Source organism: Streptomyces sp. NPDC056738 (assembly GCF_042790435.1).
Lineage (GTDB): Bacteria > Actinomycetota > Actinomycetes > Streptomycetales > Streptomycetaceae > Streptomyces.
Genome location: NZ_JBHTZF010000007.1, coordinates 115,344 through 343,248, shown reverse-complemented (window position 1 = coordinate 343,248; position 227,905 = coordinate 115,344). Strand labels below are relative to the sequence as shown.

205 protein-coding genes, 2 tRNA genes and 1 riboswitch (2 of these 208 only partly in view) are annotated in these 227,905 nt (G+C 71.5%); of the genes, 116 read left to right on the top strand and 91 right to left on the bottom strand.

All coding sequences use genetic code 11. The features are described from left to right. The 3 genes in view from ACFRIC_RS20900 to ACFRIC_RS20890 are tightly spaced (at most 5 nt apart) and all read left to right on the top strand, a layout consistent with a single transcriptional unit that may run on beyond the window. A protein-coding gene (locus tag ACFRIC_RS20900; protein WP_382787749.1) for an ABC transporter permease crosses the window boundary here: on the top strand, positions 1–735 show its 3' portion. The gene continues 6 nt to the left of window position 1, outside the view; only the last 735 of its 741 coding nucleotides appear in the window; its start codon lies beyond the left edge, outside the window; it ends in the stop codon at positions 733–735. Positions 736–740: 5 nt separating this feature from the next. Then, a complete protein-coding gene (locus tag ACFRIC_RS20895) occupies positions 741–1,964 on the top strand; it encodes a sensor histidine kinase (RefSeq protein ID WP_382788054.1) in 1,224 nt (407 codons plus the stop codon). Continuing rightward, complete coding sequence (locus ACFRIC_RS20890) at positions 1,961–2,575, top strand: response regulator (RefSeq protein ID WP_382787747.1); 615 nt, start codon at positions 1,961–1,963, stop codon at positions 2,573–2,575. Before ACFRIC_RS20895 ends, ACFRIC_RS20890 begins: the two co-directional genes overlap by 4 nt. 19 nt (positions 2,576–2,594) lie before the next feature. Here ACFRIC_RS20890 and ACFRIC_RS20885 read toward each other — a convergent pair whose 3' ends face one another. Both ACFRIC_RS20885 and ACFRIC_RS20880 read right to left on the bottom strand, forming a co-directional pair. Further along, a complete protein-coding gene (locus tag ACFRIC_RS20885) occupies positions 2,595–3,446 on the bottom strand; it encodes a SirB1 family protein (RefSeq protein ID WP_382787745.1) in 852 nt (283 codons plus the stop codon). 17 nt (positions 3,447–3,463) lie between these two features. Further along, a complete protein-coding gene (locus ACFRIC_RS20880) occupies positions 3,464–4,564 on the bottom strand; it encodes a GNAT family N-acetyltransferase (protein ID WP_382787743.1) in 1,101 nt (366 codons plus the stop codon). 141 nt (positions 4,565–4,705) lie between these two features. Here ACFRIC_RS20880 and fdxA point away from each other — a divergent pair, with 141 nt between their 5' ends. Both fdxA and ACFRIC_RS20870 read left to right on the top strand, forming a co-directional pair. Continuing rightward, positions 4,706–5,026 carry a ferredoxin gene (gene fdxA, locus ACFRIC_RS20875; RefSeq protein WP_019058397.1) on the top strand — a complete coding sequence of 107 codons (321 nt, stop codon included), beginning with the start codon at positions 4,706–4,708 and terminating at the stop codon, positions 5,024–5,026. A gap of 156 nt (positions 5,027–5,182) precedes the next feature. Continuing rightward, a complete protein-coding gene (locus ACFRIC_RS20870; RefSeq protein WP_382787741.1) occupies positions 5,183–6,277 on the top strand; it encodes a bifunctional succinyldiaminopimelate transaminase/glutamate-prephenate aminotransferase in 1,095 nt (364 codons plus the stop codon). A gap of 121 nt (positions 6,278–6,398) precedes the next feature. On the opposite strand, the gene ACFRIC_RS20865 is transcribed toward ACFRIC_RS20870, so the two are convergent. Both ACFRIC_RS20865 and ACFRIC_RS20860 read right to left on the bottom strand, forming a co-directional pair. Further along, complete coding sequence (locus tag ACFRIC_RS20865; RefSeq protein ID WP_382787739.1) at positions 6,399–6,875, bottom strand: ATP-binding protein; 477 nt, start codon at positions 6,873–6,875, stop codon at positions 6,399–6,401. Between the two features lie 340 nt (positions 6,876–7,215). After that, on the bottom strand, positions 7,216–8,271 hold the full coding sequence (locus ACFRIC_RS20860) for a heavy metal transporter (protein WP_382787737.1): 1,056 nt from the start codon (positions 8,269–8,271) through the stop codon (positions 7,216–7,218). Positions 8,272–8,399: 128 nt separating this feature from the next. On the opposite strand from ACFRIC_RS20860, the gene dapE reads away from it, so the two are divergent. Both dapE and ACFRIC_RS20850 read left to right on the top strand, forming a co-directional pair. Then, complete coding sequence (gene dapE / locus ACFRIC_RS20855; RefSeq protein ID WP_382787735.1) at positions 8,400–9,479, top strand: succinyl-diaminopimelate desuccinylase; 1,080 nt, start codon at positions 8,400–8,402, stop codon at positions 9,477–9,479. Positions 9,480–9,627: 148 nt separating this feature from the next. Then, entirely contained in the window at positions 9,628–10,386 is a 759-nt protein-coding gene (locus tag ACFRIC_RS20850; protein ID WP_382787733.1) for a TIGR00730 family Rossman fold protein, read from the top strand. 100 nt (positions 10,387–10,486) lie between these two features. On the opposite strand, the gene folP is transcribed toward ACFRIC_RS20850, so the two are convergent. Further along, positions 10,487–11,347, bottom strand: coding sequence for a dihydropteroate synthase (folP, locus tag ACFRIC_RS20845; protein ID WP_382787731.1), 861 nt, complete (start codon positions 11,345–11,347; stop codon positions 10,487–10,489). A 173-nt stretch (positions 11,348–11,520) separates the two neighbouring features. Here folP and ACFRIC_RS20840 point away from each other — a divergent pair, with 173 nt between their 5' ends. After that, entirely contained in the window at positions 11,521–11,871 is a 351-nt protein-coding gene (locus ACFRIC_RS20840) for a DivIVA domain-containing protein (protein ID WP_382787729.1), read from the top strand. Beyond that, positions 11,868–12,449, top strand: a complete 582-nt coding sequence (locus tag ACFRIC_RS20835; RefSeq protein WP_382787727.1) for a DNA-3-methyladenine glycosylase I — start codon at positions 11,868–11,870, stop codon at positions 12,447–12,449. Before ACFRIC_RS20840 ends, ACFRIC_RS20835 begins: the two co-directional genes overlap by 4 nt. A 75-nt stretch (positions 12,450–12,524) precedes the next feature. Here ACFRIC_RS20835 and ACFRIC_RS20830 read toward each other — a convergent pair whose 3' ends face one another. Beyond that, a complete protein-coding gene (locus ACFRIC_RS20830; protein ID WP_382787725.1) occupies positions 12,525–13,328 on the bottom strand; it encodes an enoyl-CoA hydratase/isomerase family protein in 804 nt (267 codons plus the stop codon). 84 nt (positions 13,329–13,412) lie between these two features. Between ACFRIC_RS20830 and ACFRIC_RS20825 the strand changes: the two genes are divergently transcribed. Both ACFRIC_RS20825 and ACFRIC_RS20820 read left to right on the top strand, forming a co-directional pair. Next, positions 13,413–13,547, top strand: a complete 135-nt coding sequence (locus ACFRIC_RS20825; RefSeq protein ID WP_382787723.1) for a hypothetical protein — start codon at positions 13,413–13,415, stop codon at positions 13,545–13,547. A 145-nt stretch (positions 13,548–13,692) separates the two neighbouring features. Next, positions 13,693–13,860 carry a DUF3117 domain-containing protein gene (locus tag ACFRIC_RS20820; protein WP_003966491.1) on the top strand — a complete coding sequence of 56 codons (168 nt, stop codon included), beginning with the start codon at positions 13,693–13,695 and terminating at the stop codon, positions 13,858–13,860. A gap of 169 nt (positions 13,861–14,029) precedes the next feature. Here the strand turns inward: ACFRIC_RS20820 and ACFRIC_RS20815 are convergent, their stop codons facing one another. Next, complete coding sequence (locus ACFRIC_RS20815) at positions 14,030–14,731, bottom strand: O-methyltransferase (RefSeq protein ID WP_382788052.1); 702 nt, start codon at positions 14,729–14,731, stop codon at positions 14,030–14,032. A 227-nt stretch (positions 14,732–14,958) separates the two neighbouring features. Here ACFRIC_RS20815 and sigE point away from each other — a divergent pair, with 227 nt between their 5' ends. The 5 genes from sigE to ACFRIC_RS20790 all read left to right on the top strand — a co-directional run bounded on the left by sigE (position 14,959) and on the right by ACFRIC_RS20790 (position 20,165). Then, positions 14,959–15,657, top strand: a complete 699-nt coding sequence (sigE, locus tag ACFRIC_RS20810) for an RNA polymerase sigma factor SigE (protein ID WP_361688844.1) — start codon at positions 14,959–14,961, stop codon at positions 15,655–15,657. Continuing rightward, positions 15,654–16,595: an anti-sigma factor family protein gene (locus tag ACFRIC_RS20805; protein ID WP_382787720.1), complete on the top strand. Its 942-nt coding sequence runs from the start codon at positions 15,654–15,656 to the stop codon at positions 16,593–16,595. Before sigE ends, ACFRIC_RS20805 begins: the two co-directional genes overlap by 4 nt. 139 nt (positions 16,596–16,734) lie before the next feature. Beyond that, entirely contained in the window at positions 16,735–18,495 is a 1,761-nt protein-coding gene (locus ACFRIC_RS20800; RefSeq protein ID WP_382787718.1) for a trypsin-like peptidase domain-containing protein, read from the top strand. A 219-nt stretch (positions 18,496–18,714) separates the two neighbouring features. Beyond that, positions 18,715–19,143 carry a sec-independent translocase gene (locus ACFRIC_RS20795; protein WP_382787717.1) on the top strand — a complete coding sequence of 143 codons (429 nt, stop codon included), beginning with the start codon at positions 18,715–18,717 and terminating at the stop codon, positions 19,141–19,143. A 365-nt stretch (positions 19,144–19,508) separates the two neighbouring features. After that, on the top strand, positions 19,509–20,165 hold the full coding sequence (locus tag ACFRIC_RS20790) for a hypothetical protein (protein WP_382787715.1): 657 nt from the start codon (positions 19,509–19,511) through the stop codon (positions 20,163–20,165). A gap of 79 nt (positions 20,166–20,244) precedes the next feature. On the opposite strand, the gene ACFRIC_RS20785 is transcribed toward ACFRIC_RS20790, so the two are convergent. From ACFRIC_RS20785 to ACFRIC_RS20775, 3 genes are read right to left on the bottom strand one after another with little or no spacing between them, the layout of a single operon-like run. Continuing rightward, positions 20,245–21,378, bottom strand: coding sequence for an Mrp/NBP35 family ATP-binding protein (locus tag ACFRIC_RS20785; RefSeq protein ID WP_382787713.1), 1,134 nt, complete (start codon positions 21,376–21,378; stop codon positions 20,245–20,247). 44 nt (positions 21,379–21,422) lie between these two features. After that, positions 21,423–22,019, bottom strand: coding sequence for a DUF1003 domain-containing protein (locus tag ACFRIC_RS20780; protein ID WP_382787711.1), 597 nt, complete (start codon positions 22,017–22,019; stop codon positions 21,423–21,425). After that, on the bottom strand, positions 22,003–23,346 hold the full coding sequence (locus ACFRIC_RS20775; RefSeq protein ID WP_382787709.1) for a magnesium transporter MgtE N-terminal domain-containing protein: 1,344 nt from the start codon (positions 23,344–23,346) through the stop codon (positions 22,003–22,005). Before ACFRIC_RS20775 ends, ACFRIC_RS20780 begins: the two co-directional genes overlap by 17 nt. A 187-nt stretch (positions 23,347–23,533) precedes the next feature. Here ACFRIC_RS20775 and ACFRIC_RS20770 point away from each other — a divergent pair, with 187 nt between their 5' ends. Continuing rightward, complete coding sequence (locus tag ACFRIC_RS20770) at positions 23,534–24,292, top strand: hypothetical protein (RefSeq protein ID WP_382787707.1); 759 nt, start codon at positions 23,534–23,536, stop codon at positions 24,290–24,292. Between the two features lie 77 nt (positions 24,293–24,369). On the opposite strand, the gene ACFRIC_RS20765 is transcribed toward ACFRIC_RS20770, so the two are convergent. Together ACFRIC_RS20765 and ACFRIC_RS20760 are read right to left on the bottom strand one after the other, a co-directional pair. Further along, on the bottom strand, positions 24,370–24,912 hold the full coding sequence (locus tag ACFRIC_RS20765) for a hypothetical protein (protein WP_382787705.1): 543 nt from the start codon (positions 24,910–24,912) through the stop codon (positions 24,370–24,372). A 41-nt stretch (positions 24,913–24,953) separates the two neighbouring features. Beyond that, on the bottom strand, positions 24,954–26,066 hold the full coding sequence (locus ACFRIC_RS20760; RefSeq protein WP_382787703.1) for a magnesium and cobalt transport protein CorA: 1,113 nt from the start codon (positions 26,064–26,066) through the stop codon (positions 24,954–24,956). 614 nt (positions 26,067–26,680) lie between these two features. Here ACFRIC_RS20760 and ACFRIC_RS20755 point away from each other — a divergent pair. Continuing rightward, a complete protein-coding gene (locus ACFRIC_RS20755; protein WP_382787701.1) occupies positions 26,681–27,265 on the top strand; it encodes a suppressor of fused domain protein in 585 nt (194 codons plus the stop codon). Positions 27,266–27,418: 153 nt separating this feature from the next. Here ACFRIC_RS20755 and ACFRIC_RS20750 read toward each other — a convergent pair whose 3' ends face one another. Beyond that, entirely contained in the window at positions 27,419–28,672 is a 1,254-nt protein-coding gene (locus ACFRIC_RS20750) for an MFS transporter (protein ID WP_382787699.1), read from the bottom strand. Between the two features lie 163 nt (positions 28,673–28,835). On the opposite strand from ACFRIC_RS20750, the gene ACFRIC_RS20745 reads away from it, so the two are divergent. The 3 genes from ACFRIC_RS20745 to ACFRIC_RS20735 all read left to right on the top strand — a co-directional run bounded on the left by ACFRIC_RS20745 (position 28,836) and on the right by ACFRIC_RS20735 (position 31,690). Continuing rightward, positions 28,836–29,477 (top strand): DUF6758 family protein, encoded by a 642-nt coding sequence (locus ACFRIC_RS20745; protein ID WP_382787697.1) that lies wholly within the window; start codon positions 28,836–28,838, stop codon positions 29,475–29,477. A 200-nt stretch (positions 29,478–29,677) separates the two neighbouring features. Next, entirely contained in the window at positions 29,678–30,538 is an 861-nt protein-coding gene (locus tag ACFRIC_RS20740; protein WP_382787695.1) for a PHP domain-containing protein, read from the top strand. 546 nt (positions 30,539–31,084) lie between these two features. Further along, positions 31,085–31,690, top strand: coding sequence for a MarC family protein (locus ACFRIC_RS20735; protein ID WP_103548086.1), 606 nt, complete (start codon positions 31,085–31,087; stop codon positions 31,688–31,690). Positions 31,691–31,854: 164 nt separating this feature from the next. Here the strand turns inward: ACFRIC_RS20735 and ACFRIC_RS20730 are convergent, their stop codons facing one another. Beyond that, the gene (locus ACFRIC_RS20730; RefSeq protein ID WP_020136747.1) at positions 31,855–32,007 is read right to left on the bottom strand and encodes a hypothetical protein; all 153 of its coding nucleotides are present in this window, start codon (positions 32,005–32,007) and stop codon (positions 31,855–31,857) included. A gap of 229 nt (positions 32,008–32,236) precedes the next feature. Here ACFRIC_RS20730 and ACFRIC_RS20725 point away from each other — a divergent pair, with 229 nt between their 5' ends. Further along, a complete protein-coding gene (locus ACFRIC_RS20725) occupies positions 32,237–33,133 on the top strand; it encodes an NYN domain-containing protein (protein ID WP_382787692.1) in 897 nt (298 codons plus the stop codon). Positions 33,134–33,196: 63 nt separating this feature from the next. Here the strand turns inward: ACFRIC_RS20725 and ACFRIC_RS20720 are convergent, their stop codons facing one another. Further along, entirely contained in the window at positions 33,197–34,090 is an 894-nt protein-coding gene (locus tag ACFRIC_RS20720; protein ID WP_382787690.1) for an alpha/beta fold hydrolase, read from the bottom strand. A 161-nt stretch (positions 34,091–34,251) separates the two neighbouring features. Further along, positions 34,252–36,282 (bottom strand): DEAD/DEAH box helicase, encoded by a 2,031-nt coding sequence (locus tag ACFRIC_RS20715; protein WP_382787688.1) that lies wholly within the window; start codon positions 36,280–36,282, stop codon positions 34,252–34,254. Positions 36,283–36,753: 471 nt separating this feature from the next. Here ACFRIC_RS20715 and ACFRIC_RS20710 point away from each other — a divergent pair, with 471 nt between their 5' ends. Then, positions 36,754–37,515 (top strand): ferritin-like fold-containing protein, encoded by a 762-nt coding sequence (locus tag ACFRIC_RS20710; protein ID WP_382787686.1) that lies wholly within the window; start codon positions 36,754–36,756, stop codon positions 37,513–37,515. Between the two features lie 61 nt (positions 37,516–37,576). On the opposite strand, the gene ACFRIC_RS20705 is transcribed toward ACFRIC_RS20710, so the two are convergent. The 4 genes from ACFRIC_RS20705 to ACFRIC_RS20690 all read right to left on the bottom strand — a co-directional run bounded on the left by ACFRIC_RS20705 (position 37,577) and on the right by ACFRIC_RS20690 (position 39,582). Next, positions 37,577–37,846 carry a hypothetical protein gene (locus ACFRIC_RS20705; RefSeq protein ID WP_382787684.1) on the bottom strand — a complete coding sequence of 90 codons (270 nt, stop codon included), beginning with the start codon at positions 37,844–37,846 and terminating at the stop codon, positions 37,577–37,579. Between the two features lie 198 nt (positions 37,847–38,044). Next, positions 38,045–38,272: a DUF3107 domain-containing protein gene (locus ACFRIC_RS20700; RefSeq protein ID WP_028801993.1), complete on the bottom strand. Its 228-nt coding sequence runs from the start codon at positions 38,270–38,272 to the stop codon at positions 38,045–38,047. A gap of 206 nt (positions 38,273–38,478) precedes the next feature. Continuing rightward, on the bottom strand, positions 38,479–39,120 hold the full coding sequence (locus tag ACFRIC_RS20695; RefSeq protein WP_361688809.1) for a TetR/AcrR family transcriptional regulator: 642 nt from the start codon (positions 39,118–39,120) through the stop codon (positions 38,479–38,481). Positions 39,121–39,363: 243 nt separating this feature from the next. Further along, positions 39,364–39,582 (bottom strand): hypothetical protein, encoded by a 219-nt coding sequence (locus ACFRIC_RS20690; RefSeq protein WP_351859124.1) that lies wholly within the window; start codon positions 39,580–39,582, stop codon positions 39,364–39,366. Positions 39,583–39,741: 159 nt separating this feature from the next. On the opposite strand from ACFRIC_RS20690, the gene ACFRIC_RS20685 reads away from it, so the two are divergent. The 12 genes from ACFRIC_RS20685 to moeZ all read left to right on the top strand — a co-directional run bounded on the left by ACFRIC_RS20685 (position 39,742) and on the right by moeZ (position 54,718). Continuing rightward, on the top strand, positions 39,742–40,731 hold the full coding sequence (locus ACFRIC_RS20685; protein ID WP_382787681.1) for an alpha/beta fold hydrolase: 990 nt from the start codon (positions 39,742–39,744) through the stop codon (positions 40,729–40,731). 308 nt (positions 40,732–41,039) lie between these two features. After that, positions 41,040–42,560 (top strand): DUF3152 domain-containing protein, encoded by a 1,521-nt coding sequence (locus tag ACFRIC_RS20680; protein WP_382787679.1) that lies wholly within the window; start codon positions 41,040–41,042, stop codon positions 42,558–42,560. Positions 42,561–42,615: 55 nt separating this feature from the next. Continuing rightward, positions 42,616–42,708, top strand: coding sequence for an Ms4533A family Cys-rich leader peptide (locus ACFRIC_RS20675; RefSeq protein WP_318658278.1), 93 nt, complete (start codon positions 42,616–42,618; stop codon positions 42,706–42,708). Positions 42,709–42,908: 200 nt separating this feature from the next. Continuing rightward, positions 42,909–44,627 carry an ABC transporter substrate-binding protein gene (locus tag ACFRIC_RS20670; protein WP_382787677.1) on the top strand — a complete coding sequence of 573 codons (1,719 nt, stop codon included), beginning with the start codon at positions 42,909–42,911 and terminating at the stop codon, positions 44,625–44,627. 4 nt (positions 44,628–44,631) lie between these two features. Continuing rightward, positions 44,632–45,744 (top strand): ABC transporter permease, encoded by a 1,113-nt coding sequence (locus ACFRIC_RS20665; protein WP_382787675.1) that lies wholly within the window; start codon positions 44,632–44,634, stop codon positions 45,742–45,744. Then, positions 45,741–46,739 (top strand): ABC transporter permease, encoded by a 999-nt coding sequence (locus ACFRIC_RS20660; protein ID WP_382787673.1) that lies wholly within the window; start codon positions 45,741–45,743, stop codon positions 46,737–46,739. Before ACFRIC_RS20665 ends, ACFRIC_RS20660 begins: the two co-directional genes overlap by 4 nt. Beyond that, positions 46,736–48,556: a dipeptide ABC transporter ATP-binding protein gene (locus ACFRIC_RS20655; RefSeq protein ID WP_382787671.1), complete on the top strand. Its 1,821-nt coding sequence runs from the start codon at positions 46,736–46,738 to the stop codon at positions 48,554–48,556. Before ACFRIC_RS20660 ends, ACFRIC_RS20655 begins: the two co-directional genes overlap by 4 nt. 163 nt (positions 48,557–48,719) lie before the next feature. Further along, positions 48,720–50,462 (top strand): DUF3492 domain-containing protein, encoded by a 1,743-nt coding sequence (locus ACFRIC_RS20650; RefSeq protein WP_382788050.1) that lies wholly within the window; start codon positions 48,720–48,722, stop codon positions 50,460–50,462. Continuing rightward, positions 50,459–51,613, top strand: coding sequence for a hypothetical protein (locus ACFRIC_RS20645; RefSeq protein WP_382787669.1), 1,155 nt, complete (start codon positions 50,459–50,461; stop codon positions 51,611–51,613). The genes ACFRIC_RS20650 and ACFRIC_RS20645 overlap by 4 nt, the downstream gene beginning before the upstream one ends. Before the next feature lie 163 nt (positions 51,614–51,776). Next, positions 51,777–52,739 (top strand): NAD-dependent epimerase/dehydratase family protein, encoded by a 963-nt coding sequence (locus tag ACFRIC_RS20640; protein WP_382787667.1) that lies wholly within the window; start codon positions 51,777–51,779, stop codon positions 52,737–52,739. Beyond that, positions 52,727–53,476 (top strand): spherulation-specific family 4 protein, encoded by a 750-nt coding sequence (locus ACFRIC_RS20635; protein ID WP_382787665.1) that lies wholly within the window; start codon positions 52,727–52,729, stop codon positions 53,474–53,476. Before ACFRIC_RS20640 ends, ACFRIC_RS20635 begins: the two co-directional genes overlap by 13 nt. A 63-nt stretch (positions 53,477–53,539) precedes the next feature. Further along, positions 53,540–54,718: an adenylyltransferase/sulfurtransferase MoeZ gene (moeZ, locus tag ACFRIC_RS20630; RefSeq protein ID WP_382787663.1), complete on the top strand. Its 1,179-nt coding sequence runs from the start codon at positions 53,540–53,542 to the stop codon at positions 54,716–54,718. A 71-nt stretch (positions 54,719–54,789) separates the two neighbouring features. On the opposite strand, the gene ACFRIC_RS20625 is transcribed toward moeZ, so the two are convergent. From ACFRIC_RS20625 to ACFRIC_RS20615, 3 genes are all read right to left on the bottom strand, one after another. After that, a complete protein-coding gene (locus ACFRIC_RS20625) occupies positions 54,790–56,343 on the bottom strand; it encodes an alpha/beta hydrolase (protein ID WP_382787661.1) in 1,554 nt (517 codons plus the stop codon). Between the two features lie 115 nt (positions 56,344–56,458). Next, positions 56,459–58,003: an alpha/beta hydrolase gene (locus tag ACFRIC_RS20620; RefSeq protein ID WP_382787659.1), complete on the bottom strand. Its 1,545-nt coding sequence runs from the start codon at positions 58,001–58,003 to the stop codon at positions 56,459–56,461. 196 nt (positions 58,004–58,199) lie between these two features. Beyond that, positions 58,200–60,995, bottom strand: coding sequence for a lysylphosphatidylglycerol synthase domain-containing protein (locus tag ACFRIC_RS20615; protein WP_382787657.1), 2,796 nt, complete (start codon positions 60,993–60,995; stop codon positions 58,200–58,202). 185 nt (positions 60,996–61,180) lie between these two features. Between ACFRIC_RS20615 and ACFRIC_RS20610 the strand changes: the two genes are divergently transcribed. The 5 genes from ACFRIC_RS20610 to nudC all read left to right on the top strand — a co-directional run bounded on the left by ACFRIC_RS20610 (position 61,181) and on the right by nudC (position 71,497). Further along, positions 61,181–61,546, top strand: a complete 366-nt coding sequence (locus ACFRIC_RS20610; RefSeq protein WP_382787655.1) for an MGMT family protein — start codon at positions 61,181–61,183, stop codon at positions 61,544–61,546. A 267-nt stretch (positions 61,547–61,813) separates the two neighbouring features. Continuing rightward, a complete protein-coding gene (locus ACFRIC_RS20605; protein ID WP_382787653.1) occupies positions 61,814–65,203 on the top strand; it encodes an ATP-dependent helicase in 3,390 nt (1,129 codons plus the stop codon). Between the two features lie 177 nt (positions 65,204–65,380). Further along, positions 65,381–69,031 (top strand): UvrD-helicase domain-containing protein, encoded by a 3,651-nt coding sequence (locus tag ACFRIC_RS20600; protein WP_382787651.1) that lies wholly within the window; start codon positions 65,381–65,383, stop codon positions 69,029–69,031. A gap of 10 nt (positions 69,032–69,041) precedes the next feature. Beyond that, a complete protein-coding gene (locus ACFRIC_RS20595; RefSeq protein ID WP_382787649.1) occupies positions 69,042–70,454 on the top strand; it encodes a dipeptidase in 1,413 nt (470 codons plus the stop codon). Positions 70,455–70,552: 98 nt separating this feature from the next. Continuing rightward, complete coding sequence (gene nudC / locus ACFRIC_RS20590) at positions 70,553–71,497, top strand: NAD(+) diphosphatase (protein ID WP_382787647.1); 945 nt, start codon at positions 70,553–70,555, stop codon at positions 71,495–71,497. A 69-nt stretch (positions 71,498–71,566) separates the two neighbouring features. Here nudC and ACFRIC_RS20585 read toward each other — a convergent pair whose 3' ends face one another. Continuing rightward, a complete protein-coding gene (locus tag ACFRIC_RS20585) occupies positions 71,567–71,824 on the bottom strand; it encodes a mycoredoxin (protein WP_361690229.1) in 258 nt (85 codons plus the stop codon). Positions 71,825–72,124: 300 nt separating this feature from the next. Between ACFRIC_RS20585 and ACFRIC_RS20580 the strand changes: the two genes are divergently transcribed. The 5 genes from ACFRIC_RS20580 (at position 72,125) to ACFRIC_RS20560 (ending at position 76,079) form a co-directional block, all read left to right on the top strand. Beyond that, positions 72,125–74,320: an ATP-dependent DNA helicase UvrD2 gene (locus ACFRIC_RS20580; protein ID WP_382787645.1), complete on the top strand. Its 2,196-nt coding sequence runs from the start codon at positions 72,125–72,127 to the stop codon at positions 74,318–74,320. A 164-nt stretch (positions 74,321–74,484) separates the two neighbouring features. Beyond that, the gene (locus ACFRIC_RS20575) at positions 74,485–74,811 is read left to right on the top strand and encodes a hypothetical protein (protein ID WP_382787643.1); all 327 of its coding nucleotides are present in this window, start codon (positions 74,485–74,487) and stop codon (positions 74,809–74,811) included. Positions 74,812–74,987: 176 nt separating this feature from the next. Then, positions 74,988–75,356 (top strand): WhiB family transcriptional regulator, encoded by a 369-nt coding sequence (locus tag ACFRIC_RS20570; RefSeq protein ID WP_028802016.1) that lies wholly within the window; start codon positions 74,988–74,990, stop codon positions 75,354–75,356. After that, positions 75,353–75,676 (top strand): hypothetical protein, encoded by a 324-nt coding sequence (locus ACFRIC_RS20565; RefSeq protein WP_339131344.1) that lies wholly within the window; start codon positions 75,353–75,355, stop codon positions 75,674–75,676. The genes ACFRIC_RS20570 and ACFRIC_RS20565 overlap by 4 nt, the downstream gene beginning before the upstream one ends. Positions 75,677–75,818: 142 nt before the next feature. Beyond that, positions 75,819–76,079, top strand: coding sequence for a hypothetical protein (locus tag ACFRIC_RS20560; RefSeq protein WP_382787640.1), 261 nt, complete (start codon positions 75,819–75,821; stop codon positions 76,077–76,079). A 47-nt stretch (positions 76,080–76,126) separates the two neighbouring features. On the opposite strand, the gene ACFRIC_RS20555 is transcribed toward ACFRIC_RS20560, so the two are convergent. Beyond that, the gene (locus ACFRIC_RS20555) at positions 76,127–77,503 is read right to left on the bottom strand and encodes an ABC1 kinase family protein (protein WP_382787638.1); all 1,377 of its coding nucleotides are present in this window, start codon (positions 77,501–77,503) and stop codon (positions 76,127–76,129) included. Next, positions 77,496–78,686, bottom strand: coding sequence for a ThiF family adenylyltransferase (locus ACFRIC_RS20550; RefSeq protein ID WP_382787636.1), 1,191 nt, complete (start codon positions 78,684–78,686; stop codon positions 77,496–77,498). Before ACFRIC_RS20550 ends, ACFRIC_RS20555 begins: the two co-directional genes overlap by 8 nt. Before the next feature lie 218 nt (positions 78,687–78,904). Between ACFRIC_RS20550 and ACFRIC_RS20545 the strand changes: the two genes are divergently transcribed. The 4 genes from ACFRIC_RS20545 to ACFRIC_RS20530 all read left to right on the top strand — a co-directional run bounded on the left by ACFRIC_RS20545 (position 78,905) and on the right by ACFRIC_RS20530 (position 82,788). Then, on the top strand, positions 78,905–79,501 hold the full coding sequence (locus tag ACFRIC_RS20545; RefSeq protein ID WP_382787634.1) for a M48 family metallopeptidase: 597 nt from the start codon (positions 78,905–78,907) through the stop codon (positions 79,499–79,501). Between the two features lie 128 nt (positions 79,502–79,629). Then, complete coding sequence (locus ACFRIC_RS20540; protein ID WP_382787632.1) at positions 79,630–81,324, top strand: TerD family protein; 1,695 nt, start codon at positions 79,630–79,632, stop codon at positions 81,322–81,324. A gap of 11 nt (positions 81,325–81,335) precedes the next feature. Further along, the gene (locus ACFRIC_RS20535; RefSeq protein ID WP_103548048.1) at positions 81,336–82,016 is read left to right on the top strand and encodes an AIM24 family protein; all 681 of its coding nucleotides are present in this window, start codon (positions 81,336–81,338) and stop codon (positions 82,014–82,016) included. A 16-nt stretch (positions 82,017–82,032) separates the two neighbouring features. Continuing rightward, the gene (locus ACFRIC_RS20530; RefSeq protein WP_382787630.1) at positions 82,033–82,788 is read left to right on the top strand and encodes an AIM24 family protein; all 756 of its coding nucleotides are present in this window, start codon (positions 82,033–82,035) and stop codon (positions 82,786–82,788) included. 143 nt (positions 82,789–82,931) lie between these two features. Here the strand turns inward: ACFRIC_RS20530 and ACFRIC_RS20525 are convergent, their stop codons facing one another. Continuing rightward, positions 82,932–83,453, bottom strand: coding sequence for an NUDIX hydrolase (locus ACFRIC_RS20525; RefSeq protein ID WP_382787628.1), 522 nt, complete (start codon positions 83,451–83,453; stop codon positions 82,932–82,934). Further along, the gene (locus tag ACFRIC_RS20520) at positions 83,450–84,892 is read right to left on the bottom strand and encodes a zinc-dependent metalloprotease (protein ID WP_382787626.1); all 1,443 of its coding nucleotides are present in this window, start codon (positions 84,890–84,892) and stop codon (positions 83,450–83,452) included. Before ACFRIC_RS20520 ends, ACFRIC_RS20525 begins: the two co-directional genes overlap by 4 nt. Positions 84,893–85,082: 190 nt before the next feature. On the opposite strand from ACFRIC_RS20520, the gene ACFRIC_RS20515 reads away from it, so the two are divergent. From ACFRIC_RS20515 to ACFRIC_RS20500, 4 genes are all read left to right on the top strand, one after another. Next, positions 85,083–86,198, top strand: coding sequence for an SDR family oxidoreductase (locus ACFRIC_RS20515; RefSeq protein ID WP_328448447.1), 1,116 nt, complete (start codon positions 85,083–85,085; stop codon positions 86,196–86,198). A 633-nt stretch (positions 86,199–86,831) separates the two neighbouring features. Continuing rightward, positions 86,832–87,293: a molybdenum cofactor biosynthesis protein MoaE gene (locus tag ACFRIC_RS20510; protein ID WP_382787623.1), complete on the top strand. Its 462-nt coding sequence runs from the start codon at positions 86,832–86,834 to the stop codon at positions 87,291–87,293. Between the two features lie 161 nt (positions 87,294–87,454). Beyond that, entirely contained in the window at positions 87,455–87,640 is a 186-nt protein-coding gene (locus tag ACFRIC_RS20505) for a hypothetical protein (RefSeq protein ID WP_382787621.1), read from the top strand. Positions 87,641–87,868: 228 nt separating this feature from the next. Further along, complete coding sequence (locus tag ACFRIC_RS20500; protein ID WP_382787619.1) at positions 87,869–88,966, top strand: PDZ domain-containing protein; 1,098 nt, start codon at positions 87,869–87,871, stop codon at positions 88,964–88,966. 114 nt (positions 88,967–89,080) lie between these two features. On the opposite strand, the gene ACFRIC_RS20495 is transcribed toward ACFRIC_RS20500, so the two are convergent. Next, the gene (locus tag ACFRIC_RS20495) at positions 89,081–89,623 is read right to left on the bottom strand and encodes a PPA1309 family protein (protein ID WP_382787617.1); all 543 of its coding nucleotides are present in this window, start codon (positions 89,621–89,623) and stop codon (positions 89,081–89,083) included. Between the two features lie 164 nt (positions 89,624–89,787). Here ACFRIC_RS20495 and ACFRIC_RS20490 point away from each other — a divergent pair, with 164 nt between their 5' ends. From ACFRIC_RS20490 to ACFRIC_RS20475, 4 genes are all read left to right on the top strand, one after another. Continuing rightward, on the top strand, positions 89,788–92,775 hold the full coding sequence (locus ACFRIC_RS20490; RefSeq protein ID WP_382788048.1) for a UPF0182 family protein: 2,988 nt from the start codon (positions 89,788–89,790) through the stop codon (positions 92,773–92,775). A gap of 42 nt (positions 92,776–92,817) precedes the next feature. Beyond that, a tRNA-Met gene (locus tag ACFRIC_RS20485) sits at positions 92,818–92,891 on the top strand. Between the two features lie 226 nt (positions 92,892–93,117). Continuing rightward, positions 93,118–94,968 (top strand): sel1 repeat family protein, encoded by a 1,851-nt coding sequence (locus tag ACFRIC_RS20480; protein WP_382787615.1) that lies wholly within the window; start codon positions 93,118–93,120, stop codon positions 94,966–94,968. A 119-nt stretch (positions 94,969–95,087) separates the two neighbouring features. Then, positions 95,088–95,161, top strand: a tRNA-Met gene (locus tag ACFRIC_RS20475). A gap of 240 nt (positions 95,162–95,401) precedes the next feature. Here the strand turns inward: ACFRIC_RS20475 and ACFRIC_RS20470 are convergent. From ACFRIC_RS20470 to hisN, 4 genes are all read right to left on the bottom strand, one after another. Beyond that, positions 95,402–95,824, bottom strand: a complete 423-nt coding sequence (locus ACFRIC_RS20470) for a Fur family transcriptional regulator (protein ID WP_382787613.1) — start codon at positions 95,822–95,824, stop codon at positions 95,402–95,404. 170 nt (positions 95,825–95,994) lie between these two features. After that, the gene (locus ACFRIC_RS20465; RefSeq protein WP_382787611.1) at positions 95,995–96,387 is read right to left on the bottom strand and encodes a cyclic nucleotide-binding/CBS domain-containing protein; all 393 of its coding nucleotides are present in this window, start codon (positions 96,385–96,387) and stop codon (positions 95,995–95,997) included. Between the two features lie 427 nt (positions 96,388–96,814). Then, positions 96,815–96,955 (bottom strand): hypothetical protein, encoded by a 141-nt coding sequence (locus ACFRIC_RS20460; RefSeq protein ID WP_382787609.1) that lies wholly within the window; start codon positions 96,953–96,955, stop codon positions 96,815–96,817. Positions 96,956–97,386: 431 nt separating this feature from the next. Beyond that, positions 97,387–98,187 carry a histidinol-phosphatase gene (hisN, locus tag ACFRIC_RS20455; protein WP_382787607.1) on the bottom strand — a complete coding sequence of 267 codons (801 nt, stop codon included), beginning with the start codon at positions 98,185–98,187 and terminating at the stop codon, positions 97,387–97,389. Between the two features lie 214 nt (positions 98,188–98,401). Here hisN and ACFRIC_RS20450 point away from each other — a divergent pair, with 214 nt between their 5' ends. After that, positions 98,402–99,010 (top strand): TetR/AcrR family transcriptional regulator, encoded by a 609-nt coding sequence (locus ACFRIC_RS20450; protein ID WP_382787605.1) that lies wholly within the window; start codon positions 98,402–98,404, stop codon positions 99,008–99,010. 63 nt (positions 99,011–99,073) lie between these two features. On the opposite strand, the gene ACFRIC_RS20445 is transcribed toward ACFRIC_RS20450, so the two are convergent. The 4 genes from ACFRIC_RS20445 to ACFRIC_RS20430 form a co-directional block, all read right to left on the bottom strand. Continuing rightward, positions 99,074–99,397, bottom strand: a complete 324-nt coding sequence (locus ACFRIC_RS20445) for a DMT family transporter (RefSeq protein ID WP_382787604.1) — start codon at positions 99,395–99,397, stop codon at positions 99,074–99,076. Between the two features lie 122 nt (positions 99,398–99,519). After that, entirely contained in the window at positions 99,520–100,533 is a 1,014-nt protein-coding gene (gene rsgA, locus ACFRIC_RS20440) for a ribosome small subunit-dependent GTPase A (protein ID WP_382787602.1), read from the bottom strand. Between the two features lie 16 nt (positions 100,534–100,549). Continuing rightward, on the bottom strand, positions 100,550–101,890 hold the full coding sequence (gene aroA, locus ACFRIC_RS20435) for a 3-phosphoshikimate 1-carboxyvinyltransferase (protein ID WP_382787600.1): 1,341 nt from the start codon (positions 101,888–101,890) through the stop codon (positions 100,550–100,552). A gap of 191 nt (positions 101,891–102,081) precedes the next feature. After that, complete coding sequence (locus ACFRIC_RS20430) at positions 102,082–102,813, bottom strand: M50 family metallopeptidase (protein ID WP_382787598.1); 732 nt, start codon at positions 102,811–102,813, stop codon at positions 102,082–102,084. A 50-nt stretch (positions 102,814–102,863) separates the two neighbouring features. On the opposite strand from ACFRIC_RS20430, the gene ACFRIC_RS20425 reads away from it, so the two are divergent. The 10 genes from ACFRIC_RS20425 (at position 102,864) to ACFRIC_RS20380 (ending at position 113,069) form a co-directional block, all read left to right on the top strand. Further along, a complete protein-coding gene (locus tag ACFRIC_RS20425; RefSeq protein WP_382787596.1) occupies positions 102,864–103,679 on the top strand; it encodes an SOS response-associated peptidase in 816 nt (271 codons plus the stop codon). A 19-nt stretch (positions 103,680–103,698) separates the two neighbouring features. Further along, positions 103,699–104,334, top strand: coding sequence for an alpha/beta family hydrolase (locus ACFRIC_RS20420; RefSeq protein WP_382787594.1), 636 nt, complete (start codon positions 103,699–103,701; stop codon positions 104,332–104,334). 255 nt (positions 104,335–104,589) lie between these two features. Further along, positions 104,590–105,282: an RNA polymerase sigma factor SigR gene (sigR, locus tag ACFRIC_RS20415; protein WP_326790805.1), complete on the top strand. Its 693-nt coding sequence runs from the start codon at positions 104,590–104,592 to the stop codon at positions 105,280–105,282. Next, positions 105,279–105,581: a mycothiol system anti-sigma-R factor gene (gene rsrA, locus ACFRIC_RS20410; protein WP_328448430.1), complete on the top strand. Its 303-nt coding sequence runs from the start codon at positions 105,279–105,281 to the stop codon at positions 105,579–105,581. The genes sigR and rsrA overlap by 4 nt, the downstream gene beginning before the upstream one ends. Before the next feature lie 189 nt (positions 105,582–105,770). Further along, complete coding sequence (locus ACFRIC_RS20405; RefSeq protein ID WP_382787591.1) at positions 105,771–107,126, top strand: HD-GYP domain-containing protein; 1,356 nt, start codon at positions 105,771–105,773, stop codon at positions 107,124–107,126. A 71-nt stretch (positions 107,127–107,197) separates the two neighbouring features. Further along, positions 107,198–108,421 (top strand): HD-GYP domain-containing protein, encoded by a 1,224-nt coding sequence (locus ACFRIC_RS20400; protein WP_382788046.1) that lies wholly within the window; start codon positions 107,198–107,200, stop codon positions 108,419–108,421. 153 nt (positions 108,422–108,574) lie between these two features. Then, entirely contained in the window at positions 108,575–109,555 is a 981-nt protein-coding gene (locus ACFRIC_RS20395) for a tetratricopeptide repeat protein (protein WP_382787589.1), read from the top strand. 58 nt (positions 109,556–109,613) lie between these two features. Next, entirely contained in the window at positions 109,614–110,264 is a 651-nt protein-coding gene (gene def, locus ACFRIC_RS20390; RefSeq protein ID WP_382787587.1) for a peptide deformylase, read from the top strand. A gap of 343 nt (positions 110,265–110,607) precedes the next feature. Further along, complete coding sequence (cyc1, locus tag ACFRIC_RS20385; RefSeq protein ID WP_382787585.1) at positions 110,608–111,687, top strand: epi-isozizaene synthase; 1,080 nt, start codon at positions 110,608–110,610, stop codon at positions 111,685–111,687. Further along, the gene (locus ACFRIC_RS20380) at positions 111,684–113,069 is read left to right on the top strand and encodes a cytochrome P450 (protein ID WP_382787583.1); all 1,386 of its coding nucleotides are present in this window, start codon (positions 111,684–111,686) and stop codon (positions 113,067–113,069) included. The genes cyc1 and ACFRIC_RS20380 overlap by 4 nt, the downstream gene beginning before the upstream one ends. 90 nt (positions 113,070–113,159) lie before the next feature. Here ACFRIC_RS20380 and ACFRIC_RS20375 read toward each other — a convergent pair whose 3' ends face one another. From ACFRIC_RS20375 to ACFRIC_RS20340, 8 genes are all read right to left on the bottom strand, one after another. Further along, complete coding sequence (locus ACFRIC_RS20375) at positions 113,160–113,690, bottom strand: hypothetical protein (RefSeq protein WP_382787581.1); 531 nt, start codon at positions 113,688–113,690, stop codon at positions 113,160–113,162. Positions 113,691–113,793: 103 nt separating this feature from the next. Next, positions 113,794–115,881, bottom strand: a complete 2,088-nt coding sequence (locus ACFRIC_RS20370) for a putative Ig domain-containing protein (protein WP_382787579.1) — start codon at positions 115,879–115,881, stop codon at positions 113,794–113,796. A 444-nt stretch (positions 115,882–116,325) separates the two neighbouring features. Further along, a complete protein-coding gene (locus ACFRIC_RS20365; protein WP_382787577.1) occupies positions 116,326–117,339 on the bottom strand; it encodes a ribonucleotide-diphosphate reductase subunit beta in 1,014 nt (337 codons plus the stop codon). Next, a complete protein-coding gene (locus tag ACFRIC_RS20360; RefSeq protein ID WP_382787575.1) occupies positions 117,339–119,720 on the bottom strand; it encodes a ribonucleoside-diphosphate reductase subunit alpha in 2,382 nt (793 codons plus the stop codon). Before ACFRIC_RS20360 ends, ACFRIC_RS20365 begins: the two co-directional genes overlap by 1 nt. A gap of 131 nt (positions 119,721–119,851) precedes the next feature. Continuing rightward, a riboswitch (cobalamin riboswitch) is annotated at positions 119,852–120,001 on the bottom strand. A 52-nt stretch (positions 120,002–120,053) separates the two neighbouring features. Continuing rightward, on the bottom strand, positions 120,054–120,572 hold the full coding sequence (locus tag ACFRIC_RS20355) for a GNAT family N-acetyltransferase (protein WP_382787572.1): 519 nt from the start codon (positions 120,570–120,572) through the stop codon (positions 120,054–120,056). A gap of 114 nt (positions 120,573–120,686) precedes the next feature. Continuing rightward, the gene (gene mctP / locus ACFRIC_RS20350; protein WP_382787570.1) at positions 120,687–122,297 is read right to left on the bottom strand and encodes a monocarboxylate uptake permease MctP; all 1,611 of its coding nucleotides are present in this window, start codon (positions 122,295–122,297) and stop codon (positions 120,687–120,689) included. After that, entirely contained in the window at positions 122,294–122,557 is a 264-nt protein-coding gene (locus ACFRIC_RS20345; RefSeq protein WP_382787568.1) for a DUF3311 domain-containing protein, read from the bottom strand. The genes mctP and ACFRIC_RS20345 overlap by 4 nt, the downstream gene beginning before the upstream one ends. 154 nt (positions 122,558–122,711) lie before the next feature. Then, positions 122,712–123,476 (bottom strand): GntR family transcriptional regulator, encoded by a 765-nt coding sequence (locus tag ACFRIC_RS20340; RefSeq protein WP_037620853.1) that lies wholly within the window; start codon positions 123,474–123,476, stop codon positions 122,712–122,714. A gap of 437 nt (positions 123,477–123,913) precedes the next feature. Between ACFRIC_RS20340 and ACFRIC_RS20335 the strand changes: the two genes are divergently transcribed. From ACFRIC_RS20335 to ACFRIC_RS20320, 4 genes are all read left to right on the top strand, one after another. Continuing rightward, positions 123,914–125,197 carry an extracellular solute-binding protein gene (locus ACFRIC_RS20335; RefSeq protein ID WP_382787566.1) on the top strand — a complete coding sequence of 428 codons (1,284 nt, stop codon included), beginning with the start codon at positions 123,914–123,916 and terminating at the stop codon, positions 125,195–125,197. A gap of 157 nt (positions 125,198–125,354) precedes the next feature. Next, the gene (locus ACFRIC_RS20330) at positions 125,355–126,341 is read left to right on the top strand and encodes a carbohydrate ABC transporter permease (protein WP_382787563.1); all 987 of its coding nucleotides are present in this window, start codon (positions 125,355–125,357) and stop codon (positions 126,339–126,341) included. After that, positions 126,338–127,213 carry a carbohydrate ABC transporter permease gene (locus ACFRIC_RS20325; RefSeq protein ID WP_382787561.1) on the top strand — a complete coding sequence of 292 codons (876 nt, stop codon included), beginning with the start codon at positions 126,338–126,340 and terminating at the stop codon, positions 127,211–127,213. Before ACFRIC_RS20330 ends, ACFRIC_RS20325 begins: the two co-directional genes overlap by 4 nt. Positions 127,214–127,221: 8 nt before the next feature. After that, on the top strand, positions 127,222–128,931 hold the full coding sequence (locus tag ACFRIC_RS20320; RefSeq protein ID WP_382787559.1) for a glycoside hydrolase family 3 protein: 1,710 nt from the start codon (positions 127,222–127,224) through the stop codon (positions 128,929–128,931). Between the two features lie 210 nt (positions 128,932–129,141). Here ACFRIC_RS20320 and nagB read toward each other — a convergent pair whose 3' ends face one another. After that, entirely contained in the window at positions 129,142–129,927 is a 786-nt protein-coding gene (gene nagB / locus ACFRIC_RS20315) for a glucosamine-6-phosphate deaminase (protein WP_382787557.1), read from the bottom strand. Positions 129,928–130,481: 554 nt separating this feature from the next. On the opposite strand from nagB, the gene ACFRIC_RS20310 reads away from it, so the two are divergent. Beyond that, positions 130,482–131,948 (top strand): PAS domain-containing sensor histidine kinase, encoded by a 1,467-nt coding sequence (locus ACFRIC_RS20310; RefSeq protein ID WP_382788044.1) that lies wholly within the window; start codon positions 130,482–130,484, stop codon positions 131,946–131,948. Positions 131,949–132,228: 280 nt separating this feature from the next. Here ACFRIC_RS20310 and ACFRIC_RS20305 read toward each other — a convergent pair whose 3' ends face one another. Further along, on the bottom strand, positions 132,229–132,486 hold the full coding sequence (locus ACFRIC_RS20305) for a WhiB family transcriptional regulator (RefSeq protein WP_006380970.1): 258 nt from the start codon (positions 132,484–132,486) through the stop codon (positions 132,229–132,231). A 318-nt stretch (positions 132,487–132,804) separates the two neighbouring features. Beyond that, a complete protein-coding gene (locus tag ACFRIC_RS20300) occupies positions 132,805–133,773 on the bottom strand; it encodes a diacylglycerol/lipid kinase family protein (RefSeq protein ID WP_382787555.1) in 969 nt (322 codons plus the stop codon). A gap of 170 nt (positions 133,774–133,943) precedes the next feature. On the opposite strand from ACFRIC_RS20300, the gene ACFRIC_RS20295 reads away from it, so the two are divergent. Beyond that, positions 133,944–134,396: a hypothetical protein gene (locus ACFRIC_RS20295; protein WP_382787553.1), complete on the top strand. Its 453-nt coding sequence runs from the start codon at positions 133,944–133,946 to the stop codon at positions 134,394–134,396. 41 nt (positions 134,397–134,437) lie between these two features. Here ACFRIC_RS20295 and ACFRIC_RS20290 read toward each other — a convergent pair whose 3' ends face one another. The 3 genes from ACFRIC_RS20290 to ACFRIC_RS20280 form a co-directional block, all read right to left on the bottom strand. After that, positions 134,438–135,610, bottom strand: a complete 1,173-nt coding sequence (locus tag ACFRIC_RS20290; protein WP_382787551.1) for an RNA polymerase sigma factor SigF — start codon at positions 135,608–135,610, stop codon at positions 134,438–134,440. Then, positions 135,607–136,020 (bottom strand): anti-sigma regulatory factor, encoded by a 414-nt coding sequence (locus ACFRIC_RS20285; protein ID WP_028802066.1) that lies wholly within the window; start codon positions 136,018–136,020, stop codon positions 135,607–135,609. The genes ACFRIC_RS20290 and ACFRIC_RS20285 overlap by 4 nt, the downstream gene beginning before the upstream one ends. 306 nt (positions 136,021–136,326) lie before the next feature. Continuing rightward, on the bottom strand, positions 136,327–136,587 hold the full coding sequence (locus tag ACFRIC_RS20280; RefSeq protein ID WP_382787548.1) for a UBP-type zinc finger domain-containing protein: 261 nt from the start codon (positions 136,585–136,587) through the stop codon (positions 136,327–136,329). Positions 136,588–136,678: 91 nt separating this feature from the next. On the opposite strand from ACFRIC_RS20280, the gene ACFRIC_RS20275 reads away from it, so the two are divergent. Then, the gene (locus tag ACFRIC_RS20275; protein WP_382787546.1) at positions 136,679–138,274 is read left to right on the top strand and encodes a Na+/H+ antiporter; all 1,596 of its coding nucleotides are present in this window, start codon (positions 136,679–136,681) and stop codon (positions 138,272–138,274) included. Here the strand turns inward: ACFRIC_RS20275 and ACFRIC_RS20270 are convergent. Then, on the bottom strand, positions 138,256–139,260 hold the full coding sequence (locus ACFRIC_RS20270) for a 1-aminocyclopropane-1-carboxylate deaminase/D-cysteine desulfhydrase (RefSeq protein ID WP_382787545.1): 1,005 nt from the start codon (positions 139,258–139,260) through the stop codon (positions 138,256–138,258). The two genes, ACFRIC_RS20275 and ACFRIC_RS20270, sit on opposite strands and share 19 nt — an antisense overlap. A 96-nt stretch (positions 139,261–139,356) precedes the next feature. Then, positions 139,357–139,947, bottom strand: coding sequence for an N-acetylmuramoyl-L-alanine amidase (locus ACFRIC_RS20265; RefSeq protein ID WP_382787543.1), 591 nt, complete (start codon positions 139,945–139,947; stop codon positions 139,357–139,359). 260 nt (positions 139,948–140,207) lie between these two features. Here ACFRIC_RS20265 and ACFRIC_RS20260 point away from each other — a divergent pair, with 260 nt between their 5' ends. The 7 genes from ACFRIC_RS20260 to ACFRIC_RS20230 all read left to right on the top strand — a co-directional run bounded on the left by ACFRIC_RS20260 (position 140,208) and on the right by ACFRIC_RS20230 (position 146,046). Next, the gene (locus tag ACFRIC_RS20260; RefSeq protein WP_382787541.1) at positions 140,208–141,614 is read left to right on the top strand and encodes a family 2B encapsulin nanocompartment shell protein; all 1,407 of its coding nucleotides are present in this window, start codon (positions 140,208–140,210) and stop codon (positions 141,612–141,614) included. Then, complete coding sequence (locus ACFRIC_RS20255; protein WP_382787539.1) at positions 141,605–142,750, top strand: family 2 encapsulin nanocompartment cargo protein polyprenyl transferase; 1,146 nt, start codon at positions 141,605–141,607, stop codon at positions 142,748–142,750. Before ACFRIC_RS20260 ends, ACFRIC_RS20255 begins: the two co-directional genes overlap by 10 nt. Before the next feature lie 243 nt (positions 142,751–142,993). Beyond that, positions 142,994–143,680, top strand: coding sequence for a GNAT family N-acetyltransferase (locus ACFRIC_RS20250; protein WP_382787537.1), 687 nt, complete (start codon positions 142,994–142,996; stop codon positions 143,678–143,680). A gap of 4 nt (positions 143,681–143,684) precedes the next feature. Beyond that, the gene (locus ACFRIC_RS20245) at positions 143,685–143,903 is read left to right on the top strand and encodes a hypothetical protein (protein WP_382787535.1); all 219 of its coding nucleotides are present in this window, start codon (positions 143,685–143,687) and stop codon (positions 143,901–143,903) included. Between the two features lie 139 nt (positions 143,904–144,042). Then, positions 144,043–144,456 (top strand): YciI family protein, encoded by a 414-nt coding sequence (locus ACFRIC_RS20240; protein ID WP_382787533.1) that lies wholly within the window; start codon positions 144,043–144,045, stop codon positions 144,454–144,456. A 5-nt stretch (positions 144,457–144,461) separates the two neighbouring features. Then, positions 144,462–145,688 carry an RNA polymerase sigma factor gene (locus ACFRIC_RS20235; RefSeq protein WP_382787531.1) on the top strand — a complete coding sequence of 409 codons (1,227 nt, stop codon included), beginning with the start codon at positions 144,462–144,464 and terminating at the stop codon, positions 145,686–145,688. A gap of 10 nt (positions 145,689–145,698) precedes the next feature. Further along, positions 145,699–146,046, top strand: a complete 348-nt coding sequence (locus ACFRIC_RS20230; RefSeq protein WP_382787529.1) for a DUF952 domain-containing protein — start codon at positions 145,699–145,701, stop codon at positions 146,044–146,046. Positions 146,047–146,103: 57 nt separating this feature from the next. On the opposite strand, the gene ACFRIC_RS20225 is transcribed toward ACFRIC_RS20230, so the two are convergent. The 5 genes from ACFRIC_RS20225 to ACFRIC_RS20205 all read right to left on the bottom strand — a co-directional run bounded on the left by ACFRIC_RS20225 (position 146,104) and on the right by ACFRIC_RS20205 (position 149,318). Further along, on the bottom strand, positions 146,104–146,895 hold the full coding sequence (locus ACFRIC_RS20225; RefSeq protein ID WP_382787527.1) for a VOC family protein: 792 nt from the start codon (positions 146,893–146,895) through the stop codon (positions 146,104–146,106). Beyond that, a complete protein-coding gene (locus tag ACFRIC_RS20220) occupies positions 146,892–147,728 on the bottom strand; it encodes a hypothetical protein (RefSeq protein ID WP_382787525.1) in 837 nt (278 codons plus the stop codon). Before ACFRIC_RS20220 ends, ACFRIC_RS20225 begins: the two co-directional genes overlap by 4 nt. A 141-nt stretch (positions 147,729–147,869) precedes the next feature. Next, positions 147,870–148,289 carry a VOC family protein gene (locus tag ACFRIC_RS20215; protein WP_355764829.1) on the bottom strand — a complete coding sequence of 140 codons (420 nt, stop codon included), beginning with the start codon at positions 148,287–148,289 and terminating at the stop codon, positions 147,870–147,872. Positions 148,290–148,370: 81 nt separating this feature from the next. Beyond that, positions 148,371–148,751: a helix-turn-helix transcriptional regulator gene (locus tag ACFRIC_RS20210; protein ID WP_382788042.1), complete on the bottom strand. Its 381-nt coding sequence runs from the start codon at positions 148,749–148,751 to the stop codon at positions 148,371–148,373. Between the two features lie 150 nt (positions 148,752–148,901). Continuing rightward, entirely contained in the window at positions 148,902–149,318 is a 417-nt protein-coding gene (locus ACFRIC_RS20205; RefSeq protein WP_382787523.1) for an SHOCT domain-containing protein, read from the bottom strand. Between the two features lie 900 nt (positions 149,319–150,218). Between ACFRIC_RS20205 and ACFRIC_RS20200 the strand changes: the two genes are divergently transcribed. Further along, positions 150,219–150,416: a hypothetical protein gene (locus ACFRIC_RS20200; protein ID WP_382787521.1), complete on the top strand. Its 198-nt coding sequence runs from the start codon at positions 150,219–150,221 to the stop codon at positions 150,414–150,416. A gap of 143 nt (positions 150,417–150,559) precedes the next feature. On the opposite strand, the gene sodN is transcribed toward ACFRIC_RS20200, so the two are convergent. Next, positions 150,560–150,955 carry a superoxide dismutase, Ni gene (gene sodN, locus ACFRIC_RS20195; protein WP_053662116.1) on the bottom strand — a complete coding sequence of 132 codons (396 nt, stop codon included), beginning with the start codon at positions 150,953–150,955 and terminating at the stop codon, positions 150,560–150,562. 145 nt (positions 150,956–151,100) lie between these two features. On the opposite strand from sodN, the gene sodX reads away from it, so the two are divergent. Continuing rightward, positions 151,101–151,532: a nickel-type superoxide dismutase maturation protease gene (gene sodX, locus ACFRIC_RS20190; RefSeq protein WP_382787518.1), complete on the top strand. Its 432-nt coding sequence runs from the start codon at positions 151,101–151,103 to the stop codon at positions 151,530–151,532. Here the strand turns inward: sodX and ACFRIC_RS20185 are convergent. Next, positions 151,436–152,065 carry a CGNR zinc finger domain-containing protein gene (locus ACFRIC_RS20185; RefSeq protein WP_382787516.1) on the bottom strand — a complete coding sequence of 210 codons (630 nt, stop codon included), beginning with the start codon at positions 152,063–152,065 and terminating at the stop codon, positions 151,436–151,438. The two genes, sodX and ACFRIC_RS20185, sit on opposite strands and share 97 nt — an antisense overlap. A 100-nt stretch (positions 152,066–152,165) precedes the next feature. Here ACFRIC_RS20185 and ACFRIC_RS20180 point away from each other — a divergent pair, with 100 nt between their 5' ends. From ACFRIC_RS20180 to ACFRIC_RS20170, 3 genes are all read left to right on the top strand, one after another. Continuing rightward, positions 152,166–152,924, top strand: a complete 759-nt coding sequence (locus ACFRIC_RS20180; RefSeq protein ID WP_382787514.1) for a class I SAM-dependent methyltransferase — start codon at positions 152,166–152,168, stop codon at positions 152,922–152,924. A 125-nt stretch (positions 152,925–153,049) separates the two neighbouring features. Next, positions 153,050–153,538, top strand: a complete 489-nt coding sequence (locus tag ACFRIC_RS20175) for a sigma-70 family RNA polymerase sigma factor (RefSeq protein ID WP_382787512.1) — start codon at positions 153,050–153,052, stop codon at positions 153,536–153,538. After that, positions 153,535–154,305: a hypothetical protein gene (locus ACFRIC_RS20170; RefSeq protein ID WP_382787510.1), complete on the top strand. Its 771-nt coding sequence runs from the start codon at positions 153,535–153,537 to the stop codon at positions 154,303–154,305. Before ACFRIC_RS20175 ends, ACFRIC_RS20170 begins: the two co-directional genes overlap by 4 nt. Positions 154,306–154,402: 97 nt before the next feature. Here ACFRIC_RS20170 and ACFRIC_RS20165 read toward each other — a convergent pair whose 3' ends face one another. Genes ACFRIC_RS20165 through ACFRIC_RS20155 form a run of 3 tightly spaced genes read right to left on the bottom strand, consistent with a single transcriptional unit; the run spans position 154,403 to position 157,117 of the window. After that, complete coding sequence (locus ACFRIC_RS20165) at positions 154,403–155,164, bottom strand: amino acid ABC transporter ATP-binding protein (RefSeq protein ID WP_382787508.1); 762 nt, start codon at positions 155,162–155,164, stop codon at positions 154,403–154,405. Further along, positions 155,161–156,126, bottom strand: coding sequence for an amino acid ABC transporter permease (locus ACFRIC_RS20160; RefSeq protein ID WP_382787506.1), 966 nt, complete (start codon positions 156,124–156,126; stop codon positions 155,161–155,163). Before ACFRIC_RS20160 ends, ACFRIC_RS20165 begins: the two co-directional genes overlap by 4 nt. 28 nt (positions 156,127–156,154) lie before the next feature. Further along, positions 156,155–157,117, bottom strand: a complete 963-nt coding sequence (locus tag ACFRIC_RS20155; RefSeq protein ID WP_382787504.1) for an ABC transporter substrate-binding protein — start codon at positions 157,115–157,117, stop codon at positions 156,155–156,157. Positions 157,118–157,655: 538 nt separating this feature from the next. Here ACFRIC_RS20155 and ACFRIC_RS20150 point away from each other — a divergent pair. From ACFRIC_RS20150 to ACFRIC_RS20135, 4 genes are all read left to right on the top strand, one after another. Beyond that, the gene (locus ACFRIC_RS20150; RefSeq protein ID WP_382787502.1) at positions 157,656–158,879 is read left to right on the top strand and encodes an NADP-dependent malic enzyme; all 1,224 of its coding nucleotides are present in this window, start codon (positions 157,656–157,658) and stop codon (positions 158,877–158,879) included. Between the two features lie 259 nt (positions 158,880–159,138). Next, positions 159,139–160,104 carry a zinc-binding dehydrogenase gene (locus ACFRIC_RS20145; protein ID WP_382787500.1) on the top strand — a complete coding sequence of 322 codons (966 nt, stop codon included), beginning with the start codon at positions 159,139–159,141 and terminating at the stop codon, positions 160,102–160,104. A 139-nt stretch (positions 160,105–160,243) separates the two neighbouring features. Next, positions 160,244–160,453, top strand: coding sequence for a helix-turn-helix domain-containing protein (locus tag ACFRIC_RS20140; protein ID WP_148010429.1), 210 nt, complete (start codon positions 160,244–160,246; stop codon positions 160,451–160,453). After that, complete coding sequence (locus ACFRIC_RS20135) at positions 160,453–161,046, top strand: Clp protease N-terminal domain-containing protein (RefSeq protein WP_382787498.1); 594 nt, start codon at positions 160,453–160,455, stop codon at positions 161,044–161,046. Before ACFRIC_RS20140 ends, ACFRIC_RS20135 begins: the two co-directional genes overlap by 1 nt. Before the next feature lie 207 nt (positions 161,047–161,253). On the opposite strand, the gene ACFRIC_RS20130 is transcribed toward ACFRIC_RS20135, so the two are convergent. Both ACFRIC_RS20130 and ACFRIC_RS20125 read right to left on the bottom strand, forming a co-directional pair. Next, a complete protein-coding gene (locus ACFRIC_RS20130) occupies positions 161,254–162,330 on the bottom strand; it encodes a helix-turn-helix transcriptional regulator (RefSeq protein WP_382787496.1) in 1,077 nt (358 codons plus the stop codon). Position 162,331: 1 nt separating this feature from the next. Further along, entirely contained in the window at positions 162,332–163,474 is a 1,143-nt protein-coding gene (locus tag ACFRIC_RS20125; RefSeq protein WP_382787494.1) for a DUF4097 domain-containing protein, read from the bottom strand. Positions 163,475–163,638: 164 nt separating this feature from the next. Here ACFRIC_RS20125 and ACFRIC_RS20120 point away from each other — a divergent pair, with 164 nt between their 5' ends. Next, complete coding sequence (locus ACFRIC_RS20120; protein ID WP_382787492.1) at positions 163,639–164,472, top strand: hypothetical protein; 834 nt, start codon at positions 163,639–163,641, stop codon at positions 164,470–164,472. A 39-nt stretch (positions 164,473–164,511) separates the two neighbouring features. On the opposite strand, the gene ACFRIC_RS20115 is transcribed toward ACFRIC_RS20120, so the two are convergent. Further along, complete coding sequence (locus tag ACFRIC_RS20115) at positions 164,512–164,694, bottom strand: DUF6104 family protein (protein ID WP_005312030.1); 183 nt, start codon at positions 164,692–164,694, stop codon at positions 164,512–164,514. A gap of 181 nt (positions 164,695–164,875) precedes the next feature. Here ACFRIC_RS20115 and ACFRIC_RS20110 point away from each other — a divergent pair, with 181 nt between their 5' ends. From ACFRIC_RS20110 to fxsT, 8 genes are all read left to right on the top strand, one after another. Then, complete coding sequence (locus ACFRIC_RS20110) at positions 164,876–165,895, top strand: CU044_2847 family protein (RefSeq protein ID WP_382787489.1); 1,020 nt, start codon at positions 164,876–164,878, stop codon at positions 165,893–165,895. Between the two features lie 68 nt (positions 165,896–165,963). Then, the gene (locus tag ACFRIC_RS20105; protein WP_382787487.1) at positions 165,964–168,015 is read left to right on the top strand and encodes a trypsin-like peptidase domain-containing protein; all 2,052 of its coding nucleotides are present in this window, start codon (positions 165,964–165,966) and stop codon (positions 168,013–168,015) included. A 157-nt stretch (positions 168,016–168,172) separates the two neighbouring features. Next, positions 168,173–169,195, top strand: a complete 1,023-nt coding sequence (locus ACFRIC_RS20100; protein ID WP_382787485.1) for an AAA family ATPase — start codon at positions 168,173–168,175, stop codon at positions 169,193–169,195. A 7-nt stretch (positions 169,196–169,202) separates the two neighbouring features. Next, on the top strand, positions 169,203–172,517 hold the full coding sequence (locus ACFRIC_RS20095) for an SAV_2336 N-terminal domain-related protein (RefSeq protein WP_382787483.1): 3,315 nt from the start codon (positions 169,203–169,205) through the stop codon (positions 172,515–172,517). Positions 172,518–172,570: 53 nt separating this feature from the next. Next, positions 172,571–172,867 carry an FxSxx-COOH cyclophane-containing RiPP peptide gene (gene fxsA, locus ACFRIC_RS20090; protein ID WP_382787481.1) on the top strand — a complete coding sequence of 99 codons (297 nt, stop codon included), beginning with the start codon at positions 172,571–172,573 and terminating at the stop codon, positions 172,865–172,867. Between the two features lie 388 nt (positions 172,868–173,255). Further along, positions 173,256–174,377, top strand: coding sequence for an FxsB family cyclophane-forming radical SAM/SPASM peptide maturase (locus ACFRIC_RS20085; protein ID WP_382788040.1), 1,122 nt, complete (start codon positions 173,256–173,258; stop codon positions 174,375–174,377). Beyond that, positions 174,374–176,059 (top strand): aKG-HExxH-type peptide beta-hydroxylase, encoded by a 1,686-nt coding sequence (locus tag ACFRIC_RS20080; RefSeq protein WP_382787479.1) that lies wholly within the window; start codon positions 174,374–174,376, stop codon positions 176,057–176,059. The genes ACFRIC_RS20085 and ACFRIC_RS20080 overlap by 4 nt, the downstream gene beginning before the upstream one ends. A 273-nt stretch (positions 176,060–176,332) precedes the next feature. Continuing rightward, positions 176,333–179,344, top strand: coding sequence for an FxSxx-COOH system tetratricopeptide repeat protein (fxsT, locus tag ACFRIC_RS20075; protein ID WP_382787477.1), 3,012 nt, complete (start codon positions 176,333–176,335; stop codon positions 179,342–179,344). Positions 179,345–179,439: 95 nt separating this feature from the next. On the opposite strand, the gene ACFRIC_RS20070 is transcribed toward fxsT, so the two are convergent. The 4 genes from ACFRIC_RS20070 to ACFRIC_RS20055 all read right to left on the bottom strand — a co-directional run bounded on the left by ACFRIC_RS20070 (position 179,440) and on the right by ACFRIC_RS20055 (position 186,240). Then, positions 179,440–183,234: a multifunctional oxoglutarate decarboxylase/oxoglutarate dehydrogenase thiamine pyrophosphate-binding subunit/dihydrolipoyllysine-residue succinyltransferase subunit gene (locus ACFRIC_RS20070; RefSeq protein WP_382787475.1), complete on the bottom strand. Its 3,795-nt coding sequence runs from the start codon at positions 183,232–183,234 to the stop codon at positions 179,440–179,442. 281 nt (positions 183,235–183,515) lie between these two features. After that, positions 183,516–184,652: an ATP-binding protein gene (locus tag ACFRIC_RS20065; RefSeq protein ID WP_382787473.1), complete on the bottom strand. Its 1,137-nt coding sequence runs from the start codon at positions 184,650–184,652 to the stop codon at positions 183,516–183,518. A 62-nt stretch (positions 184,653–184,714) separates the two neighbouring features. Next, the gene (locus tag ACFRIC_RS20060) at positions 184,715–185,452 is read right to left on the bottom strand and encodes a response regulator transcription factor (protein ID WP_037620929.1); all 738 of its coding nucleotides are present in this window, start codon (positions 185,450–185,452) and stop codon (positions 184,715–184,717) included. A 113-nt stretch (positions 185,453–185,565) separates the two neighbouring features. After that, complete coding sequence (locus ACFRIC_RS20055) at positions 185,566–186,240, bottom strand: spermidine synthase (protein WP_382787470.1); 675 nt, start codon at positions 186,238–186,240, stop codon at positions 185,566–185,568. A gap of 735 nt (positions 186,241–186,975) precedes the next feature. Here ACFRIC_RS20055 and ACFRIC_RS20050 point away from each other — a divergent pair. Then, positions 186,976–187,824 carry a rhomboid-like protein gene (locus ACFRIC_RS20050; RefSeq protein WP_382787468.1) on the top strand — a complete coding sequence of 283 codons (849 nt, stop codon included), beginning with the start codon at positions 186,976–186,978 and terminating at the stop codon, positions 187,822–187,824. A 152-nt stretch (positions 187,825–187,976) separates the two neighbouring features. Here the strand turns inward: ACFRIC_RS20050 and ACFRIC_RS20045 are convergent, their stop codons facing one another. Further along, positions 187,977–188,255 (bottom strand): hypothetical protein, encoded by a 279-nt coding sequence (locus ACFRIC_RS20045; RefSeq protein ID WP_382787466.1) that lies wholly within the window; start codon positions 188,253–188,255, stop codon positions 187,977–187,979. Positions 188,256–188,613: 358 nt separating this feature from the next. Between ACFRIC_RS20045 and lon the strand changes: the two genes are divergently transcribed. Next, positions 188,614–191,028, top strand: coding sequence for an endopeptidase La (gene lon, locus ACFRIC_RS20040; protein WP_382787464.1), 2,415 nt, complete (start codon positions 188,614–188,616; stop codon positions 191,026–191,028). 134 nt (positions 191,029–191,162) lie between these two features. On the opposite strand, the gene ACFRIC_RS20035 is transcribed toward lon, so the two are convergent. After that, positions 191,163–191,981, bottom strand: a complete 819-nt coding sequence (locus ACFRIC_RS20035; protein WP_382787462.1) for a lysozyme — start codon at positions 191,979–191,981, stop codon at positions 191,163–191,165. Between the two features lie 298 nt (positions 191,982–192,279). Between ACFRIC_RS20035 and ACFRIC_RS20030 the strand changes: the two genes are divergently transcribed. Further along, the gene (locus tag ACFRIC_RS20030; RefSeq protein ID WP_382787460.1) at positions 192,280–192,798 is read left to right on the top strand and encodes a MarR family winged helix-turn-helix transcriptional regulator; all 519 of its coding nucleotides are present in this window, start codon (positions 192,280–192,282) and stop codon (positions 192,796–192,798) included. A 210-nt stretch (positions 192,799–193,008) separates the two neighbouring features. Here ACFRIC_RS20030 and ACFRIC_RS20025 read toward each other — a convergent pair whose 3' ends face one another. Further along, a complete protein-coding gene (locus tag ACFRIC_RS20025; protein WP_382787458.1) occupies positions 193,009–193,797 on the bottom strand; it encodes a protein phosphatase 2C domain-containing protein in 789 nt (262 codons plus the stop codon). A 356-nt stretch (positions 193,798–194,153) separates the two neighbouring features. Here ACFRIC_RS20025 and ACFRIC_RS20020 point away from each other — a divergent pair, with 356 nt between their 5' ends. Genes ACFRIC_RS20020 through ACFRIC_RS20000 form a run of 5 tightly spaced genes read left to right on the top strand, consistent with a single transcriptional unit; the run spans position 194,154 to position 200,174 of the window. Next, entirely contained in the window at positions 194,154–197,363 is a 3,210-nt protein-coding gene (locus ACFRIC_RS20020; protein ID WP_382787455.1) for a nitrate- and nitrite sensing domain-containing protein, read from the top strand. Continuing rightward, positions 197,360–197,860: a roadblock/LC7 domain-containing protein gene (locus ACFRIC_RS20015; protein ID WP_382787453.1), complete on the top strand. Its 501-nt coding sequence runs from the start codon at positions 197,360–197,362 to the stop codon at positions 197,858–197,860. The genes ACFRIC_RS20020 and ACFRIC_RS20015 overlap by 4 nt, the downstream gene beginning before the upstream one ends. Next, positions 197,860–198,270, top strand: coding sequence for a DUF742 domain-containing protein (locus ACFRIC_RS20010; protein ID WP_362398757.1), 411 nt, complete (start codon positions 197,860–197,862; stop codon positions 198,268–198,270). Before ACFRIC_RS20015 ends, ACFRIC_RS20010 begins: the two co-directional genes overlap by 1 nt. Next, the gene (locus ACFRIC_RS20005) at positions 198,251–198,889 is read left to right on the top strand and encodes an ATP/GTP-binding protein (RefSeq protein ID WP_382787451.1); all 639 of its coding nucleotides are present in this window, start codon (positions 198,251–198,253) and stop codon (positions 198,887–198,889) included. Before ACFRIC_RS20010 ends, ACFRIC_RS20005 begins: the two co-directional genes overlap by 20 nt. 31 nt (positions 198,890–198,920) lie before the next feature. Continuing rightward, positions 198,921–200,174: a styrene monooxygenase/indole monooxygenase family protein gene (locus ACFRIC_RS20000; RefSeq protein WP_382787449.1), complete on the top strand. Its 1,254-nt coding sequence runs from the start codon at positions 198,921–198,923 to the stop codon at positions 200,172–200,174. Between the two features lie 106 nt (positions 200,175–200,280). Here ACFRIC_RS20000 and ACFRIC_RS19995 read toward each other — a convergent pair whose 3' ends face one another. The 6 genes from ACFRIC_RS19995 to ACFRIC_RS19970 all read right to left on the bottom strand — a co-directional run bounded on the left by ACFRIC_RS19995 (position 200,281) and on the right by ACFRIC_RS19970 (position 205,163). Next, positions 200,281–200,847, bottom strand: coding sequence for a DUF6518 family protein (locus tag ACFRIC_RS19995; RefSeq protein ID WP_382787447.1), 567 nt, complete (start codon positions 200,845–200,847; stop codon positions 200,281–200,283). Positions 200,848–200,909: 62 nt separating this feature from the next. Next, positions 200,910–201,308, bottom strand: a complete 399-nt coding sequence (locus ACFRIC_RS19990; RefSeq protein ID WP_382787445.1) for a lactococcin 972 family bacteriocin — start codon at positions 201,306–201,308, stop codon at positions 200,910–200,912. 192 nt (positions 201,309–201,500) lie between these two features. Further along, positions 201,501–202,646, bottom strand: coding sequence for an NlpC/P60 family protein (locus tag ACFRIC_RS19985; protein WP_382787443.1), 1,146 nt, complete (start codon positions 202,644–202,646; stop codon positions 201,501–201,503). Between the two features lie 109 nt (positions 202,647–202,755). After that, positions 202,756–203,103 carry a hypothetical protein gene (locus tag ACFRIC_RS19980; protein WP_382787441.1) on the bottom strand — a complete coding sequence of 116 codons (348 nt, stop codon included), beginning with the start codon at positions 203,101–203,103 and terminating at the stop codon, positions 202,756–202,758. Next, positions 203,084–203,809 carry a TetR/AcrR family transcriptional regulator gene (locus tag ACFRIC_RS19975; RefSeq protein ID WP_382787439.1) on the bottom strand — a complete coding sequence of 242 codons (726 nt, stop codon included), beginning with the start codon at positions 203,807–203,809 and terminating at the stop codon, positions 203,084–203,086. Before ACFRIC_RS19975 ends, ACFRIC_RS19980 begins: the two co-directional genes overlap by 20 nt. Before the next feature lie 424 nt (positions 203,810–204,233). Beyond that, on the bottom strand, positions 204,234–205,163 hold the full coding sequence (locus ACFRIC_RS19970; RefSeq protein ID WP_382787437.1) for a diiron oxygenase: 930 nt from the start codon (positions 205,161–205,163) through the stop codon (positions 204,234–204,236). A gap of 140 nt (positions 205,164–205,303) precedes the next feature. Here ACFRIC_RS19970 and ACFRIC_RS19965 point away from each other — a divergent pair, with 140 nt between their 5' ends. Both ACFRIC_RS19965 and ACFRIC_RS19960 read left to right on the top strand, forming a co-directional pair. After that, on the top strand, positions 205,304–206,407 hold the full coding sequence (locus ACFRIC_RS19965) for a ferritin-like domain-containing protein (RefSeq protein WP_382787435.1): 1,104 nt from the start codon (positions 205,304–205,306) through the stop codon (positions 206,405–206,407). Between the two features lie 109 nt (positions 206,408–206,516). Next, positions 206,517–207,416, top strand: a complete 900-nt coding sequence (locus ACFRIC_RS19960; protein ID WP_382787433.1) for an ADP-ribosylglycohydrolase family protein — start codon at positions 206,517–206,519, stop codon at positions 207,414–207,416. A gap of 167 nt (positions 207,417–207,583) precedes the next feature. Here the strand turns inward: ACFRIC_RS19960 and ACFRIC_RS19955 are convergent, their stop codons facing one another. The 6 genes from ACFRIC_RS19955 to ACFRIC_RS19930 form a co-directional block, all read right to left on the bottom strand. Continuing rightward, entirely contained in the window at positions 207,584–209,041 is a 1,458-nt protein-coding gene (locus ACFRIC_RS19955) for a penicillin-binding transpeptidase domain-containing protein (protein WP_382787431.1), read from the bottom strand. Further along, positions 209,038–210,414: an FtsW/RodA/SpoVE family cell cycle protein gene (locus tag ACFRIC_RS19950; protein WP_382787429.1), complete on the bottom strand. Its 1,377-nt coding sequence runs from the start codon at positions 210,412–210,414 to the stop codon at positions 209,038–209,040. Before ACFRIC_RS19950 ends, ACFRIC_RS19955 begins: the two co-directional genes overlap by 4 nt. 61 nt (positions 210,415–210,475) lie before the next feature. Then, positions 210,476–211,201 (bottom strand): SH3 domain-containing protein, encoded by a 726-nt coding sequence (locus ACFRIC_RS19945; protein WP_382787427.1) that lies wholly within the window; start codon positions 211,199–211,201, stop codon positions 210,476–210,478. Positions 211,202–211,272: 71 nt separating this feature from the next. Next, complete coding sequence (locus tag ACFRIC_RS19940) at positions 211,273–212,484, bottom strand: ATP-binding protein (protein ID WP_382788038.1); 1,212 nt, start codon at positions 212,482–212,484, stop codon at positions 211,273–211,275. Positions 212,485–212,566: 82 nt separating this feature from the next. Next, positions 212,567–213,331, bottom strand: a complete 765-nt coding sequence (locus ACFRIC_RS19935) for a hypothetical protein (RefSeq protein ID WP_382787425.1) — start codon at positions 213,329–213,331, stop codon at positions 212,567–212,569. A gap of 376 nt (positions 213,332–213,707) precedes the next feature. Next, positions 213,708–214,214: a dual specificity protein phosphatase family protein gene (locus ACFRIC_RS19930; protein WP_382787423.1), complete on the bottom strand. Its 507-nt coding sequence runs from the start codon at positions 214,212–214,214 to the stop codon at positions 213,708–213,710. Between the two features lie 99 nt (positions 214,215–214,313). Here ACFRIC_RS19930 and ACFRIC_RS19925 point away from each other — a divergent pair, with 99 nt between their 5' ends. Next, the gene (locus ACFRIC_RS19925; RefSeq protein ID WP_382787421.1) at positions 214,314–215,117 is read left to right on the top strand and encodes a nuclease-related domain-containing protein; all 804 of its coding nucleotides are present in this window, start codon (positions 214,314–214,316) and stop codon (positions 215,115–215,117) included. Positions 215,118–215,654: 537 nt separating this feature from the next. On the opposite strand, the gene ligD is transcribed toward ACFRIC_RS19925, so the two are convergent. Next, entirely contained in the window at positions 215,655–216,536 is an 882-nt protein-coding gene (gene ligD, locus ACFRIC_RS19920) for a non-homologous end-joining DNA ligase (protein WP_382787419.1), read from the bottom strand. A gap of 53 nt (positions 216,537–216,589) precedes the next feature. On the opposite strand from ligD, the gene ACFRIC_RS19915 reads away from it, so the two are divergent. Beyond that, positions 216,590–217,744 (top strand): Ku protein, encoded by a 1,155-nt coding sequence (locus ACFRIC_RS19915; RefSeq protein ID WP_382788036.1) that lies wholly within the window; start codon positions 216,590–216,592, stop codon positions 217,742–217,744. A gap of 63 nt (positions 217,745–217,807) precedes the next feature. On the opposite strand, the gene ACFRIC_RS19910 is transcribed toward ACFRIC_RS19915, so the two are convergent. After that, the gene (locus tag ACFRIC_RS19910) at positions 217,808–218,272 is read right to left on the bottom strand and encodes a hypothetical protein (protein ID WP_382787417.1); all 465 of its coding nucleotides are present in this window, start codon (positions 218,270–218,272) and stop codon (positions 217,808–217,810) included. A gap of 270 nt (positions 218,273–218,542) precedes the next feature. Between ACFRIC_RS19910 and ACFRIC_RS19905 the strand changes: the two genes are divergently transcribed. From ACFRIC_RS19905 to ACFRIC_RS19890, 4 genes are all read left to right on the top strand, one after another. Then, positions 218,543–218,905 (top strand): hypothetical protein, encoded by a 363-nt coding sequence (locus tag ACFRIC_RS19905; RefSeq protein ID WP_382787415.1) that lies wholly within the window; start codon positions 218,543–218,545, stop codon positions 218,903–218,905. 141 nt (positions 218,906–219,046) lie between these two features. Then, on the top strand, positions 219,047–219,502 hold the full coding sequence (locus ACFRIC_RS19900) for a hypothetical protein (protein WP_382787413.1): 456 nt from the start codon (positions 219,047–219,049) through the stop codon (positions 219,500–219,502). Next, positions 219,492–220,238 (top strand): hypothetical protein, encoded by a 747-nt coding sequence (locus ACFRIC_RS19895; RefSeq protein ID WP_382787411.1) that lies wholly within the window; start codon positions 219,492–219,494, stop codon positions 220,236–220,238. Before ACFRIC_RS19900 ends, ACFRIC_RS19895 begins: the two co-directional genes overlap by 11 nt. A 142-nt stretch (positions 220,239–220,380) precedes the next feature. Next, on the top strand, positions 220,381–220,524 hold the full coding sequence (locus ACFRIC_RS19890; RefSeq protein WP_382787409.1) for a hypothetical protein: 144 nt from the start codon (positions 220,381–220,383) through the stop codon (positions 220,522–220,524). A 403-nt stretch (positions 220,525–220,927) separates the two neighbouring features. Here ACFRIC_RS19890 and ACFRIC_RS19885 read toward each other — a convergent pair whose 3' ends face one another. The 4 genes from ACFRIC_RS19885 to ACFRIC_RS19870 form a co-directional block, all read right to left on the bottom strand. Next, positions 220,928–221,674, bottom strand: a complete 747-nt coding sequence (locus ACFRIC_RS19885; protein ID WP_382787407.1) for a hypothetical protein — start codon at positions 221,672–221,674, stop codon at positions 220,928–220,930. A gap of 529 nt (positions 221,675–222,203) precedes the next feature. Next, positions 222,204–222,758 carry a hypothetical protein gene (locus ACFRIC_RS19880; RefSeq protein WP_382787405.1) on the bottom strand — a complete coding sequence of 185 codons (555 nt, stop codon included), beginning with the start codon at positions 222,756–222,758 and terminating at the stop codon, positions 222,204–222,206. Then, positions 222,755–223,897 carry a helix-turn-helix domain-containing protein gene (locus ACFRIC_RS19875; protein ID WP_382787403.1) on the bottom strand — a complete coding sequence of 381 codons (1,143 nt, stop codon included), beginning with the start codon at positions 223,895–223,897 and terminating at the stop codon, positions 222,755–222,757. Before ACFRIC_RS19875 ends, ACFRIC_RS19880 begins: the two co-directional genes overlap by 4 nt. Before the next feature lie 442 nt (positions 223,898–224,339). Then, positions 224,340–227,905: the 3' portion of a DEAD/DEAH box helicase gene (locus ACFRIC_RS19870; RefSeq protein WP_382787401.1), read on the bottom strand. 1,237 nt of this gene lie beyond the right edge of the window; only the last 3,566 of its 4,803 coding nucleotides appear in the window; its start codon lies off the right edge, out of view — the gene reads right to left on this strand; it ends in the stop codon at positions 224,340–224,342.

Here is a 227,905-nt window from a genome sequence, read left to right as displayed (position 1 = left end):
AGTCTCATCAAGCTGGAGATCACCCGCGCCCTGCGCAACCGCAAGTTCCTGTTCTTCTCGGTCATCTACCCCTCGGCCCTGTTCCTGCTGATCGCGGGCAGCGCCGACAGCACCACGAAGGTCGACGGCACCGGACTGACCCTGCCGACCTTCTTCATGGTCTCCATGGCCTCCTTCGGCGCCCTGACCGCCGTCCTCATGGGCAACAGCGAGCGCATCGCCAAGGAGCGGGAGAGCGGCTGGGTACGGCAATTGAGGCTCACCCCGCTGCCCGGCCGCGGTTACGTGTTCGCCAAGACGGCCAGCGCCGCCGTGATCAGCCTGCCGTCGATCGTGATCGTCTTCGTGGTCGCGGCGGTGGTGAAGGACGTACGTCTGGACACCTGGCAGTGGGGCGCGCTCACCGGCGTGATCTGGGCCGGCAGCCTGGTCTTCGCCGCGCTCGGCGTCGCCATCGGCTACATGGCCAGCGGAGACGCGGTCCGGCCGATCACGATGATCGTCTACTTCGGTCTGTCGATGCTCGGCGGCCTGTGGATGCCCACGACGACGTTCCCCGACTGGCTCCAGAACATAGCCAAATGGCTCCCCACCCACGCGTACGCTGCCCTGGGGCAGGCCATCGAACTGGGGAACGCCCCGCACGCGAAGGACGTCGCCATCCTCGCCGTGTCCTTCGCCCTCTTCGCGGGCGGCGCGGCCTGGCTGTACCGGAAGGACACGCTGAAGGCGTGAACGCCATGACGGAAGACCCGCTGCCCGACGCGGCCCGCACGGACCGGATCGTGAGGATGGGGGAGTCCCCGCGCAACCTCCGCGAGGCCCTGCGCAAGTCGGTCTGGATCGTCATCTGGCTGGTGTTCCTCAGCTCGCCGGTCCACGACCTCGTCTCGGGCGACCACACGCCCGGGGCCACCGCGGCCGGCTGGGTGGGCCTCGCGGCCTTCGTCGCCGTCTATCTGACGCTGGTCTTCCGGCACATGGGCAAGGCCTTCACGGGCACCCTGGCCGTCACGCTCATGGTGTTCGCCCTGGGCGTGCTGGCCGTCGCCCTGTGCCTGACCCTCGGCGCGCCCTGGCTCGGCCTGTTCGTGTACGTCTCGGTCGCCTGCGGGACGACGTTCCCGCTGCGCGTCTCCTACTGGACGATCCCGCTGACCGCCGTCGTGATGCTGCTCGTCGGCCTGCACGGCGGCGAGGAGGACGCGCGCAACCTGGTCCTGCTCGTCGTCCTGATCGGCTTCGCGATGACCGGCGTACGGCAGTTGGTCCGTACGACGGTGGAGCTGCGCAAGGCGCGGGCCACCGTCGCCCAGCTCGCCGCCAACGAGGAGCGGCTGCGGCTCGCCCGCGACCTGCACGACCTGCTCGGCCACTCGCTGTCGCTGATCACGCTGAAGAGCGAGCTGGCCGGGCGGATGCTCCCCGACCATCCCGACAAGGCGGCCCAGCAGGTCGCCGACATCGAACAGGTCAGCCGCCAGGCCCTGGTCGACGTGCGCGAGGCCGTCACCGGCTACCGCAGGCCCCGGCTGGCCGGGGAACTCGCGGGTGCCCAGGTCGCGTTGACCGCGGCCGACGTGATCGCCGACCTGCCCGCCGAACCCGACCTCGACGGCGTCCCCGAGGAGACCGAGTCCGCGCTGGCCTGGGCGCTGCGCGAGGCGGTCACCAACGTCGTACGGCACAGCGGCGCCCGGCGCTGCACCGTGCACCTCGTCCGCCGCCAGACCCTGGACGGTCCCGTGCTCGAACTCTCGGTGGAGGACGACGGGTCGGGCGGCACCTCGTCCGCCGCACCCGGCAACGGCCTGACCGGGCTGACCGAACGCCTGGAGAAGGCGGGTGGATCGATGGAGGCGGGGCGCGTCCGGCACGGATTCCGGCTGGTGGCACGGGCACCCCTGGAGGGCGGCCGGGCCCCTGCGGGCGCGGGGGACGACCCCGTAGGATCCGGTGCATGAGCCGCACGATCAAGGTCCTGCTCGCCGAGGACCAGTCGATGGTCCGCGAGGCGCTGGCCGCCCTGCTGGGACTGGAGCCGGACATCGAGGTGGTCGCCCAGGTCGCGCGCGGCGACGAGGTGCTGGCGGCGGCCCGCGCCCACGACGTGGACGTGGCGCTCCTCGACATCGAGATGCCGGGCATGACGGGCATAGAGGCGGCGGCCGAGGTCCACAAGGAGCTCCCGGGCGTCAAGCTGCTCATCCTCACGACCTTCGGCCGCCCCGGCTATCTGCGCAGCGCCATGGAGTCCGGCGCCGACGCCTTCCTCGTCAAGGACGCCCCCGCCGCCCAACTCGCCGCGGCCGTACGCAAGGTGCTGGACGGCGAGCGGGTCATCGACCCCACCCTGGCGGCGGCCGCGCTCGCCGAGGGCGCCAACCCCCTGACCGACCGCGAACGCGAGGTCCTCCGCGTCGCCGCCGACGGCTCCACCAACGCCGAACTGGCCAAGGCCCTCCACCTCTCCCAGGGCACCGTCCGCAACTACCTCTCGACCGCGATCCAGAAGCTCGCGGTACGCAACCGCGCGGAGGCGGTACGGATCGCGCGGGAGAAGGGCTGGTTGTGAGCGGCGCGGCGGGTGTGCCTCAGTTGAGCATCGCCCGTGCCGCGTGGGCCTGTTGGCGGACCCGGGACGCGGCCGGTTCGTCGACCGCGGCCACCACGTCCGCGTAGGCGTCGAGTTCGGCGGCGCCCGTCAGGAAGTCTCCCCGCTGGACGAGGAGTTGAGCCCGCTCGTAGCGCAGCCGCGCCGGGTGCGAGGGCAGCAGCAGGGAGAGTTCCACCGACCACAGGGCCACGTCGGAGCGCTCCGGCCGCGCGGCGGCCCAGGCCCGGATGTTGTTCAGGACGCGCAGGACGACGTCGAGCGGGTCGGCGGGGGCGAGCATCGACGGGTCGAGCGGGGCGCCGGTCGCGCCGGCGACGAGGAGCTGAGCGTCGGAGCCGGTCAGGACGCGCCCGCCGTCGAACGGGTCCGCGAGCACCTGCTCCTCGGGCGGTCCGAAGCCCACCACGAAGTGGCCGGGCAGCGCGACCCCGTACACCGGCGCCCCGGCCCGCCGCGCGACCTCCATCCACACCACCGAGAGCAGGATGGGCAGCCCGCGCCGCCGGCGCAGCACCGCGTGCAGCAGGGAGGACTCCAGCCGCTGGTAGTCGCCCGGCGTGCCCCGGTACCCCAGGCGCCCGCCGAGGAGTTCGGCCAGGGCGGTCGCCCAGGCCCGGGGGCCGCCCGGCCGGAAGGGCAGCCGGCCCGCCAGCTCGTCCAGGAGGATCTGCGCCGCGTCCGTCCCGGCGTCGTCCAGGGTCCCGTCCGCCGCGGCGCCGACCAGGAGGCACAGCTCCGCCAGGTCGGGCCGCTCGGCCCGCGCCTCGTCGGCGAACCGGTGCCGTACCTCGTCGGCCCGGCCGGGCCCGGGGGGCTGAGGGGAACGCATAGCCCACTCGTGCCCGGTCACGTCGATCGATACGGCGCGGCACCCGCACCGGTCTCGCCCGGCGCGCCGCCCGTTCCCGGCGAGGCGTCCGCACCGGCGCTCCCCGGGCCGGCCTGTGCGACCGGGCCGGACGGCCACCGGTAGTGGTGGTAGGCGTGGTGCGGGGCGAAGCCCATGCGGGCGTACAGCTCCCGCGCCCCGGCGTTGTCGGCCTCCACCTGGAGCCAGGCCGCCGAGGCGCCCTCCTCCAGGGCCCGGCCGGCCAGGGCGGCCATGACGGCGGTGGCGAGGCCGCGGCGGCGCAGGCCGGGATCGACCTCCACGGCGGCGAAACCGGCCCAGCGGCCGTCGACGACGCACCGCCCGATCGCCGCCGGAGCCGCGCCCCCGGCACCGGGAACCGTCGCGAACCACACCGAGGGGCCGCCGCCCAGCACCTTCAGGGCCACCTCGCCGACGCCCTTGCGCTGATAGCGGCCGAGCCACGCCTCGTCGGCCGTGCGGGAGAGCGTCACCCCGGGTGCCTCCCGGTCCGCGACCGGCGCGAGCGCGCCGGTCCACAGCTCGGCGGTCACCTCGCGCGTCCAGCCACGTGCCTCCAGCTCGGCGCAGAGCAGTTCCTGCGTGCCCTCGGCGCCCGTGGCGGTCTGGACGAAGGCGGGCAGGTCACGGGCCGCGTACCAGTCCCGTACGTACGTGAGCGCACGGTCGAGCGGCACGCCCGGGTCGCCGAGCGGCAGCACGGAATTGGCGCGCCGGGTGAAACCGCCGGCCGCCCGCAGCTCCCAGTCGCCGAGCCGCTCGCTCTCCACCGGCGGCCAGGCCCGCGCGGCGACACGCGCCAGCTCCTGGTAGGACGCGGCGGGGCCGCGGCGACGGGCCGGGGCGGACGGCACGACCTTGGCCGCGACCAGGGAGGACTCCGCGATCCGGACCTGTTCGCCGGTCCGCCGTGTGATCAGCAGCACACCGTCGTCCCATGATGTGAGAACACCGACCGTATCGGTGAACTTCTCCACCGTGTCTCCATCGTCGGTCAGGCGCCGTACCGAGATACGTTTTCCCACGTCAGCAGCGGTGACGCGGACCTCCAGGCGGCCGGCTGCAGAGAATTCCACAGGTCAGTTCACCCCTCCTGTTCGGATCATGCCCAGGAACGGAGATACTAGGGGCGGGCATCGACTACGCCGCGCTCCCGCGCGCCAGGCAGCGGAGCCTACGACAGGCCCGCCAGCGCCCTATCGAGGAGGAACGACAGCGTGACCTACGTCATCGCGCAGCCTTGTGTCGACGTCAAGGACAAGGCGTGCATCGAGGAGTGCCCGGTCGACTGCATCTACGAGGGCTCCCGGTCCTTGTACATCCACCCGGACGAATGCGTCGACTGCGGAGCCTGTGAGCCGGTGTGCCCGGTCGAGGCGATCTTCTACGAGGACGACACTCCGGAGGAGTGGAAGGACTACTACAAGGCGAACGTCGAGTTCTTCGACGAGCTCGGCTCGCCCGGCGGCGCCAGCAAGCTCGGCCTGATCGAGCGCGACCACCCCTTCGTCGCCGCGCTGCCGCCGCAGAACCAGTAAGCGGCCCGCATGCGCGCCGCCTCGGTCCCGTACGGCCTGATCACTCCGGTCGCCGTACGGGACCGAGGCGTTTCGGTGCCCGCCACGTGAAGCGTCCGTGCCGCGGCCCGTACCCGCGTGTACGGGGCGTCCGTACGAGAAAGTGAGCCTGATCCCGTGTCCGCAGTCTCCGACCGGCTTCCCGTCTTCCCCTGGGACAAGCTGGAGCCCTTCAAGGCGACCGCCGCAGCTCACCCGGGCGGCATCGTCGACCTGTCCGTCGGCACGCCGGTCGACCCGGTGCCCGAGCTGATCCAGAAAGCTCTGGTCGCGGCCGCGGACTCGCCCGGTTATCCCACGGTGTGGGGCACGCCCGAGCTGCGGGACGCGCTCACGGGCTGGGTGGAGCGACGGCTCGGCGCGCGGGACGTCACCCACCGCCATGTCCTGCCGATCGTCGGCTCCAAGGAACTGGTCGCCTGGCTGCCGACCCAGCTCGGCCTCGGCCCCGGAGACAAGGTCGCCTACCCCCGCCTGGCCTACCCGACGTACGAGGTCGGCGCGCGGCTCGCGCGGGCGGAGCACGTGGTCTACGACGACCCGACCGAGCTGGACCCGACGGGCCTGAAGCTGCTGTGGCTGAACTCCCCGTCGAACCCGACCGGCAGGGTGCTGTCCGCCGCGGAGCTCACCCGGATCGTCGCCTGGGCCCGCGAGCACGGTGTCCTCGTCTTCTCCGACGAGTGCTACATCGAGCTGGGCTGGGAGGCCGACCCGGTCTCGGTGCTGCACCCCGACGTGTGCGGCGGCTCCTACGAGGGGATCGTCTCGGTCCACTCGCTGTCCAAGCGCTCGAACCTGGCCGGCTACCGCGCCGCGTTCCTCGCGGGCGACCCGGCCGTGCTCGGCGAGCTCCTCGCGATCCGCAAGCACGGCGGCATGATGACCTCCGCGCCGACCCAGGCCGCCGTGGTCGCCGCGCTGTCGGACGACACGCACGTCCGGGAGCAGCGCGAGCGCTACGCGGCCCGCCGCACCGCCCTGCGCGACGCCCTCCTGGGCCACGGCTTCCGGATCGAGCACAGCGAGGCGAGCCTGTACCTGTGGGCGACCCGGGACGAGTCCTGCTGGTCCACGGTGGCCCACCTGGCCGAGCTGGGCATCCTGGTGGCCCCCGGCGACTTCTACGGCGAGGCGGGCGAGCGGTTCGTCCGCGTGGCGCTCACGGCCTCGGACGAGCGGGTGGCGGCGGCCGTGGAGCGGCTGCGGTAGTCCGGCCGTCCTGCCGCGCACCGTCGTGGACAGCGGAACGGGGGTCCGGGGAAGCGCGTTCCCCGGACCCCCGTGGCCGTACGGCCCGCCCGGACCGCTGACCGCGGCCCGGCGGCGGGATCTAGCCGAGCGGCAGGCCCTTCAGCGGGAGCTGTCCCGTCGGCAGGCCGCCCTTGGTCACGGCGTCCGTCGGCAGGCCGCCCTTCGTGACGGCGTCCGTCGGCAGGCCGCCGCCGGACGCGGCCTTCGTGGTGTCACCGAGCAGGCCGCCGGCCTGCCCCGCGACGTCACCGGCCACCTTCTGCGCGGCGGGCGTCGCCTTCTTGGCGGCCTTGCCGCCGGCCTTGCCCGCGGCCGGGAGGGACTTCTTGACCGCCGCACCGCCGGACGTGTCGGCGATCCCGGTGACGTGGTGCGTGGCTCCGTCGAGGGTGTGGCTGACGTTCGCCCCGTCCAGGGCGGTCAGCCCGCCGAGGCCGGGGGCGGCCGGCAGGTCGACGGCCGCGCTCGCGGAGCCGGCCGCGCCGACCACGGGTGCCGCTCCGGCCGCGACGAGCAGCGCGACACGGGCGATCCGGTGGGTCAGGGAGAGGGACATGGTGCTCCTTAGACGGAAGGGAACGGGAAGCGTCCGGCCGGAGCCGATCGGCCGAGTCGATCGGCCGGGTCGATCGGGAGGTGATCGTTCCGGGCTCGGACGCAGTGACTACCGCTCGAAGTCCGCGAAGGTTGCGGTGGCCCGCCGCAAAGAGTTGGTAATGCGTCGCATTATCGGTTGTGGATAAAAACGGGCAAACGATGCCCGGCCCAAGGGCTCGTGGAGTCGCCACGGCCCTTTGCTCCCAAGGGTTTCCACGCGCCGGGGAGTGAGTGCCCGAAAGCGCGCGCACATCGCCGGCCCCCGGAGTCCGCGTCCTCCCCAGGGGTGAGGGACCGCACTACTGCCCGGTGACGATCCGGACCTCGGCGGCGGCGTCCTCCGCCTCCGCGCCGCTCTTGTCGTCGGCCGCGCGCCACGAGCCCTCCGCGGTCCCCGCGGTCCACTCGCGCCCCGCGTACGACACCCGGTCGATGTGCAGGGCCGAGGAGTTGGCGACGGCCCAGTGCGCCACCTCCCAGCCGCGGCGGAGCGCCGTGGTCCCGGATCCGGACCCCTCGCGCACGGGGACGGTCACCGTGCGGTCGGCGGTCTTTGTGGCGACGGGGGCGGGAGAGGCCGAGGCGGCGGAAGCCGTGGAGACCGGGGAGTCCGAGGCGACCGCGGACCGCGACGCGGCCGGTGCCGGTGCGGCGGAGGAACCCGCGGCGTCCACCGTGGCACCCGCCTCCTGGAACACGTCCCGCCCGAAGTCCCGTGCCAGCGCGGCGCGCACCGGCTCCGGGCCGCCCGCCGGAGTGGTCGCGGCCGGGCGCCCCTGACAGGTCAGCGTGGCCGCCGCGCGGCCGGTCAGGGCGGCGGCGAGCAGCGTGGCGTCCGGCTCGTGCTTGGCGTACGCCTGCGGGAAGCCGCTGTGCTGCACCCGCTGCGCGGCCACCGTCAGCGGCAGCCGGGAGTACCCGGGCACCTTGGCCAGGTGTTCGTAGAAGATGCCCGCCGCGTACGTCGGGTCCATGATCTGTTTCTCCGTGCCCCAGCCCTGCGACGGGCGCTGCTGGAACAGACCGAGGGAGTCCCGGTCGCCGTGCCGGATGTTGCGCAGCCCCGACTCCTGGAGCGCCGTCGCGAGGGCGATGGCCACCGCGCGCTCGGGCATGCCGCGCGAGGTGCCGATCGCCGAGATCGTCGCCGCGTTCACCGCCTGTTCGGGAGTGAACTCGTACGACGCGCCGTCGCCGTTCGCGGAGACGACCTTGCACCGCGGCGCGCCCACGCCGCCGGTGAGGTACTGCACGCCGAGGTAACCGGCGACCGCGAGGAGGACCACGAGGGCCCCGCCGTAACGCAGGAGGCGACGGCGGCGTCGCCGGACAGGAGTGGGGGACGGCTCAGACACGCGTACAAGGTACTGGAGAGCGCTGTGGGCGAACCCTGGGGCTGTGGACAACGTCGGCGGCGCCGGGGGATACGACCGCATCCGGCTGCTTTCGGTACCCCAGGACCGGGCGCGCTAGGGTCGAGGCCATGGCCGACACCCCTCTTGACCTCACCCTGGACGCGGCGGAGCTCACCGCCCGGCTCGTCGACTTCCGCTCGGAGAGCGGCGCCGAGAAGCCGCTCGCGGACGCCGTCGAGACGGCCCTGCGCGCGCTGCCGCACCTGACGGTCGACCGCCACGGCAACAACGTCGTGGCCCGCACGAACCTGGGCCGCGCCGAGCGGGTCGTCCTGGCCGGTCACATCGACACCGTGCCGATCGCCGGCAACGTGCCCTCCCGCCTCGACGAGGACGGCGTGCTGTGGGGCTGCGGCACCTGCGACATGAAGTCGGGCGTCGCCGTCCAGCTCCGTATCGCGGCCACCGTCCCCGAGCCGAACCGGGACCTCACCTTCGTCTTCTACGACAACGAGGAGGTCGCGGCCGATCTGAACGGGCTGAAGCACGTGGCCGAGGCGCACCCCGAGTGGCTGCGGGGCGACTTCGCGGTCCTCCTGGAGCCCTCCGACGGACAGGTCGAGGGCGGCTGCCAGGGCACGCTGCGGGTCCTGCTGAAGACCAAGGGCGAACGGGCCCACTCGGCCCGGAGCTGGATGGGTTCGAACGCGATCCACGCGGCCTCCCCGATCCTGGCCGCGCTGGCCGCGTACGAGCCGCGCTACCCGGTGATCGACGGTCTGGAGTACCGCGAGGGCCTGAACGCGGTGAACATCTCCGGCGGGGTCGCCGGCAACGTCATCCCCGACGAGTGCGTCGTCACCGTCAACTTCCGCTACGCGCCCGACCGCACCGAGGAGGAGGCGATCGAGCACGTCCGCGAGGTCTTCGCCGACTGCGGCGTGGCGGAGTTCGTCGTCGACGACCACAGCGGTGCCGCCCTGCCCGGCCTGTCCCACCCGGCCGCCGCCGCGTTCATCGAGGCGGTGGGGGGCACCCCACAGCCCAAGTACGGCTGGACGGACGTCTCCCGTTTCAGCGGTCTCGGCATCCCGGCGGTCAACTACGGCCCCGGCAATCCGCACCTGGCCCACAAGCGGGACGAGCGCGTGGACACGGCCAAGATCCTGGCGGGCGAACAGCGGCTGCGCGACTGGCTCACCGCCTGAGGAGCGCCCCGTACCCGTCGGCTGTTCACGGCGGACATGCCCACGTCCCCCCGCCGTAACCAGCGGAGATCTACGCTGGGGCGGAACGACCTTCCCCCGCACCGGTTTCGGCCGGGGCGGGGGAGATCCGTACGCGGAGGGAGTGGACATGGCTACTGGAGACCCGAGGGGCAAGAAGCGGCCACCTGAGGAGCAGCGGCTGGGCCCGGTGCTGCGCAGGCGGGACCAGGTGCAGGCGAGCACCACGGATCAGCGGCTGCTGGACGCGGGCGGTCCCTCGGACTGGGTGCACACCGATCCCTGGCGTGTTCTGCGCATCCAGTCGGAGTTCATCGAAGGCTTCGGCACCCTCGCCGAACTCCCGGCCGCGATCAGCGTGTTCGGCTCGGCGCGGACCCGGGTCGACTCGGCCGAGTACGAGGCGGGGGTCGCGCTCGGCCGCGGCCTGGTGGACGCCGGGTTCGCGGTGATCACCGGTGGCGGTCCGGGTGCCATGGAGGCGGCGAACAAGGGTGCCCTGGAGGCGAAGGGCATCTCCGTCGGCCTCGGCATCGAGCTGCCCTTCGAGCAGGGGCTGAACCCGTACGTCGACATCGGCCTGAACTTCCGCTACTTCTTCGTGCGCAAGATGATGTTCGTCAAGTACGCGCAGGGGTTCGTGGTCCTGCCCGGCGGCCTCGGCACCCTGGACGAGCTCTTCGAGGCGCTCACCCTGGTCCAGACCCAGAAGGTCACCCGCTTCCCCATCGTGCTGTTCGGCACGGAGTACTGGGGCGGCCTGGTGGACTGGCTCAGGAACACCCTCGTCGCCCAGGGCAAGGCGGCGGAGAAGGACCTGATGCTGTTCCACGTGACCGACGACGTGGACGAAGCGGTGGCCCTCATGTCGAAGGAAGCCGGCCGCTAGGTCGTGTCCGCAAAGTCTCGCCTGCCCGGCGACGCGGACACGCCCTAGCCGTTCACGGGGGGGGTGGGGGGTACGGCAGCCGTACCCCCCACCCCGTCCGCTACGCCAGCCCGCGCCGGGCCACCGCCGGCGGCCGGTGCCCGGCGATCGACGCCACCATGTCCAGCACCTGACGGGTCTCCGCGACCTCGTGGACGCGGTACACCTGCGCCCCCAGCCACGCCGAGACCGCGGTCGTCGCCAGGGTCCCGACGACCCGCTCCTTGACCGGCTTGTCGAGCGTCTCGCCGACGAAGTCCTTGTTGGAGAGGGAGACGAGAACCGGCCAACCGGTGGAGACCATCTCCTCGAGCCGCCGCGTCGCCTCCAGGCTGTGCCGGGTGTTCTTCCCGAAGTCGTGTCCGGGATCGATGAGCACCGACTCGCGCGGCACACCGAGGGCGACCGCCCGCTCCGCCAGGCCGAGCGTGACCCGCAGGATGTCGGCCATCACGTCCTCGTAGGCGATCCGGTGCGGACGCGTGCGCGGCTCGGACTCCCCGGCGTGCGTGCACACGAGCCCGACCCCGTACCGGGCGGCCACCTCGGCCAGCCGGGGATCGACCCCGCCCCAGGCGTCGTTCAGCAGGTCGGCGCCGGCCTCGCAGACCGCCTCGCCGACCTCGTGCCGCCAGGTGTCGACGCTGATGACCACGTCCGGGAAGCGGCGGCGCACCTCGGCGACGAAGCCGACCGTCCGCCGCGCCTCCTCATCGGCGGTGACCTCCTCGCCCGGACCGGCCTTGACCCCGCCGATGTCGATGATCGCGGCCCCCTCGGACACCGCCTGCTCCACGCGCGCGAGAGCCGGCTCGTCGCGGAAGGTGGCCCCCTGGTCGTAGAAGGAGTCCGGGGTCCGGTTCACGATCGCCATGATCACCGGCTCGTGCGCGTCGAATTCGCGCCTGCCCAGCCTGAGCATCCCCTGTGACCTCTCCCAGTCAGTCGCACCGATAAGCCGCCTGCGACCTTAACTGTCACACTCGCATGGCACGATCGGAGCCTGACACTTCCAGCGTCAGACTGCTTTCGTCAGCACCAGTACTTTCGCGCCGACGCGACCCGCGCCGGCCTCAGAGCGTGGGGACCTCAGCGATGTTCATGTTCTTGTTCCTGGTCGTCGCCCTCGCCGTCGTGGTCGCCGCGGTGACCCTGTCCGTGGTGGGCGGCGGTGAGAACGCGCCCCTTCCCGACGCCGAGCCCGAGCGGCTGCACGATCCGCTCCCGTACGACCGCCCTGTGCACAAGGGCGACGTGGACGCCCTGCGTTTCGCCGTCACCGTGCGCGGCTACCGCATGGCGGACGTGGACGACGCCCTGGGCCGTCTCGGGGCCGAGATCGGCGAGCGGGACGCCCGGATCGCCGATCTGGAGGCGGCGCTCGCCGGGGCCCGCGCGGCGGGCGGCACCACCTCGCTGCGCAAGCACCCCGAGGACGAGCGGTGAGCGGCGCGCTGGCCGGCCCCGACGGACTGCTGCGCTGCCCCTGGGCGCTGTCCACCGAGGACTACGTGGCGTATCACGACGAGGAGTGGGGCAGGCCCGTCCGCGGCGACGACGCCCTGTACGAGCGGCTGTGCCTGGAGGCCTTCCAGTCGGGGCTGTCGTGGATCACGATCCTGCGCCGCCGCTCCGGCTTCCGCGCGGCCTTCGCGGACTTCGAGATCGCCAAGGTCGCGATGTTCACGGAGGCCGACGAGGAGCGCCTGCTCGCCGACCCGGGGATCATCCGCAACGGCGCCAAGATCCGGGCGACCGTCGCCAACGCGCGCGTGCTGGCCGCGTGGGCCCCGGGCGAGCTGGACGAGCTCGTCTGGTCCTTCGCCCCCGACCACACCTCGCGTCCGGCCCCCGAGAACCTCTCCGACGTGCCGGCGGTCACCGACGAGTCGACCGCGCTGTCCAAGGCGCTCAAGAAGCGCGGCATCCGCTTCGTGGGCCCGACGACGGCGTACGCGCTGATGCAGGCGTGCGGCCTGGTGAACGACCACCTGGCCGACTGCGCGGTGCGCGACGCCGGCTGACCGCGTGACGCCCGCACGGGCGCGGAGGCGGCCGCCGCGGGCCGCACGCGCGGTCCGCGGCGAACCCCCGGAGGTTCAGCGCCCCAGGTACTTGGGCTTCTCCTTGTTCACGAACGCCTGGACCGCGATGGCGTGGTCCTCGGAGGCACCGGCCCGCCCCTGGAGCTCGTCCTCCTTCTCCAGGGTCTCCTCCAGCGAGTGGGTCAGCCCGAACGCGAGGGACTCCTTCAGGGCGGCATAGGCCAGCGTCGGCCCGGAGGCCAGGGCCCGCGCCACCTTCTCCGCCTCGGCCCGCACCTCGGCGGCCGGAACCAGCCGGTTCGCGATGCCCAGCTCGTACGCCTCCTGGGCGCTGATGCTGCGCGGGAAGAGGAGCAGATCGGCGGCACGGCTCGGGCCGATCACCCGCGGCAGCGTCCAGGAGATGCCCGAGTCGGCGGTCAGCGCGACACCGGCGAAGGACGTGTTGAAGGCGGCCGTGTCGGCGACGACGCGGTAGTCCGCGGCCAGCGCGAACCCGAACCCGGCCCCGGCGGCGACTCCGTTGACCCCGGCCACCACGGGCTTCGCGGCGCCGACCAGCGCCCGCACGATGGGGTTGTAGTGCTCGCGGACGGTACTCATCGTCCCGCCCGACCCCGACTCCCGGTCGGCGGCCAGCAGTCCGATGTGCTCCTTGAGGTCCTGGCCGACGCAGAACGCCCGGTCACCGGCCGCGGTCAGCAGGATGGCCCGTACGGCGTCGTCCCCGGCGGCCGCCTGCGCCGCGTCCCGGAAGGCGACCTTGGTCTCGACGTTCATCGCGTTCATCGCCTCGGGGCGGTTCAGTGTGATCGTCGCGAGTCCGTCGCTCACCTCGTAGAGCACGGTGTCGGCCATGGTGGGTCCCTTCCGGGGGTCGCGGCTCGTCGTACCGGCCGGTACGTCCTGTGTCCGATGACAGCATGGCGGAGATCACCGGCCGTGGCGCGGGGCATGCATGTGACCTGCATCAAAGAATTCCGTGCCACGAAGGCCGATGCGGCGGCGCAGTATCGCAGCCACATCGCCGAATTGGGTGGTTTTGCTCAAGCGCGTTGCGCAAGCGATGCCGACTGATGTTGGTCATCGGGTCCTGAGATGCGAGATAATGGCCTGGAAGCAATGTGTTCGATGCCGGTGACGTGTGTCCTATGAGAGGACGTGCGTGCCCTCCGAGGGGGCCGTCGGCGACGATGAGCTGGTTTCAGGAAGGGGAACGAGCATGGCGGCCATGAAGCCGCGGACGGGCGATGGCCCGCTCGAGGTGACCAAGGAGGGGCGGGGCATCGTCATGCGCGTTCCGCTCGAAGGCGGCGGTCGGCTCGTCGTCGAGCTGACCCCTGACGAGGCCGACGCGCTCGGCGACGCCCTCAAGAAGGTCGTCGGCTGACGCGGAACGCGACCCTTAGCTCTTTCGGCTTCCCCGGTACCGCACATGGTGCCGGGGAAGCCGCATTTCCACGGTCGTACGAGACCGCCGCGCAGCCCCGACGCGCGAGAAAGCGCAGGTCAGCGCTCTGCGAGAGCAGGCTGGTCGGCGCTCGGCGGGAACGGGCGGGTCAGCGCTTGACCGCGCACAGCAGGCCGTCGCCCACCGGCAGCAGGGAGGGCACCAGCTCCTGGCTCTCGCGCACCGCGCGCAGCAGTTCGCGCAGCCGGCTCACCTCGACCGGCTGCGGCCCCGAGTCCACGGTGCGGCCGTCCGCGAAGACGCCCTCGAAGGCGACGAGCCCGCCCGGGCGCAGCAGGCGCAACGATTCAGCGAGGTAGTCCAGGCTCTCCAGCCGGTCGCCGTCGCAGAACACCAGGTCGTATCCGGCGTCCGCGAGACGGGGCAGGACGTCCAGCGCGCGGCCCGGGATGAAGCGCGCCCGGTTGCTGGCGAACCCGGCGGCGCGGAAGGCCTGGCGGGCGAACTGCTGGCGCTCCGGCTCCGGATCCACGGTGGTCAGTACCCCGTCCGGCCGCATGCCGTGCAGAAGATGAATCCCGGAGACGCCGGTCCCGGTACCGATCTCGGCGACCGCCTTCGCGTCCAGGGTGGCGGCGAGCATGCGCAGCGCGGCACCCGTGCCGGGTGTCACCGAGCGCAGGCCGACCTCGTGGGCCCGGTCCCGGGCCCAGCGCAGCGCCTCGTCCTCGGCGACAAAGGCGTCGGCGAACGCCGCCCAGCTCGTCTGCCGGTTGCCGGTAATGACCCTCTCCTGTCCCCGTGGTTGCCTGGGCGTGACTGTATCCGTTGGTGCTGGGAACCTGCGGATGGGACCGGGCGTTTAGAGGGGTGGGAGAACCGAGCGGGGGGAAGTCGATGAGTCGGTACACGGAGCGGGGACGCGGGCGGACACCGGCGCACCCATATGAGCCCGTATCAAATTCCCGTAAAACCGCTTATCCGGAGCTAACGGGCGAGGTGGCTATGGTAGGGGCTCCACTGGACACCACCAGAGCCGACAGGGGAGGTGCGGCTGCGCCTGTGGATCGGGGAGGAATGCTGCGGCGCCTGCTCAGATCGACCGGTGAGCCGAAATCCGTGACCGACAACGCCGACCAGCTCCCCGTTGCTGCCCCCGCGCAGACCGCGACGTTCACCACCGACGCGGAGGCGCAGGCGTGGACTCCGCCCACCTGGGAGGAGATCGTCAGCACGCACAGCGGTCGCGTCTACCGTCTCGCCTACCGCCTCACGGGCAACCAGCACGACGCGGAGGACCTCACCCAGGAGGTCTTCGTCCGCGTCTTCCGCTCGCTGTCGACCTATACGCCCGGCACCTTCGAGGGCTGGCTCCACCGCATCACCACGAACCTCTTCCTCGACATGGTGCGGCGCAAGCAGCGCATCCGCTTCGACGCCCTGGGCGACGACGCGGCCGAGCGGCTGCCCAGCCGTGAGCCCTCCCCGCAGCAGGTCTTCAACGACGCGCACTTCGACGCCGACGTCCAGCAGGCGCTGGACACCCTCGCGCCGGAGTTCCGCGCCGCCGTCGTCCTCTGCGACATCGAGGGACTGTCCTACGAGGAGATCGCCGCGACCCTGGGCGTCAAGCTCGGCACGGTCCGTTCCCGGATCCACCGCGGCCGCTCCCAGCTCCGCAAGGCCCTGGCACACCGGTCTCCCGAGGCCCGCGCCGAGCGTCGCTCGTTCGCGGCCCGAGTGCCCGTGCTGGGGGGAGGGGGCGCGACCGCGTGAGTGGAACCCGTCCCACCCCTGCCGAGCAGCACCTCGGAGACCGACTTTCCGCCCTGGTGGACGGAGAGCTCGGTCATGAGTCGCGCGACCGCGTCCTGGCCCACCTCGCCACCTGCGCCAAGTGCAAGGCCGAGGCCGACGCCCAGCGCCGACTGAAGAACGTCTTCGCGGAAGTGGCCCCGCCGCCGCCCTCCGAGAGCTTCCTCGCCCGCCTCCAGGGACTCCCCGGGGGAGGCGACTCCGACAGCCCGCGCCTGAACGGCGGCAGCTTCGGCGGTGGACTGCCCGGCGGCTCCACGGGCTCAGGACTGCCCGGCGGCTTCGGACTGCGCGGCGGGACCTTCGGGTACGTGCCGGGCGGACCGCACGCCGACGTACTGCCTCCCGCTCCGGGGCGCGGCTTCCGCATCCACGACGTCAGCCGTCACGAGGCCGACCGGTCCGCGTCGCGCGGGCTGCGGTTCGCGTTCGTCGCCGCGGGCGCGGTCTCGCTCGCGGCCGTCGCGCTCGGCGGCGTGACCACCGGCATGCCCGGGGACACGGACGCGCGTGGAGGAGCCGGCGCCGGGAGCAACGTCACGCCGTCCCGGTCCCAGGGCGCGGGCGCGACCTCGACCCCCGAGTCGCAGCGCCGCCGGTCCACCGGACCGCTGCTCGCCCAGGGCGAGCGGTCGCTCGGGACCGGTCAGGTGGCGCCGACCTCGGTGTCCGCCCCGCTGCTGCCCGGAGTCCCCGCTCCGGCGGGCCGCGCCCAGGACGCCGTGCACACACTGACGACACCGGTGGTCGCCGGTGCCGCCGCGATGTCCCCGCTCATACGTCCCCTCACCGACGTCCAGCCGCTCACGCCGACCCGGGCGCCGGGGCTGCTCGCCGCGCCCGCCGCGACACCGTCTCCCACTTCGTCCCCGTCCCCCACCCCTCGTAACGCCCACTGACACCGTCCTCTGCGCGTCGGCCCGGGAACCTGGTTGAATCCGGGGTGAGCCGCGTCCGCGGGAGGGATCACGGACGCGGAGGCGACGACTTTGTGGTGGCCGTCGGCGTGTCGTGCCGCGGGCCGGGTGTGGGGAGAGCATGAACGAGGGCAGGCCCACGAAGGCGAAGTGGTGGAGTCGACCCCGGCCCGAGGCCGAGGAAACGGACACCGCACCGGCTCACCCCACAGATCCGCATCCCACCCACCCCACCGCCCCGCCGCCCGCGACCGACACGAAGCCGCCCACCCCCGCACCGCACCCGCAAGGCGCCCACGGGGCGGACGAGGCGGGCGCCACGCCGAGCGCGCCGGAGCCGCAGCCCTACGGGGGAGACGCCCCCCGGGCGGTCACCGACGACACGTCGAGTGCGCAGGAGTCGCAGCCGCAGGCGGGAGAGGCCCGTGGTGGTGACGCCGGGGGCGACTACGAGCTGGAGCGGCCCGAGCGCGTTCCCGTTCCCGCCCAGGCCGGGCCGCCCACCGTCCCTGTCCCCGTGTCCCGAGCCGGCGCCCAGGACGGGGCCGAGTCCGCCCCACCGGTCCAGCACCCCGCCGAACCCGCGGTCCCTCCGGCCCCGCTCGGCTCCGACGTGCCCGTCGAGCCGGTCGAGGCCGACACCCCCGATCCCTGGCGGAACTACGACCCCTGGGCCGTCCCGCCCGGGTCCCCGGAGCAGCACGGGCATCACCAGTGGAGCGGACCCTTCCAGCAGACCGGTGTCGCCGTGCCCACCGTGGCGCAGCGGCGCGGGCGGGCGAGGAAGTCCCTGACGCTCGCCGCCGTCGTGCTCGCGCTGGCCTCCGGCGGCGTGGGCGGCGTCGTGGGGGCCTATCTGGAGCGGAACGGGGGGCTGACGGACATCGAGCTGCCGCAGGCCGCCAAGGAGGCCCCGGGGCGCGCCCCGGACAGCGTCGCCGGGATCGCGGCCCACGCGCTGCCCAGCGTCGTCACCCTGCACGTGCACGGCAGCGAGGAGGACGGCACCGGTACCGGCTTCGTGCTCGACGGCGAGGGACACATCCTCACCAACAACCACGTGATCGCCCCCGCCGGCGGCAACGGCACGATCACCGTGACGTTCAGCGGCGGCCAGACCGCGAAGGCCCGGGTCGTCGGACACGACAGCGGCTACGACCTCGCCGTGGTCAAGGTCTCCGGAGTCCGCGGCCTGGCCCCGATGCCGCTCGGCAACTCCGACAGCGTCCAGGTCGGCGACCCCGTCGTCGCCATCGGCGCGCCCTTCGACCTCGCCAATACGGTCACCTCCGGGATCATCAGCGCCAAGGACCGGCCCATCACGGCGGGCGGCGAGAAGGGCGACGGCAGCGACGTCTCGTACGTGGACGCGCTCCAGACCGACGCGCCGATCAACCCCGGCAACTCGGGCGGCCCGCTGCTCGACTCCCGGGCCCGTGTCATCGGCATCAACAGCGCCATCCGTTCCGCCGACAGCGGCTCCGACCTGGGGACCGGCCAGGCGGGTTCCATAGGGCTCGGCTTCGCCATCCCCGTGAACCAGGCCAAGCGGGTCGCCGAGGAGCTCATCAACACCGGCAGGGCCACCCACCCTGTGATCGGTGTCACGCTCGACATGAACTACTCGGGCGACGGAGCCCGGGTCGGCACGAAGGCCGCCGGGGGCGGTGCTCCCGTCACGGCCGGCGGCCCCGGCGCCAAGGCGGGCATCAGGGCCGGTGACGTCATCACCGAGGTCGACGGCACGCGGGTCCACTCCGGTGAGGAACTCATCGTGAAGACCCGCGCCCACCGGCCCGGGGACCACCTCCGGCTGACCGTCAGGCGGGGCGGCACGGACCGGACGATCACCCTGGTCCTCGGTTCGGCGGACGGCGGCTGAGAGGCGCCGGCGTCCGGCCCGCGAGTGACACGAACCTCACAGTCGAGCACGACGTCCCAGCTCCGGACGGCAAACATCGAGGAAAACCCGCGCCGTACCCGAAGGCGGGAGCCCCGGGACAGTTCCGGACGGACGGGATCGACGGGTACGGTTGGAGGCGGCCCGGACCACGGAAGACTCCCGAGGGCCGAGGACCGAGGGCATCGCGAGGAGCTACAGGTGTTCAATGACGTAGGACCGCTTGAGCTGGTGACGCTCGTCGTCCTGGCCGTGCTCGTCTTCGGTCCCGACAAGCTCCCGAAGATGATTCAGGACGTCTCGCGCACGATCCGCAAGATCCGCGAGTTCTCGGAGAGCGCCAAGGCGGACATCCGCGACGAACTCGGTCCGGAGTTCAAGGACTTCGAGTTCGAGGATCTCAACCCCAAGACGTTCATACGCAAGCAGCTCGACAACGACGAGCTGGGGCTCAAGGAGATCCGCAACGGCTTCGACCTGAAGAAGGAGATGGCCGAGGTCACGGACGCGGTGCACAGCCGCGAGTCCGACTCCTCGGCGTCCGCCTCCGGCGGCTCCGTCGACATGACGAAGAAGCGCGAGAAGCTCGACGGCGACGAGCGCCCGCCGTACGACGCCGACGCCACCTGATCCTCGTACGACCCCGTCCGGCCCCCGTAGGACGCCCCCGACCCCCGTACGGCACCGTCTGATCCGTACGGAGTACCGCGGGGCGGCCCGTCGCGCGGGAGCGACGGCGGCCGGGCACCCATGACCTTCCTGAGGTGCGAAGCCCTGCCCGGAGGCGGGCGCACGCGGCCCCGGACCGTGTTCCTCCACCGGCCGCGGACGGGCCCCGCGCGGTCCGAATACGCCGTTCGGGCGCCTTACGCGCCGGGCGCTTTCAGCGCTGCTCCGAGCAGGGTGGCTATGCTGCCCAGTTGTTGTGCGGACCGACAAGGTCGCCCGAGGGGGGTGGGCCGCCCGGTCCGACGAGAGCGAGGAGGCGTCCGGCAATGGAGACGACAAGTCGGGTAGGCGCGCAGGCGCCGGCCGCGGAGGGTGGCCAACAGGTCCCCTCCGCCCGGCGTACGGTCGACGGCTACCTGCTGGCGCCCTTCCCCTGGTACGGCCTCGACGAGGCCTTCACGGGGCCGCGCTGGCTGATGCAGGTGGGCACCTCCGCGGACGGAATGGTCGAGCACGGTTCCGTCGGACACGGGGACGAGCCCTCGGTGCGCCCCGAGCCGGGCGAGGACAAGGAGCGGTTCGCGGTGGTCGTCACCGTCGCCGCCAGCCCCGTACGGCGCAGCGCGGACGGTACAGGGCTGCTGGAGGCCACCTCGGTGTCCTCGGCGGCGTGGCTGGCCGGTGTGGGGCTGCTGTCCTTCACCTGGCCCGGCCAGATGGACCACACCCTGCGCGACGACTGGCTCGACCAGCAGACCGAGACCGCGTGGGTGCTGGCCGACGACCTGGACGGCCCGGACTGGTCGACCCTGTCACTGCCCGTGGACGGCGTTCCCACGCCCTTCCACTACCGCGAGTCCGAGTTCGGCTGGGTCCTCGCGGGTTCCACCCAGGAAGGCGTCCACGTGGGCGCCTACGGGCGGGGGATGAGCGCATACGGGCTCGGCTTCGCGGTGATCAAGGACATCGGGTCCTACGCCTAGAACCTCGGGTCCGTACGAGGGAGGGGGCGCCGTCCGTGTCGGACGGCGCCCCCTCCCTCGTACGAGAAGCCCGGGAACCCTAGAACTTGTTGCGCGGGGTGATGCCCAGCGACATGCCCGACAGGCCGCGCTGGCGGCCGCCCAGCTTGCCCGCGATGGCGCGCAGGGCCGAGCCGGCGGGGGAGTCGGGGTCGGTCAGGACGACCGGCTTGCCCTCGTCGCCGCCCTCGCGCAGCCGCACGTCGATCGGGATGGAGCCGAGGACCGGGACGGTCGCTCCGGTGGTGCGGGTCAGACCGTCGGCGACCGACTGGCCGCCACCGGTGCCGAACACGTCGACCATCTCGTCGCAGTGCGGGCAGGGCAGCCCCGACATGTTCTCGACCACGCCCACGATCTTCTGGTGGGTCTGCACGGCGATGGAGCCGGCCCGCTCCGCCACCTCGGCCGCCGCCTGCTGCGGGGTCGTGACGACCAGGATCTCGGCGTTCGGGACGAGCTGGGCGACGGAGATCGCGATGTCGCCGGTGCCCGGCGGGAGGTCCAGGAGCAGGACGTCCAGGTCGCCCCAGTACACGTCCGCCAGGAACTGCTGGAGCGCGCGGTGGAGCATCGGGCCGCGCCAGACCACCGGCGCGTTGCCCGGGGTGAACATGCCGATGGAGATGACCTTCACGCCGTGCGCGGACGGCGGCATGATCATGTTCTCGACCTGGGTCGGCCGGCCCTCCGCGCCGAGCATGCGCGGCACCGAGTGGCCGTAGATGTCGGCGTCCACGACACCGACCTTGAGCCCGTCGGCGGCCATCGCGGCCGCCAGGTTCACCGTGACCGAGGACTTGCCGACGCCTCCCTTGCCGGAGGCGACGGCGTAGACGCGGGTGAGCGAGCCGGGCTTGGCGAAGGGCACCTCGCGCTCGGCGGTACCGCCCTTCAGCGCGGTCGCCAGCTCACGGCGCTGTTCGTCGCTCATCACGTCGAGTTCGACGTCGACCCGCGTGACGCCCTCGACCCGCGAGACCGCCTCCGTCACCCGCTGGGTGATCGTGTCGCGCATGGGGCAGCCGGAGACCGTCAGGTACACGGCGACCGCGACCACGCCATCCGCACCGATCTCTACCGATTTGACCATCCCCAGTTCGGTGATGGGTCGGTTGATCTCGGGGTCGTTCACCGTCGCCAGTGCTTCACGCACCGCGTCTTCCGTAGCCATAGGGACGATGGTACGGCGCGACCCATGTGCCCCGGAAAGCCCTGTCACCGGTCGTCTACGTCACGTCCCTGCGACCGATCCGCCGGGAATACGACCCGCTCGTCCCCGTGGCCGTCGGAATGGCGGTCCTCCAGCTCCTTGACCAGGTCCTGGAGTTCGTTGCGGATCCAGTCGCGGGTGGCGACCTCGCCCAGGCCCATCCGCAGGGCGGCGATCTCGCGGGTGAGGTATTCGGTGTCGGCGATGGACCGCTCGTTCTGCTTGCGGTCCTGTTCGAGGTTGACCCGGTCGCGGTCGTCCTGCCGGTTCTGCGCGAGCAGGATCAGCGGGGCGGCGTAGGAGGCCTGGAGCGACAGCATCAGGGTCAGGAAGATGAACGGGTAGTTGTCGAAGCGCAGGTCGCTCGGCGCGAAGATGTTCCAGACGACCCACACGATGATGACGACCGTCATCCAGACGATGAACCGTCCGGTGCCGAGGAAGCGGGCGATGCGCTCGGAGAGCCGCCCGAAGGCCTCCGGGTCCCACTCGGGCAGCAGTCTCAGCCGCTGCGGCTTCGGCTGGTCGAGCCGGGTGCGCGGGCGCGGGGCGGCCGTCGCCCCCGTGGCGGCCCGCTCACGGGTCTCACGGTCGGGCGCCATGGCGTCCCTCGTGGTGGTCCTCGTGGTGGTGGTCCTCGTGGGTCTCCGCGTGCATGCTCTCGTGCACGCCCTCGTCGAGGTGGAACTCCGTCTCCCGCCAGTCCTCGGGGAGCATGTGGTCCAGTACGTCGTCCACGGTCACCGCCCCGAGCAGCGAGCCGCTCTCGTCGACGACCGGGGCCGCGACCATGTCGTACGTGGCGAAGAACCCGGCGACCACCGGCAGCTCGTCCTCCGGGGCCAGCGGCTGGAGGTCGTCGTCGACGAGCGAGCCGACCAGGGTGGGAGGCGGATCGCGCAGCAGTCGCTGGAAGTGGACCGCCCCCAGGTACTTGCCCGTCGGTGTCTCGTCCGGCGGGCGGCACACGTACACCTGGGCGGCGAGCGCGGGGGAGAGGTCGGGGTTGCGGACCCGGGCGAGCGCGTCGGCGATGGTCGCGTCGGGGCGCAGCACGATGGGCTCGGTGGTCATCAGCCCGCCCGCCGTCCGCTCCGCGTAGGCCATGAGCCGCCGGACGTCCGCCGCCTCGCCGGGCCGCATCAGCGTCAGCAGCCGCTCGACGTCCTCGGTGGGCAGCTCGGCCAGCAGGTCGGCCGCGTCGTCGGGGTCCATCGCCTCCAGGACGTCCGCCGCCCGCTCCTCCTTGAGCTTGCCGAGGATCTCGATCTGGTCGTCCTCGGGCAGTTCCTCCAGGACGTCGGCGAGACGGTCGTCGTCGAGCGCCGCGGCCACCTCGCCGCGCCGCTTGGGCGACAGGTGGTGCAGGACGTTCGCGAGGTCGGCGGGCCGGAGCTGCTCGAAGGTGGCGAGGAGGCTCTCCGCGCCCTGTCCGTGCTCCTCCAGGGAGAAGCCGGTGACGGAGGACCAGTCGACCGTCATCGTCTCGCCCTTGGCGCGCCGGAAGGCGCCGGCGCGGCCCTTGCGCACGAAGACCCGGCCGATCTCCCACTCCCTGCGGGCCGGGAGCTGCTGGATCGACACGTCCAGGACCGTCACCTCCTCACCCGTCTCGACGAGGGTCACGAGCCGGTCGAGCAGCTCGCCGAACACGAGCCGTTCGGTGGGCCGCTGTTCGAAGCGGCGCACGTTCAGGACGCCGGTCGTGATGACCTGGCCGGACTCGATGCCGGTCACCCGGGTCATGGGCAGGAAGATGCGGCGGCGCGTGGACAGCTCGACGACGAGGCCGAGCATGCGCGGCGGCCTGCGTCCGACGCGGAGCATGGCGACGAGGTCCCGCACACGGCCCACCTGGTCGCCGTTCGGGTCGAAGACGGCGACGCCGGACAGGTGCGAGACGAAGATCCGGGGGGCGGCTGCGGCCATGCCCGGGCCTCCTTCGCTTCGATGCGTTCTGTGCCGGTCTGTCCGCTCGGGTGGGCTTCAGGCTAGCCCGTCCCGGTCGGGTACGCCCTGGTGGGCGGTCCGGACGGACTGCCTCCGCCGGACGGGTGCCGCACCGGTACGCTGCCGTACGCCGTTTGAGGACCGCGCACGAGAGGCAGCCCCACCTGTGACCGCAATTCCCCAGGGCCGTTCCCGCAGAGCCCTGACGGTGGCCGCGATGTGCGCACTGGCCGTGACAGCGACGGGTCTGACGGGGTGCGGCAGCGAGGATCCGGACGCGGGCACGAACGGGGTCGGCAAACTGTCCGCCGCCGCCATCCAGGCGAAGGCGAAGTCGGCGGCCGGGAAGGCGTCGACCGTGCGGCTCTCCGGGACCGTCGTCTCGGGCGGCACCACGTACACCCTCGACATGCGCCTGAAGCCCGACGGCGGCACCGGTTCGGTCACCTCCAAGGGGGCCGGGTTCCGGCTGCTGCGGGTCGGCAAGCACCTCTTCCTCAAGGCGGACGCCGAGTTCTGGGCCCATGAGGACGGCGAGAGCGACGGCAAGTCGTCGGACACCGCGGCGGCGGACAAGCTGGAGGGCATGTACGTGAAGGTGCCGACCGGCGATCCCGTGTACAAGCGCTTCAGCGGCTTCACCGACAAGGACGTCCTGCTCGACGGGCTGCTCGCGCTGCACGGCACGCTCGCCAAGGACGGGCACCACGAGCAGGAGGGCGTCCGCACGATCCGCATCTCCGGCGACAAGGGCGCGGGCGGCACCCTGGACGTCTCCCTCAAGGGCACCCCGTACCCGGTCCTGCTCGGGCGCGCGGGCAACGCGGGCACCCTCCGGCTGACCGACTGGGGCAAGGACTTCCCGCTCGCGGAACCGCCGAAGAAGGACACGGTCGACTACGGGCAGCAGCTCCCCTCGTCGTGACCCGGCCCGGCCGGGCGACAGGCTCCGGCCGCTCGCGTCGCGCGAGCGGGAGGTGACCTGGAGGCCGGGCGGTGCGGCTATCCGCGCCGGCGCCGCTTCAGCAGGAGGCGGGGCAGCGCCGCCGGAACCGGCAGGCGGGTCGTCGCCGGGGTCGGCAGCGGCGGCTCGGCGAGCGAGCTCTCGGGCAGACCGGCGGTCGCGCCCGTCGGTTCCAGACGCACCACCCGGCATTCGCGCGCCCACCGCTCCGGCATCGCCTCGCCGTCCGGGGCGTTCAGCCGCTTGCCCTTGAGCTCCCCGACGGCCGCCTCCCACGCGGGGCTGTGCGCGGCGAGTTCCACGACCGTGGCGGACCAGGTGACGAGCCGCCCGCCCTTGTCCTTGCTGCGTACGGTGACGACGGCGTGGCCTCCGTCGGCCAGCCCCGGCAGCGGCTGCTCGCCGGGCCCGTCGCCGACCAGGCAGGCCGCGCCGTCGTGCCACACGTGCCACAGGGCGCGGGTGGGCACCTCCTGGCCAGGACCGGCCGCCGAGGGCTCACCGTCGCCCCGCACCCAGATCAGCCCGGACTTCTTGGTGGCCTCCTCGACGAGGGCCTGGTCGAGCAGCTCTTGCGTCATGGCGCCCAGACTATCCAGCCCCCCGCCAGGGCCGGCCCCCGCTACAGCCAGCCGTTGCGCTTCAGGATGCGGTGGATGGACAGACACAGGCCGACCGTGATGCCCATGACCACCGGGTAGCCGTAGCGCGCGTGCAGCTCGGGCATGTGCTCGAAGTTCATGCCGTACACACCGCACACCATCGTCGGTACGGCGACGATGGCGGCCCACGAGGTGATCTTGCGCATGTCCTCGTTCTGCGCCACGGAGGCCTGGGCGAGGTTCGCCTGGAGGATCGAGTTGAGCAGTTCGTCGAAGCCGAGGACCTGCTCCTGGACGCGCGCGAGGTGGTCGGCGACGTCACGGAAGTACTTCTGGATGTCGGGGTCGATGAGCCGCATCGGGCGCTCGCTCAGGAGCTGCATGGGCCGCAGCAGCGGCGACACCGCCCGCTTGAACTCCAGCACCTCGCGCTTGAGCTGGTAGATCTGCCCGGCGTCGGTGCCGCGCGGGGTGCCCTTGCGGCCCGGCGAGAACACCTCGGTCTCGACCTCGTCGATGTCGTCCTGGACGGCGTCCGCGACCGCGATGTAGCCGTCGACGACATGGTCGGCGATCGCGTGCAGCACCGCCGATGGGCCCTTGGCGAGCAGCTCGGGGTCGTCCTGGAGGCGGTGCCGCAGCGCGCGCAGCGAGCCCTGCCCGCCGTGCCGGACGGTGATGAAGAAGTCCCCGCCGGTGAAGCACATGACCTCGCCGGTCTCGACGATCTCGCTGGTCGCCGTCAGCCGGTCGTGCTCGACGTAGTGGATGGTCTTGAAGACGGTGAACAGGGAGTCGTCGTAGCGCTCCAGCTTGGGCCGCTGGTGGGCCTGGACGGCGTCCTCGACGGCCAGCGGGTGCAGCCCGAACTCGCGGGCGATACCGGCGAATTCGTCCTCGGTGGGCTCGTGCAGGCCGATCCACACGAAGCCGCCGTCGCGCCGCACCTGGCGCATGGCCTCCTGCGGCGTGAGCGGTGTGCGCGTCTCGACCCGGGCACCGTCGCGGTAGACGGCGCAGTCGACCACGGCCGACGGAGTGGCGGGGTCGCGGGTGGTGTCGTACGAGCCACTGTCCTTGCGCAGGGAGGGACGGGGGCGGACCGCGGCACGCAGGTCACGGATCATCGACATGGCAGGCTCCTTCTCGCGGCGGAGGCGGCCGGCGACGGTTGGAACTACCCGGAATGGGGACGTCCTGACTGCGGATGTTTGGCACGTCCACAAAGCGGGGAGCACCGCACCGTCGCGTTGGCAGCTTCGCTGTTGATTCAGATCGGACAGATCAGGGGTTCAGATCGGACAGATCAGGCGGAAACGAAGCGCTCTTCCGTGGTGCACCGGGCAACGCTGACACGTGTGCACACGATTGCGGGGGGCGGCAGCCGGCAGGGCCGAAGGCCCGGCTGAACCAGCTACGTACTCAGCGACCGGAAGAGCGGGTGGTACTGCACGATCGACTTCGATCCATTGCAGCCCCACCTCCTCCGGTCGGTCCCCCGTGAGGGACGGTCCATCCCCCGCGGGGGAGTCCGGCTCCCTCCGAAGGGGAGTCGGATCAGTCTCAGTGCGCCGGAGTACGGGAGCAACTCCCGCAGTGCCAAGAGGGTCTGGGGGCCCTCAGTCATGCACTGCTCCGACCAGCGGCCAAGAGTATCAGCGCACCGATACGTCAAGGCCCCGCTTTGCGCGTTGTTGACCGGGGTCCGGTGCGCCGTGGCGCAATTGACGCCGCCTATGCTCGGTTCATGGCTGATGTTCTTCCTCTGGTCGAGGCCCGTTTGCGCTCCGCGCTGGGCGAACCCGACGCGCGGGCCGCGGTCACCTTCCTGGGCACCGACCGCATCGAGGTGCTGCGGTTCACCGAGGGCGACATCGTGCGCTACGCCACCCTCGGCATGTCCGCCCAGCCGATGGCGGACCCGACCGCCGTGCTCGCCGATCCGGTGAAGGGCCCGCGCGCCGAGCTGGTCCTCTCGGTGCGTCCGGCCGGGACCGACACCGACAAGGTGCTGCGCCCGCTGGCCGTGCTCGCCGCCTCGCCCCAGGTCGAGGGTCTGATCGTGGCCCCGGGCGCCTCGCTCGACGTGGGTGAACCCCTGTGGCCCGGCGCGCCGTTCACCTCCGTCCTGGTCGCCGAGGCCGGCGGTCTCGTGGAGGACCTGGAGCTGGACGCTCCCGCCGACCCCGTACGTTTCCTGCCGCTGCTCCCCATGACGCCCAACGAGGCCGCCTGGAAGCGCGTCCACGGCGCCGGCGCCCTCCAGGAGCGCTGGCTGAACGGCGGAACGGACCTGCGCGATCCGCTGCGCAGGTCCGTCTCCCTGGACTGACGGGTCACGGGACGCCGTATGTGGTGAGCCGTCAGGTCTCTTGCTCCGGCGCCGAGTCCCGTTCCTCGGCGTCGAGTTCCGTCAGGCGGTGCCCAGGTCCGCTCTCCGGTGGTCGAGCCTTGTGCCGGTCCGTCACGTACCGCTCTCGACGGCTCAGTTGGCGAAGACCGTGACGCCGTCCTCGGTGGCGTGGACCGGTTCCAGCTCCTCGGCCTTCTCGGTGAGCGCCGTACGCCGTACGTAGACCACGGCCGCGCCCAGCAGCGCGGTGACCGCGGCGACGACGAACGGGACGCGGATGTTGCTCCACTCCTCGATCTTCGGAGCGAAGTACGGCGCCGCCGCGGCCGCGAACCAGCGCACGAAGTTGTAGCCGGCGCTCGCCACCGGGCGCGGGGCGTCGGAGACCCCGAGGGCCAGTTCCGTGTAGACGGTGTTGTTCACGCCGATGAAGGCGCCGGACAGGATCGTGCAGACGATCGCGGTGGTGTGGTCGCCGTAGCCGAGGGCGAGCACGTCGGCGGCGAGCAGGACCAGGGAGCCGCCCAGCACCTTCAGCGAGCCGAACCGCGCCTGCATCCGGGGCGCCACGATCACCGAGAAGACCGCGAGCAGCAGACCCCAGCAGAAGAACACCGCGCCGGATTTGTACGGCGTCATGTTCAGCACGAACGGGGTGAAGGCCAGCACGGTGAAGAACGTGTAGTTGTAGAAGAACGCGGAGGCCGCGGCCGAGGCCAGACCGCCGTGGCCGAGCGCGCGCAGCGGGTCGAGCAGCGAGGTCCTGCGCGCGGGCTTCGGCTGCTCCTTGAGGAACGCCGTGATGCACAGGAAGCCGATCGCCATCAGGAAGGCGGTGCCGAAGAACGGGTAGCGCCAGCTCGCGTTGCCGAGCAGGGCGCCCAGCAGCGGCCCGCAGGCCATGCCGAGGCCCAGCGCGGACTCGTACAGCAGGATCGCGGCCGCGCTGCCGCCTGCCGCCGCGCCGACGATGACGGCGAGGGCGGTGGAGACGAACAGCGCGTTGCCGAGTCCCCAGCCGGCCCGGAAGCCGACGAGCTCGCCGACCGATCCAGAGGTGCCGGCGAGACCGGCGAAGACCACGACGAGGGCGAGGCCGAGCAGCAGGGTCCGCCGCCCGCCGATCCGGCTGGAGACGAAGCCGGTCAGCAGCATCGCGAACGCGGTGATCAGGAAGTACGAGGTGAAGAGCAGGGACACCTGGCCGGCGGTGGCGTCCAGTCCCTGGGCGATGGACGGCAGGATCGGGTCGACGAGTCCGATGCCCATGAAGGCGACGACGGACGCTCCGGCGGTCGCCCAGACGGCCCTCGGCTGACGCAGGAGGCCACCCGCGCCCGCGTCGAACGTGTCGCCCTCCGCGGGGCCTTCCGTGCTGTTGATCATGCCCGCTCCCTCACTGTGCGCCGACTGGATCGTTGGCTTATACACACAATAAGTTAGGTGAGCTAATAAATGCAAGATGCACGTAGTTTTTGGCGTGGCCGGTCCATGCCGGACGGGTGATCGTCCTTGACGCGGGCAAGGACGGGGAGGACCGTTGAGCCCTATGAGGGGCGAACCCAGTTGCCCGAAGTGTGGTGGCCGGGTCAGGGCTCCCGGCCTCTTTGCCGATTCCTGGCAGTGCGATGTGCACGGCACGGTGCATCCGCTGCAGCCCGTGATCCCGCCCAGCGTCGAGGCCCTCGGTGTGGTCGTGCACCGCGCCCGGGTACCGGTGTGGATGCCGTGGCCGCTGCCGGTCGGCTGGCTGTTCACCGGAGCGGCGTTCGCGGGGGACGACCGCAGCGGGGGCAGGGCCACCGCCATCGCCTGCTCGGGGCCCGGACCGCTGGGCGGCATGGGTGAGCTGATCCTCGTCGCCGAGGAGCTGGGCGTCGGCCTCGGCGCGCGGTACGCGGGCATGGACGGCCCCGACCCCGGCCCGTACATGAGCGTCGAGAAACCGCCTCAGGCGAAGGTCCTCGCGGCCGGCCGGCCCACCCCGCTCTGGCATGTCACCGGCTCACCCGACGACCGCGCCGTGTTCGCGGGCGAGGCGCGGGGGCTGTGGCTGTGGGCGGTCGTGTGGCCCGAGCAGACCGGGCTGCTGATGTACGACGAACTGGTCCTGACGGATCTGCGCGACGCGGGCGCCGAGGTCGACCTGCTGCCGTGCGGAGCGTTGTCGCCGCGCATCCTGGAGCCGTAGCCCGGGCCCTCGGGGGCCCGGGCGGCGTGTGCCGTGCGCCCTGAGGCGGGGAGCGTCGCGGGCCCTCGATTTGCTTCAAGGGTGTCCGGGTGGCGCGAGGGTGTAGGGGGTGCTCCCCCGGTGCAGGTGTGACAGAGGGGGGTCGGTTCCCGCTATCCTTGAGCGTCCCGACCGTCCCGTCACCGCCTGGAGTCCGCGTAGTGCGTATCGACCTGCACGCCCACTCCACCGCTTCCGACGGTACGGACACCCCCGCCGAGCTGGTGCGCAACGCGGCCGCCGCCGGTCTGGACGTCGTGGCGCTGACCGACCACGACACCACGCGCGGCCACGCCGAGGCGATCGCCGCACTGCCCGAGGGGCTCACCCTCGTCACCGGCGCCGAACTCTCCTGCCGGATCGACGGCATCAGCATGCACATGCTGGCCTACCTCTTCGACCCCGAGGACGCGGCCCTGCTCGCCGAGCGCGAACTGATCCGGGACGACCGGGTGCCGCGGGCCCAGGGGATGATCGCCAGACTCCGGGAACTCGGCGTGCCGATCACCTGGGAGCAGGTGGCGCGCATCGCGGGCGACGGCTCGGTCGGCCGCCCGCACGTCGCCTCCGCGCTGGTCGAGCTGGGCGTCGTCGACAGCGTCTCCGACGCCTTCACCGAGCAGTGGCTGGCCGACGGGGGCCGCGCCTACGTCCCCAAGCACGAGACCGACCCCTTCGAGGCGATCCGGCTGGTCAAGGGGGCTGGAGGCGTCACCGTCTTCGCGCACCCCGCCGCCGCCAAGCGGGGCCGGACCGTACCGGAATCGGTCATCGCGGAACTGGCCGGCGCCGGTCTCGACGGCATCGAGGTCGACCACATGGACCACGAGCCGGCCACCCGGGCACGGCTGCGCGGCCTGGCCTCCGAACTGGGGTTGCTGACCACCGGCTCGTCCGACTACCACGGCAGCCGCAAGACCTGTGTGCTCGGGGAGTTCACGACCGACCCCGAGGTCTACGGGGAGATCACCCGCCGCGCCACCGGGGCGTTCCCGGTACCGGGCGCGGGTGGAGCCGTCTGACTCCCCGGACGTTCCGCGCCACACGGGTCCCGCTGAGCCGCCCCTGACCGCCGCGCGCCCTCTGCCGAGGTCGCACCGGCGGGCCGGTACGCGTCGGGACCGGTACGTGAGGCCCGTACGGACCTGCCCGGTGCCGTAACCCTCCTGGTACGCCCTCTGCCGCCTCCTCCGGATCGCGCGCGCTCCCGCGCCCGCGTCCGGTCCGGCGGGATGTCACGTGCGTCCTGGTGCGCCGCCGGGTCACGTTCCCGGTGACCCGGTCCTCTCGGGGCCGGGTCCGGCCGCGCCGGTCGTGCCGCCCGTTCCGCCTCGCGGAATCGGACGTGGCGCCCGGTGCGTGCCGTCGGACCGCGGTCGTGCCGTCTGTTGCGTGTCGGCGCACCGGTCGTGTGCGGCTCGTTCCGTGCCGCGGGACCGGTCGCACCGGCCGGTCCGTGTCCCGGGACCGCTTATGCCCCCCGTTCCGCGCCGCGGGACGAACTGCCCGAAACGGTGGCCGGAAGACCCGCCCACCTCCTCCCACCACCTCGCAAGGCTTCCCTCACCATGTTCGACGTCGCCGTCTTCGGCTCCCTGTTCCTCACGCTCTTCGTCATCATGGATCCCCCCGGGATCACCCCGATCTTCCTGGCGCTCACCGCCGGCCGCCCCGCCCGGGTGCAGCGGCGGATGGCCGTCCAGGCGGTCTGCGTCGCCGGCGGCGTCATCACCGTCTTCGGGCTCCTCGGACACCAGATCCTGGACTACCTGCACGTCTCCGTGCCCGCGCTGATGATCGCGGGCGGACTGCTGCTCCTGCTCATCGCGCTCGACCTGCTCACCGGCAAGACGGACGAGCCGAAGCAGACCAAGGACGTCAACGTCGCCCTCGTGCCCCTCGGCATGCCGCTGCTGGCCGGGCCCGGCGCGATCGTGTCCGTGATCCTCGCGGTGCAGAAGGCCGACTCGGTCGCCACCCAGGTCTCCGTGTGGACCGCGATCCTCGCGATCCACGTCGTGCTGTGGGTCGTGATGCGCTACTCGCTGCTGATCATCCGCGTCATCAAGGACGGCGGAGTGGTCCTGGTGACCCGGCTCGCGGGCATGATGCTCTCCGCCATCGCGGTGCAGCAGATCATCAACGGCGTCACCCAGGTGATCCACGGGAGCTGACGGCCCGGCGTGGCGTCCGCGTCGCGTATACGAACGGAGCCCCGCACGGCATGTCGCCGTGCGGGGCTCCGAAGTCTGTGAAGCGTCTGCTGTCCGCTACGCCCTTCGCGTCCACGAGGCGCTTTCGGCGCGTCCTCGTACGGCGGAGCGGACGGTCGTCGTCGTTACGAGGCGGTGGTGTCGGCCGGGCGGATCCACAGTCGCTGCCCGATGGCGGCGGCCTGCTGAACGATCCGGTTGACGGAGGCGGCGTCCACGACAGTGCTGTCCACGGGCGTGCCGTCGACATCGTCGAGTCGCATGATTTCGAAGCGCATGGGCTTCTCCCTTCGTCTGGTCATCCTCCTGAGGAGAACTACTTGAGTGTGTGGCGAGCGAGGCATCTCTGCACTCGCTCACACAGGGAGTCAACGGGGTGTGTGTTACAAACATTCCCTACGCTAAGGAAATTTTTCGAGAACCTAATTACCCGCGGGTAGCCCGGGTGGCGGAGACCGAACGGCGCCGGTTGTGTTCGCAGCGTGACCGCCGGGACAATGGGCAGCGATGAACGACGACCACGCGGCCCTGGCCGCCCGCATAGACCGTACGAACGAGCTCCTGCAGCGCATGCTCGCCGAGGTCGCGAAGACCCCCTCCACCCACGCGATCTTCGTCGACGCCGGATATCTGTACGCGGCCGCGGGGCGCCTCGTCGCCGGCACGGAGGACCGCCGTTCGTTCGACCTGGACACCGAGGGCCTCATCGAGGCACTCATCGACCGTGCCCGCACGATCTTCGCCGACAGCCGGCTGCTGCGCGTCTACTGGTACGACGGAGCACGGCGCCGCATCCACACGGCGGAACAGCAGTCCATCGCCGAACTCCCGGACGTGAAGGTCCGGTTGGGCAACCTGAACGCCAACAACCAGCAGAAGGGCGTCGATTCACTCATCCGCTCGGACCTGGAGTCCCTCGCCCGGCACCGCGCCATCAGCGACGCGGCCCTGCTCGGCGGCGACGAGGACCTCGTCTCGGCGGTCGAGGCGGCGCAGGGCTACGGCGCCCGGGTCCACCTCTGGGGCATCGAGGCGCCGGAGGGCGGCAACCAGGCCGAGCCGCTGCTCTGGGAGGTCGACAGCCAGCGCACGCTCGACCTCGACTTCTTCAAGCCGTATGTGGCCCGGCGGACCGCCCAGTCGTACGATCCGGCGGCGGCGGTCCGGCCCACCCGGGAGGACGTGCGCTTCGTGGGCGCCCAGATCGCCGCGAAGTGGCTGGCCGCCCGCGGCCGCGAGTCCCTGGCCGAGCTGCTGCCGGGGCACCCCTATCTGCCCGGCTCGGTCGACCAGGACCTGCTGGTCGAGGCGGAGGGCCTGCTCCAGTACTCGCTGCGCGGCCAGTCGGACCTGCGCCGCGCCCTGCGGGACGGCTTCTGGGAGCACCTTCAGGGGCAGTACTAGCCGCCGCCGCCGGAGGCCCGCTGACGGCGTCCGTGGCGGTGGCGGTCGGGGCAGCCGGTCGCGTCAGCCCGAGCCGTCGGGAGCGCTCGTGGGCCGCGTGCCGTCCCAGAACGCGGCCAGGGCGTGGGCGGTCTCCAGCGGCTGGTCGGCGTTGGGGGAGTGTTCCGCGCCCTCCACGACCGTGCGGCGCGCGTCCAGCCGTACGGCCATCGCGTCCAGCAGGGCGACCGGCCAGGTGTCGTCGTGCTCGCCCGACAGCACATGCTTCGGGAGCGGGACGGCGGCCAGTTCGGCGACCCGGTCGGGCTCCTGGCAGAGCTGGCGGCCCGTGGCGACGAGCTGGGCGGGACTGTTGCCGAGCCAGCGGCGGCGCAGGTCGGCGAGGTCGTCGAGCCCCGCGTCCAGCCCGCCCGTGTCGGTCTCCTCGGGGGACTCCATCGCCTGGATGGCCTCCCACACCTCGGCCATGCTCATCACGGCCAGCGCGTCCCGCAGCAGCTTGACGCGCTGCTGCTGCGTCGAGGAGATCTGCGCGGGGCCGGAGGCCATGAGCGTCAGGGACACGAACGGCGACGCGTCGAGCAGCACCGCGGCACGGGCTATCTGTCCGCCGAGCGAGTGCCCCACGAGGTGCAGCGGAGTGCCGACGGCCGCGGCCTGCGCGAGCACGTCCTGCGCCAACTCGCTCTGAGCGTAAGCCGATTCGTCGTCACGAGGTCCGTCGGTCTCGAACTGTCCGCGCCCGTCCACGGCCACCGTCCGGTAGCCCGCCGCAGCCAACGGCACGTGCAGCGCGATGAAGTCCTCCTTGCTGCCGGTGAATCCGGGCAGCAGCAGGGCGGTCCCCTTGGGCCGCCCGTGTGGCGAGGCGTCGAGCACGGCGAACTCGCCGCGCGCGGTGGACAACCGGTACGCGCGGACACCGGCGGGCGGAACGAACGTGTAGGGCCTGCTCATGCCGAGGAGGCTATCGGGCGTCGGCGACGGCCGCTCGACGGGTGCGTTGCCCCCGGGCCCGTCCCCGGTGAAGTCCGCCGCGGTCCGGCGGCGGAGGCGGGGCCGGGAAACGCCGACGGCCCGGCCCCACCGGATGGGGGACCGGGCCGTCGAACGAGAGATCAGCTCTCCGTGGGCTCCGTGGCCGCGGCCTTGCGGGTGCGGCGGCGCGTGGCGGGCTTGGCCTCCGTGGCTTCGGCGGCCTGGGCCGGGATCTCGGCGTCGGCGACGGCCTTGCGGGTGCGTCGGCGCACGGGCTTGGCCTCGGTGTCGGTCGCCTCGGCGGCCTCGGTGGTCGCGGCCTTGGCGCGGGTGCGCCGCGGCTTGGTGACCGTCTCGGTGACCTCGGTCGCGGGGGCCTCGACGGTGTCGACGGCGGCCTCCGCTGCCTTGCGGGTCCGGCGGCGCGCGGGCTTGGCCGGAGCCTCGACGGCCTCGACGGCCTCGACGACCTCGGTGACCGTCTCGGCGGCGGGTGCCGTCTCGACCGTCTTGCGGGTGCGGCGGCGGGCCGGCTTGGCCGGAGCCTCGGCGACGATCTCGGCGGCGGCGCTCTCGACGACCGCCTCGGCGGCGGTCACCACGGCCTCCGCCGTCTCGACGGCGGTCGCGGCGCTCCTGCGGGTCCGGCGACGGCGCGGCGCGGCCGGCTCGTCGGTGACGCCCTCGGCCGTCGCCACGGCGGATTCCGCGGCCTCGGTCACGGGGGCGGCGGCCGCCACGGCCTCGCCCGTTCCACCGCGCGTGCGCCGACGGCGGCGCGGCGTGCGGGGCTCGTTGCTCTCGACGGACGCGGGCGACTCCGAGGACGCCGGAGCGGCCGTGGACGCGGACGTCTCCTCCGCGGGCGCTCCGTTGCGCGTACGACGGCGCTGGCGGGGCGTACGCGGAGCGCGCTCACGCTCGGTGGTCGCCGGCGCGGCCGAACGGCCACCGCGGCCACGCGGGCCGCCACGGCCACCGGTCTCGCCCAGGTCCTCGACCTCCTCGGCCGCGAGCCCGGCGCGGGTGCGCTCGGAACGCGGCAGGACACCCTTGGTGCCGGCCGGGATGCTGAGCTCCTCGAAGAAGTGAGGAGAGGTCGAGTACGTCTCCGGCGGGGCCGGGAAACCGAGGTCCAGCGCCTTGTTGATGAGCTGCCAGCGCGGGATGTCGTCCCAGTCGACGAGGGTGATCGCGATGCCCTTGGCACCCGCGCGGCCGGTGCGGCCGATGCGGTGCAGGTACGTCTTCTCGTCCTCGGGGGACTGGTAGTTGATGACGTGGGTGACACCCTCGACGTCGATACCGCGGGCGGCGACGTCGGTGCAGACGAGGACGTCGACCTTGCCGTTGCGGAAGGCGCGCAGCGCCTGCTCGCGGGCACCCTGGCCGAGGTCGCCGTGGACCGCGCCGGATGCGAAGCCGCGCTGCTGGAGCTGGTCGGCGAGGTCCGCCGCCGTCCGCTTGGTGCGGCAGAAGACCATCGCGAGACCGCGGCCGTCGGCCTGCAGTATGCGCGAGACCATCTCCGGCTTGTCCATGTTGTGGGCGCGGTACACGAACTGCTTCGTGTTCGCGACCGTCGCGCCCGAGTCGTCCGGCGCGGCGGCGCGGATGTGGGTGGGCTGCGACATGTAGCGGCGCGCGAGACCGATGACCGCGCCCGGCATGGTCGCCGAGAACAGCATCGTCTGACGGCGGGCCGGCAGCATGTTCATGATCTTCTCGACGTCGGGCAGGAAGCCCAGGTCGAGCATCTCGTCGGCCTCGTCGAGGACGAGCGCCTTGATGTGCTTGAGGTTGAGCTTCTTCTGGCCCGCGAGGTCCAGCAGTCGGCCCGGGGTGCCGACGATGACGTCGACGCCCTTCTTCAGGGCTTCCACCTGGGGCTCGTACGCACGGCCGCCGTAGATGGCCAGGACGCGTACGTTGCGGACCTTGCCCGCGGTCAGCAGGTCGTTGGTCACCTGGGTGCACAGCTCGCGCGTCGGGACGACGACGAGGGCCTGCGGGGCGTCGGTGAGCTGCTCGGGCTTGGCCCGGCCCGCCTCGACGTCCGCGGGGACGGTGACGCGCTCCAGCAGGGGGAGGCCGAAGCCCAGCGTCTTGCCGGTGCCGGTCTTGGCCTGGCCGATGACGTCGGTGCCGGAGAGGGCGACCGGGAGGGTCATCTCCTGGATGGGGAAGGGGTTGACGATTCCGACGGCCTCAAGGGCCTCGGCGGTCTCAGGAAGGATTCCGAGCTCTCGGAAAGTCGTAGTCAGGGTGCTGCCTCTTCTGTGTACGCGGTGCGAGGCGAACGCGGGGGTCGTGTCGGGACCGTGCCGGGGACGTCGGCCGCTCTTGACGGGCGGGCCGGGTGGCATGGGACCACTGCCGACGCTCGAGCTCTCGTGCCGCTGAGGGTTCCCTCCGGATGTCGTACGCAATGTGCCGTACCGACGTGGAGGGCTGTCGGGTCGGAGCCGATCGGGCCACCGACCGGGCATCCTCATTCGTGCGGCCCGTCGAATACTCGCCGGGCGCATTACCACCATACCCCGGATTCGCGCACATGCGATGGCCGATTTGGTCACGTAGTCGTCGTCACACAGGTTGACCAGGGACTTCCCTCGTGCTGTGAGCGGGCTATTGTGCGCTTCATGACGACGCCTGACAACGCCGCTGAGAAGCCCGCCGAGGCCCCCGCCGACACCGCCCCCGCGGCCACCGGAGTCGCCGCGCAGAACTGGGAGACGGCCTCGGCCGAGCCCCAGTACCGCGCCGCGGTCGTGGATCTGCTCGGAGCGCTCGCGTACGGCGAGCTCGCGGCGTTCGAGCGGCTCGCGGAGGACGCCAAGCTGGCGCCCACGCTCAGCGACAAGGCGGAGCTGGCGAAGATGGCGTCCGCCGAGTTCCACCACTTCGAGCAGTTGCGGGACCGGCTCGCCGCGATCGGTGCCGAGCCGACGCAGGCGATGGAGCCCTTCGTCGCCGCGCTCGACGGCTTCCACCGGCAGACGGCCCCCTCGGACTGGCTGGAGGGGCTCGTCAAGGCGTACGTCGGCGACTCGATCGCCAGTGACTTCTACCGTGAGGTCGCGGCCCGCCTCGACTCGGACACCCGCGGGCTCGTCCTCGGCGTCCTCGACGACACCGGGCACGCCGGTTTCGCCATCGAGAAGGTGCGCGCCGCGATCGACGCCGACCCGCGCGTGGGCGGCCGGCTCGCGCTGTGGGCGCGCCGGCTGATGGGCGAGGCCCTGTCCCAGTCGCAGCGCGTGGTCGCCGACCGCGACGCCCTGTCGACGATGCTCGTGGGCGGCGTGGCGGACGGATTCGACCTCGCCGAGGTCGGCCGGATGTTCTCCCGGATCACCGAGGCCCACACCAAGCGGATGGCCGCGCTGGGCCTGGCTGCCTGAGGCCTTGGCCGGGCCGGGGGTCTAGGCGCGCGGTTCGCGGTCGCGGGGCCTTCGCAGGGGCCTACGCGGTCGCCGAGCGGCGTCGAAAACGCTCCTCGGGGCGCAGCAGCAAGGACAGCAGCGCCGCCGAGACCGCCACCGCGCCGAGAAGAATGGCCAGGAAGTGGCCGGAGCCCAGTGCCGAGTGCGTCAGGAAGGCACCGAACAGGGCTCCCGCCACGCCGGTCGACAGGACCAGACTGCGGGACGGCAGCCGGTGGGGCAGGCGGTACGAGGCCGCCCATGCCAGCGCGAGACCGATCAGCGCGGAGCCGAACGCTTCCAAGAACATGGTGGGGGTCCCTCCCGCACGGCCGGTGCAAATCGGTCGTAGCCGGTCCTACCCCTGACGATCGGAACGCAACCCTCCCTGCCGCCCGGCATGTGCTCCATCTGCGGAGGTGAGGGAGCGGGGACGGGCGTGCGCACGGGAAGGGCCCGGTGACATCGTCACCGGGCCCTTCCCGTACTGCTGCGTGGTTCAGTCGCCTTACAGGGCGCTGAATCCGACCTTGCGCTGCGTGGGCTCGCCGAGCTCCACGTACGCCAGCCGGTCGGCCGGAACCAGGACCTTGCGGCCGTGGTCGTCCACGAGGCTCAGGAGCTGCGACTTGCCGGCCAGCGCCTCGGACACCGCGCGCTCGACCTCTTCCGGGGTCTGACCGCTCTCCAGAACGATCTCGCGGGGCGCGTGCTGCACGCCGATCTTGACCTCCACGGCTTTGTCCCTCCGACGGTCAGTCATGTGCGCGTTCGTACGCGCCGTACGCAGCACACATTAGCCCGGCGAGGGGACGCGCACGCTCCGCCCGGGAACGCCAGGAGCGAACAGCCGACGGGAACAAAGAAGCGGCCGGGGGCGAGCCCCGGCCGCTTCCTCCGCGTCGGTGTTCCGGAGATCCGGTGGACCGGCGGTCCGTCGGATCAGTGGTGGTCGGTGCCGTGCAGCGGGAATCCCGCGATGCCCCGCCAGGCGAGCGAGGTCAGAAGCTGCACCGCCTGGTCGCGCGGGACGCTGCGGTCGCTGTGCAGCCAGGAACGGGCCACCACCTGGGCCAGACCGCCGAGGCCCGAGGCCAGGAGCATCGACTCCGCGCGCGAGAGACCCGTGTCCTCCGCGATGACGTCACAGATCGCCTCGGCGCATTCGTGCGTCACCTTGTCGACGCGCTCGCGCACCGCCGGCTCGTTGGTCAGGTCGGACTCGAAGACCAGCCGGAACGCGCCGCCGTCGTCCTCCACGTACGCGAAGTAGGCGTCCATCGTGGCGCGGACGCGCAGCTTGTTGTCCGTGGTCGACGCGAGCGCCGCCCGTACGGCCAGAAGCAGGGACTCGCAGTGCTGGTCGAGCAGGGCGAGGTACAGATCGAGCTTTCCCGGGAAGTGCTGGTAGAGAACCGGCTTGCTGACTCCCGCGCGTTCGGCGATGTCGTCCATGGCGGCCGAGTGATATCCCTGCGCAACGAAAACTTCCTGGGCGGCGCCGAGGAGCTGGTTGCGCCGGGCACGGCGCGGCAGGCGAGTGCCCCGCGGGCGTGCTGCCTCTGTCTGCTCGATGGCTGTCACGCCGCCTCCCAATGTTGTCCACGTGCGGTGTGCGCCGCGCCGCCATCGTACTTTTCGGTAACCCTGCTGTGTGCGGTGCGAGCGCAGAATTTCACGGACCGGACCCCGACCGGGACGGCGCACAGTGTGCCGAAGGGGACGAGCTGGGCATCGTGCGGCCGTGGCGGCCCTGATCAGCGATGTCCGATCACCTGCGGACGTCGGCTCGCGGGTGGATGCCGGGCCGCCTTCGTGGCCGCCGGGTCACCTGTAGTCGTCCTCGTTCAGACGGACGACCCGGGCCTGCTCGGCCAGATCCCCGTCGTCGGCGTTGAGGCGGTCGCCCGGGGGTTCCGGGTCGACGTCGTCCGCGGGGTCCAGCTCCGCGGACTGCTCGGCGGCGTCGGCCTCCGGGGCCTCCGCGTCGGGGATCTCCCGGAACTGGTCGTCGAACGTTCCGGGGTCTGTCGGGTCGACTGTCATGGTTCCTCTTCCCGAACGGTACGAGTGCGCTCCTGTGTGCCGGACGAGTGCCCTCGTTCGAAGCCTAGGAGACACGCGATCCGGACGCTATGCGATCCGGCCGCGATCTGTGACGGCGAACACATGAGCCCCGGCGTGATCGTCTCGTAACATTGCGGCATGTCTTCGACCGAACTTCCTTCCGCGCCGGCCGCGAGTCTCACGCCGCGGGTCGGCGCCGTCAGGGTCGCCGAGGGGGAGCGACTGCGATCGGTCGGGCTGCCCGGCATGACCCTGACGATCCGGTCGAGACCGCCGGCCCGCGAGGGACTTCCGCCCGCGCTGTACGTGCACGGTCTGGGCGGCTCCTCGCAGAACTGGTCGGCGCTGATGTCCGAGCTCGACGGGGTCGTGGACAGCGAGGCCCTCGATCTGCCGGGCTTCGGGGACTCGCCGCCGCCGGACGACGGCGACTACTCGGTCACCGGACACGCGCGCGCGGTCATCCGCCATCTCGACGCGTCCGGACGCGGGCCAGTACATCTTTTCGGCAATTCCCTCGGTGGAGCCGTCACCACGCGCGTCGCGGCGGTGCGGCCCGACCTCGTCCGGACGCTCACGCTGGTGTCTCCCGCGCTGCCCGAGATCCGGGCCCAGCGCACCGCCTGGCCGACCGCTCTGCTCGCCCTGCCCGGGGTGGCGGGACTGTTCACGAGACTCACCAAGGAATGGAGCGCTGAGCAGCGCGTACGGGGTGTGCTGGCCCTCTGTTACGGCGACCCCGGCATCGTCACTCCCGAGGGGTTCCGTCACGCGGTCGAGGAGATGGAGCGGCGGCTCGCCCTGCCCTACTTCTGGGACGCCATGGCACGTTCGGCGCGCGGGGTCGTGAACGCCTACACGCTCGGCGGGCAGCACGGATTGTGGCGTCAGGCCGAACGGGTGCTCGCCCCGACGCTCCTGGTCTACGGCGGCCGGGACCAACTTGTCGGCTACCGTATGGCGCAGCGCGCGGCCCGTGCCTTCCGCGACTCCCGGCTGCTGTCCCTGCCGGAGGCGGGGCACGTCGCCATGATGGAGTATCCGGAGACGGTCGCCACCGCCTTCCGTGAACTCCTGGCGGACCAGGGGGAGTTGACCTCTTCGGTGGCAATCGGCGCGGAGAGCTGAGGCGGGAAGTGGGACGACACAGTCGTCGGGGGCGGGCCGGCAAGACGGACACCGCGCAGACGCGGGCGGTTCCGGCGGAGGATGCGGCACCCGCTCCGGCACCGGGCCCGGACGGCGCCCGCCGCGCGACGACCCGTCCGCCGGGTTCCCTGGGTCCCTACCCGCCGGCGAGCGGCACCCCGCAGCGCGGCGCACCACGCTTCCCCGACGGGACCCCGGCGCACGGCGTCCCCCGCTTCCAGGGCGGCACCCCGGCGCAGGGCGGGCCACGTCTTCCCGACGGGACCCCCGCGCACGGTTTTCCGCGGGTGGCGGACGGCACTCCCGCGCGTGGGGTGCCGCGGTACGCGGACGGGACCCCGGCGCACGGCGTTCCCCGCTTCCAGGGCGGAGCCCCGGGTCAGGGCGGGCCGCGTCTTCCCGACGGGACTCCCGCGCACGGCGTTCCCCGCTTCCAGGGCGGAGCCCCGGGGCAGGGCGCACCGCGTTTCCAGGCCGGCGCCCCGGGTCAGGGCGGGTCGCGTCTTCCCGACGGGACTCCGGCGCACGGTTTTCCGCGGGTGGCGGACGGCACTCCCGCGCGTGGGGTGCCGCGTCACGGCGACGGGACTCCGGCTCATGGATCCCCGCGTCTCCCGGAAGGGACCCCGGCCCACGGGACCCCGCGTCTTCCCGACGGGACCCCCGCCCATGGAATGCCGCAGGTGCGCGGTGGGCATCCCGAGCAGCGTGAGCAGGGCGGCGGCTGGGGGGAGTCCGGGGCCGGCGCGGCTTCTCAGGGCGCGCCCGCCGGAGCGCGGGTGCCCCGGCAGCGTCATCAGGCCGGGGCCGGACCCCGGCAGGCGTACGTCGACGCGTTCGACCTCGACGAGGGGCAGGACGGCGGCACGGCGGGGCGGACGGCAGCGTCTCGCGCCGCCGGGCTCGACGACTCCGCCGGCCGGAACGCCCGGTCCGCCGTCACCGACGACCGCCCGCTGCCGGAGACCGGCGAGCAGGGTGAGGCCAAGGCCCGTAAGGGGTGGGCGTTCACCGGGATCGCCGCGGCAGCCGTCACCACGGTGCTGGCCGTCGTCGTGGCCGGACAGATGGCCACGGGAGGGCACGACGCCGACGCGCGGGCGCAGACCGCGGACAGCGGCGGCCGGACGACCCAGGACTCCGCCTCGCGGGGCGACGACCGGCCGACCCAGTCGGGGCAGCCGCAGGTGGCCGCGGCGCCCCTGACGTACGACCAGCAGATGGCCAGGACGTACCCGCTGGGGGAGAAGCTCAAGGCGTCGGGGAAGTTCGCCGCGGTGCCCGGATTCGTCAAGGCGCCCGGCAAGGGACACAAGTACACCTACCGCGTCGACATCGAGCAGGGCCTCGACCTCGACGGCGCGCTCTTCGCGGACGCCGTGCAGAAGACCCTGAACGACAAGCGGAGCTGGGCGCACGGCGGCGCCCGGACCTTCGAGCGGATCGACTCCGGCACACCGGACTTCGTCATCACGCTGGCGAGCCCCGGCACCACCGCCGAGTGGTGCGCCAAGTCGGGGCTCGACACCACGGAGGACAACGTCTCGTGCGACTCGGCGTCCACCGAGCGCGTCATGATCAACGCATACCGCTGGGCCCAGGGCTCCAAGACCTACGGCTTCGGTGACGAGATTCACGCCTACCGGCAGATGCTGATCAATCACGAGGTCGGCCACCGGCTCGGATACGGCCACGTCAGCTGCGAGAAGGACGGCGAGCTCGCCCCGGTCATGCAGCAGCAGACCAAGTTCCTCGACCACGACGGAATCCACTGCCGGCCCAACCCCTGGCCCTATCCCACGAGTTGACGGAAAGCGCGCGCACCGCTTTGACATGCGGAAAAAGATCGTTCATATTTTCCGCATGTCCTCCCGTCACGCCTCCGTTCGCGCCGCCATCGAGCTGGCGCTCATCGGCGTGACCGCGCTCTGCGTGGCCGACATCCACTGTTGCTGACGCCCGCCCCAGGCGAGTGCGTCGCTTTCCTTCCCGTCTTGTTCCCGTGCGCCCCTGAACCTCCGCGGTTCCGCGCGCCCGTGCCCCTTTCGGCCCGGTCGGACTCCGACGCCTGACGCCCTGGGCGAGCTCCGCGCTCCGCCGTCTCACTCCGTGTCATTCCGTCTCAGTATTCGAGTCATCCGAGAGGTCGTCTTCCGATGCGTCAACCGTCCGTCACAGCGCGCCGCGTGGCCGCGGCATCCGTCAGCCTGATCGTGGCAGCGGGCGCCGCCGCCTGCGGGCCGAAGGACAACGATGCCAAGAGCTCCGGAGGCGACTCCCAGCCCCACAAGGGCGGCACGCTCACCGTCCTGAACTCCAACCCGCAGTCGGACTTCGACCCCGCGCGGCTCTACACCTCCGGCGGCGGCAACGTGCCCTCGCTCGTCTTCCGCACGCTCACCACCCGCAACCGTGAGAACGGGGCCGCGGGTGCCCAGGTCGTCCCCGACCTCGCCACGGACACCGGCCGCCCGAGCGAGAACGCGACCGTGTGGACGTACACCCTGAAGAAGGGCCTCAAGTTCGAGGACGGCACGCCGATCACCTCCGCCGACATCAAGTACGGCATCGAGCGCTCCTTCGCCGCGGAACTCTCCGGCGGCGCGCCCTACCTGAGGGACTGGCTGATCGGCGGCGCCGACTACCAGGGTCCCTACAAGGACAAGAAGGGCCTCGACTCGATCGAGACGCCGGACGCGCTGACCATCGTCTTCCACCTGAACAAGCCCGAGGGCGAGTTCCCCTACCTGGCCACGCAGACGCAGTTCACGCCCGTCCCCAAGGCCAAGGACACCGGCACCAAGTACGAGGAGCACCCGGTCTCCTCGGGCCCGTACAAGGTCGTCAAGAACGAGAACGACGGTGAGCGCCTCACCCTGGAGCGCAACACCCACTGGTCCGCCTCGACCGACGCCGAGCGCAAGGCGTACCCGGACACGATCGACGTACGGTCCGGTCTGGACTCCTCCGTGATCAACCAGCGGCTGTCCTCCTCCCAGGGCGCCGACGCCGCCGCCGTCACCACGGACACCAACCTCGGCCCGGCCGAGCTCGCCAAGGTGACCGGGGACAAGGAGCTGGCCTCGCGCGTCGGCACCGGGCACTTCGGCTACACGAACTACCTCGCCTTCAACCCGAAGGTGAAGCCGTTCGACAACCCGAAGGTGCGCCAGGCGATCTCGTACGCCATCGACCGCACCTCGGTGATCAACGCGGCGGGCGGCTCGTCCCTCGCCGAGCCGGCCACGACGTACCTGCCGAACCAGAAGTCCTTCGGCTACACGCCCTACGACCTGTTCCCGGCGGGTGCCTCCGGCAACGCGGCCAAGGCCAAGGAACTGCTCGCGCAGGCCGGCTACAAGAACGGCCTGAGCATCACGCTCACGCATTCCAACAGCAAGGACTTCGAGACCAGCCCCGAGATCGCGACCGCGATCCAGGACGCGCTCAAGAAGGCCGGCGTCACGGTCAAGCTCCAGGGTCTGGAGGAGAACGACTACAGCGACAAGATCCACAGCGCGAAGGACGAGCCGGGCCTCTTCCTCGCCCACTGGGGTGCCGACTGGCCTTCCGGCGGCCCCTTCCTGGCCCCCATCTTCGACGGCCGGCAGATCGTGAAGGACGGAGCCAACTTCAACTCCGGCTTCCTCGACGACAAGTCGGTCAACGACGAGATCGACGCGATCAACAAGCTGACCGATCTCGACGAGGCCGCCAAGCGCTGGGGCGCGCTGGACAAGAAGATCGGCGAGCAGGCCCTGACCGTGCCGCTGTTCCACCCCGTCTACAAGCGCCTGTACGGCGAGGGCGTCAAGAACATCGTGATCAGCGACTGGACCGGCGTTCTGGACATCTCCCAGGTCGCGGTGAAGTAGCGCCGTGAGCGAGGCACTTGTCGCCTCCCCGGCCCCCGCGGCGGATCCGTCCGCCGCGGGGGCCTCGGGGGCCCGTCAGTTCTGGCGGCGGCTGCGTGCGCAGCGCGCCGCCCTCGTCGCGGCGGCCGTCGTCGCGCTGCTCGTCCTGATCGCGCTCGCCGCGCCGCTGCTCACGGCGATCGAGGGCCAGGACCCCACCACCTACCACCCCTCGCTGGTGGACTCCGCGCGCGGCGGCGTCCCGGTCGGCCCGCTCGGCGGCATCGGCGCGGACCACTGGCTCGGCGTCGAACCCCAGACCGGCCGCGACCTGTTCGCCCGTCTCGTCTACGGGGCCAGGGTCTCCCTCGGCGTCGCGCTCGCCGCGACCGTGGTGCAGGTCCTCATCGCCGTCGTCGTCGGTGTCTCGGCGGCCCTCGGGAACCGCTGGGTCGATCAGGTGCTGAGCCGGATCACCGAGATCATCGTCGCGCTGCCGCTGATGATCATGTCCTTGGCGCTGCTGGCGATCGTGCCCGGCAGCTTCCCGCGCCCCGTCCTGGTCGCCCTCGTCATCGGTCTGATCGCCTGGGGCACCCTCGCGAAGATCGTGCGCGCGCAGACGCTCACGCTCAAGCAGCTCGACTACGTCGCCGCCGCGCGGCTCAGCGGCTGGGGCACCTGGCGGATCGCCCGCCGCGACCTGCTGCCGGGCCTCGCCGCCCCGCTCATCACCTACTCCGCGCTCCTCGTGCCGGCGAACATCGGCGTCGAGGCCGCGCTGTCCTTCCTCGGTGTCGGCGTGAAGCCGCCGACTCCGTCCTGGGGACAGATGCTGACCTCCGCCGACGTCTGGTACCAGGCGGCGCCCCAGTACCTGCTGCTGCCCGCGGGCGCGCTCTTCGTCACCGTCCTCGCCCTGACCGTCCTCGGCGACGGCGTGCGCACGGCCCTCGACCCCCGCGCGGCCTCCCGCCTGCGCGTCGGCACGGGCCGCAAGGCGGAGGCCAGGGCCGACGCGAGCGGGAACCCGCGGAGCGACGGCGACCCGACCGTGCCCCACCAGGGCACTCCCGGCACGGATCTGCCCGGCGCGTCCGGGGTGTCCGCCGACGGGTCGAAGGAGGCCACGGCATGAACGGCTTCACCGGGTTCGTCCTGCGCCGGACCATCGCGACCGCGGTCACCCTTCTCGCCATCTCGGTGATCGTCTACGTCGTCTTCTACGCCACCCCGGGCAACGTCGCCCAGATCACCTGCGGCCCGCGCTGCTCGCCCGTCCAAGTGCACCAGGTCGCCCAGCAGTTGCACCTCGACGACCCGTTGTACGTGCGCTACTGGCACTTCCTCCAGGGACTCCTCGCCGGCCAGGACTACTCGACCGGCACCTCGGTCCAGCACTGCCCGGCGCCCTGCCTCGGGCTGTCGTACCAGACGGACCAGCAGGTCACCCGGCTGATCCTGGCGAAGCTGCCGGTCAGCCTGTCGCTGGTGTTCGGCGCCATGCTCGTATGGCTCGTGCTCGGAGTCGGCACCGGTGTCCTCTCCGCGTGGCGGCGCGGCCGGCTCAGCGAGCGGGTGCTGACCGGACTCACCCTCGCCGGCCAGGCCACGCCCGTCTTCGTCATCGGTCTGATCCTGATGATCGTCGTCTGCGGCCAGCTCGAACTGCTGCCCTTCCCGCAGTACGTGAACTTCTCCGACGACCCCGAACAGTGGGCGTGGAACCTGGTGCTCCCCTGGCTCTCGCTCGCCCTCGTCGAAGCCGCCGCGTTCGCCCGGCTGACCAGGGCCTCGATGCTGGAGACGCTGGCCGAGGACCACATCAGGACCTTCCGCGCGTACGGCGTGGGGGAGCGGTCGATCATCGGGCGGCACGCCGTCCGGGGAGCGCTCGCCTCGATCATCGCGCTGAACGCCAACACCTTCGGGTCGGCGGTCGGCGGCGCCGTGCTCACCGAGACCCTGTTCGGACTGCCCGGCATCGGCCAGGAACTGGTGCACGCGGTGAACGTCGTCGACCTTCCCGTGGTCGTCGGCATGGTCCTGGTCATCGGCTTCTTCGTGGTCATCGCCAACGCCGTCGCGGACGTGCTCTACGCGGTGGCCGACCGACGGGTGGTGCTGGCATGAGCGACTCTTCCCCGACCCTGTCCGCGGTCGACCGAGTGGAGGCGGGCTCCTCGCCCGGCACCTCGCCGGACCCCTCCGCGGCCTCCGCCCCGGCCGTATCCGCCGCCCCGCTGGTCGACGTGCGTGACCTCGTCGTCGACTTCGGGGGGCTGCGCGCCGTCGACGGGATCTCCTTCCGGCTGGAGAAGGGCGCCGCCCTCGGCCTGGTCGGCGAGTCCGGCTCGGGCAAGTCCACCGTGGCGTCGGCCCTGCTGGCGCTGCACCGGGGCACCGGAGCGCACGTCGACGGCACGGTCCGCGTGGCCGGCGTCGACGTCCAGCGGGCGTCCGACGACGAACTGCGCGGGCTGCGCGGCGGGAAGGCCGCCATGGTCTTCCAGGACCCGCTGTCCTCCCTCGACCCGTACTACGCGATCGGCGACCAGATCGCCGAGGTGTACCGGGTGCACGCCAAGGCGTCCCGGCGGGCGGCACGCGCGCGTGCGGTGCGGGTACTGGACCGCGTCGGCATCCCCGACGCCGCCCGCCGGTCCCGCTCGCGCCCGCACGAGTTCAGCGGCGGTATGCGCCAGCGCGCCCTCATCGCCATGGCGCTGGCCTGCGAACCCGAGCTCCTGATCGCCGACGAGCCCACCACCGCGCTCGACGTGACCGTCCAGGCGCAGATCCTCGACCTCCTGCACACCCTGCGCCGCGAGACCGGGACCGGACTGCTGCTGGTCACCCATGACGTCGGGGTCGCGGCCGAGAGCGTCGACGACATCCTGGTCATGCGGCACGGACGCGCGGTGGAGCACGGCCCGGTGCGTGAGGTCCTCGGCGCGCCCCGGGAGCCGTACACCCGCGAACTCCTCGGCGCCGTCCCGCGCGTGGACACCCCGCGGTCCGGCGGCCTCGTGCGGCCGGACGACGTCGAGGGGCCGGACGACGTCGAGGGGCCGGGCGATGCCACAAGACCGGGCGACGCCACCGGTCCGGGCGACGTCGTCCTCGAAGCGGCCGGGCTCCGCAGGGAGTTCGGGCGCGGGAAGCGGCGGTTCGCCGCCGTGGACGACGTGTCCCTGAGCGTCTGCCGGGGCGAGACCCTCGGCATCGTCGGCGAGAGCGGCAGCGGGAAGACGACCCTGGGACGGATGCTGGTCGGGCTCCTGGAGCCCACCGCCGGCGTGGTCCGCCACGAGGGGCGCGAACAGTCCGGCGTCCGCCCCTCGGTGCAGATGGTCTTCCAGGACCCCGTGTCGTCCCTCAACCCCCGGCGCAGCGTGGGCGAGTCCATCGCCGACCCGTTGCGGGCGCGCGGCGACCGGGACGAGGCGCGCGTCCGGGGACGCGTGCGGGAACTGCTGGAGCGCGTGGGGCTCGACGGGGCGCACTACGACCGCTACCCGCACGAGTTCAGCGGCGGACAGCGCCAGCGTGTGGGCATCGCACGGGCGCTGGCCGCGGAACCTCGGGTCATCGTGTGCGACGAACCGGTCTCCGCGCTCGACGTCACCACCCAGGCCCAGGTCGTCGCCCTGCTCGGTGAACTGCAGCGGGAGCTCGGACTGGCGCTGGTGTTCGTGGCCCACGACCTCGCGGTCGTACGCCAGGTCAGCGACCACGTGGCGGTGATGCGGCGCGGCCGGATCGTCGAGCACGGTCCCGCCGACGAGGTCTACGAGCGCCCCCGCGACCCGTACACCCGGCAACTGCTGGCCGCCGTACCGGCACTCGACCCGGAGGTCGCGGCACGCCGCCGCGCGGAGCGCGAGGAACTGTCCCGGCGTGATCCGTACGCGCGGGGCCCGCGGGCACGTGCCCGCGTGAACGCGTAGCGCTACGAAACGCGGCCTGCGCGGGAAAGTTACGACCGTTCACCCCTTTTGGTGGTGCGATGGACAACCGTCCGTCGCACCACCGCCTTGTCCGCATACCTTCGTCCCGCTGCGAGCCGCCGGTCAACGGCGGCTCCTCATACGGGAGATCGGGGGTGTGCTCGTGCGCATCGGACTGCTTACGGAGGGTGGCTATCCGTATGTGAGCGGTGACGCCGGACTCTGGTGCGACCGGCTCGTGCGCGGGCTCGGGCAGCACGAGTTCGACCTCTACGCGCTCAGCCGCACCGAGCGCCAGGAGGACCAGGGCTGGGTCCGGCTGCCGCCCCAGGTCGGCCGCGTCCGCACGGCACCGCTGTGGACGGCGCACGACGACGGCGTGGTCTACGGACGCCGGCTCCGGCGCCGCTTCGCCGAGGCGTACGGCGAGCTGGTGGCGGCGGTGTGCGGGGGTCCCCGCGCCGCGGGCCCCGAAGCCCCCGGCGGTTCGGCGGATCACGCCGGCGTCGAGGCGGACCGTTTCGCCAGCGCGCTGTACGAGCTGGCCGAACTCGCCCGGGACGAGGGAGGACTGGCCGGCGCCCTGCGCTCCGAGAGCGCGGTGCGCGTCCTCGAGGACGCCTGTCGCGCACCCGGCGCACTCCGCACGGCCCGCACCGCCCGCGTCCCCGACCTCCTCACCGTCACCGCCCACATCGAGCGCGCGCTGCGCCCCCTCTCCCTGGACTGGTACGAGGACGACGCGCTCGGCTCGGCGGACCTCTGCCACGCCGCGGCCGGTGGGGCGGCGGCCCTGCCCGGCCTGCTCGCCCGGCACTTCCTCGGCGTCCCGCTGCTGGTCACCGAGTACGGCGTGCACCTGCGGGCGCACTACCTCGCCGCCTCGACCCTCGAAGAGGGCCCCGCCGTCCGCGCGCTGCTCGCCACGTTCCACGGCCGGCTGGCCACCGAGGTCTACCGCGCGGCCGCGCTCATCACCCCCGGCAACGCGCACGCCCGCCGCTGGCAGGAGCGCTGCGGCGCCGACCGCGCCAAACTGCGCACCGTCCACCCCGGCATGGAGGCGGCGCGCTTCGCCGACGTGGGGGAGGGAGTGCGGGGCAGCCGCTCCGCGGACCCCGGCACGCTGGTGTGGGTCGGCCGCATCGAACCGGCCAAGGACCTGATCTCCCTGCTGCACTCCTTCGCCGAGATCCGCAAGGCCGAGCCGGACACCCGGCTGCGGATCGTCGGCGCCCCCGCGGAGGACCCCGAAGCCGCCACCTATCTGACCCACTGCAAGGCGCTGGCCGCGCAGCTCTTCCCCGACGAGGCGGACGGCGTGCACGCCGTCGGCGACAACCCCGTCTCCTTCGAGGAGATCGGCGGCCCCGAGATCCCGAGCCTCGCCGACGCCTACGCCTGTGGCGCCGTGGTCGTCCTGTCCAGCGTCGTCGAGGGCTTCCCGGTCAGCCTCGTCGAGGCCATGCTCTGCGGCCGGGCCACCGTCTCCACGGACGTGGGCGCGGTCGTCGAGGTCATCGGCGGTACGGGTCTCGTGGTTCCCCCGCGCAATCCGCGGGCGCTCGCGGAGGCCTGCGTGGCACTGCTGCGCGACCCCGAGCGCGGCGAGCGGCTCGGCGCGGCCGCCCGCGCACGCGCCCTCGAACTGTTCACCGTCGAGCAGAACATCACGGCATTTCACGGCATTTACCTGGAGATCGTCTCGCACTCCCCGGTGCGCCGGGTCGTCGTGGACGACGAGGGGGAGCCGCTGCCCTTCGGCGCCCCCGCCGAGGCCCACGTGCCCGGGTGCTGGACCGAGACCCGCTTCACGACCGAACGCCGGCCGCGCTGGGCCGAGGGCGCACCGGTCCGCGCCACCGTGCCCCCGCCGGTGCCCGTCTCCGTCGGGGAGGGCACGTGACCATCGACAGCGCGGGACGCGGCACCGCCCCCCTCAACGACGGCGACTCCGCCCGTGAGGGCCTGCACGGCACGCGCGGGCCCGCCGTGCGCCGTGGCGCGGTGGACCCCGTGAAGGCGCTCATGCACCGGCACCGCGAGCTGTGCGAGCGCGCGGTGGACCCGCTGGAGATCGCGGCGGGTCTCGAGGCGCACGGGGTCACCGACCGGACCGCCGCCCGGCTGCGGCACCGGGACGTCTTCTCGCTCGCCGAGGAGATGTACGCCCGCGCGGCCCGCGACGGGGAGACGGCCCCCCGCACCGACCCACCCGGTCCCACCGGCCCGCGCGCCTACTGGGCGGCGCTCGCCCTGGTGCCGGGCGCCCTCGGCGCGGCCGTCGTCGCCGGACTGCGGCTCACCGAGGGGCAACCACGGCTGGCCGTCGCCGCGTTCGGCGCCCTCGTCATCGCCGCGGGCCTGCACATCGCCCTCCGGCGCGGCCCCCTGAGCACCCCGCACCGCACGTCGGGCGCCGCCCGCGCGTGGACCTGCTGGCTCCTCGCGTACGCCCTCGTCGGCGACGGACTGATCGGCGCCGCCCGGGACGGCGGCCCGCACGGACCCTGGCCCCTGGCCACCGCACCCGTGCTCGCCCTCTGCCTGGCCTGCGGCCCGGCAGCCTGGTGCGCCCACCTCTTCGCCGCCCGCGCCCGCCGCCGGCTGAGCGCGAGCCGCGGCCTGGAGGAGTTCGCCGCCTCCGTACGCCCCCTGCTCCTCGGGGCGTTCGCCCTGTTCACGGCCGCGCTGTGCGGGCTGCTCGCCCTCTGCGGGACGGTACTGGACGAGCCCCCCGCCTACGCCGGGGCCGGTGCCCTCGGCGCACTGCTCCTCCTCGCCCGGCTGCTCACTGCACGCGGCTTCCCCCAGGTCGCGGGCCGCGCGCTCGCCGGCGCGGCCGCGGTGGAGGCCACCGCCCTCGCCACCGTCTTCGCCGCGCGGCTGCCCGGCTGCTCGTTCCTGGCCACCCCCGTCGACGGCCTGGTCGACGCCGCGGGCACCGGGGCCGTGCCGGCCCTGGCCTGCGGGGCGGGCGCTCTCGTCCTCCTCGTCCAGGCGACCCGCACGCTCACCCGCGCCTCGGCCCACGCCCGGCCCTTCCCGCCGCCGTGAGCCCTCCCCGGAGCCCCGGCAGCCTCGCGGCCGCCCGGATCCGGGCCCTCGACTCCCGCGGGGCCGACACCGCGGGCCCTCTCCCCGACCTACGGCATCACCTTGAAGGAGACAGCCAGATGATCACCTCCCGAACCGGAGAATCCGCCCCGGGAGCCGCCCGATGAGGGTCCTGCTGATCGGAGCCAACGGTTACCTCGGCCGATTCGTCGCCGACAGACTGCTCGCCGATCCAGCCGTGCAGCTCACCGCGCTGGGCCGGGGCGACGACGCCGACGTACGGTTCGACCTCGCCTCGGGCAGCCCCGGCGCGCTCACCCGCTTCCTGGACGCGGTCCATCCCGGAGTCGTCATCAACTGCGCGGGCGCCACCCGCGGCGGCGCCCGGGAACTGACCCGGCACAACACCGTCGCCGTCGCCACCGTCTGCGAGGCCCTGCGCCGCAGCGGCTGCGGCGCCCGGCTGGTCCAGATCGGCTGCGGCGCGGAGTACGGGCCCAGCCAGCCCGGCTCCTCCACCGCCGAGGACGCCGTCCCGCGCCCGGGCGGTCCGTACGGAGTGAGCAAACTCGCCGCCACCGAACTCGTCCTCGGCTCCGGCCTGGACGCCGTGGTGCTCCGCGTCTTCTCCCCCGCAGGACCGGGCACGCCCGCCGGATCCCCGCTCGGCCGGCTCGCCGAAGCCCTGCGCCGCGCCATGCAGGCCAGCGACGGCGAACTCAAACTCGGCGGCCTCGGTGTCCAGCGCGACTTCATCGACGTCCGAGATGTCGCCCGCGCCGTGCACGCCGCCTCCCTGTCGGCCGCGCAGGGCGTGATCAACATCGGCTCCGGCCGCGCCGTACGTCTCCGCGACGCCGCCGCCGTCCTCGCGCGCGTGGCCGGCTACAACGGCAGCCTGCACGAACTCGACGGCCCGCCCGGCCCGTCCATGAGGCCGTCCATCGGCCACCCCCGCCCCGAACCCGACCACGTGGCCCCGGTGTCGTACCCCTACCCCGACGGCTGCGGAAGCTGGCAGCAGGCCGACGTGCGCACCGCGCGCGACCGGCTCGGCTGGCGGCCCCGGATCAACCTCGAGGAATCCCTGGCCGACATCTGGATGGAGGCGGCATGTCGTATCTGACCAGGACCGCGACCGGCAGCGCGAGCACCGACCTCGGGCTCGGCTTCGGCGTCCCCGGATATGCGCACCCCCTCGTCGCTCCCCTGGAATGGGACGAACTCACCCGCCCCGGCACCCCCTTGCACTGGGTCGTCCTGAACGTGGACGACGGCCCCGGCGAGCGGCCCGACCCGCGCTGCCTGGAGGCCACGGGACGGCTGCGCAACGCGGGAGTCCGGGTACTGGGACTCCTCGACGCCGCCCATGGAGTACGCCCCTTCGGCGAACTGATCGCCGACGCGCGCCGCCATCTCGACTGGTACCAGGCCGACGGGTTCATCCTCGACCGCTGCCCCACCGAACGCGCCGCGCTGCCCGACACCCGCCGGACGGCCGACGAGCTGCGCCGCCTGAGGGACGGCGCCCACATCGTGTTCGGTCACGGCACCCACCCGCACCCGGGCTATGCCGAGAGCGCCGACCAGCTCGTCACCTTCTCGGGCCCCTGGACCGACTACCGCTGGTCGCAGGTCGCCGAGTGGACCGCCGACTATCCCCCCGAGCGCTTCTGCCACTTCGTCCACGGCGTGCCGCGCGGCCACCTGGAGGAGGCGCTGCGCATCGCCCGCTGGCAGGGAGCCTCGACGATCTACTTCACCGACCGCTCCGACCACGGCGGGACGGCCGACCCCTGGGAGGCGATGCCCGGCTACTGGGACGAGATCGTCTCGCGGATCGGAACGGGTGTCTCGGAATGAAGAAGGGCGTGGCAGTGTTACGGGGAGAACAACCGTAGTGATAGACCGACCAACGGAGTCCCCGTGTCGCTGCCACCCCTGGTCGAGCCAGCCTCTGAGCTCACCGTAGACGAGGTCCGCAGGTACTCCCGCCACCTGATCATCCCCGATGTGGGCATGGACGGGCAGAAGCGGCTGAAGAACGCCAAGGTGCTCTGTGTAGGCGCGGGCGGCCTCGGATCGCCGGCGCTGATGTACCTGGCCGCGGCGGGCGTCGGCACGCTCGGCATCGTGGAGTTCGACGAGGTCGACGAGTCGAACCTGCAGCGCCAGATCATCCACAGCCAGGCGGACATCGGCCGTTCCAAGGCCGCGTCCGCGCGCGATTCCGTACTGGGCATCAACCCGTACGTGAACGTGGTCCTTCACGAAGAGCGGCTCGAGGCCGAGAACGTGATGGACATCTTCAGCCAGTACGACCTCATCGTCGACGGCACCGACAACTTCGCGACCCGGTACCTCGTCAACGACGCCTGCGTGCTGCTCAACAAGCCGTACGTGTGGGGCTCGATCTACCGCTTCGACGGCCAGGCCTCCGTCTTCTGGTCCGAGCACGGTCCCTGCTACCGCTGCCTCTACCCGGAGCCCCCGCCGCCGGGCATGGTCCCCTCCTGCGCCGAGGGCGGCGTCCTCGGCGTGCTGTGCGCGTCCATCGGCTCCATCCAGGTCAACGAGGCGATCAAGCTCCTCGCCGGCATCGGTGAGCCGCTGGTCGGCCGCCTGATGATCTACGACGCCCTGGAGATGCAGTACCGCCAGGTCAAGGTCCGCAAGGACCCGAACTGCGCCGTCTGCTCCGAGAACCCCACCGTCACCGAGCTCATCGACTACGAGGCCTTCTGCGGCGTCGTGTCCGAGGAGGCCCAGGAGGCGGCCGCCGGCTCGACGATCACTCCCAAGCAGCTCAAGGAGTGGATCGACGACGGCGAGAACATCGAGATCATCGACGTCCGCGAGGTCAACGAGTACGAGATCGTCTCGATCCCGGGCGCCAAGCTGATCCCGAAGAACGAGTTCCTCATGGGCACCGCCCTGGAGACCCTGCCGCAGGACAAGAAGATCGTCCTGCACTGCAAGACGGGTGTCCGCAGTGCGGAGGTCCTCGCCGTCCTGAAGTCCGCCGGATTCTCCGACGCGGTGCACGTCGGCGGCGGCGTGATCGGCTGGGTCAACCAGATCGAGCCCGAGAAGCCGGTGTACTGACCGGCGGACCGGCCCGCTCTTTCGGCGGCGGGGGTTTCGCGGACCGGGTGTCCGTGAAACCCCCGCCGTCGTCATGAACAGACCTTGCCGTCCTTCGGCACCGTCCCGTTCAGCAGATAGCTGTTCACGGTCGAGTCGACACAGTCGCTCCCGCTCCCGTAGGCGCCATGGCCCTCGCCCTTCCAGGTGAGCTCCACGCCCACGCCCTTGCCGAGCTCGTCCGCCATCCTGCGCGCGCCCTCGTACGGTGTCGCGGGGTCCCCGGTGTTGCCGACGATCAGCACGGGCGCGGCTCCCGGGGCGCTGACCTCGGGGTTGTCGTACTGACCCGCCACCGGCCAGTCGTGGCACCAGCCCGCCGTGTCCCAGCCCATGAAGTCCCCGAAGACGGGCGAGATCTTCTCGAACTCGGGCAGCCGCTTCTTCGTCTCCTCGGGAGTCGGCCGCTCCTTGTCGTCCAAGCACGATATGACCCGCTGGGAGTGGGTCGTCGTGCCGTAGTGCCCCGAGGAGTCGCGGTCGTTGTACTCGTCGGCGAGCGCCAGCAGAGCCGAACCGTCCCCGCCCTCGGCGTCCTTCAGGGCCTTCGTCAGGCGCGGCCAGCCCGCCTCGCTGTAGAGGGGCAGCACGATGCCGGTGAGGGCCAGGGTCTGGCCGAGCTTGCGCCCGCCGGAGGTGGGCAGGGGGTTCGCGTCGATCCGCTTCAGCAGGTCCGCGATCTTCCGGGAGCCCTGCTTCGGGTCCTGCCCGGTGGACTTGAGGTAGTCGTCCAGGGCGCGCTGGAAGCCCAGCGTCTGGTTCTTGGCGTGGCCCACGGTGTCGGCGCTCGGGTCGACGACCGCGTCCAGCACCAGGCGTCCCACGTTCTTCGGGAACAAGTGGGCGTACACGCCGCCCAGTTCGGTCCCGTACGAGATGCCGAAGTAGTGCATGCGGCGGTCGCCCAGGACCTGGCGCATCAGGTCCATGTCGCGGGCCGTGTCCGTCGTCGAGACGTGGGACAGCAGCCTGCCCGCGGCCTTGGCGCAGCCCTTCCCGAAGTCCTGGGCGTCCTTGAGATACGCCGCTTCCTCGGCCGCGTCGTCCGGTGTCGCGTCCACCGACTCGGAGGCCTGGATCGCCTTGTCCCCGCGGCAGCGCACCCCTTCGCTGGCGGCCACCCCGCGCGGGTCCCAGCTCACCAGGTCGTAGCGCTCGTGCAGGGGGCCGACGACGGTCTCGTACCACGGCATCGTGGAGACGCCGGAGCCGCCGGGGCCGCCGAAGTTGAACAGGAGCGAGCCGATGCGCTTGCTCTGGCCGCCGGTCGCCTTGGAACGGATGAGGGCCAGACCGATCGTCGTGCCACGCGGCTTCGCGTAGTCCAGCGGAGCCTTGAGCGTGGCGCACTGCCAGCCGCTCCCGGGCGCGGGGGAGTCCGAAGTGCCTTTGCAGCGGCCCCAGTCGAGCTTCTGCGAGATGAGCGAGGCGGGCAGCCCCGGCGGCCCGCCGGAGGGTGGTGCGGTGGCCGGCGCCGTGTCGCCGTTCTTCCCCTTACCCTCGCCGTCGGCCGACGAGCCCCCACCGCAGCCGGCCAGCAGCAACATGGCGGCGGCCGCGGCCGTCCACCGTGCGAAACGTGTCATGAGAGTCCCCCTCGCCTGTGGTCCGCACGAGTTCGCGGATCACATGCAGGCCATAGTAGGCGGCGGCCGCCGCTCGCCGTCGAGGCCTGTGGATAACGCTCTGACCTGCTGTTTTCTAGGAACAGACGGTGCCGGCCCGCGGCACGGTGCCCTGCAGCAGATAGCCGTTCACCGCGCCCTGCACGCACTTGTTCTTGCTGTCGTACGCCCCGTGCCCCTGGCCCTTGTACGTCAGCTCGACCCCGACGCCCTTGCCGAGCGCGTTCACCATCGCCCGAGCACCCTCGTACGGCGTCGCGGGGTCGCCGGTGTTGCCCACCACGAGGATCGGTGCCGCGCCGGGGGCGCTGACGTCCGGGTGCTCGGCGGCTCCCGGCACGGCCCAGTCGGTGCAACTGACCATGCCCCAGGCGAGATAGTCGCCGAACAGCGGCGAGGCGGCCCGGAACTCCGGAACCTTGGAGTTCACGTAGTCCGCGGTGTAACGCGGCTTGTCGTCGGCGCAGTTGATGGAGATGTTCGCCGGGGTGATGTTGCTGTACTGGCCGTTCTCGCTGCGTCCGTTCATCGAGTCCGACAGCAGCATCAGCACCTTGCCGTCGCCGTCGTAGGCCTGCTGGAGTCCCTCCGTCAGGTACTCCCAGAAGTCCTTGGAGTACAGCGACTGCGCGATGCCGCTGGTCGCGGCGGTCTGGGTGAGCACGCGCGGGAAGACACCGGGAATCGGCTTGGTGTCGAGGTCCTTCAGCAGCCGGGCGATGCGGTCCTTGACGTCCTGCGGGGTGTCGCCGATGGGGCAGTCCTCGACCTTCGAGGTGCAGTCCTTCGCGAAGTTGTCCAGCGCGAGCTGGAAGCCCTTGGCCTGGCCGAGGGAGCTCTGTTCCACGTTCTGGGTCGGGTCGACGACGCCGTCGAAGACGGCCCGGCCCACGTTCTTGGGGAACAGGTGGGCGTAGACGCCGCCCAGCTCGGTGCCGTAGGAGATGCCGAAGTAGTGCAGCTTGTCGTCGCCCAGCACCTGGCGCATCAGATCCATGTCGCGAGCGGCGTCCGTCGTGCGCACATGGGGGAGGACCTTCCCGGAGTTCTTCTCGCACGCCGCGTTGAACGACTTCGTGTTCCGCAGGAGCGTCCGCTGCTCGGCGGTGTCCTCCGGCGTGGCGTCCTGCTGGAAGAACTTGTCGAGCTGCTGGTCGTTCTCGCACTTCACGCCGGCGCTGCGGCCGACGCCGCGCGGGTCGAAGCTCACCAGGTCGTAGCGGGTGCGCAGGGCTGCGTAGTCCTCCCCGAAGGCGGGCAGGGTGGCGACACCCGAGCCGCCGGGGCCGCCGAAGTTGAAGATGAGCGAGCCGATGCGCCGGGCGGGGTCGCCGCTCGCCTTCGCCCGGATCAGCGCGATCCCGATCGTGTCGCCCTTGGGGTCGGACCAGTCGAGGGGCACCTTCAAGGTGGCGCACTGCCACTCCGCGCCACCGGGCAGGGGCGAGGGGGCGCTGCCGCCGCCCTGGGCCTCGGACGGTGCCGGGCACGTCGTCCAGTCCAGCTTCTGCGCCGTCAGGTCCTCGTCCTTGGAGTCGTCGCCGCAGCCGGACACCCACGAGGTCAGCAGGACGGCGGCGACGGCCGCGACGACGGCGCGCGGCGGGGACGGGTTCGGCATGCTCCCCATCCTGCGGGCGTGCGGGGCGGGGCGCTCGGGGCACGAGCCGTGCGGGTGAGGGCACGGCCGGGTGTCCGCCGTGCCCTCGGCCGGGCGACGGCGAACGCCGGCCATGCCTTCGGCCGGGCGAAGGCGAGTGGGCGGCCGTGCCTCGTGCGAGCGTCGCCCCGGGCGAGCGCCGACCCGGGCGCGAGCCCTAGAGCGCGCCCTTACGGGTCAGGTGGTTGAAGAACAGCCAGCCGGGCAGCACCGGGAGCCACAGGGTCAGCAGCCGGTACAGCAGCACCGCGGGCGCCGCGACCTCCTTGGGCAGGCCGACGGCGATCAGGCCGACCGTGAGGGTCGCCTCGACGGCGCCCACACCGCCCGGGGTCGGGGCCGCCGAGCCCAGCGCGTTGCCGGCGAGGAAGACGACGGCGACGCTGGCGAGGCTGAGCGTGGTCGTCTCCTCGTGGCCGAACGCGCGGATCGAGGCATCCAGGCACATCACGAAGCAGGCCGTCAGCAGCAGCATGCCGCCGATGCCGGTGACGAGCTTCTGCGGTCGCTGCAGCACGTCCAGCATGCGCGGCACGACGCCCGCGAACAGCGACCTCACGCGCGTGGAGACGAACTTGCGCAGCAGCGGAACCGACGTCACCACGAGGATGAACACCGCCACCGTCAGCAGGCCCGCGATGACCGTGCGGGACGGCGACAGGGACGGCGTCTTCTCCGTACCGGTCAGATAGCCGAAGGACAGCAGCATCAGGATGTGGCAGCCGAGCCCGAAGAGCTGCGAGGCGCCGACACTCGCCACCGCGAGCCCCGGCCGCACCCCGGCCCGCTGGAGGAAGCGCGTGTTGAGGGCGACGCCGCCGACCGCGGCGGGCGCCACGATCTTCACGAACGAGCCGGCGACCTGGGCCGCCGCCGTCCGCAGGAACGGCACCCGCTCCGGCACGAAGCCGAGGAGGCTCATCGCCGCCGCGAAGTAGCTGAGGGCGGAGAACAGCGCGGCCGCCGCGACCCAGCCCCATTCGGCGTTGTCGAAGAGGGTCCCGAACTCGATGTGGGTGAGCTGCGTGAGCAGGAAGTACGCGCCGATCGCCCCGGCGATGACGCTGATCAGCGTGCGGGGCTTGACCCGCTCCAGCCGGGCCGGCTCCACGGGAGCCTGGGGTCGGATCAGCAGTACCTGATGGCGGATCTGGGTGAGCAGATCCTCCTCGCGCGCCTCGTCCAGTGCCTCGTCGATCGCCCGCTTCTCGGCGCGCTGCTCGGCGCGTACGGCCTTCTTCTCGGCCTTCTCCGACACGGGCGGGACCGCTTCCCCGCCTCCCTCGGCCGCTTCCGCGGCACGGGCGAGCTTGGCCTGCCGCGAGGCCTCCAGGACCGCCTCGCGTTCGCGTTGCGCGCGCTCCCGGCCGAGTCTGCGCAGCGTCGCGCGCGTGGAGCGCGTCAACGCGATCGGCTGGAGCATGGGCAGACAGTCCGCGACCGCGTCCGGACCGAGCACGCCCACCGCCGACGCCACCGCGCGCTCGGCGCCCACGCGCAGCGCGAGGGTGGTCACGAGCTGGGCGATGTCCATGCGCAGCACCAGATCGCCGGCCGCGATCTCGCCGCCACGCAGATCCGTGAGGATCACGGTGCCGGAACGATCCACCAGAATCGCGTCGCCCGCGAGCCGGCGGTGGGCGATGCGCCGGGACTGCAGCGCCTGCACCTGGTGCCAGGTGTCGCGCAGCAGCCCGTCGGTGATCACCTCGTCGGGCAGGGAGTCCAGGGTGTGCGCGCCGGTGTGCTCGTAGACGAGCATCACGGCGTCCGGGCCCAGCTCGGAGGTCGCGATCAGCTTGGGCGCGTTGGCGCCGGCCGCGATGGCCGCGTAGGCGAGGAGGGCCTCCTGCTCCAGGGCCTGGCGCAGGGACTGGAGGCTGCGGCGCGTGGTGATGCCGCGCAGCGTCAGCCGGCGCCAGACGCGGTAGAAGAAGCCCTGTGCCTGCTGTTCGCGGTCGACGACCGTGACGTCGAGCGGTGGGCCGTCCTCCAGGGTGACGAAGTAGCGCCGGCCGCGGTCGCCGCTCTCCGTGCTCTCGGGCATCTCCTCACGCGCCGCGCTGACCGGGTGGAAGCCGACGTGCCGAAGGCCCGCCATCAGCGTCCGTCCAGTCGGCCGTACGTTCGGGGAGCCGACGGCGTACAGCGTTCCGTAGGCGACGGTCCAGCCGATCAGCACCGTCAGGATGATCGAGAACGGCGTCGTGTAGCCCGTGACCAGCATGGAGAAGGCGTCGAGGAGCAGGACGACCCAGAGCACCCCGCGCCAGCGTGGTCTGCGGGACATGCCGACGGCCGTCATGTAGGCGATGACCGGCGCGAGATAGCCGTGCACCGGGTCGGTGAGGGCGTGGATGTCACCCGGAGAGGGCTGGGTGAGCGCTTCCTGGATGGAGTGCGGGGCGCCCTTGGCGACCCACAGGTCCGTGGCGAGTGTCACTCCGTGCGCGAGGACCGCGGCGAGGACGCCGTCGGCGATGCGCAGCCCGTCCCGTTTGATCAGCCGTTCGATCGCGAAGGCGACCGGCACGAGCAGGATCGCGATGCTGGACGCCAGCCCCGCGATCTTGATCAGCAGATCGGGTGCCTGTCCCGTGCCCTTGTTGATGTCCTGTTCGAGGCCCGAGGTGGTGCCGTGCGCGAACGCGGCGATGGCGAGCAGGACCACGATCGCGAGCACGCCGACCAGGAGCCGCATCAGGTCCGAGGGGCGGTGCACGCGCGCGGGAAGCAGCGGTTCGTCGCCCTCGACCTCGTCGGCGTGGACCTCGTCCGCGCAGGCGGTGCCGCGCTCGGCCTGCCGCTTCTCGTCCCCGGGTTCCCGGGACGAGTCCGCGCCGGCCTCGGCGGACGGATCCGCGGCCTTCTCGTCGACGCCGTCCGTCTCAGGGCGTGACGAGGCGGCGGAGGTGCCCTCCGCGTCTTCGGGATGCACGCCCTGCTGCCTCATGGTCTCTTCTTGATCTCGTATCACCAGTCACCGCCCGCACGATGGTGGCATGCCCGACCGACACACGGGGGCATCAGGGTGCAAATGCGGGGCGCGCAATCTGCTACAAGCGTCACTCGGCGGGAAGGAATATGCACAGTCGCCGCCGGGCCACGTTGTCGGTGGGGTGGGGCAGGATGGGGCGGATGAGCGAGGAGAGCCTTCCGGCGGACGCGCTGCCGGAGTACGCGGAGCGGGTCCTCGACGTCGCCGAGCAGATCCCGCCCGGCCGCGTCATGACGTACGGCGACATCGCCGAGTGGCTGGAGGAGGGTGGCCCGCGCCAGGTGGGCCGGGTGCTGGCCCTGTACGGCGGAGCGGTGCCGTGGTGGCGCGTGATGCGCGCCGACGGCGTGCTGCTGCCCGGCCACGAACTGGACGCGCTGGCCCACTACCGCGACGAGGGGACGCCTCTCAAGGAGGCGAGCCGGGCCGCCGCGGGGCATCTGCCACGCGTCGACATGAGACGGGCCCGATGGGACGGCGGCGAACGCGCGGAAGGTCACACCTGACAGCTTCGGGTATTCCCGGGGCCGAAGGGGACACTGAGGCCCGTACGAGGGAAACGAGGCACATCCGTGACATGCCGTACGTTCGTAGGGCACGGGACGCAGCTCGGGACGCGCGGGACGGGTGGGGCGTGAGGGAAGAATCGGAAGCCCCCCTTCCGCCGACGGCACCGGCGTAGCGTCCTCGGCACGCGTCCCTCCCACCCCGCGGTCACCGCCCTCCACGCGGCAGTCCGCCCACCCGTACGACCACCAGGACCGGCGAACCACGTGAGCTCCACTTCCTCCACCAGGCGCCTGACGCACCCCTCCGTGCGCCAGGGGGCCCGGGATGCGTACCGGCTGGTGCGCACCGCCCCGGCCCGGGTGGATCCCCCTCGTCTTGACGCGGGACAGCGCGCGGTGGCTGACCACGGGAGCGGGCCGCTGCTCGTCCTCGCCGGTCCCGGTACGGGCAAGACGACCACGCTCGTCGAATCCGTGGCCGCCCGGATCGAACGCGGCGGAGACCCGGAACGCATCCTGGTGCTCACCTTCAGCCGCAAGGCCGCCGTCGAGCTCCGCGACCGCATGGCGCTGCGCATAGGAGCCGCCCGCGCGCCCCGGGCCACCACCTTCCACTCCTTCTGCTACGCCCTGATCCGGGCCCACCAGGACAGCGACCTGTTCGTGGAGCCCCTGCGGCTGCTGTCCGGCCCCGAGCAGGACGTGGCCGTGCGCGAGCTGCTCGCGGGCCAGCCCGACCTGGAGCGGCTGGGCCTCGCCCATGTGCGCTGGCCGGACGAACTGCGCGCCTGCCTGACCACGCGCGGCTTCGCGGACGAGGTCCGCGCGGTCCTCGCCCGCAGCCGCGAACTCGGTCTCGGCCCGGACGCCCTGGAAGCCTTCGCGCGGCGCATCGGCCGCCCGGACTGGGGCGCGGCGGCCGCCTTCCTCGCCGAGTACCTCGACGTCCTCGACATGCAGGGAGTGCTCGACTACGCGGAACTCGTCCACCGCGCGGTGCTGCTCGTGGGCCGCCCCGAGGTCGCCGAGCGGCTCGCCGCGCAGTACGACGCCGTCTACGTGGACGAGTACCAGGACACCGACCCCGCGCAGGTGCGGCTGCTGCGCGGCCTCGCGGGCGGCGGGCGCACCCTCGTCGCCTTCGGCGATCCCGACCAGTCGATCTACGCCTTCCGAGGCGCCGACGTGAACGGCATCCTCGACTTCCCCGAGGCCTTCCCGCGCGTGGACGGCCGTCCGGCTCCGGTCGAGGTCCTCGGGACCTCCCGCCGCTCGGGCGCCGAGCTGCTGGAGGCAACCCGCCGGCTCACCCAGCGCATGCCGCTGACCCGGCTGCCCGCGCAGAAGGTGCGCGCCCACCGCGAACTGTCCGCGGTGCGGGACGGGGGACAGGTCGAGGTCTACACGTACCCGACGGCCGGCACGGAACTCGACAACATCGCGGACATCCTGCGCCGCGCCCACCTGGAGGACGGCGTCCCCTGGGGAGAGATGGCCGTCCTCGTGCGCGCCGGTTCCCGCACGATCCCCACCATCCGGCGGGCGCTCACCTCCGCCGGCGTGCCCCTGGACATCGACGGCGACGATCTCCCGCTGCGGCACGAACCCGCTGTCGCGCCCCTGCTGACGGCCCTGCGGGCGGTGGCCCGCGCGGAGTCGGAGACGAGCACGGACGGGTCGTCCGGTGAGGGTGCGGCGCCGGGCGCGGACGGGACGTCCGGTTCGGGTGAGGTCTCCGGCGCCGAGCCGGGACAGGACGCGGCCGGGGTCCGTGTCGCGTCCTGGCTCGACACCGAGACCGCGCTCACGCTCCTCGCCTCGCCCCTCGCGAGCATGGACGCCGCCGACCTGCGGCGCCTGGGGCGTGCCCTGCGCGAGGAGGAGCGGGCCGGCGGAAATCTCGTACCGCCGCCGTCCGACGTCCTGCTCGCCCGCGCGCTGGCCGAGCCGGAGCGGCTCGTCGCGCACGATCCCGCGTACGCCCGAGGGGCCCAGCGCCTGGGCGCGCTGCTGCGCAAGGCGCGTGAGCGTCTCGCGGGCGGCGGAACGGCCCAGGAGGCGCTCTGGGACCTGTGGGACGGCACGCCCTGGCCGCAGCGCCTGGAGCGGGCCGCCCGGCGCGGCGGCGCGGCCGGACGCAACGCCGACCGGGACCTCGACGCCGTGTGCGCGCTGTTCGCGACCGCCGAGCGCGCGGAGGAGCGCACCGGAGGCCGTGGCGCCCTGAACTTCCTGGAGGAGATCGACGCCGAGGACATCGCGGCCGACACGCTCACCCGCAGGGCCGTCCGCCCCGAGGCCGTACGCCTGATGACCGCGCACCGCTCCAAGGGCCTGGAGTGGCGCCTTGTTGTCGTCGCGGGCGTCCAGGAAGGCCTGTGGCCGGATCTGCGCCGCCGCGGCTCCCTGCTGGAGGCCGACCGCATCGGGCGGGACGGACTCGCCGAACCCCTCACCCCCGGGGCGCTCCTGTCCGAGGAGCGCCGGCTGTTCTACGTCGCCGCCACGCGCGCGCGTGAACGGCTCGTCGTGACGGCGGTGAAGGCACCGGCCGACGACGGCGACCAGCCCTCCCGCTTCCTGACCGAACTCGGCGTCGAACCCAAGGACGTGACCGGCCGCCCGCGCCGCCCGCTGGCCGTGGCCCCGCTGGTCGCCGAGCTGCGCGCCACCACGGTCGACCCGCGTGTCTCGGAGAACCTCCGGCAGGCCGCGGCCCGCCGCCTCGCCCGGCTCGCCGCGCTCGCCGACGAGGACGGCCGCCCGCTGGTGCCCTCCGCGCACCCCTACCGCTGGTGGGGCATGTACGAGCCGACGGAGAGCAAGGTGCCGCTGCGCGACCGCGACCAGCCGGTCGTGCTCTCCGGCAGCGCGCTCGACCAGCTCGCCAACACCTGTGCCCTGCAGTGGTTCCTCGGGCGGGAGGTGAAGGCCGACGCGCCCGCGACGGCCGCCCAGGGCTTCGGCAACGTGGTGCACGTCCTGGCCGACGAGGTCGCCTCCGGACGCACCCCCGCGGACCTCGACGTGCTCATGGAGCGCCTCGACTCCGTGTGGAACGCGCTCGCCTTCGACGCGCCCTGGAAGTCCGCGCAGGAGAAGGAGCACGCGCGCGTGGCGCTCGAACGCTTCCTGAAGTGGCACGTCATGGACCGCACCGGCCGGACACCGGTGGCCAGCGAGCACGACTTCGACGTGACGCTCGAAGCGGGCTCCTACGAAGTACGCATCCGCGGCTCCATGGACCGCGTCGAGGCCGACACCGAGGGCCGCGCCTACGTGGTCGACTTCAAGACCGGCAAGCAGGCGCCGACCGCCGCCGAGGTGACCCACCACCCGCAGCTCGCGGTCTACCAGCTCGCCGTCGGAGAGGGCGCGGTCGACGACGTGTTCGACGGCGTACGACCCGAGGCGGGCGGTGCCGAACTCGTCCAGCTCCGCCAGGGCGCCGCCAAGAAGAACGGCGGCGAGACCCTCCCCAAGGTGCAGGCGCAGGAGCCGCTGGAGGGCGAGTGGGTCGGTGACCTGTTGGCGAACGCCGCCGGCAAGGTCCTCGACGAACGGTTCTCGCCGACGACGGGACAGCACTGCACCCACTGCTCCTTCCGGGCATCGTGCAGCGCCCGGCCGGAGGGCCGCCAGGTCGTCGAGTGAGCGGGTCCCGGGGTCCCGCACCGGTCCCCGACAGGCCGCCGGTCCGGGAGTCCGGCCCGTTCCAGGGGCGCGGCGTCAGCGAGTGACGCAGAGCACCACACGTGCTGACCTGCGGTTCTTTCGTCCCTGGCGCCGATCTGGCCACCGCTGTCAGTGGACGCCGCTAGCCTCTGCGACATGCCCGCCCGTATCACCGACCCCGAACAGCTCAAGGAGCTCCTCGGTATTCCGTTCACCCCGGAACAGACGGCCTGCATCATCGCGGAGCCGGCCCCCCAGGTGATCGTGGCCGGAGCCGGTTCGGGCAAGACCACGGTGATGGCGGCCCGTGTGGTGTGGCTGGTCGGCACCGGTCAGGTGGCCCCCGAACAGGTCCTCGGACTGACGTTCACCAACAAGGCGGCGGGCGAACTCGCCGAGCGGGTCCGCAAGGCGCTCGTCAAGGCGGGAGTCACCGACCCGGACGTCATCGACCCCGACAACCCGCCGGGCGAGCCGGTCATCTCCACGTACCACGCCTTCGCGGGCCGGCTGCTGACCGACCACGGCCTGCGGATCGGGCTGGAACCGACCTCCCGGCTCCTGGCCGACGCCACCCGCTACCAGCTCGCCGCGCGCGTGCTGCGCGAGGCGCCGGGCCCGTACCCGGCGCTTACCCGCTCCTTCCCCGACCTGGTCGGCGACCTCCTGACCCTCGACTCCGAGCTCGCCGAACACCTCGTGACGGCCGAGGACCTGCGCGCCCACGACGCCGAGCTGCTGCGCACCCTGGAGAGCGCGCGGCTCACGAACGCGGATCTGCGCAAGGTCCCGGAGACCGCCGCGGCCCGGCGCGAACTCGCCGAGCTGGTGGGCCGCTACCGAGCGGCGAAACGAGAGCGCGACCTCCTCGACTTCGGTGATCAGATCGCCCTCTCGGCCACCCTGGCCCGCACCCGCCCCGAGGTCGGCGAGATCCTGCGGGACGAGTTCCGCGTCGTCCTGCTGGACGAGTACCAGGACACGTCGGTGGCCCAGCGCGTCCTGCTCGCCGGACTGTTCGGCGGCGGCACCGGGCACCCCGTGACCGCGGTCGGCGACCCCTGTCAGGCGATCTACGGCTGGCGCGGCGCCTCCGTCGCCAACCTCGACGACTTCCCCGAGCACTTCGCCCGCCCCGACGGCCGCCCCGCCACCCGCCAGTCGCTCAGTGAGAACCGCCGCAGCGGCGGCCGCCTCCTCGACCTCGCCAACGGCCTCGCCGAGCCGCTGCGCGCCATGCACGCGGGCGTGGAGGCCCTGCGGCCCGCCCCGGGAGCCGAGCGGGACGGCCTCGTGCGCTGCGCGCTGCTGCCCACCCACGCCGAGGAGATCGGCTGGCTCGCGGACTCGATCGCCCATCTCGTGCGCACCGGAAAGGCACCCGCGGAGATCGCCGTCCTGTGCCGTACCGCCACCGACTTCGCCGAGATCCAGGGCGCGCTCGTCGCCCGGGACATCCCCGTCGAGGTGGTGGGCCTCTCCGGTCTGCTGCACCTTCCCGAGGTGGCCGACCTCGTGGCCGTCTGCGAAGTCCTCCAGGACCCGGGGGCGAACGCCTCCCTCGTGCGGCTGCTCACCGGTCCGCGCTGGCGCATCGGTCCGCGCGACCTCGCCCTCCTGGGGCGCCGCGCCCGTCTGCTCGTGTCCCACGCGCGCGTGGGCGCCGATGACGATCCGGACCGCAGGCTCGCCGCGGCCGTCGAGGGGGTCGACCCGGCCGAGGTGATCTCGCTCGCCGACGCCCTCGACACGTTCCTGGAGACGCCGATCGAGGCCGCGGGGGACGACGACGGGCTGCCCTTCTCGCCGGACGCCCGGGTGCGCTTCGCACGGCTCGCCGCCGAACTGCGCGACCTGCGCCGCTCGCTGGCCGATCCGCTCATGGACGTCCTGCACCGGGTGCTCGCCGTCACCGGTCTGGAGGTCGAGCTCTCCGCGTCCCCGCACGCCCTGGCGGCCCGCCGCCGCGAGACCCTGTCCAACTTCCTGGACGTCGCCGCCTCCTTCGCGGCCGGCGACGGCGAGGCGAGCCTGCTGGCCTTCCTCGGCTTCCTGCGCACCGCCGCGCAGTACGAGAAGGGACTGGACAACGCGCTGCCCGGCGGCGAGAACACCGTCAAGGTGCTCACCGCGCACAAGTCCAAGGGCCTGGAGTGGGACGTGGTGGCCGTCCCCGGCCTCGTCGACGGCACCTTCCCCAGCGGTCAGGGCCGTGACAAGTGGACCGCCCAGGGCAAGGTCCTGCCCCACCGGCTGCGCGGCGACGCCGACACGCTGCCCGACGTCGACACCTGGGACGCCAAGGGCATCAAGGCCTTCCACGAGGCCATGAAGGCCCACCAGCACACCGAGGAACTGCGCCTCGGCTACGTCACGTTCACCCGGCCCCGTTCGCTCCTGCTCGGCTCGGGCCACTGGTGGGGGCCCTCCCAGAAGAGGACGCGCGGCCCCTCGGACTTCCTGCACGCCCTCCACGACCACTGCGTCGCCGGACACGGCGAGATCGAGGTCTGGGCGGACGAACCGGCCGAGGACGAGGAGAATCCGGCCCTGCGCGAGGCGGCGGCCGACCACGCCTGGCCGCTCCCGCTCGACGACGAGGCCCTCGCCCGCCGGCGCGCGGCGGCGGAGACCGTGCTCGCCCACCTGGAGCGGGTGGCGTCCCACGACGAGACCCACCCGGGCGCCGACGCACACCCGTATCCGGCCGCCGCCCACGACCCCGGCTCGTACGACGATCCCGAATGGCCGCCCCCGCCCGAGGACGACATCCCGCCCTACGACGAGTACGACGAGTACGACGAGTACGGCGGGTACGACGAGGACGGCCTCCCCGAAGACGACTTCCCCGACGGCGCCCCGCCCGAGGACCGCTTTCCGCACGGCCGTTCCGCCGGGAGCGCTCCGCCCGAGGGCGACGACTCGGACTGGGACTCCTGGACGGCCGAACGGCCGGGAGACCGCACGGCCGGCCGCGGGAACGCACGCCCCACGGTGCCGCACCAGGCCCAGGGCCCCGCCGCCCGCCCGCACCCCCGGGAGACCACGAGCGAGCGCCTCACGCCCGAGGAGGCCCGCACCCTCGCGTCCTGGGACCGCGACCTGGACGCGCTCACCGGAGAGCTCCTGCGCGCCCGCGCGACCGTCACCCACGTCCCCCTGCCGGCCTCGCTCACCGCCTCGCAGCTCGTGCGTCTGGCCGCCGACCCGGACGGCTTCGCCCAGGAGCTCGCCCGCCCCATGCCGCGCCCCCCGCAGCCCGCCGCGCGCCGGGGCACGCGCTTCCACGCCTGGGTGGAGTCCCGTTTCGAGGAACTGCGGCTTCCGATGCTCGACCCCGAGGACCTGCCCGGCAGCGAGGCGGAGATCGCCGACGAGCACGACCTGGAAGCCCTGAAGGACGCCTTCGAACGCAGTCCCTACGCGCACCGCACCCCGTACCGCGTCGAGGTGCCCTTCCAGCTCGCGATCGCCGGCCGGGTCGTCCGCGGCCGGATCGACGCCGTCTACAGGGAAGGCGAGGGCGAGGAGACGACGTACGAGATCGTCGACTGGAAGACCGGCCACGGCCGCACGGCCGACCCGCTCCAGCTCGCGCTGTACCGCCTGGGCTGGGCCGAGCGGCAGGGCGTGCCCCTGGAATCCGTCACGGCCACGTTCCTGTACGTCCGCGACGGCGAGGCCGTACGGCCGGAGGGCCTCCCGGACCGTGCCGCGCTGGAGCGGCTGCTCACCGAGGACCCGGCGGGCGCGCGCGACGAGGTCCCAGGGGAACCGCCGGACGAACACGCCGCTGTGGGCGGATAGGCTCAGGAACATGAGCAAGCCCGTTGACAACGCCGTCAGCACCGTCCGTACGTACATCGAGACGCACCGCGCCGCCTTCCTCGACGACCTCGGTCGGTGGCTGCGCATCCCCTCGGTCTCGGCTCAGCCCGAGCACGCCGCGGACGTGGCACGCAGCGCCGACTGGCTCGCCGCCGAACTCCGGAAGACCGGCTTCCCGACCTGCGAGGTCTGGCCGACCGCGGGCGCCCCGGCCGTCTTCGCCGAATGGCCCTCCGAGGACCCCGACGCACCCACGGTCCTCGTCTACGGACACCACGACGTGCAGCCCGCCGCCCGCGAGGACGGCTGGGACACCGACCCCTTCGAGCCGGTGATCGTGGGCAACCACCTCCACGCGCGGGGGGCCGCGGACGACAAGGGCCAGGTGTTCTTCCACACACTCGGCGTCCGGGCCCACCTCGCCGCCACCGGGCGCACCACCCCCGCCGTGCACCTCAAGCTGCTGATCGAGGGCGAGGAGGAGTCCGGGTCCCCGCACTTCCGCGAGCTCGTCGAGAAGCACGCGCGGCGGCTCGCCGCCGACGCCGTGATCGTCTCCGACACCGGCATGTGGTCCGAGGACACCCCCACCGTCTGCACGGGCATGCGGGGCCTCGCCGAGTGCGAGATCGTCCTCCACGGACCCGGGCAGGACATCCACTCCGGATCCTTCGGCGGCGCCGTGCCCAACCCCGCCACCGCGGTCGCCCGCCTGGTCGCGGCCCTGCACGACGAGCACGCGCGCGTGGCCGTGCCGGGCTTCTACGACGGGGTCACCGAACTCACCGACCGCGAGCGGGAGCTCTTCGCCGAGCTGCCCTTCGACGAGGAACGATGGCTGCGCACCGCCAGGTCGACGGCCACCCACGGAGAGGCCGGCCACACCACCCTGGAGCGCGTCTGGGCCCGCCCGACCGCCGAGGTCAACGGCATCGGCGGCGGCTACCAGGGCGCGGGCAGCAAGACGATCATCCCGTCCTCGGCGCTGGTGAAGCTCTCCTTCCGGCTCGTCGCCGGGCAGGACCCGGACCACATCGAGAAGGCCGTACGCGCCTGGGCGGCCGGGCAGGTGCCCGACGGCATCCGGCTCGAGATCACGTTCAGCCCGTCCACCCGCCCCTGCCTGACCCCGCTCGACCACCCGGCCCTGCAGTCCGTCGCACGCGCCATGGGCCGCGCCTTCGAGCAGCCGGTCCGCTACACCCGCGAGGGCGGCTCGGGACCGGCTGCGGACCTCCAGGAGGTCCTCGGCGCCCCGGTGCTCTTCCTCGGCATCTCCGTCCCCTCCGACGGCTGGCACGCCCCCAACGAGAAGGTCGAACTCGACCTCCTCATGAAGGGCGTCGAGACGACCGCCTACCTGTGGGGCGACCTGGCCGAGAACTGGCGCGAGACAAACTGAACAAGCCGAACCACAGCCCCGACAGCGCACCACCGCACGCCCGTCCTGCTGAACCGCCCGTCGAGACAACCGTTCCACCGGGGGAGTTGGAAGCATCCGTGACCACCTGGACCGACCACAGCGCCGACCGTCCCATCTCGCTCACCGCTCCGAGCGGCATCGACCGGGCGGCCCATCACCGGCTCGACGAGGCCTGGCTCGCGGCCGCCTGGAGCCACCCCACGACCCGTGTCTTCGTGGTCTCCGGCGGCCAGGTGCTCATCGACGAGACGGCCGACGGCACCACCGAACTGCTGATGACGCCCTCCTTCGAGGCCCCGCTCACCGAAGCGCACCGCTACTTCCTGGGCACGGACGAGGACGGGGTGAGCTACTTCGCGCTCCAGAAGGACGCGCTTCCCGGCCGGATCGACCAGTCCGCCCGCCCGGCCGGACTACGTGAGGCGGGCCTGCTGCTGTCACCGCGTGACGCGGGCCTGATGGTGCACGCCGTCGGCCTGGAGAACTGGCAGCGCACCCACCGCTTCTGCTCCCGCTGCGGCGAGCGCACCGTCATCGCCGCCGCCGGACACATCCGCCGCTGCCCCGCGTGCGGCGCCGAGCACTACCCGCGCACCGACCCGGCCGTCATCATGGCCGTGACGGACGACGACGACCGCATCCTGCTCGGCCGCCAGGTGCACTGGCCCGAAGGCCGCTTCTCCACCCTCGCCGGCTTCGTCGAGCCCGGTGAGTCGATCGAGCAGTCCGTGCGCCGCGAGGTCTTCGAGGAGGCCGGGGTCACGGTCGGCGAGGTCGAGTACGTCGCCAGCCAGCCCTGGCCGTTCCCCTCCAGCCTGATGCTGGGCTTCCGGGCCCGCGCCACCTCGTCGGAGATCGACGTCGACGGCGAGGAGATCGAGGAGGCCCGCTGGTTCTCCCGGGACGACCTGCGCGCCGCCTTCGAGTCCGGAGAGGTCATGCCTCCCTACGGGATCTCGATCGCCGCGCGCCTGATCGAGCTCTGGTACGGAAAGCCCCTGCCGACCCGCAACGCCCCCTGAGCGTGCCCCGGACATGACGGTGCCCCTCCGACGAGCTCGTCGGAGGGGCATTGCCGTGCGCGCGGGAGGTCAGGCCGTGAGGGCCTGCTTCACCTGGGCGAGACTCGGGTTCGTCATGACGACCTCGGCGCCACCGGCGCCGGAGACGATCCGGACCGTCGGAACCGTCTGGTTGCCGCCGTTCGCCTTCTCGACGAACGCCGCGGACTGCGGGTCCTGCTCGATGTTGATCTCGGTGTACGCGATGCCCTCACGGTCCATCTGGCTCTTGAGCCGACGGCAGTAGCCGCACCACGTGGTGCTGTACATCGTCACAGTGCCCTGCATGTCTCATGCGCTCCTTCACGGCTTGGGTGCGTGGTCGCTGCAAGTGGAACGCAGGTCACCCGGTCACCATTCCCGTGGGGGGTATCGAGGACGCCCATCGCGACGTGACGCTCGCCGCACCCTGTGCCGCACCGCAGGTGAGAGCGCCGGGTGGAGCGGGGACGTGACACCGGCGACATGGCCGAAAACGTCACCTCGGAACCGACGGCCGAGGTGACGCTCACCGCATTCGTACGACTGCAGCCGTCTCCCTGTGGACAACCGGCTCACCGGTCTCCGCCGACCTGGCAGCATGGCTGTGTGACAGCAGCAACGCACTCCCCCCTCTTCCCGCAGGTTCCGGACACGGCCGACGCGGTGCTCGACGGGCTCGACCCCGAGCAGCGCGCGGTCGCCACCGCCCTGCACGGTCCGGTGTGCGTGCTGGCGGGAGCCGGCACGGGCAAGACCCGGGCGATCACCCACCGCATCGCCTACGGGGTGCGCGCGGGGATCCTCCAGCCCTCCAGCGTGCTCGCGGTCACCTTCACCAACCGGGCCGCCGGAGAGATGCGCGGACGGCTGCGGCAGCTCGGCGCGGGAGGTGTCCAGGCCCGCACCTTCCACTCCGCGGCGCTGCGCCAGCTCCAGTACTTCTGGCCGAAAGCCGTCGGTGGCTCACTGCCCCGGCTGGTGGACCGCAAGATCCAGCTCGTCGCGGACGCGGCGGCCGCCTGCCGCATCCGCCTCGACCGGGGAGAGCTGCGGGACGTCACCGGCGAGATCGAGTGGTGCAAGGTCACCCAGACCATCCCCGCCGACTACGCCGCTGCCGCCGCCAAGGCCGGCCGCGAGGCGCCCCGGGACCCGGCCGAGACCGCCAAGATCTACGCGGCGTACGAGGACCTCAAGCGCGACCGCGCGGTCATCGACTTCGAGGACGTCCTGCTGCTCACGGTCGCCATCCTCCAGGACCGGCACGACATCGCCGAGCAGGTCCGCTCCCAGTACCAGCACTTCGTGGTCGACGAGTACCAGGACGTCAGCCCCCTCCAGCAGCGCCTCCTGGAGCTGTGGCTCGGTGAACGCGACAACCTCTGCGTGGTGGGCGACGCCAGCCAGACGATCTACTCGTTCACCGGTGCAACCCCGGACCACCTTCTCGACTTCCGCACCCGCCATCCCGGAGCCACCGTCGTCAAGCTCGTCCGCGACTACCGCTCCTCGCCCCAGGTCGTCCACCTGGCCAACGGACTGCTCTCCCAGGCCCGCGGCCGGGCCGCCGAGCACCGGCTCGAACTGATCTCCCAGCGGCCCGCCGGCGCCGAACCCGTCTACGCCGAGTACACCGACGAGCCCGCCGAGGCCGAGGGCGCCGCCCGCCGCATCCGCGACCTCATCGCCTCGGGCGTCCCCGCCGGCGAGATCGCGATCCTGTTCCGCACGAACTCCCAGTCCGAGACCTACGAGCAGGCCCTCGCCGACGCCGGTGTGCCCTACCAGCTCCGCGGCGCCGAGCGGTTCTTCGACCGCCCCGAAGTGCGCAAGGCGGGTGCGGCGCTGCGCGCGGCGGCCCGTTTCGGCGGCAACGACTCACTGCTCGACGACGCCGTCGACCTGCCCTCGCAGGTCCGGGCGGTGCTCTCGGGCGAGGGCTGGACGACCAACCCCCCGGCGGGCTCCGGGGCGGTCAGGGAGCGCTGGGAGTCGCTGGCCGCCCTGGTGAATCTGGCGCACGACTTCGCGGCCGCCAAGCCCGGCGCGACGCTCGGCGACCTGGTGGCCGAGCTCGACGAACGCGCGAGCGCCCAGCACGCCCCGACGGTCCAGGGCGTCACCCTCGCCTCTCTCCACTCCGCCAAGGGACTGGAGTGGGACGTCGTCTTCCTGGTGGGGGTCGCCGAGGGCATGATGCCGATCACCTACGCAAAGACCGACGAGCAGGTCGAGGAGGAGCGCCGCCTGCTCTACGTCGGTGTCACCCGCGCCAGAGAGCACCTGTTCGTCTCCTGGGCGCTCGCCCGCTCGCCCGGCGGCCGCGCGGGCCGGCGCCCCAGCCGGTTCCTGGACGGGCTGCGCCCCGGCTCCGTCGCCACCGCGGGCGGTCGCGCCGGCGGCGGCCCGGGCGGCATCGAGCGCGGCGCCGCGCGCTCCGGCGTCACCGCCGAACGGCGTACGAGCCGCAGCCCCGCGCGCTGCCGGGTCTGCGGCCGCACCCTCACCGACGCCGGCGAGATGAAGCTGATGCGCTGCGACGACTGCCCCTCCGACATGGACGAGGGTCTCTACGAGCGGTTGCGCGAGTGGCGCGCGGTGCAGGCGGAGCGCAGCGGGCAGCCCGCGTTCTGCGTCTTCACCGACAGGACGCTGATGGCGATCGCGGAGACCGCGCCGGACGAGGAGGGCGAGCTCGCCCGGATCCCCGGGGTCGGTGTCCGCAAACTCAACCGCTTCGGAGCCGACGTTCTGGCCATCTGTGCAGGTCGGGAGGTCACGGGGCACGGTGCGGGCAACTGATTGAAACTCGTCGAGAAAATAGTTTGCGCATGCCCCAGCAATCCCCATAGGTTCTTAACCACGGCAGCAGCGGCCTTCTCGAAGGCCCTGGTTCCGTGCTGTACTTAATAACCGTCGGACCGGTTCGCGCCGGTCCCCCAAGACGCCGAGAGGAGGCGATTCCAGTGATCAGCATCGACACCAGCTCCATCAACACCGTGAAAATGACCGATCCCTCGGTCGTCGTCTCCATGTGCTCGCTCGGCGTCTCGAACCTGGGCACCGGTCTGTCCGGCATCAGCGCCGTCCGGCCGGCGTCCTCCGTGTCTCTCGTGGGTCTTCCCATTCGTGAGCGCAATGAGCGACCGACGCAGGCACTGGAAGCGGCAGTAGTGGCAGAGGCGCACGCCTATGCCTTTGCGGCAGCCGGTGCCGGATCCCTGAAGCAGACGCAGCAGCACCACACGATGTGGGCCTTCCGTGGGCCTGAACCCTGGAGTGATCCAGCCTGATTCACCATCAGGCCGGCGCCTTCAGGGCCGCGGAACCCCACCCGGGATCCGCGGCCCTTCTGTTTGTCCCCGACCGGGGACGACAGAGCGAAGGGGCCTCGGGACAAGAAAAGAACCCGGTACCAGCCGCCAACCGGCCGACCCCGGCCGGCACGACCAGACGAGGAAGACGAACCGTGCAACTCGAAGCGCACGCCCCGTCCGTACCGCCTTCCGAAACGATCCCCCCGCCCGGCCTCACGGAGGACTCCACCTTGATCCCCCTCACCGCGCTCACCGCGCTCGACGACGCCATCGAGAACCTCGGCGTACCCGTCCCCTGCCGTTCCTACGACCCGGAGGTCTTCTTCGCCGAGTCGCCGGCCGACGTCGAGTACGCCAAGTCTCTCTGCCGCACCTGCCCGCTGATGGAGGCCTGCCTCGCCGGCGCCAAGGAGCGGCGTGAGCCCTGGGGCGTCTGGGGTGGCGAGCTCTTCGTCCAGGGTGTCGTCGTGGCCCGCAAGCGGCCGCGTGGCCGCCCGCGCAAGAACCCGGTCGCGGCATGAACATCCGAGGAACGATCGACCGCCCCCTGACGCACGACCCCAAGAAACAGGCCCCGATGAAGCCGTCCACGAGCGAGCCCGCAGGCTCCGCGACCACAGACTTCGCCACCACCGGCGCGAACGACTCGCGTCAGAACAGGACCCGAGAGATGCAACTCATCCCAGAAGCCCTGGCTCGTGCGCATATGCACGAGCGACTGCACCAGGCCGAGCGGGAACGTCAGGCCGTGCGCCTGGCGGCCGCTCGCCGCATGCAGCGCCGGGCCGAGCGCGCTTCGATGCGAGCCCGGCGCGCGCTGGCCATGGCGGTCATGCAGTAATCGACGCCCAGCGTCGTAGCAGCCGTTGCAGTCGCAGCACATCCACGCAGGAAGTGGCGGGGGCCGGTCCGTTCGGACCGGCCCCCGCGGTGCGTCGCGTTGCACCGCGCGAACCGCGGGCCACGGCGCTATCGTCGCCCGAGTGACGAGTCTTCCCGAAGACAGTGACAACACCGGCCCCGCACCGGAGTCCACCGGCCCTGCACCGGAGTCCACCGGCCCCGGACCGGAGACCGACGCGGCCGAGAAGATCGTGTGCGCCGAGTGCGGCACCACGGCCGAGGGCCCCCGGCCGACGTGGACCTGTTCCGTCGAGAACGGCACCCGCCTCTACTTCTGCGACACCTGCGCCCGCAGCCATCTCAGAGCGATCGAGGGCCGTCTCGACTCGGCCTGGTGGTAGCCCGCCCGACGAGTACCCGGCCCCGCCGGCCGGGCCCGGGCGCGCTCTCACGCCTCGACGGCCGACACCTCTTCGCCCAACTCCTCGTCCTCCAGCTCCTCCTCGGGCACGAACCCCGGCAGCCACTCCTCCAGTTCGTCGCGCAGCCGGACCGTCGCGCCGAGCTGACACAGGACGCCTATGGTGCTGAGGGTCACCCGGTGTATGAGGAGATAGGAGGGCGGCAGGTTCAACTGCCTGCCCAACTGGTGGGCGGGAGAGCGCGGGTCGGCGATCCGGGCGGCCTGGTTGCGCATCCAGCTCCGGGTGAAGGTGAACTCGTCCGCCTCGGCCGGTTCGATGATCGGCAGGAGATAGTCCAGGACCGCGTCGGGTTCGAGGTCTATCGACTCCTTGACGAAGCCTTCCTCACAGAGCAGTTCGTAGACCGACTCGGCGTCGCCGTCCAGGGTCATCCGCAGGGAATCGCCGATCGGCTGGGGCAGTCCGCCGGGCAGCCGGTCCACCGTGCCGAAGTCCAGGACGCCCAGCCGCCAGCCGTTCTCCCCGTCCGGCAGGAGACGGAAGTTGCCGGGGTGCGGATCGGCGTGCAGCAGGCCGGTGCGGGCGGGGCCCGAGAAGAGGAATCGGGCCAGCAACTGCCCGGCACGGTCCCGCTGTTCCGGCGTGCCGTCGTTGATCACCTCCGACAGCGGCACCCCGTCGATCCACTCCGTCACCAGCACCTGCTCGCACTGGTGGACCACAGCGGGCACCAGCACGTCGGGATCGTCGGCGAACTCCGCGGCGTGCACCGCCTGGGCCTGCGCCTCCAGGCCGTAGTCGAGCTCCTCGGAGACGCGGTCGCGCAGCTCCGCGATGAGCGGCTTGATGTCCATGCCGGGGATCAGGGGCCCCAGAAGCCGGGCGAAGCGGCTGAGTTGGGTCAGATCGGACAGCAGCGCCTCGCCGGCCCCCGGATACTGCACCTTGACGGCGACGTCCCGGCCGTCGTGCCACACCGCCCGGTGCACTTGGCCGATCGAGGCCGCCGCCGACGGCTTGTCCTCGAACTCCACGAACAGGTCGGCCCAGTCCGCGCCGAGCCGCTCCTCCAGTACGGAGTGGACCGTGCGCGTCGGCATGGGAGGTGCCGCGTCCTGGAGTTTCGTCAGCGCCGCGCGATAGGGGCCCGCGATCTCCTCGGGCAGTGCCGATTCGAACACGGACAGTGCCTGCCCGAACTTCATCGCACCGCCCTTCAGTTCCCCGAGGACCTTGAAGAGCTGCTCGGCCGTGCGCTGCTGGAGCTCGCGGCCCACGATCTCCGCCGACTTGCCGCCGATCCGCTTCCCGAGCCCCCAGGTCGCCCGCCCGGCGAAGCCGATCGGCAGCGCGGCCAGTTTGGCAGTCCGTGTGACTGCCTTCCGGGGAAGATCAGACATGCGCCCTCCAGGTCCCAGCAAGCTGTGCCGCGTGCGGCTGTAGCCCTGCCATTCTCTCGTGTGCTTCGCCGTCCTCGGGGGTTCGCTCTCCATTTGTTTTCCTCGCGGTGCCGCACGGACAGTCCGCGTGCGCCGGGACCGGTGTCGCCCGCCACGCGCAGCCCGGCAGTGACGCCTCCCAGCGGGCCCCGGCGCAGCCGGGCGGATCGCCGTCCAGGAAGGCGAGCGCGTGGCTCGCCGCGAGTCCGGCGACCGCGGCGGCCAGGGCGAGATCGCACGCGGCCACCCGCCGCTGCCGACCGGAGCGCCACTGCGCGACCAGGCGCGGCCAGGCCGGATCCAGGTCGGCGCGCCGCCGGTCCAGGCAGCCCGCGCAGCCGGTGTCGCCGGGCAGGACCAGGGGCCCGACGACTCCGGTCGCCTCGACGACCCCCGCGTAGAGATGGGGTGTCCCCGAGGCGATCAGCCCCTCGGTCTGCGCGGGGTCCGGCGCGTGGACGGCGAGTCCGTCCCTGGGGGCGAAGATCACGAGAGACAGTCCGCGTGCCTCCTCTCCTCTTCCGTTCCTGGCGACGGCGCGGGGCGGTCGGTCGGGGGACGCCCGGCGCACCGCCCGCCGCGCGGCGTCCTCCCGGCGCTCGCCGATGGACTCGACGGGCAGCCCGCCGGGCGCCACGTCCCACGGGTCCACGTGACCGAGGTCACGCACGTCGACCTCGCCCACCCCGGCGCCCGCGAGCAGCGCGGCCAGCACGACTCCCACCCGGCCGGCGCCCAGCACCCGTACCCGCAGCCGGCGACGGGCGGCCAGACGCTCGACGGCGCCCCCCGGCTCACGGGCGACCAGGGACAGGGAGGCGAGGTCCGACTGCAGCCGGTCCATGACCTCCTTCTTCTCGCGCAGCGCGTCCGCGGCCGGGCCGCCCGCGGACGCGTCGTCCAGGAGACCGGACTCGGCCAGCCGGTCCACCAGTCCGTCCACATGGCCGGCGGGCAGCCCCATCCCACGCCCCTGCCGGCGCAACAGCGGCATGCCGCGTGTCCCGTCGAGCAGTTCCAGAAAGCTGCCGGTCGCCGTGTCCATCGGGCCCAGCACCATCGCGTGCGCCGGTGTCATCCCGAACTGCACGGTGTTGAGATCCCGCCAGCCGCGCCGCAGAGCGGGCTTCACGATCGGATGCATGACCTACCCCCGTAGATCCGTAGTACGTCCCCGTATGTCCGCGGCGCACTCCCGCGGCGCGGACCGAGTGCCAGCATGCCCGGGCCCGCCGGACGCCGCCGAAAGTTGTCCACAGATGGCACCGTTCGTCGTACGAATCAATCGGGCAGGGCGCGGATCGGCATCGAACCGTCCCGGGGGCGGGACTTTCGCCATGTGCAGCAGGTAACGTCGGGGCCGTGCCCGCCGACCCACCGCACAGCGTCGCGACATCTCAGCGCAGCACGACGAGCCCGCCGCCGAGCGGTTCGGGGGCGCGCGCGATCGAGGTCCGCAGGAGCGCCCGACGGCGCAGAACGGTCTCCGCGTACCGCGAGGGCGACCGCACCGTCGTGCTCATCCCCGCCCGGATGTCCGAGGCGGAGGAGAAACGCTGGGTGTCGGTCATGCTCGACAAACTGGCCGCCCAGGAGAGCAGGCGTGTGCTCGGCGACAGCGAGCTGGCCGAACGCGCCGAGCGGCTGTCGGCCCATTACTTCGACGGCCGGGCGCGGCCGTCGTCGGTGCGCTGGGTCACCAACCAGAACACCCGCTGGGGCTCCTGCACCCCCGCCGAGGGCAGCATCCGTCTGTCGCACCGGCTGCAGGGCATGCCCGAGTACGTCGTCGACTACGTCCTCCTCCACGAGCTCGCCCATCTGCTCGTGCCCGGCCACGGACCCCGTTTCTGGCGGCTCCTGGAGGCCTATCCGCGCACCGAGCGCGCCCGCGGCTACCTCGAAGGCGTCGTCGCCGCGGACCGGCTGCCCCACCTCCCGGCGGCACGCGAGGAGTAGGGGCGGCCCGATCGTCCCGCCCGGAGTGCGATTGTGTACCGGGTCTGCACCGGCTTCGTCCACTTCCGGACTTTGCCGTTAGCCTGACGCGACGCACTCGTATTCGGGATGGGGGACGGTCGTTACGCATGGCCAGGGAATTCCAACGCGGCCACAAGGCCAAGATCAGTGACCTCACCGCGGGCACGGATCTGTACGTAGGTGTGCAGATCACCGGCCCCGGACTCACCTTCGACATCAGCTGCTTCGGCCTGGACGCCGAGGAACGGCTGTCGGACGACCGGTACTTCGTCTTCTTCAACCAGCCGAAGTCCCCCGAGGAGTCGATCCAGCTCCTCGGCGCGCAGTCGGGCGACACGGAGTCCTTCCGGGTCACCCTCGACCGGATCCCGGCGAAGATCCAGAAGCTGTCGTTCACGGCGACGATCGACGGCGCCGGACAGATGTCGCAGATCGCACCCGGATACCTGCGCGTGGTCGCGGGCGGCGAGGAGGTGGCCCGGTACGCGTTCAGCGGTGCCGAGTTCTCCACCGAACGTGCCGTGATGCTGGGCGACTTCTACCTCAAGGACGTCTGGCGCTTCGCCGCCGTGGGACAGGGCTTCGACGGCGGCCTCGACGCGCTGCTGAAGAACTTCGGCGGCGAGGTCGCCGAGGAGGAGCCGGCCGCCGCCCCGCAGCCGCAGCCCGGCGCCGCTCCGTCCTTCGCCCCGCCCGCGTTCGGCGCGCCGCCGGCGCCCGCTCCCGCGCCTCCCGCTCCGGCGCCCGCGCAGGGCTTCGCGCCGCCCCCCGGCGGCGCACCGCACGCTCCCACGCCCGCCCCCGCGCCCTCGATGCACGGCGCGCCGACGATCGTGGCGCCGCTGCACACCCCGCCGGGCGGCACCGTTCCGCCGCCGGGCCCTGCGCCCTACGGGCAGCCGCCCGGTCCGCCGCCCGGGTACGGCCAGCAGCCCGGCCAGACGGCCCAGATGCCGCCCGGCTACGGCCAGCAGGCACCGACCGCGCCTCCCGGATACGGCCAGCAGCCCCCGTCGGCGCCCCCCGGATACGGTCAGCAGCCGCCCTACGGCCAGATCCCCGGCCAGGCACCGGGGCAGTACCCGGGCCAGCCCGGCGCCCCGTCCCCCTACGGCGCACCCCAGGGCGCTCCGCAGGGCGGGGCCGGTGTGACCGCCGCGCTGAGCGCCTTCAAGGAGACGCCCACCGGCCAGCGCTGGACTCCGCAGAACAAGAAGCTCATCCGCGTCGACCTCGGTATCGGCGGTCAGCCCGTACTGGCCCGCCAGGGCAGCATGGTGCTGTACCAGGGCAAGGTCGACTTCAGCTACAAGGGCGCCGGGTTCGCCGGCCGCATCGTGGGCAACGCCACCGGCCAGGAGATGCAGCTCATGCGCTGCACCGGCCAGGGCCAGGTGTTCTTCGCCGAGAACGCCACCCACGTGCACCCCATCGAGCTCCAGGGCGACGCGATCTGCGTCTCCGCGGAGAACGTCCTCGCCTTCGACGAGTCCCTCCAGTACGAGGTCCGCCGCATCGAGGGCCACGGCATCCCCGGGGGTGCCCTGTTCACGATGCAGTTCCAGGGGACGGGCACCATCGTCGTCAAGACGCACGGCGCGCCCGTCGTCCTGCCGGTGACGCCCACGACGTTCGCCGACTGCAACGCCGTCGTCGCCTGGTCCGCCGCCGCGCAGGTGATCGTCTCCAGCCAGGTGAGGATGCGCCGGAACGCCTACGCCGGTGACACCGGGGAGAGCGTGAACCTCCAGTTCCGTGCCGCGCCCGGCAATTTCGTCGTCGTCCAGCCGTACGAGGTCTGAGGGAGCCCGTCATGAACCAGCCACTCGCGGGCTTCGCCCCTGCACCCGTCACCGCGCGCATGGAGAACCACGGCAATCACATGCTGAAGGTCGCCATGCAGACCGGAAACGACCTCCTCGCGCGCGTGGGGTCGATGGTCGCCTACGAAGGGTTCGTCCAGTACGAGCCCAACCCGCCCGCCGTGCGCCAGATCGCCCGCGACTGGATGACCGGCGAGGGCGCGCCCCTCATGAAGTGCTCCGGCGACGGGCTGCTCTATCTCGCCGACTACGGGGCGAACGTCGTCGTCATCAACCTCAACGGTGACGCGATCTCCGTCAACGCGACCAATCTGCTCGCCTTCGACGCCCACCTCACCTGGGGCGTCGAGCGGGTCAAGGGGCTCGCCAAGTTCGCCGGACAGGGTCTGTGGAACACCAAGATCTCCGGCCAGGGCTGGGTGGCGCTGACCTCCCGCGGCAAGCCGATCGTCGTCGACTGCGGCGGCGGTGAGGACGAGACGTACGTCGACCCGGACGCGCTCGTCGCCTGGTCCCCGAACCTCAAGGTGAAGGGCAAGCGCAGCTTCAAGGCACAGTCGCTCATCGGACGCGGCAGCGGCGAGGCGTTCCAGATGGCGTTCTCCGGGCAGGGCATCGTCGTCGTCCAGCCCAGCGAGGACAGCACCGACCGCCTCCGAGTCCGGGGCTGAGGGGGAGCAGGACATCATGCAGAGCCCGCTTTTCGGCTACAACGAGCAGCAGACCCAGGACCGCTACAGCCTGCAGAACTCGCAGATGCTGCGCATCGTCCTGGAAGGTCACGACGACATCCTCGCCCGCAAGGGCACCATGGTCGCGTACCAGGGTCTCGTCGAGTTCGACGCCGAGTACCAGAACAGCAGCCAGCACCGCGCGCGTGCGTACACCGGTGAGGGACTCGACCTGATGCGCTGCCACGGGCAGGGCACGGTCTACCTCGCCAACCTCGGCCAGCACGTGCACATCCTGGACGTCGACCAGGACGGCCTGACCGTCGACAGCAGCTACGTGCTGGCGATGGACTCCGGGCTGCACCACGAGGTCATCGCCGTGGACAGCCAGTACGGCATCTCCGGCTCCGGCAAGTACCAGCTCAACATCACCGGCCGCGGCAAGGTCGCGCTGGTGACCTCCGGTGTGCCGCTGATGATGCAGGTCACCCCGGACAAGTACGTCAACTGTGACGCCGACGCGATCGTCGCGTGGTCCACCGGTCTGCGGGTGCAGATGCAGGCCCAGACGCACTCCTCGGGTGTGTGGCGGCGCCGGGGCAACACCGGTGAGGGCTGGGAGCTGAGCTTCATGGGCAGCGGTTACGCGCTCGTGCAGCCCAGCGAGCTGCTGCCGCCGCAGAACGCGGTGATCGGCCAGGGGCTGCGCGCCCAGTACGGCATGGGGCAGCAGGGCGTCCACGCGCAGAACCAGGGCAACGTCTGGAGCTGACCGTTCCGCCCTTCGGGTGACGACGGTCGGGTGGACAGAGGTAAGGGGCGATCGCCATGGGCGGTCGCCCCTTACCTGTCGCTGGTCCACTCACATGCCGACGATCCGCTCACACGTCCGCACGCGGAGGGCCCCCGCGCCGGTCACAGCCGGGCGCGGGTCGCCTCCACGAGTCGTACGACCGAATCGTCGGCCGCCTCGGCGACCTCGTCGTACGCGAACCACCGCAGGTCGAGGGACTCGTCGCTGATCGCCGCGACCGCGTCGGCCGGGGCGAGGGCGGCGTACTGGACGTCCAGATGCCAGTGGCACGGCGCCGGGATGGGGTGCCGGTCGAGCCTCACGGGGCCGCCCGGCAGCAGGGTCAGACCCTCGATGCCCGACTCCTCGGCCGCCTCGCGCAGCGCGGCCTCCGCCAGCGTCGGATCGCCCGGCTCGCAGTGGCCGCCCATCTGCAGCCACATCCGCAGCTTGCGGTGCAGCGTCAGCAGGACACGGCCGCGCGAGGGATCGATCACCAGGGCGCTCGCCGTGAGGTGACCGGCGTGGCAGGACTTCCACATCCCGTCCGGGTGCGCCGACAGGTGGTCCAGATAGGCCTCGCGCAGCTCTTCCTGGCCCTCGTAGCCCTTCAGTACGAGGACCGCGTCGTCGTGCAGGCTCACTCGGTGCCGTCGCCCTTGCCGGAGTCCTCGTCCGAGTCGTCGGAGTCGCTGTGCTTCGTCAGGTCAGGCTTCTCGGCCTTGCCGCTCGCGGCCTCGCCCAGCATCTTGTCGAGCTCCGAGAAGTCCATGTGCTCGCGGTGCACGAAGCCGTCCGGGTCGTCCAGGTCGGACGCCGTCGGCAGCATGTCCGGGTGGGCCCACAGACCGTCCCGGCCGTCCACACCGCGCGCGTCGGTGAGCGAGGCCCACAGCCGCGAGGCGTCGCGCAGCCGGCGCGGGCGCAGCTCCAGACCGATCAGCGTGGCGAACGTCTGCTCGGCGGGACCGCCCGTGGCGCGGCGGCGGCGCAGCGTCTCGCGCAGCGCGTCGGCCGACGAGAGCCGCGGCTTGGCCGCCGAGTGGACGACCGCGTCGACCCAGCCCTCGACCAGCGCGAGCGCCGTCTCCAGGCGGGCCAGTGCCGCCTTCTGCTCCGGCGTGTCCTCCGGCTGGAACATGCCCTGCTGGAGCGCCTGCTGCAGCTCCTCGGGGTTCTGCGGGTCGAACTGGCCGACCACGTCCTCCAGCTTCGCGGTGTCGACCTTGATCCCGCGCGCGTATCCCTCGACGGCGCCGAACAGGTGCGAGCGCAGCCACGGCACGTGCGCGAAGAGGCGCTGGTGGGCGGCCTCGCGCAGGGCGAGGTAGAGCCGCACCTCTTCCTGCGGGACGCTCAGGTCCTTGCCGAACGACTCGATGTTCAGCGGCAGCAGCGCCGCCTTGCCGACCGGGCCGAGCGGCAGACCGATGTCGGTCGAGCCGACGACCTCGCCCGCGAGCACGCCGACGGCCTGGCCGATCTGCGTGCCGAACATGGCGCCGCCCATCGAGCGCATCATGCCGATCAGCGGGCCCGCCATGGCCTGCATCTCCTCGGGCAGCACATCGCCCATGGCCGCGCCGACCCGCTCGGCGACCGGGTCGACGAGCTCCTTCCACACCGGCAGGGTCGCCTCGACCCACTCCGCCCGGCTCCAGGCCAGCGCGGAGGCCGCGCCGGACGGCAGGGACGTCGCGTCGTCCAGCCACAGATCGGCCAGACGGACGGCCTCCTCGACCGCGAGCTTCTCGGCGGGGCCGACGCTCGCGTCCTTGGTGCCGTCGGAGGTGCCCTGGGCGACCGTCTGCCGGGCGATCTGCTTGGCCATGTCCCAGTTCACCGGTCCGCCCTCGTACGAGAGCATCTGGCCCAGTTGCTGGAACGCGGCGCCCAGGTCGTTCGGGTTCATCGAGCCGAACATCGCTGCGAGCGGATTGTCGGCTCCGGGGCCGCTGGCTCCGGGCAGCCCGAAACCGAACGGTCCCTGACCACCGCCGCTCTGCTGGTCCTTCTTCTTGCCCTCGTCGCCGTTGTCCGGCTCCTCCGGCGGAAGGCCGAATCCGAATGGGGTGTCACTCACGGGATTCCTCGGCTGGTAAGGCCGCCGGTTCGTTCCGACGGCGGCTGCCCACAACACCACCCAGCGTAGACACCTGAACCCGATCGGGCCTCGGTGCTTCGCCGACTCGTCGCCTGCGGCAGGATGGATGCCACCTGGTAGGGACGCGTCACACGCGTCCATTACTGAAGACAACCGCTGGAGACGCCCGGTGAGTTCCCCAGATCCGCAGGTTCGCGCAGCGCGAAACCACTCAACCAGCCCAGCCTCGCGCGGCCCCGTCGTCGCGGTCACCGGCGCGGCGGCCGGTGTGGGCGCGCTGCTCACCGAGCGGCTGGCCGCCAGCGAGGAGATCAAGCGGGTCGTCGCCATCGACGAGCGGCGCGGCGAGTGCGCCGACGCCGAGTGGCACATCCTGGACGTCCGGGATCCCGCGATCGCCGAGAAACTGCGCGGGGCGGACGTCGTGGTCCATCTGGCGCTCGACCTCGATCTGGAGACGGACGCGGCCGCCCGGACGGCGTACAACGTCCGCGGGACGCAGACCGTGCTCACCGCCGCCGCGGCCGCCGGGGTCCACCGGGTCGTGCTGTGCACCTCCGCGATGGTCTACGGGGCGCTGCCCGACAACGAGCTGCCCCTCTCGGAGGACGCCGAGCTGCGGGCGACGGCCGAGGCGACGGGTGTCGGCGACCTGCTGGAGATCGAGCGGCTCGCGCGCCGCGCGCCGCGGGCGCACCCCGGCCTGAACGTGACCGTCGTACGGCCCGCGGTCCTCGTCGGCGGCGGTACGGACACCGCCCTGACCAGGTACTTCGAGTCTCCCCGGCTGCTCGTGGTGGCGGGGTCGAGGCCCGCCTGGCAGTTCTGTCACGTCGAGGACCTGTGTGCCGCGCTGGAGTACGCGGTCGTCGAGAAGGTCGAGGGCGAGCTGGCCGTCGGGTGCGACGGCTGGCTGGAGCAGGAGGAGGTGGAGGAGCTGAGCGGGATCCGGCGGATGGAGCTGCCGTCCGCGGTCGCGCTGGGCGCCGCCGCGCGGCTCCACCGGATCGGGCTCACCCCCTCGCCCGCCGGGGACCTCGCCTACACGATGTACCCCTGGGTGGTGAGCGGGAGCCGTCTGCACGACGCAGGGTGGCGGCCGCGCTGGACGAACGAGGAGGTCCTGGCGGAGCTGCTGGAGGAGGTCGCGGGGCGGCACACGGTGGCCGGCCGGCGGCTGGGCCGCAAGGACGCGACCGCGGCGGGCGCGGCCGGTGCGACGGTGGCGCTGCTCGGCGCCGCCGCGGTGGTCCGCCGGGCCCGGAAGGCCCGGCGCAGGTTCTGACACCGGCGCGGCACCATTGCGGCAACCGGGTGAAAGCCGCCGGGGGGCGGGTCCCCGGCGGGGCGTACGGGCCGGGGGCGGGCCGTGCTGTGCCGCCGTCCCGCGCCGCGCCGACCCGGGCGCGGCCGGGTCCCGCAGGTGGCGTACGGAGCGGAACCGGGCGTCCCCGAGCCAGGTCCCACCGTGCCCTGCGGCGCCGCGCCGTGCCGTGCCGCGCCGTGCTGAACCGAGCTCCGCCGGTCCGCGCGTCCGCGCCGGGTCACACCCTTGCTCCGCCGCGCCGCGCCGCGCCACGCCGAACCGTGTCCGACCATGCTCTGCGGCGCCGAGCTGCACCGACCAGGGCCGGTCCGAGCCGGGTCACACCCTTGCTCCGCCGCGCCGCGCCGCGCCCGACCGTGTCCGACCTTGCTCTGCCGCGCCGCGCTGAACCGAGTTCCGCCGGGTCTGAGCGGGATCGCCCCCCTCGCTCCGCCGCGCCGGTCTGAACCGGCCCCCTCGGGGCGCGGGTCGAGCCGCCCCTCGGGGTCCGGACGGGTGCGGTCCCACTGGAGGAGGCTCCAAGTGGGGAGCGTGTGTGCCGGGGGAAAGGTGTATTCCTCGGGGTCGGCGGGGTGCGGCACGATGGGGGGCATGGCACCTACCAATGACCACCCCGGTGAGCGGGCCGCGCAGGACCCGATCCGGCTGCTCGCGATCCGCGACGAACCGCTCTCCCTGGACGAGGTCTTCAAGGCGGTGGGGGACGAGGCCGCCGGGGGCACCGCGTTGTTCGTGGGAACCGTGCGGAATCACGACGGGGGCGCCGACGTCGACGCGCTCGGCTACTCGTCCCACCCCACCGCCGAGGCGGAGATGCGCCGCGTCGCGGAGAAGGTGGCCGCCGCCTATCCGGTCCGGGCCATGGCCGCCGTGCACCGGGTGGGCGACCTGCGGGTCGGGGACCTGGCCGTGATCGTCGCCGTGTCGTGCCCGCACCGCGGCGAGGCCTTCGATGCCTGCCGCATGCTCATCGACGACCTCAAGCACGAGGTGCCGATCTGGAAGCACCAGAGGTTCTCCGACGGCACGGACGAATGGGTCGGCGCCTGCTGAGAGGCGCCCGGAATGCCCGGGCCCCGGCACCCGTGGGGGTCCGGACGAACCGATACCGCCGTCCGGTTGCGTAACCGGGGCCCTGCCGTGAGCGTTGACACTGCGGATGGTTAATCTGCTGATCAGTCAGTTGCGGTCGCTCATGGGGTTGGGAGGTCGACATGGCGGCGCTTGCCTGGTTGCTGATTCCGCTGGTGGCCGCGATCGGTGCCGGTCTGTGGGGCAGTTGGGCCGGTCGGAATCGCAAGGCCGCGGGAGACGGTGTCGAGCTCGCCGGATACACGCGCTTCCGTGAGGCCATGGAGCGGACGGACGTACGGGAGAAGTCCCACTCCGACGCGGTCTGAGGTCGACGGTCCGTCCCTCGCGCGTGGACACGACGTGTCCAGGCGTTCGAGGGGCCGTACCGCGGACCCGGTCCGCCGGGACCACGCTCCGGGCGGTCGGGAACCCTGCGGAACACGGCGCGGCAACGCCCGGAACACGGCATTCGCGCCGTTCGGGCGTGTTCCGGGGTCACCACGTACGGACGGCCCCGACGGTGCGCTTACACCACCGTCCCGTACTGTCGTTCCATGCCACGCCGCACCGCGACGATGCTCGCCTCCACTCTGATCCTGATCGCGCTCCTGTGCGCGGGAGTGTTCATCAAAGTGCCGTACTCGGAGATGTCACCGGGTCCCACGGTGAACACACTGGGTGATCACGACGGCGAGCCGGTGCTGCAGATCTCCGGCCGCAAGACGTACCCGACGACCGGGCACCTGAACATGACCACGGTCCGGGTCACGAGCGCCGACTACAACATGAACCTCGTCGAGGCCGTGTACGGATGGCTGGCGCACGACAGCAAGATCGTGCCGCACGACACGCTGTACCCGGACGGCAAGACCGAGCAGCAGTCGACGCAGGAGAACGCCGAGGAGTTCAGCCAGTCCCAGGAGAGCGCCAAGGTGTCCGCCCTGAAGGAGCTGGGCATCCCGGTGAAGTCCTGGGTGATCGTCTCCACCGTCGTCAAGGACTCCCCGTCCGAGGGACGGCTGCACGCCGGTGACGTCATCAAGGCCGTCGACGGGACGGTCGTGAAGGCGCCCGACGACGTCGCGAAGCTCGTCACCAAGCACAAGCCGGGCGAGAAGGTCGTGTTCACGATCGTGCCCGCCAAGGAGCAGGCCGCCGCCACGAAGGAGCACACGACGGCGACCGCGACCAAGGACGTGGCGATCACCACGGCCAAGTCCGACGACGACGGCACCGACCGTGCCATCGTCGGGATCTCGGCCGGGACCGACCACACGTTCCCGTTCACGATCGACATCAAGCTCGCCGACGTCGGCGGTCCGAGCGCGGGTCTGATGTTCTCGCTGGGCATCGTCGACAAGCTCACTCCGGGGAACCTCACCGGAGGCAAGTTCGTGGCCGGCACCGGCACGATCGACGACAACGGCAAGGTCGGCCCGATCGGCGGCATCGACATGAAGACGGTCGGCGCGCGCAACAAGGGCGCCCGGTACTTCCTGACGCCCAAGGACAACTGCGCCGAGGCCGCCAAGGACACCCCCGGCGGACTCAGGCTCGTCAAGGTCGACACCCTCGACGACGCGATGAAGGCCCTCAAGGACATCAGCGCGGGCCGGACCTCCGACCTGCCCAAGTGCTCCACCAAGGGCTGAGGAACACCGCCCGGGGCCCGAGGGCCGCCGATCGAGGGCCGAAGGACACCGCTCGTCCGTGACCGGGGGCGCTCCGCGACACGCGGGGCGCCCCCGGCCACGTCCGTGCGCCGATCAGTCCGCGAACGTCGCCGACAGCGCCTCCGCGAGGCCCGGGACGAGACCCGCGCCCGTGAGCACCTCGGTCGCCGCGTCCTTCTCGCGCAGCCGCAGCGCCGAGTCGCGGGTGCCGTCGCGCAGGACACCGACCGTCATGCGCACCTCCTGGCGGTCCGGGTGCGCGGCGACCCACTGGGTGAGCTTCTTGCCGCTCAGACCCTCCGGGACCGAACTCTCGGCGGACGGCGGCAGCATCAGCCGCTCGACGGTGAGCGCGCAGCCGACGACGGCGTCGGGCCAGGCGATGGTGCCGAGGAACTCGTCCAGCGGCTTGCCGGCGGGGATCTCCTCCTGCTCGACGGGGGTGAGACCGATGGTCTCCTGTTCGTGCTCCAGGCCGAGCTGAGCGGCCAGGCCGGGTTCCTGGGACCGCAGCCGTGCGGTGTCTACGAGGGCGAAGAGGCGGGCGGGCTGGTCCCAGCCGAGGCCGGATGCGTACTCGTCGATCTCGAGTACGGCCCGGGTCAGGGGGCTCGCTGCCATGGGAGTGTTGGACATGGTCACAATCCTGCCTCGTTCGTGACCTGAATCGGGAACCGAGTAAAGCGTGAGTAAGTTGCATAGATGAGGCTCCCCGATCACGGAGCCTTGCTGACGGTCCACCGACATGGGGGCCTGACGGAAACGACAGCGACTTCGAGGTGCGCACCTTGGCTTTCCAGATGCCGGACCGCGGCGGAGGCCCGACGGGGTCACGGATCAGAGTGGGCCGGCCGTCCCGGCGTGTCCGGACCCTGCTCATGACACTGGGCGTGCTGGCCGTCCTGGCCATGGCGTTCGTCATGTTCGCGGGGTTCTGGACGGACTGGCTCTGGTACCGCTCGGTCCACTATTCGTCGGTCTTCACGACCACCCTGTGGACGAAGATCGGGCTCTTCTTCGTCTTCGGTCTGCTGATGGCGGCCGCGGTGGGCTTCAACATCTGGCTGGCGCACCGGCTGCGCCCGCCGCTGAGCGCCATGTCGATGGAGCAGCAGAGCCTCGACCGGTACCGCATGGGCATCGCGCCCTACAAGCGCTGGCTGCTGCTCGCGATCACGTCCCTGGTGGGGCTGATCGCCGGCGCGTCCGCCTCGGGCCAGTGGCGCACGTGGCTGATGTGGGTGAACGGAGTCCCCTTCCACCAGAAGGACCCCCAGTTCCACCTCGACGTCTCGTTCTACGCCTTCGACCTGCCCTGGTACCGCTTCCTGCTCGGCTTCGGCTTCGCGGCCGCCGTGCTCTCGCTGATCGCCGCGGCGCTCACGCACTACCTGTACGGCGGTCTGCGGATCACCAGCCCCGGAGCGCGTGCCACGGCCGCGGCCACCGGACACCTCTCGGTGCTCCTCGGTGTCTTCGTCGCCCTGAAGGCGGTCGCCTACTGGCTCGACCGGTACGGACTCGCGGTGAAGTCCAGCGACTTCAAGGCGACCGGCAACTGGACGGGTCTGCGGTACGTCGACGCGAACGCGTACCTGCCCGCCAAGACGATCCTGTTCTGCATCGCGGTCATCTGCGCGCTGCTCTTCTTCGCGACGCTGTGGCGGCGCACCTGGCAGCTCCCGGTGATCGGCTTCGGCCTCATGGTGCTGTCGGCCGTCCTCATCGGCGGTCTGTACCCCGCGATAGTCCAGAAGTTCCAGGTCGAGCCCAACGAGCAGGCCAAGGAAGCGCCGTACGTCGAGAAGAACCTCAAGGCGACCCGCGAGGCGTACGGGATCGACGGCACGGTCGTGCAGGACTACGCCGGGGCGAGCGACACCAAGGACAAGGCCGAACTGCGTGACGACGCCGACACCGTCGCGAGCATCCGCCTGATGGACCCGAACATCGTGTCGCCGACGTTCCAGCAGCTCCAGCAGGTGCGGAACTACTACGGCTTCCCGTCGAACCTGGACGTCGACCGGTACAGCAAGGACGGCAAGGAGCAGGACACCGTCCTCGGTCTGCGCGAGCTGAACCTGGCGGGCATCCCGAAGAACAACTGGATCAACGACCACTTCCGTTACACGCACGGATACGGCGTCGTCGCGGCCAAGGGCACCACGGCCGACAGCGAGGGGCGCCCGGTCTTCACCGAGTACAACCTGCCGTCCAAGGGCGACCTCGGCTCGTACAAGCAGCAGATCTACTACGGCGAGAAGACCAGCCAGTACTCGATCGTCGGCGGTCCCCAGAAGGAGATCGACTACTCCGACGACAGCGGTGAGAAGACCACCAGCTACAAGGGCAAGAGCGGGGTCAGCCTCGCCAGCCCGGTCAACCGGGCCGCGTACGCGGTGGCGTTCGGCGAACCGCAGATCCTGTACTCGGGCGCGATCGGCGAGGGTTCGCGGATCCTGTACAACCGCACGCCCAAGGAGCGGGTCGAGGCGGTCGCCCCCTGGCTGACCATCGACGGCGACGCCTACCCGGCGGTCGTCGACGGGAAGATCCAGTGGATCGTCGACGCGTACACCACCACCAACGGCTATCCGTACGCCTCGCGCACCACGCTCGGCGACACCACGGCGGACTCGCTGACGGCGGCCAACAACCAGCGCGCGGTGGTGGCCCAGCAGAACCAGGTCAACTACATCCGCAACTCGGTGAAGGCGACCGTCGACGCGTACACCGGCGCGGTCAAGCTCTACCAGTGGGACACCAAGGACCCGGTCCTGAAGACCTGGATGAAGGCGTTCCCGGACACGGTGGAGACGAAGAAGTCGATCTCGCCGGAGCTGATGGCCCATCTGCGGTATCCGCAGGACCTGTTCAAGGTCCAGCGCGAGCTGCTCACCCGCTACCACGTGAAGGACGCCCAGACGTTCCTGAGCGGCAGCGAGGTGTGGCAGGTCCCGGACGACCCGACCAACAAGTCGGGCAGCGCGGTGCCTCCGTACTACCTGAGCATGAAGCTGCCGGGGCAGTCGTCGCAGGCGTTCTCGCTGACGACGACGATGACACCGAACGGCCGGGACAACCTCAGCGCGTTCGTGTCGGTCAACGCCGAGGCGGGGACGCCGGGTTACGGAAAGATCAGTGTTCTGAAACTGCCGACCGGCAGAACGGTCGACGGACCCAAGCGGGTGCAGAGCCAGTTCAACTCCGAGCCGTCCATCGCCGAGTCCATCAGGCTCCTCAGAGGCGGCGACTCGGAGGTCGAGTACGGCAACCTGCTGACCGTGCCGCTCGACGGCGGACTGCTCTACGTGGAACCGGTCTACGTCCGCGGTGGCGACCTCAAGTACCCGCTGCTGCGCAAGGTGTTGGTGACCTACGGAGGCAGCACCGCCTTCGAGGACACCCTGGGCCAGGCGCTCAACAAGGTGTTCGGGGCGGAGAGTTCGACGTCGCCGCCGGACGAGAGCACCACGAAACCGCCGACGTCGAGCAACCCGACGGTCCAGGCCGCGCTCGCCGACGCCCAGAAGGCCTTCGACAAGGGCCAGGAAGCCCTCAAGAAGGGCGACTGGAAGGCGTACGGCGAGGCGCAGAAGGACCTCGAGGACGCGCTGAAGCGGGCCGAGGACGCACAGACCAAGGCGGACAAGACCGCCGGCGGTTCCGGTGCCGACAGGTCGGCCGACAAGAGCACGGACAAGAGCACGGACGAGGCCGGCAGTCCCAGCGCCGGCCCCAGTCCGAGCGGCAGCCCGAGCAGTGAGAAGAGCCCGGGAAGCGGCTGATCAGAGGCCGTCCCGCGCCGTGGTACGGTTGAGTCACAACGGCGCGGGGTGGAGCAGCTCGGTAGCTCGCTGGGCTCATAACCCAGAGGTCGCAGGTTCAAATCCTGTCCCCGCTACTCAAGTCGAAGGCCCGGATCCAGTTCATGGATCCGGGCCTTCGACGTGTGACGCCACGCCGGGGTGCGCCGGTGACCTGCCGACTCGTATCAAGTGCTACGACATGCGAGGGGAGTTGAGCGTTCTGTGTTTGACTTGTCTCTCTGTGGGCATGTCGACAAAACGCTGAAGTGACCTCACTGGCTGCGGTATACCAGGTGTACCCAGGTAGCAGGTGGTGCGACGATGGACGTTATGGGGGACAAGGCAACTCTGTTGGATACAGGGCGGTTTGCGCAGCCTGCCGACTTTGAGCAGCCTGCGGATCTCACGCAGCCTTCCGACCGGGACGAGACCGGCGAGGCTGCCGAGGAGGCGCGCCAGTGGTCGGCTGCGGAGGCCGGCGACGTCGAGGCGCAGAGCGTCCTCGGGGCCATGCTGCTGCGCCGCGGCGATCTCGACGCGGCCGAACCGCAGTTGCGCGCGGCCACCGCCGCGGGGGACCGTGCCGCCGCCAACAATCTGGGTGTCCTCCTCTACCAGCGCGGATACGCCGACGAAGCCGCCGGATGGTGGCGGATCGCCGCCGTCGCCGGCAGCGCCGCCGCCGCCCACGCGCTCGGCCGGCACCACCGCGAGCGCGGTGACGAGCCCGCCGCCGAGTACTGGCTGCGCCAGTCCGCCGAACAGGGTCACGCCCTGGGCGCGTACGCTCTCGCCGATCTGCTGGAGCATCGTAGCGACGTGGGTGCCGAGCAGTGGATGCGGGCCGCCGCCGAGCGCGGGCACCGCGAGGCCGCGTACCGGCTGGCGCGCACGCTCGACCGCAAAGCCCTGGATTCGGGCGAGGCCGTGGGCGACAACGGTGTCATCGGCGCCGCGGGACAGGCCGCCGAGCAGTGGTACCGGCAGGCCGCCGCGCGCGGGCACCGCAGGGCCGCGCTGCACCTCGGGGCCATCCTGGAGAAGCGCGGCGACCTCAAGGAGGCCGGGCGCTGGTATCTGACCTCCGCCAAGGACGGCGAGGCGCGTGCCGCCTGCGCCCTCGGGTTCCTGCTGCGCGACGCCGGCGACCCCGACAGTGCCGCGGTCTGGTGGCTGCGGGCCGCCCAGGACGGGGACGGGAACGCCGCCAACGCGCTGGGCGCGCTGCACGCCGAGCGTGGTGAGACCCAGACCGCCGAGCGGTGGTACCGCGCCGCGATGGACGCGGGCGACGTGAACGGCGCGTACAACCTCGGGCTGCTCTGCGCCGAGCAGGGGCGGACCGCGCAGGCAGAGCAGTGGTACCGCAGGGCCGCGTACGCCGGTCACCGCGAGGCCGCCAACGCCCTGGCGATCCTGCTGCTCCAGGTCGGTGACGCGGCCGGGGCCGAGCCCTGGTTCTCCAAGGCCGCGGAGGCCGGCAGCGTCGACGCCGCGTTCAACCTCGGCATCCTGCACGCCGGGCGCGCCACCGAGAGCGACGACGCCGCGGCCCTGCGGTGGTACGAGCGCGCGGCCGCGGCCGGTCACACGGAGGCGGCTCTCCAGGTCGGTATCGCACGGCTGCGGGAGGGCGACGAGCCCGCCGCCGAGCGGCATCTGCGGTGCGCCGCCGGAGGGGGCAGCGCCGAGGCGGCCTACCGGCTCGCCACCGTGCTCGACGCCCGGCGGCCTCCGGTGCCCGCGCACGAACTCGGGGAGCCCGCGCAGGAGAAGAGCGAGTGCGAGGAGTGGTACGAGCGGGCCGCGTCCCAGGGGCACCGGCGTGCGCAGGTGCGGGTCGGGATGCTGGCCGCGGCGCGGGGCGACGTGGTGGAGGCGGCGCGTTGGTACCGCGAGGCCGCCGAGGCCGGGTCGCGCAACGGCGCCTTCAACCTCGGGCTGCTGCTGGCCCGCGAGGGCAGTGAGCCGGAGGCGGCGCTGTGGTGGACCCGTGCGGCCGACGCGGGCCACGGACGGGCGGCGCTCCGGCTGGCGCTCGTGTACGCGCGGCGCGGGGAGCTGGCCGAGGGCCAGCGCTGGGCCGACCGGGCCGTGTCGCTGGGCCCGCCGGAGGTCGCGGAGCGGGCGGCACGGCTGCGGGACGCCTTGCGCGAGGAACTGTCGGCGTGAGGACGGGCCGCTCGGCGGCCGGTCGAGCCTGACGTCGACCGGCTCCGGAGTGGCCGTCCGGACCCCCTGTTAATGGATTTGCGCGGGCCACGTTCTTGACGTACTGTTCAGTTCATCGACGCGGGGTGGAGCAGCTCGGTAGCTCGCTGGGCTCATAACCCAGAGGTCGCAGGTTCAAATCCTGTCCCCGCTACTGAAGGCCGAGGGCCGGAATCCGAAAGGGTTCCGGCCCTCGGTTCGTTTGCAGGGGCGTGCGGAAACGCGACAGCGAACAGTGAACCGCGGAGGCGAGCAGCGAACGCGACAGCGAGCGGCGAACCGCGGAAGCCAATGCGGCAGCAGACGGTGAACCGCCGGAGCGAACCATCAGGGGACAGCGGAGGCCGGCTCCCCTGAGGGGCCGGCCGTGTGGACCTCGGTGTGCCGACGGGCCCTAGGCCGCGACGGCCGCGCAGTCGGGGCAGACGCCCCGGTAGGTCACCTCGACGTCCGAGACGGTGAAGCCGAAGCGTTCCGAGTCGGGGAGGTCGCCGAGCGGGTTGCCGATCGGGTGGACGTCGCGGATCGCCCCGCATCGCGCGCACACCAGGTGGTGGTGCGGACGGTGCGCGTTCGGGTCGTACCGCTTGGCGCGCTTGTCCGTGGCGACTTCCAGCACCTCGCCGAGCGAGACCAGCTCGCCCAGCGTGTTGTAGACGGTCGCCCGGGAGATCTCGGGCAGCTTGGCGACGGCGCGGGCGTGCACCTCGTCGGCCGTCAGGTGGACGTGGTCGCCGTCGAGGACCTCGGCCACGACACGTCGCTGCGCCGTCAGGCGCCATCCGCGTCCGCGCAGTCGTTCCAACAGGTCACTCATACAGGTCAGCGTAACAGCAGGTGAACCAGATCCCGAACAGGTGTGATTTTAGATCTTGCCCTGACTTGGACAATGTCCACGGCTGTCGCGAGCCACGAGCCCGGTGTTCCTGCGACGGACGGCGGGCCTGAACCCCTCCGGTCCGGAAGGGGTTCAGGCCCGCCGGGGGATCAGGCCGGCACCTGCTGCCGGACGGGGGCCCAGCAGCGGATGATGTCGCGGACCGAGACGATGCCCAGCGGTCCGCTGCCGTCGAGCACGATCAGATGCCGGAAGCCGCCGTGCGACATCGCGGCCGCGGCCTCCTCCAAGGTCCAGGTGGGCGCCGCGAAGACGACGTCGGTGGTGGTGTGGCTGCCCGCGGTCTCCGAGTCCGGGTTCTGGCCGTGGGCGAGGGAGTTGAGGATGTCGCGCTCGGTGAGGATGCCGAGGCCGGAGGAGTCCTCGTCGAGGACCACCGCCGCGCCGACGTGACGTGCGGACATCAGACGGGCCGCCTGTCGGAGGGTGTGTGTCGGGCCGATGGTGAGGACCACCGTGCTCATGGCGTCGCGGACGAGCATGGTCTGGAGCCACCTCCTCGGTGAGCCGCGGGCTCTCCGGCTCCTCCGGGGAGCGCAAAGAGAAGCGGTTCACAAGTTCACAAGTGGGGGAGCTCTCAGAGTCGCAGTTAAAGAGAGGGTCAACAAGGGGGCGCGTGCCGCGAGTTCGGGGGCGCCCGGGGTTGCTCATCAGCCCCGCGCTCGGACAGGGCTGCTCAGACGCCCCGTGGACACCGGCGGGGGCGGTTCAGTTGTCCGGCCCCCGGACGAGTTGTCCAGCGGGCCGTGACCACGTGCCGTGCCCCGGGCCGGCCCGCATCGCCTGCCGCGCGCCCGGTCGGGCCCGGTCGGGCTCGGTACGGACTCGGTCGGGCTCAGCTCACCGTGGCCCGACGCGCCCCGGAGTCCGGCTCACCCTGCCCCGACGCGCCGCCAGGCCCAGCCCCGTTCACTTGAGCCCGAGCTTCACGACCAGGCCCCCCGTCCGCGCCACCTCGTTCGTGATCTCCGTCTTCCCGTGCAGGCTGATCCGCACCGAGTACGAGGCCGAGCCGCCCGGCACCCCCGTACGGCCACCGGGAACACGCACCGCGCGAAGGTGTCGTAGGCGCCGCTTCCCAGCGACCCGGTCGCGACGACCCGGCCCGCCGAGTCGAAGACGGTCACCGGGGCGCCCTTCGCGAGGTCGCCGTACTCGTGATCGCCGGCGCACGACCCCGAGGCGCCGGGATCGCCCGCGACCTGCACCTGTCCCACCAGCGTGAACGCCGGGTCGTCGGCGGGCCCGGACAGATTCCAGGCCAGCGCGACGGCACCCGCCCCGATCAGGATCCCGGCGGCCAGCCAAGCCGCCGCCCGGACTCCGCGCGATCGGAGCCCTCGGCCGGGTCCGGAGGACGACGGTGACGCGGTGGGCAGCGGAGCGGGCCGCTCGGCGAGCGATTCCTCAGGCATGTCCGCAGCATGGCATCGCGCGACCGCGATGTGAGTCACCGTCACATCACGCCCACCGCCCGCCGGTCAGTAGCGCTGGTTCAGATATCCCAGCATCTCGTCGTGCAGGAGGCCGTTCGATGCCGCCGCGTTGCCGCTGTGGGGGCCGGGGCGTCCGTCGAGGCCGGTGAACATGCCGCCCGCCTCGGTCACGATGATCGCGTTCGCCGCCATGTCCCAGAGCGACAGCTCGGGTTCGGCGCAGATGTCGACCGAGCCCTCGGCGACCATCATGTACGGCCAGAAGTCGCCGTAACCGCGGGTGCGCCAGACCGCCTTCGTGAGATCGAGGAAGCCGTCCAGACGGCCCTGGTCCTCCCAGCCGGACAGCGAGGAGTAGGCGAAGGACGCGTCGGCCGTCCGCGAGACGCTGGACACCTTCAGCCGGGTCGCGGAGGACAGGCTGCGGCCGGTGAACGCGCCGTGCCCCTTCGCCGCCCACCAGCGACGGCCCAGCGCGGGGGCCGAGACGACGCCGACGACCGGCTGGTAGCCGCCCTCGCCCGCCTCCATCAGGGAGATCAGCGTGGCCCACACCGGCACACCGCGGACGTAGTTCTTGGTGCCGTCGATCGGGTCGACGACCCAGCGGCGCGGGCCCGTGCCCTCGATGCCGTACTCCTCGCCCAGGACCGCGTCACGCGGCCTGGCCCGCTGGAGGTGGCCGCGGATGAGTTCCTCGGCGGCCTTGTCGGCCTCGCTCACCGGCGTCATGTCCGGCTTCGTCTCGACCTTCAGGTCGAGTGCCTTGAAGCGGTCCATCGTCGCGGCGTCGGCGGCGTCCGCCAGGACATGGGCGAGGCGCAGGTCATCGCGGTAGTCGGGCATGGGTGAACCGTATCTGCCCGCGTCGGGACGGGGCTACACAGGACCGCCGGGCGATCACGGGGACGGCCGCCCCCTCGGGGCACGGTCCCGGGGCTCGTGCCCGGTCCGGCCGCGCGTGGCGTCGGCCGCGCGCCCCTCGGGACCGCCGCGACCCCTTGACAGTGCTCCCGCACGCGTCAAACCTGGCTCCAGAGCCGCTCGCCCCGAGGAGGCGATGATGCCCGCAGCGCGCGAATCGCTCTTGGACGCCGCCTATACGGCACTCGCGCGCAGGCCGTGGTCCGCGGTGCGGATGGTGGACGTGGCCGCGGTGGCCGGTGTGTCGCGCCAGACGCTCTACAACGAGTTCGGGAGCAAGGAAGGCCTCGCGCGCGCCCTCGTACGACGGGAGGCCGACGCCTATCTCGCCGGTGTCGACCGGGCCCTGGCCGCGCACACGGACGCGCGGGACCGGCTGGCCGCGACCGCCGAGTGGACCACGTCGACGGCCCGCAGCAACGCGTTGGTACGGGCGATGCTGACCGGCTGCTGGAGCGAGCGGCTGCCCTCGCCCGCGCTGTCCCCGGTGCCGTCGTCGTCCGTGGTGCCGGCGCAGCGGCGGGCCGACGGGCCGCTGCCCTCGCCCGCCGACTTTGTGACCCTGGTCCGCGACCGCGCGGTCGCCGCGCTCGCCCTGTCCCGGGCGGACACCCCCGAGGCGGCACGGGCCTGCGAACTGGTGGCCAGGCTCGCGCTGTCGTGTGTCGTCGCGCCGCCCGCCCGGGGCGGTGTCACGGAACTGGTCAGAACAGCGCTCGCGCCGTCCCACCGGCTGGGGGTCTGAAGCGCGCCGACGCGCAGGGACGGACGGGCCCCGCCGGCTCGACGGCGCCCGGAGGGTGCGGACTCAGTGCGCCGACCCCGACAACTGGAGCCCGATGACGCCGATGATGACCAGGCTGATCGAGACGATCTTGAGGACCGAGACCAGGTCGTCGAGGAAGATCATGCCGTAGATGGCGGTGCCGGCCGCGCCGATGCCGGTCCACACCGCGTAGGCGGGACCGACGTCGAGCTTCTTCAGGGAGAGGGTCAGCAGACCGAAGCTGCCCAGGGCGAAGACGCAGAAGGCGACGGTCGGCCAGAATCTGGTGAAGCCGTGGGAGAGCTTCAGGCAGACGGCGAAGCCGGTTTCGAGCAGTCCCGCCACAACGACCAGCAGCCACGCCATTTCTTGTCCTCCCGCATCGCACGTCGACTGCTTCGGCTGGTCCGGACCGGCTCGGTGCGATTATGCATTCACCGACCCGGAGAAGCCCTTACCGACGGCGGGCGTACGCAAACACGGGGACGTCAGTCGCCCTCGTGGCGCTCCCGCGTGGCCAGCAGCCGGCGCAGCGAGTACAGCCGCTGCGGGTCCGCGTGGCCGTCGGCCACCCACTGGTCGAGCGCGCAGTCCGGCTCGTCGTGACTGCACGCGCGGGGGCAGCCCTCGGTACCGGGTTCCAGATCCGGGAAGGCATGGATGACCCGGGACGGATCGACGTGGTTCAGGCCGAAGGACCGGACCCCCGGGGTGTCCACCACCCAGCCGCCGCCGCTGCCCGCGAGCGGCAGGGCCAGCGCCGAGGTGGTCGTGTGCCGGCCGCGCCCGGTGACCGCGTTGACGTGACCGGTCGTCCGGCGCTGCTCGGGCGGCACCAGCGCGTTCACCAGAGTGGTCTTGCCGACGCCCGAGTGACCCACGAACGCCGTGATCCTGCCGTCCAGTTGCTCGCGCACCAGGTCGGCGGCGGCCTCGGTCCGCAGTTCCTCGCGGCTGGTCACCACGTACGGGATGTCCAGCGCGCCGTACAGCTCCAGGAACTTGTCCGGCGGGGCCAGGTCCGACTTCGTGAGCACGAGGAGCGGGGTCAGGCCGCCGTCGAAGGCCGCCACCAGGCAGCGGTCGATCAGACGGGGACGCGGCTCGGGGTCGGCGAGGGCGGTGACGATGGCGAGCTGGTCGGCGTTGGCGACGACGACACGCTCGTACGGGTCGTCGTCGTCGGCCGTGCGGCGCAGCACCGAGGTGCGGGGCTCGATGCGGACGATGCGGGCGAGGGTGTCCTTCTCCCCGGACAGGTCGCCCACGATGGCCACCCGGTCGCCGACCACCGCGGCCTTGCGGCCCAGTTCGCGTGCCTTCATCGCCGTCACGGCGCGGCCCTCGACCAGGCAGGTCAGCCGGCCGCGGTCGACCGTCAGGACCATGCCCTCGACGGCCTCCTCGTGCTTGGGGCGGATGTTCGTACGCGGACGGTTGCCCTTGCGGTTCGGCCGCTGGCGGATGTCGTCCTCGTCGGTGTGCTTGCCGTAACGGCGCATGATCCAGGTCCGCCCGTCAGTTCCCGAGCATCCCGGTCCACAGGTCGGGGAAGTCGGGCAGGGTCTTCGCGGTCGTCGCCACGTTCTCGATCTGGACGCCCTCCACCGCCAGCCCGATGATCGCTCCGGCCGTCGCCATGCGGTGGTCGTCGTACGTGTGGAAGATGCCGCCGTGCAGCCGGCGCGGCCGGATGTGCAGGCCGTCGGCGGTCTCGGTGACATCGCCGCCGAGTTCGTTGATCTCCTTGGTGAGCGCGGCCAGCCGGTCCGTCTCGTGCAGTCGCAGATGGGCCACGCCCCGCAGGGTGGAGGGGGAGTCGGCGAGCGCCGCGACCGCGGCGATGCCCGGGGTGAGCTCACCGACCTCGCCCAGGTCCACGTCGATGCCGTGGATGGCACCCGAACCGGTGAACTGCAGTCCGGCCTCGGTCAGTTCGCAGGAACCACCCATCTCGGTGAAGATCTCCCGCAGCCGGTCGCCGGGCTGGGTGGTGTGGGCGGGCCAGTCGGGGATCACAACCGTGCCGCCGGTCACCAGCGCCGCCGCCAGGAACGGCTGGGCGTTCGACAGGTCCGGCTCGATGATCAGGTCGCGGCCGAGCAGCGCGCCCGGCGTCACCCGCCACACGTTCGGCTCACCGCCCGACTCCGGGGTGTCCACCTGCGCGCCGACCGCGCGCAGCATGTCCACGGTCATCCGGATGTGCGGCATGGACGGGAGCGTCGAGCCGGTGTGCCGGACCTCGACGCCCTGGTTGAAGCGCGGGGCGGAGAGCAGCAGGGCGGACACGAACTGGGAGGACGACGACGCGTCGATCTCCACCGGGCCGCCGTCCACGGCGCCACCGCCGTGCACCGTCAGCGGCAGCGCGCCGCGGGCGTCGTCGTCGATCCGGGCGCCGAGCAGGCGCAGCGCGTCGATCACGCCGTGCAGCGGACGCTCGTACGACCGCGGGTCGCCGTCGAAGCGGATGGGACCGTCCGCGAGCGCGGCGACGGGAGGCAGGAAGCGCATGACGGTGCCGGCGTTGCCGACGTCGACCGTGGCCGGGCCGCGCAGGCCCGAGGGGATGACACGCCAGGCCTCGCCGGAGGCGTCCGGACCGGCCGCGACGGTCGAGCTGGAGGCGACGGTCTCCTCGATGCCGACGCCCATCGCGCGCAGCGCGCCGGCCATCAGCAGGGTGTCGCGGGAACGCAGCGGGCGGCGCAGCCAGCCCGGTTCGGAGGCCAGCGCGGCCAGGACGAGTGCGCGGTTGGTGACCGACTTGGACCCCGGCACGTGAACCGTCGCGTCGACGGCTCCGCTTGCGTGCGGGGCTGGCCAGAGGGCGGTGTGGGCGGGGTTCACGGTCATGCGCCCCACTTTAGTGGCAGGGCGCCGGGGGGCCGCGGGTCCGTCACCGCCGGTGACGCCCGCCCGGGGGAGCCGGGCGGGGCCTGTCCCGGGGCTGGCCCCGCCGGTTCCCGGCACAGCTCAGGGCATGTCGACCGGGGCCGGGGCCCTTCGAACGGCGCCGCGCCCCCGGAGGATCCGCGGCTCGCGGCTCACAGTTCCAGCAGCCAGCGTCCGCCGCCCATCAGGGAGCACAGCGACACTGCGTGGAAGAGGAAGAGCCACAGCCCAGCCGGTACGTGGGTCAGCCGCGAGAGCTGGTCGGCGTCGGAGTCGCCCGCGCCGCCGCGCCTCCGCTTGGCTTGGAGTTCGAAGGCCGGGCGGACGCCGCCGAGGAGCAGGAACCACACCACGGCGTACGCGAACGCGGCCTGTACCTGGGGTCCGGCGAGCCAGGACACCAGCAGGAAGGTGCCGCCGGTGAGGATCACGGTGAGCGCGCCGTACGCGTTGCGGATCATCACCAGCATGGCTATGAGCAGGGCCGTGGCCACCCACAGCAGCAGGGTGATGTGCCCGGCGCCGAGCAGCGCGGCGCCGCCGAGCCCGAGCAGCGGGGGAGCGGTGTAGCCCGCGGCCGCGGTGAGGATCATGCCGAGGCCGGTCGGCTTGCCGCGGCTGACCGTGAGGCCGCTGGTGTCGGAGTGCAGCCGGATACCGCTGAGGCTGCGCCCGGTGAGCAGGGCGACCAGGCCGTGGCCGCCCTCGTGGGCGATGGTGATGGCGTTGCGGGAGACCCGCCACACGGCGTGCGGGAGGATCGCCGCGAGGGCCGCGACCATGGTGGCGATCACGACCCACAGGTCGGGGTCCGGCTGGGTGCCGAACACCTCGTCCCACAGGGAGCTGAGCGAGGCCAGCGAGGTGGATGCGGTGCTGTCCATTGTCGGCGGTGGCTCCCTTTCGCGGCGCGGAATCTGGCAGTGTTGCACGTATGTGCGGACGGTATGCAGCCAGTCGTGGACCCGAGGATCTCGCAGCAACCTTTGAGGTCGAGAAGTGGGACCCCGAGGAGACCCTGGCGCCCGACTACAACGTGGCTCCGACCAAGGAGGTCTACGTCGTCCTCGACCGCCCTGTGAAGGACGCGGACAGCCCGAGACCGGTTCGCCAGCTCCGCAGGCTCAAGTGGGGACTGGTCCCGTCGTGGTCCAAGACGCCCGAGGGCGCCGCCCGGATGATCAACGCGCGCGCCGAGACGGTGCACGAGAAGCCCTCGTACCGCCGCGCCTTCAGCACCCGGCGCTGCGTCATCCCCGCCGACGGCTACTACGAATGGGTCACCGGCGGGGCGGAGCGCGAGCTGGAGGTCGAGGGCAGGAAGAAGCGGCCCCGCAAGCAGCCGTACTTCGTGACGCCGGCGGACGGTTCGGTCTTCGCGATGGCGGGACTGTACGAGTTCTGGCGCGACCGGACCCTGCCGGACGAGCACCCGCTGGCCTGGTGGGTGACCTGCTCGGTCATCACGACCGAGGCGGAGACGGCACCGCTCGCGGTGGGCCCCGCCGAGGGCCCGCGGGCCCTGGCCGACATCCACCCCCGGATGCCCCTGATGCTCACCCCCGACCGCTGGGACCACTGGCTCGACCCCGCCCGTACGGACCCGGACGAGCTCCGTGACCTGCTCGCGCCGCCGCCCACCGGGCTGATGCGCGCGTACCCCGTGTCCACCGCGGTCAGCAACGTCCGCAACAACGGCGCGGAGCTGCTGAAGGAGCTCGAAGGGCCCGAGGAGGGCACACTCTTCTGACGTGGCGAGGATCAGCGACGTGAGCGGGACCAGCGAGACCATCGAGACCGGTGCCGGTACGGCCCGGATCACCTGGCACGGGGCGGCGAAGGCGCGGCTCGTGCTGGCCGCGAGCCATGGCGCGGGCGGCGGCATCGAGGCCCGGGACCTGCGGGCCCTCGCGGAGGTGCTCCCCGCGCACGGGGTGAGCGTGGCGCTCGTCGAACAGCCCTGGCGGGTGGCCGGGAAGAAGGTGGCCCCCGCGCCGAAGACGCTGGACGTCGGATGGCGGGGGGTGTGGCCCGCGCTGGCGGAGCGGGGGCTGCCCGTGATCTCCGGAGGCCGCAGCGCGGGTGCCCGGGTCGCGTGCAGGACCGCGGTGGAGCTGGGCGCCGCCGCCGTGCTCGCCCTGAGCTTCCCCCTGCACCCGCCGGGCCGGCCGGAGAAGTCCCGCGCCGCCGAACTGCTCGGCGCCGGGGTGCCCACCCTCGTCGTCCAGGGCGGCAACGACCCGTTCGGCCGCCCGGAGGAGTTCCCGCAAGGCTCGTACGAGCTGGTCGAAGTGCCCTACGGAGATCACGGCTTCGCCGTCCCGAAGCGGGCTCCGCTCGGCGAGGAGGAGGCCCTGAAGATCATCACGGACGGTGTCGTGGGGTGGGCCGCGTCACTCGGGTGACGGCCGGGAATGCGGGGTGACGGACTTCTGTTGTGCGGATCAGACAGCACGCAGCGTGCTGCACCGTTCGTACGAGAGGAAGTCCGCCGCATGGGTTCGACCTTCTGCCCGAGCCGCAGCAGCCGCGCTGACCTGGACTGGACGGTGCTGCACGCGGGCAAGAACGCCCCGATTCGGGCGGCGGGCGGGCATGATGTTCGTCTATCCTCCGATTCCAGTGGGACCGGTCTCGGTCTCGCTACGTCGCTGGAGGAGGTGGGTCCGGTCACTGGGACCGACGCAGGGACCGAAAACGGCCAGGCGGAGCAGCCCGAGGGCCAGGGCACGAGCGACGCGACGGCGGAGACCTCCGCCGAGCGCACCGCGCGCTTCGAGCGGGACGCGCTCGAATTCCTCGACCAGATGTACTCGGCGGCCCTGCGTATGACACGCAATCCGGCCGACGCCGAGGACCTGGTGCAGGAGACGTACGCCAAGGCGTACGCGTCGTTCCACCAGTTCCGCGAGGGCACGAACCTCAAGGCGTGGCTGTACCGCATTCTCACCAACACCTTCATCAACTCGTACCGCAAGAAGCAGCGCGAACCCCAGCGCAGCGCGGCCGAGGAGATCGAGGACTGGCAGCTCGCGCGCGCCGAGTCGCACATGTCGACCGGCCTCCGTTCCGCCGAGTCGCAGGCGCTGGACCACCTGCCCGACTCCGACGTGAAGGAAGCGCTGCAGGCGATCCCCGAGGAATTCCGCATCGCCGTCTATCTCGCGGACGTAGAGGGCTTTGCGTACAAGGAGATCGCGGACATCATGGGGACACCCATCGGTACGGTGATGTCCCGGCTGCACCGGGGCCGTCGCCAACTGCGCGGCATGCTGGAGGACTACGCCCGTGACCGCGGGCTGGTCCCCGCCGGCGCCGGAGAGTCGAACGAAGCGAAAGGCTCGGGCTCATGAGCTGCGGAGAGCCGCACGAGACGGATTGCAGTGAGGTACTCGATCATCTGTACGAGTTCCTCGATCATGAGATGCCGGACGCGGACTGCACCAAGTTCGAGGTCCACTTCGAGGAGTGCTCTCCGTGCCTGGAGAAGTACGGCCTGGAGCAGGCCGTCAAGAAGCTGGTCAAGCGGTGCTGCGGCCATGACGACGTGCCCACCGACCTGCGGGCCAAGGTCATGGGACGCATCGATCTGATCCGCTCCGGACAGGCCGTGCCCGAGCACGACGTGACCGCGACGGCCCAGGAGTCCTGACCTCCGGCGGCCCTCCGTCGCGAGGGTCGCGCCGGCCGCGGCGAAAGTCTCCGGGCCCTCCGTTTATCACCCGAACGTGCTAATCCGCGGGCCTGGAGCCCGCGGATTCGTACATACCCGTCCCCGTCCTCTTCCTGCCGCCCTAGGCTCCGCCCTGACAACGGGGGAGGTACGGGGGAGGTTTCGGGGATGGGTTCGGTTCCGGCGTGGGCCCGTGCGTACGTGGCCGGTGTCGTCCTCCTGGCACTCGCCTGCCTGGCTCCCCTGCCGCAGGTGAGCGTGCCCTGGGAGATCGTCGCGCTGCTCGCCGTCCTGTACGCGGGCTGCGAGCGCCTCACCCTGCAGCTCCGGCCGCACGGAGCCGGCGCCCCCGGCGACACCACGCAGGGAATGGGCACCTTTCTCCCCGTGCTGCTGGCCGGCGCCTTCCTGCTGCCCGCGCCCGCCGCCGCCCTCGTCGCGCTGCCCGGGGCCCTGCTCGCCCGGATCGAACAGCGCCCGCGCGGCCCGCGCCGGATCTGGCGCGCCGCGCAGCTCACCCTCGCCGTCTGGGCCGCGTCCCGGACGTACGGGGCGCTCGGCGGCCGGAACGCGCTCGACACGCCCGACTTCCCGTACGCGCTCGTGCCCGCCGGGGCCGCCGTGCTCACCTTCTGCGCCGCGCTCACCGTGCTCGACGGCGGGATCCTCGCGCTGGCCGAACGCGCTCCGGTGCGCGGGGCCTGGCACGGACTCTTCGCGCGCTCGCTGGCCCCGGTCGCCGTGCACGGCCTCGCCGGACTGATGATGGCGGTGCTCTGGCGCAGCCCGTACGGACCTGTCGCCGCGCTCCTCGTCCTGCTGCCGATGTACGTCTCCTGCTGGGTCTTCGCCCAGTACCACCGTGAGCGGGCCGCCCACCAGGCCACCATCCGCGCCCTCGTCCAGGCCGTCGACATCAAGGACGGCTACACCCGCGGACACAGTGAGCGGGTCGGCCGGGCCTCCGTGATGATCGCCCGTGAGCTGGGCATGCACGACGAGCGGGTCGAGGTGCTGCGGTTCGCCGGCATCCTGCACGACGTCGGCAAACTCGGCGTCCCCACCCGGCTGTTGCGCAAGGACGGACCGCTGACACCCGAGGAGCGGCAGGTCATCGAACTGCACCCCGAGTACGGGCACGAGATGGTCCGCGGGATCGGGTTCCTCGGCGAGGCCCGCTCGGCGATCCTGCACCACCACGAGCGGCTGGACGGAAGCGGATATCCGTACGGTCTCGCGGGACCGCAGATCCCGGAGTTCGCCCGGGTGGTGGCCGTCGCCGACGCGTTCGACGCCATGACCTCGACCCGCTCCTACCGCAGGGCCCGCCCGGTCGGGGCGGCGCTCGACGAACTGGGGCGGTGCGCGGGGACGCAGTTCGACCCCCGGATGGTGGCGGCGCTGGTACGGGCCCTCGACCGGCACGGCTGGCATCCCGCGGTGACCGCGGACACCGCCCCGGCGGGCCTGCCCGGCCTGCCGCCGGCGCATCCGTCCGACACCGTCGGGAGGAGCGCGCCGTGAGCGCGACCGCCTCCCGGCAGGAGGCCCCCGCCCGCATCCCCCGTCCCGCGTCGGCGGGCGGAACCCCCGCCCTGCTCACCGCGGTGCGCGCCCTCGCCCTCGCCCTCAGCCTGCTCGCCCTCGGCGTCACCCTCTGGGAGGGCATCGACGAACGCGGCACGGCACTGGCCTTCGGCCTGCTCATAGCCGTCGGCGAGCTCGCCCGCTGGAGCGGGGCCGAACAGCGCGAGTCCGCGCCCCTCGGGGCCGCCGGAGCCCTCGCCTACGCGCTGCTCGGCGAGAACGCCGGGCACCGCACCGACCACGGCGTCCTCCAGGTCGTCGCCGTCGTGGTGGCGGCGGCGCTGATCGGCTGCGTCCCGCACGTGGCGCGGGGGGACGCGCCGACGCCCGACCATCTCGCCCGCCGCGTCCTGACCGTCGCCTTCGCCGCCGTCTGCTTCCAACCCCTCTACGACCGGGGCAGATTGCTGGAGTGGGGCGGCTCGGCCCAGGCCCTGCTGCTCGTCGCGCTGCTGGTCCTCACCACCCTGTGGGACGCCGTGCTCGCGGCGGCGACGGCCCACGCCCGGACCCGGTGGCCGTTCGGGCCGCTGCTGCGCGAGGAGCTGCGGGCCACCCTCGGGATCGGTTCGGCCGTGTGCGCGACCGGGGCCGTGATGGCGCTCGCGGTCGCGGTGGTCGGACTGTGGGCGCTGCCCGTCTTCTGCCTGCCGCTGCTGCTCACCCAGCTCTCCTTCCGGCGCTACGCGGCCGTGCGGGTCACCTACCGGCAGACGATCGCCTCCCTCGCGCGTGCGACCGAGATCGCCGGGTACACCCCGGCCGGGCACGCCCGCCGGGTCGCGGCCCTCAGCCGGGCCGTGGGCCGCGAGCTGGGCCTGTCCGAGCCCGACCTGACCGTCCTGGAGTACGCGGCGCTGATGCACGACATCGGGCAGCTCAGCCTGGTCGACCCCGTACCGGCGGGTGCCACGGCCGTGCTCCCGGCGGACGAGCAGCGGCGCATCGCGCTGCTCGGCGGTGCCGTCGTCCGGCAGACCGGGGTGGAGGCCGAGGTCGCCGTCGTGGTGGAGCGGCAGGCGGATCCGTACCGGGACCAGCCGGTCACCGCGCGCATCGTACGGACGGTGAACGCATACGAGGAGATGGCCCGGGCAGCAGGGCCCACAGGGCCGCTGACCGCGCTGGAGAAACTGCGGCTGGCCACCGCGCGCGACTACCAGCCCGAGGTCGTGGAGTCACTGGCCCGGGTCCTGTCCCGGGCCGGTCTGACCTTGCCCAGGGCTGGGTAACCCATGGGTAATGAGCGGCCGTCCGAAGGTACGTGGTTGGATGCGAGGGAGAGGGTGTCAGGGGGCGCCGGCCGGCCCGGGGCTGCACTGCCTCCCAGGGACTCTTCGAGGCACCGGCAGGCGGGCAACGCAAGAAACTGGCAGGCGGGAATCGTGAGGATCTTCGGCAAGGGACGACACCGGCCCTCCGCCTCATGGCGGCAGGCCACCGACCGTGCGTTCACGCTGATCGGCGACGGCCGGTACGAGGACGCGGGGGCGCTGCTGACACGTGCCGCGGACCTGGAGCCCTGGCTGTCCGAGTCCTGGTTCAACCTGGCCCTGCTGCACAAGTTCCGGCACGACTGGGAGCAGGCGCGGGCCGCGGGCCTGCGGGCCGTCGCCCTGCTCGACCGGGAGACCGGCGCACCCGACTGGTGGAACGTGGGGATCGCGGCCACCGCCCTGCAGGACTGGCCGCTGGCCCGGCGTTCCTGGCAGGCGTACGGGCTGCGCGTGCCCGGCGGCGCGGCCGTCTCCGGCGAACCCATGGGCATGGACCTCGGCAGCGCGGCCGTGCGGCTGTCGCCGGAGGGCGAGGCCGAGGTGGTGTGGGGGCGCCGGCTGGACCCCGCCCGCGTCGAGGTGCTGTCGATCCCGCTGCCGTCCTCCGGACGCCGCTGGGGCGAGGTCGTGCTGCACGACGGCGTTCCGCACGGCGAGCGGACCACCGCCGCCGGGCACGCCTACCCGGTCTTCGACGAGATCGAGCTGTGGGCGCCCTCGCCGGTGCCGACCTGGGTCGTCCTCCTGGAGGCGGCCACCGAGGAGGACCGGGACGCGCTGGAGCGGCTCGCCGCCGACGCCGGCTTCGCCGCGGAGGACTGGTCCTCGTCCGTACGGCTGCTGTGCCGGATGTGCTCCGAGTCCCGCATGCCCTCCGACGAGGGCGACGAGGAACACCTCGACCCGCACGACCACAGCGAGCCGGGGCATCCCGGTCCGCTCGGCCATCGCACCGACGGCCAGCTCTGGGTGCCCGAGCGGGAGTGCGGTCTCGCGGCACCGGCCTCGCTGGTGCGCGGCCTGCTCGACGGCTGGGTCGCCGACAGTCCGGACTCCCGCGACTGGCGGGATCTGGAAGAGGTCTGCTGAGCGCACCTTTAGGCTTAGTCGCAGAAAATCCCAAGGTCTGAGGAAGGCGTACGTCGTCATGGCGCAGCAGGACACCGATCAGCAGCACGTGGGCGTGCTCCCCGTGGACGACGACGGCTTCGTCATCGACACCGAGGACGCCGAGGAGCGCGAGACCGCCCACCGCGAGCGCGGCACCTCGCGTCCGATCACGGTGGTCGGGAACCCGGTGCTGCACAAGGAGTGCAAGGACGTCACCGAGTTCGGGGACGATCTGGACCAGTTGGTCGCCGACATGTTCGCGAGCCAGCGCACCGCCGAGGGCGTGGGCCTGGCCGCCAATCAGATCGGCGTCGACCTGAAGGTCTTCGTCTACGACTGCCAGGACGACCAGGGAGTGCGGCACGTCGGCGTGGTCTGCAACCCGAAGCTCGTCGACCTGCCGGCCGACCAGCGCCAGCTCGACGAGAGCAACGAGGGCTGCCTGTCCGTGCCGACCGCCTACGCGCCGCTCGCCCGCCCGGACTACGCCGAGGTCACCGGGCAGGACGAGAAGGGCAACCCGATCCGGGTGCGCGGTACGGGCTACTTCGCGCGCTGCCTCCAGCACGAGACGGACCACCTGTACGGCTACCTGTACATCGACCGCCTCTCCAAGCGCGACCGCAAGGACGCGCTGCGGCAGATGGCCGAGAACGAGCCGCGCTACGCGACCGTGGCGAACGACTGAGCCTCGGCTCGGCGGGCGCCCCGCGCCCCTGTGACATAAATTGACCGGCGTGACGCGCGGTCTCTCGTGGGTCCACTCGAACGGTGCCTGGACAGGTGATCCTCCTGACCAGGCACCGTTCGCATGTACGTCGTATGTTCGATCCCTTGTGCTCCTTCAGTGATCCAGATTCAGTCACACAAGGGGAGATTCTCGGCATGGTCGCGTAGTCAGTGGGCCAAATCCGTTCCCAGAACGGTCAGTTGTGGTGCTGAATAGGAAGTGCGGGGATACGCAACGGCGTGCGCGCCCGGCACAGCGGGAGGGGGCGTGACGTCAACAGGCGGCTGAGAGGGGTTTGTTCGTGCGTGCTTTCTCATACGGCTCTCCATCGACAGCGCTAGCGGTGCCACCGGCGCTCTATCTCCCGGTGATCGAGTCCGGGTTTCCCCGTCAACTGCACCCGTATTGGCCGAGGCTCCAGGAGAACACCAGGACCTGGCTGCTCGAAAAACGGCTGATGCCGGCGGACAAGGTCGAGGAGTATGCCGACGGCCTGTGCTACACGGACCTCATGGCGGGCTACTACATAGGCGCCCCCGACGAGGTCCTGCAGGCGATAGCGGACTACAGCGCGTGGTTCTTCGTCTGGGACGACCGGCACGACCGTGACGTCGTCCACGGCCGCGCGAACGCCTGGCGGAAGCTCAGGATCAGGCTCCACGCGGCCCTCGACACCCCCAGAGACCATCTGCACCACCAGGATCCCCTGGTGGCGGGGTTCGCCGACAGCATGGTGCGGCTGTACTCGTTCCTCGGCGAGCACTGGAACAAACGGTTCGCACGTGACTTCCACGCGGTGATCGACGCGTACGACCGGGAGTTCCGGAACCGGACCTCCGGCACCGTTCCCACGGTCTCGGAATACCTGGAACTCCGCCGGCTCACTTTCGCGCACCGCATCTGGACCGACCTCCTGGAACCGAGTGCGGGATGTGAACTCCCCGCCGAAGTGCGGCGGCATCCGGCATTCCGGCGGGCGGCACTGCTCAGCCAGGAATTCGCCGCCTGGTACAACGATCTGTGTTCGCTCCCCAAAGAAATAGCGGGCGACGAGGTCCACAATCTCGGGATCAGTCTCATTCACCATGAGGGGCTGACGCTCGAAGAAGCCGTCATCGAAGTGAGGCGACGGGTCGAGGAATGCGTGGAACAATTCCTCGACGCCGAGAAGGACGTCTCACGCCTCGCCGCATTACTCGACGACGGCACGGTCCGGGGAAAAGAGACGAGCATCGCCGTCAGAGCGTGCCTCGGAAACATGCGGAACTGGTTCAGCTCCGTGTACTGGTTCCACCACGAGTCGGGCCGGTACATGGTCGACAACTGGGACGACCGCTCCACACCCCCGTACGTCAACAATGAAGCGGCAGGTGAGAAATGACCGTCGACGCGGTACGACCCGAGGCGCCCGAGGTGGGGGAGCCGTCGGTCCCGCCCCTCGCCGGTGGTGGGCTGCCCGTCCTCGGGCACGGCTGGAAACTGGCCCGCGACCCGCTGGGCTTCCTCGCCCGGCTGCGCGACCACGGTGACGTCGTGCGGCTCAGGATGGGACCCAAGACGGTGTACGCCGTCACCACCCCCGCGCTCACCGGCGCGCTGGCGCTCAGCCCCGACTACGAGATAGGCGGCCCCCTGTGGGAGTCGCTCGAAGGGCTGCTGGGCAAGCAGGGCGTCGCCACGGCCAACGGGGCGCTGCACCGGCGCCAGCGCCGGACCATCCAGCCCGCGTTCCGGGCCGACATCATCCCCGAGTACGGCCCGATCATGGAGGAGGAGTCGAAGGCCTTCGCGGAGCGCTGGGAGAGCGGAGCGGCGGTCGACTGCACCTCCGAGTCGTTCCGTGTCGCGGTCCGTGTCGCCGCCCGCTGTCTGCTGCGCGGGCAGTTCATGGACGAGCGCGCGGAGCGGCTGAGCGTCGCGCTCGCCACCGTGTTCCGCGGCATGTACCGCCGCATGGTGATACCCGCGGGACCGCTCTACCGGCTCCCGCTCCCCTCGATACGCGCATTCGACCGCGCATTGGCCGATCTGCACGCGCTTGTCGACGAGATCATCGACGAGCGGCGGGCATCTGGTCAAAAGCCGGACGATTTGCTGACGGCATTGCTGGAAGCGAAGAACGACGACGGCGACCCCATAGACGAACAGGAGATCCACGACCAAGTCGTCGCGATACTGACCCCCGGCAGCGAAACCATCGCATCCACGATCATGTGGTTGCTTCAAGTGTTGACGGAACATCCGGAACAGGCGGACAAAGTGGCCGCAGAGGTCCGGTCCGTCGCAGGAGACCGGCCCGTCGGATTCGCCGACGTCCGGAAGCTGTCGCACACGAACAATGTCGTCGTCGAGGCGATGCGTTTACGCCCCGCCGTATGGATATTGACGCGGCGCGCGGTGGCCGAAACAGAGCTGGGCGGCTATCGGATTCCGGCCGGTGCCGACATCGTCTACAGCCCGTACGCGATCCAGCGCGACCCCCGGTCGTACCAGGAGCATCTGGATTTCGATCCCGACCGCTGGCTTCCGGAACGTTCCAAGGACATCCCGAAGTACGCGATGCGCCCCTTCAGCGTGGGCAACCGCAAGTGCCCGAGCGACCATTTCTCGATGGCACTGCTCTCCCTGGTCACCGCGACCCTGGCGTCCCGGTGGCGCTTCGAAGCGGTGCCCGGGTCCAGCGACACGACCCGCGTCGGCATCACGCTGCGTCCCCATGACCTGCGGCTGAGGGCCCGGCCGCGCCAGGTGGACCCGGCCTAGGCCGTCGGGGGGCCGGTCACCGGCCCTCGGAGCGCCGCGGCGCGCGTCCGGACCAGGCCCTCGGGCCACCGGACGTGCGCCGCGGCGGTCTCACGCCTTCGGTACGACGACGGTGACCGTCCATTCCTGGAGGCCCTTGCAGGACATGCGCGCCGGATCGCTCGGGCACCTCGGGCGGGACGAGGCCAGCGTGACCGTTCCCTCCGAGACGGCCCGGTAGGCGGCGGACGCGTCACCCGGCTGGAGGACGATCCCGCCGTTGGTGGCCGTCAGGGCGCCGCCCTCGCTCTTGACGGGTTTCCAGGGCCGGCTGGTGGTGCCGTCCAGCAGGACCCGGATCGTGTCGCCGGGGGCCAGACAGTACGTATGGCCCGTGTCGGCGGCGCCGAGCTGTGCCTTGGCCTTCGCGCAGGCCGGACCAGAAGGGGTCGGTGACGGCGAGACGGGCCCTTCGGACGGGGACGGGGACGGGGACGGGGACGGGGACACGGTGCCGCCGGTCGGGGACGGCGCGACGGTGCCGTCGGCGCCCGTGCCGCCGGTGCCCTGGGTGCCGCAGCCCGCCAGCAGCAGGGCCAGGGCGGCGAGGGCGATGGTCCGGGTGTGAGTCGTTCGACGCATGGGGTGGCCTCCTCGGGGGTTGGACGTGCCACCGGTGGATCAGGATCCCTCCCCGGGCACGACAGGGCCCCGGCCGCCTCGGCGACCGGGGCCCCGGCATGGCTCAGCCGGTCGTGACCGCGGTGTCGTCCACGACGAAGCTGGTCTGGAGCGAGGAGTCCTCGACGCCGCTGAACTTCAGCGTGACGGTCGAACCGGCGAAGGAGGACAGGTCGAAGCTCTTCTGGGTGTACCCGGAAGCCTTGTTCAGGTTGGAGTAGGTCGCGAGCGTGGTGGAGCCCGCGGTGACGGTGAGCTTGTCGTAGGCCGTGCTCGTGCTGGTCTCGGCCGTGTCGACGTGCAGGTAGAAGGTGAACGTGGCCTTGCAGCCGGAGGGGACGGTCACCGACTGGGACAGCGTGTCGGTGTGGGTCGAGCCGTATCCGTCGAGCCAGGCGTCGTACGAGCCGGCGTGCGTGGCCTCGCCGGTGTCGTTGGTGATGACCCCGCTGGTCTCGCTCCACACGGTGGCGCCCGACTCGAAGCCCTGGTTGCCGAGGAGCTGCGCCGAGGTGCACGTGCCGCCGCCCGAGGTGCTGACGGTCCAGGTGAAGGAGGCCGAACCAGAGGCGCCCGTGCTGTCCTTCGCCGTGACGGTGACCGCGTAGGTGCCCGCGGTGCTCGCGGTGCCGGAGATCAGACCGGTCGAGCCGATCGACAGGCCGGTCGGCAGCCCGGTCGCGCTGTAGGTGAGGGTCGCGCCCGCGCTGTCACTGGCCGAGATCTGCAGGCTCGCCGCGCTGCCCGTGGCCGTGGACTGGCTGCCCGGGTTGGTGACGGTCACGGTGTTGCCGGTGCTGGTGCCCGAGGTGAAGGCGGCGGTGCCGTTGGGGGTGCCCCAGCCGGTCGGGCCGTCGTAGCCGGTGCCCGCGGTGCAGAAGTACGAGGTGGAGCAGGAGCCGTTGTTGCCGCTGGTCACGTCGTACAGGTTCGAGGTGTGGGAGTAGGGGTACTTCGCCGGGTAGTCGGCGGAGCCGGGGGTGCCGGCCAGCGCGTACACGCCCGCGATGATGGGCGCGGAGGCGCTGGTGCCGCCGTAGACCGCCCAGCCGGAGCCGCCGTAGGTGTCGTAGACCGCCACGCCCGTGGCCGGGTCGGCCACGGCGGAGACGTCGGACTCCATGCGCTTGCTGCAGCCGGTGTCGGTCTGCCAGGACGGCTTGGCGTCGTAGGCGGAGCAGCCGGAGCCGGTGCCCTCGGTGCTGCTGGTCTTCCACACCGACTCGGTCCAGCCGCGGCTGTTGGAGGAGGTGCTCAGCGCGGTGCCGCCGACGGCGGTCACGTACTGGGAGGTCGCCGGGTACTCGGCGCCGTAGGCCTCGTCGCCGGAGGAGACGGTGATCGCGACGCCCGGGTGCTTGAAGTACGAGGTGTCCTCGCCGGTCTGCGAGGAGGACTCGGAGCCGCCCCAGCTGTTGGAGACGAACTTCGCGCCGAGCGCGACCGCCTCGTTCTCCGCGGCGCCGAGGTCGGAGTCGTTCGCGGAGTTCGCCTCGACGAGGATGATGCTGCAGTTCGGGCAGACGGCGCTGACCATGTCGATGTCGAGCGCCTCCTCACCCGCCCAGCCGGTGTCGTTCGTGGGCAGTGAGGTCGTCGAACCGGTCTGGCCGACCTGCTTGAAGCAGCCGTTGGCCTTGGTGCAGGCGGACAGGCCGAACTGGGAGCGGTAGGTGGCCAGGTCGGCGGCCGCGTTGGGGTCGTTGTACGCGTCGACCACGGCGACCGTCATGCCGGAGCCGCCCGTCGAGGGCAGGTTGTAGGCGCTGTGCAGGTTGGCCGGGCTGAGGCCGGACACCGCGGCGGCGGCGTCGGGGGAGACCTGGGCCGCGAGCTTCTGGGCTATGTCGGTGCGCCGCTGGGCGAAGCACGACATCCGGCCGGGCCGTGACGCCTCGGCGCACAGGTGCTCGGTCGCGACCTTCTGGCCGGCCCTGCCGGTCGCGTGGACCGTCTGCCGGGAGGGGTCGGTGAGGGCCCGGGCGTTCTGGGTGGTGCGCGACACGTGGGGGGCCGGTGCGGGCCGGGCGTCGGCGGGAGGGGCCGCGGCGAACCCGGCGACGCCGAGGGCCAGGGCGGGGAGGGCGGCGGTGAGCAGTCTTCGCAGGCTCCGGGCGGGTCTGCCGGAGGGGGTGGGGCGCTGGGAACGCATGGGGGTGTCGCCTCCATCGGTTCGAGGCCGGTGCCGCTCGGGCCCAGGTGGGGCCGTTCGTGGCGCCATGGCCGGAAGTGGGGTTCTCGGCGCTCTGAAACGGCAGCCTGTGACGCGCGTAGCACGAGCAGGGAGAGGTGCGTCATGGGCATGCCAAATCAGTCGTCCCGGTGTGCCGCGGTGCGTGGCGTGACGGGACGGCCAGAACGTAACCGGGGGGAGAGACGCGCGAACAGCCGTGCCGGAAGAACTTTGCCGCTCCATGGACGGGGATTGGCACGGCGATTGGAGGTGCGGGGGCAGTACGTGACGAAAGCCGGGCCGCAACAGGCGGCCCGGCTCTCATCAGTGACGAACGGTCAGAACTCCCCGAAGGCCAGAACTCCTCGAAGGCCAGAACTCCTCGAAGGTCAGAACGTCCCGACGATCAGAGCTCCCCGGCGATCAGAAGTCCTCGTCGAAGTCGACGCTGCCCTCCACCGCGACCTGGTACGCGGACGGCCGGCGCTCGAAGAAGTTGGTCAGCTCCTGGACACCCTGGAGCTCCATGAAGGAGAACGGGTTCTCGGAGCCGTACACCGGCGCGAAGCCCAGCCGCTGGAGGCGCTGGTCCGCCACGCACTCCAGGTACTGCCGCATCGACTCGGTGTTCATGCCCGGCAGGCCCTCGCCGCACAGGTCACGGCCGAACTGCAGCTCCGCCTCGACGGCCTCGCGCAGCATGTCCGTCACCTGCTCCTGGAGCAGGTCGTCGAAGAGGTCCGGCTCCTCCTTGCGGACGGTGTCGACCACCTCGAAGGCGAAGCTCATGTGCATCGTCTCGTCGCGGAACACCCAGTTGGTGCCGGTCGCCAGGCCGTGCAGCAGACCCCGGCTGCGGAACCAGTACACGTACGCGAAGGCCCCGTAGAAGAAGAGCCCCTCGATGCACGCGGCGAAGCAGATCAGGTTCAGCAGGAAGCGCCGGCGGTCCGCCTTGGTCTCCAGCCGCTCCAGCTTCTCCACCGAGTCCATCCACTTGAAGCAGAACTGCGCCTTCTCGCGGATGGAGGGGATGTTCTCGACCGCGTCGAAGGCCGCCGAGCGGTCCTCGGGGTCGGGCAGGTAGGTGTCGAGCAGCGTCAGATAGAACTGGACGTGCACGGCCTCCTCGAAGAGCTGACGGCTCAGGTACAGCCGCGCCTCGGGGGAGTTGATGTGCTTGTACAGCGTCAGCACCAGGTTGTTCGCCACGATCGAGTCGCCCGTCGCGAAGAACGCGACCAGCCGGCCGATCATGTGCTGCTCACCCGGCGTCAGCTTCGCGAGGTCGGCGACGTCCGAGTGGAGGTCGACCTCCTCGACGGTCCAGGTGTTCTTGATCGCGTCCCGGTAGCGCTCGTAGAAGTCCGGGTAGCGCATGGGACGCAGGGTGAGTTCGAAGCCCGGGTCGAGCAGATTCTTCTCGGTTGAGCTCATTACTGGCAGGCCTCGCAGGACTCGGGGTTCTCAAGGGAGCAGGCGACGGCGTCGGGGTCGGCCGCCTGCTGGACGGGGATCGTGGTCTCGGGCCGCGCCTGGGCCTGGGCCGCGCGGGCGATGCGCGTCGCGGGCCGGGACCGCAGGTAGTACGTCGTCTTCAGGCCCGACTTCCAGGCGTAGGAGTACATCGAGGAGAGCTTGCCGATGGTCGGCGTCTCCAGGAACAGGTTCAGCGACTGGGCCTGGTCCAGGAACGGGGTCCGGGCCGCCGCCATGTCGATCAGGCCGCGCTGCGGGATCTCCCACGCCGTGCGGTACAGGTCGCGGACGTCCTGCGGGACCCAGGTGAAGCCCTGCACCGAGCCGCTGGACTCGCGCAGCGCCTCACGGGTCTGCGCGTCCCACACGCCCAGCTTCTTCAGCTCGTCCACCAGATAGGAGTTGACCTGGAGGAACTCGCCGGAGAGCGTCTCGCGCTTGAACAGGTTCGACACCTGCGGCTCGATGCACTCGTACACGCCCGCGATCGAGGCGATGGTGGCGGTCGGAGCGATGGCGAGCAGCAGCGAGTTGCGCATGCCGACCTCCGCGATCCGCTGCCGCAGGGCCGCCCAGCGCTCCGGCCAGTTCAGCTCGACGTCGAAGTGGTCCGGGTGCAGCACGCCGCGGGCGGTACGGGTCTTCTCCCAGGCCGGGAGCGGTCCGTTGCGCTCGGCGAGGTCCGCGGAGGCCTCGTACGAGGCGAGCATGATCCGCTCGGCGATCCGGGTGGACAGCGCGCGGGCCTCGGGCGAGTCGAACGGGATCCGCAGCTTGAAGAAGACGTCCTGCAGGCCCATCGCGCCGAGACCGACCGGACGCCACTTGGCGTTGGAGCGGCCCGCCTGCTCGGTGGGGTAGAAGTTGATGTCCACCACGCGGTCGAGGAAGGTCACCGCGGTGCGCACGGTCTCGTCGAGCCGCTCCCAGTCGATGTCACCGCCGGTCACGAACGCGCCGAGGTTGACCGAGCCCAGGTTGCAGACCGCCGTCTCCCCGTCGTCCGTGACCTCCAGGATCTCGGTGCACAGGTTCGAGGAGTGGACCGTGTGGCCCGGCTCCGCCGTCTGGTTGGCGGTCCGGTTGGCGGCGTCCTTGAAGGTCATCCAGCCGTTGCCGGTCTGCGCGAGGGTGCGCATCATGCGGCCGTAGAGGTCGCGGGCCGGGATGGTCTTCCGGGCGAGCCCGGCCTCCTCGGCCTTGCGGTAGGCCGCGTCGAACTCGTCGCCCCACAGGTCGACCAGTTCCGGCACGTCGGCGGGGGAGAACAGCGACCAGACGCCGTCCTCGTTCACCCGGCGCATGAACTCGTCCGGGATCCAGTGCGCGAGGTTCAGGTTGTGCGTACGCCGGGCGTCCTCACCGGTGTTGTCGCGCAGCTCCAGGAACTCCTCGATGTCGGAGTGCCAGGTCTCCAGGTAGACCGCGGCCGCTCCCTTGCGCCGGCCGCCCTGGTTCACCGCGGCGACCGAGGCGTCGAGCGTCTTCAGGAACGGGACGATGCCGTTGGAGTGCCCGTTGGTGCCGCGGATCAGCGAACCGCGGCTGCGGATGCGGGAGTAGGACAGTCCGATGCCGCCCGCGTGCTTCGACAGCCGCGCCACCTGGTGGTAGCGGTCGTAGATGGAGTCCAGCTCGTCCAGCGGCGAGTCGAGGAGGTAGCAGGACGACATCTGGGGGTGCCGCGTACCGGAGTTGAAGAGCGTGGGGGAGGAGGGGAGGTAGTCGAGGCGGCTCATGAGCCGGTAGAGCGCGGCGACTTCCTCCACGGAGCGGACGGTGTCGTCCTCCGCGAGACCGGAGGCCACCCGCAGCATGAAGTGCTGGGGCCTCTCGACGACCTTGCGGGTGATCGGGTGCCGGAGCAGATAGCGGCTGTGCAGCGTGCGCAGCCCGAAGTAGCCGAACCGGTCGTCGCCCTCGGCGTCGATCAGCGCGTCGAGGCGGTCCGTGTGCAGCCGCACGAACGCGGCCGTACGGTCGGCGATCAGGCCCTCGTGGTGGCCGACGGCGACCGACTCGGAGAAGGTGGTGACGCCCTGGGAGGCGGCCTCGGCGGCGATGGTGATCGCGAGCAGCCGGGCGGCCAGCCGGGAGTAGGCGGGGTCCTCGGAGATGAGACCCGCGGCCGCCTCGGTGGCCAGTTCGCGCAGCTCGGCCTCGTCGGCGCGGGCGGACCGGCCGCGCAGCGCCGCCGCGGCGACCCGGCCGGGGTCGGCGTCGGGGAGGTCGGCGGTCAGATCCGTCAGGGTCCGCAGCAGCGCGGTCCCGGGACCGTCGGTCTCCACCGGGGCCTGCTGCGCGGTCACTGAAGCCGGATCGGCTGGCGCGATGGTCACGTGGGGCTCTCCTCGCTCGGCACGGGGCCTTACGGGGGGCACGGGGCACACGGGAGCGCTTTCGGGCAGCAGCGCTCCGCGTCCACCGGCCCATTCCGCGAGGCCCGGACGTCGTCGGCACCCGGGCCGGTCGGCCGGGGCGCGCTGTCGGCAGGTCCTCGGACTGACGCGAGTACGGGCACACGCAGACGCGAACACGCACAAGTACACCGTTGCGGGACAGTTCCGGATTCGCACCGGATTCCCCTGCGGCGACAGCGACCATGAGCATACATCTTGTGCCGGGCTTCGGGACTACCCCCACATGTTGTGTCCGCTCGATGTCCGAGAGCGCTACGGAGCGTGCTGGAGCGTCAACTCGTAAGTGAGCAGCCGGATGTCGTCGAGCTCCGGGAAGGGGTTCCAGTCGCGCTCCGGAGTGCGGGTGAAGCCGATGCGCTCGTAGAGCCGGTGGGCGCTGTGCATCGTGCGCTGGGTGGACAGCACGAGGCGCGCGCAGCCCTCCAGGGCCCGTGCCCGCGCCACGCAGGCGCGCACGAGGGCCTCGCCCGCGCCCCGGCCGCGCGCCTCCCGCGCGACCGCCAGCATCCGGATCTCGGCCTCCCCCTCGTGCGCCGAGTCGGCCATGGGGCTGCCGTCCGCCGCGAACGTGACACTGCCGAGCACCCGGTCCCCCTCGGCGGCCACCAGCACCTCGGCGACGGCCGCGCGCCCCGCGACGTCCCGCAGCCTCGTGAGGTACGCGTCGCTCTCCCCGAAGTCGAGCAGCCCGTCCCCGAGATAGGCCCGGGCCGCGATCTCGCCGATGACGGGGTACTCCTCGGGCCGCGCCGGCCGGATGACGATGTCCATGCGGGCGAGTGTGCCCGACCGGCACGGCGACGGGCCGCCGGTTTTTCACCGGTGGCCCGTCGTTCACGACTGTCCCGGCACCGGCCGGTGGGCCGGTCCCGTCCCGGAGCTCGCCTAGTGGGTCGCGTCCGCCGTGGCCGGCGGGAGTTCCGTCTCGACGCCCGGATCGCCGGAGTCGGCCGTGTAGTCCCCGGGCGAGGTCTCGTCCACGCCCTCCGGGGCCTTGAGCGCCCTGAGGACGAAGGTCAGGACGACGGCCACGGCCACGTTCAGGACGAACGCCGTCAGACCGATGTAGCCGATCTCCCCGATGCCGGGGATCTCCTTCGAACTGCCGCCGAAGTGCTTCTGCGTCGGGGAGGCCACGCCGTAGGCGGCGATCGTGCCGTAGAGCATCCCGACCGCCCAGCCGCCCAGCAGCGCCCAGCGGTGGAACCAGCGGGTGAACAGACCGCCGACCAGCGACGGGAAGGTCTGCAGGATCCAGATGCCGCCCAGCAACTGGAAGTTGATCGCGACGGTCTTGTCCATGGTCAGGACGAAGACCAGCGCGCCCACCTTCACCAGCAGCGAGACCAGCTTGGAGACCCGGGTCTCCTGGCGCGGGGTCGCGGCCGGGTTGAAGAAGTCCTTGTAGATGTTGCGGGTGAAGAGATTCGCGGCAGCGATCGACATGATGGCCGCCGGGACGAGCGCGCCGATGCCGATGGCGGCGAAGGCGACGCCCGCGAACCAGTCGGGGAACATGTTCTCGAAGAGCTGGGGGATGGCGAGCTGGCCGTTGGTGACCTTCACGCCCGCCGCGATCGCCATGAACCCGAGCAGGGCGAGCAGGCCCAGCATCAGCGAGTACAGCGGCAGGATCGTGGTGTTGCGGCGGATCACCTCCCGGCTGCGGCCGGACAGCGTCGCGGTGACCGAGTGCGGATACATGAACAGGGCCAGCGCCGAGCCGAGCGCGAGGGTGGCGTACGTCCACTGGCCCGCCTCGGCGGGGACGACCCCGCCGGCGCCCGCGGCCGTGTACTTGGCGCCCGCCGCCTTGAAGATCTCGTCGAAGCCGCCCAGCTTGATCGGGATGTAGATGATCGCCACCGCGATCACGATGTAGATCAGGGTGTCCTTCACGAACGCGATCAGCGCGGGTGCCCGCAGCCCCGAGGAGTAGGTGTACGCGGCCAGCACGCCGAAGGCGATGAGCAGCGGCAGGTCCTTGACGAACCAGTTGGTGCTGTCGCCGCCGCCCACGCCCATCACGTCCAGGACGGCCTGGATGCCGACCAGTTGGAGCGCGATGTACGGCATGGTGGCGAGGATGCCGGTGACGGCCACGGCGAGGGACAGGCCCTTGGAGCCGAAGCGGCCGCGCACGAAGTCCGAGGTCGTCACATAGCCGTGGCGGTGGGAGACCGACCACAGGCGGGGCAGGAAGGTGAAGATCAGCGGATAGACCAGGATCGTGTACGGCACCGCGAAGAATCCGGCCGCGCCCGCCGCGTAGACCGCCGCCGGCACCGCGACGAAGGTGTACGCCGTGTAGAGGTCGCCGCCGAGCAGGAACCAGGTCACCCAGGTGCCGAAGGACCGTCCGCCCAGGCCCCATTCGTCGAGGGTGTGCTCGTCGGCGGCCCTGCGCCAGCGTGCCGCCAGGAAGCCCATGACCGTGACGGCCAGGAAGAAGAAGATGAAGACGCCGAGAGCGACGCCGTTCACACCGTCGTTCATGCTTCCGCCCCCTCCTTCACGGAGGTGCGGGCCCGCTGGTCACGCTTCCACAACTGGTAGGCGATCACCGTCAGCAGGGTGGAGAGGGGTACCCACAGCAGTTGGTACCAGTAGAAGAACGGGACACCGATGAACGCCGGGTCGGTCTTTGTGTAGGAGCCGACCCACAGCATCGCCACGAAGGGCGCGAGCAGACAGAGGGCGATCACCACTCGTACCGGTGTCACCACGGGTGGTTTCACTTCGGGCAGGTCTGACATCGGGCGACTCCGTCCCCTCATCGATCACCTGGGTAACGCGCAGGCAATCTAGGGGACGGTCCGGCTTTAGGGAACACCGCAGCACGGACGGTGTGTGGAGGGTTCGTGTCGGGCACGGGGGTGTGTCCCGTGCCCGTGGACGGCTCCCGGTCGCTCAGTCCTGCGGGCGCTTGAGGCGGGCGACGAACTTGTACCGGTCGCCCCGGTACACCGAGCGCACCCATTCCACCGGCTCGCCCTGCCGGTCGAGCGAGTGGCGGGAGAGCATCAGCATGGGCAGGCCCACGTCGGTGCCGAGCAGTCCGGCCTCGCGCGGGGTGGCCAGCGAGGTCTCGATGGTCTCCTCGGCCTCGGCGAGGTGGACGTCGTACACCTCGGCCAGGGCGGTGTAGAGAGAGGTGTACTTGACCAGCGACCTGCGCAGGGCGGGGAAACGCTTGGCGGAGAGGTGGGTCGTCTCGATGGCCATGGGCTCGCCGCTGGCGAGGCGCAGCCGCTCGATGCGCAGCACCCGGCCGCCGGCGGTGATGTCGAGCAGGCCGGCCAGGGCGTCGTCCGCCGTGATGTAGCCGATGTCCAGGAGCTGCGAGGTCGGTTCGAGTCCCTGGGCGCGCATGTCCTCGGTGTACGAGGTCAGTTGGAGCGCCTGGGAGACCTTCGGCTTGGCGACGAAGGTGCCCTTGCCCTGGATGCGTTCGAGGCGCCCTTCGACGACCAGCTCCTGAAGGGCCTGCCGCACCGTGGTGCGCGAGGTGTCGAACTCGGCGGCGAGGGTGCGCTCCGGCGGTACCGGCGTACCGGGCGGCAGCGTCTCCGTCATGTCGAGCAGGTGCTTCTTGAGGCGGTAGTACTTGGGCACGCGCGCGGTACGGATGGGCGCCCCACCCTCGTTCTCCGCACTGCTGACGTCGGTGCTCATGCTCTGCCTTCCCGGCTCCGGATGCCGAAGCGACCGCCATGTCGTCGGCCACGGCTCACATCGTGGCACGGCTCGTCGTGCGGGTGTTCCCCGCACGCTCCGTGATCCCCTCTATATACCGTCGGCGTACCTGTTGGTCTAGTCCATCGCGAGGGGACGGTGCCGTCGAACTCGGTGCGGACCGGCCGGAAGTGGTTCCTTCGCAGGCCGCGAACGGGTCCGTAATTTGTGCCGCTTGGCTACTTAAAGGTCCTTGCATATGTAGGTCCCATAACGGCCGACTGGACGGGCTTACACACCCTTGACACCCCCCTAGGTCTAGGCCAAGCTCCCGGTACTGGTCTACACCATTGGTCCAGTCCCGGCCCCACGGGCGGTACACGGCGTATGTCACCGCGGGGAGCAGGGGGGTTTGTGGCATCCCTGAGGAGGGTGGCGTGAAGCGCAAGCTGATAGCCGCGATCGGTATCGCGGGCATGATGTTCTCCGTCGCGGCGTGCGGCAACGACGACAAGTCCGGGGGGTCGGACAAGGGCGCGGACGCCAAGGAGCTGACGGTCTGGCTCACGGTCGACGCGCAGAACAACTGGCCCGAGCTGGTCAAGCAGGCCGACACGGCGATCGAGGCGAAGCACCCCGGCATCAAGATCAAGCACGAGTACTACGGCTGGCCGGACAAGAACACCAAGCTCGACGCGGTCCTCGCCACCGACAAGGCGCCGGACGTGGTCGAGATGGGCAACACCGAGATGCTCGGCTACATGGTCAAGGGCGCCTTCGCTCCCCTCGACGCCTCGAAGTTCGACAACTCGGCCGCCTGGCTGGACGGACTCAAGGAGTCCGTGACCTACGACGGCAAGACCTACGGCGTGCCGTACTACGCCGGTGGCCGCGTCGGCAACTGGCGCAAGGACGTCGCCGCCTCGGCCGGCGTGAAGTCCACGCCGAAGACGTACGCGGAGCTCACTTCCGACCTGGACAAGATCCAGAAGAAGCAGGGCGCCAAGTTCAGCGCCTGGTACCAGCCCACCCGTGACTGGTACGCGGCCATGTCCTTCGTCTACGACGCCGGCGGCTCCATCGCGAAGGAGGAGGGCGGCCAGTGGAAGGCCAACCTCTCCTCGCCCGAGTCGGTCAAGGGACTCAACGAGTTCAAGACCATCGTCGACAAGTACATGCACGGCGACAAGACCAAGGACGAGTCCGACCGTTACATCGTCTACGGCCAGGGCAAGTCGGGCATGATCTTCGGCGCCGCCTGGGAGGGCGCGACCGCCGAGGACCCGAAGAGCGACAAGACCGGCAAGCTCAAGGGCAACCTCGAGAACTTCGTGATGCCCGGCCCGTCCGGCAAGAACCTCCCGGTCTTCCTGGGCGGCTCCGACCTCGCCGTCCCGGTGAAGTCGAAGGCGCAGACGGTCGCCGCCGAGTGGATCAACGCGTTCACCGGCGCCAAGGGCCAGAAGGTCCTGATGGGCAAGGGCAACCTGCCCAACAACAAGACCGACCTGGTCAGCCTGCAGAGCGACCCGAAGACGGCCGTCCCGGCCACCGCCGCCGAGTCGAGCTGGTTCGTCCCGATGGCGCCGGGCTGGGGTCAGGTCGAGAAGGCCCAGGTCCTGCAGACCATGCTGCAGAACATCGGCACCGGCAAGAAGTCCGTCGCGGACGCCGCGAAGGAAGCGGACGCCGCGATCGACAAGGTCATCAACACCAAGTGACCTGAGAGCAGGGCCCCGTCGGTCCTCCTTCACGGAGGGGCGGGGCCCTGCCTCCCGTACGGCCCGGCCCCGGGGCTCGCCCCGGACGCCCGGCCGTACGGGCCTTCGCTTTCGCCTTCGCTTTCGTACGACCTGAGGGACCGCTGAGGAGCGCGCGATGAGTGCCGCAGACACGACCACCCCCGCCAAGGTGCCGCCGCCGCGGCAGGCACCACCACCGGCCGCCGTGACGGCGCCACGCGCCCGGCGGACCCGGGGTGCGGCGGCGGCCCCCTGGGCCCTGCTCGCCCCGTGCCTGCTGATCCTCGCGGTCGTCCTCGGCTATCCGCTGGTGCGCCTGGTCACGCTCTCCTTCCAGAAGTTCGGGCAGTCCCAGCTCTGGGGCTTCCAGCCGGCCGAGTCGGTCGGCCTCGACAACTTCACGAAGGTGCTCTCGGACGACGAGTTCTGGCAGGTGGTCGTCCGCACCGTCGTCTTCGCCGGCGGGGCCGTCGTCTTCACGATGGTCATCGGCATGCTGATCGCGCTGCTCCTGCAGCGCGTCTCCGGCTGGGTGAAGACCCTGGTCAACATCGCGCTGGTGGCGAGCTGGGGCATGCCCATCATCGTGGCCACCACGGTCTTCAAGTGGCTCTTCGACTCCGACTACGGCGTCTTCAACGCGCTGCTCAGCAAGCTGCCCGGCGTCGACATGGTCGGCCACAACTGGTTCGCCAGCGGATGGCAGGGCCTGGGCGTGATCATGCTCCTGGTCGTCTGGGGCGCGGTGCCCTTCGTGGTCATCACGCTCAGCGCGGGACTCACCCAGGTCCCCGCCGAGCTGGAGGAGGCCGCACGGCTCGACGGCGCGGGCTCCTGGGGCGTCTTCCGCCATGTCACGCTGCCGATCCTCAAGCCGATCATCGTCATGCTGACGACCCTCTCCGTCATCTGGGACATGGGCGTCTTCCCGCAGGTCTTCGTCATGCGGGGCGGTCACCCGGAGGCGGAGTTCCAGCTCCTCACCACGTACTCGTACGACCGCGCCTTCGTGGTCAACGACTACGCGCAGGGGTCGGCGATCGCCGTGCTGACCGTGCTGCTGCTCCTCGGCGTGGTCGCCGTGTACATGCGTCAGATGCTGCAGATCGGAGAGGTCGAATGAGTGCCGTCGCCACGTCCGGGCGTACGTCCGCCACGGGGCGGAAGTCCTCCGGTCCCCGCAAGTCCAAGCTCGGCTGGAACCTGCTCGGCCTGTTCGTCTTCCTCACCGCGGGCTTCCCCGTCTACTGGATGCTCAACACGGCGATCAAGCCGGCCAAGGACGCGATCGACCCCGATCCGAGCCTGTTCCCCACCGGGTTCACGCTCGACAACTTCCGCCGCGCGCTGGACATCGCCGACTTCTGGGGCCCGGTGGGCCGCAGCCTGATCGTCTCCCTCGCGGTGGTCGTGATCGGCATCGCGGTCGGGATGCTGGCCGCGCTCGCCATCTCCCGCTTCGCCTTCCGCGGCCGCAAGGTTGTGATCGTGGGCATCCTCGCGGTGCAGATGATCCCGCTCGTCGCCATGATCATCCCGGTCTTCCTGCTGCTGAACGACCTGGACCAGTACGACAAGCTCTCCGGTCTGATCATCACCTACCTGACCTTCATCCTTCCCTTCACGGTGTGGACGCTGCGCGGCTTCATCGTCAACATCCCGAAGGAGTTGGAGGAGGCGGCGATGGTCGACGGATGCAGCCGCACGAGCGCCTTCATCCGCGTGGTCTTCCCGCTGCTGGCCCCCGGCATGGTCGCGACGTCCGTCTACGCCTTCATCCAGGCCTGGAACGAATACCTCTACGCCCTCATGCTGCTGAGCCAGCAGAACCAGACGGCCACCGTCTGGCTCGGCAACTTCACCACCAAGCACGGCACCGAGTACGCCCCGATGATGGCCGGAGCCACCATGATGGCCGTGCCGATCGTCGTCCTGTTCCTGCTCGTCCAGCGCAAGATGGCCGCGGGTCTGACCGCGGGCGCCGTGAAGGGATAACGCCCCCGATGACGACATTCGCCAGCGGTACAGACACCCTGACGCGCGACGCCCTCACCGTGCTCCAGCCCGGGTTCACCGGGACCACGGCTCCGAACTGGCTGCTCCGCCGCCTCGGTGAAGGTCTCGCCTCCGTCGGCCTGTTCGGCCGCAACATCGCCTCGCCGGAACAACTGGCCGCCCTGACGGCCCAGTTGCGTACCGAACGCGACGACGTCCTGGTCGCCATCGACGAGGAGGGCGGTGACGTCACCCGACTGGAGGTGCGCACCGGCTCGTCCTTCCCCGGCAACCACGCGCTCGGCGCCGTCGACGACGTGGCCCTCACCGAGGAGGTCGCCCGCGAACTCGGCCGCCGACTGGCCGCGTGCGGGGTGAACCTCAACTGGGCCCCGTCCGCCGACGTGAATTCCAACCCGGCCAACCCGGTCATCGGCGTACGGTCCTTCGGCGCCGACACCGGCCTGGTGGCCCGGCACACGGCCGCCTACGTCACCGGCCTCCAGGCCGCCGGCGTCGCCGCCTGCACCAAGCACTTCCCGGGCCACGGCGACACCGCGGTGGACTCCCACCACGCCCTGCCGCGCATCGACGCGGACCTGTCGGTCCTCCACGCCCGCGAGCTCGTCCCCTTCCGGGCCGCCATCGCCGCGGGCAGCAGGGCCGTCATGAGCGCGCACATCCTCGTCCCGGCCCTGGACCCGGAGCGCCCGGCCACCCTCTCCCGCCGCATCCTCACGGGCCTGCTGCGCGAGGAACTCGGCTACGACGGCCTCATCGTCACCGACGGCATGGAGATGCAGGCCATCGCGGCGACGTACGGCATCGAGCGGGGGAGCGTGCTCGCGATCGCGGCCGGAGCGGACGCCATCTGCGTCGGCGGCGGACTCGCGGACGACGACACCGTGCGCCGGCTGCGGGACGCCCTGGTCTCCGCCGTCCGGGCCGGCGAGCTCCCCGAGGAACGCCTCGCGGACGCGGCCGACCGGGTGCGGGCCCTGGCCGAGTGGACGGCCGCGGCCTCCGCGGCCCGGAAGGTCTCCCCGGCCCACCCGGGCCCGGTGGTCCTCTCGTCCACGAATGGCTTGAACGGCTCGAACGGCTCGAACACCCCCGGCGGTACGGGTGGTGCGGGCGGTACCGGTGGCGTGAACGGGACGGGCGGTACCGGTGTCACCGATGGTGCGCACGGTGCGGCCGGTACGGGCGGTACGGGCAGCTCCGACGGCACGGACGCTCCGGACGACGCCGGCGACGGCACAGTGGCGCGAGCGGCCGACGTGGGCCTGGTCGCCGCCCGGCGCGCGCTGACCGTGACCCGCTCCGCCACGTACACGCCGCTCACCGAGGCCCCCTTCGTCGCCGCGCTCACCCCGGTCGCGAACATCGCCGTCGGCGACGAGACCCCCTGGGGCGTCGCGGCGGAGCTGGCCCGGCTGCTTCCCGGCACCGAGACCGGCAGCTTCGCCGGCGAGGACGCGGGATCCTCGGCGCTCGCGGCCGCCGCCGGACGGCCCCTGGTCGCGGTGGTCCGCGACGAGCACCGGCACCCCTGGATGGCCGCCGCCCTGGACACGCTGCTCGCCTCCCGCCCCGACACCGTCGTGGTCGAGATGGGCGTGCCCCAGTCGGCGCCCCGCGGCGCCCTGCACATCGCCACCCACGGCGCCGCACGGGTGTGCGGCCAGGCGGCGGCGGAGGTCATCGCGGGCGTCTAGGGCGTCAGGGCGCCCGGGGCGCGTCCGCGACGTCGCGTCGCCCGCCCGGAGGGCGGGCGAGACCTCGCGGACACGCCCCGGGGCCTGTCCGACGGGCCGCCTCGCGGCCCCACCACGCACCGGTGCCGGGCGCTCCCTCGGGGGGAGTGCCCGGCACCGGTCCGTCGTCGGTGGGCCCGGCGCTCCCGCCGGGCCCGTCCGTCGGATCCGTCAGATCCCCTGCCAGGCCGGCTTGGCGGCGAACGTCTGCCGGAAGTAGTCCCCGAGCTTCAGCTTGGAGGCGGCGGCGTCGTCGACGACCACCGTCGCGTGCGGGTGCAGTTGCAGCGCCGACGCCGGGCAGAGGGCCGCGACCGGCCCCTCGACCGTCGCGGCCACGGCGTCCGCCTTGCCCTCACCGGTCGCGAGCAGCACCAGGTGCCGTGCCTCCAGGATCGTGCCGATGCCCTGGGTGATGACGTGGTGCGGCACCTGCGCGATGTCGCCGTCGAAGAACCGGGCGTTGTCCACCCGGGTCTGCTCGGTCAGCGTCTTGATGCGGGTCCGCGAGGCGAGCGAGGAGCACGGCTCGTTGAACCCGATGTGCCCGTCCGTGCCGATGCCCAGCAACTGCAGGTCGACGCCGCCGGCGGCCGCCAGCGCCCTGTCGTAGGCCTCGCACGCCGCCTGGACGTCCGCCGCCGTGCCGTCGGGGCCCATGAAGGCGTCCATGCCGATGCCCAGCGGCTCCAGCACCTCGCGCCGCAGCACGGAGCGGTAGGACTCGGGGTGCTCGGCCGGCAGCCCCACGTATTCGTCGAGCTGGGCGATGCGCGCGCCCGAGGCGTCCACGGCACCGGAACCCACGCGGGCCGCCAGCGCCGTGTAGATGGGCAGCGGCGTCGAGCCGGTGGCCACGCCGAGGAGCGCGTCGGGCTTGCGCCGGAGCAGTTCCGCCATGGCTTCGGCGATCAGCTCGCCGCCCGCCTTGGCGTCCGGGACGATGACAACTTCCACGCTGGGCCTGCCGATCTGGAGAGGGGACTCAGGAACGCATCCGAATCCGAAGGGGGACACATGTGGTATAGACCAATCTAGCAGAGCGTCACCCTTGCGTCGCCCCGGCGAGCGGCCCGTATCAAGGACCGAAGCGGGATAGCCTGAGAAGAGTTCCTGGTGTTGGATGAGCGGACGGTGGACGACGACCGTAGGTCCAGGGGATGGGGACGTGGTTCGGACACGACCGCCTACGCATGGACGCGAAACCATGGTCTAGTCCACAATGCTCTGAGAAACTGAACAAGCCTCCGTCTTCCCCGCACAGGAAGACGGACCGAGGAACCGGCGCTCTCTGCCCTGACTGCACCGGCTCCTCTCTTCGGCCGACCGGGACCGCACACCCCACGGCCGATGTTGCTCCGGGCTGCGGTGCCGGGAGGGTTGAGGGTCCCTCTCAGGCGCCGCGGCCCGCGGGTGTCTCCGGGGCCCTGCGGCGCCCCCTGGAGCCCCGGACGCGCGGCCGATTTCGGGACCTGTCGGATCCTCCGGGTACGCTCGCACACGTGCCCTCCATGAACGACCTCGTACGCCAGCACACAGCCCTCGACGACTCCGATCTCGAGTGGCTGCATCTGCTGGTCTCGGAGTGGCAGCTGCTCTCCGACCTCTCCTTCGCCGACCTCGTCCTGTGGGTCCCCACACGCGACGGCACCCGCTACGTCTCGGTCGCCCAGATGCGCCCCAACACCGGGCCCACCTCGTACCAGGACGACATGGTCGGCCATCTGGTCCCGCGCGGCCGCCGCCCCCTGCTTGACGCGGCGCTCGACGAGGGCCGGATCGTGCGCGAGGGCGACCCCGAGTGGCGCGAGGAGGTGCCCGTCCGGGTCGAGTCCATTCCGGTACGCCGTGAGGGCCGCGTCCTCGGTGTCATCGCGCGCAACACCAACCTGCTCACGGTGCGCACCCCGAGCCGCCTCGAGCTGACGTATCTGCAGAGCGCCTCCGACCTCGCGCAGATGATCGCGGCGGGGAGCTTCCCGTTCCCCGACCAGCAGGTCGACATGGACGCCTCGCCCCGGGTCGGCGACGGACTGATCCGCCTCGACGCGGACGGCATCGTCCAGTACGCCTCTCCGAACGCGCTCTCGGCCTACCACCGCATCGGTCTGGCCTCCGACCTCGTGGGACACAACCTCGGCACCACGACCGCCGAACTCGCCCCCTCCCGGGGCCCGGTGGACGAGGCGCTGTCGAAGGTCGCCAGCGGCTGGGCGCCGCGCGAGTTCGAGATCGAGAGCGCCGACGGGGTGATCCAGCTCCGGGCGATCCCGCTCAAGCCCAAGGGCACCCGCGTCGGTTCCCTGGTCCTGCTCCGCGACGTCACCGAACTGCGCCGCCGCGAGCGGGAATTGATCACCAAGGACGCCACCATCCGGGAGATCCACCACCGGGTGAAGAACAACCTCCAGACGGTGGCGGCCCTGCTGCGGCTCCAGGCCCGGCGCATCGAGTCGGACCGGGGCCGGGAAGCCCTGGAGGAGGCCGTGCGCCGGGTCGGCTCGATCGCGATCGTGCACGAGACGCTCTCCCAGAACCTGGACGAGCGGGTGGAGTTCGACGAGATCGCCGACCGGGTGCTCGCCATGGTCGCCGAGATCTCGCCCGGCAAGGTCACCGGCCGGCGCACCGGACGCTTCGGCATCCTGGACGCCGAGGTCGCGACCCCGCTCTCCATGGTGCTCACCGAGGTCCTGCAGAACGCGCTGGAGCACGGCTTCCGCGAGGGCGACCGGGGCACCGTCGAGGTCTCCGCGGTGCGCGGCGGCACCTCCAAGGAGGCCCGGCTGCTGGTCACCGTGCAGGACGACGGGGTCGGACTGCCCGAGGGCTTCGACCCGCACCGCTCGGGCAACCTCGGTCTCCAGATCGTGCGGACGCTGGTGGAGGGCGAGTTGGGCGGCAGCTTCGACATGGTGCCCGCTCCCGAGCGCGGCACCCAGGTCCTCCTGGACATCCCGGTCGTCGTGCCCAAGTGACGTCCCGCCCCCGGAGCGCGTGCGCATCGCACGCCGTCCGGGGGTCCGCGGGCATCACACGAGAGGCCCGCGGGTGGCGGGAGCCCGGCCCCACCGGCACTCGTCACTCAGCGTGACACGTTCCGGACGCGAACAGCAATGAGCCCCGGACCACCAGGTGGTCCGGGGCTGAAAGCTCGTTGCATCAAGCGCATCGGGGTACTGCGCGCTGCGGCTCGGGGGCGGGAGTTGCGTACTCGCTGTACGCGCCGCCAAGCTCAGGCTCGTGCGGGGTGGAACGTCAGGCGGTGGCCTGACGAGCTCGGTTGCGGGCGGCACGGCGCTTCATTGCGCGGCGCTCGTCCTCGCTGAGGCCACCCCAGACGCCGGAGTCCTGGCCGGACTCGAGCGCCCACTGCAGGCACTGCTCCATGACGGGGCAGCGGCGGCAGACGGCCTTGGCTTCCTCGATCTGCAGCAGCGCAGGACCGGTGTTGCCGATGGGGAAGAAGAGCTCGGGGTCTTCCTCGCGGCAAACGGCGTTGTGACGCCAGTCCATGGCTGCTACCTCTCCTTGGTATTACATGCACGTTGCTTGTGAATGTGAACGCTTTCACGAATCCCTCAACAAGTGAAGGGCCGACAACCAGACGGACTGGTGTGGTCCTAAGATTTGAGGAGGGGTTCCGGTGCTCTGTGGGGCCGATGTTGCGGGCCGTCCCGAGCGCCACGTAGAGACTCGCAAACCTCAGCGGCGGATACAACCCCTTCCGGAAAGTTTTTTTTGATTCCTCGGTATGCGCTGAGTCACAGCCGTACTTCCATGGGGTGGACCGTGGTCTAAACGTTCGAGTGAAAGGAGTTTGGCCCCTTCCACTCACACAATCACACGCAGTGCACGGCGTACGCCTGTGAACGTCACGCTCGTACGCAGCCCCAGATGGTCACCGTCCATCTGAAGGGGGAGCGGGACCTTCGAATGCAAGGTGAAGTCCGCCAGGTCATGCAGAGTGACGGCGTGCTTGCCGTGGGGTCCACGCTCGGGGGACGAAGTGAGCAACTGGGTGGCATACCGGGCGACCGCGGGCGTCGACATGCGGCTGAGCGCGAGTACGTCGAGTCCGGTATCGAACGAGGCCTTAGGTGCCGCGTACACCGGACGATTGCCGAGAAACGTCCACGGCGAGGTGTTGCAGATGATCGACAGGACCAGATCGGTGACGGGGTCCGCGCCGGGGCGCTCCAGCGTGATCACTCCGCGCCTGCGGTGCGGATCGTCCAGAAACTGCCGCAGCACTTGGCGCAGATACAGCGCGTGAGTGGAGCGCCGGCCGAGCTCGCGCTGCTGTTCGACCCGGCCCACCACCCCGGCGTCGAAGCCGAGGCCGGCGCAGAAGGTGAACCAGCGGGAGGGGACGGACTCGTCCTCGGTGCCGGGCGTGCCCGCGGCCAGCCCGAGGCCGACCGTGCGCTCGCGCTCCTCGCGCAGCGCGTCCAGCAGGGCGCCGGTCGCCTCCACGGCGTCGTTCGGCAGGCCCAGGGCACGGGCGAAGACGTTGGTGGAGCCGCCGGGGACCACGGCGAGGCCGGGCAGACGCTCGGGGTCGGGGCCACGGTGCAGAAGACCGTTCACGACCTCGTTGACCGTGCCGTCCCCGCCGAGGGCCACGACCAGGTCTATGTCGTCGCTGTCCGCGGCCTGCCGACCGAGGTCCCGGGCGTGCCCGCGGTACTCGGTCATGACCACTTCGAGCTTCATCTCACTGGCCAACGCGTGGATCAAGACGTCACGCGTACGCGCACTGGTGGTGGTTGCCGCCGGATTGACCACAAGAAGTGCACGCATGCGATGCAGCGTACCTACTGGGTGGTACTCGTCCCAGACCGAGGTAGGGATCCAGTAAGAGTCCGCAGGTGGCGGCGGGGTGCGGAATCGGCCCGGCGCGACCCCCGTGACCGTGCGGTTCCCGGCCCCGGGGCACCCGGGTCTCCGGCGCCGGCGGCTACTCTTCGGGGGTGAGCCGTGAGCAGAATCCCACCCCCGACGCCCCCCACTCCGACGCCCGTCCCGGACGGCTGACCGCCGCCGCGGCGCTGTCCGCGCTGGAGGGGGCCGCCCTCGTGGCGGGCGGCGTCTGCGTCCTCGTCCTCGGCCTCACCGGCGACCCCGACAACCGGACGCAGGCCGTCACCGGGGGAGTCACGCTGGTCGCGCTCGCGCTGCTGCCCCTGCTGGCCGCCCGCGGACTGCTGCTGCGCCGCTCCTGGAGCCGGGGCCCGGCCCTCGTCACCCAGATCATGGCGCTGCCCGTCGCCTACACCCTGCTCCAGGCCGACAGCGTCGCGATCCCCGCCGGCATCGCCCTCGCGGCGGTCGCGGTGACCGCGCTGGTCCTGCTGGCGAACCCGGAAACGACGCGGGCCCTCGGAATCCGAGGGCCCGGCGGCGACGTGAACGAAGAGAAGTAGCGGAACGCGCTTCCCGGCACACGGCGGGGAAGCGACGCGGCTCACTCCTCGACGAGGAGCTTCTCCCGGAGCTGGGCCAGCGTGCGGGCCAGCAGCCGCGAGACGTGCATCTGCGAGATGCCGACCTCCTGCGCGATCTGCGACTGCGTCATGTTGCCGAAGAAGCGCAGGAGCAGGATCCGCTTCTCCCGCGGGGGCAGGTCCTCCAGGAGCGGCTTGAGCGACTCGCGGTACTCGACGCCCTCCAGCGCCTCGTCCTCGGCGCCCAGGGTGTCCGCGACCGCCGGGGACTCGTCGTCCGTGTCGGGGACGTCCAGGGACAGCGTGGAGTACGCGTTGGCGGACTCCAGGCCCTCCAGGACCTCCTCCTCCGAGATGGCCAGCTTCTCGGCCAGCTCGTGGACCGTCGGGGAGCGGCCGTGGAGCTGCGAGAGCTCCGCGGTGGCCGTGGTCAGCGCGAGGCGCAGCTCCTGGAGACGGCGCGGCACACGCACCGCCCAGCCCTTGTCGCGGAAGTGCCGCTTGATCTCGCCGACCACCGTCGGGGTCGCGTACGTCGAGAACTCGACACCGCGCTCCGGGTCGAACCGGTCGACCGACTTGATCAGCCCGATCGTGGCGACCTGGGTCAGGTCGTCCAGCGGCTCCCCGCGGTTGCGGAAGCGGCGGGCCAGATGCTCGACGAGCGGCAGGTGCATGCGCACGAGCTGGTTGCGCAGCTCCGCGTACTCGGCGCTGCCGTCCTGCAGCTTGCGCAGCTCGACGAACATCGCCCGCGCCCCGCTGCGGTCCTGAGGGTCGTGCTGGATGTGCCGCTCGCTCGGCCCGTGCAGGATCCGCTGGGCCTCCTGCGCCTCCTGCACGTCCTGCGCGCCCTGCTCGGGCTCCCGCTCGTGCTGCGCGCCCTGCACGTTCTGCTCCGCGTTTCGCTCGTGCTCGCTCATAGTCCCGCCCGTCACCATTTCCCGAGCTCGAGGCTCTTCCCCCGTGTCCTCGGCCGCGCTCGGACCGGGGGGACCTCCCCGGACGGGGAAGGCTCCCGGCACCGCTGCCGCCGAGGAGACGCCGATCTCCGGATGCGGCCGGGCCTGTTCCGGGATGCCGTCGACGCCGTCCGCCGTGTGCCGCGGCCCGCCCGGACCGTCGGCGCGCTCCGCGGGAGGCTCCCGTGTGCCGCGCTCTTCGTCCCGCACCGGCCCGTCCCCGTTCCTCACGCCGGCCCGGGTCCCGCGCCGCGTTGTTTGTAGAGGCTGATCGAAACGGTCTTGTCCTCGGCGACGCTGGAATCGACCTTGCCCGCGAGAGCCGACAGGACGGTCCACGCGAAGGTGTCACGTGACGGAGCGTGACCGTCGGTGGTCGGCGCCGAGACCGTGACCTCCAGTGAGTCGTCGATCAGCCGGAAGACACAGCTGAGCACCGAACCGGGGACGGCCTGCTGCAGCAGGATCGCGCAGGCCTCGTCCACCGCGATGCGCAGATCCTCGATCTCGTCGAGGGTGAAGTCCAACCGGGCCGCCAGCCCGGCCGTGGCCGTGCGCAGTACCGACAGGTAGGCACCCGCGGCCGGCAGCCGGACTTCCACGAAGTCCTTCGTCGCGGGCTCGCCTGCGATCTGGGACACCCTCACCTCCATGGTGGTACAAGCTCATTCGAGCTCTTTCGGGGGCCGAGGGTCGCCCCCCGGGGTAACGCGCTACGTCGTTCAGCGGTGACGCTACCGCGCTCCCGACTTTCCTGTCCTGGGGACCCCGCCCCTTGCTGTCACTCATAGTAAGCCCATGAGTACGGACAGTGGCTAGAGGTCTGCGGCCCCAAATAGGAAGAGCGCGCGCCGGGTTGACGTACCCAGACGTCAGACGCTCGAACCGTCCGGATCGTGAGTCACGCGCGTACGTGATCCACGGCTCACGCGTACGTGATCCACGGCTCAGACGAGTACGTGGTCCACGAAACACCAACGCCAGTTCTCCCCCTGCTCGAACGTGCGCATGATCGGATGTCCGGTGTCCTTGTGGTGCTCCGAGGCGTGCCGCAGCGGCGAGGAGTCACAACAGGCGAGATGCCCGCACTCCAGACACAGCCGGAGCTGCACCGGGTGGGTACCGGCGGCCACGCACTCCAGGCAGGTCTCGCTCCCGGGGGCGGGTTCGGGCTGCGGCAGCGCGTCGGTGTGCGTGCACTGTTTCATGATTGCCAGGTTACGTCGGGCGTGCGGGATGCCGCGCGGAATTGTCGGGCGCGCGGGAGACCGCGCGGAAAAAGAGGGCGGGCGGAAGACGATGGACGTGTTGCCACTGCTGTTGCTGGTCGCGGGGAGCGCGGCGGTCGCCGGGGCCGCCCGCCGCACCCCGGTCCCGGCACCCCTGCTGATCGTCGCCGTGGCGCTGCTGGTCTCGTACGTCCCCGGGGTACCCGCGTACGAACTCGACCCCGACGTCGTGCTCCCGCTGGTGCTGCCGCCGCTGCTGTACACGGCGGCCACCGACAGCTCCTATCTCGACCTCAGGGCCCAGCTGAGGCCCGTCGCGCTGCTGTCGGTGGGCTACGTCCTGTTCGCGACCCTCGTGGTCGGCTGGGCCGCCTATCTGCTCGTACCGGGCCTGCCGCTGACCGCGGCCCTCGTCCTCGGCGCCGTGGTCGCGCCGCCGGACGCGGTGGCCGCGACCGCCGTCGCGCGCCGGGTGGGGCTGCCGTCACGGATCACCACGATCCTCCAGGGCGAGTCCCTGGTGAACGACGCGACCGCGATCACCGCCTACCGGGTGGCGCTCGCCGCGGCGGTCGGCGAGGGCGCGACCTGGGCGGGCGGCATCGGCGAGTTCCTGCTCGCGGCGGTCGGCGGGGTCGTCGTCGGACTCGTGCTGATGATCCCCATCCACTGGCTGCGCACCCACATGAACGAGGCGCTCCTGCAGAACACCCTCTCCCTGCTGATCCCCTTCGTCGCCTACGGCGTCGCCGAGCAGTTCCACGCCTCCGGAGTGCTCGCCGTGGTCGTCGTCGCGCTCTACCTCGGACACCGCTCCTGGGAGGTGGACTTCGCGACCCGGCTCCAGGAGGAGGCGGTGTGGAAGATGGTCGCGTTCGTCCTGGAGTCCGCGGTGTTCGCGCTGATCGGACTCCAGCTCCCGGTCGTCCTCAAGGGCCTCGGCGCCTACGAGGGGACCACCGCGGCCTGGTACGCCCTCGCCCTCTTCCTCGTCGTCGTCGCGACCCGCTTCGTGTGGGTGTACCCCGCCACCTTCCTGCCCCGCCTGCTGTCGGCGCGCATCCGCGAACGCGAGGCCAACCCCACCTGGAAGGCGCCGTTCATCATCGGCTGGGCCGGCATGCGCGGCGTCGTCTCGCTCGCCATCGCCTTCTCCGTCCCGCTCACCGTGGACGGCGGCGACCCCTTCCCCGAGCGCAACCTGATCCTCTTCCTGACCTTCACCACCGTCATCGGCACCCTCGTCGTGCAGGGACTCACCCTGCCCCCGCTCATCCGGCTGCTGAAACTGCCGGGACGCGACACACAGGCCGAGACGCTCGCCGAGGCCAACGCCCAGGCCCAGGCCTCCCGCGCCGCCGAGGAGCGCCTCGACGAACTCCTCGCCGACGAGCGCAACGCCCTGCCGCCGCCGCTCGCCGAGCGCCTGCGCTCGGTCATGGAGCGGCGCCGCAACGCCGTCTGGGAGCGGCTCGGCGCGGTCAACCCGGTCACCGGCGAGACCGCGGACGACACCTACCGCCGTCTCTCCCGCGAGATGATCGGCGCCGAGCGCGACGTCTTCGTCAAGCTGCGCGACCTGCGCTACATCGACGACGAGATGCTGCGCACGCTGCTGCGCCGGCTGGACCTGGAGGAGGCGGCGGCCTACCGGGAGGCGGCCTGAGGTCCGGTCCCCGGGGCGGGGAACGGCGCTCCGGTGATCACCGCCGCCACCGTCGTACCGCGCGGGAACGCCCCTTCTGCGGCGAGGGCGACAAGTCCGTAGAGCATCTTGGCGACATAGAGACGTTCGACGGGCAGTCCGTGCCGCTGCTCGAAGTCCTCGGCGAAGGCGTCGAGTTCGGGTGGGGTACGGGCGTAGCCGCCGAAGTGGAAGCGGTCGTCGAGGGACCAGGTCCCGCGCCGGCCGCCGAACGCGTCCCGCTGGAGCGCCTCGGTGTCGGCGTCGAGGAAGCCGCCGCGCAGGACGGGGACGCCCAGGGCGCGCCGGCCGGGGCCGAGGCCGGCGGCCATCCCCGCCAGGGTGCCGCCGGTGCCGCAGGCGAGGGCGGCCACGTCGATGCCGTCCTCGTCCCGCAGCTCCTCGCCGAGGGCCAGGCAGCCGCGTACGGCGAGGGCGTTGCTGCCGCCCTCGGGCACCACGTACGCGTCCTCGGTGCCCGTCGCGCGCAGGATCCCGGCCAGCGTCCCGGGTTCCGTCTTGTGCCGGTACGTCGATCGGTCGACGAAGTGAAGGCGCATGCCGTCGGCGGCGCAGCGCGCCAGTGAGGGGTTGAGGGGGCGGTCGGCCAGTTCCTGGCCGCGGACCACGCCCACGGTGGGCTGCCCGAGGAGCCGGCCCGCGGCGGCCGTGGCGCGCAGATGGTTCGAGTACGCCCCGCCGAAGGTGACCAGCGTGCGGCCCGCCGCCGCTTCGAGGTTCGGCGTCAGCTTGCGCCACTTGTTGCCGATCAGCTCCGGGTGGATCAGATCGTCCCGCTTCAGCACCAGCCGGACCCCCCGGCGCCCGAACCGGGAGTCCGCGACCTCCACGACGGGCGACGGAAGCCGCGGCGGCGGTCCGCCGGGACCGGCGGGGACGTCGGGACCGGACGGTCCGCCGGGACCGGACGAGGCGTCGAGGCCGGACGGGCCGTCGGGGCTGATCATCCGTCCATTGTCGGACACCTGTCCGGGAACGGCCGGACGCGGGGGCCGACGGACGGTCGGCCTGACGGGGCCCGTGGCGGACCCCGGCGCGTCAGGTCACTTCAGCAGCTCGCGGACGCGGGCCCGCAGGGAGTTCATCGTGAAGCCCCGGGGGTCCACCTTCCCCGGCTGCCACTCCAGGTGGCCGATGACCGAGCGTTCCGTCCAGCCGTGGAACCGGCAGATCGCGGCGGAGACCTTGGCGATGGCGTCGAGCTGCACCTCGGGCCAGGGGTCCTCGCCGTCGCCGAGGTTCTCGCACTCGAAGCCGTAGAAGTGGCGGTTGCCGTCGGTGTTCGCCTCGTTGTCGTGCGGCAGCGCCTTCTCGGCGATCACCGCGCGCAGCACGTCGTCGTCGCCGAGCCCCGCGTGGTTGGCGCGGCCGTAGCCGACCAGGTGCACGACGCCGTCCTTGGTGATGACCCCGTGGCACAGCGGTCCCGGCAGGTCCTCGCGGCCGTCGCGGCACAGCCCGACCGTGGGCGCGCCGCCTCTGGTCACCGTGTGGTGGATCATCACCCCGTGCACCGGGCCCCACGGGCCCTTGTGGTTGCGGTTGTGATGCTCCCAGTCGCCGACCTCGACGACGTGGACGCCTTCGTCCCTGATCCGGTCCAGGAACCTGCCCGCGGACATGGGCGATGCCATGGCCGACTCCTTCGCGCTGTACGCCGGCCGCCCTGCCGCGGCCGTCTGGTACCGCAGCTTCTATATCCGGCCCGGTGGCCGGAACCAGCCGTTCGCACAGCGTGCGAGCCGATCCGGTCAACCCCGGCGCGGAGCGGAATCACCCTCCCTGCCCACCTCCGGAGTGATCCATTCCCCCTCATTCGTGTAATGGCATCAGCACACTCCGTGATGAAAGGCTTGGCCGCGAAGATCAGTGCACGACCGGGAGGGCAATTTTCATGTCGGTAGGCGAAGAGGTCCGCGCGGAGCAGAACCGTCCGCAGCAGAGTCTCGGCACTTCAGCCGCGCGGAACCTGGCCACCACCACCAAGTCCGCGCCACAGATGCAGGAGATCAGCTCGCGGTGGCTGCTGCGCATGCTTCCGTGGGTGAACGTGCAGGGTGGCACGTACCGCGTGAACCGGCGGCTCAGCTACTCGGTGGGCGACGGCCGCGTGACGTTCGTCAAGACCGGGGACCGCGTCCAGGTCATCCCCGCGGAGCTCGGAGAACTGTCCGTGCTGCGGTCGTACGAGGATCACGACGTACTGGGCGAGCTCGCCCAGCGGTGCCAGCAGCGGGAGTTCGCCCCGGGTGAGGTGCTGGCCTCGTTCGGCAGCCGGGCCGAGGAGGTGTTCCTCCTGGCGCACGGCAAGGTCGAGAAGATCGGCACCGGTCCCTACGGGGGCGACGCGGTGCTCGGTGTCCTCGCCGACGGCGCCTACTTCGGCGAACAGGCGCTCATCGACCCGGAGGCCATCTGGGAGTACACGGCCCGGGCGGTGACGGCGGTGACCGTGCTCGTGCTGCCCCGCAACGACCTCGAACAGGTGGCGGAGCGCTCCGAGTCCCTGAGCGAACACCTCCGGGAACTGCGCGCGATTCCGTCGCAGCGCACCAACAAGTACGGCGAGAAGGAGATCGACCTCGCGGCCGGCCACACCGGTGAGCAGGACATCCCGGGCACCTTCGTGGACTACGAGGCGTCCCCGCGCGAGTACGAACTGAGCATCGCCCAGACCGTCCTGCGGCTGCACACCCGTGTGGCCGACCTCTACAACCAGCCGATGAACCAGACCGAGCAGCAGTTGCGGCTCACCGTGGAGGCGTTGAAGGAGCGCCAGGAGCACGAGCTCATCAACAACCGCGAGTTCGGCCTGCTCAACAACTGCGAGTACGACCAGCGGCTCCAGCCGCACGACGGCGTGCCGAGCCCGGACGACATGGACGAACTGCTCAGCCGCCGCCGCGGCACCAAGCTGTTCCTCGCCCACCCGCGCGCGATCTCCGCGTTCGGCCGCGAACTGAACAAGCGCGGACTCGTCCCCGAGAGCATCGAGATGGCCGGCAACCGCATCCCGACCTGGCGCGGGGTGCCGATCTTTCCGTGCAACAAGATCCCGGTCAGCGACGCCCGTACGACCTCGATCATCGCCATGCGTACCGGCGAGGCCGAACAGGGCGTGGTCGGACTCCAGCAGGCGGGCATCCCGGACGAGATCGAGCCGAGCCTGTCGGTGCGGTTCATGGGCATCAACGAACAGGCGGTCATCTCCTACCTGGTGACGGCGTACTACTCGGCGGCGGTGCTCGTGCCGGACGCGCTCGGCATCCTGGAGAACGTCGAGATCGGCCGATGGCGGTGACGACCCGGACGCGGCAGGGACCGGCCGGGGTTCCCGGCGGACGCCGTCCGCCGGGGCCCGCGGACCGACGCCTTCCCGGCGCGAGGCCCGCGGAAGGACCGGGCTCGCCGGGCCCGGCCGACGCCTCGGAGGCCGCGGCCGTCCTGGAGCGGGCGCGGGCCTGCGTCGATCCCGAACTGCGCCGGGCGCTCGACTCGCTGCCGGGCTCGATGCGCCGGGTCGCGCTCTACCACTTCGGGTGGGAGCAGGCGGACGGCACACCCGGAGCGGGCAACGCCGGAAAGGCCATCCGGCCCGCGCTCGTGCTGAGCGCGGTCCAGGCCCTCGGCGGACCGCACACGGCGGCCGTTCGGGCGGCCGCCGCGGTGGAGCTGATCCACAACTTCACCCTGCTCCACGACGACGTGATGGACCGGGACACCACCCGCAGACACCGTCCCACCGCGTGGACCGTGTTCGGCGACGCCGACGCGATCCTCGCCGGTGACGCCCTGCAGGCCCTGGCCCTGCGGCTGCTCGCCGAGGACCCGCACCCCGCGTCCTCGGCGGCCGCCGCCCGGCTCGCGGACTGCGTCGTCGAGCTGTGCGCCGGACAGCACACGGACACGGCCATGGAGAAGCTCGGCCCGGACGAGGTCACCCTCGAGGAGTGCCTCGCCATGGCCGAGGCGAAGACGGGCGCGCTGCTCGGCAGCGCCTGCGCGATCGGAGGGCTGTACGCGGGGGCCGACCCCGAGGACGTCGAGGCGCTCGACGCGTTCGGCCGGCAGGCTGGGCTCGCCTTCCAGCTCATCGACGACGTGATCGGGATCTGGGGAGACCCGGCCCGCACCGGCAAACCGGCCGGGGCGGACCTCGCCGTCCGCAAGAAGTCGCTGCCCGTGGTCGCCGCGCTCACCTCGGGCACCCCGGCGGCCGCCGAACTCGCCGCGCTGTACGCGGCGCCCTACCGGGAGGGAGAGCTGGAGCGCACGGCGCTGGCCGTCGAGCGGGCGGGCGGGCGCGACTGGGCGCAGGTCCAGGCGGCCGACCGGATGTCGCGGGCGATGTACGAACTGGCCCGCGCGGTCCCCGACCCCGAGGCGGCGGGCGGCCTTCTCGCCCTCGCGGAGTTCGTCACGCGCCGCAGCAACTGACCGGCCCGGCAGGCCGGCCGAGGGCCCCGGAACCCCGGGCTCCGCGCGGAACCTGACATCCGCGCGGTGCCCGGCTCCGGAGGACGGGCCCCGCACGGCCCCACGGCGTGCGGGCCCCGTGCCCCGAGCCGCATCCCCGCGGCCGGGCCCCGCCCACCCCGGGGGCGGTGTGCCGGAGCGCGGGCGTACTAGGCTCAACCGCCGTACGGTCGAGGCGGGTTGGGGCGAAGGGCGGGGCTGGTCATGGGTGTGGCGATCCGGGTGGCGGGCGAGGCGGACCGGGAACTGGTCGTCCGGCTGCTGGACGAGGCCTTCCAGGACGATCCGGTGAGCAACTGGGTCTTCCCCGACCCGGCACAGCGCCGCGCGAAGCACCCCCTGCTGATGGCGGCGTTCACCGACATCGTGCTCGCCGAGGGGCGCGTCGATCTGGCCGAGGACGGTTCGGCGTGCGCCCTGTGGCTGTCCGTCCCCGCGGGCGGGAGCCACGACGGCGAGGGCGACGGCGCGAGCGGCGACGGGGCGGACGACGACGGCCCCGCGCAGCTCCGCGCGGCCGTCGACCCCGACAACGAGCGCGTCGAGCTGATCGGCCGGCTGACGGCCGGCATCCACCCCGAGGGGCGGGCCCACGCGTACCTGTGGATGATCGGGGTGACGCCGGAGCGCCAGGGCGAGGGCCTCGGCGGCGCGCTGATGGAGTCGGTCCTCGACCGCTGCGACCGCGAGGGGCTGGCCGCCTACCTGGAGGCGAGCAACGCCCGCAGCCGCGCCCTGTACGAACGGCTCGGCTTCGCGCTCGCGGGCCGCCCCCTCGACCTGCCCGACGGGCCGCGGATGTGGCCGATGTGGCGCGAGCCCCGCCCGACGGGACACGCTCAGGCCGGGGAACGTACGACAGGAAGCGCGGGGGCCGCCGTCCTACCCTGAAGACATGGGCACGGATGAGCATGTATGTCCGGAATGCGGGCAACCGGTCGCCACGATCGTGCACCGGTACAAGACCCTGGGCGCCTGGGTGCCCAAATGGGGTCCCGGACCCTGCCACAACCCGGACTGCGCCGCCTGCGCCGACGAGCCGGGACCCGGCCGGGGCCAGGCACCGGAGCAGGCGCACGATCTGCCGGAGGAGGCCGCGGCGAAGCAGCCCTGACCGGGCCCCGCACAGCCGGCCACGACGTCGTGCGAAGTCGCCCGGAGAACGTGTAGAGAAACGCGGGCCGGCTCCGACGTCCCCTGTGAGAGCCGCCCACCACGGGCGGTCCGAGCCGAGGAACCGAAGGAGCGCACTCATGAAGTACCTGGTGATGGTGCAGGGCACACACGCCGACTACGAGGCCATGCGGGGCAAGGCGTCCGAAGGGTCCCCGGCCTGGACCGAACAGGAACTGCAGGCCATGTACGCCTACATGGGCTCGATCAGTGACGACCTCTCCGAATCCGGCGAGCTCGTCGACGCCCAGGGCCTGACCGACCCCGCGCTGGCCCGGCAGGTGGCCCTGGGCCCGGACGGCAAGGCCGTGATCACCGACGGCCCGTACAGCGAGACCAAGGAGCTGATGGCCGGCTACTGGGTGGTCGACTGCGCCAGCCTGGAGCGGGTCACCGAGATCGCCGAGCGGGTCACCCAGTGCCCGGGCCCCGAGGGCGAGACCGGCCGCCCCGTCGTCATCCGCCCCATCCAGGACGGGGCCGGGGACATCTGAGCGGGATGAGGGACACGACCGGGGTCGAGGACCTGCTGCGCCGCCACGCGCCGCAGGTCCTCGGCGCGCTCGTCCGCCGCTACGGCCACTTCGACGCGGCCGAGGACGCCACGCAGGAGGCGCTGCTCGCGGCCGCCCGGCAGTGGCCAGGAAAGGGAGTGCCGGACAACCCGCGCGGCTGGCTGATCAAGGTCGCCTCGCGGCGGCTCGTCGACGCCCTGCGCGCGGAGGAGGCACGGCGGCTGCGGGAGGAGAAGGCCGCGGCGCTGACACCGCGGGACGCCTTCACGGCGCCGCCGCCGGGCGCGGACCGCGCCCCCTCGCAGGACGACACCCTCTCCCTCCTCTTCCTGTGCTGCCACCCCGCCCTGTCCCCGGCCGCGCAGATCGCCCTCACCCTGCGCGCGGTCGGCGGCCTGACCACCGCCGAGATCGCGCGGGCGTACCTCGTGCCCGAGGCGACCATGGCGCAGCGGATCAGCCGGGCCAAGCAGCGCATCCGTGGCGTCGGTCTCGCCCGCCCCGACCACTGGGAGGAACGCCTCCCCGCCGTCCTGCACACGCTCTACCTGATCTTCAACGAGGGCTACACCGCGACCTCGGGCACCGCCCTCCAGCGTGCCGAACTCGCCCACGAGGCCGTCCGGTTGACCCGTACTGTCCGGCATCTGCTGCCCGAGGACGGCGAAGTGGCCGGACTGCTCGCGCTGATGCTGCTCACCGACGCCCGGCGCGCCGCGCGGACCGGCCCGCACGGGGAGCTCGTACCCCTCGACGAACAGGACCGCGCCCGCTGGGACAGGGCGGCGATCGAAGAGGGCGTGGCGCTGGTGACCGAGGCGCTGGCGCTGGGTCCGGCCGGCCCCTACGCGCTCCGGGCCGCGATCGCCGCGGTCCACGACGAGGCGCCCACCCCGGAGGCGACGGACTGGACCGAGATCCTCGGCCTGTACGACCTCCTCGTCCGCCGGGTCCCCGGCCCCGTCGAGCACCTCAACCGCGCGGTCGCCGTGGCCATGGTGCACGGGCCGCGCGCCGCCCTCGCCGAACTCGACCGGCTGGAGGGCGAGCCGGCCGCCGGACACCGGCTGGACGCGGTCCGCGGCCATCTGCTGGAGCGGGCGGGAGAACCCGACGCGGCGCGTGACGCCTACGCGGCGGCCGCGGCCAAGACCCTCAGCCTGCCCGAGCGCCGCTATTTGGAAGTGCGCGCGGCGCGGCTGCGGTCGTAGCGTGGTCCGCATGTCCGAACCCCTGCTGCATCTGACCGAGCGTTCCCTGTGGGACGCGGCCCGCGCGTCGGGCACCTTCGAGATCTCCACCCGCGGCCGGACCCTCCAGGAGGAGGGCTTCGTCCACTGCTCGCTGCGCCGCCAACTCCCCGCCGTGGCCGCCATGGTGTACGGCTCCTACACCGGACCCGACGACCTCGTGGTCCTCGTGATCGACGCCGAACGGCTCACGGTGCCGGTGCGCTTCGAGGCGATGGCCCCCGGCGGGGAGGAATTCCCGCACGTCTACGGGCCCATCGCGGTGGACGCGGTCGTGGACGTGGAGGTCTGGGACCCGAGCGGGGCGACCCGGACCTGACCCGATCCCGGGGGGCGACCGCCGTCGTCCGCCCTCCGCCGGACAGGCCGACAGGCCCTAGGGCAGGCTGCCCGTCGCGGGATCGCGTCCGGTCAGGCAGTAGGTGCCGCCGACGGGGTCCCGCATCACCGTCCAGCGCGCACCCCGGCCGACCGCCGTCGCCCCCAGGGCCTCGTGCCGCGACCGGACCGCGTCGACGTCCGAGCAGGCGAGGTCCAGATGGGCCGAGGTGGGGCGGTCGGTGCCGAGGCGCTGCAGCAGGATGCGCAGCGGCAGCCCGGCGGGCGGCCTGATCACATGGAACTCCGGGAACGCGCCGGGCAGGGACTCCCACCCCGTGAGCTCGCCCCAGAAGACGGTCTCGGCCTCGTACACGCCCGGCGCCAGGTCGATGCTCACCTGGTCGAGCCGGCTCGTCGCCCCGTCCGGCCCCTCGGTCACCGGGGGCCGCGCCGAGTCGCCGTTCCACGGCACCGCGCAGAACGGCTGCCCTCCCGGGGAGCGCAGTACGGACCAGCCGTCGTGGTCCGCGACGACCGTGGCACCCAGCCGCAGCGACCACTCCACCAGCGCCGGCACGTCCTCCACGGACAGGCAGACGTGCGCGCCCCCGGGCCCCTCCCGGACGCCCTGCGCCTTCACGTACGCGTCTCCCTCGGCGGGCAGCAGCGTCACGAACTCGCCCTGCTCACCCCGGGGTTCGGACGGCTCCGTGCCGGTGACCGCCGTCCAGAAGGCGAGGGCCCAGGCGAGGTCCGGCGCGGGCCGGTCGACGAAGACGTGGGTCCACCGGACGGTCGGCCCCGTGGTCACCGGGGCGTTCCCCGCCGTGGCGTCCGTGCGGTTCATCCCGCCTCCTCGGCGATCAGGGCGCGCAGCGAGGTCTTCATCCGCGCGACGAAGGCGTCCCGGGTCTCGGGGGAGAGGACGTCCAGCGAGAGGTAGGGGTTGAGGTCCTCCAGCTCGACGAGGAGCAGCTCGCCGCCGGGGGCCCGGCAGGCGTCGACGCGCTGGACGCCGTACGCGATGTCGTTCCACTCGATGAACCGCTGCGCGAACTCCCGGTCCTCGGCGGTGGGTTCGTAGGGTTCCAGCGCCCAGCGCCGCTCCGGGTCGGGCGCGTACAGGGCGTACTGGAGGGTGTGGTCGACGAAGTAGAACGACACCTCGTAGCGGAACTCGACGCGCGGCTGGACGAGGAGGCCGCCGAACGGCAGGGCGGCGAGCTTCTCGCGCGGCACGAACTCCAGGCCGATGGAGTCGGCCCCCTGCTTCGGCTTCACCGCGTACAGGTCGGCCTCGGGCAGCAGGTGCAGGTCCTCGGCGCGGTCGACGGTCGGGATGACGGGGAACCCGGCCGCGGTCAGCTCCAGCAGGTAGCCCTTGCCCGCCATGTCCCCCTTGCCGGAGAGCTGGTTGTAGACGCGGACACCCTCCGCGAGCGCCCGGTCGCGGAACGCGTCGTACGCGGCCTGGTAGTGCAGGACGGGCCCGCTGTTGCGTACGACCACGGCGTCGAAGCCGGTCATCAGGTCGGCCGCGTCCAGCGGGTGGCAGACGGCGATGTCGAAGTCCTCGCGCAGCCGCGAGGTCAGGGCGATGTCCTCGTCGCAGTACCGCCGCCCCTTGGCCGGATAGGCCAGGTCGCTGACGAACAGGACGCGGGGGCGCGCGGACGGCACGGTTGGCTCCTCGAAGGGTCGGACGAATCGCTCCGCGGACGCCTCACGCCCGCGGACCACACGGACGTAGTGTCCCTCCCGGCCGATCCCGGCCCCGCGCCGCCCCTGGCCTGCGCCGCCCCCGGCCCCGCGCCGCCCCTGTCAGCCGGCCGTGCGTTTCTGGGCGAAGCGCAGGAGGTTGCCCGCCGGGTCGCGGAACGCGCAGTCCCGCAGGCCGTACGGCTGGTCCTCGGGCTCCTGGACGACGTCGGCGCCCGAGGCGCGGACCCGCTCGAAGAGCTCGTCGCAGTCGGTCGTCGAGAAGATCACTCCGCGGAGCATCCCCTTGGCCAGCAGGGCGGCCATGGCCTGCTTGTCCGCGGGGGAGGCGTCCGGGTCCGCCGCCGGCGGCTCCAGGACGATCTCCACGTCGGGCTGGAGCGGCGAGCCGACGGTGACCCACCGCATTCCCTCGAACCCGACGTCACCGCGGACCTCCAGGCCCAGCACGTCGCGGTAGAAGGCCAGCGCCTTGTCGTGGTCGTCGACGGAGATGAAGCACTGGGACAGTTTCAGATCCATGCGTCCAACCTAGGCCGTGATTCCGGACGACGGGCGGCAAAGACGACGGGCGCCATGGACCACGGGGCCTGAAGGCGGGGCCTAGAGACGTGTGCCCGGTTCCGCCTCCGGGTTGGGGTGACGGGCCGGGCGGGTGAGCCGGCGGGCCACGCAGGAGGGGATGGGGGCGCCGTGGTCGTGCGGTCGGGCCCGGTACGCGCTCGGGGTCTCGCCCACCAGCTCCGTGAACCGCGAGCTGAACGAACCGAGCGAGGTGCAGCCCACCGCGAAGCACACCTCGGTCACCGTCATGTCGCCGCGCCGCAGCAGCGCCTTCGCGCGCTCGATCCGGCGGGTCATCAGATAGGTGTACGGCGTCTCGCCGAACGCCTCCCGGAAACTGCGCTGGAAGTGTCCGGGCGACATCAGCGCGGTGCGCGCGAGCGTGGCCATGTCCCACGGCTCCGCGTAGTCGCGGTTCATCCGGTCGCGTGCCTGCCGCAGCCGGACCAGGTCGTCGAGCGGTCGGGGATTCGCCACGTCCCCAGAATGGCACACGGGACCGCCGCCCCCCGGGGGATCACTGGCCCGGGGGACGGCGGTGGCCGTGCGTGCGCGGGGGTGTCCGTGCCGTCAGGCGGCGAGGACCTTGGCCTTGGCCTTCTCGAACTCCTCCGCCGTGATGTGGCCGTGGTTCTTGAGGTCCGCGAGCTTCGCCAGTTCGTCGGCCTTGCCGGTGGAGGAGCCGGCGGTCTCACGGATGTAGGCGTTCATGTCCTCCTGGCTCTTCTGGATGCGCCGCATCTCGCGCTCGCCCATGCCGCGGCCCCGCGCGATCAGGTACACGAAGATGCCCAGGAAGGGCAGGATGACGACGAAGACGCACCAGCCCGCCTTGCCCCAGCCGTTCAGCTCGTCGTCGCGGAAGATGTCCCCGATGACGCGGAACAGCAGCATGAACCAGAGGATCCAGAGGAAGAACCACATCGTGGTCCAGAAGACCTGCAGCAGGGGGTAGTCCGCTGCCAGATTGACCGTCGAGCCGTTCATGGTCGAACTCCTGTCGGTTGTGCGACATCTCCGCGAGCGTTGCCTGGGTGTCGGGCGGATCGAACTGTCGCCGGGCGCCGGGTCGCGATCTCGGGGATTCCGCCCAGACCCGGCCGTCGTGCGTTCGCGGCCGGTCGGCAGGGCCTGGCGGGGTCGGTGCGCGGAGCGCGGTGGTGCGGCGGACGGTGACGGTGCCGCGGTGTCCGCCGCGGACAGACGCTCGAAGGCGGGGGGCGAGCGGGACCCCCCGGACACACGGGACGGGCCGTGACGGCGCCGTCCGGTGCCCTCGGCGTGATCGGTGCGACGTCAGGGGCGTCGTGCGGGGGCGGTGCCGGCCGCGCCGACGGCGTGCGCCGCCCGGGTCCCGGGGACCACGGCGCGGCGAAGGAGCCTCCGGGTCCGGGGTCCTTCGGGCCGTGGCGGACGGGCCCGGAGCACGGCACACCCGGCGCGGGCCGGATCTGCCGCTGGATGCAGGCCATGAGCGGTGCCCTCTCTGACGCCCGACGTCTTGCCTGGGCTCCAGAGTGCGGTCACTCCCCGCCCCGCCGGATCACCCTCCGCGGGTGAGCTCGCGCATCGCCTTTCCCGCCCGTCGGCGTCACCCGCGAAGGCGGGGGCGCAGCCTCCGGGACGGGCCGTGGCGCGCCTTCCGCTCACCCCTTTCGGGATTCCCACACCGTTTCCGGGTCTTTTTCAGGCCTTCTCCCGGCTTTTTCCGTGCCCGGCGGGCACGGTGCCGGGGCGGGGGAGAAGGTGGAGGGGCGAGGGTGTGAGCGGGAGTGCCGAGGTGGGCGGATGTCGCCCGCACCGGGGGATGCCACATCGGTGCGCGCGGCCGACGATGGCAGGGCATCGCAGCGGACCCCGCGCCCCGGCCCCGAGGGAAGTGCTCGTATGCGTTACGAATTCCGCATCGCCGGCCTTGTTTCGGACACGCTCGCCACGGCCTTCTCCGAACTGGACCGGGTCCGTACGAAGGAACAGACCCTGTTCTTCGGCACCGTGATCGACGACGCCCATCTCTACGGACTGCTCACCCGGTTCCAGGCGCTCGGCCTGCGGGTGATCGAGATGCGCCAGCTCCCCGTGTGAGCGCCGCCGCCCGCCCCGTACGGCCCCGGAAAGCAGTACGCACCCGGACCGTCGGGCCGCCGGTGACGGCGGCCCGCGGACCGGGTGCGGACAGGAGGGCGACGCGATCCGCGCTGACGCGGTTCGGACGGCCCGGGTGAAGGTCAGGCCTTCTTGGTCTCCCAGAAGATCTTGTCGATCTGGGCGATGTAGTCCAGCGCCTTCTGTCCCGTCGCCGGGTCGGTGGACGCCTTCGCGGCCGAGAGGGCCTTGAGGGTGTCGTTGACGAGCTGGTGCAGCTCCGGGTACTTCTCGAAGTGCGGGGGCTTGAAGTAGTCGCTCCAGAGCACCGACACGTGGTGCTTGGCGAGCTCGGCGCGCTGCTCCTTGATGACGGTGGCGCGAGCCTGGAAGTGCGGGTCGTCGTTGCCGGCCATCTTGTCCTGAACGGCCTTCACCGACTCCGCCTCGATGCGGGCCTGGGCCGGGTCGTACACGCCGCAGGGCAGGTCGCAGTGGGCGCTGACCTTGACCTTGGGGGCAAACAGGCGGGAGAGCATTGAGCTGTCCTTCCTCGTGATCGTCTTCTCAGGTGGGACATTACTCCGTGGGAGAGGGTATTTCGCGGGTGCCCCCATGGGCTTAGGACAAAAGTCCGGGGTGAAACTGGGACTGGTGGAGGATAGGACCGGGGAGGTGCCGTTGATGCCGGAGCTGTCGCGGGAGACCGAGCGGGGGAAGGCTCTGCTGCCGTTCGGGGCCGCGGAGGTGACGGGCCCTTCGATGGTGCCCACACTCCAGCACGGGGATCGGCTCGTCGTGCAGTGGGGGGCCAGGGTGCGGCCGGGCGACGTCGTCGTCCTGAGGCACCCGTTCCAGCAGGACCTGCTCGTCGTGAAGCGGATCGCCGAGCGGCGTGAGGGCGGCTGGTGGGTGCTCGGGGACAACGCGTTCGCGGGCGGGGACAGCACCGACTACGGAACCGTCCCCGAGGAACTCGTCCTCGGGAAGGTGCGGTTCCGTTTCCGTCCGCCGACGGGTCAGCGGTCGCCGTTCGCCGTCGTCCGCTGGGTGCTGGTGGCCGCCAGGCCCGTGCTCGCGGCCCGGTCCGCCTCCAGGCGCTTGCGGGCGCGGTAGGCCGCGACGTTGGCGCGGGTCGCGCAGCGGTCCGAGCAGTAGCGCCGGGAGCGGTTGGTCGAGGTGTCGAGGTAGGCGTTGCGGCACGGGGCGGCCTCGCACAGGCCGAGACGGTCCACGCCGTACTCGGTCAGATGGAAGGCGAGGCCCATCGCCGCGATCGCCGCGTAGCCCGCGGTCGCGTTCGACGGGTGATCCGCCAGATGCATGTGCCACAGCGGGCGGCCGTCGTCGTCCCGGTGGTCGTGCCCCGAGATCTGCGGGCTCACCGGGAATTCGAGCAGCAGCGAGTTCAGCAGGTCCACGGCGAGCGTCTCCTCGCCGCCGGCCGCCGCCTCGAAGACGGCGCGCAGCCGCCCCCGTACCGAACGGAAGCGGGTGACGTCGGCCTCCGCCGCGCGGCGGGCCGCCGAGGCGTTGGCCCCGAACAGGTCACGGACGGCCTCGACGGAGGTCAGCGAGTCCTTGCCCCGGACCGGTTCCTCGGTGTTGACGAGACGGACGGCGTAATCCGAGTAATAGGCCAGTTCCACTTGTAGTCCTTACGGAGGCGCTCTATCGTCGTGACGGTGGTCAGGTAACAGCTGATCGCGCTTACAGGGTATTACGTGGTCGACGCGAGGAGGGGCTTTCATGGCCATCGGCACCGGAACCGACTGGCAGGCATGGCAGCAGAGCTGGGACCGGCAGCAGGAGTGGTACATGCCGGACCGCGAGGAGCGCTTCCGGGTGATGCTCGACATGACCGAGGCGCTCGTCGGCCCCGAGCCCCGCGTCCTCGACCTCGCCTGCGGCACCGGCACCATCACGGCCCGGCTGCTCGCCCGCTTCCCCGGAGCCACCAGCACCGGCGTCGACCTCGACCCCGCCCTCCTCACCATCGCCGAGGGCACCTTCGCCGGCGACAACCGGGTCTCCCTCGTCACCGCCGACCTCAAGGACCCCCGGTGGCGCGAGCGGCTGCCGTACGACACGTACGACGCCGTCCTGACCGCCACCGCCCTGCACTGGCTGCACAGCGAACCCCTCACCGTCCTCTACGGCCAGATCGCCGAACTCGTCCGTGACGGCGGCGTGTTCATGAACGCCGACCACATGATCGACGAGACGACGCCCCGCATCAACGCGGCCGACCGCGCCCAGCGGCACGCCCGGATGGACGAGGCCAAGCGGATCGGCGCCCTCGACTGGGCCGAGTGGTGGGAGGTGGCCGCCCAGGACCCGGTCCTCGCCGGACCCACCGCCCGCCGCTTCGAGATCTACGGCGAGCACGCCGACGGCGACACCCCCTCCGCCGACTGGCACGCGCGCGTGCTGCGCGAACAGGGCTTCGGCGAGGCCCGCCCGGTGTGGCGCTCCCCCTCGGACGCGCTGGTCCTCGCGGTCAAGTAGGGCCCCCGCGAACCCTGTTGGAGGCGGTACGGAGAATCCGTACCGCCTCCACTGCGTCCTGCGGCACCTCCCGCCGCACTGGAGGGGTGAGACGGTCCGCGGGCGCGGGCCGGGAAGGGGGCGGGATGACGCGCGGCGAGGAAGCCGCTCTGCACGCTTTCGTGGAGGGCAGACGCACGGCGCTGTTCCGCAGCGCGTATCTGCTGTGCGGCAATCGCGACGAGGCCGAGGACCTCGTCCAGACGACGCTGGTGAAGGTCGTCCTCGGCGCGCGGCGGCACGGACGCCTCGAAAGTCTCGAGGCCTACGCGCGCAAGACGCTGGTCAACACCTTCATCTCCGCCCGCCGCCGGTTCTGGCGGCGGGAGCACGCGTACGGCGAGGTGCCGGACGTGGCGGGGCGGTCGGTCGACAGCGACACCGGACTCGTGGTGCGGGCCGCGCTCGCGGAACTCGCGCCGAAGCAACGGGCCGTGCTCGTCCTGCGCTACTGGGAGGACCTGAGCGTGGCCGCCACGGCCCAGGTGCTCGACATGCGCGAGAGCACGGTCAAGAGCCACACAGCCAGGGGACTCGCGGCACTGAGGGCCGCGGTGCGGGAGGAGTACGCGTGAACCAGGAAGCGGAGCAGGAGTACGTGCGGGAACTGCTCGGACGGGTGGTGGACGACGTCCAGGTGCCCGGGAGCCGCGGCGGCGAGAGCGTCTTCGCCCAGGCCTCGCGGGTGCGGTGGCGGCGGCGCACGGCGGCCACCGGTGCCGTCGCGGCCGCCGTCGCGGCCGGCCTGGTCTTCGGACCGGGTGTGCTGGACACCGGGCACCGGGCCGGGGTGGCGAGCGCGCCCACCGCCGGCGAGTACACGACCAGGGCGGGGCGTTTCGCGAAACTGCTCCCGGCCGGGACCGGGAAGATCAGCGAGGTCTCGCTGCTGCGCCTGATCAAGGGGGTGCCGAAGGCCCCGCTGCCCAAGCCCGTCGGACCGTACGACGGTGACTACGCCGTCGGCCGGCCCGACGGGGTCGGCTACCTCACCGTGTCCGTGTCCTCCCGCTCGGAGATCGCGGCGAAGACGGGCGGCGCGGGCCTGGGCGACCCCTGCGAGGACGCGGCCAAGGCCGGGCTCATCGGCTGCACCACCCAGAAGCTGTCCGACGGCACCGTTCTGTCGGTCTGGCGGACCGGCCCGGGCGAGCCCGGCTCCCAGCCGACGTGGGGGCAGGAGTTCGCCGGCGTCCTGAGCCTGCGGGACGGCCGCGCCCTGCGGGTACGGGACAGCGCCGGCTACCAGGGCAGGGGCCAACTGGGCCGGGTCCTCAAGACCACGCCACTGACCCGCTCCCAGTTCACGAAGCTGATCCTGAACCCGGCGCTGCGGCCGTAGCTCCGGGGGCGCGGCCGGGGCACGGGGAAGGGGCGGTACGGGAGACCCGTACCGCCCCTTGTTCCTGCGCCGGCGAGCGCGTCGTCCCGGTCCCCGGTCAGAGGACCTTGGAGAGGAACGACTTCGTACGCTCGTGCTGCGGGTCGGTCAGGACGTCGCGGGGGTTGCCGGACTCGACGACCACACCGCCGTCCATGAAGACCAGGCTGTCGCCGACCTCGCGGGCGAAGCCCATCTCGTGCGTCACGACGACCATCGTCATACCGGACTCGGCGAGGTCGCGCATGACGTCGAGGACGTCACCGACCAGCTCCGGGTCCAGGGCCGAGGTCGGCTCGTCGAAGAGCATCAGCTTCGGGTCCATCGCCAGCGCGCGGGCGATCGCCACGCGCTGCTGCTGGCCGCCGGAGAGCTGCGAGGGGTAGTTCTTCGCCTTGTCGCCCAGTCCGACACGCTCCAGCAGCTCCATCGCGCGGGCCTGGGCGTCCGCCTTCTTGGCGCCCTTCACCTGGATGGGCGCTTCCATGACGTTCTCGACGGCCGTCATGTGCGGGAACAGGTTGAAGCGCTGGAAGACCATGCCGATGTCACGGCGCTTCAGAGCGACTTCGCTGTCCTTGAGCTCGTAGAGCTTGTCGCCCTTCTGGCGGTAGCCCACCAGGTCACCGTCGACGTACAGCCGGCCGGCGTTGATCTTCTCCAGGTGGTTGATGCACCGCAGGAAGGTCGACTTGCCGGAGCCGGACGGGCCGATGAGGCAGAACACCTCACCGGTGTTCACCTCCAGGTCGATGCCCTTGAGGACCTCCACCGGGCCGAAGGACTTGTGGACGCCCTCCGACTTCACCATCGCGGTCATGCCTTGCCCCTCTCACTGCCGAGCCCGATCAGGTTCGCCTTGATCTTCTGGAAGACCGTCGGCGGCAGGCTGCGGCTGGAACCCCGTGCGTAGTAGCGCTCCAGGTAGTACTGGAAGACGCTGAACACGCTGGTCATGGCCAGGTACCAGATGGAGGCGACGAACAGCATCTCCATGACGGCGTACGACGTGGAACCGATCGCCGAGGTGGAGCGCAGCAGCTCGTTGTACGTGACCGCGTACACCAGCGACGAGGTCTTCAGCATGTTGATGAACTCGTTGCCGGTCGGCGGCACGATCACGCGCATCGCCTGCGGGATCACGATCCGGAACAGCGTCCTGGTGTGGCTCATGCCCAGGGCCTGCGCGGCCTCCGTCTGACCCTCGTCCACGGCCAGCAGGCCGGCGCGGCAGATCTCGGCCATGTACGCGGCCTCGTTCAGACCGAGACCCAGCAGGGCGCACATGAACGGAGTCATGACGTCCGTCATCTCGTTCTTGTAGATCGGCCCGAGGTTGAGAACCGGGAAGATCAGCGCCAGGTTGAACCACAGCAGAAGCTGGACGTAGACCGGGGTGCCGCGGAAGAACCAGATGTACAGCCACGCGACCGTGCTGGTCACCGGGTTCTTCGAGAGCCGCATCACCGCGAGGACGATGCCCAGCACCACACCCACGATCATGGCGAGGATGCTGATCAGCAGCGTCCGGCCGGCGCCCTGGACGACACTGGACACGAAGAGCTGGTCGCTCACGGTGTGCCACTGGATGTTGCCGTGCGAGAACGCGATGCCGAGTGCCACCAGCAGAGCGATGACGATGATGCCGCTGACCCACCGGCCGTAGTGGCGGACGGGGATCGCCTTGATCATGTCCGGGGCCGGCCCGGACGTGCCGCTCGTGGGCACCGCGTCGTTCGGAGGCGGTGTGTCCGAGGCGGACTTGTCGAGTTTGTCAGTCACGTGACTGCCCTTCAGTGGTGCGCTCGGCTTACTTGCCGCCGTTGATCGCGGACTGCTCGATCGCGCCGGACTGCGCGCCCCACTTCTCCAGGACCTTCTGGTACGAGCCGTCCTTGATGATCGCGTCGACGGCTTCCTTCAGAGCGTCACGGAGCTGGGTGTTGTTCTTGTTCAGGATGATCCCGAACGGGCCCGCGTCGTACTGCTTGTTGATGACCTCGAAGGCCTTGCCGCCGTCGGCCTTGTTGGCCAGGTCGACCGCCACCGGGTAGTCGTTGATACCGGCCACCGCGCCGCCGGACTTCACACGGGTCTGCGCCTCGGTGTCGTTCTGGAACGACTCGATGGTGATGGCCTTCTTGCCGGCGTCCGTGCACTTCTTGGACTGGTCCTTCAGGGCCGTCTCGTACGTCGTGCCCTGCTGCACGGCGGCGGTCCTGCCGCAGAGGTCCTCGATGCCCTTGATGCCCTCGGGGTTGCCCTTCTTCACGTAGATGGCCGTACCGGCCGTGAAGTAGTCCACGAAGTCGACGCCCTCGCCGAGCTTCTTGCCCTTGTCGTCCAGGCCTTCCTGGCGCTGCTTGTTGTCGGTGATCGACGACATGCCGATGTCGTAACGGCCCGAGTTGACGGCCGTGATCAGACCGTCGAAGGAGCCCGAGGTGAACTCGAACTTCACGCCGAGCTGCTTGCCCAGCGCCTCGGCCAGGTCGGGGTCGACGCCGACGATCTTGCCGCCCTCGGTCGACTCCATGGGGGCGTACTCGGCGTTCGTGCCGACCTTGATGACGCCCGCGTCCTGGATCTTCTTGGGGAGCTTGGAGAACAGGGGGGCGCTGTTGGACTTCGCCGACTCGGTGGAGCTGCTGCCGCCGCCGTTCGTCTGGTCACCGCAACCGGTGAGGATCAGGGCGCCGGCGACCGCGATCGCGCCGACCGCTGCTATCCGGGACTGAGCGGCCTTGCTACGACGGGTGGTGCGTGCGGTCATGAGGGTTCCTCCGGCGGATCAGGGAGTAGCCGATAGGTCGACGGAAACACACACCTTCGAGTGTCGCGACCTCGTGTAATGACGGCATCTTGCCATTCGGACCGCGAGATTCAGGGTGACCGCTATGTCAAAATCGGATAACGGGTGACCCCCGAACCAACACCGGGTGATCGTCTACGGCCGGATCATGTGCGGGAATCCTCCCTTCCGGCCGGAAGATCTTCGGCGCGCCGCAGGAAGCGGAAGACCGCTACACGGCACTCGTGTCCGAACGAGGACATGTCCGGACGTGTCAATGGATCAAGGCATGAGTCATCTCACCGACGTGTGATCTTGGCTCTATGGACTCGTCCTCGACACCGTCCGTCCGGTAAGAAGGTTCTTTACACCCCTCATCCGGGGCTCAGGGCGCGTGTGCGGCGCGCCCGTCGCGCAGCGGCCCGTACGCAACCACGGCGGCAGGGCCTGCGCGGTGCCCGCCCACCCCTCAACCAGGAGTGGCCACCCTCGATATTGAAGACTTAAGGGGTAAAACAAAGTGGCAGCGGAGATCGTCAATCCTCGCAGCGACAGCAGTAGGGATCAGGAAGACGGGGCGGAGCCCCTCGATTCCTTCGACCCGGCTTTCGCGCTGCACCGCGGCGGCAAAATGGCTGTGCAAGCCACGGTGCCGGTCCGCAACAAGGACGACCTGTCCCTGGCTTACACGCCCGGCGTCGCGAAGGTGTGCAGCGCGATCGCCGAGCAGCCGGAACTCGTCCACGACTACACGTGGAAGTCGTCCGTGGTCGCAGTGGTGACCGACGGCACGGCAGTGCTCGGGCTCGGTGACATCGGCCCGGAGGCCTCGCTCCCCGTCATGGAGGGCAAGGCCATTCTGTTCAAGCAGTTCGGTGGAGTGGACGCGGTGCCGATCGCGCTCGCCTGCACCGACGTCGACGAGATCGTCGAGACCGTGGTCCGGCTCGCTCCCTCGTTCGGCGGCGTCAATCTGGAGGACATCTCGGCACCGCGGTGCTTCGAGATCGAGCGCAGGCTCCAGGAACGACTGGACATTCCCGTCTTCCACGACGACCAGCACGGGACAGCGGTCGTCACCCTCGCGGCCCTGCGGAACGCCGCGAGGCTCACCGGGCGCTCGCTCGGCGACCTGCGCGCGGTGATCTCCGGCGCGGGCGCGGCGGGTATCGCCATCGCCAAGTTCCTGCTCGAGGCGGGCCTCGGCGATGTCGCGGTCGCCGACCGCAAGGGCGTCGTGTCCCGTGACCGGGACGACCTGACGGACGTGAAGCGCGAGCTCGCGGAGATCACCAACAAGGCGGGGATCTCCGGTTCGCTGGAGGAGGCGCTCGCGGGCGCCGACGTCTTCATCGGCGTCTCCGGCGGTACGGTTCCCGAGCCGGCGGTCGCCTCCATGGCCGAGGGGGCCTTCGTCTTCGCGATGGCCAACCCGAACCCCGAGGTGCACCCCGACATCGCCCACAAGTACGCGGCCGTCGTCGCGACGGGGCGGTCGGACTTCCCGAACCAGATCAACAACGTGCTGGCCTTCCCGGGGATCTTCGCCGGTGCGCTCCAGGTCCGGGCCTCCCGGATCACCGAGGGCATGAAGATCGCCGCCGCCGACGCGCTGGCCGCGGTCGTCGGGGACGACCTCGCCGCGGACTACGTCATCCCCTCGCCGTTCGACGAGCGGGTGGCCCCGGCGGTCACGGCCGCGGTGGCTGCCGCCGCCCGGGCCGAGGGTGTCGCCCGCCGCTGACGCACCACGTCCTGCTGGGCCCCGCCGGGAACTCTCCCGGCGGGGCCGGCTGCTTTTTCGCCCCCTAGCGCCGTCCGGGGAAAGTTTCAGCCCCTCCGGCGATTGAGGAGCGGGGGGCCGGGGGCAGCGCCCCCGTGACGGGACGGGCAGGGGCGGAGGGGGCGAGACACGCTTGTGCCGGGGGCCACCCGGTCGGTGGGGGACGTGTCACAGGCGGAGGCGGTTCCCCCGGCCGGGGGCGGAGCCTATCGTCAAGGTCATGTTCGCTGCCTATGCCGCCCGAATCGACCGTGACCAGCCGCTGAACGGCCTGGAGTTGGGGGAGCGCCCGGCCCCCGGACAGAGGCCGGGCTGGACGACCGTGAACGTACGGGCCGCCTCCCTGAACCACCACGACCTGTGGTCGCTGCGCGGAGTCGGCCTCGCCGAGGACAAGCTGCCGATGATCCTCGGCTGCGACGCCGCGGGAATCGACGAGGACGGCAACGAGGTCGTCCTGCACTCCGTCATCGGCCAGAGCGGGCACGGGGTCGGCCCCGACGAGCCCCGCTCCATCCTCACCGAGCGCTACCAGGGCACCTTCGCCGAGCAGGTCTCCGTACCGACGTGGAACGTGCTGCCGAAGCCCAGGGAACTGTCCTTCGCGGAGGCGGCCTGCCTGCCGACCGCGTGGCTGACGGCGTACCGCATGCTGTTCACCAACGCCGGGGTACGGCCCGGCGATTCCGTCCTCGTCCAGGGAGCCGGCGGCGGCGTCGCCACCGCCGCGATCGTGCTCGGCAAGGCCGCCGGACTGCGGGTCTTCGCGACCAGCCGGGACGAGGCCAAGCGCAAGCGGGCCCTCGAACTCGGTGCCGTGGAGGCGCTGGAGTCCGGGGCGCGGCTGCCGCAGCGGGTGGACGCGGTCATCGAGACGGTCGGTGCCGCCACCTGGTCGCACTCGATCAAGTCGCTGCGTCCCGGCGGAACCGTCGTCATCTCGGGCGCCACCAGTGGTGACCGGCCCTCGCACGCCGAGCTGACGCGGATCTTCTTCCTCGAACTCAAGGTGGTCGGCTCCACCATGGGGACGAAGGACGAGCTGGAGGATCTGCTGGCCTTCTGCGCGGCCACCGGTGTGCGGCCCGTCGTCGACGAGGTGCTGCCCCTCGACCGGGCCCGCGAAGGCTTCGAACGGCTGGAGTCCGGCGACCTGTTCGGCAAGATCGTGCTGACGACGGGCTGACGCAGGGCGCGGGAACACAGGAACGGCGGGTCCGGATCACCGGGCCCGCCGTTTCGTTCGTCGGGGACGTCCGGGGTTCAGCCCGCTCACGGTGTCAATTTTGGTTGACAGGACTCGAGTGTCAACGTAGGTTGACATCATGACCGAAGCAACGGATCTCGCCGAGCGCGCGGGTGATCGCGATCCGCGGATCGGACTGCGGGCGGTCTCCGCGCTGCGGAGGCTGCTGGAGCAGTTGGAGGCGGTACAGGTGCGCAGTGCGCGCCATCAGGGGTGGTCGTGGCAGGAGATCGCCGCGGAACTCGGAGTGAGCAGGCAGGCCGTGCACAAGAAGTACGGGAGGCAGTGATGTTCGAACGCTTCACCAAGGATGCGCGTGCCGTCGTCGAGGGCGCGGTCGCGCACTCCGAGCGGGTGGGCGCCGAGACGGTCGAGGAGGAGCACATGCTCCTGGCTCTCCTGGACCGGGAGGGCAGCCGGGCCTCCTTCGCCCTCTCCTCGCTGGGGGAGTCCGGGTTCCGGGAGTCGCTGGAGCGGGACCTCGCCGAGGCGCGGCGCAGGGGCGGACTCTCGCGCGCCGACGCCGACGCCCTCTCCGGGCTCGGTATCGACCTGTCCGAGATCGTCTCCCGGATCGAGGAGGCGCACGGAGAAGGGGCGCTGGAGTCGGGCAGGCGCGGCGCGAACGGCAGGCGGGCCCGTCGGCGGCCCTTCGGGCAGGAGGCCAAGGACGTGCTGGTGCGAGCCCTGCGGATCGCTGCCGCCCGACGGGACCGGCACATCGGCGACGAGCACCTGCTCCTGGCGGTCACCCTTCGGGGCGGGGTCGCCGCCGAGGTGCTGGCCGACCACAACGTCACCTACACCTCGGTGACGCGCGTCCTGTACGGCGAGACCGGACCGGCCGGCGAGGCGGGGATGCCGGAGGCGGAGGCGGGCTGAACACCGGCTGGGGACCCCGGGGGTGTGGGTGAGCGAGGCCTCCCGGCCCGGGGTCGAGCGGGGCGCCGCAGGGTTGGCGAGCGAGGCGAGCGGGGCCGGCAGCCGGGGCGAGCGGGGCCGGTAACCGGGGCGAGCGGGGCCGGAGACCGGGGCGGCGGGGCCACCTTCGTGGTCCCGCCGACCATGTGCCCGGCGTCTAGGGGGGAGCTACGGCCGCTTGCTGCGCAGGGTCGAGCCGATGTGGGCCGCCGCGGCCGACAGGTGGCGGCGGACGTCACGGAGCTGGTCCTCCGTGATCCCGTGGTCGCGGGACGTGTCGCGGATGTCGTCGCGGAAGCGGTCGAGCAGCCGGTCGAGGTCCCGGGCGGGGTTGCCCGTGGAGTCCTCGTGGGCCCAGTCCGGTTCGTACGCGGCGGGGAAGTCCTCCGGCGTGGCCGAGTACTCCGCGTCCACGGGTGCTCCGGAAGGCGTGCGGCCGAAGCCGAACTCCTTGCCGAGATCCTTCCCGAAGTCCTTGCCGAAGTTCTTCCCGAAGTCGCCGAACTCCTTGGCCAGTTCGGTCAGTCCCTCGCGCACGCCCGTCGGCCAGTCGCCCCGCGCGAAATGATCCTGGACCTGGTCCTGGACACGCTTGGCCATGCGCTGCATCTCCTCCTGGGCCTGCGCACGGGCCTTCTCCTGGGCCTCCTTGGCCTGGCGGCGGGCGCGCTGGGCCTCGTCGCGGGCGCGGCGGCTCTCGTCCTTCGCGCGGCGGGCCTGTTCCTTCCACTCGTGCCGGACGCGCCGCATCTCCTCCTTCGCGGCCCGCCACGACTCCCTGTCCTGGAAGTCGTCGAGGCCGGGGCCGCCCGTTGGATCGCCGTGCTCCTTCGGCCGGGCGCCCGCACCGGAGCCGTGGCGCGCCTCCGTGGCCGCCGCCCGCATCTCGCGGCGCAGGTCACCGGCCGCGCCCCGGACGTCGGCGCGGATCTCCGCCGCGAGCTCCGCGACCGACTCGCGGATCTCCAGCTCCAGATCGGCCAGCTCGCCGCTGCGGTCGGCCAGTTCGGCGCGGCCCGCGTCGGTGATCGCGTACACCTTGCGGCCGCCCTCGGAGGTGTGCGTGACGAGTCCCTCGGCCTCCAGCTTCGCCAGCCGGGGGTAGACGGTGCCCGCCGAGGGCGCGTACAGGCCCTGGAAGCGCTCCTCCAGGAGGCGGATCACCTCGTATCCGTGGCGCGGGGCCTCGTCCAGCAGCTTGAGGAGGTACAGACGCAGTCGGCCGTGGGCGAAGACGGGGGCCATGTCAGAGCACCTTCTTGTCGGTCGAGTCGGCCGGCCGGCCCTCGGTGGCGCCGTCGCGCGGTGTGTCGCCTTCCGCGCCGCCCGCCGTGGCGGTGCCGCCAACCGTGTCGTCGGCGCTGTCGGTCGCGGTCGCCGTCGCGGGGGCGCTCGCCTTGTCGTCGGCCGAGCCGGCCGTCGAGCGGTCGGCCGTGTCGGCCGTGTCGTTCGCGGTGGTTGCGGCGGTCGTGTCAGGGGGTGTGTCGGCGGTCGTGTCCGGGGCGGAGTCCGCGGTCGTGTCCCGGCTGGTCGGCCGGGCCGTGTCGCGGGGTTCGGGGACGTCCTCGTACGGCTCGTCCTCCGTCGGTGGCCTGCGCAGCAGGGCGATCGAGCCCGAGACCGTCATCGCCCGCAGCCTGCCGTTGCCCGCGCCCAGCCGGCCGGTGATCTTCTTGGCGCCCCACTGGCCGTTGACCCGCAGGTCCTCGAAGGCGCTGGAGACGCTGCCGCTCGCGGTGTTCGCCTCCACCTCGGCGTCCGCCGGGTGCGGGAGCCGGATCGCGATCTCACCCGAGACGTTCGACAGCCGGACGTCGGTGGGGGAGCCCGTGGCGTCCAGGTCCACGATCATCGAACCGCTCACCGACTCGGCCCGCACGGAGGTGCCGGAGCCCTCGACGACGGTCAGGTCGCCGGAGACCGAGTTGAAGTGGAGGTCGCCGGTGACGGCCTGCGCCTCCAGGTTCCCCGAGACGGTCTCCACGCGCACGGGGCCCGCGACGCGGACGAGCGTGGTGTCGCCGGTGACGCCCTTCACCTGGACCCGTCCGTCCGTCCCCGAGACCACGGCGGCGGCGCCGACCACGCCCACCTCGACGTGCGTGCGGGTCGGGACGGTCAGGGAGACCACGGCCGCACGGCGCCAACCCTTGCGGTCGAGCCACTTCAGGAAGCCCTTCCACGGAAGGTCGTCGTAGGCCACCGTCAGCGTGCCGCCCTCCTGGGTGACCTGGAGCGGGGGGCCGTCCAGTTCCGACACCTCCAGGCGGGCGGAACCCTCGTCGGTCCCCACGACGTTCACTGTTCCGTTGACGATGCGTACGTGCACCGTCTGGACGGGGCCGTCGAAGGAGAGCTTCCTCGGCTCTGTCACGGACCACTCGGACATGGTGCAGACCTCCTCGACCGGACCGGACCCTCGTGCGAGCCCGAGCTCGACGCGGCATATCGCGTCTTCCGTATTCACGATATATCGCGGATGCGCAAAGTCAAGACACCCGTTCTGGGGATCATGGGGGCGTCGAAGTGGGCAATTCGCCCTAAAGTGGGGCTATGTCGACTCCCTCCGGCGCGTCCAGGGGCGACCGCCCGGCCCCCGGCGCCCTGTTGCTGTGCCGGGCCCGCCCGGAGTCGGTCGGCCCCGCCGTCCAACTGCTGCGCGAGCGGATGCTGCTCGCCGGAGCGGGGCCCGACTGGAGCGTGCTGGTCCCCGAGGGCAGGCCCTGGCAGGAGGGCGTGGAACCCGTCGACCGCGTGCTCACCGGCTGGGCCGCGGCGCTCGCCGTCGGCGCGCCCTGGCCCGTGCTCGCGCTGTGGTGGGACACCGACCGCAGCGGCTTCACCCTGGCCTCCGGTTTCCGGCGCACCGTGGGCTACGAATGGCTGGCGAACGGCACCCCGGTCGGCGAGGACGAGGCGATGCGCACGTTCGCCGCCCGTCTGGGCCTCGATCCGGTGCTCGACATGCAACTGCTCGAGCCGCTGACGCAGCCCGACCCGGCGGCCGACGCGCACGCGCGCGTGAGCGGGCTGCTCGCCGTCCTCACACGCGCGGGGGTGATCCTCCCGGCCGGGGTCGACCCCGGCGAACCCGTGGAACGGCTGCGTGACGCGGTCCGGATCCTGCCGGACGCCGAGCAGGTCGAGTGGAACGGCTGGCGCGCCGCCGTGGGCGCCGAACTCGACGTCGTGGAGAGCGGCGGTCTCGGGCCCTGGCTGCGCGGCCCCAAGGCCCGCACCCTGTCCGCGGCCCAGCTCGCCGTGGGCCTTCCGCTCGCCGCCTGGGGGATCCGGCGGCACAGCGGCGGCTGGATCGTCGCCGGCGCCGTCCTGATGCTCCGCGGCGCCCTCGGTCTGGCGTACGACCACCTGCGCGCGTACGACTGACCCCTCGCCGCGCGAGGGCGGTGCCCGGAGCCTCCGCTCCTACTCCTCGTCGTCCTCGTCGTCCAGGCGGGCCAGCCAGGTCGCCAGCCGCTCGACCGGCACCTCGAAGTCCGGGTTCAGGTCGACGAACGTACGCAACTGCTCGGCGAGCCACTCGAAGGTGACCTCTTCCTCGCCGCGCCGCTTCTCAAGTTCCTCGATGCCGCGGTCGGTGAAGTACATGGATGGTGCTCCGTGGGTGAAAGGGAAGTGGAACGCTGGGAAAAGGATAGGCGGGGGCAGGGGCCAGACGGAGGGGCTCCGGGGGCGGGGACGTGCGGAGGGCCTCTGTCGTGCGGGGGCCGCCGACGCTAGCCTGCAAGGTCGGCTCGGACCACGGGGGCGTGGGGGAACGGGGGATGCCATGAGCGACGCGGTGACGCGCATCGCACGGATCGAGATGCCCGACGGGACACCGGTGTGGGCCCGGATCTCGGGAGCGGACGAACTGGAGGATCCCGGCGGCGAGCTGTCGCTGACGGACGTCGGCTTCGCGGAGCGGGTCGAGGCGCAGGTCGAGTCCCTGCAGTCGCTGATCACCGGGGTCGCCCGCTCGCTCGCGGCCCCGCTGCGCGCGGTGCGGCCCGACGAGGTCAGCGTCGAGTTCGGCATCGAGCTGACGGCGAAGGCCGGCAAGGTGGTCGGACTGCTCGCGGACGGCGAGGCCAAGGCGGGCATCACGGTGACACTCACCTGGAACGGCGCCCCACCCGACCTGGAAGGCACCGTGACCACCGCCCCGCACGCGGGGCGACCCGACGCGGACGGGTCCGGGACCACCGCCCCGCACGCGGGGCGACCCGAGACGGACGGACCGGGGACCGCAGTCCCGCGCGCGGGGTCACCCGCCCCGGACGGGCCCGGGACCATCCCGCAGGCGCGGCCGCCAGCCTCTGCCGGAGGAGACGGGGGCCTCCCGCACGCGGGGTCACCCGCCCCGGACGGGCCCGGGACCATCCCGCAGGCGCGGCCGCCAGCCCCCGCCGGAGGCACCGGGACCACCGCCCCGCTCGCGGGGCGACCCGAGACGGACGGACCGGGGTCCGTAGTCCCGCGCGCGGGATCGCCCGCCCCGGACGGGCCCGCGGCCATCCCGCAGGCGCGGCCGCCAGCCCCCGCCGGAGGCACCGGGACCACCGCCCCGTGCGCGGGGCGACCCGAGACGGACGGACCGGGGACCGCAGTCCTGCACGCGGGATCACCCGCCCCGGACGGGCCCGGGACCATCCCGCAGGCGCGGCCACCCGCCCCCGCCGGAGGGGACGCGACCCTCCCGCACGCCGGGTTACCCGGCCCGGACCGGGCGGCACCGCGCGCGGGCGCGTCTCCCGGCGCCTCGGTGCACGGTGGGGCCACCGACCCCTCCGGCGGGGGCGGGGCATGACGGACGGGCACGCCCCGGGCGCATCGGGCGGCCCCGGGAACGCTCACCGTGCGCTGCGTGATCTCGTCATGGCCGCCACCGTGCGCATCCATCGCGCGGGCCCCGGGTATGCCCTGGACGAACCCGGCACGTTCCTCGGGAGCGGCTTCTTCATCGCTCCGAACTGGGTTCTGACCTGCGCGCATGTGGTCCGGAGCGGGGAGGGGAACGAGGTGACGGTGGTGTACGAGAGGGGACCGGGCCGCGGTACGTCCGCCGTCACCGGCGAGGTCGCGACGGTCCTCCCGGACCGCGCCGGGCTGCCGGCCCGCGGCACCTGGCCGTCCCCCGACCTCGCGCTGGTACGGCTGCGAGAGCCGGTGGACCACGACTGCGCGTACGTCACCGAGCGCCCGGCCGCCTACTACGAGGAGTCCGTCGTCCTCTACTCCGGCTGGTCCGTGGTCGGCGGGGAGCTGCGCCGGCTGAGCGGCACCTGCACGGTCCAGGGCACGCTCGGCGGCTGGTCCGACGACGAACAGATCCGCCTCGGCGGCGACGTGCTGCCGCCCGGCGTCTCGGGCGGGCCGGTCGTGGACCCCGTACGCGGTGAGGTCGTCGGTGTCCTGAAGTCGCGCACGGACCGCGGTCTGGGCGGGACCTGCACGGGCGTGGAGCAGTTGCGGTCGCTCCCGGTGCCGGCCGAGGAGCCCACCGCCGAGCACGACGACCCGTACCACGCCGTCTTCCACGCGCACGACCGCTATCACCGGGACCGGCAGCGCCACCCGGACACCGACCGCAGCACCTGGGCCGACGTCCAGAACCAGCTCGGCGCCCGGCCCGGCCGGGCCCTCAGCCCCGAGGAGCGGACCCAACTGCTCGGCAGGCTCGCCGATCTGCCACCGCCCGCCAGCACCCGCGCCCTGCTCGGCCTGCTCGAATCCCTGCTGGGCGACCAGGCGGCGATCCCGCACCCGGCCCCGCGCGGCTGGCGCGACGGGCTCGGGGCGCTGTACGAGAGCTCGCGCCAGGACGCGGCCCTCGACCTCGTCCTCGACTACGCCATGCGGGCGATGTCCGCCGAACGCCCCTTCGTCACGCCGGGCACCCGGGCCGCCGAACGGGCGCTGTGGGAGTGGGTGCGGCAGACCGCCGAGGGCCGTCCCGGCCCCGCCTACCGACGCCGCCTCGGCCAACAGTGGATCGAACGGCTCCAGTTGGCGCCCCACGACCGTTCGACGGTGGAAGCAGGAGCGGCGCACGCCACCGCGCGGAGCGCCGATCGTGCGCCCCGGCTCTACGTCCTGCTCGAACTGGAACAGCTCGGCTGGGAGCCCGGCCGCTGCGACTGGCACGTCTCCGTGGGCCGGCCGACCGGGGAGGTGGTGCGGCTGCGGGACGGCGACCGCACCCCGCTGGAGGAACTGCCCGCCGTCCTCGCGGCACCCCTCACCGAGGCCTTCCGCCAGTGCGACGAACCCGGACGTCCCGTCGACCTCCAGGTGGCGCTGCCCCACCTGCTGCTCGGACTCGACGTCGACGCCTGGCAGTTCGGGCCGGACGAGGCGCCGCTCGGCGCCCACCGGCCCGTCGTCGTACGCTGCGCCGACCGGGAACAGCTCCCCGAACCCGCCGACACGGCCTTCGACGCCGGAAAGCCGCTCCCCGCCGACGAGGAGCGGCACGAGCGCGAGGCCCGCTGGCGGTGGATCCACGCACACGGCGCGCAGGCCGAGGTCCTCGACTGCGAGGACGGCCTGCGGGTACCGGTACCGGCGGCGGAGTCGCTGCGCGGCCTGCCGCACAGGACCGTCCCGGTGCTCTGCCGCTACGGGGACCACCGCTTCGAGGACGACCCGGTCGCGCTCGTTCGGATCGTGCACGGCGGATACGGCGTCGCGCTGTGGCGGCGCTGGCGCGGCCAGTCCGAAGCGGTCTGCGGCGAGTTCCACCGAAGAGCCGGCGACACGGTGGCGGGCGCGGGCGGCGCGGACCGGCTCCCCGCCCTCGTGCACGCCCTGCGGGCCGGATTGCGCGAGGGCCGGCCGGAGACCTACTGGGCCCATGGGATCGCCCTGTTCTACGACGACCCGCGCCGGCCCCTGCCCGGGACCGGAGACCTGCTGGAGGCGCCATGACCGCATCGGTGGAGCCGTTGTCGCACGATGCTCGAAAGAGGCCGAACCGGGCTGCCACGAGCCCCTCTTGGGGCCTTACGGGGCCCTCCGTGGATCGATACGGTGAGGCGACGATCGACGGTTTCCGGGGTGGACGAGTGACGACGAGGACTGGGCAATGACCGATTCCAGCGAGTGGCTCATCTACCGAGGCGCAGGCGAACCCCACGACGGCATGAACCGGCTGCCGGCCCCGCCGCCGTGGCGCGACTTCGCGAGCCGGGACGCCACCGACGGCGACGGCTCCGAGGACCGCAGGCTGGGCGCCTACCGGCACCTGGCCGAACTGCACCGGCCCGGCGCCGAGGAACTCGAGATGATCAACGCGGCGCTCTATCTGCGCCGGCCCCTGCTGGTCACCGGCAGCCCCGGCGCGGGCAAGAGCACGCTCGCGCACTCGGTGGCGTACGAACTCGGCCTCGGCAACGTCCTGCGCTGGCCGATCGTCAGCCGCTCCACGCTGCGGGACGGCCTCTACCACTACGACGCGATCGCCCGGCTCCAGGACGTGCAGCTCGCCGCCCCGCACGGCGCCGGCCCCGCCGAACCCGGCGCCCCCGGTTCCGTCGAGGGCATCGGCAGCTACATCCGGCTCGGCCCGCTCGGCACCGCGCTGCTGCCCTCCGAGACCCCGCGCGTCCTGCTCATCGACGAGCTGGACAAGAGCGACATCGACCTGCCCAACGACCTCCTGAACGTCCTGGAGGAAGGCGAGTTCGAGATACCCGAACTCCAGCGCGTCGCCGACCGGCTGCCCGACGGCGAGGCCGCGGTGCTCACCGCCGACGGCACCAAGGCCCGGGTGCGCGACGGCCGGGTGCGCTGCCACGCCTTCCCCTTCGTCGTCCTCACCAGCAACGGCGAACGCGACTTCCCCGCCCCGCTCATGCGCCGCTGCATCCACCTCGAACTGGGCCGCCCCGACCACAAGCGGCTCGCCACCTTCGTACGCGCCCACCTCGGCGACGAGGCCGCGCGCGCCGGGGACGACCTGATCACCCACTTCCTGGAGCGCTCGCGCAGCGAACTCGTCGCCGCCGACCAGCTCCTGAACGCCATCCACCTCACCGACGCCGCGGCCCCGCCCAGCCGCGACCGGCTCGCCGACCTGCTCATCCAGCGACTCGACCGCCCGAGGTGACGCGCTGATGACCGGCGGCGACCCGATCGCCGAACTCATCGCCCGGATACGGCGGACCGGGCTGGATCCCGATGCCCGGCAACTGGCCGACGCGCTGTGGCTGGCCCGCTGGTCACGCCCGACGGACGGGACCGGCGACGAACAGGGCGGCGCACGGCCGTCCGGCCGCGCGACGGCGGCCGAGGACCCGGCCGCCGGACGCCCGGACCCGCGGGGAGAAGAAGGAACGGCGCCCGGCGACCGGTCCGGCCCGGCGTGGCCGGACACGGAACAGGACCGGCGCGTCGCCCTCTACCCGGTGCCGCGCGACGGCGCGCCGCGCGGCTACGGACAGGGCCGCTCGGCGGTGCTGCCGGTCGGCGTCCCCGCCGCGCCCGCGTTTCCCTCCCCCCTCGAACTCCAGCGCGCATTACGCCCGTTGCAGGCGTACCGCACCGCCGCACCACCCCTGCGCACCGTCCTCGACGAGCCGGAGACCGCCGAACGGACCGCCCGGGCGGGCGGGTTGGTCCTGCCGGTGTTCCGCGGGGTCACCCGCGCCGACGCCGCGCTCCAGCTCGTCATGGACGCCTCCTCGTCCATGCGCGTGTGGGACCGGATGTTCGCCGAACTGGAACAGGTCTTCAGCCGGCTCGGCGCCTTCCGGGACATCCAGATCAGCCACCTCCACCAGGGCCCGGACGGAGAACCCGCCGTCAGCCGCAGCCCCGAACCCGGGGCGGCCCCGCTGCACTCCGCCGACCGGCTCAGCGACCCGACGGGCCGCCGCGTCACCCTCCTCGTCAGCGACTGCGCGGGACCCCTGTGGCACAGCGGCCACGCCCACCGACTCCTGCACCACCTGTCCCGACTGGGCCCCGCCGCCGTACTCCAGCCGCTGCCGCAGCGCATGTGGAACCGCACCCGGCTCCCGGTGTCGTACGGCGAACTGACACGCGGCGAAGCCCTCGCGGGCGCCGCCACACTCAAGGTCCGGCTGCCCGCCGGCACCCCGCCGGAGGCACGCGGCGGCGCGCTCCCCGTGCCCGTCCTGCCGCCCGAGCCCGCCGCGCTCGGCGCCTGGGCCCGCCTGCTCTCCGGAGCCGGCGCCGGACCCGTGGCCGGCGCCGTCGGCTGGGTGCGCAGGCACCACGAGCCCGCCCCGAGCGCCCGCCCCGGACGCCGGATGTCCGGGCTCGAACTGGTCAGCCGGTTCCGCTCCAACGCCTCCAAGACCGCGGGCCGACTGGCCGGCTATCTGGCCGCGGCCCCCCTCAGCCTCCCCGTCATGCAGCTCGTCCAGCGCACCATGCTCCCCGACTCCGGGCCCGCCGAACTGGCCGAAGTCCTGCTCAGCGGGCTGGTCTCCCGCGCCAAGGCCGAGGACTACGGCGCGGACGGCACCCAGTGGTACGAGTTCGCGCCCGGCGCGCAGGAAGCCCTGCTGTCCCCGCTGGGCCTGGACGAGGCCATGCTGGTGCTCAAGCACTGCTCCGAGTACATCGAGCAGCGCTTCGGCAAGGGAGGCCCCAACTTCCCCGCCCTGGCCCTGGCCCAGCTCGGCGAGGACGGCTCCGGACCGCCCCTGTCGCCCGGCGCCGGATACCCGGGCGAGAACGGTGACAACGGCGGCGCCACCCTCGTCCCCCAGCCCTTCGCCGAGGTCGCCGCACGGGTACTGGAGCGATTCATGCCGCTGCCTGAACACTTCGCCACCTACGCGCCGACCCGCCACCCCGACGACCCGCCGGGCCGCGGGCCCACCCACCCCGCCGTGCTCAGGGCCCGCTCACTGGCCGGCCAGTTCGGCAGCGACCGCATGGTGCAGGACCTCATCGACGCCGTACAACTGCTGCGCGGCGCGACCGAACACGAAGTGCTCCCCGGCGCCGACCCCGAACTGTGGGCCGAGTACGCCAACTGCGTCCTGCTGCTGTGGGAGGTGCAGGGCGGCGCGGACCTGCTGCGCGAGGCGGAGGCCGCCGCCGAACGCGCCGTCGCGCACCCCCGGGCCCTGCGCGAGAGGGCCGTCCTGGCCCGGGTGCTGCACGCCGCCGCCACCGACCGCAGGCGGCGCGGCGACCGGCGCGGCGCGCTCGACCTGCTGCGACGCGCCGACCGCGAGTACGCCGTGGCCTGCGCCGCGCCCGACCTGGACGCCGCCGAGGCCCTGGCGCTCACCCTGGAACGGGTCCGGGCGCTGGAGGCGCAGTGGCGTCTCGGCGGAGACAGCGCGCTCCTCCAGGGCGCGGTCGGCATGCTGGAGGCGTTCGCCGACGTGTGGCCCGACCGGCGAAGCCGCCCCTCCGGGCTCCCGCTCGCCCACGGCCGCGTCCTGCTGCGCCTTTCGGGCGCCACCGCCGACCACGAACAGGCCAGGCTGTACGCGGAACAGGGCGCACGCTCCCTGCGCGCCGCCCTGGAGACCGAACCGGAGGACACGCCCGCGCCCGACGGCCGGTCCTCACGCGTCCGCATCCTCCTCGACCTCGTCGACGCGATCCTGGGGTCCGGCGGCGCGCTGGACGACGCCCGGGACCACGTCGAGGAGGCGCTCGCCCTGACCCGCGACCAGGGGCTGCGCTCCGCCCTGCTGGTGCGCGCCGGACGCGTCCACGTCGCCCGGTACGCCGACACGGGCGACCCGCGCGAACTCCAGGACGCCGCCGCGCGGTTCGAGCAGGCCTCCCGCGGCGTGCCCCGGGACGCCCCCGCGCACGCCGACGTCCTCGCCGAATGGGGCGAGGCCCTGCTGCGCCACGCCGTGGCGGACAGCGCGCGCGTCCCCGGCGAATCGCTGTACCGGGCCATCCGGGTGCTGCGGGACTGCCGTACGGAGACGCCCGCGGGCAGCGGTGAACTCGCCCACCGCCTGCAGCTCCTCGGCCGCGCGCTGATGCTGCGCTACCGCGCCCGCGGTGACCGGGTCGACCTGCGCGAGGCCGAGCACCTCTTCGGCCTCGCGGCCCTGGAGGACGGCCCGCCGCTCACCACCGCCCACTGCTGGCTGGAGCTCGGACAGGCCCAGTTCGAGGCGTACCAGAGCCTCGGCCGCAAGGCGCGGCTCGACGAGGCCATCGACGCCTTCCGGGCCGCGGCCGAGTCGGCCCGCGAGGCCGAGGAGGACGCGGAGACGGAGCGCTCGCGCCAGGAGGCCGTGGAACTGGCCGCTCGGGCACAGCACTGGCGGGGTATGTCCTACGAAGCGGCGGCGCGCCCGCGTGCCGCGCGCGAGGCCTACCGGGCCGCACGGACCGAGTGGTCCAGGCTGCCGGACGGCGTCGCGAGCACGGGAGAGCCGACGGCCCGCCAGACGGCACAGCGGCTGGCCGAGCTGGAGTGAGAGCGCCTGCCGGCGGCCGCCGGGGCGGAGTCAGGGACGGCGAGGGAGACGACATGGGCGCACGGGACGACGCGCAGGACGGGATACGGGACGACGACGCGCGGGACGGGATACGGGACGACGACGTACGGGATGGCGTGTGGGACGACGCCGTACGGGACGACACCGTCGCGGACGCGGCGACCGGGGCGCCGGATCCGGCGGACCTCCCGGTCCCCGACCTGCTGGAGCTGGACCTCGCCGAGCTGCGGACCGTCCGACACCCGGTCCTGACGGACGTGCTGGCCGACCTGCGAGCCCGCGCCGGAGAACCGAGCGAGATGCTCTGGGGGTTCAACAACGCCTTCTGAACCGCGAAGTGAGCGACCGCCCGGACAACCGTCGCTCACCAGCGGTCAGTTCAAGGCCAGCCACCCCTGTGAATGAACCGGACAACTTCGGACGGCCGGTGTTTGTGACCGGCACGCGGACGGGCATGTCGCCCGGTACGGGCAGGGGGCCGTGGCGCGGTTCGCGGCGTGGGATCGTGCGGCCGTACACCATGGGGGTGCCGGAGTGTCTGCAGAGGCGACCTCCCCGACACCGACACCCCTGCCGATGCCGATGGCGAAGCCCACGCCGATTCCGGCATCGACTCCGACACCGGTCGCCGTGACCTCCGCGCCGCACCCCGTACGACCTCCGCGGGACGGTCCCGTACCCGAACCGCCCTTTCCCTTCCGGCAGTTCATCGTCAAGATGCACGGCCGCTGCAACCTCGCCTGCCGCTACTGCTACCTCTACGAGGGCCCCGACCACACCTGGCGCACCCGCCCCGCCGGCGCCCCCGCCGAGGTCCTGGAACGGACCGCGGAGCGGATCGGCGAACACGCCGACGCCCAGGGCATGACGGCCCTGTCCCTGGTCCTGCACGGCGGCGAACCCCTCCTGGCCGGCGCGGACACCCTCGTCCGGTTCGCCGGCCTCGTACGCGATCTGGTCCCGCACGACTGCACCGTGCACGCCACCGTCCAGACCAACGCCACCCTGCTCACCGAACGGCGGCTCGCCGTCCTGGCCCGGCACTCCGTCCGCGTCGGCATCAGCCTGGACGGCGGCCTGCCACAGCACAACACGCTGCGCACCGACCACGCCGGCCGCCCGTCCTGGCCCGCCGCCGCGCGCGGCGCCCGGCTCATCGCCGAACGCCACCCGGAGGCGTACGCCGGGATCCTCACCGTCGTCGACCCCACGACGGACCCGGTCGAGCTGTACGAGTCCCTGCTCGCGCTCCGGCCACCGGCCCTCGACCTGCTGCTCCCGCACGGCAACTGGTCCGCGCCCCCACCGCACCGGCAGGGACCGGGAACCCCCTACGGCGACTGGCTGTGCGCCGTCTTCGACCGCTGGTGGCGGGCCGGGCGGCGCGAGACGCGCGTGCGGCTCTTCGAGGAGTGCCTGGCGCTGCTGCTCGGGCTGCCCGCCGCCACCGAGTCGCTCGGCCTCGCGCCCTTCGACGCCGTCGTCGTCGAGACCGACGGCTCCATCGAACAGGTCGACTCCCTCAAGTCCTGTTACGAGGGGGCCGCCCGGACCGGGCTCGACGTCTTCCGGAACAGTTTCGACCAGGCTCTGCGCCACCCCGGCGTCGCGGCCCGGCAGGCGGGGGCCGCCTCGCTCGCCGCGCGCTGCCGTGCCTGCCCCCTGCTCTCCGTGTGTGGCGGCGGACACTACGCGCATCGATACCGGGCCGGCCACGGCTTCGCCAACCCGTCCGTGTACTGCGCCGACCTCCAGCGCTTCATCCGCCATGTCGCCGGGAGGCTCACGGAGGCCGCCGTCCCCGCCACCCCCGCCGCTTCCCAAGGAGATGTCCCGTGATCCTCCCCGCGGTCCCGGATCGGGCCGTGGACGAACTCGGCCGCACCGAAGGCGGCCCCGAGACCCTCGGGCTCCTCGTCCGCGACCAGCACACCCGCCGGCTGCTCCTGCTCCGTGCGGTCCTCGACGCCGCGGAGTCGGCCGCTCCGGACGTCTGTCCCGCCGCCGCGCTGAACCGGCTGCGTGCGGACTGGTCCCTGCTGGAGGAGGCCGAACGACGGGAGCGGTCCGCGAATCCGGACCCCGTGTCCTTGCACCCGGGCCCGGTGTCCTTGCACCCGGGCCCGGTGTCCGTGCACCCGGGCCCGGTATCCGGGAACCTGCACCCCCTGTCCCCGTATCTGAACCCCGCGTCCCCGAACCCGAACCCCGCGTCCCCGAGCCCGAACCCCGCGTCCCCGGGGCTGATCCCCGCGTCCCCGGGGCTGATCCCCGCGTCCCCGGGGCTGATCCCCGCCTCCCCGAACCCGAATCCCCTCTCCCCGAACCCGGTGTCGCTCGTACGCGGTTTCCTCCTCCACCCCTTCATCGGCCCCTGGGCCCGGGCCACTTTGCGCGCGCTCGGGGCCGGAACGGGTCCGCTCCCCGGCCGTGACGCTCGTGAACAGGACCGCGCGCTCGCCCACTTCGGGGCACTCGCGGCGGCGGCCGCCGCCCGTGCTGGAGTGTCCTACGCGGTACGCCTGACGGCCCACGACGGCGTGCTGGCGCTGCCCTCGCTCGGCGCACTGCGTACGGGCGCTCCCGGTTCGGGGGCGACCGAGGTGACCGTCGTGCACCGGCGAGGCCGGCTGACGTTCCGGCGGCGCGGCGAGACGGACGTGGTCGTCCGCCCGCAGAGCGGAACCGGCGCCTGGTCGGAGTCGGCCGCCTGGACATCGGCGTACACGCTGCCCGGTCTGGTGCCGGGCTCCGCCGCCGTACCGCTGGACGACCTCGACCCGTACCGCACCGCCCGCGGCGGCCCCCGCCCGGACACCCTGAGCGGCCCGGCCGCGCTCGACGAAGCCGACCGCAAGCACTGGCTGCACACCTGGTCGGGCACCGCCGCGGCGCTCGCGACGGGCGGCGGAAACCGGCTCGCGGAATCCGCCGCCCTGCTGCGCTGCATGGTGCCGCTGGCCGCGCCGCCCGGTTCGGTCCCCGGCGGCACGGGCGGCAGTTGCAGCGGCACCCGGCGCGAGGCCTTCGGCGCGATCCTCAGCAGCGCGCCCGCGACGGCCACCGCCTTCGCGGCCACCCTCGTCCACGAGATCCAGCACGCCAAACTCGCCGCGCTCAGCGACATGGTGACGCTTCATCACGCGAGCCCGGAAGCACGCCACTTCGCCCCCTGGCGACCCGACCCCCGCCCGTACGACGGCCTGTTGCAGGGCGCCTACTCCCACCTCGCGCTCGCGGACTTCTTCCAGCGCAGCGCGCTCGCCGCCACGCTTCCCGCCCGCCGCGACGCCGCCTGGGCGCAGCACGCGCGCTGCCAGGCACAGGTCGGGGCCGTCCTGCCGGCGCTCGTCGGATCGGGTGATCTCACCGTGCGGGGACGCCGGTTCGTCGACCGCATGGTCGAGGTGTACGAACGGCTCGCCGAACAGCCTCCGCCGCGCGGACACGCGGCGCGCGCGACGGCGTACGTACAGGCCGCCCGGACCCTGTGGAACCGGCGCCACGCGCCGGGCGAATGAAGCCCGCATCCCAAGGGGGGCGCGGCGGAGGCCGATCGAGTCGCGTCGCCTGCTCGGCACGCGCCCCGCGCGCCTGCCGATCAGGCCACGACCCGTCTCGATTGCGCCATCCTCGCCGAAAGAAGTCGGTTCCCGGACGCGGGAGGGCCCGTGCGCCAAGATCGACGCTGAACACGTTTGGGAAGGAACCGTGGAGCCGGCGACCGGCGTGCGTCTGCGCCCTATCGCCGACCCTCGCGGCGGTTCTAAAATCACGCGCGGGGAGGCCGCTGCATGTCTGGAGCTCGTACACCGGTCGGGCCAGCCGAGAGGGGGTCCGCGAAGCAGACCGTCACCATCAGCTTCGCCGGTTTCAACCGGGCCTGGGCGGCCTGGATCGGGGACCGTCTGGAGCGGCGTGGACATCGCGTGGTGTACCAGCGCTGGGACTCCCCGGCCGAGGTGCCCCTCGCCGACCTGCTGCGCGACCTGACCCTGGCCAAGGGCCGCATCCTGATCGTCGTCAGTGAGTGGTACTTCCAGCTCGGCCCGCGCACCCACGAGGAGTGGAACGCCGCGCTGCGCGAGGTCGTGGCGCCGGACCCGTCCCGCTTCGCGGCCGTCTCCGTCACCAACAGCACGCTGCCGACCGCCACCACCGTGCTCGGCGCGGTCGAGCTGAACAACATGGGCGCCGACGAGGCCGAGCGTCGCGTCCTGGAGCGCCTCGACCTGGCATCCGAGCCCCTCCCCGACTCCGTCGAGGGCGCCCGGCGCGGCCCCCGCTTCCCGGCCGCCATGCCCGAGGTCTGGGGCGGAGTACCCCGCCGCAACACCCGCTTCACCGGCCGCGAGCCGCTCCTGAACGACGCCTACCACCTGCTCCAGGGCGCCGAGGCGGGCGCGGGCGTGGTCACGCTGCACGGCATGTCCGGGGTCGGCAAGACCCAGCTCGCCGCCGAGTACGTGTACCGCTTCGGCTCCGAGTACGACGTGGTGTGGTGGGTCAACGCCGAGAAGCGCGTCACCTACCGGCGCCGACTGGCCGAACTGGCACCGCAGTTGGGCCTGTCGACCGGTGCCGAGTACGGCGAACGGCTGCGTGCCGTACGCGACTCGCTGCGCCGGGGCGACCCGTACTCGCGCTGGCTGCTGATCCTGGACGGCGCCGACGAGCCCGACCAGATCTACGACCTCGTCCCCACCGGGCCCGGCCACGTCCTGATCACCTCGCGCAACCCCGAGTGGAGCGAGCACAACAGCAAGCTGCTGGAGGTGCCGGTCTACGCCCGCGACGAGTCCGTCGCCTTCATCCGCCGCCGCGCGCCCCGCCTGACCGAACCCGAGGCGGACCAACTCGCCGAGGCGCTGGAGGACTTGCCCCTCCTGCTGGACCAGACGGCCGGCTGGCTCAACGACTCGGACCTGTCCGTGCAGGAGTACATCGCCCTCCTGGACGGCGGCATCGACCAGGACGTCGTCAAGATCTCCGCCGACTTCCCGGTCGCCTTCCAGACCGCCTGGTCGATACTGCTGAACAAACTCCGCGACACCGTCCCGGAGTCCGTCGACCTGCTCCGCCTGTGCACCTTCTTCGCGCCCGGCTTCATCCCCGTACGCCTTCTGAAGGAGATGCCGCACGACCAACTGCCGGAACAGATCGCGGGCCTGCTCAACGACCCGCTGCTGTGGAACAGGGCGATCAACCAGCTCCGCCAGTACTCTGTCGTCCGCCTGGAGTCCCACGAGGCGGCCGGCGACGAGGCGGCATCCTCCGGCGAGTCCCTGTACCTGCACCGCATGGTCCACCAGATCGTCCACAAGGACATGCCCGACGAGGACCGCCGCGAGTTCATGGACGTGGTCCGCCGCGCCCTCGCCGCCGCCGATCCCCGCCGCCCCACGGACACCCGCCTGTGGCCCGGCTACGCGGAGATCGTCCCGCACCTGAAGTACGCGGACGTACTGCAGAGCAAGGACTCCGCGGTCCAGATGCTGGTCTTCAACTGCCTGCGGTACATGTACATCTCTGGCGAGTACCAGTCGGGCATCAGGCTCGGCGAACGCGCCATGGAGGCCTGGCGGCCCCTCCTGGGAGAGAACCACCCGCGGGTGTGGGAGCTGACCCACCACTACGCCAACCTGCTGCGCGCCGTCGGCGACTACCAGCACACCGAGGCCATCGAGCGCGCGGCCGTCGAGCACCTGCGCGAGGAACGCGGCCCCCAGGACCTGGAGCACCTCCGCGCCGCCACCGGCCTCGCCGCCGACCTCCGCGGTCTCGCCCGCTACGACGAAGCCCTCGAACTCTCCCGGTGGATCTTCACCGCCTACCGGGACCTCCTCGGCGACGCGGACTCCCGCACCCTCGGCGCCCAGAACAATCTGGCCGTGTCGCTGCGGCTGCTCGGGCACTTCGAAGAGGCGCTGGACATCGACCGGCGCACCATGGAGTCACGCAGGCAGCTCCTGCGCGGCCGGCATCCCTGGACGCTCTCCTCGCAGATCCACTACGCGACCGACCTGCGCTACCTCGGGCGGTACACCGAGGCGGAGTCCGTCCAGATCGAGAGCGTGCGCGAGCACCGCATCGTCATGGGGCCGGACAACCCGCAGACGCTGGACGCCGAGCACAGTCTGGCCCTGTGCCAGTACCGCAGCGGAGACCGCCAAGCAGCGGGGACGCTGTTCGCCAGCGTGCTGGAACGCTGTGAGCGCGTACTGGGCGAGACGCATCCGCAGACCCTGCGGTTCGCCGCCAACACGAGCTGCTTCGTGCGCGAGCACGGCGACATCGACCAGGCGAGAGAGATCGGCGAATCCGTCGTCGCCCGCTACGAGGTGATGCTCCAGGAAGGGCACCCCTACATCGCGGGCGTCCAGGCCAATCACGCCCTCGTCCTGCGCAGCGTCGGCGAACGCGATCACGCCCATGCCGTCATCGAAGAGGCACTGGCCGCCATGAAGATGGCGGTCGGCGAGAACCACCCCTGGACGTTCGGCTGCGCCATCAACGCCGCCGCCCTGCGCAACCTCATCGGCGACCCCGAGTCGGCCGCGGCGCTCACCCAGGACACCGTCACCCGTGCCACCGAGGTCCTCGGCCGCACCCACCCGCTGACCCTCTCGGCCCGTATCGCCCTCGCGGCCGATCTGCGCGGGCTGCGGGACCGCCGCCAGGCGGAGAAGGTCGAGCAGGCGGCCCTAGACGACCTGGCCACCACCCTGGGCGCCCAGCACGTCCACACCATCTCCGCCCGCTCCCGCAACCGGCCCTTCTGGGACTTCGAACCGCAGGAGACGTGACGACGTAGAACCGGGGCAACGACGCGGAAGGGGCCCGGCCCCGAGTCCACTGGACTCGGGGCCGGGCCCCTTCGTGCTGCTCTCGTGCCGGAGGCCTAGGCCTCGAACACCTCACGCACCAGCTGCTCCTGCTCCGCCTGGTGCCGCTTCGCGGAACCGACGGCGGGGGAGGAGGAGTGCGGGCGCGAGATGCGGCGCAGGCGCTCCGCGCCCGGGACGTCCGCGCCGACCGCCAGGTCGAGGTGGTCGATCAGGTTGAGCGCGATGAACGGCCAGGCACCCTGGTTCGCCGGCTCCTCCTGGGCCCACAGGTACTTCTCGGCGTTCGGGTACTTGGCGATCTCCGCCTGGAGCTCGGCACCCGGGAGCGGGTACAGACGCTCGATACGGATGATCGCCGTGTCCGTGGAGCCGCGCTTCTGCCGCTCGGCCTCCAGGTCGTAGTACAGCTTGCCGGCGCAGAACACGACCTTGCGCACGGCGGCCGCGTCGACCGAGTCGTCGCCGATGACCGGGCGGAACTGGCCCGACGTGAACTCCTCCGCCTTCGAGGCCGCGGCCTTGAGGCGCAGCATCGACTTCGGGGTGAAGACGACCAGCGGCTTGTGGTGCGGGTTGTGCACCTGCCACCGCAGGAGGTGGAAGTAGTTCGACGGGAGCGTCGGCTGGGCGACCGTCATGTTGTTCTGGGCGCACAGCTGCAGGAAGCGCTCGATCCGGGCCGAGGAGTGGTCCGGGCCCTGGCCCTCGTAACCGTGCGGCAGCAGCAGGGTGACGCCGGACGTCTGGCCCCACTTCTGCTCCGCCGCCGAGATGTACTCGTCGACGATCGTCTGCGCGCCGTTGACGAAGTCGCCGAACTGCGCCTCCCACAGCACGAGCGCGTCCGGGCGGGCCAGCGAGTAGCCGTACTCGAAGCCCATGACCGCGTACTCGGAGAGCAGCGAGTCGTAGACGTTCAGGCGGGCCTGCTCGTCCGAGAGGTACTGCAGCGGGGTGTAGTCCTCGCCGTTGACCCGGTCGATCAGCACCGCGTGGCGCTGGCCGAAGGTGCCGCGGCGCGAGTCCTGGCCGGACAGCCGGACCGGCGTGCCCTCCAGGAGCAGCGAACCGATGGCGAGGGTCTCGCCCATGCCCCAGTCGATCGTGCCGTCCTCGATCATCGCCGCGCGGCGCTGGAGCTGCGGGAGCAGCCGCGGGTGCACGGTGACGTTGTCGGGGATGTTGACCTGGGACTCGGCGATCCGCTTCACGATCTCCTGGGAGACCGCGGTGGACACGGCGACCGGGAACTCGGCCTGGACGTCCGGGACGTGGGCCTCGGGCGCCTGCGCGACGGCCTCGCGGACCTCGGTGAAGACCTTCTCGAGCTGGCCCTGGAAGTCCTGGAGCGCCTGCTCGGCCTCTTCGAGGGTGATGTCGCCGCGACCGATGAGGGACTCGGTGTAGAGCTTGCGCACCGAGCGCTTCTTGTCGATCAGGTCGTACATCAGCGGCTGCGTGAACGCCGGGTTGTCGGACTCGTTGTGTCCGCGGCGGCGGTAGCAGATGAGGTCGATCACGACGTCCTTGTTGAACGCCTGACGGAACTCGAAGGCCAGGCGCGCGACACGGACGACGGCCTCGGGGTCGTCACCGTTCACGTGGAAGATCGGCGCCTCGATCATGCGGGCCACGTCGGTGGCGTACATGGAGGAGCGCGACGACTCCGGGGCGGCGGTGAAGCCGACCTGGTTGTTGATGACGATGTGGACCGTGCCGCCCGTGCGGTAGCCGCGGAGCTGCGACATGTTGAGCGTCTCGGCGACCACACCCTGGCCGGCGAAGGCCGCGTCACCGTGCAGGGCGACGGGCAGGACCGTGAAGTCCGTGCCGCCCTTGTTGATGATGTCCTGCTTGGCGCGGACGATGCCCTCGATGACCGGGTCGACCGTCTCCAGGTGGGACGGGTTGGCGGCCAGCGAGACCTTGATCTGCTCGCCGTCCAGGCCGGTGAAGGTGCCCTGGGCGCCCAGGTGGTACTTCACGTCGCCGGAGCCGTGCATCGACTTCGGGTCGAGGTTGCCCTCGAACTCGCGGAAGATCTGCGCGTACGACTTGCCGACGATGTTCGCGAGGACGTTCAGGCGGCCGCGGTGGGCCATGCCGATGACGACCTCGTCCAGGCGGGACTCCGCGGCGCTGTCGATGACGGCGTCGAGGAGCGGGATGACGGACTCGCCGCCCTCCAGGGAGAAGCGCTTCTGGCCGACGTACTTCGTCTGCAGGAAGGTCTCGAAGGCCTCGGCGGAGTTCAGCCGGCGCAGGATGCGGAGCTGCTCCTCGCGCTCGGGCTTGGAGTGCGGGCGCTCGATGCGGTCCTGGATCCACTTGCGCTGCTTCGGGTCCTGGATGTGCATGAACTCGATGCCGGTGGTGCGGCAGTACGAGTCGCGCAGGACGCCGAGGATGTCGCGCAGCTTCATCAGGGACTTGCCGGAGAAGCCGCCGACGGCGAACTCGCGCTCCAGGTCCCACAGGGTGAGCCCGTGCTCGGTGATGTCCAGGTCGGGGTGCTTGCGCTGCTTGTACTCCAGCGGGTCGGTGTCGGCCATGACGTGGCCGCGGACCCGGTAGGAGTGGATCAGCTCGAAGACGCGGGCGGCCTTGGTGACGTCGTCGTCGTGGCTGGCGTCGATGTCCTTGAGCCAGCGGACCGGCTCGTAGGGGATCCGCAGCGACTCGAAGATCTCGTCGTAGAAGCCGGTCTCGCCGAGCAGGTAGTTCGCGACGATGCGCAAGAACTCGCCGGAGGCGGCGCCCTGGATGACCCGGTGGTCGTAGGTCGACGTGAGCGTCATGACCTTCGCGATGCCGAGCTTGTTCAGGGTGTCCTGGGAGGTGCCCTGGAACTCCGCCGGGTAGTCCATCGAGCCGACGCCCATGATGACCGACTGTCCGGGCATCAGACGCGGGACCGAGTGGACGGTGCCGAGGCCGCCGGGGTTGGTCAGCGAGACCGTGACCCCGGTGAAGTCGTCCATCGTCAGCTTGCCGTCACGGGCGCGGCGGACGATGTCCTCGTAGGCCTGCCAGAACTCGAAGAAGTTCAGCGTCTCGGCCTTCTTGATGCCGGCGACGACGAGCTGGCGGTCGCCGTTGGGCTTCACCAGGTCGATGGCGAGGCCGAAGTTGACGTGCGCGGGCTTGACGAGGGTGGGCTTCCCGTCCTTCTCCGCGTAGTGCCAGTTCATCGACGGCATGGCCTTGATGGCCTGCACCATCGCGTACCCGATGAGGTGGGTGAAGGAGATCTTCCCGCCCCGGGCGCGCTTCAGGTGGTTGTTGATGACGATGCGGTTGTCGAAGAGCAGCTTCACCGGGACCGCGCGCACGGACGTGGCCGTGGGCAGCTCCAGGGAGGCGTTCATGTTCTTCGCGACGGCACCGGCGGGACCGCGCAGGGTCACGTACTCGGGGCCCTCGGGCGCCTCGGCGGCCGGAGCGGCCTTCGGCTTCGCGGCGGCCGGAGCGGCCTTCGCGGGAGCCGGCGCGGCGGCGGCGGGCTTCGGAGCCGCGGGAGCGGCGGCCGGAGCGGGCGCGGCCGGAGCCGGGGCCTGGGGAGGAGCCTGGCGCGCTGCGGGTGGCACGGGCGCGGCCGGCGCGGCCGTGGTGGTGCCTGCGGCCCCCGCGGCCGCAGCACCCGCCGTAGCCGCGGCGGCGGGCGCCCCGGGCTTGTAGTCGGCGAAGAAGTCCCACCAGGCTCGGTCTACCGAATTCGGGTCCTGGAGGTACTGCTGATAGATCTCGTCGACGAGCCACTCGTTGGCACCGAAGGCGGCCGCGGGGTTCTTCCCGGCGGCTTGGTCATCGGTCGAGATACTCGAGTTACTGGGGGACTGTGGCGACACGGCGCTAACCGCCCTCTTCCGCTTCACAAGGTGATGGACAGCGGGAATAAAGGCTACGCCTCCCTGGCCGAGAAGGTCAGGCCGGGCCTGTCCAACGTCGCGTAAGTCACATCGGAATCCGTGTTTCGCCCATGGAAATGGCGGGAAACAAGCGTGGTTCCGCATCGGAATGGGTACGGCGGCCCCGGGTCGCGGCAAGCTTCACGCGGCCCTGTGCCTGATCACACGTGTACGCACCCGGCGACAGCGGTGGATCTTGCGGCTCCGGTTCGAACTTTACGTCAACTTGGCAGAGAAGGGAGGCCCGGAAGGATGACCTGGATCCGGCAACCCCGCTGAGATTCGGCCACACCGATGCGTCCGCCGTGCAGATCCACGGCCCAGCGGGCGATCGCGAGCCCCAGTCCCGTACCGCCGTCACTGCCCGGACCGTGGGGCGCGGGCACCCCGCCGCGGTTGAACCGCTCGAAGACGCGGTGCCACTCCGACTTCGGAATGCCGGGCCCCTCGTCCAGGACCTCCAGGGCCAGCGACTCGGGATGGTCGCCCCGCCGGGCCCGCACCGTCACCCGGCCGTGCGGCGGGCTGTGCTTGACCGCGTTGTCGATGAGATTCGCCACGACCTGGTGGATCCGCTCCGGGTCCGCGTGCGCGGTCAGCTCCGGCGGGGACACGTCGAGGTGCAGATGCACGTCCGTGCGGGTGTGACCGCCGCCCGAGCCCGAGGCGAGGTCCGCGCGCGCGGAGGCGACCATGTTGGCCTCCTTCAGCACCCCGGACAGATACGGCCACACCTCGAAGCGCCGCCTGCGCAGCGGTACGACGCCGTTGTCCAGCCGCGACAGGTCGAGAAGGGTCTCCACCAGCCGGCCGAGGCGCTCCGTCTGCTTCAAAGCGGTGCGCATCGTCTCGGGGTCGGCCTCCGAGACGCCGTCCACGACGTTCTCCAGGACGCCGCGCAGACCCGCGATGGGAGTGCGCAGCTCGTGCGAGACATTCGCCACGAGCTCCTTGCGCTGACGGTCCTGGGCCTCCAGCTCGTCGGCCATGAGGTTGATCGTCTGGGCCAGGTCGCCCAGCTCGTCCCGCCGGTCGTCCCGCACCCGGCGGGTGTAGTCCCCGTGCCAGATCGACCGGGCCACCGCGTTCATCTCGTCCAGCGGAGCGGTGAGCGAGTGCGCCACGAACTGGGTGATCAGCAGCGTGGCGATCATCGAGAAGACGGTGATGAAGCGGAGCTCGGTCTTCGTGTGCACCGCGATCATCGACAGACCGGTGGTGATGAGCACGGAGATGACGACCAGTGCGCCCAGCTTGGTCTTGATCGAGAAGGGCCGTACCTCACCCCAGCCCGAGTTCCTGCGCCCCGCGGACGCGCGCTCGCCGAGCCCGCGCCCCTGCTCTCCGAGTCCGCTCATCACATCAGCCCCTCACGCGGGTCCCGCTCTCACGGGGCCCGACGATCCCAAGGAGGTCCCGCTCAGGGAGTCGGGGTCTCCAGTGCGTAGCCGACGCCGTGCACCGTACGGATCCGCTCGGCGCCGATCTTGCGGCGCAGCGCCTTGATGTGACTGTCGACGGTCCGGGTACCGGAGGCGTCCGCCCAGTCCCACACCTCGGCGAGAAGCTGCTCGCGCGAGAGTACGGCACGCGGGGTGTTCGCGAGGCAGACCAGCAGGTCGAACTCGGTCGGCGTGAGGTGCACGTCCTCGCTGCGGACCCGCACCCGGCGCTGCGCGTGGTCGATCTCCAGCTCGCCGAGCCGCAGGATGCCGCTGCGCGGGGTGGAGGCCGCGACGACCGCGCGCTCGACCCTGCGGAGCAGCACGTGCACCCGCGCGGCCAGCTCGCGCATCGAGAACGGCTTGGTCATGTAGTCGTCGGCGCCGACCCCGAGCCCGACCAGCATGTCGGTCTCGTCGTCGCGCGCGGTGAGCATCAGCACCGGAACCGGGCGGGCGGCCTGCACGCGCCGGCAGACCTCCAGACCGTCGAAGCCGGGCAGCATGATGTCGAGGATCAGCAGATCGGGCTGCCAAGCCTCGGCGGTGTCGACGGCGGCAGGGCCGTCGCCCGCGGTTTGCACGAGGAATCCCTCGGCTCGCAGACGGGCCGCGATGGCGTCGACGATCGTGGGGTCGTCCTCGACGACCAAAACCCGGCGCTGTGCGCCCGGGGTCGCCGCCGTGCCGTTCTGGGAGGTGTGTGTCTGCTCCATCGCCCGCCCCTGAAGTGTGCTTTCCGGAATCCGTGGGGTGATCCCATGACTGCGCTTGACGCTTGAATGATCCGCGTCAGGCAAGCAGGGTACGGGCAGTGGGTGCGGCTCGGCTATCCAGGCCTCACCGCGAGATGCACCACGTCGGGAACGCCCCGGGCAACGGGGATCACTTCGGTACGGACCCGTCGGAATCCGGCATTCCGCAAGGTTCCTTCAAATTCCGGAGAGGGCTGCGCCGACCACACCGCGAGGACGCCACCCGGCCTCAACGCCCTTGCGCAGCTTGCCAGTCCGGACGCCCCGTACAGTCCCGCGTTGCCCTCGGTGACCGTCCAGTCCGGTCCGTTGTCGATGTCGAGACACAGGGCGTCGAACGTGTCGGAGATCTCATTGACGTACTCGACGAGGTCCCTCTCGACGATGTCGGTGCGCGGGTCCGCGAGCGCCCGGGCCGAGAGCGCCGCGAGGGGGCCGTCCCGGTGCCAGTCGATGATCGCCCGTTCGCGCTCGACAACCGTGATGCGTCCCCAGCGGCGATCGGCCGCGGCGTGCGCCAGCGAGAACCCGACGCCGAGGCCGCCGATCAGCACGCTCGGCTCCGGGCGCCCGTCCAGGGCGTCGTACGCCGCGTCCATGAGGAGCCGCTCGGAACGCCCGTCGGAGGTGTCCATCAGGAAGCATCCGTTGGCGATGATCTGCAGCAGGTCGCCGTGGCGCCGCAGCACGACCTCGCCGTAGGGGCCCTGGCGACGGTCGATGACTTCGGGAGTCCTGTACGAGGTCATGGCCGCCATCCTGGCATTTTCACCTGTACGGGTCGCGGGAATTGCGGGCGCCGGTTCCCTCGGCCGCCGGAGTGACGGCGGGCCGCACGAGGTTGACCGGCCCACCCCTTTCTTGAGGAGTCCCTGAGAATCGGCCGTCACGTGGCGCCGGTCATAGACAGGGACGGAGGGGGCGCGAAGGCTGGCCCGCGACGGAAGGAGCGCCGCACCGTGGACCGGACCCCCACCGAAGACCCCTGCACGGCGGCCGCCCCGGCTCCCCGGTCCGCGACGGAAGTGGCCGCTCCCGTCACCCGGTCCTCCGCGCCGGCGGGCGAGGCCGCGGCGCGTACCGATGAGGGTTCCGTGTCGGCCGGTCGGGCCCCGGCGTCCGCCGGGCAGGCTTCCGTGTCTGCGGACGGGGTCGCCGCGCGTGCCGGTGGGGTGCCTGCGTCTGCCGGTGGGGTCGCCGCGCGTACCGATGGGGTGTCCGTGTCCGCTGGTGGGGTCGCCGCCGCGCGCACCGGTGGGATGCCTGTGTCCGCCTGTGGAGTCGCCGCCCGTACCGACGGGGTGTCCGTATCCGCCGATGGGGTCGCCGCCCGTACCGGTGGGGTGTCCGGGTCCGCCAGGCGGGTTCCGGTGTCCGCCGGGCAGGCTTCCGCCTCCGCGGACGGAGTCGCGGTGCACCCCGGCGAGGCCTCCGTGTCCGCCGGGGCGGATCGCGGTGCGGCTTCATCCGGTCCTCTCCCCGCGGTGCCGCGGCAACGCGGGTCCTGTTCCGGCCTCGCCCCGCGACCCGGCTCGGATTCAGTCCCCGGCCCCGCGCGAGGCGACGGTTCCGGACCGCCTGCCGTCCTCGGCCGCCCCGGCCGACCGCGCTTCCAGGGACTCCGGAGCCTGCTGCCCACCCCGCGGAGCACTCCCTTCACCTTCGGGTACGCGGCTGTCCTCGCCCTCGTCTCCTGGCTCGCCGGGCACACGCGCCCCGCGCTCGTCCACGCCCTGCACCAGGCGTCCAGCACGGACGTCGCGCACCTCGTACGGCACCCGGTGCTCGTGCTGATCGCGAGCGCGCTGTGGATCGTCGGCGGGATCGCCTCGCCGTACGCGGCCGGCTTCCTGCTCGTGCTGACCGCGCTGGAGCGCCGCACCGGCACGGCGTGGGCGGCCGGGGTCTTCCTGGCCGGGCACGTGGTGGCCACGCTGGTCACCGAGCTGCCGGTCGGTGTCGCGGTGCTGGCGGGCGGCCTGCCCGTCGGCTCGCTGCACCGGCTCGACTACGGCATCAGCTTCGGCGTCGCCGCGAGTGTCGGCTCGCTGGCGGGACTCCTGCCACCCTGGCTGGGCCGGCCCCTGCTGATCGGCTTCGGCGCGGTCCTCACCCAGGACCTGATCGTCCTCGCCGATCCGGTGACGGACGCGGGCCACCTGATCGCGCTGGCGATCGGCGTCGCGACCTGGCCCGCGGTCCGGCGTCGGCGACGCGGGCATCGCCCCGCCGCGTACGTCACACAGCCGGAACAGCCGGAACAGCCGGAACAGCCGGAACAGCCGGAACAGCCGCAAGGGGCGGAAGGGACGGAACAGGCCGCCCGGACCTGAGACGCGGGCTCCCCGACGAGCCGAGCCTCGCGATCGGACGTCCTCCCCGTCGAGAGTCACCTCGACCGGACGCCGCCCCGACCGGCTCACGGGCCCCTTCCCCGCCCCGGCGGACGAGAAGCGGCCCGTTGAGCCATCGGAGGGAGGACCGGCTAGCGGATGGGCGCCCCGTTGCGGGCGTCGGACGCGGACTGCCATGCCTGCATGCCCGCCAGGGAGGCCTCCTTGGCCTGCCGCCACTTGATGGCCGCCACCTGCGACGGAGGCACATCCATGGCGCGGATCATGCGCCGGCCCGCGCTGAACACGGCGGCGGCCGCGATGACCATGCCGGTGCACGCCACCAGGGCACCGGCCGCGGTCAGCACGGCACCGGTCGTGACGAGCCGGGTGTCGATCTCGAGCTTGCTCTGGGCGAGGTGATGGTTCATGACTCCACGATCCGAGCCGGACGGCCACCCCGCATCCCGGAGGGCGGCCCCGACGCCGCATCGGCCCGCGACGCTCGGCCCGCGACGCTCGGTCCGTGAGGCCGCGCGGTCCGTGAGGCCGCGCGGTCCGCGACGCCGCGCGGTCCGCGACGCCGCTCGGTCGCGACGCCGCTCGGTCGCGACGCCGCTCGGTCGCGACGCCGCTCGGTCGCGACGCCGCTCGGTCGCGACGCCCTCCACCAGGCCGCCCGGCCCGCGACTCCCGCCGATCGCTCACAGCGAACGCTCCCCAGGGAACATTGCGAGCCTCCCGTGCATTGAGTCGACATAACTCAACTTGACTGCCGAAGGGGAGATCATGGCTTCGACGTCCGCATCACTCACCCTGCCCGTGCTGCCGCTCGACGACGAGGTCGTGCTGCCCGGAATGGTGGTGCCGCTGGATCTGAACGACACCGATGTGCGTGCCGCGGTGGAGGCCGCTCAGGCCGCCGCCCGTTCAACGCCCGGAAAGCCTCAGGTACTCCTGGTGCCACGCATCGACGGGACCTACGCGAGCACCGGTGTGCTCGGCACGGTCGAGCAGGTCGGCCGGCTGGCCGACGGCGACCCGGGCGCGCTGATCCGGGGGCGTGGGCGCGTGAGGGTGGGCGCTGGGACCACCGGTCCCGGTGCCGCCCTGTGGGTCGAGGGCACCCGGGTCGAGGAGACCGTGCCCGACCCGCTGCCCGGCCGGGTCGCCGACCTGGTGAAGGAATACAAGGCCCTGGCGACGAGCTGGCTGCGCAAGCGCGCCGCCTGGCAGGTCGTGGACAGGGTGCAGCAGATCGACGACGTCTCCGCCCTTGCCGACAATTCCGGCTACTCACCGTTCCTCACCGTGGAGCAGAAGGTCGAGCTGCTGGAGACCGCCGACCCGGTGGCCCGCCTCAAGCTCGCCACCGAACAGCTCCGCGAGCACCTCGCCGAGCAGGATGTCGCCGAGTCCATCGCCAAGGACGTCCAGGAGGGCGTCGACAAGCAGCAGCGCGAGTTCCTGCTGCGCCGCCAGCTCGAAGCCGTACGCAAGGAGCTGCGCGACCTCAAGGGAGAGGACGGCGAGGACGAGTCCGACGACTACCGCGCCCGCGTGGAGGCGGCCGACCTTCCCGAGAGCGTCCGCGAGGCCGCCCTCAAGGAGGTCGAGAAGCTGGAGCGCTCCAGTGACCAGTCGCCGGAGGGAAGCTGGATCCGGACCTGGCTGGACACCGTCCTGGAGCTGCCCTGGAACGAGCGGACCGAGGACGCGTACGACATCAGGGGCGCCCAGGCCGTGCTCGACGCCGAGCACGCCGGTCTGGAGGACGTGAAGGAGCGCATCACCGAGTACCTGGCGGTGCGCAAGCGGCGTTCCGAGCGCGGTCTCGGGGTCGTCGGCGGCCGGCGCGGCGGCGCCGTGCTCGCGCTCGTCGGCCCGCCCGGTGTCGGCAAGACCTCGCTCGGCGAGTCCGTCGCGCACGCCATGGGCCGCAAGTTCGTCCGTGTCGCCCTCGGCGGCGTCCGGGACGAGGCCGAGATTCGCGGCCACCGCCGTACGTACGTCGGCGCGCTGCCCGGCCGGATCGTCCGGGCCATCAAGGAGGCCGGGTCGATGAACCCGGTGGTCCTGCTCGACGAGATCGACAAGGTCGGCTCCGACTTCCGGGGCGACCCGGCGGCGGCGCTGCTCGAAGTCCTCGACCCGGCGCAGAACCACACCTTCCGCGACCACTACCTGGAGGTCGAACTCGACCTCTCCGACGTGGTGTTCCTCGCCACGGCCAACGTCCTGGAGGCCATCCCGGAGGCCCTGCTCGACCGTATGGAGCTGGTCCGCCTCGACGGCTACACCGAGGACGAGAAGGTCGTCATCGCCCGGGACCACCTGCTGCCGCGCCAACTGGAGCGGGCGGGCCTGGAGAAGGAAGAGGTCGTCCTCGACGAGAGCGCGCTGCGCAAGCTCGCGGGGGAGTACACCCGGGAAGCGGGCGTACGGAACCTGGAGCGGGGCATCGCCCGGCTGCTGCGCAAGGTCGCGGCCCAGCACGAACTGGGCCGCCGGGAGCTGCCGTTCACGGTCACCGACGGCGATCTGCGCGAGCTCATCGGGCGCCCGCACCACGTGCCCGAGTCGGCGCAGGACCCGGCCGAGCGCCGTACGGCGGTGCCCGGTGTCGCCACCGGCCTGGCGGTCACGGGAGCGGGCGGAGACGTCCTCTACGTGGAGGCGTCGCTGGCCGACCCGGAGACGGGCGCGGCCGGTCTGACCCTCACGGGTCAGCTCGGCGACGTGATGAAGGAGTCGGCGCAGATCGCGCTCTCCTTCCTGCGCTCGCACGGCGCGGAGCTCGAACTCCCCGTCGGCGACCTGAAGGACCGCGGCGCGCACATCCACTTCCCGGCGGGCGCGGTCCCGAAGGACGGTCCGAGCGCGGGTGTCACGATGACGACCGCCCTGGCGTCGCTGCTGTCGGGCCGGCTGGTCCGCACGGACGTGGCCATGACCGGTGAGGTCTCGCTGACCGGGCGGGTCCTGCCGATCGGCGGGGTGAAGCAGAAGCTGCTCGCCGCGCACCGGGCGGGTGTCACGACCGTGATCATCCCCAAGCGCAACGAGGCCGATCTGGACGACGTCCCGGCCGAGGTCCTGGAGAAGCTCGACGTCCACACCGTCACGGACGTCCGCCAGGTCCTGGAGCTGGCACTGGCGCCGGCGACGAACGGTGCCGTGCCGGAGGTTCCGGTGGCGGCGTGACGGACGCGGCCGGAAGGGAAGGCCCGGGTCCCGTGAGGGAGGCCCGGGCCTTCGCCGTGCCGCGTGCCGTCACCTTCGCCGTACGACCGGCGGCCGGCTCCACGCCGGCCGCCGTGCCGTACGGCAGGTGCGTCTCAGCCGTTGGCGAGCGCCTGGACGCGGTCCAGGGCACCGTTGAACTTGTCGTGGTCCCCGACCGTCGGTCCGGACGACGTGTACTGCCACATCGTGTAGTAGTCCCAGCCCGCCGGGAGGGTCCCCGGATCGGAGGCGTACCGCGCGATCCACAGCGGGTTGGCGGAGGCGAAGCCGCCGTAGTTGCCCGTGCACTGCGTCCACCAGCTCGCGGCCGTGTAGATCACCGCGTCACGGCCGGTCCTGGCCCGGTACTGGCTGAGGAAGCTGCTGATCCAGCTCACCATCGCGCTCTGGGTCTTGCCGTAACAGGCTGCCCCGTACGGGTTCCACTCGATGTCGAGCGTGCCCGGCAGCGTCCTGCCGTCGCCCGACCAGCCGCCGCCGTGGTCGACGAAGTAGTTGGCCTGGGTGGCGCCCGTCGTGGTGTCCGGGGTCGCGAAGTGGTAGGACCCGCGGATCATGCCGATGTTGTAGGCGCCGTTGTACTGCTGGGCGAAGTACGGGTTCGTGTAGTACGTCCCCTCGCTCGCCTTGGTGTAGGCCCACCTGACCCCGCTGTTCCACAGCGTCGACCAGGCGACGTTGCCCTGGTACCCGGCGACGTCGACCCCTTCCGTCTGGGTGGCGTCGCCGGTGGTCGGCGTGCCGCCCTGACCGTCGTGGGCGACGACTCCCATGCCCATCCGGGCGGTGCCCCGGGCGGGGATGTCGGCGGCGGAGGAGGGGAGGGTGGAGAGGAGGGAGAAGGCGGCGAGCAGGGTTCCGGCCGCGAGCAGGCGCAGGCGGCGGGCCGTTCCGGATCTGTGCACGGACATGTGCGTGCCTCCGAAGGGCGAGGGAGCTCCGGAGCCCTGGGGGAGCCCTGACGGAGCTCGGTGGGGGGAAAGCGCGGGCATGCGTGCCCCGGGGGGATCAGGTCGTCCTTGACCTGGGAGTGGCGTGCGCATGCCAGTAAATGTGTCTGATAAAGAAGCTACGCACGTAGACGACGGCGTGGGAAGAGGGGCCGGAGGCTGCCGTTGGTCTACGCCTGCGAAATACTGGCGGAGCTGCGGCAACGGTGAGTTCTGGCAGAAACTTTCAGGATCGGGAAACCGGGTCAGGGGTGCTGACGTGCACGAGGGCGGGAACGACGGCGGACGTCCGGTCGAATCCGGCGTGTCGGGAAATGGTATGGACCGGCCCGCGGCGCACGGGGTCGGGGACCGCGAGTTCCTTTCCCTGGAGCGGGAGTTGACCGTGTTCCTGCGCCGCGCCCGTGCCAACCAGGGGGAGATGGCCCGCGAGGTGCATCCGGACCTGGAGTCCGCCGCGTACGGACTCCTCGTCCGTCTGGAGGAGTGCGGCCGCCAGCGCGCCACGGAACTCGCCGCCTACATCGGCGTCGGCAAGGCCACGATGTCCCGGCAGCTCCGCGCCCTGGAGGAGCTGGGTCTGGTCGCGCGCGAACCCGACCCCGCCGACGGCCGCGCCTGGCTCGTCCACCTCACCGACGAGGGCCGCGGCCGTGTCTCCAGCGTCCGCGAGGCCCGCCGGGCCCGCTACGTCCGCCAGCTCGCCCACTGGGACCAGAACGAGGTGGCGGAACTCGCCCGACTGCTGAACCAACTCAACCGCGGAATGGAGAAGTAGCCCTGCCGGGCGCCCACGGCTCCCCCAGCTCGACGCACGACCCCTCCCGCCCCCGACCACCCACAGCCTTCGGCCCTGCAGAACCTCCCTCGGCCACCCAGAACCTGGCACGGCCCCGCAGAACCTCGAACGGCCACTCACCACTGCCGGCCACGCGGCCCCGGCCGGCAACAACCCTTCAGGGCCCGGGGCCCTCCCGTCCGTCTCCGATCAGAGCTCCACGAACACCACCGTCGCGTCGTCGTGTGTCTTGCCGCGCCGTGATCCCGGTCGAGCCGCCGCGTCCGCGCGCTCCAGGCCGCGTACGCGTTCGACGAGCGAGGCGGAGCCCTCCTCGCGCACCAGCGCGAACAGCTCGGACCAGTCACCCGCGTGGAACCGCTCCACCCATCGGCTCGCGCCGTCCGAGAGAGCCGTCAGGGCGCGGACCGAGGACCGGGGGAGCGTGCCCGTCACCGCGCGCGAGGCCACCGAGGGATCCGCCGCCGCAGTGAAGAAGCCGCCCTCCTTGTTGCGGACGGTGGAGTCGGCGACGGCGTCCGAGACGAGGGATGTGCGCGGGAGCCGGGAGAGGCGGTCGTCCAGCAGGACGGCGACCTCCCCGGCGGGGGATTCCACCAGCAGCGCCGAGTCCGAGAGGACCAGGTACTCCACCTGCGACGCGGACCACCGCGCGAGGACCACGGTTGCCTGGGGCGTACGCGGGTGAGAAAGGTCACAGGTGTCGGCGTGCGCCTCGGCGACGCGGCGAATCGCCCGGGACAGGACCTCCGGCAGGGGCAAATCCCCCTGCGAAACGGACAGTTCGGTCAGCGCTCCGCCGAGCCGTGCGGAGAACCAGGGGACCGAATGCAGACAGCCGTCGTCACCCCGGGGAGGTGTCACCCCGTCGAGCACGACCAGTGAACCGCCTTGTCCTGAAGCGGGAAGCCCGACCGATGCGAAGTCCTCATTGGGGCGGTCCGGGTCTCCGGGCTCCGACACGAGTTCAGTGCGCATTCCGCCAGTCTGCACGAGCCCTTCACAAGGGCTCCGGAAGACGCCGGGCGACGCCCGACGTGCGGTTCAGCGGCACGGGCGCCGGGTTTGGCCTGGAATGATCGACTCCGGCAAGGCGTGGCGGCGAATACTGCCAAAGCCCGTCCCCGACGTCCAACCGGCCCGCCGCGCGGGCCGGTCGCGGGCGCCGGGGAGACTTGCCCGCCAACTCCCCTCCGATGTTCACTCCTTCGGGTGGCGGGTCAGATGATGCGGGACCACTGCCCACCGGCACTGGGAGGGTCGGGAGCCGTACCGGGCGTACGCCGCGATTGACGGGACGTCACCCGGGCCCCAAATGGGTACACGAGTCAGGAATGCGAGCACCGGTGCAGAAGACGCGGCCGAGGCGCACAGGCAAGAAGACGGCCTCCAACTCCACAGAGGGTGGCGCCGTGGGCGACGCCACCGACTCCACGGGCCGGGGCAGGACCGCCCACGTACGCAACCGGCTGATCGTGGCCGTGGCGGTCGTCGCGGCCGCCATCGCCGGAGCCGGCGCGCCCATGGTGCTGTCCGCCTCACAGCAACTGAACGACTCCCAGAACCTGGTGACGCTCGCCGAGCGCACCCAGCAGGCGCTGACCCTCGCGCACGCGCTGGCCGACGAGCGCGACGAGGTCACCTCGTACGTCGCCGCCGGCAGGCCCCAGGCCAAGGCCCCCTCCGAGAAGCGCAGCGCCCTGGTCGACCGGCAGGTCGACGAACTGCGCGCGGACGCGGACGCCCCCGCCGCCCTGCTCCAGGACCTCGACGGCATCGCGACGCTCAGGCGAGCGGCGCTCACCGGCAAGAGCACCGCTCTCGAAGCGCACCAGTCGTACTCCGACGCCATCGCCGAACTCCACGCCCTCGCCGAGGACCTGGCCGACCGGATGCCGCCGCGCGCGGGCTCCGGCGCGCACTCCCTCGCCGAGCTGGACACCGCCGTCCAGCAGTCCGCCGCCGCCCGCGGACTGCTCCTCGCGGCCCTCGGCATCCCCCACACCACCCAGAGCGTCTACAACCCGATCACGGGTCTGACGAGCACCACGAACGTCTCCTCGGCCGCCGCCACCAAGCAGCGCGACGCGCTGAGCGCCGCCGCCCAGCAGGCGCGCCTGCGCTCCGACGCGGCCGTCGCGGACTTCCGCGAGACCGCGCCCAAGCAGGCCGTGACGTCGTACGACTCCACGGTCACCGGCCCCGACGTCGGCTCCGCGGAGAAGTACCTGGCGAACCTCACCGGTCAGCCCAAGCTCTCCGACTCCGCGCTCGGCACCGACACCAAGAAGCTGGACGCGGCCCTGTCCGCGCGGGTCGACCTGATGCGCGGCGCGGAGGCCTCCCTCAACGACCACCGCACCAAGGACCTCGCGAAGCTGCGGGACGACGACGTCACCGCCCTGGAGCTGCGCGTCACCCTCCTCGGCGTCCTGATGCTCGTCGCGGCCGGCATGACGATGGCCATGGCCCGCAGCCTCACCCGGCCGCTCGCCGTCCTGCGGCTCGGCTCGGCCCGCCTCGCCGCCGATCCGGCCGCCGCGGAACCGGTCAAGTTCACCGGCCGCAACGACGAGTTCGCCCAGGTCGTCCGCTCCGTCAACGCGCTGCACCAGCACGTGGCCACGCTGCACGAGCGGAACTCCACCCTCGAAGGCGACCGCAAGCACCTCATCGGCCAGCGCCAGCAGATGGCCGACGAGCGCGACCGGCTGCGCGGCGAACTCGCCGAGGCGGCGGCCCACCTGGAGCAGGTGCGCGGCACCATCCACAGCACCTTCGTGAACCTCGCGCTGCGCACGCTGGGTCTCGTCGAGCGCCAGCTCGGCGTCATCGAGGGCCTCGAGGAGCGCGAGCAGGACCCGGACCGCCTCTCCACCCTCTTCAAGCTGGACCACTTCGCCACCGTCATGCGGCGGCACAGCGAGAACCTCCTCGTCCTCGCCGGCGCCGAGCACGTCCAGCACCACGCGGGCCCGGTCCCGCTCGTCGACATCGCGCGGGCCTCGGTCAGCGAGATCGAGCGGTACGAGCGGGTACGGATCGCCGCGCTGCCCCCGCACGCGCACATCGCCGGGTACGCCGCCGACGACATCAGCCACCTGGTGGCCGAACTCCTGGAGAACGCCACCTCGTTCTCGCCGCCCGACGTACCCGTCGAGGTCTCCGGCTGGCTGCTGGAGAGCGGTGACGTGATGCTCTCCGTGCAGGACGAGGGCATCGGCATGACCGACGACCGGATGAGGCACCTCAACGCCCGCCTCTCCGAGTTCGACCCCGAGGACACGTACGACCAGGAGAGCGGCGAGGGACTCGGGCTCGGCCTGTACGTCGTGGCCCGGCTCGCCCACCGGCACGGTGTACGCGTGAAGCTGCGCGAGCAGAAGCAGGGCGGGGTGGCCGCCGTGGTCGTCCTCCCGAAGACGCTGCTCGCCGCCGCCCCGGCGTCCACCGTCCCCGCCTCCGTCCGGCTGGCCGGCGGCGCCCCCGCGGTGGCCCTGCCCGGAGCGGACGCCGAGGCCAACTCCAACGTGCTGCGCGGCCGTTCGATCCGGCGCGCCCCGTTGACGGCCCCGGCCGACGCCGAGGACCCGCTGATCGCGGCGGCCGAGGCGGCCGTTCAGGACTCGGCCGCCGACCCGGAGGCGGCGCCCGGACCGACGCCGGCCCCCGAGTCCGGACCGGCCGCGCGGACGGCGGTCATCCCGGGCCCCCGCGAGCCCGAGCCGGAGCTCACCTCCGAGACGACGATGGAGCTGCTGCTCCCGGAGCTGGCCCCGGAGGCCCCGGCCACGGCCGGAGCACCGGCGGGCACGACCGACGCCCCCGCCCCGGCCGCCTTCGCGGCGCCCGAGGCACCCGGCGCCGCCGCCGAGCCGTCTCCGGCCTTCGCCACCGACGCGACCGCCGCCCGCACGGACGCCTGGGCCCCCGAGGCCCCCACGGACACCGCCGGTACCACCGACACGACCGGCACCACGGGCGCCACCGATACGACCGGCACCACGGGCACGACCGACACGACCGGCACCACGGGCACGACCACCGGCACCACCCACGCCGTAGGCACGACGGTCTCCGCCCCCCACACCGCCGGAAGGCCCGCCGATCCGGATCCGGCGGCGACCGACCCGTACGCCATCGGCCCGGACGACCACGAGCGTGTCCCCGACGACGCCGAGCGCGCCGCCGCCGACGCCGAGCGTGCCGCCGACGAACACCCCAGGCTCACCGACAAGGGCCTGCCCAAACGCACACCGAAGATCACCGCCCCCGCCGCCGCCCCGCGGCCCCGCGCGGGCGGCGTGGACGCCGAGGCCCTGCGCCGCAGGCTCGGCGGGTTCCACCGGGGTGCGATCGAAGGCCGCCGCGACGTGGAGGCCGAGATCGCCGACCGGACGGCGGAGACCCCCACGCCCGAAGGACAGACCCCGCCGGCCCCCGCACCCGCACACGCGCCCGCCGGACCCGCGCCCAGCGGGCACCGGCCCGGCGCACAGGACGTGAAAGCACCTGGGGGCACAGCCGAGGAGGCAAGCAGTTGACCGCGACCAGTACCTTCGGCCTGAGCAGCGAAGCACGTAACCTGCACTGGCTTCTGACCAATCTCGTCGAGGAGGTGCCCGGCCTCCAGTCGGTCGCGGTCGTCTCCTCCGACGGCCTGCTGCTGCTCTCCTCCGACCCCGGCCGCAACGCCGAGGCGAGGACCGCCGACAGCGTCAGGCCGACCGGACCCAAGGGCTCCGCGGCCGACCTCGCCACCATCGTCTCCGGCATCGGCAGCCTCACCCTCGGCGCCGCCAAGCTGATGGACGGCGGCGGCGTCAAGCAGACCATGGTCGCGATGGACGAGGGCAGCCTCTTCGTCATGGCGATCAGCGACGGCTCGCTGCTCGGCGTGCACGGCTCCGCGGACTGCGACATGAGCGTGGTGGCGTACCACATGGCGCTCTTCGTCGGCCGGGCCGGACACGTCCTCACCCCCGAGCTGCGCATCGAGCTCCGAAAATCCCTCGAGGCCGACGCTCCCGGGAGTGCCTGATGACCGCGTCGAACGTCGTCAAGAAGCTCCCCGTCCGCGGCGGCGACCGCAAGCCCGCCCGCGTACGGCCCTACTCGCTCACCGGTGGACGGACGCGCTTCGGCCACGTCCTGCTGGTGGAGACGTTCGTGGCCGCGCTGGACGCCCCCGAGGTGCGCAAGGAGCTGACCAACGGCTCGCTCACCACCCGGGTGATGCCCGAGATGCGGGCCATCGTCGAACTCTGCCGCCGCATGCGCACGGTGGCCGAGATCGCCGCTCTTCTCAGGATGCCGCTCGGAGTGGTCCGCGTGCTCTTGAGCGACCTGGCGGACCAGGGAAAGATCCGCGTGTACGGAACAGGCCACGGTCCGGGACAGCCGGATCGTGCCCTGCTGGAAAGGGTGCTGAGTGGACTCCGTCGTCTCTGACGCCGAACCTGGCGTCGCTCCCCTCCTCGACGACGAGGAGAATCTGCAGGCCTGGCAGACGGACCGCACGCGCGCGCCGATCGCCACGAAGATCGTGGTGGCCGGCGGCTTCGGCGTCGGCAAGACCACGCTCGTGACGTCCGTCTCGGAGATCACGCCCCTCCAGACGGAGGCGCTGATGACCCAGGCCAGCGAGGAAACCGACGACCTCACGGGTACGCCGGACAAGCTGACCACCACCGTGGCCATGGACTTCGGGCGCATCACGCTCGACGACGACCTGGTGCTCTACCTCTTCGGTACGCCGGGCCAGCAGCGGTTCTGGTTCATGTGGGACGACCTCGTGCGCGGCGCGATCGGCGCGGTGGTCCTCGCCGACACCCGCCGCCTCTCGGACTGCTTCCCGGCGCTCGACTACTTCGAGAGCTGCGGACTGCCGTACGTCGTCGCCGTCAACCACTTCGACGGAACCGACGAGTTCGAGCCGGAGGATGTGCGCGAGGCCCTCACGGTTCCTCCGCACATACCTGTCATGATCATGGATGCGCGCCGCAAGATCTCGGTCGTCGAGACCCTGCTCGCGCTCGTCGGTCACGCACTCGAAGTCAGCCCCGAATAGGGACGCCCGACTCCTAGGAGAAGCACCCCGCATGCGGAAGATACTCGTCGTGGGGGCCGGCCAGTCCGGCCTCCAGCTCGCCCTCGGACTCCAGTCGCAGGGGTACGAGGTCACCCTGATGTCGAACCGGACGGCGGACGAGATCCGTTCCGGCCGGGTCATGTCGACGCAGTGCATGTTCGACACGGCGCTCCAGCACGAGCGCGATCTTCAGCTCAACTTCTGGGAGTCCCAGGCGCCGAAGATCGAAGGACTCGGGGTCTCCGTCGCGGTCCCCGGCTCGTTCGACCCGGGCCCCTCGCAGCGGGCCATCGACTGGGTCGGCAAGCTCGACGGCTACGCGCAGTCGGTCGACCAGCGGGTCAAGATGGCCGGCTGGATGGAGACGTTCGCGCAGCGCGGCGGCCAGTTGGTCATCCACGGCGCCGCGGTCTCCGACCTCGACTACTTCTCCCGCGCCTACGACCTGGTGCTGGTCTCGGCGGGCAAGGGCGAACTCGTCTCGATGTTCGGCCGTGACGCCGACCGTTCCCCGTACACCGAGCCGCAGCGCGCCCTCGCGGTGTCGTACGTGCACGGCCTGGGCCCGCGCCCGGAGCACCCGGACTACGACGCGGTCCGCTGCAACCTGGTCCCCGGCGTCGGCGAGCTCTTCATCATGCCGACCCTCACCACGTCGGGACGCGCCGACATCCTGTTCTGGGAGGGCATCCCCGGCGGTCCGCTGGACGTCTTCAACGGCGTCAAGGACCCGGCCGAGCACCTCTCGCTGACCCTGGAACTCATGGAGCGGTTCACGCCCTGGGAGTACGCGCGCGCCACCAACGTCGAACTGACCGACGCGGGCGCCACGTTGTCCGGGCGCTACGCCCCCACGGTCCGCAACCCGATCGGCCGTCTCCCCGGCGGCGGACTGGTCCTCGGTGTCGCCGACGTCGTCGTGGCCAACGACCCGATCACCGGTCAGGGCTCCAACTCGGCCTCCAAGTGCGCCGCCGCCTACCTCGCCTCGATCGTCGAGCAGGGCGACAAGCCCTTCGACGAGGAGTGGATGCAGGCGACGTTCGACCGCTACTGGGACACCGCGCAGCACGTCACCAAGTGGACCAACGCCATGCTGGGCGTCCCGCCGGAGCACGTGCTGAACCTGATCGGCGCGGCGGGCCAACTCCAGCCCGTGGCCGACCGCTTCGCGAACGGCTTCAACGACCCGGCCGACTTCGAGAACTTCTTCTTCGACCCCGAGAAGACGAACGCCTACCTGGCCTCGGTCACCGGGGCCTGACCTCGGCCGGACCGATGTGAGCGGCCTCGGCGACGATCGACGGGAGGGGCCCCGGCCGACGGCCGGGGCCCCTCCCGTCTCCGTACGCGGGCCGGAGACGGAGCCCTCAGCTCCTGCTGCCATGCCGGCGGTTGATCACTACCGCGTGTGCGGCCAGCGCGAGGCAGACGGCGACGGCCGCGAAGCGGGTGATCGTCCACGCCGTCTCGCCGACCGGCCCCTGCAGAGAGACCTCGGCACGCAGCCGCGCCGTCGTCTCGACGACGGCCAGCGCCGGGATCACCAGCCGGAAGGGCAGGCCGGGAAGTCCCGGGCTGCGCGCCAGGTTGCCCATGAGTCCCAGGACGGGCCCGACCACCAGGGCGACCGCACCCCAGGCGAGCGTCGCCGACAGGGCCCCGGACCACGTGGTGTCCGAATGGACCACGTAGTAGGCGGCGACGGCCGCCGCAAGGGACACGGCGGCCACGACGGCGGACGCGGCCCGCGACGCGACGGCGAGGCCGGCGAGGAAGGCCAGGGCCGACCAGGGCCAGGCCTCGTTCAGGACGAGGTAGATGCCCCGGCCAGCCGTGGAGGCGTCCGTCTCCAGAGCGCGGGTGAGGACTCCGAGAGCCGCACCGGCCAGGAGCGCGGCGGCGGGTGCCAGCACGAAGGAGCGTGAAGAGATCACGGCGTTCCACGAAGTCCTTTTCGGTAACCAGGCGGCTGACTGATGCGGTGCGGCCGCAGAATCTATTCGTCGAGGCTCCAGTACGCGCTGCAGGTGTAGGCGGCGCCGGCCGTCCTGCTGGCCTTGGCCGTCTGCCCGGCGAAGGCGTAGGCCTTGTTGTCGCCGTTGGCTATGCGCGCCGTCGCGTGGTGCATCTTCGAGCCGTGGAAGTACGAGGAGAAGCAGCGCTTCCCGCCGCTCGTCAGCTCCCAGCCGTAGGTCCAGGAGCCACCACCGACGTCCTTGGTGTGCGTCTCGCCGCCCGCAGCGCGGGAAGACGCGTTGAGGTCGATGACGGCCATGCCCGATGTCGCGGGCTTCAGTTCGGCTGCGCCGGCTGACGCGGCCGGGGCGACGACGGCTCCCGCGGTCAGGAGTGCGACGGCCGTGGCGAGCCATGCGGATGTACGAAGAGACTTCACATTCAACCCCGTTTTGCGTTCGTGGCATTCGGATCGCTGAAGCGTCCGTCGATCCCAACCTGCCTTGGTCAGAGGGCAGTTGAGATCGCAACGTCAGTACGCTACCTCCGCCGCCGTGCCGTCTCAAGATCACGGCATCGTCGGGGACATCACGCCGAAGACGGGGAACCGGAGCGGGCTTTTCGGCCTCGGCTAGCTCCCTTCCGGCGTCGGTGCGCCGGAGGCGAAGCCCTCGTCGGATCCGTCCGTGGCACCCTCGGGGAGCTCCGGCGGCGTGAACCGCCGCAGGGGCTCCCCGTCCGGGTCCGGGCGTACGGCGCCCAGCAGGGGGTTGGCCGCGATGGGCGACACCTTGATCCTCGCCCCGGGCCGCGGGGCCTGCACCACCATCCCGTCGCCCAGGTACAGGGCGACGTGCGTGGCCTCGGGGAAGTAGACCACCAGATCGCCCGGACGCAGCTTGTCCAGCGGGATGTGCGGAAGCTCGGCCCACTGCTCCTGGCTGGTGCGGGGGATGGGCCGGCCGGCCCGCTCCCAGGCCTGTGACGTCAGCCCCGAGCAGTCATAGGCTTTCGGTCCCTCCGCACCCCATTCGTACGGCTTGCCGATCTGCTCGACGGCGTACCGCAGTGCCTCCTCGCCCTCCGGCGTGGGCGGACGGACACTGCTGAGGGAGCCGGACGCCATGATCTTCTTCTGGGCCGCGTCGGTCCCCGACTTCTCCACCCGGCCCATCTCGGCGATCTGTTCCGCGGTCAGCGAGGCGAGCAGCCGTTCCACGTCGTCGAGCCGCTCGCGCACCTCGTCCCGCTCCTTCTTCTGCCGCGCGGCGAGGGAGAGCTGCCCGTCCAGTGCCTTGCGGGCCGCCCGCGCGAGCCCGTCGGTCCGCCGCTCGCCGCCGGCGACCCGCCGCACGGTCTGGGCGCGCTCCAGCGACAACTGCCCGATCAGGTGCCCCTGGTCGAGTGCGTGCTGCGGATCCCGGGCCAGCAGCAGTCGTACGTACGGGGAGATCTCGTCGCCGCTCTGGTACTGCTGCCGGGCCAGCCGTCCGGCGGCGGTCCGGCTGTCCTCCAGCGACAGCCGGGCCCGGGCGAGGCGGGCGTCGAGCCTCGCGACCTCGGCGCGCTGCTTCTTCAGTTTCTCGGCGGTGCCGTTGTACGTCTCGGTGGCACGTTCGGCGTCCCGGTAGAGGTTCTGAAGATCCGTCAGCAGCGAGGTCACGGACCGCTGGGCACCGGAGTCGGGCTCGGGCGCGGCACCTGCGGGCGTGGAGGGGAGCAGTGCCCCGACCGCCACGGCCCCCGTGCAGACCAGACGCAGAAGCCTTCCTGACACGCCATCACCTCCGGTGCCGGGGTGGTCCGTCCACCACCCGTCTCGCACCGGCAGGATCGGACCACCGCACCCCGGGCGCCCGCCGGGAGGGCGCTTCGGCCCAAGAACCTCACTCGTCGGCGTTGCCGCCCGGCGTGGCGCCGCCACCGCCGCCCTTGCCGGTGCCCGGGGACCAGGGCAGCTTGAACCGGCGTCCCGGGACGTCGCCCTCGGGGTCGTACTCGTACTTCCACCCCTGATGCAGCCCGAGCCGCTTGCTCGCAGCCGCCTGGACGCGCCGGTAGACGACCACGGTGGACGGACCGCCGTCGGCGCCGGGGACCGGGACGCGGTACGTCTTCGGCGGGTGACCGGTGATCCCGAGCAGGACCGGCAGGACGCGCCCGTCCAGCGGGCCGCCGACAAAGGGGGTGTCTTCGCTCTTCACCGGACCAGTGTCACAGCAGGTGGGCCGCATTCTCGACAACGGGCAGCACCCGGCGGACGAGCGCCCCCGCGATGCCGTCGGGGCGCTCCATCACGAGCGCGGCCCGGACCACCGCCGCGGTCTGCGGATCGCTCCCCGCGCTCGCCGCGAGCGCCGCCGTGAACTGCTCGACGAGCCAGTCTCGCAACTCGTCCAGCGGCGGTTCCTTGTCCTCATCGAGCCAGATCAGCGAGGCGGCCTCCACGGCCGTGATCCACATCCGTACGGTCATCCGCAGCCGGGGCCCGGGATCCTTCACCGCCAGATGATCGAGGATGTGCTCCGCCGCCGCCCGGCGGACCCCGTCGACTATGGCCGTTGTCCGCGAGGTCTCGATGACGCTGCCGCCCTGCAGCAGGGCGCTGAACCCCGCGTCGTGCTGATCCACGAACGCGAGGTACCGGTCGAGGGCCCTGGAGAGCCGCTCGGTCAGCGGCCCCTCGGCGGGCTCCGCGAAGCACTGCTCCAGCTCCTCCGCGGCGGACCGCAGGGCAGCCTCGTACAACTGCTGCTTGCCGCCCGGGAAGTACCGGTACACCAGCGGCCGCGACACCCCCGCGGCCTCCGCCACATCGTCCAGCGACACGTCCTCGGGCACGCGCTGGGCGAAGAGGGACAGCGCGGCCTCGAGCAACTGACTGCGCCGTTCCTCGACACTGAGCCGACGGTAAGCGGGGGTGGAAGCCTGCGAGGTCATGTCGGGCAGCGTAACCGCACACCGGCACAGCCCCCCGTGCAGCGGAAACCGAACCCCAGGCCGTTGTGACGGCCGCGCCCCGCCCCCACGCGCCCGCGGCCGCCGTACGACGCGAGGGGACGTGCCGGTACATCAAATGCCCGCAGGCCGGACGGATCAGAATCAACTCTCACCGTTCAACCCCGCTGGGATCCGTTCGGATGCGGGCGGATGTACCGGCGCGGCCCCGCCCCCACGACGGCCCCGGCGCCCCTCCCCGGACCGGGCCCCGCGACGAAGCCCCAGCCGAGCACGGCCCCGCCGCGAAGCCCCAGCACGGCCGGCCCTGCCGTGAAGCCCCAGCACGGTCCGGCCCCGCCGCGAAGCCCCAGCCGATCCCGGAGCGCCCGGAATCAGCAGGACCCACAGGACCGTGACCGCCCCCTCAGGCCAACAGCCCCGACGACTTCCACAACCGCCGACCGGCCCCGCGCAGGACCCCGATCTCGTCCAGGAAGTCGGTCAGCTTCCGGGCCCCGGTCTGCATCACGTCCCGCCGATGCCCACTGGCCTTCACCTGCGCCACGGCCTCCCGCCTGTCGAGCCCGACGTTCGTGTAGACCTCGGGATTGACGAACGCCACGGAGAACACGCGCGCGAACTCACCCGAGGTGACCCGGGTGAACTCCTGCGACCACCGCGGAGCGGTCAGCATCTGCCGCCGCAACTCCTCCCGCGCGTACCGGACATGCCGAGCCTCTTCCACCACATGGATCCGCGTGACCCCCCGGACGAGGGTCTGCACCCGCTCGTCCGGGAACGTCAGCCGCTGCATCCAGTCGAGGATCTCCTCACCGAGCAGCGTCGCCGTGAACGACCCCGGAGTCGTCGAGATGGTCTTGAACAGCCGCCCCAGATTCAGATGCGCCCGGCTCACCGGGTAGTGCGGCGTGCCCCCGCGCGTGATCAGCCGCGCGAACATCTTCGAGTGCCGGCACTCGTCCTCGATCTCCGTCAGCGCGTACCGGACGTGCGCGCTCGTCGCCGCCTTGTCGTAGATGTGCCGCACCAGCAACTGCATCAGGATGATCTCGAACCAGATGCCCAGCGAGGCCAGCGCGGCCGCCTCGTGCTGGGACAGCGCGATCCGCTGCTCCTCGCCCATCGTGCGCCACAGCGGCGTGTCGTACAGCGACACCAGCTCGGGCGGCCAGAACCACTTGCCCTCCTCGAAGGGCGCGTCCCAGTCGAGCTCCTTGTCGGGGTCGAAGGAGTGCTTGGCGGAGGAGTCGAGGAGGCGCTCGGCCACCTGCTCCCGGTCCTTGAGCAGACCGAGCGCGTCACGGAGCACATCGGCTTCGGGCACCGTCGTCATGGCTGTTCCCACCTCGTCGTACGGGATCACTTCAGAAGTTACCGGCGGTCACAACTTATGAGACTGCTTGTCAGTAAGCTCGTCAATCCCCTGTGCCGGACTTGTTGACGACGCGTCTACTCCGTGTGAGCCTGCGAGGTATGCCGACGCATGAGCTGTACGCCGCGGACTCGGGAGATCCCCTCTGGCAGATACCGGCCTCGGGGGCGGCCCGCTTCAACTGGGAGTACGACGACGGTCGTGACCGGCTGCTCGCCCTCTACCAGAAGGGCAAGGACAAGCAGTGGGACGGCCAGAAACGCATCGACTGGAGTCTGGAGGTCGACCCCGAGGACCCGCTCGGCACCCCGGACGAGGCGCTGACCCTGTACGGCACGCCGTACTGGGCGAAGATGACCGACCGCGACAAGGGTGAACTGCGCAAGCACTACGCGTCGTGGCAGTTCAGCCAGTTCCTGCACGGCGAACAGGGAGCGATGGTCTGCGCCGCGCGGATCGTGGAATCGGTCCCCGACCTCGACGCCAAGTTCTACTCGGCCACGCAGACCATGGACGAGGCCCGGCACGCGGAGGTCTACTCCCGCTTCCTGCACGAGAAGATCGGGATGCTCTACCCGATCAACGACAACCTCCAGGCCCTCCTCGGCGACACACTCCGCGACGCGCGATGGGACATGCCCTACCTGGGCATGCAGGTCCTGATCGAGGGCCTGGCGCTGGCCGCCTTCGGGATGATCAGGGACACCACCGACAAGCCGCTGCCGAAGCAGATCCTGTCCTACGTGATGCAGGACGAGGCACGCCATGTCGCCTTCGGCCGCATGGCCCTGCGCGACTACTACCGGCAGCTCTCCGACGCCGAGCTCCGCGAACGCGAGGAGTTCGTGATCGAGGGCTGCTACCTGATGCGGGACCGGCTGCGCGGGGTCGAGGTCCTGGAGAACTTCGGGATCCCCAAGGCGGAGGCCGAGGAGTTCAGCGAGAACTCCGAATTCCTGCACCTCTTCCGCCAGTTGCTCTTCAGCCGCATCGTTCCGTGCGTCAAGGACATCGGCCTGTGGGGCGAACGCCTCCAGCGGGCCTACGTGGACATGGGCGTCTTCGAGATGGGCAACTCCAACCTCGACCTCCTGATGGCACAGGACGAGGAACTGGCCGAACAACTGGACGCGGAACGCTTCGCGACCGAGGAACGGGCCCGCATCGCGGAGATAGGAACGACGATCGACGAGGGCCGCGCTTGACGGCGCCGGGGAGCGACGAACAGCCGCCCCCTGCCTCCCACCCCGCCGGACCCGGGATCCGCTCGAATTGGCCTCCCCCCGCCCACCTCCGACGCGGGATGATCCCCTCATGACCCCGTCGATCACCCCGAACCGCCCAGCCGCCCGACGCAGCCTCGAAGGCCTGGCCCTCGGCGACGCCTTCGGGGAGCGCTGGTTCCCCCTCTTCCGGGACCGGCTCCAGGCCCACGAGGAGATCCAGGCCCGGCAGACCCCGCAGGAGCCCACCTGGCACTGGACCGACGACACGGCGATGGCCCTCGGCATCATGCGGGTCCTCGACGAGTACGGCGAGATCCGGCAGACCGAGCTGGCCCAGGCGTTCGCGCTCGCCTTCGAAGCGGACCCGGCCCGCGGCTACGGCCGCGGCATGTGCGAACTCCTGCCGAGGCTGGTCCAGGAGCCGCACAGGTGGCCTGAGACGGCGCGCGGTCTGTTCGGCGGCGAGGGGAGTCTCGGCAACGGCGCGGCGATGCGCGTCGCTCCGCTGGGAGCGTGGTTCCAGGCGAGCCTGCCGGACGTGGCGGAGCAGGCCGCGCTGTCGGCCGAGGTGACGCACGCGCACCCGGAGGGCATCGCGGGCGCGGTCGCGGTGGCGACGGCGGCCGCGTTGTCCGCCCGGGGCGAGCAGGGCCTCGCGGCCGTCGCGGCGGCGACCCCGCGGAGCGCTGTCCGGGACGGCCTCGAAAGGGCGGCGGACCTCTCCTTCTCCACCGCTCCGTGGAAGGCGTCGGACATCCTGGGCAGCGGTCAGCGGGTGCGGGCCGACGACACCGTTCCCTTCTCGATCTGGTGCGCCGCCCGTCATCCCGACGACCTGACGGCAGCGCTCTGGAGCGCGGCCGAGGGCTTCGGCGACGTCGACACGACGTGCGCCATCACCGGCGGGATCGTGGCGGCCCGCACCGGTGTCGACACGATCGCCGCCGACTGGCTGAGCCGCAGGGAGGCGGTGCCCGGAAGCGCCTGACCCGGCGCACTCCCTCCGCTCGAACCTCCCCTGTCCTGTTAGGCCGTCAGGTCGATGATCAGTCAGTGATCGCCGAGGGCGGGAACACGGCCGAACGCCAGGCGGGCCGACCGGGTGGCCACACCCCCTGTCTCATGGAGTGGTCCCACCGTCCGGCGCGGACACCCTCAACTTCCCAGCACCGCCTCCATCACCCCCCGCGCGATCGGCCCCGCGAACCCGCCCCCCGTGATGTCCCCGCGGTTCGCCGCCGCGTCCTCGACGACCACGGCGACGGCCACGGCGGGCTCCGGGGAGCCGTCGGCGCGGGCCCAGGAGATGAACCACGCGTACGGGGTGCCGGAGTTGCCGATGCCGTGCTGGGCGGTGCCGGTCTTGCCGCCGACGGTGGCACCGGGAATGGCGGCCACGGTTCCGGTGCCCTTCTCCACCACGTCCGTCATCAGCTCCCGCATGCGCTGGGCCGTGGACGCGCTCATCGCCTGGTGGAGGGTCCGCGGACCGGTCGTGGTCAGCGTCGCGCCGGTGCGCGAGGTCGTCCGCTCCACCAGGTAGGGCGTCTTGACCGAGCCGTCGCCCGCGACGGCCGCGGCGATCATCGCCATCTGCAACGGCGTCGCCCGCGTGTCGAACTGGCCGATGGAGGAGAGCCCCAACTGGGCCTGGTCCAGCCGCAGATCGAAGTTGCTGGGCACCACGGAGAACGGGATGCGCAGCTTGCGGTCGTTGAAGCCGAAGTTCGCCGCCGTCCTCGTCATGCCGTCGAGCCCGACGTCGACGCCGAGCTTGGCGAAGACCGTGTTGCAGGACCAGGTGAACGCGTACCGCAGGGAGGCGTCCTCACAGCCCTCGATCTCGTTGGTGAGCCTCGTCGTGGTGCCGGGGAGCCGGTAGGGGTTCGGTGACCTGGTCGGCGCGTCCACGTCCTCGACGACCCCGGAGTCCAGCGCCGCCGCGGCGGTCAGCACCTTGAACGTCGATCCCGGCGGATATGTCTGCCGGACGGCCCGGTTGAGCATCGGCTTGTCGTCCTGGGCGTTCAGCCTCGCCCAGGCCGTGGACGCGGCCGCCCCCGTCCCGGAGAGCCGGGCGGGATCGTACGAGGGGGTGGAGACCAGGGCGAGGATCCGGCCGGTGGACGGCTCGATCGCCGCGACCGCGCCCCGGCGGCCGTCGAGCCCCTCGTAGGCGGCCCGCTGCGCGGCCGCGTCGAGGGTGGTGACGACACTGCCGCCGGCACCGCGGGCCCGGGTGAGGCCGTCCAGCAGGGGGAGCGGGGCGAGCATCGGGTCGCTGCCGGACAGGATGCCGTCCTCGGTGCCCTCCAGCAGGGTGGTCCCGTAGAGCTGCGAGGCGAAGCCGGTGACGGAGGCGTACAACGGGCCGTCCAGATAGGTCCGTTCGTAGCGGAACTGCGCACCGGTGTCCCTGGAGCCGGTGACCGGGCGGCCCTCGACGACGATGTCCCCGCGCGGCTGACCGTAACGGGCGATCGCCGGACGGCGGTTGGCGGGATTGCGGTCGTACGACGGGGCCTGGACGACCTGGACGCGGGCGGCGTTGACCAGGAGGGCCACGAGCAGCACGGCGCACAGTCCGATGGCCCGGCGGATGTACTTGGTCATGGCGCCGGCGTCCCGTCGTACTGACCGCGCGCGCAGTCGCTGATCCGGATCAGCAGGGCGACGATGATCCAGTTGGTGACGACGGAGGAGCCGCCCTGTGCGAGGAACGGCATCGCCATGCCGGTCAGCGGGATCAGTCCGGTCACGCCTCCCGCGATGACGAAGACCTGGAGCGCCACGATCGACGCGAGGCCGATCGCGAGGAGCCGGCCGAAGGGGTCGCGCAGCGCGAGGCCCGCGCGGTAGCCGCGTTCGACGAGGAGGGCGTAGAGGAGGAAGACGGCGGACAGGCCGGCCAGTCCGAGTTCCTCGCCCGCGGTGGCCAGGATGAAGTCGGACTTGGCGGCGAACCCGATCAGGACCGAATGGCCGAGCCCGAGGCCGGTGCCGAGCATCCCGCCGGCGGCGAACGCGAAGAGGGACTGGGCCAGTTGGTTGGCTCCGTGGCCCGCGGTGATCGAGGCGAAGGGGTCGAGCCAGTCCTCCACCCGGCTGTGCACGTGTGGTTCGAGGCGGCCGACGGCGAGCGCCCCGACGGAGGCGAGCAGCAGCCCGACCGCGATCCACCCGGTGCGGCCGGTGGCGACGTAGAGCAGGATCACGAACAGGCCGAAGAAGAGCAGCGAGGTGCCGAGGTCGCGCTCCAGGACCAGGACCAGGACGCTGAGCAGCCAGATCGTCACGATCGGGCCCAGGACGCGGCCGGTGGGCAGTTGGAGCCGCCGGAACCGCCAGATCTGGCGGCCGCTGTAGGCGAGCGCATTGCGGTTGGCGGCGAGGTAGCCGGCGAAGAACACGGCGAGCAGGACCTTCGCGAACTCGCCCGGCTGGATGGAGAATCCGGCGACCCGGATCCAGATGCGGGCGCCGTTGACCGCCGGGAAGAAGATCGGCAGGACGAGCAGGGCCAGCGCGCCGACCACCGACACGTAGGTGTAGCGCTGGAGGACACGGTGGTCGCGCAGGCAGAGCACGACGACGATGAAGAACGCGACGCCGAGGGTCGACCAGATGAGCTGGATGGGGGCCGCCTGGTCGTCCGGGGTCTCCAGGTCGAGCCGGTAGATCAGCACCAGGCCCAGGCCGTTGAGGAGGACGGCGATGGGCAGCAGCAGCGGATCGGCGTACGGGGCCCGCAGGCGTACGGCGACATGGGCGAGGAGCGCGAGCACGCCGAGCCCGGCGCCGTAACCGGCGGCGCCGGGCGGGACGGTGCCGTGCTTGGCGAGGCCGACGGCGCAGTAGCCGTACACGCAGAGCAGGACGGCGACGACGATGAGGGCGAGCTCGATGCCACGGCGCCTGGGCAGGCGTTCAGCGGGTGGGGCCGGGTCCGCCGCTACGGCCGTTCCGGACATTCCGGGCTGGATCATGTCCGGAACGTAGCAAGCGGGCGACCCGATGTCCCGTTACGGGATGGCGGAGCCCCGGGTGTCAGCACCAGCGGGGGGCCGGGCCGATGTTGTCGATGTAGCGCGCGGCGCCCCAGGCCCAGGTGCCGTCCGTGAGGAGGTACCAGAGCGGGTTGCCGCCGACGGTCTCGCCCGGGGTCTTGCAGAAGATGGAGACGATCTCCCCCTGCCGCGCGACCCGGATGAGCTGGCTGCCGCGGGTCGGGGAGCTGCGCAGGGCCAGCCCGCCGCGGGCGGTGACCCGGCCCTTGTACAGCGGCGTGTTGTTCTGGTTGTTGCCGTTGCCGTTGCCGTTGCCGTTCCCGGGTTCGCGGCCCCCGCCACCCCCGCCCCCGCCACCGTTGTTCCAGTTCTGGTTCCCGCCCCCGCCGTTGTTCCAGTTCTGGTTGCCGCCGCCACCGTTGTCCCAGGTGCCGCCACCGCCCCCGCCGTTGTCCCCGCTCTGGCCGCCCCCGCCGTCACCGCCGCCCCCGTTGCTCCACTGGCCGCCGCCACCGCCACCGCCCCCGCCGTTGTTCCACGACTGGCCGCCGCCGTCGCCACCGGTGCCCTGCTCGCGGCCGTCGTCGCCTCCGCCCCCGCCACCGTTGTTCCACTGGTGACCGCCGGTGCCGTCGCTCCACTGGTGGTTGTCACTGCTTCCGGTGCCGCCGTCGTTGTCGGCGAGTGCGGGGGTGGCGCCGGCGAGGGCGAGGCTGCCGACGGCCAGCGCCATACCGATTCGGGTGTATGTGGACCGCAGGGACATGGAGGGCTCCTCCAGGAAGGGGGCGAAGCTGACTTATCGCCACATTAGGAGCGGGAGCCGGGGAGCGCAGTTCACAGACCGCCATCGGGGCCGCCCGGCTCCCGCCGCCCGTCCTGAGGGAGCGTCAGCGTCGCCACCGCACCGCCGTCCGGGGCGTTGGCGAACTCCAGCCGCGCCCCCAGCACCTCCGCCTGACCGAGCGCGATGGTCAGACCGAGCCCGTGCCCCGTCGCGCCGCCCTCGGTACGGAAGCGCTGCGGGCCGTGCTCCACGAGATAGCCCGGATAGCCGTCCCCGTGGTCCCGTACGGTGACGACCGGACCGTCCAGGGTCAGCACCACCGGTGCCCTGCCGTGCTTGTGGGCGTTCGCCACCAGGTTCCCGAGCACCCGCTCCAGTCGCCGCCGGTCGGTCTCCACCCGCGTGCCCCGCACCACCCGGACCGCGGTGTCGGTCCCCGAGGCGCGCACCACCCGTTCGGCCAGCGGCACCAGCGGTTCCGAGTCCAGCTCGAGACGCTCGCTGCCGGCGTCCAGCCGGGAGATCTCCAGCAGGTCCTCGGTGAGGGTGCGCAGGGTGGCCACCCGGTCGCGCACCAGCTCCGTCGGCCGCCCCGGCGGGAGCAGTTCGGCGGCCGCGTGCAGCCCGGTCAGGGGAGTGCGCAGCTCGTGCGCCACGTCCGCCGTGAAGCGCTGCTCGCTCAGCAGCTTGCCCTGCAGCGACGACGCCATCGTGTCGAGCGCGCCGGCGACCGCCGCCACCTCGTCCTGCGGGCGCGTCGGATCCTGGGCGCGCGGGTCGTTGACGCGCGCGTCGAGGTCGCCCGCGCTGATCCGCCGTGCCACGCGCGCGGTCGCGTGCAGTCTGCGCGTCACCCGGGTCACCGCGAACACCCCGACCAGCAGCGTCACCCCGATCGCGAGGGCCGAGGACCACACGATCGCCCGGTCCAGGGCGTCGATGGCGTGCGCGCCCTGGGCGTAGTCGAACCGGACGGCCAGCGCGCGTCCTCCGCCCGCGGGACCGGCGGCCCACATGGTGGGGTGCGTGTCGTGCTCGCCGACCATCGTGCCGCGCCTGCCGTCCTGGGCCAGTTCGCGCAGCCGCGCGGGCAGCCCCGGTGGGTCGACGCCCGCGTCCGGCGGGAGCCGGTCGCCCGCCTCGTAGGCGGTCGTGACGTCGGCGAGCCGGTCGAGGGCGCGGCCCCGGGCCTCGCCGACGGTCTGGTCGGTCACCGAGACGTGCACGAGGACTCCGAGGAGGGCGACGAGGCAGCAGCACATCACCGCGATGAACGCGGCCGCCTTCCAGGTGAGGGTGCCGGTCCAGCGCGGCAGACGCAGCGACCGCCTCACAGCGACCGCCTCATCGGGCGCTCGCGGCGGGCGAGAGCGCCGGTGGGACCGCGGGTGCCGTGGGGGAGGCCTGGCTCGGGGAAGGAGACCGTGCCGGCGGGACCGCGGGGGAGGCCCGGCGGGCGGAGGGGGACCTGCCCGGGGCGGGTGAGCCCGTCGGCGTCGGCGGTCCGACCCGCAGGATCTCGTCGCGGGTGGCCAGCATCGCGTTCTGGTGCGGGTCCCAGGACCACACCGTACGGAACTCGTATCCGGGCAGGGTCGAGGGCGAGCGGATGATCACATCGCGACCCGCGAGTTCCACGCTGACGACGCTGTCCGCGGTGCCCATGACCTGCACCAGCCGGTGGTGGAGGAACGTGTACACGCGCACCGCGAGCTGATGGGCCGGGAAGCGGATGCCGAGCACCATGTCGGGCTTCCCGTCACCGGTGAGATCGCGGTAGTACGCCCGGAGGACCGGGCACTTCCGGCCCTGGGCGCCCGGCTTCCCGCAGTCGTCGAGCAGCCGCGCCGTCTCGGCGTACGCCGCGTGCGGTCCGGTGTACTCGTCCGGATGGGCCGCGACCTGGGCGCGTACGACCGTCACGGGGTCCAGGGCGTGGATGTCGTCGTCGGGCGCCGTGACGCCCTTGACCGTCTCGGTGTCGGCCTCGCCGTAGTCGATCGCGGGTGTCGCGGCGGGCGGGAGCTGCGGCCACAGCCGGGTCGGGCCGATCGCGGTGGGGGTCGCGCCGGCGCTGTGCAGGGCCCCGGCGTCGCCGCAGCCGGCCACGGCCGTCGCCAGGAGGGCGGCGACGGCGCACAGGAGAGCACGAGCCGTCCGTCCGGGCGGGCGGGTCCGGGACCTGCCGGACCCGCCCGGACGACCTGCTCCCCGGGGCCGGAGGCGGAGCCCTCGCGCGGGGCGGCTGTGGGTCACGGGGCTCCCGGGGCCGGGCGCGGCCCCGTCCGCGGGCGCTGCCGCGCCGCTTACCGCACGAGACCGGCGAAGGAGAAGGGCCGGAGGCCGTCCGAGGGGTGACCGCCGAGCACGGGCACACCCCGGGCGACCGGGCACGACACGGGACGACCGGCCGTCCCGTACCCCTTATTCATACAGAAATCCTTTTTGTCCGCACGCATGGAACGACCTGGCGGGGCCGCCCGGTCTACTCGGCGAGTTCCTCGAGAAGGCGGGCCGTGGGCAGTCCGGCCCGCAGGTACTCCACGAACAGCTCGTTGTGCAGCGCCCAGGGCGAGCGCCGGGCCCGGATCAGCCGTATCGCGTCGTCGGCGGTGTGCCCCGCGAGGACGAGCGCGTGCGCGACGACCAGCCCCGAGCGGTTGTACCCCTGAAGGCAGCGGACGAGCACCCGGCGCCCGTCCTCCAGCGCGTCGTCGGCGGCCCGCGCCAGCCGCATCACCCCGGTGAGCTGCGTACCGTCCAACGGTCCGTCCGGTATCGGCCACACATGGTGCTCGACCCCCGGATCGGGCCCGTGCCCCGGCTGCCGCAGCAGCGACAGAACCAGGTCGAACTCATCGTGTACGACGACGGATTGCCGTTGTCCCGAACGCCCCGCGAACTCGTGTCCGCCCATCCACAGGCCGGGCACGATCTCACTCCACGGGCTGTCCGGAGTCGGAACATCCGGATATCTTCTGCGAGTTCGCAACAGCGCCTCCCACCCAACCGCCCCAACTCCTGCCAAAGGTAACCGGGTTCTTGCCCCTGGAGCACCCCGCCTGTTCCCATGGTCATGGGGTGATGGTTCATGAACGGACTGCGCGTCGTACCGGCCCGGCGGCACGGACAGGAGCGCCTGTACGTGTGCCTGACCGACGGCAGGAGCGTCGCCTGGTACGACCGTGACACGGCCAGGGTCAATCTGCTCAGCGAGGACCGGCGCGAGGACGTGCTCGACGTGCTGCGACCGTTCCTGACCGGCCCGGTGACCGTCGGACCGCCGCCCGTCCCGACCTCGGCCGAGCTGGCCCGACTGGCGCTCCACCCCGACGACGACCTCGCGCCCAACCGGCCCGGCGAGGCCCTGGTGATCGACCTCGACCGGGACCCCGGCCCGGCGCACCGGCTGCGCCCCGACCCGCGCCGCCGCGCGCTCGCCGCCGAGCAGACCGTCGGCACGGCGCTCGACCGGCTGGAGGGAGGCGGCTGGCACACCCTGCACTCGGTCCCTCTCCCCGGCGGCGACCGCATCCACCATCTGCTGATCGGCCCCGCCGGCCTCTTCTGCCTGCACACCCTGCCCGCCCACAAGCAGCGCGTCCGGGTCAGCGACCCGATGGTCACCGTCGGCCGCCGTGAGGCCGCCCCCCTGCTGCGCCGGGTCCGCGCCGACGCCGACCGCGCGTCGCACGCCCTGACCGCCGAGGTCCGCGCCGTCCTCGCCGTGGTCGGCGCCACCCGCCTGGACGTCCCGGCACCCGCGCGCGAGGTCCGCGTCCTGCGGGACACCGACCTCGCGGGCCTCGCCCGGTTCGGCGGGGTACTGAAACCGGCGGACGTGGAGGCCCTGCACGCGATGGCCCGAGACCGGCACACGTGGCTGAGCGTGTGAGCGGGGGCTGAGCCGGGCGGGGGCGATTGCTGCCGGGCTGAGTCGTGCTGGGCCGGGTCGTGCTGGGCTGAGCTGTGCTGGGCCGGGTCGTGTCGGGCTGAGCTGTGCTGGGCCGGGTCGGGCCGGGTCGTGCCAGGCGGAGCCGTGCCGGGCAGGATCGTGCCGGGCCGGGTCGTGCGGGGCTGAGCTGTGCTGTGCTGTGCTGGGTCGTGCCGGGCGGGGCCGTGCTGGGCCGAGTCGTGCCGGGTTGAGCCGTGCTGGTCCGGGTCGTGCGGGGCCGGGCCCTGCCGGACCGGGGTCATGGGGCAGAGCCCGCACCCACCCCTCGTACCCACCCCCACTCTCCTCGGCCGCCCGGCACCCATCCTCCGCGCCCATCCCGACTCTCCGCGGCCGTCCGGCACCCACCCTCCGCGCCCATCCCTGCTCTCCGCGCCCGCCCGGCAAGCACCCTCCGCACTCACCCCCACCCTCCGCGTCTTTCGCCCCCTCCACACCCTCCACACCCTTTGGTTCTCCGCGCCCGCTGCTCGGCGCTCAGGGCAGCGGACCGGCACGCTCCGCGTCGAACAGCGGCGCCAGGAGATCACCGAAGTCCTGAACGCGGGGCGGGATGTCCATCGCCTGGAAGGCCAGCCGGTCGGGCGACCCGCATTCCTCGACCTCCTCCCAGGTCACGGGAGCGGACACGGTCGGCTCGGCCCGGGCCCGGAGCGTGTAGGGGGTGGCGGTCGTCTTGCGGCCGGCGTTCTGGCTCCAGTCGACGAACACCTTCCCCGGCCGCAGGGTCCGCGTCATCCGGTGCACGACCCGCCGCGGCAGCGCCCTCTCCGCCTCCACGGCCAGCTCCTTCGCGTACGCGCTGACGTCGGCGGACGGAGTCGGCGCCACGGCGGCCAGCAGATGCAGCCCCTTCGACCCGGACGACTTCGCGTACGCCTCGATCCCGTCGGCGGCCAGTCGCTCGCGCAGCCACAGCGCGACCTCGCAGCACTCCACCACCGTGGCCGGGGCCCCCGGATCGAGGTCGAAGACGATCCGGTCGGCGATCCCGGGCGTGCCGATGGTCCACTGCGGTGTGTGGAACTCCGTCACGAGGTTCGCCGCCCACATCAGGGACGCCAGATTCTGGACGAGGACCATGCGCGCGGGCCCCTCCGTGCGCGGGACCTCGGCGGTGGTGACCCAGGCGGGCGTACCGGGCGGCACGTTCTTGGTGAAGAACACCTGCCCGTCCGGCCCGTCGGGATAGCGCAGGAAGGAGACCGGCCGGTCCAGCAGATGGGGGAGCAGTACGTCCGCGACCGTGGCGTAGTAGTGCAGCACCTCGCCCTTGGTGAATCCGGTGGCCGGGTGGAGGACCTTGTCGAGATTGGTGAGCGCGAGCCTCCTGCCCTCCACCTCCGTGATCGGCGTCATACCATGACAATCCCACGAAAACGGCATAAACCCTGCTCAAAGTGATCGGAAGGGTGCTGCACGTGCGATCCATCTGGAACGGCGCCATCTCCTTCGGCTTGGTGAGCATCCCCATCAAGGTCATGAACGCCACGGAGAGCCACGCGATCTCCTTCCGTCAGATCCACCTCGACGACGGCGGCCGCATCCGCTACCGCAAGGTCTGCGAGCTGGAGGACAGCGAGGTCTCGTCCGCCGAGATCGGCAAGGCGTACGAGGACGTGGACGGAACCCTGATCCCGATCACCGACGAGGACCTGGCCTCGCTGCCCGTCCCGACCACCCGGACCATCGAGATCGTGGCCTTCGTCCCGGCCGAGCGCATCGACCCGCTCCAGATGGACACGGCGTACTACCTGGCGGCGAACGGCGTCCCGGCCGCCAAGCCGTACATCCTGCTGCGCGAGGCGCTCAAGCGCAGTCAGAAGGTCGCCGTGGCGAAGTTCGCGCTCCGGGGGCGGGAGCGGCTCGGCATGCTGCGGGTCGTCGACGACGTGATCGCCATGCACGGCCTTCTCTGGCCGGACGAGATCCGGGCCACCGACGAGGTCGCCCCGGACGCCGCCGTCACGGTCCGCGACAAGGAACTCGACCTGGCCGACGCCCTGATGGACACCCTCGGCGAGGTCGACCTCGCCGACCTGCACGACGACTACCGCCAGGCCGTGGAGGAACTCGTCACCGCCAAGGCCGAGGGACATGAGGCACCCACCGCTCCCGCCGGCGACGAGGACGGCGGCAAGGTGCTGGACCTGATGGCGGCCCTGGAGAAGAGCGTGCGCGCGGCCAAGGAGTCGCGCGAGGACGCCACCGGAACCGGCGAGGACGCCCAGGTCACCGAACTGCCGTCCGCGTCCGGGAAGACGCGGGCCCGCGGTTCGGCCCGTACGGCGCCCAAGGAGGTCGCGGGAAAGAAGTCGACGTCGACGGCCAAGAAGACCGCGGCGAAGAAGACGACGGCGAGGAAGTCGACGTCGAAGGCGACGACGGCGAAGCGGACACCCGAGAAACGGACGACGAAGTCGACCACCGGGACGACGGATTCCGGGACGACGGCCAAGAAGTCGACCACGAAGACAGCAACGAAGACAGCCACGAAGAAGACGACGGCGAAGACTACGAAAGCGACGGCGAAGAAGACCACACCGCGCAAGCGAACGTCGGCGTGAGAACGAGGGCCCCGGGAACCGAGGGGCGTCGCGGCCGGACGGGAGCCCGTCCCGCCGCGACCGCTACCACCCCGGCAGATGTACGAGAACGCCGCACACGAGAAGCAGGGAGGCGATCTGAGCGATGCCCCACGAGAGGCGATAGCTGAGCGTCCGGTGATTACGGACCTCGAGCAGCCGGGGGAAGATCTCCTGAGGGTGTTCCAGGTCGTAGGTGTCGGTCCAGTGCACGGAGACGACCATCAGACTCAGCGCCCCGGACAGACCACTCGCGACGAGGGCGGCGACCAGGAGCGCCGTGGAACCGGCACCCCCGGGAAGGATGGTCAGGACGACGGTGGCGGCGGACACGAGGAACCCGTCGTAGCCGAGCAGCACCTGAGCCTTGGAGTCGAGCACGCTCAGGCACCCGTAGAGGTAGTCGTGGGCGTACATGTCCTGCGGTTCGGGCTGGATCCTCTTGAGGGCCTCCAGATGGGTCCGGGACTGAGGCCCCTGGAAGATCCCTTGCCGCAACCAGGCCCGCATCCCGCCTCAACTCCCCACCGTCCGCCACCACTTCCCCGGACGAGCATGCCCACCCGACCGCGGGATCCCCGCCCACCACGGCATACGTGCGCAGCCGCTACGGCCACGTCGGTAGCCCGCACTCCTGCATACGGAGGACGGCGACGCGGGGCTGCATGGAGAACCCGGCGACGCGGGGCGAAGGATGAGCGGCGCGCGCACGCCACCCCCCAACCCCATCGGCTCATGGACCCCCGAGACGGAAGGGCCGGGGGGAGGCAGGATGACCTCATGACAAAGCAGCCCGCACGGCAGACCGGTCGCCCCTTCCATGGTTCGGTGCTCTCGTTGTGGTCGAAGGACTCGGTCCTGTCGATCGGCTCGGTGGGTTCGGTCCTGTCCGTCGGCTCCGTGGGATCGGCCCTGTCGGTGGGCTCGATCGGAAGCGCCCTGTCGATCGGCTCGATCGGCTCCTCCCTGTCCCTGATCTCGGCCGGCTCCTGGCTGAGCACAGGCTCGGTCCTCTCCGCCCAGTCGACCTGGTCGGTCCTCTCCTGGCGCTCGTCCCGGGCTTTCCTGGCGGCGGGAGCCGTGGGCGCCGCAACAGCGGGCGCGCTGCTTCTGCTCCACACATCCCGCCGCACTACGGCGTAGCCGACCACGCGGACGCTCGAAAGACGCGACACCCCAACGGCCCTCCTGCCGTTGCAGCCGGTCAGGACGGCGCCGCACGATGAGGACGGCGCATCCGCCCCGAGCGTGCGCCTATGTCAAAGGCCTGCCGGGAGTGCACGGATGCACAGCGACGCACCGAGAAGGACCTGCCCGAGCGCACAACCCGACATGCCGGGAAGCACGGTGCTCGGAATCCTCGCGGGCAGTGCGGATGCTCCGGAAGTCCGGTATCTGGCGCGCCCGATTCCCGCGGTCGCCGAGATCACCTCGCTGGCGGGTGACCTTCTCCCGACGGAAGTGTTCCGGTTCTCGGCCGAGTGCGTGGAGGACAGGTGCCGGCATTTCGACGGCCGGGACTGCACGCTGGCGAAACGCCTCACCGAGGTCCTCCCACCGGTGATCGGTGTCCTGCCACGTTGCCACGCGCGCGCCGCGTGCCGCTGGTGGCACCAGGAGGGCGCGGCGGCGTGCTTTCGCTGCCCGCAGGTCGTGACCACGACGATCGGGCCGACCCCGGAACAGGTGACGGTGACGGTGGCGGAGCCGCCCCAGACAGGAGAACGTCATGCCTCGTGAAAAAGAGCCGGTCGTCGGGGTCGACGATTTCCTCGCGGCGGTGATCCGGGCCGTGTCGCGTGCCGAGGAGGTCCGGTCGCCGGAGCCGGGAGGCTCGGTCGAACGCCGGACGGTCCTCGCACACAGGCCGATCGTCACCCTGGGCCTGACCTACCAGTCCATGACCGTGGCAGAGGACGCGCTGCCCCGCGAGGCGGATCGCGGGGCGCGGGACGAGAAGCCGGCGGTGCCGCTGCGCGTGACGCACGAGGACGCCGCCCGGGCCGACCGGATCGCGGAGAGCATTCAGCAGGTGCCGTTCCAGGAGAACATCGCGAAGGTGTGGCAGCGGGAGGCGGGAGCCGCGGACCAGCTCGCCGCGAGTATCGACACCCTGGGAGCGGTGGCCGATTCCCACGCGGAGTTCGCCATCAGTCTCGTGGGACAGCTCGACGACGCCGTACTCGAGAACCTCATGCTCACGGCGGGCGTGCCGTCGCACAACATGACCACCCTGAAGGGCGTGGCCCAGGATCAGAACGTCGGCCTGGCCGAACTCCTGACTCTGAACAGCACCGCGAACCAGGAGAACACCCGGAACGGCGAGACGCTGCTGAGCGCGACCTTCCAACGGGGCGCGGGAATCGCCCTGGTGGGCGCAAGCCTCCTGGGAGTCGCAGCCATCACCCGCTCCCCGGTGGCAGCCGGAGCCGGCGCGGTCCTGGTGGTGGTAGGCGCAGCCCTGATGCTCCAGTAACCCACCCCCACAATCCCCGACCATCTCCTGCTCATTGCCGGTGCCGATCCCACCGAGGTGGCTGAGCGCGCCGGCAACAGCGTTGAGGCGCGGCTGACCAGCTGCGCGAATCAGTTGGTGCCAGCTGGAGCTCGACCTGATCGTGGCTTCGAACCTACTGCTGAACGGAGACGTCGACCCGCAGCGCTTCGACGAGCTCGGCGGCGAACTCGACCGCCTGGGGCTGAGCTACTCCCTGGAGCTCTACGACGGAGACGACACCCTGGTTCGCGAGATCCAAGTCTGATCACTCAGCTCACCTGCGAGGCCTCGGACATCTTGTCCGGGGCCTCCCTCGTTTCGAGCCCCATCTGCTGCAACGCTTCGAGCCGAGGGCGGATGAGGCCGGACGAGGGGGGCTCGTGGAGCTGAAGGTCACGCGCTGGAAGCCGTACGGACATGAGCGCCTGGACGCGAACCTGCCTGACGGCACGGCGATCGTTTCCTGTACGGGTGGAGCCGATGCTTGTCTTCGTCGGCGTGACGGATCTCAAGGTGGTGGCCACGTAGCTCAGCGTGCGCGTCTAGCCGGAGCGCGAGGTGGCGGCACTGGCGCCCCTCACAGGAGTACAGAGGGCGGAGCAGGTCGAGCAGGTGTACAGCGTTGCTCGTCATCGCAGGCGTGGAGCAGCGCCTAACTCTTCTGTGAGTCACGCATCCCATGGGGTGGTGATGGCTTCCGCGACGCTGAATATGGCATCGCAGTCGGCGCACTGCGCTTCGCCGAAAACGTAGGTCAACTTTTGTGCGACCTCAGTCTGACCATCCGCGAGCGCGCGACTGTGAAGCCTGTGGGCCACCCCTTCCAGCGGGGGAGCCGCCGGCTGAAGAGGTATCTTCCTCGCCGCAGTCTCATTCATGTACATACTGTCCAGGGTCGAAAAGAAGCCGGACTCGCCGAAGGCTATGAAGTTCTCTGAACTGCACGCGGGACAAGGGACTTCGTATTCGTCATCGTTCAGTCCGTCGAGTTGTGCACCCCAGACTTCGTCCCCCTCGAAGCCGAGGAGTGCGGCCAGTAGGTAGACGTACGTGTTGGAGTCGTCGCTGAGGGCCGGATCCTGGAGAGCTTCCTCGGTCAGTTGCTTCAGGTCGGACATCTCCGAGGCGTAGGCGACGTGAGGATCTGGTTCTCCGTACGGCTGGTCGGTACTGGCGGCGATGGCGCCGGCCAGCAGGAGCGGCATCTGCCGGCCTGCGGGCGACCACTGGCGTGCGATGTCCCGCAGGGCGGGCAAGGCGGCGTGGCTCGCTGAATAGACGGTGCCCTGATGGAACAACCGCGACCACAGCGCAGTCCAGGCCGCATCCGTCGGCAGCCACCTCACGGTGTCGAGCAGGCCGGGGATGTCTTCTGCCGTGCCGTAGGCGTGGTGAAGCTGCGACCAGTCCGTCATACCGGCGATCTAAGCAGCCGGATGCGGCGGGCCTCGCGTCTGGGGTGGCCCGGGTTGCGGTCATCGGGGCAGGCAAGCCGAGCGCGAGAACCGGCCAGCTAGCCGCAGCGATGCTCCAAGATCCCACCCACGCCCCATTTACGAACCCCGCCATAGAGCCGCGGGCTGCATCCGCCGGCACATACGCGAAGACCCCGGCCTCAGCGTTTCCACTGGTGACGGGGCTTTTGGGCACCTCAATAGGGGTGCTCCCGGCAGAATCCGAACCTGCGCACACGGCTCCGGAGGCCCATTGTTTCCAGGAAGTCTGTGCTGGTCAGACGACTACCGGAGCGAGCGCAGGCTGCCTCCCGTCCACGAATAGTCCGCTCTCTTACCTCTCGCTCCTGTCCTCCAACGCCAGGGCAAACTACAACGCAGATGCTGGCCATCAGGCGGCCGACGCTCATCGCGGTGAGGCTGGTCGGAGAGCCCGAAATTTGACAGTCAGCCGACTGGAGGAGTTATTACGCCTTTAGCGATTCTATGTTCAGAGCTCGTCGTAATCCAGAAGTCCATTTTCCAGAACATGTTGACGGAAACCTCCGGGACCGAAAGGCAAGTAGTACGCGCCCTCCAGGAGGTTGTCAGCAAGTTCCTCGACCATTACCGTCGTAAGTTTCCGCGCGCGAATGGCGTCGCACAGAATCGGGACAGTTGCTGTGACCTTGATCCCTTCCTCCTCCGCGATCTGCCGGGGTGTGGCGTCGTCTATTACGAGTTCACAGCCATAGACTTTGCCCATTGCGAGGACCCCGCATTCGCCAACATTCCTGCCCTCCGCAACTAGCCGATCGTGATAGTGAGAGAATGCTTCCACATATTCAAGAGAAGTCGAACGGTGAACGTGGATCCAGTCAAAATCAAGTGCCTGACGTGCAGCTGGCACACGGTCGGCAGCATTGTGAAGTTCGTGTTCAACGGTGTCGGGAATGAATATGCGTCGCTCTCCTGCGAGAAACCGCAGGACCGCCAACCATCCCTGCGCGGCAAAATGTCTCAACGGCCCGGTGTCGAATACCCAAGCGTCCTCGGGAACTGTCACGATACGAAATTCCAGATTTCGTCCGAACGTCGCACGCGAATGCGTGGCAGATTCGCTTCGTCGAAAGTTCCTTGAAGCAGTTCGAGGGCTCGATCACGACTGATGCGCTCGTCCCGTACAAGCTGCAACACTGCACGCGCGAAATTTCGAGGCACCGTCGTCCCGTCTAGTTCCTCGAGGGGAACATTCAGGTTCATCTCAATGATGTCAGCCTGGGTTGTGCGGAATCCACGTACCGCACCGATTGTGTCGCCGTCGGCTAGATCCAGCTCTTTCAGCCGCGTTGCCAGGGTACCCATGTCAACTCGGAATTCACTGGCTAGCAGAATTGACGCTCCGCGCTCCTCATGTGCATCGACTTTCTCCCGCCATTTCCGGCTGACTGCAGCCCTGGGTAGGAGCAGTGCGCGGGCAAAACGATCAAGGCGCGACTCAATAGGGACGGCTTGATCAGAATGCGCGGCCACTCGCCAGTCGACGGTGTAGTCATCTGCAATCAGGTAGTGGCCAACTTCGTGCGCCAGCGCGAGTCGCCTGCGGCCGACCTTCATGTGGCTATTGACGAGAGTGACGCCTCCACGGCGCAACAAGATCGTCCCAGCGTCCGCTGTGTCCTTGCCGATATTGCGGGAGAAAGCTAGGAGCCCGATGCTGGAAACTCTGTCAGAGAGTTGGGGGATCGGGTCGTCTGGCGGAAGGCCCATTAGTGCGCGTGCCTTCGCGGCAAGTTCCTCTGCCTCAGAGTTGTTCGAGGGCGGTGTCATGCCAGCTTGAGTGACTGCATCAGCACCATCAAGGCCCAGTTCATCTGCCCCCAACTTGGTGATGAACTCGACCTCACTGGCAAGCTTCGCGAGTAGTGCGTCGATCTGCGAGTCGACGGTGTCGAGGCCCTGGCTGGACCTATGCGAGACAAGTGCTGGAGTGGGCTCCTCGAAGAACGTGAACATGCGAACATCAAGTGCAGCGGCAATGTCGGACAGCTCCAAGGCTGCGACCTTGCGCACGCCCCCCTCGATCTTGTTCACAACCGTGCGCTCGAGACCTACCGCCCGTCCGAGGTCTTCTTGGCTCATGTCCGCACGCTTGCGAGCCTCTCGGATTCGCTCGCCCAGCGTGCGCGCGTCGATGTCAGCCATGCGTGCGATTCTCGCACGTCGTCGGCTAGGTGTCGAGCCATCGCCGTTTGTTAAGCGTTGTTACGGAAGGGCTAGACGCTCCGTCTACCTGGATGTTGCCCCCTGGGTTGCGCTGCCGGAGTTGGCTGCCTGGCTGCTGAGCCGGTGGCTCAGGGTGGGTGCCTCATCGTCTCGGTGGAGTAGGGACCGTTGAACCATCGAGTGCACCATGGCCGAGCTCGCCAGATGCCGGCGCCTCTACCCTTCGCGATGAACGTCAGGCCAGGCCTTTACTAGTAGCGTTTGCGCCCTCATCCGCTACCACCGACCAGCCAATTGAGATCAAGACGCTGGGCTCGGCTCCGGAGGCCGCGTATCGGCACGGCGAACCAGCAGATCAGGGGCTCGGGCTATTCGTGGACAGAAGGTCTAGTCCACGAGTAGTCCGCGACTGACTGTTCTGCTATTCCAGGATTTCTAGCGCGGGGAGGCTGTCCACGATTCTCATCGTCTCCAGGCTGACCGTGACGATTCGCTTGAGTAGGTCGATGATGTAGCGCGGGTCGTCAGACCAGTCGTTGGGATCGTTGACGATCTCCGATGCCTTGTCGACCTTCACTTGATAGCGGTCGACGATCCACTCAATCGCGGAACGCGAGCCGAGCTGGTAGCGATACGCCTCTTCTGGGACGTTGGTGAGCTTGACCCGTGTGTTGTAGACGATCGTCGACCGATCGGCCTGGCCCTTGATCTTCGGAATCCTCATCTTGGCGACGCGGTACAGCTCGCTGGGGGGCGTGGCAGACGGGTCGCCGGTCACCGTCTCGACGATGCCCTTGTAAGGCTCAGCCTGCTCATAGTTGATGTGCAGGTCGGCGAGCTTACGACCAGCCTCGGCGAAGCCGTGGAAGTCGCGCACCTTAGGAATGCGTGGGAGGGATTTCTTCAGGTCCGCGGCGAAGCGCTCGCGGTACCCCGGAGAGTGGAGCAGGCCGTAGGTGTAGTAAAAGATGTCGTCCTTAGTGATGGCCGGGTCGGTGTACGCCTTGCGGTAGTCGGCCAGAGCGGCGTCGGTGATGTTGTCGATGCGCTCGTAGGCGCCATCGCTGTCACTATCACCGAAGTCAAATCCACCCACGACGGCCAGTTCGCGGTATGTGTAGCGGGGGAAGAACTGACCGTTCGTCTGCCCACCAAACTCGGATAGGTCGGGGATAGAGGAAATGGCAAGACAGGTAAAGCTCATAGCGGCGCCGACGCCGGTTACGCAGAAGCCGAAATTTTCGTTCTCGACCGTCGAAAACATCCGGGGCATCTGGTACGTCCTCTCCAGCAACCGTGAGTGGAAGTACAGCCTCTGTTTCGCAAAGGGTCGATAAGAAGAGGTGACCATGGAGGCAGCATTGAAGACGTACTTCTCTGCTTTGGCGAGCCTAGTCTTGTCAGCCACGTTCCAGCTGATCTTCTTCGAGTCGGTGTCGATCCACCGTTCAACGTCCTTGACGCTTGGAGCGGCCACTCCACTCGCCTTGCAGTGGGCATGGAAGCCCTGTACCTGACCGTTATAGAAGTCGATCATCGACTCTACGTTAGTGCGGGCCTTCTCTTCGGAGAAGTTGTAAACCCAGGCATCGCGGCCAGACGTCAGCCCCCTGGAGTGGGCCTCAAAGATCGCCTTCACTGCAAGCTTCTTGTCTTTTTCGCCGATTGCCTGGAATTCGGCGAAGTGCCCGTCTCGCTGGTTGATCCAGTCGCCTTCTACGTTCGGCGTGATCATCTCCCACTGGACGGATTCAAGATCCTGGGAGTCGATGATGTGAAGTTTTTCTTCGCGACTGAGGTAGTCCCCGATATCGCGGTAATGCAGCGTGCAGTCTGATGCTGGGGCTCCGCCTTTGTCACCCTTGACAAGGATAAGGATGGCAACAGTGTTCCGGCTACCCGAGCCAAAGATCTTGCCGCCTTCCTTGCGAGACTGCTCTCCAGCGGTGCGCTGGTTGCCACGCAGGTTGTAACAGTAGATGGCGTCGAATTCCTCGGCCAGAGACTTACGCAGGCCGTCAGCGGTATTGCCGTCGATGTAGCCACCATTGGAAACGAAGGCGACCACACCCTCGCCCTTGATGCGGTCGGAGGCCCAGCGGATCGCACGGATGTAGGAGTCGTAGAGCGAGTTCTTATTCGTCGCCGTCGACTTGGCGGCATACGTCTCCTGGATGCGAGTATCCAGGGTCTCGTACTTCACGTTCTGGTTGTCATCGTTCTGGTTCTCCTGCCCCACCGAATAAGGCGGGTTGCCGATGACGACCATGACGGGCTGGGCCTTCTGCTTCTTGGCGCGGTCACTGTTCCCGGCCAGCACATCCATACCTTCAAGCTGCGCCGCCCGGCCCTCGGCAAGCTGGAAAGTGTCCGCCAGTACGATGCCCTCGAAAGGCTGGTACTCCGCTTCCTTCCCAGCCAGCTCCATGTACGCCGCTTCGATGTTCACGGCCGCGATGTAGTAGGCGAGCAGCACGATCTCGTTGGCATGCAGTTCCCTGCTGTACTTGCGGAGCAGGTCTTCCTGCGTGATCAGGCCGGACTGGAGCAGGCGTACGGGGAAGGTCCCGGTGCCAACGAAGGGGTCGAGGATGTGGACGCCCTCGTCGCTCAGCGAGCGGCCAAGGTGCTTCACCATCGCTTGCTCGGTGGCGCGGATGATGAAGTCGACAACCTCGACCGGGGTGTAGACGATACCGAGGGCCTCGGCTGCCTTCTTCGTCGCCGTCTTGAAGAACTTTTCGTACAGCTCGACGATGACGCGCTGGCGGCCTTGGTGGTTGTCGATTCCTTCAGCCCGGACACGGACCGAGTGGTAGAAGTCCTCCAGTGTCTTGGTCTCAGAATCCAGGCCCTGATCGTCAAGAACGTCGAGCATGCGCTGCATAGCCTTGGAGACCGGGTTGTGCTCGGCGAACGCATAGTCCTTGAACAGGGCATCGAAGACCGGCTTAGTGATGATGTGCTGCGCAAGCATGTCGATGGCGTGGGTACCGGCGATGCCAGGGTTTATGGTGGCGCGCAGCTCGCCGACGAATTCCTCGAAGGTTTCCTTCTTCTCCGGGATCTCCAGTGCGGCCTTGATGCGGATGACATGGCGGTCAGCGATCTGAGCGATGTCCTTGGCCCACTCCTCCCAGTAGTGGCGCTCGCCGACCTTGTCGACAATGCGGGCGTAGATCGCTTCACGCCAGTCGCTTATGGAGAACAGGGCCTCTTGAACGTGCTGGGCGTTCTGGGCTTCCTGCTCCTTGGCCGCCTTGGCGCTGTCCGCGGTGCTAGAGCCGTCTTTGTCCCCGACCTTCTCATCGCCGGCACCGATGTGGCCGTGGCCGATGATGTCGGGCTTCTTCTTGTTCAGCTCGATCTGGTTGACAGTTGCGTTAAAGCGGTCGTCGTGGGCGCGCAGCGCCTGGAGGACCTGCCAGACGGTTTTGAAGCGCTGGTTGTCCGCGAGGGCCTTCTCTGGGGCGACACCGGCGGGGATAGCGACGGGCAGGATGATGTAGCCGTAGTTCTTGCCCGGTGCGACACGCATGACGCGTCCAACAGACTGGACGACATCCACAACGGAGTTGCGCGGGTTGAGGAACAGAACCGCGTCGAGGCTGGGGACGTCCACACCTTCGGACAAGCAGCGGGCGTTGGACAGGATGCGGGCGTTGTTCGGGCCAGGGTCCCGCTTGAGCCAGTCGAGGAGTTGGTTGCGCCGCAGGGTGTTGAACGTACCGTCGACGTGTTCAACCTCGCAGTGCAACACATCATCATCAGCGTCGTCATACGCGTCAACGACGTCGTTGAACCGGTCCATGATGGCCTTGGAATCGGCAATAGATCGGGAGAACGCGACGGCCCGCTTCATCGGTGCTTCGTCTTTGCCGAACCCGGAACCATCAGCGAAGGTGCCAGTGCGCTTGGCCAGTGCGTTCCAACAGCCGATGATCTTCGCTGCGTCATCGAGTCGCAGCTCGGAGTCACCGCCAGCGA

Coding starts and splice junctions, on each gene's coding strand:
- ACFRIC_RS20725 (WP_382787692.1), top strand. CDS start 32,237: ATGAACGACGACCACGCGGCCCTGGCCGCCCGCATAGACCGTACGAAC.
- ACFRIC_RS20010 (WP_362398757.1), top strand. CDS start 197,860: ATGACCGCGTCGAACGTCGTCAAGAAGCTCCCCGTCCGCGGCGGCGAC.
- ACFRIC_RS20720 (WP_382787690.1), bottom strand. CDS start 34,090: ATGAGCAGGCCCTACACGTTCGTTCCGCCCGCCGGTGTCCGCGCGTAC.
- ACFRIC_RS20745 (WP_382787697.1), top strand. CDS start 28,836: ATGAGGGGCGAACCCAGTTGCCCGAAGTGTGGTGGCCGGGTCAGGGCT.
- hisN (WP_382787607.1), bottom strand. CDS start 98,187: ATGCCCGACTACCGCGATGACCTGCGCCTCGCCCATGTCCTGGCGGAC.
- ACFRIC_RS20655 (WP_382787671.1), top strand. CDS start 46,736: ATGAGCGACTCTTCCCCGACCCTGTCCGCGGTCGACCGAGTGGAGGCG.
- ACFRIC_RS20115 (WP_005312030.1), bottom strand. CDS start 164,694: ATGTACTTCACCGACCGCGGCATCGAGGAACTTGAGAAGCGGCGCGGC.
- ACFRIC_RS20450 (WP_382787605.1), top strand. CDS start 98,402: ATGATGCCCGCAGCGCGCGAATCGCTCTTGGACGCCGCCTATACGGCA.
- ligD (WP_382787419.1), bottom strand. CDS start 216,536: ATGACGCCGATCACGGAGGTGGAGGGCAGGAGGCTCGCGCTCACCAAT.
- ACFRIC_RS20025 (WP_382787458.1), bottom strand. CDS start 193,797: ATGCGCACTGAACTCGTGTCGGAGCCCGGAGACCCGGACCGCCCCAAT.
- ACFRIC_RS20300 (WP_382787555.1), bottom strand. CDS start 133,773: ATGCGTGCACTTCTTGTGGTCAATCCGGCGGCAACCACCACCAGTGCG.
- ACFRIC_RS19945 (WP_382787427.1), bottom strand. CDS start 211,201: ATGTCCCTGCGGTCCACATACACCCGAATCGGTATGGCGCTGGCCGTC.
- ACFRIC_RS20125 (WP_382787494.1), bottom strand. CDS start 163,474: ATGTCCGAGTGGTCCGTGACAGAGCCGAGGAAGCTCTCCTTCGACGGC.
- ACFRIC_RS20585 (WP_361690229.1), bottom strand. CDS start 71,824: ATGCAGGGCACTGTGACGATGTACAGCACCACGTGGTGCGGCTACTGC.
- ACFRIC_RS19970 (WP_382787437.1), bottom strand. CDS start 205,163: ATGACGACGGTGCCCGAAGCCGATGTGCTCCGTGACGCGCTCGGTCTG.
- ACFRIC_RS20625 (WP_382787661.1), bottom strand. CDS start 56,343: ATGACACGTTTCGCACGGTGGACGGCCGCGGCCGCCGCCATGTTGCTG.
- ACFRIC_RS20445 (WP_382787604.1), bottom strand. CDS start 99,397: ATGGCGTGGCTGCTGGTCGTTGTGGCGGGACTGCTCGAAACCGGCTTC.
- ACFRIC_RS20535 (WP_103548048.1), top strand. CDS start 81,336: ATGAACCAGCCACTCGCGGGCTTCGCCCCTGCACCCGTCACCGCGCGC.
- ACFRIC_RS20470 (WP_382787613.1), bottom strand. CDS start 95,824: ATGAGTGACCTGTTGGAACGACTGCGCGGACGCGGATGGCGCCTGACG.
- ACFRIC_RS20865 (WP_382787739.1), bottom strand. CDS start 6,875: ATGTCCCTCTCCCTGACCCACCGGATCGCCCGTGTCGCGCTGCTCGTC.
- ACFRIC_RS20100 (WP_382787485.1), top strand. CDS start 168,173: ATGACCGATTCCAGCGAGTGGCTCATCTACCGAGGCGCAGGCGAACCC.
- ACFRIC_RS20215 (WP_355764829.1), bottom strand. CDS start 148,289: ATGGATCTGAAACTGTCCCAGTGCTTCATCTCCGTCGACGACCACGAC.
- ACFRIC_RS19965 (WP_382787435.1), top strand. CDS start 205,304: ATGCCGACGCATGAGCTGTACGCCGCGGACTCGGGAGATCCCCTCTGG.
- ACFRIC_RS20355 (WP_382787572.1), bottom strand. CDS start 120,572: ATGGACATCGTCATCCGGCCGGCGCGGCCCGAGGAGTACCCCGTCATC.
- ACFRIC_RS20685 (WP_382787681.1), top strand. CDS start 39,742: ATGTCTTCGACCGAACTTCCTTCCGCGCCGGCCGCGAGTCTCACGCCG.
- ACFRIC_RS20260 (WP_382787541.1), top strand. CDS start 140,208: ATGTCGGTAGGCGAAGAGGTCCGCGCGGAGCAGAACCGTCCGCAGCAG.
- ACFRIC_RS20365 (WP_382787577.1), bottom strand. CDS start 117,339: ATGAGCTCAACCGAGAAGAATCTGCTCGACCCGGGCTTCGAACTCACC.
- ACFRIC_RS20380 (WP_382787583.1), top strand. CDS start 111,684: ATGACCGTCGACGCGGTACGACCCGAGGCGCCCGAGGTGGGGGAGCCG.
- ACFRIC_RS20660 (WP_382787673.1), top strand. CDS start 45,741: ATGAACGGCTTCACCGGGTTCGTCCTGCGCCGGACCATCGCGACCGCG.
- ACFRIC_RS20270 (WP_382787545.1), bottom strand. CDS start 139,260: ATGATCAGCCCCGACGGCCCGTCCGGCCTCGACGCCTCGTCCGGTCCC.
- ACFRIC_RS20345 (WP_382787568.1), bottom strand. CDS start 122,557: ATGTCAGACCTGCCCGAAGTGAAACCACCCGTGGTGACACCGGTACGA.
- ACFRIC_RS19900 (WP_382787413.1), top strand. CDS start 219,047: ATGCACAGCGACGCACCGAGAAGGACCTGCCCGAGCGCACAACCCGAC.
- ACFRIC_RS19895 (WP_382787411.1), top strand. CDS start 219,492: ATGCCTCGTGAAAAAGAGCCGGTCGTCGGGGTCGACGATTTCCTCGCG.
- ACFRIC_RS20235 (WP_382787531.1), top strand. CDS start 144,462: ATGAGGGACACGACCGGGGTCGAGGACCTGCTGCGCCGCCACGCGCCG.
- ACFRIC_RS20020 (WP_382787455.1), top strand. CDS start 194,154: ATGCGAGCACCGGTGCAGAAGACGCGGCCGAGGCGCACAGGCAAGAAG.
- ACFRIC_RS20265 (WP_382787543.1), bottom strand. CDS start 139,947: ATGGCATCGCCCATGTCCGCGGGCAGGTTCCTGGACCGGATCAGGGAC.
- def (WP_382787587.1), top strand. CDS start 109,614: ATGGCGCAGCAGGACACCGATCAGCAGCACGTGGGCGTGCTCCCCGTG.
- ACFRIC_RS20670 (WP_382787677.1), top strand. CDS start 42,909: ATGCGTCAACCGTCCGTCACAGCGCGCCGCGTGGCCGCGGCATCCGTC.
- ACFRIC_RS20210 (WP_382788042.1), bottom strand. CDS start 148,751: ATGAACCGCGACTACGCGGAGCCGTGGGACATGGCCACGCTCGCGCGC.
- ACFRIC_RS20790 (WP_382787715.1), top strand. CDS start 19,509: ATGGAGACGACAAGTCGGGTAGGCGCGCAGGCGCCGGCCGCGGAGGGT.
- ACFRIC_RS19940 (WP_382788038.1), bottom strand. CDS start 212,484: ATGTGCTGCTGCCTCGTCGCCCTCCTCGGAGTCCTCGTGCACGTCTCG.
- ACFRIC_RS20085 (WP_382788040.1), top strand. CDS start 173,256: ATGCACGGCCGCTGCAACCTCGCCTGCCGCTACTGCTACCTCTACGAG.
- ACFRIC_RS20885 (WP_382787745.1), bottom strand. CDS start 3,446: ATGCGTTCCCCTCAGCCCCCCGGGCCCGGCCGGGCCGACGAGGTACGG.
- ACFRIC_RS20550 (WP_382787636.1), bottom strand. CDS start 78,686: ATGCATCCGATCGTGAAGCCCGCTCTGCGGCGCGGCTGGCGGGATCTC.
- ACFRIC_RS20280 (WP_382787548.1), bottom strand. CDS start 136,587: ATGAAACAGTGCACGCACACCGACGCGCTGCCGCAGCCCGAACCCGCC.
- ACFRIC_RS20510 (WP_382787623.1), top strand. CDS start 86,832: ATGGCACCTACCAATGACCACCCCGGTGAGCGGGCCGCGCAGGACCCG.
- ACFRIC_RS20035 (WP_382787462.1), bottom strand. CDS start 191,981: ATGTCCGTGCACAGATCCGGAACGGCCCGCCGCCTGCGCCTGCTCGCG.
- ACFRIC_RS20710 (WP_382787686.1), top strand. CDS start 36,754: ATGACGACGCCTGACAACGCCGCTGAGAAGCCCGCCGAGGCCCCCGCC.
- ACFRIC_RS19950 (WP_382787429.1), bottom strand. CDS start 210,414: ATGATCCAGCCCGGAATGTCCGGAACGGCCGTAGCGGCGGACCCGGCC.
- fxsA (WP_382787481.1), top strand. CDS start 172,571: ATGGGCGCACGGGACGACGCGCAGGACGGGATACGGGACGACGACGCG.
- ACFRIC_RS20135 (WP_382787498.1), top strand. CDS start 160,453: ATGTTCGAACGCTTCACCAAGGATGCGCGTGCCGTCGTCGAGGGCGCG.
- ACFRIC_RS20505 (WP_382787621.1), top strand. CDS start 87,455: ATGGCGGCGCTTGCCTGGTTGCTGATTCCGCTGGTGGCCGCGATCGGT.
- ACFRIC_RS19925 (WP_382787421.1), top strand. CDS start 214,314: ATGAACGGACTGCGCGTCGTACCGGCCCGGCGGCACGGACAGGAGCGC.
- ACFRIC_RS20155 (WP_382787504.1), bottom strand. CDS start 157,117: ATGACCGCACGCACCACCCGTCGTAGCAAGGCCGCTCAGTCCCGGATA.
- ACFRIC_RS20240 (WP_382787533.1), top strand. CDS start 144,043: ATGAAGTACCTGGTGATGGTGCAGGGCACACACGCCGACTACGAGGCC.
- ACFRIC_RS20175 (WP_382787512.1), top strand. CDS start 153,050: ATGACGCGCGGCGAGGAAGCCGCTCTGCACGCTTTCGTGGAGGGCAGA.
- ACFRIC_RS20820 (WP_003966491.1), top strand. CDS start 13,693: ATGGCGGCCATGAAGCCGCGGACGGGCGATGGCCCGCTCGAGGTGACC.
- ACFRIC_RS20120 (WP_382787492.1), top strand. CDS start 163,639: ATGTCGACTCCCTCCGGCGCGTCCAGGGGCGACCGCCCGGCCCCCGGC.
- ACFRIC_RS20735 (WP_103548086.1), top strand. CDS start 31,085: ATGTTCGACGTCGCCGTCTTCGGCTCCCTGTTCCTCACGCTCTTCGTC.
- ACFRIC_RS20595 (WP_382787649.1), top strand. CDS start 69,042: ATGAGCAAGCCCGTTGACAACGCCGTCAGCACCGTCCGTACGTACATC.
- ACFRIC_RS20000 (WP_382787449.1), top strand. CDS start 198,921: ATGCGGAAGATACTCGTCGTGGGGGCCGGCCAGTCCGGCCTCCAGCTC.
- ACFRIC_RS20690 (WP_351859124.1), bottom strand. CDS start 39,582: ATGACAGTCGACCCGACAGACCCCGGAACGTTCGACGACCAGTTCCGG.
- ACFRIC_RS20230 (WP_382787529.1), top strand. CDS start 145,699: ATGTCCGAACCCCTGCTGCATCTGACCGAGCGTTCCCTGTGGGACGCG.
- ACFRIC_RS20105 (WP_382787487.1), top strand. CDS start 165,964: ATGGCCGCCACCGTGCGCATCCATCGCGCGGGCCCCGGGTATGCCCTG.
- sodN (WP_053662116.1), bottom strand. CDS start 150,955: ATGCTCTCCCGCCTGTTTGCCCCCAAGGTCAAGGTCAGCGCCCACTGC.
- ACFRIC_RS20465 (WP_382787611.1), bottom strand. CDS start 96,387: ATGCTCGTCCGCGACGCCATGAGCACGGTGGTCCTCACCATCGGCCCG.
- ACFRIC_RS20490 (WP_382788048.1), top strand. CDS start 89,788: ATGCCGGACCGCGGCGGAGGCCCGACGGGGTCACGGATCAGAGTGGGC.
- rsgA (WP_382787602.1), bottom strand. CDS start 100,533: ATGCGCCGTTACGGCAAGCACACCGACGAGGACGACATCCGCCAGCGG.
- ACFRIC_RS20620 (WP_382787659.1), bottom strand. CDS start 58,003: ATGCCGAACCCGTCCCCGCCGCGCGCCGTCGTCGCGGCCGTCGCCGCC.
- ACFRIC_RS20340 (WP_037620853.1), bottom strand. CDS start 123,476: ATGAGCACCGACGTCAGCAGTGCGGAGAACGAGGGTGGGGCGCCCATC.
- ACFRIC_RS20500 (WP_382787619.1), top strand. CDS start 87,869: ATGCCACGCCGCACCGCGACGATGCTCGCCTCCACTCTGATCCTGATC.
- ACFRIC_RS20615 (WP_382787657.1), bottom strand. CDS start 60,995: ATGAGGCAGCAGGGCGTGCATCCCGAAGACGCGGAGGGCACCTCCGCC.
- ACFRIC_RS20145 (WP_382787500.1), top strand. CDS start 159,139: ATGTTCGCTGCCTATGCCGCCCGAATCGACCGTGACCAGCCGCTGAAC.
- aroA (WP_382787600.1), bottom strand. CDS start 101,890: ATGACCGTGAACCCCGCCCACACCGCCCTCTGGCCAGCCCCGCACGCA.
- ACFRIC_RS20305 (WP_006380970.1), bottom strand. CDS start 132,486: ATGGACTGGCGTCACAACGCCGTTTGCCGCGAGGAAGACCCCGAGCTC.
- ACFRIC_RS20610 (WP_382787655.1), top strand. CDS start 61,181: ATGAGCGAGGAGAGCCTTCCGGCGGACGCGCTGCCGGAGTACGCGGAG.
- ACFRIC_RS20310 (WP_382788044.1), top strand. CDS start 130,482: ATGAACGACCTCGTACGCCAGCACACAGCCCTCGACGACTCCGATCTC.
- ACFRIC_RS20200 (WP_382787521.1), top strand. CDS start 150,219: ATGCGTTACGAATTCCGCATCGCCGGCCTTGTTTCGGACACGCTCGCC.
- ACFRIC_RS20095 (WP_382787483.1), top strand. CDS start 169,203: ATGACCGGCGGCGACCCGATCGCCGAACTCATCGCCCGGATACGGCGG.
- ACFRIC_RS19875 (WP_382787403.1), bottom strand. CDS start 223,897: ATGGCTGACATCGACGCGCGCACGCTGGGCGAGCGAATCCGAGAGGCT.
- mctP (WP_382787570.1), bottom strand. CDS start 122,297: ATGAACGACGGTGTGAACGGCGTCGCTCTCGGCGTCTTCATCTTCTTC.
- ACFRIC_RS20895 (WP_382788054.1), top strand. CDS start 741: ATGACGGAAGACCCGCTGCCCGACGCGGCCCGCACGGACCGGATCGTG.
- ACFRIC_RS20765 (WP_382787705.1), bottom strand. CDS start 24,912: ATGACGCAAGAGCTGCTCGACCAGGCCCTCGTCGAGGAGGCCACCAAG.
- ACFRIC_RS20250 (WP_382787537.1), top strand. CDS start 142,994: ATGGGTGTGGCGATCCGGGTGGCGGGCGAGGCGGACCGGGAACTGGTC.
- ACFRIC_RS20065 (WP_382787473.1), bottom strand. CDS start 184,652: ATGAGCGGACTCGGAGAGCAGGGGCGCGGGCTCGGCGAGCGCGCGTCC.
- sigE (WP_361688844.1), top strand. CDS start 14,959: ATGCTGCGGCGCCTGCTCAGATCGACCGGTGAGCCGAAATCCGTGACC.
- ACFRIC_RS20140 (WP_148010429.1), top strand. CDS start 160,244: ATGACCGAAGCAACGGATCTCGCCGAGCGCGCGGGTGATCGCGATCCG.
- sodX (WP_382787518.1), top strand. CDS start 151,101: ATGCCGGAGCTGTCGCGGGAGACCGAGCGGGGGAAGGCTCTGCTGCCG.
- ACFRIC_RS19955 (WP_382787431.1), bottom strand. CDS start 209,041: ATGACCAAGTACATCCGCCGGGCCATCGGACTGTGCGCCGTGCTGCTC.
- ACFRIC_RS20780 (WP_382787711.1), bottom strand. CDS start 22,019: ATGGCGCCCGACCGTGAGACCCGTGAGCGGGCCGCCACGGGGGCGACG.
- ACFRIC_RS20715 (WP_382787688.1), bottom strand. CDS start 36,282: ATGACCCTCCCGGTCGCCCTCTCCGGCACCGACGTCATCGGCCAGGCC.
- ACFRIC_RS19975 (WP_382787439.1), bottom strand. CDS start 203,809: ATGACCTCGCAGGCTTCCACCCCCGCTTACCGTCGGCTCAGTGTCGAG.
- ACFRIC_RS20110 (WP_382787489.1), top strand. CDS start 164,876: ATGAGCGACGCGGTGACGCGCATCGCACGGATCGAGATGCCCGACGGG.
- lon (WP_382787464.1), top strand. CDS start 188,614: ATGGCTTCGACGTCCGCATCACTCACCCTGCCCGTGCTGCCGCTCGAC.
- ACFRIC_RS20890 (WP_382787747.1), top strand. CDS start 1,961: ATGAGCCGCACGATCAAGGTCCTGCTCGCCGAGGACCAGTCGATGGTC.
- ACFRIC_RS20600 (WP_382787651.1), top strand. CDS start 65,381: ATGCCCGCCCGTATCACCGACCCCGAACAGCTCAAGGAGCTCCTCGGT.
- ACFRIC_RS20785 (WP_382787713.1), bottom strand. CDS start 21,378: ATGGCTACGGAAGACGCGGTGCGTGAAGCACTGGCGACGGTGAACGAC.
- ACFRIC_RS20425 (WP_382787596.1), top strand. CDS start 102,864: ATGTGCGGACGGTATGCAGCCAGTCGTGGACCCGAGGATCTCGCAGCA.
- ACFRIC_RS20565 (WP_339131344.1), top strand. CDS start 75,353: ATGAACATCCGAGGAACGATCGACCGCCCCCTGACGCACGACCCCAAG.
- rsrA (WP_328448430.1), top strand. CDS start 105,279: ATGAGCTGCGGAGAGCCGCACGAGACGGATTGCAGTGAGGTACTCGAT.
- ACFRIC_RS20045 (WP_382787466.1), bottom strand. CDS start 188,255: ATGAACCATCACCTCGCCCAGAGCAAGCTCGAGATCGACACCCGGCTC.
- ACFRIC_RS19885 (WP_382787407.1), bottom strand. CDS start 221,674: ATGACGGACTGGTCGCAGCTTCACCACGCCTACGGCACGGCAGAAGAC.
- folP (WP_382787731.1), bottom strand. CDS start 11,347: ATGCTCAGGCTGGGCAGGCGCGAATTCGACGCGCACGAGCCGGTGATC.
- ACFRIC_RS20730 (WP_020136747.1), bottom strand. CDS start 32,007: ATGCGCTTCGAAATCATGCGACTCGACGATGTCGACGGCACGCCCGTG.
- ACFRIC_RS20760 (WP_382787703.1), bottom strand. CDS start 26,066: ATGTCGATGATCCGTGACCTGCGTGCCGCGGTCCGCCCCCGTCCCTCC.
- ACFRIC_RS20675 (WP_318658278.1), top strand. CDS start 42,616: ATGTCCTCCCGTCACGCCTCCGTTCGCGCCGCCATCGAGCTGGCGCTC.
- ACFRIC_RS20705 (WP_382787684.1), bottom strand. CDS start 37,846: ATGTTCTTGGAAGCGTTCGGCTCCGCGCTGATCGGTCTCGCGCTGGCA.
- ACFRIC_RS20750 (WP_382787699.1), bottom strand. CDS start 28,672: ATGATCAACAGCACGGAAGGCCCCGCGGAGGGCGACACGTTCGACGCG.
- ACFRIC_RS20495 (WP_382787617.1), bottom strand. CDS start 89,623: ATGTCCAACACTCCCATGGCAGCGAGCCCCCTGACCCGGGCCGTACTC.
- ACFRIC_RS20405 (WP_382787591.1), top strand. CDS start 105,771: ATGGGTTCGGTTCCGGCGTGGGCCCGTGCGTACGTGGCCGGTGTCGTC.
- fxsT (WP_382787477.1), top strand. CDS start 176,333: ATGTCTGGAGCTCGTACACCGGTCGGGCCAGCCGAGAGGGGGTCCGCG.
- ACFRIC_RS20640 (WP_382787667.1), top strand. CDS start 51,777: ATGAGGGTCCTGCTGATCGGAGCCAACGGTTACCTCGGCCGATTCGTC.
- ACFRIC_RS20775 (WP_382787709.1), bottom strand. CDS start 23,346: ATGGCCGCAGCCGCCCCCCGGATCTTCGTCTCGCACCTGTCCGGCGTC.
- ACFRIC_RS20370 (WP_382787579.1), bottom strand. CDS start 115,881: ATGCGTTCCCAGCGCCCCACCCCCTCCGGCAGACCCGCCCGGAGCCTG.
- ACFRIC_RS19905 (WP_382787415.1), top strand. CDS start 218,543: ATGACAAAGCAGCCCGCACGGCAGACCGGTCGCCCCTTCCATGGTTCG.
- ACFRIC_RS20555 (WP_382787638.1), bottom strand. CDS start 77,503: ATGTCTGATCTTCCCCGGAAGGCAGTCACACGGACTGCCAAACTGGCC.
- ACFRIC_RS20850 (WP_382787733.1), top strand. CDS start 9,628: ATGGCTACTGGAGACCCGAGGGGCAAGAAGCGGCCACCTGAGGAGCAG.
- ACFRIC_RS20325 (WP_382787561.1), top strand. CDS start 126,338: ATGAGTGCCGTCGCCACGTCCGGGCGTACGTCCGCCACGGGGCGGAAG.
- ACFRIC_RS20165 (WP_382787508.1), bottom strand. CDS start 155,164: ATGACCGCGATGGTGAAGTCGGAGGGCGTCCACAAGTCCTTCGGCCCG.
- ACFRIC_RS20275 (WP_382787546.1), top strand. CDS start 136,679: ATGGACGTGTTGCCACTGCTGTTGCTGGTCGCGGGGAGCGCGGCGGTC.
- ACFRIC_RS20830 (WP_382787725.1), bottom strand. CDS start 13,328: ATGGCCGACACCGTGCTCTACGAGGTGAGCGACGGACTCGCGACGATC.
- ACFRIC_RS20330 (WP_382787563.1), top strand. CDS start 125,355: ATGAGTGCCGCAGACACGACCACCCCCGCCAAGGTGCCGCCGCCGCGG.
- ACFRIC_RS20530 (WP_382787630.1), top strand. CDS start 82,033: ATGCAGAGCCCGCTTTTCGGCTACAACGAGCAGCAGACCCAGGACCGC.
- ACFRIC_RS20225 (WP_382787527.1), bottom strand. CDS start 146,895: ATGAACCGCACGGACGCCACGGCGGGGAACGCCCCGGTGACCACGGGG.
- ACFRIC_RS20255 (WP_382787539.1), top strand. CDS start 141,605: ATGGCGGTGACGACCCGGACGCGGCAGGGACCGGCCGGGGTTCCCGGC.
- ACFRIC_RS20840 (WP_382787729.1), top strand. CDS start 11,521: ATGTTCATGTTCTTGTTCCTGGTCGTCGCCCTCGCCGTCGTGGTCGCC.
- ACFRIC_RS20320 (WP_382787559.1), top strand. CDS start 127,222: ATGACGACATTCGCCAGCGGTACAGACACCCTGACGCGCGACGCCCTC.
- ACFRIC_RS20375 (WP_382787581.1), bottom strand. CDS start 113,690: ATGCGTCGAACGACTCACACCCGGACCATCGCCCTCGCCGCCCTGGCC.
- ACFRIC_RS19960 (WP_382787433.1), top strand. CDS start 206,517: ATGACCCCGTCGATCACCCCGAACCGCCCAGCCGCCCGACGCAGCCTC.
- ACFRIC_RS20480 (WP_382787615.1), top strand. CDS start 93,118: ATGGACGTTATGGGGGACAAGGCAACTCTGTTGGATACAGGGCGGTTT.
- ACFRIC_RS20635 (WP_382787665.1), top strand. CDS start 52,727: ATGTCGTATCTGACCAGGACCGCGACCGGCAGCGCGAGCACCGACCTC.
- ACFRIC_RS20180 (WP_382787514.1), top strand. CDS start 152,166: ATGGCCATCGGCACCGGAACCGACTGGCAGGCATGGCAGCAGAGCTGG.
- ACFRIC_RS20430 (WP_382787598.1), bottom strand. CDS start 102,813: ATGGACAGCACCGCATCCACCTCGCTGGCCTCGCTCAGCTCCCTGTGG.
- ACFRIC_RS20205 (WP_382787523.1), bottom strand. CDS start 149,318: ATGAACGGCTCGACGGTCAATCTGGCAGCGGACTACCCCCTGCTGCAG.
- ACFRIC_RS20540 (WP_382787632.1), top strand. CDS start 79,630: ATGGCCAGGGAATTCCAACGCGGCCACAAGGCCAAGATCAGTGACCTC.
- ACFRIC_RS20755 (WP_382787701.1), top strand. CDS start 26,681: ATGGCTGATGTTCTTCCTCTGGTCGAGGCCCGTTTGCGCTCCGCGCTG.
- ACFRIC_RS20245 (WP_382787535.1), top strand. CDS start 143,685: ATGGGCACGGATGAGCATGTATGTCCGGAATGCGGGCAACCGGTCGCC.
- ACFRIC_RS20800 (WP_382787718.1), top strand. CDS start 16,735: ATGAACGAGGGCAGGCCCACGAAGGCGAAGTGGTGGAGTCGACCCCGG.
- ACFRIC_RS20055 (WP_382787470.1), bottom strand. CDS start 186,240: ATGACCTCGTACAGGACTCCCGAAGTCATCGACCGTCGCCAGGGCCCC.
- dapE (WP_382787735.1), top strand. CDS start 8,400: ATGGCCGACACCCCTCTTGACCTCACCCTGGACGCGGCGGAGCTCACC.
- ACFRIC_RS20130 (WP_382787496.1), bottom strand. CDS start 162,330: ATGGCCCCCGTCTTCGCCCACGGCCGACTGCGTCTGTACCTCCTCAAG.
- ACFRIC_RS19910 (WP_382787417.1), bottom strand. CDS start 218,272: ATGCGGGCCTGGTTGCGGCAAGGGATCTTCCAGGGGCCTCAGTCCCGG.
- ACFRIC_RS20060 (WP_037620929.1), bottom strand. CDS start 185,452: ATGGAGCAGACACACACCTCCCAGAACGGCACGGCGGCGACCCCGGGC.
- ACFRIC_RS19980 (WP_382787441.1), bottom strand. CDS start 203,103: ATGCGGCCCACCTGCTGTGACACTGGTCCGGTGAAGAGCGAAGACACC.